Annotated in this window: 211 protein-coding genes, 2 tRNA genes and 2 riboswitches (1 of these 215 cut by a window edge); of the genes, 124 read left to right on the forward strand and 89 right to left on the reverse strand. The window is 73.1% G+C overall.

Annotation, left to right across the window (positions count from 1 at the left end; all coding sequences use genetic code 11):
* Positions 1–167: 167 nt before the first annotated feature.
* A complete protein-coding gene (locus SM418_RS13645) occupies positions 168–830 on the reverse strand; it encodes a hypothetical protein (RefSeq protein WP_371941210.1) in 663 nt (220 codons plus the stop codon).
* 295 nt (positions 831–1,125) lie between these two features.
* Between SM418_RS13645 and SM418_RS13650 the strand changes: the two genes are divergently transcribed.
* Both SM418_RS13650 and secD read left to right on the forward strand, forming a co-directional pair.
* On the forward strand, positions 1,126–1,554 hold the full coding sequence (locus SM418_RS13650; protein ID WP_371941209.1) for a hypothetical protein: 429 nt from the start codon (positions 1,126–1,128) through the stop codon (positions 1,552–1,554).
* A gap of 63 nt (positions 1,555–1,617) precedes the next feature.
* Positions 1,618–3,888 carry a protein translocase subunit SecD gene (gene secD, locus SM418_RS13655; protein ID WP_371941208.1) on the forward strand — a complete coding sequence of 757 codons (2,271 nt, stop codon included), beginning with the start codon at positions 1,618–1,620 and terminating at the stop codon, positions 3,886–3,888.
* Between the two features lie 58 nt (positions 3,889–3,946).
* Here the strand turns inward: secD and SM418_RS13660 are convergent, their stop codons facing one another.
* The 3 genes from SM418_RS13660 to SM418_RS13670 form a co-directional block, all read right to left on the reverse strand.
* The gene (locus SM418_RS13660) at positions 3,947–5,038 is read right to left on the reverse strand and encodes a DUF4190 domain-containing protein (protein ID WP_371941207.1); all 1,092 of its coding nucleotides are present in this window, start codon (positions 5,036–5,038) and stop codon (positions 3,947–3,949) included.
* Positions 5,035–6,201, reverse strand: a complete 1,167-nt coding sequence (locus SM418_RS13665) for a DUF4190 domain-containing protein (RefSeq protein ID WP_371941206.1) — start codon at positions 6,199–6,201, stop codon at positions 5,035–5,037. The genes SM418_RS13660 and SM418_RS13665 overlap by 4 nt, the downstream gene beginning before the upstream one ends.
* A 110-nt stretch (positions 6,202–6,311) precedes the next feature.
* On the reverse strand, positions 6,312–8,198 hold the full coding sequence (locus SM418_RS13670; protein WP_371941205.1) for a glycoside hydrolase family 15 protein: 1,887 nt from the start codon (positions 8,196–8,198) through the stop codon (positions 6,312–6,314).
* Between the two features lie 313 nt (positions 8,199–8,511).
* Between SM418_RS13670 and ppdK the strand changes: the two genes are divergently transcribed.
* The 6 genes from ppdK to SM418_RS13700 all read left to right on the forward strand — a co-directional run bounded on the left by ppdK (position 8,512) and on the right by SM418_RS13700 (position 16,539).
* Positions 8,512–11,238, forward strand: a complete 2,727-nt coding sequence (gene ppdK / locus SM418_RS13675) for a pyruvate, phosphate dikinase (protein ID WP_371941204.1) — start codon at positions 8,512–8,514, stop codon at positions 11,236–11,238.
* A 126-nt stretch (positions 11,239–11,364) separates the two neighbouring features.
* Positions 11,365–12,156 carry a YdcF family protein gene (locus SM418_RS13680; protein ID WP_371941203.1) on the forward strand — a complete coding sequence of 264 codons (792 nt, stop codon included), beginning with the start codon at positions 11,365–11,367 and terminating at the stop codon, positions 12,154–12,156.
* A 33-nt stretch (positions 12,157–12,189) separates the two neighbouring features.
* Positions 12,190–13,464, forward strand: coding sequence for a deoxyguanosinetriphosphate triphosphohydrolase (locus SM418_RS13685; protein ID WP_371941201.1), 1,275 nt, complete (start codon positions 12,190–12,192; stop codon positions 13,462–13,464).
* Between the two features lie 118 nt (positions 13,465–13,582).
* Positions 13,583–14,809, forward strand: a complete 1,227-nt coding sequence (locus tag SM418_RS13690) for an NAD(P)/FAD-dependent oxidoreductase (protein ID WP_371941200.1) — start codon at positions 13,583–13,585, stop codon at positions 14,807–14,809.
* Positions 14,810–14,837: 28 nt separating this feature from the next.
* Positions 14,838–16,007 (forward strand): MFS transporter, encoded by a 1,170-nt coding sequence (locus SM418_RS13695; protein ID WP_371941199.1) that lies wholly within the window; start codon positions 14,838–14,840, stop codon positions 16,005–16,007.
* 70 nt (positions 16,008–16,077) lie between these two features.
* A complete protein-coding gene (locus SM418_RS13700) occupies positions 16,078–16,539 on the forward strand; it encodes a GtrA family protein (protein ID WP_371941197.1) in 462 nt (153 codons plus the stop codon).
* A gap of 7 nt (positions 16,540–16,546) precedes the next feature.
* Here the strand turns inward: SM418_RS13700 and SM418_RS13705 are convergent, their stop codons facing one another.
* Positions 16,547–17,416 (reverse strand): LLM class F420-dependent oxidoreductase, encoded by an 870-nt coding sequence (locus SM418_RS13705; RefSeq protein WP_371941196.1) that lies wholly within the window; start codon positions 17,414–17,416, stop codon positions 16,547–16,549.
* A gap of 128 nt (positions 17,417–17,544) precedes the next feature.
* Here SM418_RS13705 and SM418_RS13710 point away from each other — a divergent pair, with 128 nt between their 5' ends.
* Positions 17,545–17,922, forward strand: coding sequence for a MerR family transcriptional regulator (locus SM418_RS13710; protein ID WP_371941194.1), 378 nt, complete (start codon positions 17,545–17,547; stop codon positions 17,920–17,922).
* Here SM418_RS13710 and SM418_RS13715 read toward each other — a convergent pair.
* Together SM418_RS13715 and SM418_RS13720 are read right to left on the reverse strand one after the other, a co-directional pair.
* On the reverse strand, positions 17,886–18,296 hold the full coding sequence (locus tag SM418_RS13715) for a hypothetical protein (protein ID WP_371941192.1): 411 nt from the start codon (positions 18,294–18,296) through the stop codon (positions 17,886–17,888). The genes SM418_RS13710 and SM418_RS13715 overlap by 37 nt on opposite strands.
* Entirely contained in the window at positions 18,287–18,886 is a 600-nt protein-coding gene (locus tag SM418_RS13720; protein WP_371941190.1) for a TIGR03086 family metal-binding protein, read from the reverse strand. The genes SM418_RS13715 and SM418_RS13720 overlap by 10 nt, the downstream gene beginning before the upstream one ends.
* A gap of 81 nt (positions 18,887–18,967) precedes the next feature.
* On the opposite strand from SM418_RS13720, the gene pdxR reads away from it, so the two are divergent.
* The 6 genes from pdxR to efeB all read left to right on the forward strand — a co-directional run bounded on the left by pdxR (position 18,968) and on the right by efeB (position 26,858).
* On the forward strand, positions 18,968–20,401 hold the full coding sequence (pdxR, locus tag SM418_RS13725) for a MocR-like pyridoxine biosynthesis transcription factor PdxR (RefSeq protein WP_371941188.1): 1,434 nt from the start codon (positions 18,968–18,970) through the stop codon (positions 20,399–20,401).
* Between the two features lie 211 nt (positions 20,402–20,612).
* Positions 20,613–22,556, forward strand: coding sequence for a DNA primase (gene dnaG, locus SM418_RS13730; RefSeq protein WP_371941186.1), 1,944 nt, complete (start codon positions 20,613–20,615; stop codon positions 22,554–22,556).
* Positions 22,557–22,627: 71 nt separating this feature from the next.
* Positions 22,628–23,773, forward strand: coding sequence for an RNA polymerase sigma factor RpoD (rpoD, locus tag SM418_RS13735; protein ID WP_371941222.1), 1,146 nt, complete (start codon positions 22,628–22,630; stop codon positions 23,771–23,773).
* Between the two features lie 128 nt (positions 23,774–23,901).
* Complete coding sequence (locus SM418_RS13740) at positions 23,902–24,369, forward strand: YbjQ family protein (protein ID WP_371941185.1); 468 nt, start codon at positions 23,902–23,904, stop codon at positions 24,367–24,369.
* A gap of 111 nt (positions 24,370–24,480) precedes the next feature.
* Positions 24,481–25,611, forward strand: a complete 1,131-nt coding sequence (gene efeO, locus SM418_RS13745; RefSeq protein ID WP_371941184.1) for an iron uptake system protein EfeO — start codon at positions 24,481–24,483, stop codon at positions 25,609–25,611.
* A 14-nt stretch (positions 25,612–25,625) separates the two neighbouring features.
* Positions 25,626–26,858 carry an iron uptake transporter deferrochelatase/peroxidase subunit gene (gene efeB, locus SM418_RS13750; protein ID WP_371941183.1) on the forward strand — a complete coding sequence of 411 codons (1,233 nt, stop codon included), beginning with the start codon at positions 25,626–25,628 and terminating at the stop codon, positions 26,856–26,858.
* Positions 26,859–26,861: 3 nt separating this feature from the next.
* Here the strand turns inward: efeB and SM418_RS13755 are convergent, their stop codons facing one another.
* The gene (locus SM418_RS13755; protein WP_371941181.1) at positions 26,862–28,115 is read right to left on the reverse strand and encodes a molecular chaperone DnaJ; all 1,254 of its coding nucleotides are present in this window, start codon (positions 28,113–28,115) and stop codon (positions 26,862–26,864) included.
* Positions 28,116–28,312: 197 nt separating this feature from the next.
* On the opposite strand from SM418_RS13755, the gene SM418_RS13760 reads away from it, so the two are divergent.
* The 10 genes from SM418_RS13760 to SM418_RS13805 all read left to right on the forward strand — a co-directional run bounded on the left by SM418_RS13760 (position 28,313) and on the right by SM418_RS13805 (position 37,847).
* Positions 28,313–28,888, forward strand: a complete 576-nt coding sequence (locus SM418_RS13760; protein ID WP_371941179.1) for a TerD family protein — start codon at positions 28,313–28,315, stop codon at positions 28,886–28,888.
* 121 nt (positions 28,889–29,009) lie between these two features.
* Entirely contained in the window at positions 29,010–29,588 is a 579-nt protein-coding gene (locus SM418_RS13765) for a TerD family protein (protein ID WP_371941178.1), read from the forward strand.
* Between the two features lie 62 nt (positions 29,589–29,650).
* Positions 29,651–30,781, forward strand: coding sequence for a DUF475 domain-containing protein (locus tag SM418_RS13770; protein ID WP_371941176.1), 1,131 nt, complete (start codon positions 29,651–29,653; stop codon positions 30,779–30,781).
* Between the two features lie 51 nt (positions 30,782–30,832).
* Positions 30,833–31,411: a TerD family protein gene (locus tag SM418_RS13775; RefSeq protein ID WP_371941175.1), complete on the forward strand. Its 579-nt coding sequence runs from the start codon at positions 30,833–30,835 to the stop codon at positions 31,409–31,411.
* A 17-nt stretch (positions 31,412–31,428) separates the two neighbouring features.
* Positions 31,429–32,586, forward strand: coding sequence for an HpcH/HpaI aldolase/citrate lyase family protein (locus tag SM418_RS13780; RefSeq protein WP_371941174.1), 1,158 nt, complete (start codon positions 31,429–31,431; stop codon positions 32,584–32,586).
* Between the two features lie 80 nt (positions 32,587–32,666).
* Complete coding sequence (locus SM418_RS13785) at positions 32,667–33,983, forward strand: phosphoribosyltransferase family protein (protein WP_371966072.1); 1,317 nt, start codon at positions 32,667–32,669, stop codon at positions 33,981–33,983.
* On the forward strand, positions 33,980–35,092 hold the full coding sequence (locus SM418_RS13790; protein ID WP_371941172.1) for a cysteine protease StiP family protein: 1,113 nt from the start codon (positions 33,980–33,982) through the stop codon (positions 35,090–35,092). The genes SM418_RS13785 and SM418_RS13790 overlap by 4 nt, the downstream gene beginning before the upstream one ends.
* The gene (locus tag SM418_RS13795) at positions 35,089–35,895 is read left to right on the forward strand and encodes an HAD family hydrolase (RefSeq protein ID WP_371941171.1); all 807 of its coding nucleotides are present in this window, start codon (positions 35,089–35,091) and stop codon (positions 35,893–35,895) included. The genes SM418_RS13790 and SM418_RS13795 overlap by 4 nt, the downstream gene beginning before the upstream one ends.
* Before the next feature lie 123 nt (positions 35,896–36,018).
* Positions 36,019–37,338, forward strand: coding sequence for an amylo-alpha-1,6-glucosidase (locus tag SM418_RS13800; protein WP_371941170.1), 1,320 nt, complete (start codon positions 36,019–36,021; stop codon positions 37,336–37,338).
* 17 nt (positions 37,339–37,355) lie between these two features.
* Positions 37,356–37,847 carry a hypothetical protein gene (locus SM418_RS13805; RefSeq protein ID WP_371941169.1) on the forward strand — a complete coding sequence of 164 codons (492 nt, stop codon included), beginning with the start codon at positions 37,356–37,358 and terminating at the stop codon, positions 37,845–37,847.
* On the opposite strand, the gene SM418_RS13810 is transcribed toward SM418_RS13805, so the two are convergent.
* Positions 37,844–38,116 carry a YtxH domain-containing protein gene (locus SM418_RS13810; RefSeq protein ID WP_371941168.1) on the reverse strand — a complete coding sequence of 91 codons (273 nt, stop codon included), beginning with the start codon at positions 38,114–38,116 and terminating at the stop codon, positions 37,844–37,846. The genes SM418_RS13805 and SM418_RS13810 overlap by 4 nt on opposite strands.
* Positions 38,117–38,256: 140 nt before the next feature.
* On the opposite strand from SM418_RS13810, the gene SM418_RS13815 reads away from it, so the two are divergent.
* The 7 genes from SM418_RS13815 to mnhG all read left to right on the forward strand — a co-directional run bounded on the left by SM418_RS13815 (position 38,257) and on the right by mnhG (position 44,531).
* Positions 38,257–38,329, forward strand: a tRNA-Asn gene (locus SM418_RS13815).
* A 252-nt stretch (positions 38,330–38,581) separates the two neighbouring features.
* On the forward strand, positions 38,582–41,398 hold the full coding sequence (gene mbhE / locus SM418_RS13820; protein ID WP_371941167.1) for a hydrogen gas-evolving membrane-bound hydrogenase subunit E: 2,817 nt from the start codon (positions 38,582–38,584) through the stop codon (positions 41,396–41,398).
* Positions 41,395–41,823 (forward strand): Na(+)/H(+) antiporter subunit C, encoded by a 429-nt coding sequence (locus tag SM418_RS13825; RefSeq protein ID WP_371941166.1) that lies wholly within the window; start codon positions 41,395–41,397, stop codon positions 41,821–41,823. The genes mbhE and SM418_RS13825 overlap by 4 nt, the downstream gene beginning before the upstream one ends.
* Positions 41,820–43,340 (forward strand): Na+/H+ antiporter subunit D, encoded by a 1,521-nt coding sequence (locus SM418_RS13830; protein ID WP_371941165.1) that lies wholly within the window; start codon positions 41,820–41,822, stop codon positions 43,338–43,340. The genes SM418_RS13825 and SM418_RS13830 overlap by 4 nt, the downstream gene beginning before the upstream one ends.
* Before the next feature lie 41 nt (positions 43,341–43,381).
* On the forward strand, positions 43,382–43,933 hold the full coding sequence (locus SM418_RS13835) for a Na+/H+ antiporter subunit E (RefSeq protein ID WP_371941164.1): 552 nt from the start codon (positions 43,382–43,384) through the stop codon (positions 43,931–43,933).
* Positions 43,930–44,205: an MrpF/PhaF family protein gene (locus tag SM418_RS13840; protein WP_371941163.1), complete on the forward strand. Its 276-nt coding sequence runs from the start codon at positions 43,930–43,932 to the stop codon at positions 44,203–44,205. The genes SM418_RS13835 and SM418_RS13840 overlap by 4 nt, the downstream gene beginning before the upstream one ends.
* Positions 44,202–44,531 carry a monovalent cation/H(+) antiporter subunit G gene (gene mnhG / locus SM418_RS13845; RefSeq protein ID WP_371941162.1) on the forward strand — a complete coding sequence of 110 codons (330 nt, stop codon included), beginning with the start codon at positions 44,202–44,204 and terminating at the stop codon, positions 44,529–44,531. The genes SM418_RS13840 and mnhG overlap by 4 nt, the downstream gene beginning before the upstream one ends.
* Before the next feature lie 11 nt (positions 44,532–44,542).
* Here mnhG and SM418_RS13850 read toward each other — a convergent pair whose 3' ends face one another.
* Together SM418_RS13850 and SM418_RS13855 are read right to left on the reverse strand one after the other, a co-directional pair.
* On the reverse strand, positions 44,543–45,376 hold the full coding sequence (locus SM418_RS13850; protein ID WP_371941161.1) for a siderophore-interacting protein: 834 nt from the start codon (positions 45,374–45,376) through the stop codon (positions 44,543–44,545).
* A gap of 11 nt (positions 45,377–45,387) precedes the next feature.
* The gene (locus SM418_RS13855) at positions 45,388–46,416 is read right to left on the reverse strand and encodes an ABC transporter substrate-binding protein (protein WP_371941160.1); all 1,029 of its coding nucleotides are present in this window, start codon (positions 46,414–46,416) and stop codon (positions 45,388–45,390) included.
* 99 nt (positions 46,417–46,515) lie between these two features.
* Between SM418_RS13855 and SM418_RS13860 the strand changes: the two genes are divergently transcribed.
* From SM418_RS13860 to SM418_RS13870, 3 genes are read left to right on the forward strand one after another with little or no spacing between them, the layout of a single operon-like run.
* A complete protein-coding gene (locus SM418_RS13860; RefSeq protein ID WP_371941159.1) occupies positions 46,516–47,562 on the forward strand; it encodes a FecCD family ABC transporter permease in 1,047 nt (348 codons plus the stop codon).
* Complete coding sequence (locus SM418_RS13865) at positions 47,559–48,608, forward strand: FecCD family ABC transporter permease (protein WP_371941158.1); 1,050 nt, start codon at positions 47,559–47,561, stop codon at positions 48,606–48,608. Before SM418_RS13860 ends, SM418_RS13865 begins: the two co-directional genes overlap by 4 nt.
* Entirely contained in the window at positions 48,609–49,418 is an 810-nt protein-coding gene (locus SM418_RS13870) for an ABC transporter ATP-binding protein (RefSeq protein ID WP_371941157.1), read from the forward strand.
* 111 nt (positions 49,419–49,529) lie between these two features.
* On the opposite strand, the gene SM418_RS13875 is transcribed toward SM418_RS13870, so the two are convergent.
* From SM418_RS13875 to SM418_RS13900, 6 genes are all read right to left on the reverse strand, one after another.
* Positions 49,530–50,798, reverse strand: coding sequence for an ABC transporter substrate-binding protein (locus tag SM418_RS13875; RefSeq protein ID WP_371941156.1), 1,269 nt, complete (start codon positions 50,796–50,798; stop codon positions 49,530–49,532).
* On the reverse strand, positions 50,795–51,895 hold the full coding sequence (locus tag SM418_RS13880; protein ID WP_371941154.1) for a branched-chain amino acid ABC transporter permease: 1,101 nt from the start codon (positions 51,893–51,895) through the stop codon (positions 50,795–50,797). The genes SM418_RS13875 and SM418_RS13880 overlap by 4 nt, the downstream gene beginning before the upstream one ends.
* Positions 51,888–52,778 carry a branched-chain amino acid ABC transporter permease gene (locus tag SM418_RS13885; RefSeq protein WP_371941152.1) on the reverse strand — a complete coding sequence of 297 codons (891 nt, stop codon included), beginning with the start codon at positions 52,776–52,778 and terminating at the stop codon, positions 51,888–51,890. Before SM418_RS13885 ends, SM418_RS13880 begins: the two co-directional genes overlap by 8 nt.
* Positions 52,775–53,572, reverse strand: coding sequence for an ABC transporter ATP-binding protein (locus SM418_RS13890; protein ID WP_371941150.1), 798 nt, complete (start codon positions 53,570–53,572; stop codon positions 52,775–52,777). The genes SM418_RS13885 and SM418_RS13890 overlap by 4 nt, the downstream gene beginning before the upstream one ends.
* Complete coding sequence (locus SM418_RS13895; protein ID WP_371941148.1) at positions 53,569–54,384, reverse strand: ABC transporter ATP-binding protein; 816 nt, start codon at positions 54,382–54,384, stop codon at positions 53,569–53,571. Before SM418_RS13895 ends, SM418_RS13890 begins: the two co-directional genes overlap by 4 nt.
* 302 nt (positions 54,385–54,686) lie before the next feature.
* Positions 54,687–55,079 (reverse strand): DUF7715 family protein, encoded by a 393-nt coding sequence (locus SM418_RS13900; protein ID WP_371941146.1) that lies wholly within the window; start codon positions 55,077–55,079, stop codon positions 54,687–54,689.
* Positions 55,080–55,138: 59 nt separating this feature from the next.
* Here SM418_RS13900 and SM418_RS13905 point away from each other — a divergent pair, with 59 nt between their 5' ends.
* Positions 55,139–55,912, forward strand: a complete 774-nt coding sequence (locus SM418_RS13905; protein WP_371941144.1) for an enoyl-CoA hydratase-related protein — start codon at positions 55,139–55,141, stop codon at positions 55,910–55,912.
* 50 nt (positions 55,913–55,962) lie between these two features.
* Here SM418_RS13905 and SM418_RS13910 read toward each other — a convergent pair.
* Positions 55,963–56,036: transfer RNA gene (locus SM418_RS13910), tRNA-Ile, on the reverse strand.
* Positions 56,037–56,187: 151 nt separating this feature from the next.
* Here SM418_RS13910 and SM418_RS13915 point away from each other — a divergent pair.
* Genes SM418_RS13915 through SM418_RS13925 form a run of 3 tightly spaced genes read left to right on the forward strand, consistent with a single transcriptional unit; the run spans position 56,188 to position 59,138 of the window.
* Positions 56,188–56,871 carry an LppX_LprAFG lipoprotein gene (locus SM418_RS13915; protein ID WP_371941142.1) on the forward strand — a complete coding sequence of 228 codons (684 nt, stop codon included), beginning with the start codon at positions 56,188–56,190 and terminating at the stop codon, positions 56,869–56,871.
* A gap of 10 nt (positions 56,872–56,881) precedes the next feature.
* Positions 56,882–58,483: an MFS transporter gene (locus tag SM418_RS13920; protein WP_371941140.1), complete on the forward strand. Its 1,602-nt coding sequence runs from the start codon at positions 56,882–56,884 to the stop codon at positions 58,481–58,483.
* Between the two features lie 43 nt (positions 58,484–58,526).
* Positions 58,527–59,138: an Rv1733c family protein gene (locus SM418_RS13925; RefSeq protein WP_371941138.1), complete on the forward strand. Its 612-nt coding sequence runs from the start codon at positions 58,527–58,529 to the stop codon at positions 59,136–59,138.
* A gap of 4 nt (positions 59,139–59,142) precedes the next feature.
* On the opposite strand, the gene SM418_RS13930 is transcribed toward SM418_RS13925, so the two are convergent.
* The 7 genes from SM418_RS13930 to SM418_RS13960 all read right to left on the reverse strand — a co-directional run bounded on the left by SM418_RS13930 (position 59,143) and on the right by SM418_RS13960 (position 68,147).
* The gene (locus tag SM418_RS13930; protein ID WP_371941135.1) at positions 59,143–59,847 is read right to left on the reverse strand and encodes a 3-keto-5-aminohexanoate cleavage protein; all 705 of its coding nucleotides are present in this window, start codon (positions 59,845–59,847) and stop codon (positions 59,143–59,145) included.
* 23 nt (positions 59,848–59,870) lie between these two features.
* Positions 59,871–61,835: a hypothetical protein gene (locus SM418_RS13935; RefSeq protein ID WP_371941133.1), complete on the reverse strand. Its 1,965-nt coding sequence runs from the start codon at positions 61,833–61,835 to the stop codon at positions 59,871–59,873.
* 45 nt (positions 61,836–61,880) lie between these two features.
* A complete protein-coding gene (locus tag SM418_RS13940) occupies positions 61,881–63,209 on the reverse strand; it encodes an adenylosuccinate synthetase (protein WP_371941131.1) in 1,329 nt (442 codons plus the stop codon).
* Positions 63,210–63,212: 3 nt separating this feature from the next.
* Positions 63,213–64,184, reverse strand: a complete 972-nt coding sequence (locus tag SM418_RS13945; RefSeq protein ID WP_371941129.1) for a hypothetical protein — start codon at positions 64,182–64,184, stop codon at positions 63,213–63,215.
* An 11-nt stretch (positions 64,185–64,195) separates the two neighbouring features.
* Entirely contained in the window at positions 64,196–65,269 is a 1,074-nt protein-coding gene (locus SM418_RS13950; RefSeq protein WP_371941127.1) for a serine/threonine-protein kinase, read from the reverse strand.
* Positions 65,266–66,099, reverse strand: coding sequence for an NUDIX hydrolase (locus tag SM418_RS13955; RefSeq protein WP_371941125.1), 834 nt, complete (start codon positions 66,097–66,099; stop codon positions 65,266–65,268). Before SM418_RS13955 ends, SM418_RS13950 begins: the two co-directional genes overlap by 4 nt.
* 149 nt (positions 66,100–66,248) lie before the next feature.
* Complete coding sequence (locus tag SM418_RS13960) at positions 66,249–68,147, reverse strand: APC family permease (protein ID WP_371941123.1); 1,899 nt, start codon at positions 68,145–68,147, stop codon at positions 66,249–66,251.
* A 374-nt stretch (positions 68,148–68,521) separates the two neighbouring features.
* On the opposite strand from SM418_RS13960, the gene ggt reads away from it, so the two are divergent.
* From ggt to SM418_RS13975, 3 genes are all read left to right on the forward strand, one after another.
* Entirely contained in the window at positions 68,522–70,432 is a 1,911-nt protein-coding gene (gene ggt, locus SM418_RS13965; protein WP_371941121.1) for a gamma-glutamyltransferase, read from the forward strand.
* Positions 70,433–70,505: 73 nt separating this feature from the next.
* Positions 70,506–70,871: a divalent-cation tolerance protein CutA gene (gene cutA / locus SM418_RS13970; RefSeq protein WP_371941120.1), complete on the forward strand. Its 366-nt coding sequence runs from the start codon at positions 70,506–70,508 to the stop codon at positions 70,869–70,871.
* 136 nt (positions 70,872–71,007) lie between these two features.
* On the forward strand, positions 71,008–71,874 hold the full coding sequence (locus SM418_RS13975) for an oxygenase MpaB family protein (RefSeq protein ID WP_371941119.1): 867 nt from the start codon (positions 71,008–71,010) through the stop codon (positions 71,872–71,874).
* Between the two features lie 11 nt (positions 71,875–71,885).
* Here SM418_RS13975 and SM418_RS13980 read toward each other — a convergent pair whose 3' ends face one another.
* The gene (locus SM418_RS13980; RefSeq protein ID WP_371941118.1) at positions 71,886–73,424 is read right to left on the reverse strand and encodes a DHA2 family efflux MFS transporter permease subunit; all 1,539 of its coding nucleotides are present in this window, start codon (positions 73,422–73,424) and stop codon (positions 71,886–71,888) included.
* Positions 73,425–73,539: 115 nt separating this feature from the next.
* On the opposite strand from SM418_RS13980, the gene SM418_RS13985 reads away from it, so the two are divergent.
* The gene (locus tag SM418_RS13985; protein WP_371941116.1) at positions 73,540–74,067 is read left to right on the forward strand and encodes a MarR family winged helix-turn-helix transcriptional regulator; all 528 of its coding nucleotides are present in this window, start codon (positions 73,540–73,542) and stop codon (positions 74,065–74,067) included.
* Between the two features lie 61 nt (positions 74,068–74,128).
* Here SM418_RS13985 and SM418_RS13990 read toward each other — a convergent pair whose 3' ends face one another.
* The 5 genes from SM418_RS13990 to SM418_RS14010 form a co-directional block, all read right to left on the reverse strand.
* Positions 74,129–74,428: a metal-sensitive transcriptional regulator gene (locus SM418_RS13990; protein ID WP_067631628.1), complete on the reverse strand. Its 300-nt coding sequence runs from the start codon at positions 74,426–74,428 to the stop codon at positions 74,129–74,131.
* A gap of 87 nt (positions 74,429–74,515) precedes the next feature.
* Positions 74,516–75,106 (reverse strand): histidine phosphatase family protein, encoded by a 591-nt coding sequence (locus tag SM418_RS13995; RefSeq protein WP_371941115.1) that lies wholly within the window; start codon positions 75,104–75,106, stop codon positions 74,516–74,518.
* 70 nt (positions 75,107–75,176) lie between these two features.
* Positions 75,177–76,292, reverse strand: coding sequence for an alanine dehydrogenase (gene ald, locus SM418_RS14000; protein ID WP_371941114.1), 1,116 nt, complete (start codon positions 76,290–76,292; stop codon positions 75,177–75,179).
* Between the two features lie 183 nt (positions 76,293–76,475).
* Complete coding sequence (locus tag SM418_RS14005) at positions 76,476–77,636, reverse strand: glycerate kinase (protein ID WP_371941113.1); 1,161 nt, start codon at positions 77,634–77,636, stop codon at positions 76,476–76,478.
* Positions 77,637–77,773: 137 nt separating this feature from the next.
* Positions 77,774–79,219 carry an NCS2 family permease gene (locus SM418_RS14010; protein WP_371941111.1) on the reverse strand — a complete coding sequence of 482 codons (1,446 nt, stop codon included), beginning with the start codon at positions 79,217–79,219 and terminating at the stop codon, positions 77,774–77,776.
* 262 nt (positions 79,220–79,481) lie between these two features.
* Between SM418_RS14010 and SM418_RS14015 the strand changes: the two genes are divergently transcribed.
* The 7 genes from SM418_RS14015 to SM418_RS14045 all read left to right on the forward strand — a co-directional run bounded on the left by SM418_RS14015 (position 79,482) and on the right by SM418_RS14045 (position 87,727).
* Positions 79,482–80,780, forward strand: a complete 1,299-nt coding sequence (locus SM418_RS14015) for a helix-turn-helix domain-containing protein (protein ID WP_371941110.1) — start codon at positions 79,482–79,484, stop codon at positions 80,778–80,780.
* A 67-nt stretch (positions 80,781–80,847) separates the two neighbouring features.
* Positions 80,848–81,939 (forward strand): DUF5685 family protein, encoded by a 1,092-nt coding sequence (locus tag SM418_RS14020; protein ID WP_371941108.1) that lies wholly within the window; start codon positions 80,848–80,850, stop codon positions 81,937–81,939.
* A 117-nt stretch (positions 81,940–82,056) separates the two neighbouring features.
* Positions 82,057–82,686: a copper resistance CopC family protein gene (locus SM418_RS14025; RefSeq protein ID WP_371941107.1), complete on the forward strand. Its 630-nt coding sequence runs from the start codon at positions 82,057–82,059 to the stop codon at positions 82,684–82,686.
* Positions 82,679–84,715, forward strand: coding sequence for a bifunctional copper resistance protein CopD/cytochrome c oxidase assembly protein (locus SM418_RS14030; protein ID WP_371941105.1), 2,037 nt, complete (start codon positions 82,679–82,681; stop codon positions 84,713–84,715). Before SM418_RS14025 ends, SM418_RS14030 begins: the two co-directional genes overlap by 8 nt.
* A gap of 318 nt (positions 84,716–85,033) precedes the next feature.
* Positions 85,034–85,567, forward strand: coding sequence for a response regulator transcription factor (locus SM418_RS14035; RefSeq protein ID WP_371941103.1), 534 nt, complete (start codon positions 85,034–85,036; stop codon positions 85,565–85,567).
* A gap of 17 nt (positions 85,568–85,584) precedes the next feature.
* The gene (locus tag SM418_RS14040) at positions 85,585–86,520 is read left to right on the forward strand and encodes a TIGR03621 family F420-dependent LLM class oxidoreductase (protein WP_371941102.1); all 936 of its coding nucleotides are present in this window, start codon (positions 85,585–85,587) and stop codon (positions 86,518–86,520) included.
* Between the two features lie 109 nt (positions 86,521–86,629).
* Positions 86,630–87,727, forward strand: a complete 1,098-nt coding sequence (locus SM418_RS14045; RefSeq protein ID WP_371941101.1) for a baeRF3 domain-containing protein — start codon at positions 86,630–86,632, stop codon at positions 87,725–87,727.
* Here SM418_RS14045 and SM418_RS14050 read toward each other — a convergent pair.
* The gene (locus tag SM418_RS14050) at positions 87,721–89,442 is read right to left on the reverse strand and encodes a hypothetical protein (protein WP_371941100.1); all 1,722 of its coding nucleotides are present in this window, start codon (positions 89,440–89,442) and stop codon (positions 87,721–87,723) included. The genes SM418_RS14045 and SM418_RS14050 overlap by 7 nt on opposite strands.
* Before the next feature lie 101 nt (positions 89,443–89,543).
* Here SM418_RS14050 and SM418_RS14055 point away from each other — a divergent pair, with 101 nt between their 5' ends.
* From SM418_RS14055 to SM418_RS14065, 3 genes are read left to right on the forward strand one after another with little or no spacing between them, the layout of a single operon-like run.
* Positions 89,544–90,218, forward strand: coding sequence for a response regulator (locus tag SM418_RS14055; protein ID WP_371941099.1), 675 nt, complete (start codon positions 89,544–89,546; stop codon positions 90,216–90,218).
* On the forward strand, positions 90,215–91,702 hold the full coding sequence (locus tag SM418_RS14060) for an ATP-binding protein (RefSeq protein WP_371941098.1): 1,488 nt from the start codon (positions 90,215–90,217) through the stop codon (positions 91,700–91,702). Before SM418_RS14055 ends, SM418_RS14060 begins: the two co-directional genes overlap by 4 nt.
* Positions 91,699–92,223, forward strand: coding sequence for a hypothetical protein (locus tag SM418_RS14065; RefSeq protein ID WP_371941097.1), 525 nt, complete (start codon positions 91,699–91,701; stop codon positions 92,221–92,223). The genes SM418_RS14060 and SM418_RS14065 overlap by 4 nt, the downstream gene beginning before the upstream one ends.
* Here SM418_RS14065 and SM418_RS14070 read toward each other — a convergent pair whose 3' ends face one another.
* From SM418_RS14070 to map, 4 genes are all read right to left on the reverse strand, one after another.
* The gene (locus SM418_RS14070) at positions 92,224–92,961 is read right to left on the reverse strand and encodes a metal-dependent hydrolase (RefSeq protein WP_371941096.1); all 738 of its coding nucleotides are present in this window, start codon (positions 92,959–92,961) and stop codon (positions 92,224–92,226) included. It abuts the gene before it with no gap.
* A gap of 134 nt (positions 92,962–93,095) precedes the next feature.
* Positions 93,096–94,130, reverse strand: a complete 1,035-nt coding sequence (locus SM418_RS14075) for a DNA polymerase ligase N-terminal domain-containing protein (protein ID WP_371941095.1) — start codon at positions 94,128–94,130, stop codon at positions 93,096–93,098.
* A 19-nt stretch (positions 94,131–94,149) separates the two neighbouring features.
* Positions 94,150–94,839 (reverse strand): ComEA family DNA-binding protein, encoded by a 690-nt coding sequence (locus SM418_RS14080; RefSeq protein WP_371941093.1) that lies wholly within the window; start codon positions 94,837–94,839, stop codon positions 94,150–94,152.
* A 59-nt stretch (positions 94,840–94,898) separates the two neighbouring features.
* On the reverse strand, positions 94,899–95,750 hold the full coding sequence (map, locus tag SM418_RS14085; protein WP_371941091.1) for a type I methionyl aminopeptidase: 852 nt from the start codon (positions 95,748–95,750) through the stop codon (positions 94,899–94,901).
* Positions 95,751–95,818: 68 nt separating this feature from the next.
* Between map and SM418_RS14090 the strand changes: the two genes are divergently transcribed.
* Positions 95,819–95,995, forward strand: coding sequence for a hypothetical protein (locus SM418_RS14090; RefSeq protein ID WP_371941089.1), 177 nt, complete (start codon positions 95,819–95,821; stop codon positions 95,993–95,995).
* A gap of 20 nt (positions 95,996–96,015) precedes the next feature.
* Here the strand turns inward: SM418_RS14090 and SM418_RS14095 are convergent, their stop codons facing one another.
* Positions 96,016–96,612, reverse strand: coding sequence for a hypothetical protein (locus SM418_RS14095; protein WP_371941088.1), 597 nt, complete (start codon positions 96,610–96,612; stop codon positions 96,016–96,018).
* Positions 96,613–96,703: 91 nt separating this feature from the next.
* Between SM418_RS14095 and npdG the strand changes: the two genes are divergently transcribed.
* The 4 genes from npdG to SM418_RS14115 all read left to right on the forward strand — a co-directional run bounded on the left by npdG (position 96,704) and on the right by SM418_RS14115 (position 99,718).
* On the forward strand, positions 96,704–97,396 hold the full coding sequence (gene npdG, locus SM418_RS14100) for an NADPH-dependent F420 reductase (RefSeq protein WP_371941087.1): 693 nt from the start codon (positions 96,704–96,706) through the stop codon (positions 97,394–97,396).
* A gap of 141 nt (positions 97,397–97,537) precedes the next feature.
* Positions 97,538–98,629: a potassium channel family protein gene (locus tag SM418_RS14105; RefSeq protein WP_371941085.1), complete on the forward strand. Its 1,092-nt coding sequence runs from the start codon at positions 97,538–97,540 to the stop codon at positions 98,627–98,629.
* A 32-nt stretch (positions 98,630–98,661) separates the two neighbouring features.
* The gene (locus SM418_RS14110; RefSeq protein WP_371941083.1) at positions 98,662–98,994 is read left to right on the forward strand and encodes a hypothetical protein; all 333 of its coding nucleotides are present in this window, start codon (positions 98,662–98,664) and stop codon (positions 98,992–98,994) included.
* Between the two features lie 4 nt (positions 98,995–98,998).
* The gene (locus SM418_RS14115) at positions 98,999–99,718 is read left to right on the forward strand and encodes a hypothetical protein (RefSeq protein ID WP_371941082.1); all 720 of its coding nucleotides are present in this window, start codon (positions 98,999–99,001) and stop codon (positions 99,716–99,718) included.
* Positions 99,719–99,844: 126 nt separating this feature from the next.
* Here SM418_RS14115 and panB read toward each other — a convergent pair whose 3' ends face one another.
* Positions 99,845–100,696, reverse strand: a complete 852-nt coding sequence (gene panB, locus SM418_RS14120; RefSeq protein WP_371941081.1) for a 3-methyl-2-oxobutanoate hydroxymethyltransferase — start codon at positions 100,694–100,696, stop codon at positions 99,845–99,847.
* 147 nt (positions 100,697–100,843) lie between these two features.
* On the opposite strand from panB, the gene SM418_RS14125 reads away from it, so the two are divergent.
* From SM418_RS14125 to SM418_RS14135, 3 genes are all read left to right on the forward strand, one after another.
* A complete protein-coding gene (locus tag SM418_RS14125) occupies positions 100,844–102,418 on the forward strand; it encodes an MFS transporter (RefSeq protein ID WP_371941080.1) in 1,575 nt (524 codons plus the stop codon).
* The gene (locus SM418_RS14130) at positions 102,415–103,044 is read left to right on the forward strand and encodes a TetR/AcrR family transcriptional regulator (RefSeq protein ID WP_371941078.1); all 630 of its coding nucleotides are present in this window, start codon (positions 102,415–102,417) and stop codon (positions 103,042–103,044) included. Before SM418_RS14125 ends, SM418_RS14130 begins: the two co-directional genes overlap by 4 nt.
* Before the next feature lie 96 nt (positions 103,045–103,140).
* Entirely contained in the window at positions 103,141–105,249 is a 2,109-nt protein-coding gene (locus SM418_RS14135; protein ID WP_371941077.1) for a SpoIIE family protein phosphatase, read from the forward strand.
* Between the two features lie 55 nt (positions 105,250–105,304).
* Here SM418_RS14135 and SM418_RS14140 read toward each other — a convergent pair whose 3' ends face one another.
* A complete protein-coding gene (locus tag SM418_RS14140; protein ID WP_371941075.1) occupies positions 105,305–107,089 on the reverse strand; it encodes an NAD+ synthase in 1,785 nt (594 codons plus the stop codon).
* Positions 107,090–107,120: 31 nt separating this feature from the next.
* Positions 107,121–108,380 (reverse strand): MDR family MFS transporter, encoded by a 1,260-nt coding sequence (locus SM418_RS14145; RefSeq protein ID WP_371941073.1) that lies wholly within the window; start codon positions 108,378–108,380, stop codon positions 107,121–107,123.
* A 55-nt stretch (positions 108,381–108,435) separates the two neighbouring features.
* Between SM418_RS14145 and SM418_RS14150 the strand changes: the two genes are divergently transcribed.
* Positions 108,436–109,461, forward strand: coding sequence for an ArsR/SmtB family transcription factor (locus tag SM418_RS14150; RefSeq protein ID WP_371941071.1), 1,026 nt, complete (start codon positions 108,436–108,438; stop codon positions 109,459–109,461).
* Here the strand turns inward: SM418_RS14150 and SM418_RS14155 are convergent.
* A complete protein-coding gene (locus SM418_RS14155; RefSeq protein WP_371941070.1) occupies positions 109,401–110,396 on the reverse strand; it encodes a terpene synthase family protein in 996 nt (331 codons plus the stop codon). The genes SM418_RS14150 and SM418_RS14155 overlap by 61 nt on opposite strands.
* Positions 110,397–110,591: 195 nt before the next feature.
* Between SM418_RS14155 and SM418_RS14160 the strand changes: the two genes are divergently transcribed.
* The 5 genes from SM418_RS14160 (at position 110,592) to SM418_RS14180 (ending at position 117,600) form a co-directional block, all read left to right on the forward strand.
* The gene (locus SM418_RS14160; protein WP_371941069.1) at positions 110,592–111,416 is read left to right on the forward strand and encodes a substrate-binding periplasmic protein; all 825 of its coding nucleotides are present in this window, start codon (positions 110,592–110,594) and stop codon (positions 111,414–111,416) included.
* A complete protein-coding gene (locus SM418_RS14165) occupies positions 111,374–112,240 on the forward strand; it encodes an amino acid ABC transporter permease (RefSeq protein ID WP_371941067.1) in 867 nt (288 codons plus the stop codon). Before SM418_RS14160 ends, SM418_RS14165 begins: the two co-directional genes overlap by 43 nt.
* A complete protein-coding gene (locus SM418_RS14170; protein ID WP_371941066.1) occupies positions 112,237–113,025 on the forward strand; it encodes an amino acid ABC transporter ATP-binding protein in 789 nt (262 codons plus the stop codon). Before SM418_RS14165 ends, SM418_RS14170 begins: the two co-directional genes overlap by 4 nt.
* 147 nt (positions 113,026–113,172) lie before the next feature.
* Positions 113,173–114,534, forward strand: a complete 1,362-nt coding sequence (gene glnA2 / locus SM418_RS14175) for a gamma-glutamylpolyamine synthetase GlnA2 (protein ID WP_371941064.1) — start codon at positions 113,173–113,175, stop codon at positions 114,532–114,534.
* 27 nt (positions 114,535–114,561) lie between these two features.
* Entirely contained in the window at positions 114,562–117,600 is a 3,039-nt protein-coding gene (locus SM418_RS14180; RefSeq protein WP_371941063.1) for a bifunctional [glutamine synthetase] adenylyltransferase/[glutamine synthetase]-adenylyl-L-tyrosine phosphorylase, read from the forward strand.
* A 54-nt stretch (positions 117,601–117,654) separates the two neighbouring features.
* On the opposite strand, the gene SM418_RS14185 is transcribed toward SM418_RS14180, so the two are convergent.
* The gene (locus SM418_RS14185) at positions 117,655–118,536 is read right to left on the reverse strand and encodes a phosphatase PAP2 family protein (RefSeq protein ID WP_371941062.1); all 882 of its coding nucleotides are present in this window, start codon (positions 118,534–118,536) and stop codon (positions 117,655–117,657) included.
* Between the two features lie 325 nt (positions 118,537–118,861).
* On the opposite strand from SM418_RS14185, the gene SM418_RS14190 reads away from it, so the two are divergent.
* The gene (locus tag SM418_RS14190; protein WP_371941061.1) at positions 118,862–120,337 is read left to right on the forward strand and encodes an alpha/beta hydrolase; all 1,476 of its coding nucleotides are present in this window, start codon (positions 118,862–118,864) and stop codon (positions 120,335–120,337) included.
* Here SM418_RS14190 and SM418_RS14195 read toward each other — a convergent pair.
* Positions 120,334–120,726, reverse strand: coding sequence for an OsmC family protein (locus SM418_RS14195; protein ID WP_371941059.1), 393 nt, complete (start codon positions 120,724–120,726; stop codon positions 120,334–120,336). The two genes, SM418_RS14190 and SM418_RS14195, sit on opposite strands and share 4 nt — an antisense overlap.
* Positions 120,727–120,882: 156 nt before the next feature.
* Between SM418_RS14195 and SM418_RS14200 the strand changes: the two genes are divergently transcribed.
* Positions 120,883–121,710: an alpha/beta fold hydrolase gene (locus SM418_RS14200; protein ID WP_371941058.1), complete on the forward strand. Its 828-nt coding sequence runs from the start codon at positions 120,883–120,885 to the stop codon at positions 121,708–121,710.
* Positions 121,711–121,739: 29 nt separating this feature from the next.
* Here SM418_RS14200 and SM418_RS14205 read toward each other — a convergent pair whose 3' ends face one another.
* The 4 genes from SM418_RS14205 to glnA form a co-directional block, all read right to left on the reverse strand.
* Positions 121,740–123,875, reverse strand: coding sequence for a DEAD/DEAH box helicase (locus SM418_RS14205; RefSeq protein WP_371941057.1), 2,136 nt, complete (start codon positions 123,873–123,875; stop codon positions 121,740–121,742).
* Positions 123,876–124,015: 140 nt separating this feature from the next.
* Positions 124,016–124,231, reverse strand: coding sequence for a hypothetical protein (locus SM418_RS14210; protein WP_371941056.1), 216 nt, complete (start codon positions 124,229–124,231; stop codon positions 124,016–124,018).
* A 241-nt stretch (positions 124,232–124,472) separates the two neighbouring features.
* A complete protein-coding gene (locus tag SM418_RS14215; protein ID WP_371941054.1) occupies positions 124,473–125,057 on the reverse strand; it encodes a Fic family protein in 585 nt (194 codons plus the stop codon).
* Positions 125,058–125,169: 112 nt separating this feature from the next.
* Positions 125,170–126,594 carry a type I glutamate--ammonia ligase gene (gene glnA / locus SM418_RS14220; RefSeq protein WP_371941053.1) on the reverse strand — a complete coding sequence of 475 codons (1,425 nt, stop codon included), beginning with the start codon at positions 126,592–126,594 and terminating at the stop codon, positions 125,170–125,172.
* A 156-nt stretch (positions 126,595–126,750) separates the two neighbouring features.
* On the opposite strand from glnA, the gene SM418_RS14225 reads away from it, so the two are divergent.
* On the forward strand, positions 126,751–127,239 hold the full coding sequence (locus SM418_RS14225; RefSeq protein ID WP_371941052.1) for an RDD family protein: 489 nt from the start codon (positions 126,751–126,753) through the stop codon (positions 127,237–127,239).
* Positions 127,240–127,352: 113 nt separating this feature from the next.
* On the opposite strand, the gene SM418_RS14230 is transcribed toward SM418_RS14225, so the two are convergent.
* Both SM418_RS14230 and lipA read right to left on the reverse strand, forming a co-directional pair.
* Positions 127,353–128,048, reverse strand: a complete 696-nt coding sequence (locus tag SM418_RS14230; protein ID WP_371941051.1) for a DUF4191 domain-containing protein — start codon at positions 128,046–128,048, stop codon at positions 127,353–127,355.
* Positions 128,049–128,093: 45 nt separating this feature from the next.
* Positions 128,094–129,020, reverse strand: coding sequence for a lipoyl synthase (gene lipA / locus SM418_RS14235; protein WP_371941050.1), 927 nt, complete (start codon positions 129,018–129,020; stop codon positions 128,094–128,096).
* 194 nt (positions 129,021–129,214) lie between these two features.
* Between lipA and SM418_RS14240 the strand changes: the two genes are divergently transcribed.
* Entirely contained in the window at positions 129,215–129,715 is a 501-nt protein-coding gene (locus SM418_RS14240; protein ID WP_371966073.1) for a DUF1877 family protein, read from the forward strand.
* A gap of 36 nt (positions 129,716–129,751) precedes the next feature.
* Here SM418_RS14240 and lipB read toward each other — a convergent pair whose 3' ends face one another.
* The 8 genes from lipB to SM418_RS14280 all read right to left on the reverse strand — a co-directional run bounded on the left by lipB (position 129,752) and on the right by SM418_RS14280 (position 138,786).
* On the reverse strand, positions 129,752–130,444 hold the full coding sequence (gene lipB, locus SM418_RS14245; RefSeq protein ID WP_371941048.1) for a lipoyl(octanoyl) transferase LipB: 693 nt from the start codon (positions 130,442–130,444) through the stop codon (positions 129,752–129,754).
* A gap of 122 nt (positions 130,445–130,566) precedes the next feature.
* Complete coding sequence (locus SM418_RS14250) at positions 130,567–131,304, reverse strand: Type 1 glutamine amidotransferase-like domain-containing protein (RefSeq protein ID WP_371941047.1); 738 nt, start codon at positions 131,302–131,304, stop codon at positions 130,567–130,569.
* An 85-nt stretch (positions 131,305–131,389) separates the two neighbouring features.
* The gene (locus SM418_RS14255; RefSeq protein ID WP_371941046.1) at positions 131,390–132,277 is read right to left on the reverse strand and encodes a TIGR01777 family oxidoreductase; all 888 of its coding nucleotides are present in this window, start codon (positions 132,275–132,277) and stop codon (positions 131,390–131,392) included.
* 157 nt (positions 132,278–132,434) lie between these two features.
* The gene (gene sucB / locus SM418_RS14260) at positions 132,435–133,919 is read right to left on the reverse strand and encodes a 2-oxoglutarate dehydrogenase, E2 component, dihydrolipoamide succinyltransferase (protein WP_371941045.1); all 1,485 of its coding nucleotides are present in this window, start codon (positions 133,917–133,919) and stop codon (positions 132,435–132,437) included.
* 35 nt (positions 133,920–133,954) lie between these two features.
* Positions 133,955–135,349 carry a dihydrolipoyl dehydrogenase gene (gene lpdA, locus SM418_RS14265; protein ID WP_371941044.1) on the reverse strand — a complete coding sequence of 465 codons (1,395 nt, stop codon included), beginning with the start codon at positions 135,347–135,349 and terminating at the stop codon, positions 133,955–133,957.
* 148 nt (positions 135,350–135,497) lie between these two features.
* Positions 135,498–136,976 (reverse strand): leucyl aminopeptidase, encoded by a 1,479-nt coding sequence (locus SM418_RS14270; RefSeq protein ID WP_371941042.1) that lies wholly within the window; start codon positions 136,974–136,976, stop codon positions 135,498–135,500.
* Positions 136,977–137,060: 84 nt separating this feature from the next.
* Positions 137,061–137,828 (reverse strand): adenosylcobinamide-GDP ribazoletransferase, encoded by a 768-nt coding sequence (locus SM418_RS14275; protein ID WP_371941041.1) that lies wholly within the window; start codon positions 137,826–137,828, stop codon positions 137,061–137,063.
* Positions 137,829–137,841: 13 nt separating this feature from the next.
* Positions 137,842–138,786, reverse strand: a complete 945-nt coding sequence (locus SM418_RS14280) for a bifunctional adenosylcobinamide kinase/adenosylcobinamide-phosphate guanylyltransferase (RefSeq protein WP_371941039.1) — start codon at positions 138,784–138,786, stop codon at positions 137,842–137,844.
* Between the two features lie 70 nt (positions 138,787–138,856).
* Between SM418_RS14280 and SM418_RS14285 the strand changes: the two genes are divergently transcribed.
* A complete protein-coding gene (locus SM418_RS14285) occupies positions 138,857–139,741 on the forward strand; it encodes a DsbA family protein (protein ID WP_371941037.1) in 885 nt (294 codons plus the stop codon).
* Between the two features lie 54 nt (positions 139,742–139,795).
* Positions 139,796–139,975, forward strand: coding sequence for a hypothetical protein (locus tag SM418_RS14290; protein ID WP_371941036.1), 180 nt, complete (start codon positions 139,796–139,798; stop codon positions 139,973–139,975).
* A gap of 64 nt (positions 139,976–140,039) precedes the next feature.
* Here the strand turns inward: SM418_RS14290 and SM418_RS14295 are convergent, their stop codons facing one another.
* On the reverse strand, positions 140,040–141,041 hold the full coding sequence (locus tag SM418_RS14295) for an aldo/keto reductase family protein (protein WP_371941035.1): 1,002 nt from the start codon (positions 141,039–141,041) through the stop codon (positions 140,040–140,042).
* Positions 141,042–141,140: 99 nt separating this feature from the next.
* Entirely contained in the window at positions 141,141–141,716 is a 576-nt protein-coding gene (locus SM418_RS14300; RefSeq protein ID WP_371941034.1) for a DUF3043 domain-containing protein, read from the reverse strand.
* Between the two features lie 132 nt (positions 141,717–141,848).
* Between SM418_RS14300 and SM418_RS14305 the strand changes: the two genes are divergently transcribed.
* The 6 genes from SM418_RS14305 to pspAB (SM418_RS14330) all read left to right on the forward strand — a co-directional run bounded on the left by SM418_RS14305 (position 141,849) and on the right by pspAB (SM418_RS14330) (position 146,147).
* Positions 141,849–142,658: a PspA/IM30 family protein gene (locus tag SM418_RS14305; protein ID WP_371941033.1), complete on the forward strand. Its 810-nt coding sequence runs from the start codon at positions 141,849–141,851 to the stop codon at positions 142,656–142,658.
* Positions 142,655–142,933, forward strand: a complete 279-nt coding sequence (gene pspAA, locus SM418_RS14310; protein WP_371941032.1) for a PspA-associated protein PspAA — start codon at positions 142,655–142,657, stop codon at positions 142,931–142,933. The genes SM418_RS14305 and pspAA overlap by 4 nt, the downstream gene beginning before the upstream one ends.
* A gap of 144 nt (positions 142,934–143,077) precedes the next feature.
* A complete protein-coding gene (gene htpX, locus SM418_RS14315) occupies positions 143,078–143,995 on the forward strand; it encodes a zinc metalloprotease HtpX (protein WP_371941031.1) in 918 nt (305 codons plus the stop codon).
* Between the two features lie 3 nt (positions 143,996–143,998).
* On the forward strand, positions 143,999–144,568 hold the full coding sequence (pspAB, locus tag SM418_RS14320; protein ID WP_371941030.1) for a PspA-associated protein PspAB: 570 nt from the start codon (positions 143,999–144,001) through the stop codon (positions 144,566–144,568).
* A gap of 57 nt (positions 144,569–144,625) precedes the next feature.
* Positions 144,626–145,543: a M48 family metalloprotease gene (locus SM418_RS14325; protein WP_371941029.1), complete on the forward strand. Its 918-nt coding sequence runs from the start codon at positions 144,626–144,628 to the stop codon at positions 145,541–145,543.
* Between the two features lies 1 nt (position 145,544).
* Positions 145,545–146,147, forward strand: a complete 603-nt coding sequence (gene pspAB, locus SM418_RS14330; RefSeq protein ID WP_371941028.1) for a PspA-associated protein PspAB — start codon at positions 145,545–145,547, stop codon at positions 146,145–146,147.
* A 33-nt stretch (positions 146,148–146,180) separates the two neighbouring features.
* Here the strand turns inward: pspAB (SM418_RS14330) and nadA are convergent, their stop codons facing one another.
* Complete coding sequence (gene nadA / locus SM418_RS14335) at positions 146,181–147,335, reverse strand: quinolinate synthase NadA (protein ID WP_371941026.1); 1,155 nt, start codon at positions 147,333–147,335, stop codon at positions 146,181–146,183.
* Positions 147,336–147,568: 233 nt separating this feature from the next.
* Here nadA and SM418_RS14340 point away from each other — a divergent pair, with 233 nt between their 5' ends.
* Positions 147,569–147,931, forward strand: a complete 363-nt coding sequence (locus tag SM418_RS14340; protein WP_371941024.1) for a HesB/IscA family protein — start codon at positions 147,569–147,571, stop codon at positions 147,929–147,931.
* Between the two features lie 236 nt (positions 147,932–148,167).
* On the forward strand, positions 148,168–149,154 hold the full coding sequence (locus tag SM418_RS14345; RefSeq protein WP_371941220.1) for a carbohydrate kinase family protein: 987 nt from the start codon (positions 148,168–148,170) through the stop codon (positions 149,152–149,154).
* A gap of 106 nt (positions 149,155–149,260) precedes the next feature.
* Here SM418_RS14345 and SM418_RS14350 read toward each other — a convergent pair whose 3' ends face one another.
* Together SM418_RS14350 and SM418_RS14355 are read right to left on the reverse strand one after the other, a co-directional pair.
* A complete protein-coding gene (locus SM418_RS14350; RefSeq protein ID WP_371941023.1) occupies positions 149,261–149,569 on the reverse strand; it encodes a sulfurtransferase TusA family protein in 309 nt (102 codons plus the stop codon).
* 91 nt (positions 149,570–149,660) lie between these two features.
* Positions 149,661–150,818: a cysteine desulfurase family protein gene (locus SM418_RS14355; protein ID WP_371941219.1), complete on the reverse strand. Its 1,158-nt coding sequence runs from the start codon at positions 150,816–150,818 to the stop codon at positions 149,661–149,663.
* Between the two features lie 177 nt (positions 150,819–150,995).
* On the opposite strand from SM418_RS14355, the gene ctaC reads away from it, so the two are divergent.
* The 4 genes from ctaC (at position 150,996) to SM418_RS14375 (ending at position 155,268) form a co-directional block, all read left to right on the forward strand.
* On the forward strand, positions 150,996–151,772 hold the full coding sequence (ctaC, locus tag SM418_RS14360) for an aa3-type cytochrome oxidase subunit II (protein WP_443098420.1): 777 nt from the start codon (positions 150,996–150,998) through the stop codon (positions 151,770–151,772).
* Complete coding sequence (gene ctaD, locus SM418_RS14365; RefSeq protein WP_371941020.1) at positions 151,769–153,436, forward strand: aa3-type cytochrome oxidase subunit I; 1,668 nt, start codon at positions 151,769–151,771, stop codon at positions 153,434–153,436. The genes ctaC and ctaD overlap by 4 nt, the downstream gene beginning before the upstream one ends.
* Positions 153,437–153,439: 3 nt before the next feature.
* On the forward strand, positions 153,440–153,850 hold the full coding sequence (locus SM418_RS14370; protein WP_371941018.1) for a cytochrome c oxidase subunit 4: 411 nt from the start codon (positions 153,440–153,442) through the stop codon (positions 153,848–153,850).
* 140 nt (positions 153,851–153,990) lie between these two features.
* The gene (locus tag SM418_RS14375) at positions 153,991–155,268 is read left to right on the forward strand and encodes a L,D-transpeptidase (RefSeq protein WP_371941016.1); all 1,278 of its coding nucleotides are present in this window, start codon (positions 153,991–153,993) and stop codon (positions 155,266–155,268) included.
* 39 nt (positions 155,269–155,307) lie between these two features.
* Here SM418_RS14375 and SM418_RS14380 read toward each other — a convergent pair whose 3' ends face one another.
* The 5 genes from SM418_RS14380 to SM418_RS14400 all read right to left on the reverse strand — a co-directional run bounded on the left by SM418_RS14380 (position 155,308) and on the right by SM418_RS14400 (position 162,365).
* Entirely contained in the window at positions 155,308–156,657 is a 1,350-nt protein-coding gene (locus tag SM418_RS14380) for a M48 family metallopeptidase (RefSeq protein ID WP_371941014.1), read from the reverse strand.
* Positions 156,654–157,991, reverse strand: a complete 1,338-nt coding sequence (locus tag SM418_RS14385; RefSeq protein ID WP_371941012.1) for a hypothetical protein — start codon at positions 157,989–157,991, stop codon at positions 156,654–156,656. Before SM418_RS14385 ends, SM418_RS14380 begins: the two co-directional genes overlap by 4 nt.
* Before the next feature lie 39 nt (positions 157,992–158,030).
* Entirely contained in the window at positions 158,031–158,870 is an 840-nt protein-coding gene (locus SM418_RS14390; protein WP_371941010.1) for a C40 family peptidase, read from the reverse strand.
* A 9-nt stretch (positions 158,871–158,879) separates the two neighbouring features.
* Positions 158,880–159,020, reverse strand: a riboswitch (cyclic di-AMP (ydaO/yuaA leader).
* 152 nt (positions 159,021–159,172) lie between these two features.
* Positions 159,173–159,366: riboswitch (cyclic di-AMP (ydaO/yuaA leader) on the reverse strand.
* A gap of 486 nt (positions 159,367–159,852) precedes the next feature.
* Positions 159,853–160,779: a C40 family peptidase gene (locus SM418_RS14395; RefSeq protein ID WP_371941009.1), complete on the reverse strand. Its 927-nt coding sequence runs from the start codon at positions 160,777–160,779 to the stop codon at positions 159,853–159,855.
* 323 nt (positions 160,780–161,102) lie between these two features.
* Positions 161,103–162,365, reverse strand: a complete 1,263-nt coding sequence (locus SM418_RS14400) for an NYN domain-containing protein (protein ID WP_371941007.1) — start codon at positions 162,363–162,365, stop codon at positions 161,103–161,105.
* A 337-nt stretch (positions 162,366–162,702) separates the two neighbouring features.
* Here SM418_RS14400 and SM418_RS14405 point away from each other — a divergent pair, with 337 nt between their 5' ends.
* The 3 genes from SM418_RS14405 to SM418_RS14415 are packed head-to-tail and all read left to right on the forward strand — an operon-like array spanning position 162,703 to position 165,599.
* Positions 162,703–164,511 (forward strand): DEDD exonuclease domain-containing protein, encoded by a 1,809-nt coding sequence (locus tag SM418_RS14405; RefSeq protein ID WP_371941005.1) that lies wholly within the window; start codon positions 162,703–162,705, stop codon positions 164,509–164,511.
* Between the two features lie 4 nt (positions 164,512–164,515).
* Positions 164,516–165,265 (forward strand): rhomboid family intramembrane serine protease, encoded by a 750-nt coding sequence (locus SM418_RS14410; protein WP_371941003.1) that lies wholly within the window; start codon positions 164,516–164,518, stop codon positions 165,263–165,265.
* Between the two features lie 46 nt (positions 165,266–165,311).
* Entirely contained in the window at positions 165,312–165,599 is a 288-nt protein-coding gene (locus tag SM418_RS14415; protein WP_371941001.1) for an Lrp/AsnC family transcriptional regulator, read from the forward strand.
* A gap of 116 nt (positions 165,600–165,715) precedes the next feature.
* Here SM418_RS14415 and trpD read toward each other — a convergent pair whose 3' ends face one another.
* The gene (trpD, locus tag SM418_RS14420) at positions 165,716–166,762 is read right to left on the reverse strand and encodes an anthranilate phosphoribosyltransferase (RefSeq protein WP_371941000.1); all 1,047 of its coding nucleotides are present in this window, start codon (positions 166,760–166,762) and stop codon (positions 165,716–165,718) included.
* Positions 166,763–166,814: 52 nt separating this feature from the next.
* Positions 166,815–167,237, reverse strand: coding sequence for a type 2 periplasmic-binding domain-containing protein (locus SM418_RS14425; protein ID WP_371940999.1), 423 nt, complete (start codon positions 167,235–167,237; stop codon positions 166,815–166,817).
* A 94-nt stretch (positions 167,238–167,331) separates the two neighbouring features.
* On the opposite strand from SM418_RS14425, the gene ctaE reads away from it, so the two are divergent.
* The 13 genes from ctaE (at position 167,332) to SM418_RS14490 (ending at position 183,435) form a co-directional block, all read left to right on the forward strand.
* The gene (gene ctaE / locus SM418_RS14430; RefSeq protein ID WP_371940998.1) at positions 167,332–167,988 is read left to right on the forward strand and encodes an aa3-type cytochrome oxidase subunit III; all 657 of its coding nucleotides are present in this window, start codon (positions 167,332–167,334) and stop codon (positions 167,986–167,988) included.
* 37 nt (positions 167,989–168,025) lie between these two features.
* Positions 168,026–168,937, forward strand: coding sequence for a cytochrome bc1 complex diheme cytochrome c subunit (gene qcrC, locus SM418_RS14435; RefSeq protein WP_371940997.1), 912 nt, complete (start codon positions 168,026–168,028; stop codon positions 168,935–168,937).
* Positions 168,934–170,049 (forward strand): cytochrome bc1 complex Rieske iron-sulfur subunit, encoded by a 1,116-nt coding sequence (gene qcrA, locus SM418_RS14440; RefSeq protein ID WP_371940996.1) that lies wholly within the window; start codon positions 168,934–168,936, stop codon positions 170,047–170,049. The genes qcrC and qcrA overlap by 4 nt, the downstream gene beginning before the upstream one ends.
* Complete coding sequence (gene qcrB, locus SM418_RS14445) at positions 170,046–171,665, forward strand: cytochrome bc1 complex cytochrome b subunit (RefSeq protein ID WP_371940994.1); 1,620 nt, start codon at positions 170,046–170,048, stop codon at positions 171,663–171,665. Before qcrA ends, qcrB begins: the two co-directional genes overlap by 4 nt.
* A gap of 64 nt (positions 171,666–171,729) precedes the next feature.
* Entirely contained in the window at positions 171,730–172,857 is a 1,128-nt protein-coding gene (locus SM418_RS14450) for a glycosyltransferase family 4 protein (protein ID WP_371940992.1), read from the forward strand.
* Positions 172,858–172,874: 17 nt separating this feature from the next.
* Entirely contained in the window at positions 172,875–173,651 is a 777-nt protein-coding gene (locus SM418_RS14455) for a hypothetical protein (RefSeq protein ID WP_371940990.1), read from the forward strand.
* Positions 173,652–174,273: 622 nt separating this feature from the next.
* A complete protein-coding gene (locus SM418_RS14460) occupies positions 174,274–175,800 on the forward strand; it encodes a penicillin-binding transpeptidase domain-containing protein (RefSeq protein WP_371940988.1) in 1,527 nt (508 codons plus the stop codon).
* A 496-nt stretch (positions 175,801–176,296) separates the two neighbouring features.
* Entirely contained in the window at positions 176,297–178,153 is a 1,857-nt protein-coding gene (locus tag SM418_RS14465) for a M23 family metallopeptidase (RefSeq protein WP_371940986.1), read from the forward strand.
* 10 nt (positions 178,154–178,163) lie between these two features.
* Entirely contained in the window at positions 178,164–179,024 is an 861-nt protein-coding gene (locus tag SM418_RS14470; protein WP_371940985.1) for a hypothetical protein, read from the forward strand.
* Complete coding sequence (locus tag SM418_RS14475) at positions 179,021–180,532, forward strand: ferredoxin (RefSeq protein WP_371940981.1); 1,512 nt, start codon at positions 179,021–179,023, stop codon at positions 180,530–180,532. The genes SM418_RS14470 and SM418_RS14475 overlap by 4 nt, the downstream gene beginning before the upstream one ends.
* Before the next feature lie 143 nt (positions 180,533–180,675).
* Positions 180,676–181,290 carry a DUF4142 domain-containing protein gene (locus SM418_RS14480; RefSeq protein WP_371940979.1) on the forward strand — a complete coding sequence of 205 codons (615 nt, stop codon included), beginning with the start codon at positions 180,676–180,678 and terminating at the stop codon, positions 181,288–181,290.
* Positions 181,291–181,325: 35 nt separating this feature from the next.
* Entirely contained in the window at positions 181,326–182,642 is a 1,317-nt protein-coding gene (locus SM418_RS14485; protein WP_371940977.1) for a DUF1996 domain-containing protein, read from the forward strand.
* Between the two features lie 133 nt (positions 182,643–182,775).
* Entirely contained in the window at positions 182,776–183,435 is a 660-nt protein-coding gene (locus tag SM418_RS14490; RefSeq protein ID WP_371940976.1) for an NAD(P)H-binding protein, read from the forward strand.
* A 25-nt stretch (positions 183,436–183,460) separates the two neighbouring features.
* Here the strand turns inward: SM418_RS14490 and SM418_RS14495 are convergent, their stop codons facing one another.
* Positions 183,461–185,263 carry an AMP-dependent synthetase/ligase gene (locus SM418_RS14495; protein WP_371940974.1) on the reverse strand — a complete coding sequence of 601 codons (1,803 nt, stop codon included), beginning with the start codon at positions 185,261–185,263 and terminating at the stop codon, positions 183,461–183,463.
* Between the two features lie 193 nt (positions 185,264–185,456).
* Here SM418_RS14495 and SM418_RS14500 point away from each other — a divergent pair, with 193 nt between their 5' ends.
* The 5 genes from SM418_RS14500 to SM418_RS14520 all read left to right on the forward strand — a co-directional run bounded on the left by SM418_RS14500 (position 185,457) and on the right by SM418_RS14520 (position 189,296).
* On the forward strand, positions 185,457–186,152 hold the full coding sequence (locus tag SM418_RS14500) for a copper homeostasis protein CutC (RefSeq protein ID WP_371940973.1): 696 nt from the start codon (positions 185,457–185,459) through the stop codon (positions 186,150–186,152).
* Between the two features lie 52 nt (positions 186,153–186,204).
* Positions 186,205–186,972: a metallophosphoesterase family protein gene (locus SM418_RS14505; RefSeq protein ID WP_371940972.1), complete on the forward strand. Its 768-nt coding sequence runs from the start codon at positions 186,205–186,207 to the stop codon at positions 186,970–186,972.
* 65 nt (positions 186,973–187,037) lie between these two features.
* Positions 187,038–187,472 (forward strand): SRPBCC family protein, encoded by a 435-nt coding sequence (locus SM418_RS14510; RefSeq protein WP_371940971.1) that lies wholly within the window; start codon positions 187,038–187,040, stop codon positions 187,470–187,472.
* 157 nt (positions 187,473–187,629) lie between these two features.
* Positions 187,630–188,598 carry an ROK family glucokinase gene (locus tag SM418_RS14515; protein WP_371940969.1) on the forward strand — a complete coding sequence of 323 codons (969 nt, stop codon included), beginning with the start codon at positions 187,630–187,632 and terminating at the stop codon, positions 188,596–188,598.
* 2 nt (positions 188,599–188,600) lie between these two features.
* A complete protein-coding gene (locus tag SM418_RS14520) occupies positions 188,601–189,296 on the forward strand; it encodes an endonuclease/exonuclease/phosphatase family protein (RefSeq protein ID WP_371940968.1) in 696 nt (231 codons plus the stop codon).
* Here SM418_RS14520 and SM418_RS14525 read toward each other — a convergent pair.
* Positions 189,293–190,141, reverse strand: a complete 849-nt coding sequence (locus SM418_RS14525; RefSeq protein WP_371940966.1) for a hypothetical protein — start codon at positions 190,139–190,141, stop codon at positions 189,293–189,295. The genes SM418_RS14520 and SM418_RS14525 overlap by 4 nt on opposite strands.
* A 388-nt stretch (positions 190,142–190,529) precedes the next feature.
* Here SM418_RS14525 and SM418_RS14530 point away from each other — a divergent pair, with 388 nt between their 5' ends.
* The 5 genes from SM418_RS14530 to thiI all read left to right on the forward strand — a co-directional run bounded on the left by SM418_RS14530 (position 190,530) and on the right by thiI (position 195,644).
* On the forward strand, positions 190,530–191,279 hold the full coding sequence (locus SM418_RS14530) for a lysophospholipid acyltransferase family protein (RefSeq protein WP_371940964.1): 750 nt from the start codon (positions 190,530–190,532) through the stop codon (positions 191,277–191,279).
* A 9-nt stretch (positions 191,280–191,288) separates the two neighbouring features.
* On the forward strand, positions 191,289–192,443 hold the full coding sequence (macS, locus tag SM418_RS14535) for a MacS family sensor histidine kinase (protein WP_371940963.1): 1,155 nt from the start codon (positions 191,289–191,291) through the stop codon (positions 192,441–192,443).
* A gap of 17 nt (positions 192,444–192,460) precedes the next feature.
* On the forward strand, positions 192,461–193,108 hold the full coding sequence (locus tag SM418_RS14540) for a response regulator (RefSeq protein ID WP_371941217.1): 648 nt from the start codon (positions 192,461–192,463) through the stop codon (positions 193,106–193,108).
* Positions 193,109–193,285: 177 nt separating this feature from the next.
* A complete protein-coding gene (locus SM418_RS14545) occupies positions 193,286–194,311 on the forward strand; it encodes a 6-phosphofructokinase (RefSeq protein ID WP_371940961.1) in 1,026 nt (341 codons plus the stop codon).
* 100 nt (positions 194,312–194,411) lie between these two features.
* The gene (gene thiI, locus SM418_RS14550; RefSeq protein WP_371940959.1) at positions 194,412–195,644 is read left to right on the forward strand and encodes a tRNA uracil 4-sulfurtransferase ThiI; all 1,233 of its coding nucleotides are present in this window, start codon (positions 194,412–194,414) and stop codon (positions 195,642–195,644) included.
* A gap of 35 nt (positions 195,645–195,679) precedes the next feature.
* On the opposite strand, the gene SM418_RS14555 is transcribed toward thiI, so the two are convergent.
* The 3 genes from SM418_RS14555 to aroF all read right to left on the reverse strand — a co-directional run bounded on the left by SM418_RS14555 (position 195,680) and on the right by aroF (position 198,801).
* Positions 195,680–196,582 carry a DUF5954 family protein gene (locus SM418_RS14555; protein ID WP_371940957.1) on the reverse strand — a complete coding sequence of 301 codons (903 nt, stop codon included), beginning with the start codon at positions 196,580–196,582 and terminating at the stop codon, positions 195,680–195,682.
* Between the two features lie 53 nt (positions 196,583–196,635).
* A complete protein-coding gene (locus SM418_RS14560; RefSeq protein ID WP_371940955.1) occupies positions 196,636–197,568 on the reverse strand; it encodes a DMT family transporter in 933 nt (310 codons plus the stop codon).
* A gap of 186 nt (positions 197,569–197,754) precedes the next feature.
* A complete protein-coding gene (gene aroF, locus SM418_RS14565) occupies positions 197,755–198,801 on the reverse strand; it encodes a 3-deoxy-7-phosphoheptulonate synthase (RefSeq protein WP_371940953.1) in 1,047 nt (348 codons plus the stop codon).
* Between the two features lie 270 nt (positions 198,802–199,071).
* On the opposite strand from aroF, the gene SM418_RS14570 reads away from it, so the two are divergent.
* The 5 genes from SM418_RS14570 (at position 199,072) to SM418_RS14590 (ending at position 204,270) form a co-directional block, all read left to right on the forward strand.
* Positions 199,072–199,695 (forward strand): sulfite oxidase-like oxidoreductase, encoded by a 624-nt coding sequence (locus tag SM418_RS14570; RefSeq protein WP_371940951.1) that lies wholly within the window; start codon positions 199,072–199,074, stop codon positions 199,693–199,695.
* Between the two features lie 125 nt (positions 199,696–199,820).
* Positions 199,821–201,224 carry a histidine kinase gene (locus SM418_RS14575; RefSeq protein ID WP_371940950.1) on the forward strand — a complete coding sequence of 468 codons (1,404 nt, stop codon included), beginning with the start codon at positions 199,821–199,823 and terminating at the stop codon, positions 201,222–201,224.
* Positions 201,225–201,300: 76 nt separating this feature from the next.
* Positions 201,301–202,098 carry a LytR/AlgR family response regulator transcription factor gene (locus SM418_RS14580; protein WP_371940949.1) on the forward strand — a complete coding sequence of 266 codons (798 nt, stop codon included), beginning with the start codon at positions 201,301–201,303 and terminating at the stop codon, positions 202,096–202,098.
* A complete protein-coding gene (locus SM418_RS14585; RefSeq protein ID WP_371940948.1) occupies positions 202,088–202,558 on the forward strand; it encodes a hypothetical protein in 471 nt (156 codons plus the stop codon). Before SM418_RS14580 ends, SM418_RS14585 begins: the two co-directional genes overlap by 11 nt.
* A complete protein-coding gene (locus tag SM418_RS14590; RefSeq protein ID WP_371940947.1) occupies positions 202,555–204,270 on the forward strand; it encodes a sodium:solute symporter family transporter in 1,716 nt (571 codons plus the stop codon). Before SM418_RS14585 ends, SM418_RS14590 begins: the two co-directional genes overlap by 4 nt.
* 511 nt (positions 204,271–204,781) lie before the next feature.
* On the opposite strand, the gene SM418_RS14595 is transcribed toward SM418_RS14590, so the two are convergent.
* The 6 genes from SM418_RS14595 to thiO form a co-directional block, all read right to left on the reverse strand.
* Positions 204,782–205,630: a deoxyribonuclease IV gene (locus tag SM418_RS14595; RefSeq protein ID WP_371940946.1), complete on the reverse strand. Its 849-nt coding sequence runs from the start codon at positions 205,628–205,630 to the stop codon at positions 204,782–204,784.
* A 20-nt stretch (positions 205,631–205,650) separates the two neighbouring features.
* Entirely contained in the window at positions 205,651–207,567 is a 1,917-nt protein-coding gene (pknB, locus tag SM418_RS14600; protein ID WP_371940945.1) for a Stk1 family PASTA domain-containing Ser/Thr kinase, read from the reverse strand.
* Positions 207,568–207,603: 36 nt separating this feature from the next.
* On the reverse strand, positions 207,604–208,566 hold the full coding sequence (locus SM418_RS14605) for a DMT family transporter (protein WP_371940944.1): 963 nt from the start codon (positions 208,564–208,566) through the stop codon (positions 207,604–207,606).
* Between the two features lie 144 nt (positions 208,567–208,710).
* Positions 208,711–209,481, reverse strand: a complete 771-nt coding sequence (locus SM418_RS14610; protein WP_371940942.1) for a thiazole synthase — start codon at positions 209,479–209,481, stop codon at positions 208,711–208,713.
* A gap of 93 nt (positions 209,482–209,574) precedes the next feature.
* Positions 209,575–209,775, reverse strand: coding sequence for a sulfur carrier protein ThiS (thiS, locus tag SM418_RS14615; RefSeq protein ID WP_371940940.1), 201 nt, complete (start codon positions 209,773–209,775; stop codon positions 209,575–209,577).
* Complete coding sequence (gene thiO / locus SM418_RS14620) at positions 209,772–210,920, reverse strand: glycine oxidase ThiO (RefSeq protein WP_371940939.1); 1,149 nt, start codon at positions 210,918–210,920, stop codon at positions 209,772–209,774. The genes thiS and thiO overlap by 4 nt, the downstream gene beginning before the upstream one ends.
* A 176-nt stretch (positions 210,921–211,096) precedes the next feature.
* Between thiO and SM418_RS14625 the strand changes: the two genes are divergently transcribed.
* The 4 genes from SM418_RS14625 (at position 211,097) to SM418_RS14640 (ending at position 213,788) form a co-directional block, all read left to right on the forward strand.
* Positions 211,097–212,311 carry an NAD(P)/FAD-dependent oxidoreductase gene (locus tag SM418_RS14625; RefSeq protein WP_371940937.1) on the forward strand — a complete coding sequence of 405 codons (1,215 nt, stop codon included), beginning with the start codon at positions 211,097–211,099 and terminating at the stop codon, positions 212,309–212,311.
* Between the two features lie 82 nt (positions 212,312–212,393).
* Positions 212,394–212,768: an Rv2175c family DNA-binding protein gene (locus SM418_RS14630; RefSeq protein ID WP_131943630.1), complete on the forward strand. Its 375-nt coding sequence runs from the start codon at positions 212,394–212,396 to the stop codon at positions 212,766–212,768.
* 125 nt (positions 212,769–212,893) lie between these two features.
* Positions 212,894–213,562, forward strand: a complete 669-nt coding sequence (thiE, locus tag SM418_RS14635) for a thiamine phosphate synthase (protein WP_371940936.1) — start codon at positions 212,894–212,896, stop codon at positions 213,560–213,562.
* A gap of 64 nt (positions 213,563–213,626) precedes the next feature.
* Entirely contained in the window at positions 213,627–213,788 is a 162-nt protein-coding gene (locus SM418_RS14640; RefSeq protein ID WP_371940935.1) for a hypothetical protein, read from the forward strand.
* Positions 213,789–213,861: 73 nt separating this feature from the next.
* Here SM418_RS14640 and SM418_RS14645 read toward each other — a convergent pair whose 3' ends face one another.
* The 4 genes from SM418_RS14645 to SM418_RS14660 form a co-directional block, all read right to left on the reverse strand.
* Positions 213,862–214,941 carry a serine/threonine-protein kinase gene (locus SM418_RS14645; RefSeq protein WP_371940934.1) on the reverse strand — a complete coding sequence of 360 codons (1,080 nt, stop codon included), beginning with the start codon at positions 214,939–214,941 and terminating at the stop codon, positions 213,862–213,864.
* Between the two features lie 92 nt (positions 214,942–215,033).
* Positions 215,034–217,235: a beta-glucosidase family protein gene (locus tag SM418_RS14650; RefSeq protein ID WP_371940932.1), complete on the reverse strand. Its 2,202-nt coding sequence runs from the start codon at positions 217,233–217,235 to the stop codon at positions 215,034–215,036.
* Positions 217,235–217,777, reverse strand: a complete 543-nt coding sequence (locus SM418_RS14655) for a carboxymuconolactone decarboxylase family protein (RefSeq protein ID WP_371940931.1) — start codon at positions 217,775–217,777, stop codon at positions 217,235–217,237. Before SM418_RS14655 ends, SM418_RS14650 begins: the two co-directional genes overlap by 1 nt.
* A 77-nt stretch (positions 217,778–217,854) precedes the next feature.
* A complete protein-coding gene (locus SM418_RS14660; protein WP_371940930.1) occupies positions 217,855–218,907 on the reverse strand; it encodes a polyprenyl synthetase family protein in 1,053 nt (350 codons plus the stop codon).
* Positions 218,908–219,065: 158 nt separating this feature from the next.
* Between SM418_RS14660 and metF the strand changes: the two genes are divergently transcribed.
* Positions 219,066–220,001: a methylenetetrahydrofolate reductase [NAD(P)H] gene (metF, locus tag SM418_RS14665; RefSeq protein ID WP_371940928.1), complete on the forward strand. Its 936-nt coding sequence runs from the start codon at positions 219,066–219,068 to the stop codon at positions 219,999–220,001.
* On the opposite strand, the gene SM418_RS14670 is transcribed toward metF, so the two are convergent.
* From SM418_RS14670 to SM418_RS14695, 5 genes are read right to left on the reverse strand one after another with little or no spacing between them, the layout of a single operon-like run.
* Positions 219,938–220,540: a GNAT family N-acetyltransferase gene (locus tag SM418_RS14670; RefSeq protein ID WP_371940926.1), complete on the reverse strand. Its 603-nt coding sequence runs from the start codon at positions 220,538–220,540 to the stop codon at positions 219,938–219,940. The two genes, metF and SM418_RS14670, sit on opposite strands and share 64 nt — an antisense overlap.
* Positions 220,541–220,550: 10 nt before the next feature.
* Complete coding sequence (locus tag SM418_RS14675) at positions 220,551–220,883, reverse strand: hypothetical protein (protein ID WP_371940925.1); 333 nt, start codon at positions 220,881–220,883, stop codon at positions 220,551–220,553.
* A gap of 9 nt (positions 220,884–220,892) precedes the next feature.
* A complete protein-coding gene (locus SM418_RS37960; protein ID WP_443098361.1) occupies positions 220,893–221,879 on the reverse strand; it encodes a hypothetical protein in 987 nt (328 codons plus the stop codon).
* Positions 221,880–221,935: 56 nt separating this feature from the next.
* Positions 221,936–222,286 (reverse strand): arsenate reductase family protein, encoded by a 351-nt coding sequence (locus SM418_RS14690; protein WP_371940919.1) that lies wholly within the window; start codon positions 222,284–222,286, stop codon positions 221,936–221,938.
* A 1-nt stretch (position 222,287) separates the two neighbouring features.
* Complete coding sequence (locus SM418_RS14695; RefSeq protein ID WP_371940918.1) at positions 222,288–222,752, reverse strand: YbaK/EbsC family protein; 465 nt, start codon at positions 222,750–222,752, stop codon at positions 222,288–222,290.
* Positions 222,753–222,775: 23 nt separating this feature from the next.
* Between SM418_RS14695 and SM418_RS14700 the strand changes: the two genes are divergently transcribed.
* The 3 genes from SM418_RS14700 to SM418_RS14710 all read left to right on the forward strand — a co-directional run.
* Positions 222,776–223,621, forward strand: a complete 846-nt coding sequence (locus SM418_RS14700) for a L,D-transpeptidase family protein (RefSeq protein ID WP_371940916.1) — start codon at positions 222,776–222,778, stop codon at positions 223,619–223,621.
* Positions 223,622–223,904: 283 nt separating this feature from the next.
* Positions 223,905–224,402, forward strand: coding sequence for an SAV_6107 family HEPN domain-containing protein (locus tag SM418_RS14705; RefSeq protein WP_371940914.1), 498 nt, complete (start codon positions 223,905–223,907; stop codon positions 224,400–224,402).
* A gap of 199 nt (positions 224,403–224,601) precedes the next feature.
* Positions 224,602–225,661, forward strand: the 5' portion of a protein-coding gene (locus SM418_RS14710; RefSeq protein WP_371940913.1) for a CoA transferase. The gene runs 125 nt beyond the window's last position; 1,060 of the gene's 1,185 nt are visible here — the first part of the coding sequence; its start codon is at positions 224,602–224,604; its stop codon lies beyond the right edge, outside the window.

Raw genomic sequence — 225,661 nt, forward strand, 5'->3', positions numbered from 1 at the left:
GCTGGCCACCCGCTACGACAAAACCCCCGAAAGCTACGAAGCCGGACTCCACCTGCGCGCAGCCATCATCTGGCTGCGCAGCCTCCCAGCCCCCTCATGATCTGAACTACGAACAGGCCCTAGTCGGAGCGTGTCCTTCCGGGAGCGAACTTCCGGGAGCGAACTGATCAGCTCGTGACGTACAGGGCCTGGTTGAAGGTGCCGGAGCCAGCGGTGGTCTCGCCCCGCAACTGGTAGGTGGCGGTGACGGTGGCGGTGGACGGGCACAGCAGGTTGCTGCCCGACTGCTTGCTCACCTTCGCGCCGTTCACGCCGACCTGCGCCTGGTTGTTGCTGGTGACGGGACGGTTGGCGTTGTCGGGGTTGTAGCCGTTGGCGGTGAGGCTCCCGCCGAACACGCAGGTGATCCCGCCGAACAGGTCCACCACGGCCTTGACCTTGAAGTTGGCGATCGTCACGGCCGCGTCGCGGTTGCCGGTGTGCGCGGAGTCGTAGACGACGCTGCCGCCGGTCCACGGCAGGTTCTGCGGTGTGATGGTGGTGGCGGCGGTGCCGGTGCAGTTGCCGAAGCTGGCGCTGGCGATGCTGAGGCCGGTGCCGTTGGAGTTGATCGAGCCCGTCATCGTCGACTGGCTGCAGGAGCCGCTGCCGATCGACGTGGAGACGGTCGCGGTGCCGAGCAGGGCCGCCTGGACGTTGCCCGAGTAGGCGGCGGCGCTCCCGGAGCCCTTGCGGATGGTCGTGGTCGCGGCGGAGGCGGGCGTGATGCCAGCGGCGAGGACGGCCAGCGCGGCGGTCCCGATGATCGCGGTCTGTCTGATTTGTGCCACCGGATACTCCTCTGTCCGGTTCGGGGTGGGCATACGCGAAAGTAATTCGCGTTGAATCGCCGGGCAATGGACGGCGGTCGATCCCGGCCTGGCCGGATTGGGACACCCGCCGGTGTCTGCTGGTGATTGCACGCGGCCGAGCCGGGTGAGGGCAATGTCGCGCGGTGTCACCTTGACCGCGAATCGCATCCGTGTTTCGCCGACGAAGAGCGAACGGCGTCCCCGGTCCGGAGAACCTGGGCTAGGTTGGCGGGAACGGCCGGACTGACGGCTCACCATGAGCAGGGAGGGCGGAGTGCGCGACTCTCGGCGTCCTCCCCTGCCCGGGGCGCGGCTGTCCGCGGCCCGGCTGCTCGTCGTCCTGCTGGGCATGCTCGGGTTCGTCGCCGGGCCGGTCGGCACCGCGGCCCACGGCGGGACGCCCCCCACGGGAACGATCTCCGGCGTCCGGACCGTGCCAGCGCAGAAGGCGCCCGCCCGCACCAGGGCGTCCACCAAGCCGCGGACCACCCGGCACGCCCAGGCGGCCGTCGCATGGCACGCCGCCGGGGCCGCCACGCCGAGCGCGCAGCCGGCGTCGGCCGCGCTCCCGGTGTCCGGCGCCGCCGTCCCGCCGCCGCCGGCGGGGCGCCCCGGCCTCACCGCCACCGGGCCCGCCTCGCCCGACCTCGCGCCGCGCGCCGTCCCGCGCGGGCGCGCACCGCCCTCCACCACACGGATCTGAGTCACCTGTCCGCGGTGCCGCACGCTGAGGCGCGGCGCCGAAGCCCCGTGTGGAGGTTCCCTCTTGACTCGCGCCAACCTGGTGCGGGCGGTACTGGCGTTCGCCGTGCTCGCCACATCGTTCTACTTCGCCTGGTCAACCCCGCCCCGCCTCGGCCTCGACCTCCGCGGCGGCACCCAGATCGTCCTCGAGACCCAGGACTCGCCGACCGTCAAGGCCGGCCGCGAGTCCACCGACCGCGCCCGTGAGGTCCTGCACCGGCGCATCGACGCGCTCGGCGTCGCCGAGTCGTCCATCACCCGGTCCGGCGACCAGCGGCTGATCGTGGAGCTGCCGGACGTCCAGGACCCGACCCGCGCCACCGAGGCGATCGGCAAGACCGCGCAGCTCACCGCGCATCCCGTGCTGCCCAACACCGGCAAGGCCGAGAAGGGGCAGCAGCTGATCCCGGACGAGAGCGGGCAGCAGATCCTCGTCGGCCCCGCCGCGCTCACCGGCGCCGGCATCGGCGAGGCGAGCGCCTCCTACGACGCGCAGAACGCCGGCGGCTGGGCCGTCAACGTCGGCTTCAAGGGCGGCGGGGGCAAGACCTGGGAGCGGCTGACCGCCAAGGCCGCCTGCGCCGCCGGGGACGAGCGGCGCGTCGCGATCGTCCTGGACGGCAAGGTCATCTCCTCGCCGCAGGTGACCCAGAGCGTGCCCTGCGGCGTCGGCATCACCGGCGGATCCACCCAGATCACCGGCGACTTCACCGCCACCGAGGCCAAGGACCTCGCGGCCCTCATCGAGGGCGGCTCGCTGCCCGTCCCCGTGAAGATCATCGAGCAGCGGGTGGTCGGCCCGACGCTCGGCGACGAGGCCATCGACGCCAGCGCCAAGGCCGCGGTCATCGGCATCGTCCTGACCGGCCTGTTCATCATGGCCGTCTACCGCCTCGTCGGCCTCCTCGCCACGGTCGCGCTCGCCGGCTACGCGCTGATCTCCTACGGCGCCCTCGTCGCGATCGGCGCGACGCTCACCCTGCCCGGACTCGCCGGTTTCGTCCTGGCCGTCGGCATGGCGATCGACGCCAACGTGCTGGCCTTCGAACGGGCCAGAGAGGAACGGGCGGCGGCGCCGGGCCGCAGCGCGCGGGCGGCGCTGTCCATCGGGTTCGGCAAGGCGTGGTCGGCGATCGCGGACTCGGCCGTCACGACGCTGCTGGCCGGCGGCCTGCTGTTCTTCCTCGCGTCCGGGCCGGTCCGGGGCTTCGGCGTCACGCTGACCATCGGCGTGCTCGGCTCCCTCATCTCCGCGATGCTGCTGAGCCGCGTCCTCACCGACGCCGCCGCCGCGCGGATGCCGAGGCTCGCCAAGGGCCGGATGGGTGGGCTCGGCGGCGCGGGGCGGATCCGCACCTGGCTGGAGACGAGCGGCCCCGACATCATGAAGCGCAGCCGGATGTGGCTCGGGATCTCCGCGCTCGCGGTGGTCGTCGCCGTGACCGGGATCTTCGCTCGCGGGCTGAACTTCGGCGTGGAGTTCACCGGCGGCCGGCTCGTCGAGTACTCCACCAGCCGGCACGTCGACATCGACCGGGCCCGCGCCGCCGTCGCGGACGCCGGGTTCCCGCGCGCCGTCGTGCAGACGTCCGGGAAGGACGACATCTCCGTCCGCACGGTCGACCTGACCAACGCGGACGAGAAGCGGATCCAGGACGCCCTGGCCGAGGAGGGCGGCGGCGCCGTCAAGGAGCGCGACGAGCTCATCGGGCCGAGCCTCGGCGACGAGCTGCGGACCAAGGCGCTCATCGCCCTCGGCGTCGCGTTGCTGGTGCAGCTCGCCTACCTGACGATCCGGTTCCGCTGGACGTTCGCGGCGGGCTCGGTGCTCGCCATGTTCCACGACATCACGATCGTCACCGGCGTCTTCGCCTGGCTCGGCAAACCCGTCGACGGGGTCTTCCTCGCCGCGCTGCTCACGATCATCGGGTACTCGGTGAACGACTCCGTCGTCGTGTTCGACCGCGTGCGGGAGATGTGGACGGCCAATCCCAAGGGCCGGTTCGCCGACATCGCGAACCGGGGCACGCTGCAGACCGTCCCGCGGACGATCAACACCGGCATGGGCGCGCTGTTCATCCTCGCCGCGCTCGCCGTCCTCGGCGGCGACTCGCTGACCGACTTCGCGATCGCCCTGCTGATCGGCATCGTCGTCGGCACGTACTCCAGCGTCTTCACCGCGACGCCCATCGCCGTCGTCCTGGAGCGCTACGCGAAGGCCCCGCCGCCGCAGGGCAAGAACAAGCGGAAGCCGGTCCGGCGCACCGCCGACGACTCCGGCGCGGTCGTCTAGCGCCCGCCCGCCGCCGGGGGCGGCGCCCCCGGCGGCGGGCCCGGCGGGCGCCGCCGCGTCAGTGCGGCACCACGGAGCGCGTGAGCGGCCCGTCCCTGCCGGTGACCAGGCAGAAGATCAATCGGCTCCCGGCCTCCCAACCGCCCCTGTCCGGTAGGGCGAAGGTCACGTCGGCAATGTCGAACGGAGGTTTGGCACCCCAGACTTTGACGCCGCGCTTGACGCAGCCGTCGAGCGCTCTCCGCTCCAGCTGCTTCGCTCCCGGATACTTGTCGCCCTGCACCGTGTAGACGGCGAGCACCTCGTACTTGTGCTTCTTGGTGCACGGAATGAGGGGCTGGTCGCCGTTGTCGTCCCATTCCTTGACGCAGTCTCCCGGCGAGAGCTCGGTGGTGTACTGCGACTTCGTCTCCATGGTCTGGTCGAGGGGCGCCGGAAGCAGACCGGATCCGGTGTAGCGCATGACGCATTTCACGGTGCGGTTCCCGTCCTTCCACGCGTCCTCGTCCGGCGAGGCGGTATGGAGCTGCAGGTCCTTGCCGTAGCGGCTCCGCTCCAGGAATTCCGTCCGCTCGCGGCACAAGGTCCATGCCCGATTGCCGAGATCCTGCCTGCCCGGATACGGCATGTCCGGGAGTTCCCCTTCGGCGCTGACCTCGCCCTGGTGAGGCGTGGTGCACGGCAGGGGTCTCACGAACAGGCCGTCGGGGGCCTCCTCGAACTCGCTGAAGCAGTCGCCCGGCCGCATCGCGGTGACCGCGACCTTGCCGTCCTCGCGGGCGGCCGATCCCGTGGACAGCGGGCCGACGGTCACGGCGACGGAGACGGCGGCGACCCAGGCCGCGGACACGGCGAGGGCGCCGACGGCGAGGCCCTTGCCCTTCTCGCCCCGCCGGCCCGTCTGGACTAAGGCGGTGACCGCGAACGCGACCGCGAGCACGATCATCCCAAGCAGGCCGGTGACCAGCGCGAAGACGGCGAACCGGTTCGTCCGCCGCTGGACGGGGCCGAGCGGGGCGAACGGTGGCGGAGGCGGAGGCGAGCCCGGGAGCGCGGTGGGGGCGGGCGCACCGGGCGGGGGCGCGTCGGATGCGGGCGCGTCCGGCGGGGCCCAGGCGAGCTTGTCGTCGTCGGGCGGGGGCGCGGTCATGGCAGCAACCTCTTCTTCAGGGGGCGGTCCTCGCTCTCGCCCAGGCAGACGACGGTGCGGACGCCCTCCGTCCAGTCGTCCTTCTCCGGGGGCACCCACGAGACGAGGTCCGGTGTCCGGGCCCCGCGGAAGACCCGCCCGTAGCGCCTGTCGCAGCCGGCCTCGGCCTGCCGCTCGGCCGCCTTGGAGCCCGGGTATGGTCCGTCCTTCAGCGCGAAGACGGCGTAGACCTCCATCCAGTGCTCCTCGGTGCAGGAGAGGGTGCGCTGGGCCACGGCGTCGTCGTTCCACTTGCCGAGGCAGTCGCCGCGGACGAGCTCGTGCCAGAGCTTCACGTTCGGGTCCAGGGTCTGGGCGAGCGGCGTGCTGATCTTCCCGGCGCCCTCGTAGTGCATCAGGCAGAGCACCTCCCGGTCCCCGCTCCGCCAGGTCGTTCTGCTCGGTTCGACGACGTAGGGCTGCAGGTGCTCGTCGTACCTGCTCTTCTGCAGGCGGGTGAGCCGCCGGGAGCACGCCTTGGACGCCTGCTCGAAGACCTCGCCGTCGCCGGGGTAGGCGCCGTCGGGCAGGCGCAGCTTGGCGACGACCTCGCCCTCGTGCGGCTGCGTGCAGGGCAGCGCGGTCACGAGCGAGGTCCTGACGTTCCCGCTGAAACCGGTGAAGCAGTCGCCGACGCGCAGCAGGCCGGGGAGCACCTTGTCGCTCCGGGCGACGTGCCCCGACTCGTCCCGCTCGACGGTGAGCAGGGAACCGGCGGCCGCCGCCGCGGCGACCACCCCGGCGACGAGCCAGACGGCCGAGGCGGCCAGGCCGCCGGCGGCGAGGCCCTTGCCCTTCTCGCCCCTGCGGCCGGCCTGGACGAGTGCGGCGATGCCGAAGCCCACCGCGAACGGGAACAGCCCGAGAAGGCCGGTGACCAGGGCCGCGATCGCGAGCCGGTTCGTCCTCGCGGGAACGTGCGGCGTCGCGGGACCTGGCGGCGGCACCGGAATCGGCGGGGCAGCCGGCTGTGGCACGGGCTGCCCGGCGGAGGACGGGGCCGGGGCGGGAGGGGTGCCGGGCGGGGGCGCGTCCGGCGAGGCCCAGCCGGAATCCGGCGCGCCCTCTTCGCCGGGCTGGACGGGGCCGTCCGGGACGTCGTCAGTGGGGGGTGGCGTGGTCACGGCGGAACGGTAACCGGAACGTTCAATGAACACGGCAATTCCGGCAGAAGTCGATCAATCTGTGACCGGCGACGCCGTGGCCGGGGCGCCCGCCCCGGCCACGGGCGACCTCAGGCGAGCGGCGGCTGCGGCTCGTCGTTCTCCGCCCTGATCACCTGCATGACCGCGTTGATCAGCGCCAGATGGGTGAACGCCTGCGGGAAGTTGCCGAGGTGCCGGCCGGTGTGCGGGTCGATCTCCTCCGCGTACAGCTGCAGCGGGCTCGCATACGACAGCAGCTTCTCGCACAGCGCCCGCGCCCGCTCCAGCTCGCCGATCATCACCAGGGCGCTGACCAGCCAGAAGGAGCAGATCGTGAACGTGCCCTCCTCGGACTCGAACCCGTCGTCGGTCTCCGTCGCCCGGTAGCGCAGGACGAGGTCGTCCTCCGACAGCTCGTCCGCGATGGCGAGGACGGTCTCGCGGACCCGCTTGTCGTCGGCGGGCAGGAAGCCGAGCAGCGGGATGAGCAGCGCCGAGGCGTCCAGCGCCGTCGCGCCGTAGTGGGCGGTGAAGACGCCGCGCTCGTCCAGCGCGTGGGCGAGCACGTCCTCGTGGATCTCGTCGGCGGCGGCCTGCCAGCGGCGCGCCCGGTCCTGGTCGCCGCGGACCCGGGCGAGCCGGGCGCCGCGCTCGGCCGCCACCCAGCAGAAGATCTTCGAGGAGGTGAAGTGCTGGGGTTCGCCGCGCACCTCCCACATGCCGCAGTCGGGGGTGCGCCAGTTGGCGAGGGCGTCCTCCACCTGCTTGATGATGATCTTCCAGAGCCGGTCGTCGAGGCGGTCGCGCTTGCGCACGAACAGGTAGATGGAGCCGATGATCGCGCCCCACACGTCGTGCTGCGCCTGCATGTACGCCTCGTTGCCGATGCGCACGGGACGGGCGTTGCCGTAGCCGGTGAGATGCTCCAGCGTGGACTCGGGCAGCTCCTCCCGCCCGTCCAGCCCGTACATGATCTGCAGCTTGCCCTCGGCGGCCTCGGCGACGTCGGTGATGAAGTAGAAGAAGTCGTTGGCCTCCCAGTCGTAGCCGAGCGTGTAGAACGCCCACAGCGCCATCGTGGAGTCGCGGATCCAGGTGTAGCGGTAGTCCCAGTTGCGGTCGCCGCCCGGCGACTCCGGCAGCGACGTCGTCGCCGCCGCCGCGACCGCGCCCGACGGCGCGAACGTCAGGCCCTTCAGCGTGAGCGCGCTGCGCTGCAGGTGACTGCGCCACGGATGGTCGGGGAAGCGGCCCCGGTCGAGCCAGTGCTGCCAGTGGTGGACGGTCCAGACGAGCCGTTCCTGCGCCTCCTCCCACGACGAGGGCGCCGCGTGCTCGCTCCACGACAGCGCCACGAACCGGGACTCGCCCTGCTTCAGCAGCGTCCGGGACGTGGCGAGCGACCCCTCGAACCCGACGTTCATGTCGGTGGTGAGCCGCAGCCCGACGCCGTTGCCGCGCGCGACGGCCTCGTGGTAGCCGGCGCCGGTGTGCTCCCAGCGCGCCGGCGTCTGGCCGTAGTCGAACACCGGCATGCAGTCGAGCCGGACCTGGGCCTGCCCGTTCACGCACCGCACCATCCGCAGCAGGACGTGGTCGGCGTCGTAGTCCGTCGGCGCCCTGCGATGCGTGTGGGAACGCTCGGTCTCGTGGTGCCACGGGCCCATGAGCAGCGCGTCCGTCACCACGAGCCAGCCGCCGTGCACCCACCAGGTGGTCTCCATCACCATGGTGCCGGGGATGTACCGCTGCGCGGCGGGCACCTCCACGCCCGCCGGGCCGACCCGGAAGTACCCGGCGTCGCGGTCCAGGATCGACCCGAACACGCTCGGCGAGTCCATCCGCGGCAGGCACATCCACTCGATGTTCCCGCTCGGCGCGACCAGGGCGGTCGTCTCGCAGTCGGACAGGAACCCGAAATCGGCTATGGGGGCGAACGGATCTCCCGCCCGGCCGCCGGCCACCTTCGGCCTCAAAGCCTCACCTCCTTGATCCATCATTACCTCTTCTGAGCCATGGGTGCGCCAGGGGCCGGTCGAGTCCCCCGGCCGGCGCCCCGGCGCCGTGTGGTGTCGGTCTCCCCATTGGAATAGACCATTATCTGCGGTCTGACCTGGGAAAACGTACTCCGGCGCACCGGGCGCCGAGCAGCCGCCCGCTGCGCGGGTACAGTCCCGGCAAACAGGGCAGCGGACCTGCCTCCGCCTCGGGGAGCGCGACGGAGCGCGCCCCCGGCGCGGCGGGCCCGGACCTGCCACTGGGTGGAACCGGAGCGAGAAGGAGCTCCCCGTGCCGAAGTTCGTGTACGACTTCACTGAGGGAAACAAGGACCTCAAGGATCTGCTGGGCGGCAAGGGCGCCAACCTGGCCGAGATGACCAACCTCGGACTGCCCGTGCCCCCCGGGTTCACGATCACCACCGAGGCCTGCCGGCACTACCTCGAGCACGGGACCCTGCCCGAGGGCCTGGCGGACGAGGTGAACGCGCACCTCGCAGACCTGGAGTCCGCGATGGGCAAGAAGCTCGGCCAGAGCGACGACCCGCTGCTGGTGAGCGTCCGGTCCGGCGCCAAGTTCAGCATGCCGGGAATGATGGAGACCGTCCTCAACGTCGGCCTGAACGATGAGTCCGTGCACGGCCTCGCCCGGCAGGTGGGGGCCACGGAGGCAGAGGGACAGCGGTTCGCGTGGGACTCCTACCGGCGGCTGATCCAGATGTTCGGCAAGACCGTCCTGGACATCGACGGCGACCTCTTCGAGGACGCCATCGACGACGTCAAGCGGGCCCGCGGCAGCGACCAGGACGCCGACCTGGTCGCCGACGACTTCAAGGAGCTCGTCGGCCGGTTCAAGACCATCGTGCGGGAGGAGGCCGGGCGCGACTTCCCGACCGACCCGCGCGAGCAGATGGACCTCGCGGTCAAGGCGGTGTTCGACTCCTGGAACGCGCCCCGCGCGATCCTCTACCGGCGGCAGGAGCGCATCCCCGTCGACCTCGGCACCGCCGTCAACATCTGCTCGATGGTCTTCGGCAACATGGGCCTCGACTCGGGGACGGGCGTCGCGTTCACCCGCGACCCCGCGTCCGGCCAGCAGGGTGTCTACGGCGACTACCTGCAGAACGCCCAGGGCGAGGACGTCGTCGCCGGCATCCGCAACACGGTGCCGCTGACCGAGCTGGGGCGCATCGACAAGGCGTCCTACGACCGGCTTCTCGACATCATGGAGACGCTGGAGAACCACTACCGCGACATGTGCGACATCGAGTTCACGATCGAGCGCGGGAAGCTGTGGATGCTGCAGACCCGGGTCGGCAAGCGCACCGCCGCCGCGGCGTTCCGCATCGCCTGCCAGCTGCTCGACCAGGGGCTCATCGACGTGGACGAGGCCGCTCGCCGCGTCACCGGCGACCAGCTCGCGCAGCTCATGTTCCCCCGCTTCGCCAGCAAGGTGGACGGCTACCGCAAGCTCACCAAGGGCATGAACGCCTCGCCGGGCGCCGCCGTCGGCAAGGCCGTGTTCAGCTCCGACCGGGCCGTGGAACTCGCCGAGCGGGGCGAGGACGTGATCCTCGTCCGCCGCGAGACCAACCCCGACGACCTCGCCGGCATGGTCGCGGCCAAGGGCGTCCTCACCTCGCGCGGCGGCAAGACCTCGCACGCCGCGGTCGTCGCGCGCGGCATGGGCAAGGTCTGCGTGTGCGGCGCCGAGGAACTGGACGTCGACGTCAAGAACGGGCACTTCGCCGCCCCCGGCGGCGTGACCGTGAGCGAGGGCGACGTCATCTCGATCGACGGGTCGTCCGGCGACGTCTACCTCGGCGAGGTACCCGTCGAGGACTCGCCCGTCGTCCGGTACTTCGAGGGCGAGCTGCCCGCGGAGGGCGGCGACGACCTCGTCAAGGCCGTCGACCGCGTCATGAAGCACGCCGACGCGCGCGCCGCGCTGAAGGTCCGCGCGAACTCCGACAACCCGGAGGACTCCGCGCGGGCCCGCCGGTTCGGCGCCGCCGGCATCGGGCTGTGCCGCACCGAGCACATGTTCCTCGGGGACCGGCGCCGGCTCATCGAGAAGCTCGTCCTCGCCGAGGACGACGGCGAGCGGCAGGTCGCGCTGGACGCCCTGGAGCCGCTGCAGAAGAGCGACTTCGAGGGCATCTTCGAGGCCATGGACGGGCTGCCCGTCACGATCCGGCTCATCGACCCGCCCCTGCACGAGTTCCTCCCCGACATCACCGAGCTTTCGGTCAGGGTCGCGCTCGCGGGCGACGACGCGGACGCGCAGGACCGGAGACTGCTCGAGGCAGTCAACCGACTGCACGAGCAGAACCCTATGCTCGGACTGCGCGGCGTGCGGCTCGGTTTGGTGATTCCCGGTCTGTTCGCCATGCAGGTCCGCGCGATCGCCGAAGCCGCGGCGGCGCGGCGGAAGGCGGGCGGCGACCCGCGCCCGGAGATCATGATCCCGCTCGTCGGCGCGGTGCAGGAGCTGGAGGCGGTCCGCGACGAGGCACGCGGCATCCTGGAGCAGGTCGGAAAGGCCACCGGGGTCGACGTCCCGGCGCTGATCGGCACCATGATCGAGCTGCCGCGGGCGGCGCTGACCGCCGGGCAGATCGCCGAGGCCGCCGAGTTCTTCTCCTTCGGCACCAACGACCTCACCCAGACGACGTGGGGCTTCTCCCGCGACGACGTCGAGGCGGCGTTCTTCTCCCGCTACCTGGAACTCGGCATCTTCGGGGTGTCGCCGTTCGAGACGCTGGACCGGGAGGGCGTCGGGCGGCTCGTCCGCATCGCCGCGGAGGAGGGCCGCAAGGCGCGTCCGGGCATCAAGCTCGGCATCTGCGGCGAGCACGGCGGCGACCCCGACTCGGTGCACTTCTGCCACGAGGTCGGCCTGGACTACGTGTCCTGCTCGCCGTTCCGCATCCCCGTCGCCCGGCTGGAGGCCGGCCGCGCGGCGATCGCGGCGGCCGACGCCGCAGGCGGCGGGCGGGGCGGCAGCGACAGCCGCTGACGTCTGCGCGCCGGCGGCCGGTTCCCGCACGCGGGAGATCGGCCGCCGGCACGCGCGCGAGTTCCGCGACACGCGGTTGTGAACTTCGGACGCGCGCCGGACCATCTCAATAGTGTGTCCGATGCGATGACGTTGGAAGTGGAATTGCCGGAGCCCCAGCCCGAAGAGCCCGCCGCCGAGGAGCGGGAGGACCGCCCGCGCGAGCGGCGCCGGCGGCCGCTGTGGTTCACGATCCCGGTGAGCGTCCTGCTCGGGCTGCTCGCGATCGCCGTGCTGACCCCGCTGACCGTCGGCGCGCGGATCTGGTACCAGGCCCGGCAGGACGAGCGGCCCCGCTCGGACGCGATCATCGTGCTGGGCGCCGCGCAGTACAACGGGGCGCCGTCCCCGACGCTGAAATGGCGGCTGCAGCACGCCCTGGAGCTCTACCGCGACGGCGTCGCGCCCGCCATCGTCACCGTCGGTGGCAAGGCGTCCGGCGACAACTACACCGAGGCGGGCACCGGCCGCGCCTGGCTGATCGAGAAGGGCGGGGTGCCCGCGTCCAAGGTGTTCGCGGTGCCCGTCGGGCGGGACACGCTGGAGAGCCTGAAGGCCGTCGGCACGGAGTTCGACCGGCACCACTGGAAGTCCGCCGTGATCGTCACCGACCCGTGGCACGGGCTGCGGTCCAAGAAGATGGCCGGGGACCAGGGCATCGAGGCCGCCGCCTCGCCGACCCGCAGCGGGCCGAGCGTGCAGACCCGCGACACGCAGTTCAACTACATCGCCCGGGAGACCGGCGGCTACCTGTCGTACGTGCTGCTGGGCAGGAGTGTCCAGGTGCCGGACGAGACCATCAAGCGCATCCGCATCGACCCGTCCGGCACGCCGTCGTCTCCGTCGTCTCCGTCGGCCTCCGCGTCGCCGAGCCGCTGAAGCCGGTCGCGCCCGCTTACCCTGGATAGGGCCATGACGAGCAATGACATTGAGGGCTACACCGCCCGCGACCGGCAGCGGTGGGCGCCGGAGCCGGCCAAGCGCCGCGACCGGACGGCGTTCGAACGCGACCGCGCGCGCGTCCTGCACAGCGCGGCCCTGCGGCGGCTGGCCGCCAAGACGCAGGTCGCCTCGCCCGGCGCGGACGCGGTGGCCGACACCGTGCAGAGCCTGCGCACCCGGCTGACCCACTCGCTGGAATGCGCCCAGGTCGGCCGCGAGCTGGGCAAATCCCTCGGCTGCGACCCCGATCTGGTCGAGGCGGCGTGCCTGTCGCACGACATCGGCCACCCGCCGTTCGGCCACAACGGCGAGTCGGCGCTGGACGTCGTCGCGCGCGACTGCGGCGGCTTCGAGGGCAACGCGCAGAGCCTGCGCGTCCTGACCCGGCTGGAGCCGAAGTCGTTCGCGGTGGACGGCCCGCCCCTGAACGGGCGCAGCGTCGGCCTCAACCTGACCCGCGCCGCCCTGGACGCCGCCATGAAGTACCCGTGGCCGCAGGCCGAAGCGGTCAACGGGAAGTTCGGCGTCTACGACGACGACCTCGACGTCGCCACCTGGGTCCGGGAGGGCGCGCCCGACGGCCGGACGTGCTTCGAGGCCCAGGTCATGGACTGGAGCGACGACGTCGCCTACTCCGTCCACGACCTGGAGGACGCGCTGGTCGCCGGGCACATCGACTTCGCCCGCCTCGCCGACCCCACCGAGCGCCGCCTCGTGGCCGCCACCGCCGCCAAGCTGTACTGCGCCGACGCCGAGCTCGCCGAGCTGGAGGAGCGCTTCGCCGCGCTGCTCGCCGAACCGTACTGGCCGGACCGCTACGACGGCACGCCGCGCAGCCTCGCCGCCCTGAAGAACCTGACCAGCACGCTGATCGGGCGGTTCTGCCTGGCCGCCGAGACCGCGACCCGGGACGCCTACGGCCTCCGCCCGCTGACCCGGTACGCGGCGGAGCTGATCGTGCCGCGGCAGCAGCGGCTGGAGAACGCCCTGCTCAAGGGCATCACCGCGCACTACGTGTGGATCAGCCACGAGGAGATCAGGGCCCGGCAGCGGACGCTGATCACCGAGCTGGCCGAGATGATGCTGGCCGGGGCGCCCGACTCCCTCGACCCCGGCTTCCGGGAGGCGTTCGTGGACGCCTCCGACGACGCGGCGCGGCTGCGCGCCGTCGTCGACCAGATCGCCTCGCTGACCGACCTGTCCGCGATGGCCCGGCACCGGATGCTGGGCGGACGGCCGCGCTGACGGCGAACGTTTCCGGGCGGGCACGGCGCGGAAATACGCCTAGACGCGCCCACGACGCTCTTGTCTCGTCACAGGGGGCGCTGTAGGGATGGCTACAGGTCAACTACAGGAGGTCGCCATGCCCGAGGAGACGTTCGTCATCGCCGGAGCGAGCCTGGCCGGAGCCAAGGCGGCGGAGACGCTTCGCGAGGAGGGTTTCACGGGCAGGGTGCTGCTGGTCGGGGACGAGATCGAGCGGCCGTACGAGCGTCCGCCGCTGTCCAAGGGCTTCCTGCTCGACAAGGAGCCCCGGGAGAAGGCGCACGTCCACGAGGCGGACTGGTACGACAAGCACGACGTGGAGCTGCGGCTCGGCACCTCCGTGGCCTCGATCGACCGGGACGCGCACCAGGTGCGGTTGTCGACGAAGGAACCTGTCTCCTATACGAGGCTGCTGCTGGCGACCGGCGCCTCCCCGCGGAGGCTGGATGTGCCCGGGTCCAAGTTGCAGGGCATCCACTACCTGCGCACGATGGCCGACTCGGCGGCGCTGAAGCAGGCGCTCGCGCACGGCGGCCGACGCGTCGTGGTGGCGGGCGCGGGCTGGATCGGGCTGGAGACGGCCGCGGCCGCCCGCTCCTACGGCAACGACGTGACGGTCATCGACCCGGAGCCGACGCCGCTGCACGCCGCCATGGGGCCCGAACTCGGCGGGCTGTTCGCCGACCTGCACCGCGAGCACGGCGTCGACCTCCGGATGGACCAGGGCGTGGCCGGGTTCTGGGGCGCGGGGCAGGTGTCGGCCGTCGTGACCTCCGGCGGCGCGGAGGTGCCCGCGGACGTCGTGATCGTCGGGATCGGGGTGCGGCCCAACACCGCGCTGGCGGAGGAGGCGGGGCTGGAGGTCTCCGACGGGATCCTCGTCGACCAGTCGCTGCGCACGTCCGACCCCGACATCTTCGCGGCCGGCGACGTCGCAAACGCCTACAACCCGCTGCTCGGGCGGCGGATCCGCGTGGAGCACTGGGCGAACGCGCTGAACGGCGGGCCCGCCGCCGCCCGCGCCATGCTCGGCCAGGACGTCGTCTACGACCGGATCCCGTACTTCTTCAGCGACCAGTACGACCTCGGCATGGAGATGTCGGGCGTCGCGTCTCCGGGGGAGTACGACGAGGTCGTGTACCGGGGGGACCGCGCGGCCCGCGAGTTCGTTTCGTTCTGGCTGTCCGGCGGCCGGGTCGTCGCCGGGATGAACGTCAACGTGTGGGACGTCACCGGAGACGTCCAGGCGCTGATCCGCTCGGGCCGCCCGGTGGACGCCGCCCGCCTCGCCGACCCGGAGACGCCGCTGGCCGACCTCGCCTGAGCGCCGGACGGGACATACAGTCGGCCGGATGGTCACGGAAAGGATCGAGACGCGCCGGCGGGCGCGCGTCGCGGTGACGGCGGCGTTCACCGCGCACGGGCTCGTCGCCGCCGCATGGGTCGCCCGCATCCCGCAGATCAAGGAGCATCTCGGGCTGAGCGAGGGCGCGATGGGCGTCGCGCTGCTCGGCGCCCCGGTCGGCGTCGTGGCCGCCGTCCGGTTCGCGGGCCGGGCCGTCGCCCGGTGGGGCAGCCGGGCGACGACCGTGGCCGCCGGCGTGGCCTCCGCGCTGTCCCTGATCCCGCTCGGCCTCGCCTGGAACCTGTCCGCGCTGGTCGTCGCCCTGCTGCTGATGGGCGGCTCGCTCGGCCTGATGGACGTGGCGATGAACGCCCAGGGCGTGGCCGTCGAACGCGGCTACGGTCGTCCGCTGATGTCCGGCCTGCACGGCGCCTACAGCATCGGGACGCTCCTGGCGGCGCTGGCCGGGGCGGGGGCCGCGCACGCGGGCGTCCCCGTCCCGCTGCATCTGCCGGCCGCGGCCGTCCTGCTGTGCGCCTTCGTCGTGGTCGGCTGCCGCGGGCTGCTGGACGGCTCGGCCGACGCGCCGCCCGAGCCGGACGAGGGGAGGGCGCTTCCCGCGCGGGCGTCGCGGTGGCCGCTGACGATGCTCGGCGTCATCGGGCTGTGCTCGTTCGTCGGCGAGGGCGCGATGGCCGACTGGAGCGCCGTCTACCTGCGGGAGGATCTCGGCGCGGGGCCCGGCGGCGCGGGCCTCGGCTACGCCGGCTGCGCGGTGGCGATGACCGCCGGGCGGCTGTTCGGGGACCGCGTCGTCGCGCGGTGCGGGCCGGTCCCGGTGCTGCGCGCCGGGTCGCTGGTCGCCGCGCTCGGCCTCGGGTGCGGCCTCGCCGCCGGGCACCCGGCGGCGGCGGTGGCCGGGTTCACGCTGTTCGGCCTCGGCGCCGCCGTGGTGGCGCCGGTCACCTTCAGCGCCGCCGGCAACCTGCCCGGCGTGCCCGCCGCGGCCGGGATCTCCCGGGTCACCGCGATCGGCTACGCCGGCCTGCTCGGCGGCCCGCCCGTCATCGGGTTCGTCGCCGAGGGGGTGGGGCTCGCGTGGGCGCTCGCCGTGCCCGTCGCGCTGGTCGGGCTGATCGTCCTGCTGGCCCCGGCGGCGGCCACCGCCGAGGGCTGACCGAGGGACCGCTGATCTTTAAGCGGGTTGTGACATTCGCATATGTCCTACTCAGGTAAGGTCTGGGCGAGTGAGCACTGCGCAGCGGTCGAGACCGGTCGAATCGGTCCCGTCCGCCCCGGGGTACCGGACATTCCTCCGTGAACTGCTGAGCTTCGGCTTCGTGGGGTGCGTCGGCACGCTGATCATGTTCTTCGGCGCCAACCTGATGCGCGCGCGGCTCGGCGGCGGCCCGGTCACCAGCGTGGTCGTCCCGACCGTGGTGTCGACGCTGTCGTCCTACCTGCTCAACCGGCACTGGACGTTCCGGCACCGCGACAGCGACGGCTCCGGCCGGGAGGTCGCGATCTTCTTCGCGCTGAACGGCGTCGGGCTGCTCATCCAGGTGCTGTGCACCGGCTTCACCTACTACACCCTCGGCCTGCACGGCGGGGTCGCCTACAACCTCGGCCTCCTCGCCGGCGTCGGCCTCGGCTCGGCGTTCCGCTACTGGTCCTACAAGAAGTGGGTGTTCACCCCCGCGACGGCGTGAGCGCGGCTCACCGGCCCGCCGGGACGATCTTCTCGATCTGGGGGAGGGCCGCGGCCAGGACGCCCGTGAGGTCCTGCCCGGTGCTCTGGGAGAAGATCGCATGGTCGATGCCGCGTTCGGCCAGCCCTCCGATCTTGTCCACGACCTCGTCGGCGGACGGCGGTGAGGTGAAGAAGCCCAGGGACGTCTTCTCGATCTCGGCGTAGTCGCGTCCCTCGCGCTCGCAGTGCCCCCGCAGCACCTCCAGCTTGTGCGGCAGCTCGTCGCCGTCGAAGAGATTGCACGCGTCGGCGTACCGGGCGACGAACCTGAGAGTCTTCTTCTCGCCGCCCCCGCCGATCAGGATCGGCGGATGCGGGGCGCGCAGCGCCGGCGGCGAGTTCAGCGGCCGCTCCAGCGCGTAGTGCCGGCCCTCGAACGCCGACTCGTCGCCCTCCCACATCCGGTGGGCGATGCGCAGCGTCTCCTCCAGCCGCTCGAACCGCTCGGCGACCGGCGGGAACCGGACGCCGAGGCCGCGCGACTCCTCCTCGTTCCACGCGGCGCCGATGCCGAGCCAGGCGCGCCCACCCGACAGGACGTCCAGCGTGGTCACGGTCTTGACCAGGATGCCGGGATGCCGGTAGGTGACGCCGGTGACCATCGTCCCGAGGGTGATCCGCTCCGTCAGCGCCGCCGCGTACGCGAGCGCCGAGTATCCCTCCAGCATCGGCTCCTCGGCGGAGCCCACCCCGCGGATCTGGAAGAAGTGGTCCATCACCCAGAACGAGTGCAGGCCGCCCTGGTCGGCCTCGCGGGCCATCCGGCCGAACACCGGCCCGATCTGCTCCGGCCCGCCGGAAAAGGTGAAGCTGGGAACCTGAAGTCCGATGCGCATGGCGAATCCCTCTTGTCCTTCGTACTACGCCGTCCCTTCCACTCTGCGACCTGGAGCGCGCTCCAGGTCAAGCGGCCGCGCCGGGCGGACGTTGACCTGGAGTGCGCTCCAGGTGGGATCCTCGGGGCGTGAGTTCCTACTCCCCGGCCGAGACCGCCGAGAAGAGCGGTTTCAGCATCGACACCCTGCGCTACTACGAGAAGATCGGGCTGCTGTCGGACATCGCCCGGAACGCGTCGGGCCGGCGCGTCTTCAGCGACGACGACCTGGCCTGGCTCGGGCTGCTGCGCTGCCTGCGCGAGACCGGGATGCCGATCGCGGAGATGCTGCGGTACTCCGAGCTGGCCCGCAGCCGCGGCGACACCGTCCAGGAGCGGCTCGAACTGCTGCAGGACCACGACCGCCGGGTGGAGGAGCGGATCGCCATGCTGCGCGAGCAGCAGAAACACATCAAATGGAAGATCAGCCTCTACCGGGACACCGTCCGCGGCGCGGCCTCCGCCTGAGCGAGGCAGCCCGCGGCGCGCGCCCACGTCTCCTCCGGATCGAAGGAGTCCGCCCGCCAGGTGTGGGAGCGGATCGTCCCGCGATGCCTGAACCGCCGCATTATCTCGACGTGCGGGGGCCAGCCGACGAAGCGACGCAGGGCGGCCTCGTCCGTCCAGACCGCGACCGAGCCGCACCGCCGCCGCAGGGGCCGCGACCAGAGCCACAGGCCGACGGCGCCGTCCAGCTCCGGCCAGGACCGGCGGAGCGTCATCCCCGCCTTGAACACCTCCGGCAGGTCGAGCGGGTTCGCGCAGGTGAAGTCGGTGACGCTGACGAGGACCGGCCCTCCGCCGTCCGCCGGGCCGGGCCGCCAGGAGCTTCTCATCGCCACGAGGGCTCCCGCCCCAGCAGCGTGAGCAGCCGCTCCCCGGGCGACGCGCCGCCGGCCGGCTCCAGCTTCGGCGCGAACGACGCGCCGGGGCCCCGGCTCTCCTCCGGGACGATCGCGGCGACGTTGAGCGCCGCGCCGACGAGATCGTCCGCCGGCTCCCACGGGACCCCGAGCGTGGCGGCCACGTCCCACGCGTGCACAACCAGGTCGACGAGGTGGAAGCTGATCGCCAGGGCGGCGGGGAAGCGCCCGCCGAGCTCGGGAAGGGCCAGTTCGGCGTCCAGGGCCACGTCGGCGAAGGCGCGCGTCACCAGGTCGGCGGACGCCCGCGCGGCGGCATAGGGGTCGTCGCCGAGATCGCCGCCGTTCCAGGCCGGCAGACGGTCGCCCTCACCGCGCGCCGCCGCGGCGAAGCCCTGATCCTGGCTGATCTGGTGGCGCAGGAGGCCGTGCAGGGTCCAGTCGGCGCATGGCGTGGGCAAGGCGAGCGCGTCCGGCTTCACCTGCGCGACGGCCGACAGGTACAGCTCCGACGCCCGCCGGTCCAGCGGGCGGAAGTCGGTGGTCGTGAGTTCGGTCAAAACGTCCATGCGGCCACGCTAGAAACCCGCAGAGGACCAGGTACAGGGCCAAAAACGCGGAAAATGACTGAGCCGATCTAGGCTGGGGCCGTGGACGTGCACGTCAGCCTGGTGGGCCGCCGCGACCTCGCCGGGCAGATCTACGCGCAGCTGCGGGCCGCGATCCTGGACGGGCGGCTGCGCGCGGGCGAGGCGCTGCCGCCGACCCGGGAGCTGGCGCGGCGGCTCGCGATCTCCCGGAACACGGTCGGCGTCGCCTACGACCGGCTCGCCGCCGAGGGCTTCCTGACGAGCCGGGTGGGCGCGGGGACGTTCGTCCGGGAGACCGGGTCCGCCGCGCGGGGCGCCCCGGCGGCGTCGCCGCTGCGGCCCCGCGCCCGCTGGGACGAGGTGTCGGCCTGGCCCGCGCCGATGCCCGGGATCAGATGGGACTTCCGCGCCGGGCTGCCCGACACGGCGCTGTTCCCCTACGAGGCGTGGCGGCGGATCATGTCGGGCGTGCTGCGGCCGTCGGTGCTCGGCGACCCCGGCGCGGCGGGCGACCCGGCGGGCCTGCCCGCGCTGCGCGAGGCCATTGCCCGGCACATCGGGGTGTCCCGGGCGGTCCGCGCGAACGGCCGCGACATCGTCGTCACCTCGGGGGTCCAGCAGGCGCTCGACCTGATCGTCCGGGTCCTGCTGGAGCCGGGCGACGTGGTCGCCGTCGAGGACCCCGGATACCCGCCCGTGCGGATGCTGCTCGCCGCCGCCGGGATGCGGGTCCGGGGCGTGCCGGTCGACGCGGAGGGCCTGCGGGTGGACGCGCTGCCCGGCGACGCGCGGGCGGTGTACGTCACGCCGTCCCACCAGTTCCCGCTGGGCATGCCCATGTCGCTGCCGCGCCGCCGCGCGCTGCTCGACTGGGCGCGGCGCCGCGACGTGGTGATCGTCGAGGATGACTACGACACCGAGTACCGGTACGGCGGGCGGCCGATCGAGCCGCTGCAGAGCCTCGACGAGGACGGCCGCGTCCTGTACACCGGCACCTTCTCCAAGATCATGCGGCCGGTCCTGCGGCTCGGGTTCCTGGTGGCGCCGCCGTCGCTGCACCGCGCGTTCCGGATGGCGCGGTACGTCTCGTCCTGGCACGCCGAGCCGCCCGCGCAGGCGGCGCTCGCCCGGTTCATCGACGAGGGCCTCCTCGCCCGGCACATCCGCAGGTCGCGCCGCGAGTACCGGGCCCGGCACGAGCGCGTCGCCGAGCTGGCCGGGAGCCTGTTCGGCGACCGGCTGGCGGTCGTCCCGGCGGAAGCCGGGCTGCACCTGAGCGCGACCCTCCCGCCCGGGACGGACGACGCCGCGATCGCGGCGAAGGCCCTCGAAGCGGGCATCGGGCTGTTCGCGCTGTCGGAGTTCGCCGTCACCGGACCGGCGGTCCCCGGGCTGGTCTTCGGCTACGGGGCGGTGACGCTGCCGGCGATCGACACCGGGCTGCGCAGGCTCGGCGGGATCGTGGCCGGCGCGGCTGGCGCTGGACGAGGGTGACGCGGCGGCCGTCGGCGCCGAAGAACCGGTCCGTCATCACACCGCGACGGCTCGCATTGTCCAGAGTAAAAAGCCGCTTACCCGGCGTCGATCCGGCCGAGTCCGGCCAGCGCCGCGCAGGCCGGCCTGGGGCGGTGGGCTTCGGCCGGGGACGGGCCGGTTGGGGCGGGGACGCGCCGGTTGTCACGCCCGCGCCGTAGACTCCTTCGTCGTGGCAGGCAGGATACGCAATGAGGACATCGCGCTCGTCCGGGAGCGGGCGTCCATCGACGCCGTGATCGGCGAGTACCTGCAGCTCCGCAGCGCGGGAGGCGGCAACCTCAAGGGCCTGTGCCCGTTCCACGACGAGAAGTCGCCGTCGTTCAACGTGACGCCCTCGCGCGGCCTCTACTTCTGCTTCGGCTGCGAGGCGGGCGGCGACGTCATCAAGTTCGTCCAGGAGATCGAGCACCTGTCGTTCTCCGAGGCGGTGGAGCGGCTCGCCGCGCAGGCCGGCATCCAGCTGCGCTACGAGGACGGCGGCGGGCGCGGCCCGCGCCAGGACGGCGGGCAGCGCGCGCGCCTGATCGAGGCGCACCGGGCCGCCGCCGAGTACTACGCCGGGCAGCTCGACTCCGCCGAGGGGGCCATCGGGCGCAAGTTCCTGTCCGAGCGCGGCTTCGAGGCGGCCGACGCGGCCCACTTCGGCGTGGGGTTCGCGCCCCGCGAGTGGGAGGGCCTCGTCCGGCACCTGCGCGGGCGGGGGTTCGCCGACCGCGACATCGTCGCGGGCGGCCTTGCCAAGGAGGGGCGGCGCGGCCCGATGGACCGGTTCCGCGGCCGGCTGATGTGGCCGATCCGCGACCTGTCCGGCGACGTCATCGGCTTCGGCGCGCGCAGGCTCTACGAGGACGACGACGGCCCGAAGTACCTGAACACCCCCGAGTCGCCGCTCTTCCACAAGAGCTCGGTGCTGTACGGGGCCGACCTGGCGAAGAAGGAGATCGCGCGGCGCCGGCAGGCCGTGGTGGTCGAGGGCTACACCGACGTCATGGCCTGCCACCTCGCGGGCGTCCCGACGGCGATCGCCACGTGCGGGACGGCGTTCGGCGACGACCACATCAAGGTGCTGCGCCGGCTCCTGATGGACCAGGACGAGTTCCGCGGCGAGGTGATCTTCACCTTCGACGGCGACGCGGCCGGCCGCAAGGCGGCGCTGCGCGCGTTCGACGACGAGCAGAAGTTCGTCTCGCAGACGTTCGTCGCCGTCCAGCCGGACGGCCTCGATCCCTGCGACCTGCGCATCCGGCACGGCGACGCGGCGGTGCGCGACCTGGTCGCCGCCCGGCTGCCGCTGTTCGAGTTCGCGGTGCGCAGCGCGATCGAGCAGCACGACCTCGACACCGTCGAGGGGCGGCTCGCCGCGCTGGACGCCGCCGCCCCGGTCGTCGCCGCCATCAAGGACCGGTCGCGCCGGCACATGTACGCGGTCAACCTCGACCGCTGGCTCGGCATCATGGACGAGCAGTTCGTGCTCCGCCGCGTCCGCGAGCTGGCGAACCGCGTGCACGCCCGCGCCCAGGCGGGGCACGGGCGCGCCCCGGCCGGAAACGGCCGTCCCGACCGGTACGACGGCGGAGGGCGGGCCGGGAACGGGCGCGGCGAGCCGCGGCAGGCGCAGGGGCGGCCCGCGTTCGACCCCTCCGATCCCGAGGTGCAGCGCGAGCGTGAGCTGCTGAAACTGGCCGTGCAGCGGCCGGCGGTGCTCGGGCCGGCGTTCGACGAGGTCCCGGCGGAGGCGTTCATCGCGCCGCCGCACGCCGCGGTCCGCGCGGTGATCGCGGAGGCGGGCGGCGTGACGGCGGCCGGCGGCGCCGCCGAATGGGTCGCGCGGCTCCTGGAGAGCGCGCCGAACGACCAGCTCAGGGATCTGATCACCAAGCTCGGCGTCGAGCCGGTCCGGTCCGCCCATGAATCGGACGACCGCTACGCGATGGAACTGCTCGCCCGAATACAGGAGCGCCAGCTCACCCGCATGATCGCGGAGGCGAAATCTAAACTCGGGCGGCTGAATCCGGTCGAGGCGCAGGAGGAGTACCACCGGCTCTTCGGCGATCTTGTCGCGCTTGAGCAGCAGAGACGGGTGTTGCGCGAGCGAGGGCTTGGGTCACAGTAAGTCAAGAGATCGCAAAATGGGTCCTGTGATCTAGGCCCCATTTGTCGCAGACTGTCTGCGTGGGCCCTTCGGTGCTGCCAAGCGAGGCGCCATCGGTTGATCAGGTGGCGGACCTCGTCGCACGCGGCAGAGAACGCGGCGGTGTGACCGTCGAGGACGTTGCTGCCGCACTCGATCGCTCGGACTTGCCGGACGACTCCCTGGAACGGGTCGTCCGGATGCTCGCAGAGCAGGGGGTGGAGGTCCTCGAGTCTCAGCAGGAGACCGAGGACGTCGCGCGAGCGGATGAGGGAGACCTCGGCAAGCGGGCGCCGACGAGCGACCTGGTTCGGATCTATCTGAGAGAGATCGGTCGCGTACCGCTTCTCACGGCAGAAGATGAAGTAGAACTCGCGAAATCGATCGAGGCGGGACTGTTCGCCGAGGAGAAGATGGCGCGTACCGCCGTCCTCGCCCGCGGCGAGCTGCTCGACCTCGAACTGCTCTCCCGCGAAGGCATGCGGGCGAAGCAACGCCTGATCGAGGCCAACCTGCGGCTCGTGGTCTCGATCGCCAAACGCTACGTCGGCCGGGGAATGCTCTTCCTCGACCTGATCCAGGAGGGAAATCTCGGACTCATCCGTGCGGTCGAGAAGTTCGACTACACCAAGGGGTTCAAGTTCTCGACCTACGCCACCTGGTGGATCCGGCAGGCGATCACCCGGGCGATAGCCGACCAGGCCCGGACGATCCGGATCCCGGTCCACATGGTGGAGACCATCAACAAGCTGGTCCGGGTGCAGCGGCAGATGCACCAGGACCTCGGCAGGGAGCCGACCCCCGAGGAGATCGGCCTGGAGATGGGGCTGTCGCCCGTCCGGGTGGTGGAGGTCCAGCGGATCGCCCAGGAGCCGGTCTCGCTGCAGTCGCCGATCGGCGAGGAGGACTCCGACCTCGGCGACTTCATCGAGGACGCGGACGCCGTCGTGCCGATCGAGGCCGCGGCGTTCATCCTCCTCCAGGACCAGCTGGAGGACATCCTCGGCACCCTGTCGGACCGGGAGCAGCGCATCATCCAGCTGCGCTTCGGCCTGGCCGACGGCCACCCCCGCACCCTGGAGGAGGTCGGCCGCGAGTTCGGCGTGACGCGGGAGCGGATTCGCCAGATCGAGTCCAAGACGCTGGCGAAGCTGCGCCACCCGTCCCGCGCGCAGATGCTCCGCGAATACCTGGAGTGACGGGCCGCTCGCGAGAGCGGCCCGTCCCGTCCCGCCGTCCCCCGGCCGCCCCGCCGGGAGGACGGCGGTGACGGGCGACTCCCGGCAATACATCGCATTCCGTCCAGAGGGTGATCTACCGTGGTGGCATGCTGATCGTGACGACTGACGGCGTGCCGGGGCACGAGATCAGAAGCGTGCTCGGGGAGGTCCTCGGGACGGCCCTCCAGGCCGACCAGGGGGCGCCGCCGCAGCCCGGGCAGGGCGGGAGCAGCGCGACGTTCCGGATGACGGGGGAGCGGCCGGCGGGGAGCCTCGCCGCCGCGCGCCGCGAGGCGATGGACCGGCTCGGCGAGGAGGCGCGCCGCAAGGGCGCGAACACGGTCGTCGGCATGCGCTTCGACACCGCCGCGGTGGGCGGCGGCTTCGAGGTCTGCGCGTACGGGACGGCCGTCTGGGCGGAGCCGGCGGGGCAGCCCCGCGAGCAGGCGCCGCAGTACCCGCAGCGGCAGCCCGCGCAGCAGGGGCACATGCCGCCGTACGGGGACCCGCAGCCGGGCGGGCCGCCGATGGCCGCGCGCAACCTCACGATGGGACTGCACGACCGGCCCCGCTGACAGGGGCGGCCGGGCGGCTCCGGTCCACTGGCCCGGGGGCACTTGACGGGACGAGCCAGGGCTTCGCTAATTTAGGTAAGCCTAACCATCTGCTCGCCTCTGGAGTCTCTGATGCGTCCTGTGTCCGTTCTGGCGCTCGCCGGCGCCGCCGCCGCGTCGATGTCCCTGCTCACGGCGTGCGGCGGTGACGACAAGGCGGACGCCGCGGGCGCCATCCCGGTGACGGCGACGGACGACGCGTGCGAGGTGGCCAAGACCGAGCTCACCGCGGGCAAGACCACCTTCAAGGTCACCAACAAGGGCTCCAAGGTCAACGAGTTCGAGGTCATCAAGGCGGACGGCAAGATCCTCGCCGAGCGGGAGAACATCGGGCCCGGCACCAGCGTCGACTTCGTCGTGAACCTGCCCGCCGGCCAGTTCAAGCTGCTGTGCAGCGCCGGGCAGACCGGCAAGGGCCCGTCCCAGAACGTCACGGTCACCGGCGAGTCCGCGGGCGGCGACGACGCGCGGCTGGCCAAGGCCGCCGCCGACTACAAGGCGTTCGTCATCGTGCGGCTCGACGACACCATCGCCAAGACCCGCGAGTTCGTCGACGCGATCAAGGCCAACGACGTCGGGAAGGCCAAGGAGCTGTACGCGCCGTCCCGCGTCGGCTGGGAGACGATCGAGCCGGTCGCGGAGAAGTTCGGCGACATCGACCCGAAGGTCGACGCCCGCGAGGCCGACCTGAAGCCGGAGGAGAAGAAGGACTGGTCGGGCTGGCACCTGCTGGAGAAGGCCCTCTGGGAGGACGGCTCGGTCAAGGGCAAGGAGAAGTACGGCGACCGGCTGCTGAAGGACCTGGACGAGCTGAAGTCGCGGCTGCCCGGCCTCACCCTCGACCCGGTCAACGACATGGCCGGCGGCGCGAAGGAACTGCTGGACGAGGTCGCGACCGGCAAGGTCACCGGCGAGGAGGAGGCGTTCAGCCACACCGACCTCGTCGACTTCAAGGCCAACGTCGACGGCGCGAAGAAGATCTACGATCTGCTCGGGCCGGTCGTCCGGGAGCGGGACGCCCAGCTAGCCGGGGACCTCGACGAGAACTTCGCCAAGGTCGAGGAGCTGCTGAAGAAGCACCAGAAGGGCGACGGCTACGTCTCCTATGACAAGGTCGGCAAGGGCGACCGCAAGGAGCTGGCCGACGCGGTGAACGCGCTGGGCGAGCCGCTGTCCAAGCTCGCCGGGGCCGTCGCGAAGTAGATCGGGAGGCAGGGATGACCGAGGTGCGGCCGGGGCTGTCCCGGCGCAGGATGCTGGGCTTCTCCGGCGCGAGCCTGCTCGTCGGCGCCGCCGCCGGCGCGGGCCTGGACCGGGTGGCGCTCGCCGAGGAGGACTCGGACGCCGGCGCGGCCGTCGCCTTCCGCGGCGCGCACCAGGCGGGCATCGCCACCCCGGTCCAGGACCGGCTGCACTTCGCCGCGTTCGACGTGACGACCGGCGACCGCGACCGGCTCGTCCGGATGCTCAGGGAGTGGACGGACGCGGCCGCCGCCATGACCGCCGGTGAGGCGGTCGGGAACGGCGCGGTCGCCGGGCCGCCGGTCGCGCCGCCGGACGACACCGGCGAGGCCCTCGGCCTGCCGCCGTCCCGGCTCACGCTGACGATCGGGTTCGGCCCGACGCTGTTCGAGAAGGACGGCGAGGACCGGTTCGGCCTCAGGGCGCGCCGCCCGGCCGCCCTCGCCGACCTGCCGCACTTCCCCGGCGACAACCTCGACCCCGACCGCAGCGGCGGCGACATCGCCGTGCAGGCGTGCGCGGACGACCCGCAGGTCGCGGTGCACGCGATCCGGAACCTCGCGCGGATCGGGTTCGGCACGGTCTCGGTCCGCTGGTCGCAGCTCGGGTTCGGCAAGACGTCCTCGACCACGCCGGGCGCGCAGACCCCGCGCAACCTGTTCGGGTTCAAGGACGGCACCGAGAACATCGGCGGGGGCGACAGGGCGCTGCTCGACGAGCACGTGTGGGTCGGCGCGGGCGACGGCGCCGGCTGGATGACCGGCGGCTCCTACCTCGTCGCCCGCCGCATCCGGATGCACATCGAGACCTGGGACCGGACGTCGCTGCGCGAACAGGAGGACATCTTCGGCCGCAACAAGGGCGAGGGCGCGCCGGTGGGGGAGGAGAAGGAGCGCGACAAGCCCGTCCTGGCCCGGATGAAGCCGGACGCGCACGTCCGGCTCGCCCACCCCGACTCCAACCACGGGGCCCGGATCCTGCGGCGCGGCTACTCCTTCACCGACGGGTCCGACGGTCTCGGCAGGCTGGAGGCGGGGCTGTTCTTCATCGCGTTCCAGCGCGACCCGCGCAAGGGATTCGTCCCGATCCAGCAGTCGCTGGCCACCGACGCGCTGAACGAGTACATCCAGCACGTCGGGTCGGGCATCTACGCGTGCCCGCCCGGCGTCCACGAAGGCGGCTACTGGGGCGAGACCCTCTTCGCCTAGGGCTTATCCCTGGGTGGCTCGTTCCGACCGGATGCGGGTCACGACGTCGCCCGCGGCGGTCCTGATGGACTCCAGTTCCTGGAGGTAGGCCCAGTAGTCGGGGTGCGCGCCGGTGAGCCGCTTCGGCGCGTTCTCCAGCCGCTCGACGAGCGCGTCGAGCACCCGGACGTGCTGCGGCGCGGCCCCGCCCGGCTGGGCCATGGCGAGCCGCTGCGCGTCCCGCACGGCGAACCGGGCGCCCTGCGCGGGCTTGTCCGGGTCCGCGGCGACCTCCTTCAGCTCCTCCACCCGCCCGGTGACCTGGCCGGCGCGGCGGTCGGCGGCGTTCAGCTCGGTGCGCGCGGCGGTGAGCGCCTGCTGCGCCTGCCGCCACTCGGTGCGGGCGACGTGCGCGGACGCCTCGTTCAGCCGCTCGCGGGCCCGGGTGACGGCCGCCTCGATGGAGTCGGGCGCGCCCTTGAGATCCTGCCAGCACGCCTGTGAGTAGCCGCGAACCAGCACCCTCATCGCCTCCTGGACGGGTCCGACGCGGTTCGCCGCGGCGTCCGCCCGCGTCCGGACGGAGGCGAGCGAGTTGCGGACCTTCTCCGCGAGCCGCGGCAGCTCGGCGGCGGCCTCCCGGGCCCCCTCGGCGATCTCGCGGACCTCCTCCGCCTTGCGGATGGCGCCGTCCAGGCCGAGCCCGCCCAGACCCCTGGAGCCGAGCTGCGCGAGGACCTGCCTGGCGCGGGCCAGCTCGGCCTCCGGCTCGGACGCGTCCATCCCGGCGTCCCGGGCGGCGGTGACGGCGGCGTCGGCGGCGGCCACGGCGTCGCGGGCGGCGGTCAGCCGGGGCGGGAGCTGGTCGAGCGCGGCCTCCAGCCGGGCCATGCGCGGGGCGAGGCGCTCGGCGAAGCCGTTGAGGTTCCGGGTGATCTGCTGCAGCCGCTCGGTGGCCGCGATGAACGCGCGGCGGGCGGCGTCGTACTCGGCCGGTGACCGGTCCCGGTCATCGAGGTCGTGCGCGTCCAGGACGGAGATGTAGGCCACGGACGCGGCGTCGGCCGACTCCGACAGCCCGGCGAACTCGCGCCGGACGGGAGCGGCGGCCGCGGCGTCGAGGTCCTCGAACACGGTGACGCGGCCGTCGATGTATTTCTGTGCCTGGTCCATGTCGTAGAAGGCGGCCGCCGCCGCCTCCCTCGCCTCGACGGCCGAGGCCGCCGCCTGCGCCCCCCTGCCGCCGCCCCGGCGGCGCTGGTCGCCCGGTCCCCGCAACGCTGCCTCCTCTCGTCCCTGCCCAGTCTGGCCCAGACCGCCGGTATTTCGCGCCCCGGGAGGGCCCGGCGCCCGGGGTGGGATATCGGACGACGTCACAGGTACACAACGGATGGAACGGATAGGCTCCCTGCTACGTCGATAATGCTGGGCGCCGGGTCGGCGTCCGTTACGGCATGCGATCTTGGAGGCCCATCGTGCCCGTCAGCCTGAGCAAGGGCGGCAATGTCTCGCTCACCAAGCAGGCGCCCGGACTCTCCGCGGTGACCGTCGGTCTCGGCTGGGACCTGCGGACCACGACCGGCACGGACTTCGACCTCGACGCCTCCGCCATGGTGCTGGACGGCTCCGGCAAGATCATCACCGATCAGCACTTCGTGTTCTTCAACAACCTGCGCACGCCGGACGGCGCCGTCGAGCACAGCGGCGACAACACCACCGGCGCGGGCGAGGGCGACGACGAGCAGCTGAAGATCGATTTCGCCGCGATGCCGGCCGCCGCCGAGCGGGTGGCGTTCGCGGTGTCGATCTACGACGCCGACAGCCGCGGGCAGAACTTCGGGCAGGTCCGCAACGCCTACATCCGGGTGCTGAACCAGGCGGGCGGGGCCGAGATGGCGCGCTACGACCTGTCCGAGGACGCCTCGATGGAGACCGCGATGGTCTTCGGCGAGCTGTACCGCAACGGGACCGAATGGAAGTTCCGCGCGGTCGGCCAGGGCTACGCCTCCGGGCTGGCCGGCATCGCGATGGACTTCGGCGTCAACCTCTGACCGCGTCGACATCAGCACCGGCGCCGGCCACCGGAACCGGCGTCAACGGCCGAACCGTCGCCGGCGTCCGAGCCGGCGGCGAACATCTGAACAGGCACACCAGAAAGGGAACGGCCCGAACATGGGAGTCTCACTCGCCAAGGGCGGCAACGTCTCGCTGACGAAGGCCGCGCCCAACCTCACCGCGGTCACCGTCGGCCTCGGCTGGGACGTCCGCGCCACCACCGGCGCCGACTTCGACCTGGACGCGTCCGCGCTGATGCTCGCCTCCACCGGCAAGGTCATGTCCGACCAGCACTTCGTGTTCTTCAACAACCTGAAGAGCCCGGACGGCTCGGTGGAGCACACCGGCGACAACCTGACCGGCGAGGGCGAGGGCGACGACGAGTCGATCAACGTGGACCTCACCGGGGTGCCGGCCGAGTGCGAGCGCATCGTGTTCCCGGTGTCGATCTACGACGCCGACAACCGGCACCAGAGCTTCGGCCAGGTCCGCAACGCCTTCATCCGGATCGTCAACCGGACCGACGGCAACGAGCTCGCCCGGTTCGACCTCACCGAGGACGCCTCCACCGAGACGGCGATGGTCTTCGGCGAGCTGTACCGGCACAACGGCGAGTGGAAGTTCAGGGCCGTCGGCCAGGGGTACGCCTCCGGTCTGGCGGGCATCGCGATGGACTTCGGCGTCAACGTCGGCTGAGGCCGGCGCACCCCGCACCTCGGCCGCCTCGCCCGGCCGTCCTCACTAGCAGAAATACGCGCATGATTCTTCGCACCTTCGGTTGGTCCTTCGGTGTCACGGCCATCGGGCTGCTGGCCGCATTCCTCTACGACGGGCCGACCGGGCTGGCCCTGGTGGCCGTGCTGGCCATCCTCGAGATCTCGCTGTCGTTCGACAACGCCGTGGTCAACGCCAAGGTGCTCGACAGGATGAGCCCCTTCTGGCAGAAGATCTTCCTCACCGTCGGCATCGCGATCGCGGTGTTCGGCATGCGGCTGGTCTTCCCGCTGCTCATCGTGGGCATCACGGCCAAGCTGGGGCCTGTCGAGGCGTTCGACCTGGCGCTCAACAACCCGCACCGCTACCACGAGCTGATGAACGACGCCTACCCGATGATCGCGGCGTTCGGTGGCATGTTCCTGATGATGCTGTTCCTGGACTTCGTGTTCCAGGAGCGCGCCGAGAAGTGGCTGCCCTGGCTGGAGAAGCCGCTCGCCCGCATCGGCAAGCTGGACCAGCTGTCGGTGGTCGTCGCGGGCGGCTCGCTGGCGCTCGTCTCGTGGCTGTCGGCCGACGACCCGGGCAGCGTCATGATCGCGGGCGTGCTCGGCATGGTGACCTACATCCTGGTCAACGGGCTCGGCGAGCTGTTCTCCGAGGCGGGCGACGACGACGAGGACGACGACGGGGACGAGGGCGGGGACGAGGGCGGGGACGCCCGGGCGGGGCGGTCCGGTCCCAGCTCGCTGGCGCTGGCCACCGGCAAGGCCGGGTTCTTCCTGTTCCTCTACCTCGAGGTGCTGGACGCCTCGTTCAGCTTCGACGGCGTCATCGGCGCGTTCGCGATCAGCACCGACCCGATCGTCATCGCGCTGGGCCTCGGCATCGGCGCCATGTACATCCGGTCCCTGACGGTCTTCCTCGTCCGCAAGGGAACCCTGCACGAGTACGTCTACCTGGAGCACGGCGCGCACTGGGCGATCGGAGCGCTCGCGACCTGCATGCTGATCAGCATCGGGCACCACGTCCCCGAGTGGATCACCGGCGGGCTCGGCGCCGGCCTGATCATCGCGGCGTTCGTCAGCTCCATCGTCCGCAACCGCGGCACGGACGAGGAGGTCCCCGGCTCGCCGTCCGGCGGCGGCAAGCAGCTGCACTCCAGCAACGTCTGACCGCCGATCTCCACCTCACGACCAGCATCGATTCACCGAAGGAGCCGAACGATGTCGATCTCGCTGCAGAAAGGGCAGAAGGTCTCGCTCGCCAAACCCGGCGGCGGGACCCTCACCCGGGTCAGGATGGGGCTCGGCTGGGACGCCGTCGCCAAGAAGGGCCTGTTCGGCAAGAGCAAGGCCCAGTCGATCGACCTGGACGCGTCCTGCCTGCTGTTCGACGCCGCCGGGAACCTCGCCGACCAGGTGTGGTTCCGGCAGCTGCGCAGCAAGGACGGGGCCGTCCAGCACACCGGCGACAACGTGACCGGCGAGGGCGAGGGCGACGACGAGGTCATCAACGTCGACCTCCAGGGCCTGCCGGGCAACGTCGCCCAGCTGGTGTTCACGGTGAACTCCTTCACCGGGCAGGACTTCACGCAGATCGCGAACGCGTTCTGCCGCCTGGTGGACGAGAGCACCGGCGAGGAGATCGCCCGCTACGACCTGAGCGGCGCGGGCCAGCACAACGCGCAGATCATGGCCAAGGTGTCGCGGGACGGGCAGGGCTGGTCGATGACGGCGATCGGCGCGACCGCGACGGGGCGCACGTTCCAGCATCTGCTGCCGGCCGTGTCGACCCACCTCTGAGCCCGACGAGCGGGTCCATGCGGCATTTCGACCACATCGACGCCGCGCGTCGCAAGCACCTGTTCTACCGGCATCCTCGCCCGTTCGACCGGCACGATGACCCGGCCGTGCTGGCGGTGGCGCTCGGCGCGACGCTGTACTGCCCCGCGACCCGGCCGGGGCTCGCCGACGACATCGAGCGGGCCGGGCGGCGGGGCGTGATGAGCCTGGTCGTGTGCCTGGAGGACGCGATCTCCGACGACGATGTCGGGGCGGGCGAGGCGAACCTGGTGGCGCAGCTGCGGACGCTGCGGGAACGCGGCGGCGACGTGCCGCTGCTGTTCGTCCGGGTCCGCGACCCCCGGCAGATCGGCGACCTGCTCGGCCGGCTCGGCGACGCGGCCGCGCTGGTCAGCGGGTTCGTGCTGCCGAAGTTCACCCCGGCGGCCGGCGGGGCGTTCCTCGACGCGCTGGAGGACGCCGCCGCCCGCACCGGGCTGCGGCTGCTGGCGATGCCGGTGATCGAGAGCCCGGAGGCGGTGTACGCCGAGACCCGGGCGGAGATGCTGGACGACGTGGCGCGGCTGCTGGCCAAGCACCGGTCGCGGATCCTCGCCGTCCGGCTCGGCGCGACGGACATGTCCGCCGCGTACGGGCTGCGCCGGCCGCCGGACCTCACGATCTACGACATCCGGCCGGTCGCGGGCGTGATCTGCGACGTCGTCAACGTCCTCGGCCGCGCCGACGGCACCGGCTACGTGGTGACGGGCCCGGTGTGGGAGTACTTCTCGGCGGGGGAGCGGATGTTCAAGCCGCAGCTGCGCCAGTCGCCGTTCGACCGGCAGCACGCGGCGCCGCTGCGGCAGCGGCTGATCACCTCGGACCTCGATGGGCTGATCCGCGAGGTGCACCTGGACAAGGCGAACGGCCTCACCGGCAAGACCGTGATCCATCCGAGCCATGTCGCGGCCGTCCACGCCCTGTCGGTGGTGACGCACGAGGAGTACTGCGACGCGGCCGACATCCTGGGCGTCGCCGGGGGCGGGGCGATGGCCAGTTCCTACGCCAACAAGATGAACGAGGCGAAACCGCACCGCGCGTGGGCGGAGCGGCTGATGCTGCGCGCGCGTGTGTTCGGCGTTGCGGCGGAGGGCGTCACGTTCGTCGAGCTGCTGGAAGCGGCGGGCAGCCGGTGACCTCGACCTGGGTTTCGTCCCGTCTCGGGGTTCGGCTCACGGACGGGCCATGCCCGGTCGGCGCCGGGCTGTCGTCTCTGGTGGGGCTTGCCGTGCGCCGGAATCCGCGCCGGGCCCATCTGCTGGTTTCCGCGGTGCTGGGCAAGCACGTCCCGACAGATCCTCGCCTGGTGTACGGTTCGGGGCTGCTGCTGGGCGAACTTGTGCGCGCGCGCCTGCGAGGCGAGGCCCCGTCCCATCCCGGTTCGCTTCTCTCGGACGCTCTGGATGGTGTGCCGGGGGCCCCTGTCGGGTTGCGCGACTTCATGCGCGCGCCTCGGGTTCCGGTGGACGCGATCGTCCTGGGCTACGCCGAGACCGCCACAGCCTTGGGGCATTCCGTGGCGGACGCTCTGGGCGGCGCCTACTACCTGCACTCGACACGGCGTCCCGTGCCGAAGTTCGAGGCATACGGCGGGTTCGAGGAGGAGCACAGCCACGCCACGAGCCATCTGCTGCTGCCCGACGATCCGTCGATGCTCGACCGGGACGTGCCGGTGGTTCTGGTGGACGACGAGCTCTCCACGGGACGGACGGTGCTGAACACGATCGCGGCCCTGCACGCCGTCCGTCCGAGAAGGCATTACATTCTGGCGGCCCTGGTCGACCTGCGCGGCTCCGCCGACCGGGCGCGGATGGACGATCTGGCCGACCGGCTGGGCACCCGCATCGACGCGGTGGCGCTGGCAGGCGGGCATGTCGAGCTGCCCGAAGGCATCCTGGAAGCGGGGCAGGAGCTCGTCGCCGGTCTCTCCGGCGGTTCCCCGGACACGGGCAGGGCGCCGTCCTCGGAGGAGTCGCGGGCGAGTCCGCCGCAGGCCGGTCCGTCGCGGGCCGGTCTGTCGCGGGCGAGGCTGGAGTGGCCGGCCGGGTTGCCGGACGGGGGACGGCACGGTTTCCTCCCCGAGCATCGGAGACGGCTGGAGAAGGATCTCGCGCGCATGGCCGACGTTCTCGCCGCCGGGCTCGGCGACGTGTCGCGAGTGCTCGTGCTGGGGTTCGAGGAGCTGATGTACGCGCCGCTGCGCCTCGCGGAGGCGCTCGCCGATGCGCTGCCGGACGTGGACGTCCGATACTCGACGACCACGCGTTCACCCGTCCTCGCCGTGGACGACCCCGGGTACGCGATAAGGACGCGCCTGGTGTTCCCTTCACATGACGATCCCGCCGACGGGCCGGGCGAGCGGTTCGCCTACAACGTGGCTCCCGGCTCCGGGCAGAGAGGCTTCGACCAGATCGTGTTCGTGGTGGACGACGTCGGGGATACCACCGCGCTCGCCGACGGGCTCTTGGAAAGGCTGCGCGTGCTTGCCCCGGTGCTGGTCGCCACTGTCCCCGCCCATGGGAGGGATTCGTGAAGCCGCTGTACGGGCCGTCCTTCGGCAGCTACCCGGCGGAGGACGTCGCGTGGCTGCTCAAGGACCTCTCGCATGTGCGGCTGGAGGCGCCCACAGAGGAGCGTGAGGCGGCGATCCAGGCGGGACGCGCGCACTACGCCGAGTCCCTCCCGGTCGAGTACCAGCCGGGTCCGGAGTACCGGCGGCTTTTCCACCGGGCGCTGGAGGCGTCGGCGGAGCGGCTCGCCTACGCGACCGGGCTGGTCACCGAGATGGTCCTCGCCGAGCGCGGCGCGGAGGCCGTCCTGGTGTCGCTGGCACGCGCCGGGACGCCCGTCGGGATCCTGATGCGGCGCTGGGCCCGCCACGCGCACGGCCTGGACCTCCCGCACTACGCGGTCAGCATCGTCCGGGGCCGGGGCATCGACACCGTGGCGCTGCGCTACCTCGCCGAACACCACGACCCCGCGTCCGTGATGTTCGTGGACGGCTGGACGGGCAAGGGCGCGATCACGCGGGAGCTGACCGCCGCGCTGGCATCGAGTCCGTTCCCGGCTGACCTCGCGGTCCTCGCCGATCCGGGGCGGTGCACGTCCCTCCACGGCACGCGCGACGACTTCCTGATCCCGTCCGCCTGCCTCAACTCGACCGTGTCGGGCCTCGTCAGCCGGACGGTCCTCAACGCGTCGCTGATCGGGTCCGGGGACTTCCACGGCGCGAAGTTCTACCGGGAACTGGCGGGCGACGACGTGTCGGCCGTCTTCCTCGACGCCGTGTGCGCGCGGTTCCCGGACGTGGCCGAACGCGTCGCGAAGGACCTCCCGGACCTGCGCGCCGCCGGCCGCGCGCCCGACTGGTCGGGCTGGGAGGCCGTCCGGCGCTGCGCGGAAGCCGAGGGGATCGACGACCTCAACCTCGTCAAGCCGGGGATAGGGGAGACGACCCGGGTGCTGCTGCGGCGCGTCCCGTGGAAGGTGTTCGTGCGGGCCGACGCCGGCCCCGAGGTGACGCACATCAGGCTGCTCGCCGACGAACGCGGTGTCCCCGTCCACGAGGTCGAGGCCGACCGGTTCCCCTACGCGTGCATGGGCTTCATCCATCCCCGCTTTGGCAAGGGAGCCGTCCAGTGACCGTCCTAGTGTGCTCGGACCTCGACCGCACGCTCATCTACTCCGCGGCTGCCTTCGCCTTGGACGGGCCGGACGAGACCATGCCGCGCCTCCTTTGCGTGGAGTTCTACCAAGGCGCGCCGCTGTCCTACATGACCGAGCCTTCTGCGCGGACGCTCGAAGCCCTCTCGGCGGCCGCCACGTTCGTCCCGACGACGACGCGCACACCAGAGCAGTACCGGCGCGTCCATCTGCTGGAAAAGCCACCTGCGTACGCCATCTGCGCGAACGGCGGCCACCTCCTCGTGGACGGCGAGGACGACCCGGAATGGGCGGCGGCCGTCCGGACCAGGGTCGCCGACGGGTGCGCACCGCTCGCGGACGTCCAGCGGCACCTCGTCCAGTCGAGCGGTGAATTCGTCCTGAAGCGCCGCACGGCCTCCGACCTGTTCGCCTACGCGGTCGTGGACAGGGCCGCGCTGCCGCCCGGCTGGGTCCAGGACCTCACCGGCTGGTGCGCCGAACGCGGCTGGCGGACGTCCCTGCAAGGCCGCAAGGTCTACTGCCTGCCCGCGTGCCTCACCAAGGCCGCCGCCGCCGAGGAGGTCGCCCGCCGCGCCGGAGCGTCCACGACGCTGGCCGCCGGCGACTCGCTCCTCGACATCGAGCTGCTCGAAGCCGCCGACCTTTCGATCCGTCCCGCCCACGGCGAACTGCAGGACACCGGCTGGACGTCCCCCGCGACCGCCGTCACCGCCGCGCGCGGTATCGCCGCAGGTGAAGAGATTGCGGAATGGCTCCTGGAAGGCGCAACGGGAGCGTAAAAAATCACGGCATAACGCGCGTACACGTGGAGAATCGACGCTCCCCGGGGGGTCGCCGTCGCCGCGTTCTGAGGTGACAATCACGGTGAGCGCCCCTCGCACCGAGGAGGTCACCTGGACCACATGAGCTCCCGTCTGACCGGCGACGAGACCGCGCTGTGGAAGGCCGCGGCCCGGGTGCTCGACGCGAACTGGACCGGGACGGCCACCGCCGCGTCGCCCGGCCTCTACCCGCACCAGTGGAGCTGGGACGCGGCGTTCATCAGCATGGGCCTCGCCCGCCACCGCCGCGACCGGGCCGAAGCCGAACTGCTCTCCCTGTTCCGCGGCCAGTGGGCCGACGGGATGCTCCCGCACATCGTGTTCGACACGCGCCTCGCCAGGCACGCGTTCTTCCCCGGCCCCGAGCTCTGGCGCAGCGAACGGCAGCCGGACGCGCCGCACGGCGTCCACACCTCCGGGCTCACCCAGCCGCCCCTGCACGCCCTCGCCGCCCTCCGCCTGCACGAATGCGCCACCGACGGGGACGGCAGCCGCGCGTTCCTCACCCGCCTCTACCCGCTGCTGACCGCCCAGCACCGCTACCTGGCCCGCGCCCGCGACCTGGACGCGAGCGGCCTCGTCGCGATCTGCCACCCCTGGGAGTCGGGTCTCGACAACAGCCCCGCCTGGGACCGCCCGCTGGGCGCCCTCCGGCTCCCGCCGTCCTCCTACGCGCCCGCGCAGCGCCCGCACACCCTGCCGACCGGCGAGGACTACGACCGCTACGTCCGCCTCGTCGCCCTCATGCGGGAGGCCGCCTACCAGCCCGCCTACCTCCGCGAGGCGCACCCGTTCGCCGTCGAGGACCCCCTCGTCAACGCCGTCTACCTGGCCTCCACCCACGCCCTCGCCGACATCGCCGCGATCATCGGCGCGGACCCCGCCCCGCACCGCGAGTGCGCCGACCGCGTCCACCGCGCCATGCTCGACCGCCTCTGGGACCCCGAACTCGGCTGCTTCCGCGCCCGCGACCTGCGCGACGACCGGCTGCTGCCCGTCATCACCGTCGGCTCGTTCGGCCCGCTGCTCGATCCCGAACTGCCGGCCCCGATCGTCCGCAGCCTCGTCGACCTGCTGCTGTCGGCCCGCTTCGCCGGCGCCGCCGGCTACCCCGTCCCCACCTGCGACATCCAGGCCCCCTCGTTCGACCGCGCCGGCTACTGGCGCGGCCCCACCTGGATCAGCACCAACTGGCTCGTCTGGTACGGGGCCCTCGGCCACGGCCTCCCCGTCGTCGCCGACCTGCTCTACGGGTCCACCATGCGGCTCGTCCGCCAGTCCGGCTTCCGCGAGTTCTTCGACCCGTTCGACGGCACCGGGCGCGGCAGCCACGACTACGCCTGGTCCGCCGCGCTCGTCCTGGACCTTCTCGGGGCCCGCCGTGCCCCCCAGGCCGCCTGATCGCTTACCGTGAAGGCATGCGCCTGATCAGGGGTTCCCTGCCCGCCGAGGTCCGCGCCGCGCTCGCGCTGGACCGCGGCGAACGAGTCCTCGCCGTGGCCCCCACCCGCGGCGGCTCCCACGTCGCCGCCACCACCACGGCCCTGCACCTGCCGACCCCGTCGGGCGGCTTCACCCGCGTCCCCTGGGAACGCGTCGACCACGCCACCTGGAAGGACGGGTGGCTCCACGTCCACGAGACCTCGGCGGGCCCCGAGCACCACGTCCGGCTCATCGACCCCGGCTCCGTCCCCGAGACCGTCCGCGAGCGCGTGACCGCGACCATCGCCGTCAGCCACCAGGTACAACTCCCGGGCGGCAAGGTCCGCATCGCGGGCCGCCGCCCCGCCGCCGGCGGCGAGGTCCGCTGGACGTTCGTCTTCGACGCCGGGCTGGACCCGTCCGACCCGGGCCTGCGAGCCCAGGCCGAACAGGCCCTAGAGGACTTGCGCCGCCAGACCGGCCTCTAACCGGGGTAGACCTCCGGCTGCTCCTTGTCGGACTTGCGCCCCTGCATCTGCTCGGGCACGCGCTCCTTCAGATGGTTCGCCTTGCCGCGTGCCGCACCGGCGAACTCCTCGCCCTTGGCCCGCAGCACACCCGCGGCCTCCTGCACGTTCGGGTTCTCCCAACCCTGCTGCGACAGCCGCTTGATCTGCTCGTACCGCTCGCGCCCGGCCTTCGTCCCGAGGACGTACCCGACGGCGGCGCCTGCCATGAACATCATGCGCGTCTTCATGTCCAACTCCCACTGAGGGCGAAATCGTGCAACCCCCATACCCGCCAGCGACGCCCCCATCCATAACGTGTGCGCGAACAGCCCCGGACATGCGCTAACCTAGACGCGCCGACAGGGGCCAGCCCCCACCGGACGCACGATCCCGCGTAGCTCAATCGGCAGAGCAGCCGGCTGTTAACCGGCAGGTTATTGGTTCGAGTCCAATCGCGGGAGCTGTCACACTCCTTGAAACCACAGGCCAGGCCCGTTCCCGTGTTGGGGAATGGGCCTGACTGCTTTTAGTGAGCAGGGCAGATTTTCCGGATGGACATGTGTCACGCCAACCATCCGGACGGGCGGCCGGCGCTCTGGCGTCATGACCGTGGGCCGCTCGGCCCGCTGCGGCCCACCAGCACGTGAAGCGCGTTGCCGGACTCTTTTCGGCGGTCGTTTCGCGGGCGTCCACCGGGTAGATCGCTTGCGAGGGTGGGGAGGGGGGCTGCGGGCGGCATGCTGGCGCTGGTCGGGATCTATGCCGTCGCGGCCGTCGGTGTGCCGTGGGCGCTGGGGCGATATCCCCGGGCGATGGCCTGTGCCGCGGCACTACTGCCCGCGGGCACCGCCGTCTGGGCGGCGAGCCAGGCCGGGCGGGACGAACTGAGCGAGCGGGTCGTCTGGGCGGCCGACCTCGGGCTCGTGCTCGACTTCCGGCTGGACGCCCTGGCCGTCGTGATGCTGCTGCTGGTCGGCGGGGTCGGGGCCGTCGTCCTGTGCTTCGCGGGATGGTACTTCGACCGGCCCGAGCGGCTGATGATCGGGACGCTGGTCGCGTTCGCGGGGGCGATGACGGGGCTGGTGCTCGCCGACAACCTGCTCGTCCTCTATGTGTTCTGGGAACTGACGACGCTGAGTTCGTTCGTGCTCATCGGGCACATGCGGCCGGACCGGGTCGCGGACCGGCGGGCGGCCACGCAGGCGCTGCTGACGACCACGGCGTTCGGGCTGGTCATGCTCGTCGGCTTCGTGGTGCTCGGGCAGGCCGGGGGGACGTACCGGATCTCGGCGCTGCTCGCCGACCCGCCGGGGGGCGTCCCGGCGCGGGTCGGCGTGGTGCTGGTGCTGCTGGGCGCGTTCGCCAAGTCCGCGCAGGTGCCGCTGCACGCCTGGCTGCCCGCGGCGATGGTGGCGCCGACGCCGGTCAGCGCCTACCTGCACGCGGCGGCGATGGTGAAGGCGGGCGTCTACCTGGTGGCGCGGCTGGCGCCGGCGTTCGCCGGGGTCGCTCCGTGGCGTCCCCTGGTGCTGGCGGTCGGGCTGGTGAGCCTGCTCGTGGGCGGCGTCGTCGCGCTGCGGCAGGACGATCTCAAGCGGCTGCTCGCCTACGGGACGATCAGCCAGCTCGGCCTCCTCATCGTGCTGCTCGGGAACGGGACCCGGACGGCGGCGCTGGCGGGCGCGGCGATGCTGCTGGCGCACGGACTGTTCAAGGCGCCGCTGTTCCTGACGGTGGGCGCCGTCGAGCACGAGACGGGGACGCGGCACGCGGACCTGCTGTCGGGGGCGGGGCGGCGGATGCCGGTGCTGACGGTCGCGGCGACGGCGGCGATCGCGTCCATGATCGGCATTCCGCCGTTCCTCGGTTTCGTGGCGAAGGAGGCCGCGTTCGAGGCGTTCGCGCACGGCGGGGCGGACATCGCCGTCCTCACGGGGGTGGTGGCCGGGTCGGCGCTGACCGTGGCGTACGGGGCGCGGTTCCTGCACGGCGCCTTCTCCGGGAGGACGGAACAGGCGGCCGGAGATCCCTGGGGCCTGGTCGTGCCCGTCGTGGTGCTGGCCGTCGCCGGATTCGCCGCCGGGCTCGTACCGGGCGCGCTGCAGGACCTGATCGGACCCTACGCCGCGACGCTGCGGACGGGCGGACCCGCCTACGAGCTCGCGGTCTGGCACGGGTTCGGGCTGCCGCTCGGACTGTCGGTGATCGCCCTCGTCGCGGGCGCCGCGCTGTACGCCGCGTTCGGCCGGACGTTCCCGAGCCGGCCCGCGCGCCGGCGGCTCCCGGACGCGCAGCACGCCTACGACGCCCTCGTCGAGGGGACCATGGCCGGCGCGCGGGCCGTGACGCGGCGGCTGCAGGTCGGCTCGCTGCCGGCGTACCTCGGGGTGATCGCGCTGATGGTCCTGGTCGTGCCCGGGTCCGCCCTGGTCGCCGGACTTGTCCGGGGCACCGGGCCGCAGTGGCGGGGCGGGCCGAAGGCCTGGGACGACCCGATGCAGCTCGTCCTGGCCGCGGTCGTGATCGCCTCCGCGCTGACCGCGCTGTGGACGCGCAGCAGGCTGTCGGCGGTGGTGCTGCTGTCCGGGACGGGGTACGGGACGGCCGGGCTCTTCGTCGTGCACGGCGGGCCGGATCTCGCGCTGACGCTCGTCGTCGTGGAGACGCTGTCGCTGATCATGCTGGTGCTGGTGCTGCGGCGGCTGCCGGAGAAGTTCCCGCCGCGCCTGCGGAAGGCGGGCGGCCGCACCGCCACCGGAGCGATCAGCCTCTGCATGGGCGGGTTCGTCGGGCTCTTCCTGGTGGTGGCGTCGCTGAGCCGGAGCGCCGATCCGGTCGGGCCCGGCTACACCCGGCTCGCCGAGCAGGAGCACACGAAGAACGTGGTGAATCTCATCCTGGTGGATCTGCGCGCGCTCGACACGCTGGGCGAGGTCACGGTGCTGGCCGCGACGGCGATGGGCGTGGCCGGCCTGGTGCTGGCCGGGCCGTGGACGCGGCGCCGGGACCGTCCGGCCGGCGAGGGGGCGCGGAGCCGCTGGCTCGCCACGCCGGGCCGTCCCCCGCTCGGCGGTTCACCGGTGGTGCTGGAGGCGGCGGCCCGGGTGCTGACCCCGACGATCCTGGTGTTCTCGGCGTACCTGTTCTTCGCCGGGCACAGCAGTCCGGGCGGCGGGTTCGTGGGCGGCCTCGTGGCGGGCATGGCGTTCGTCCTGCGGTACCTGCCGGGCGGGCGGCGGGAACTCGCCGCCGCACTGCCCGTCCGTCCCACGGCGCTGCTCGGCGGCGGGCTGGGGATCGCGGTCGCGACGGGTGCGGGCGGCTGGGCGTCCGGCGGGGAGTTCCTGAGCTCGCGGAAGCTGGGCGGCACGCTGCCGGTGGTGGGCCATGTCGAGATCTCCACCAACCTGCTGTTCGACGCGGGCGTCTACCTCCTGGTGCTCGGGCTGGTGCTGACGATCCTCACCACGCTCGGGGCGAGCCTGGAGGAGCCGGAGATACCGCGGGTCCCGGATGAGGAGCCGGCGTGACCGGGCCCGGCCTCGTCCTCGTGGTGGTGGTCGCCGTGCTGTTCGCGGCCGGGTTCGACCTGCTGATGCAGCGGTCCCTCATCCGGATCGTGATCGGCTTCACGCTGCTCGGGCACGGCGCCAACCTCGTCCTCCTGCTGGCGGGCGGCGGCGCCGGGACGCCGCCGCTGCTCGGCGCGAAGGGGCCCGGATCGATGGTCGACCCGTTCCCGCAGGCGATGGCGCTGACCGCGATCGTGATCACCTTCGGCGTCACGGCGTTCCTGCTGGCCCTGGCTTACCGGAGCCAGCAGCTGCGCGGCGGCGACGAGGTCGCCGACGACGTCGAGGACCACCGGATCCGCGCGGAGGCGCACCGCCGCGAGCAGGCGCGGGGCGCCGCGCCGCTGGAGGAGGACGACCCGGGGCCGGTGGACGGCGCATGAACGTCCTCGTCCCGCTGCCGTTCGTGCTGCCGCTGCTCGGCGCCGCGCTGGCGCTGCTCGCGCGCCGCCGGCGGATCTGGCTGCGGGTGCTCGGCCCGCTGGCCGTCGCGGGGGTCGTCGCGGTCAGCGCGGCGCTGGTGGCGGCCGTGGCCCGGAACGGCGTGCTCGCCGTCCAGACGGGCGGCTGGGCCGCTCCGCTCGGGATCACGCTCGTCGTCGACCGGCTGTCGGCGCTGCTGCTGGTGGTGTCCAGTTCGGTGCTGCTGGCGATCATGCTGCACGCCGTGGGGGAGGGCGCCGGCGGGCTCCGGGGCCGCGAGCCGGGCGTGTTCTATCCCGCCTACCTCACGCTGACCGCCGGGGTCTGCCTCGTCTTCGTCGCCGGGGACCTGTTCAACCTCTTCGTGGCGTTCGAGGTGATGCTCGCGTCGAGCTACGTCCTCATGACGCTGACCCCGACCGGGGAGCGGGTGCGGGCCGGGATGACCTACACCGTGGTCAGCCTCACGTCCTCGATCCTCTTCCTCACCGCGCTCGGCCTGACCTACGCGGCGACCGGCACGGTGAACCTCGCCGACCTGTCGGCGCGGGCGGCGGACCTGCCGGGCGCCACCCGGACCGCGCTCTCGCTGCTGTTCCTGGTGGTGTTCGGCATCAAGGGCGCGATCGTGCCCATGCACCTGTGGCTGCCCGACAGCTACCCCGTCGCGCTCACCAAGATCACCGCGGTGTTCGCGGCGCTGCTGACGAAGGCCGCCGTGTACGCGCTCATCCGCGTCGAGACGCTGGTGTTCCCGCGCGAGCAGGGCTCCTCGGTCATGCTCGTCCTCGCCGCCGGGACGATCATCGTCGGGACCCTCGGCGCGCTGACGCACGACGACATCCACCGGGTGTTCTCGTTCATCCTCGTCGGCCACATCGGCTACATGCTGTTCGGACTCGCGCTGTTCGACGTCGCGGGCCTGACCGGCGCGATCCTCTACCTCGTCCACCACATCGTCGTGCAGGCGACGCTCTTCCTGGTCAGCGACCTCGTCCAGGGACGGACGGGGGAGACGTCGCTGCACGGGCTCGGGGGACTGGCGGGCTTGTCGGCGTTCATCGCCGTGCTGTTCTTCGTCCCCGCCATGAGCGTGAGCGGGGTGCCGCCGTCCTCCGGGTTCGTCGCCAAGCTCGCGTTGTTCCAGGCAGGCGTCGGGTCGGGAAGCCTCCTCGCGTACGCGGTCACCGGGGTGGCCGTGCTGGGAAGCGTCCTCACCCTCATGGCGATGAGCCGGATCTGGACGCTCGGGTTCTGGCGTCCCCGCCCGGAGGGGGCGGACGAGCCGCCCGACTCCGAGTCCTACACGCCGGGCGGTGTGCGGCTCATGGAATCCGTGACCACGCTCCTGGTCGTCGGGGGGCTGCTCATCGCCGTGTTCGCGGGCCCGCTCGCGTCCTGGAGCCGGCACGCCGCGAGCGACCTCGTCGACACCGGCGCCTACCGGCACGCTGTCCTGGACGGGGGGACACCGTGAACACCGGCCCCTCGAACACCGGCCCCCCGAACACCGGAACCGTGAACACCGCCGTGCGCCGCCTCGGATCCCGGCTGGCCATGGCCCTGTGGCTGTTCGCCGTCTGGCTGATGCTGTGGGGACGGGCCACCGCGCTCCTCGCGGTCGGCGGCGTCATCGTCGTCGCCCTCGTCTACGTCGTGAGCCGGCTGCCGGTCGTCCCCACGGTCAGGCGGGTCAGGCCCCTGTGGTTCGCCGCGGCGCTCCTGGAGTTCGCCTGGGACCTGCTCGTCTCCAGCCTGGTCATCGGCTGGCACGCCCTCCACCGGCCGCGCCAGGTGCGCGGCGCCATCGTCGAGGTGGAGGCGAGGACCCGCTCCGAGCTCATCCTGCTTGCCGTCACGACGAGCATCTCCCTGCGCCCCGGCACGCTGCTGGTCGACCCCGACTGGGACCGGCACGTCTTGCGCATCCACGCCATGCCGGTCCGCTCCCGGCAGGAGGCGGACGCTGCGCGGAACGGCGTGCTCCGTACCGAATACAGGCTGATGCGCGCCCTCATGACCTCCGAAGACATGTCAGAACAGGACGGATCCACCGGGGAGGACCGATGAGCATCGTCTACACCGCTGCCTTGGCGCTGCTGGGCGCCGCGTTCCTGATGACGGGCGCGCGGCTCGTCCGCGGCCCCTCCACGTTCGACCGCATCATGGCGCTGGACGTCCTCGCCGTCCTGCTGGTCAGCGGGATCGCGGTGCACACGGCCGTCGTCGAGGAGACCGCGAACGCCACGATCCTCGTGGTGATCGCACTGATGGGCTTCGTGGGATCGGTCAGCGCGGCCCACCTCGCGGCGGCGCGGGCGGAGCGGCGGGAACGGGCATGACGGCCGCCGACGCCGTGACCGCCGTCCTGCTGCTCGCCGGGGCCGGCTTCTGCGCGGTGGGCGCGCTCGGCATGCTCCGGTTCCCCGACCTGCTCTCCCGGCTGCACGCCGCGACGAAACCGCAGACGATCGGGCTGCTGCTCGTCCTCGCCGGGCTGGCGCCCCAGGCCGACTCGGTGGCGTCGTCGACCCCGCTGCTGCTGGTGGCCGTCTTCCAGCTGATCACCGCACCGGTCACCGCCCAGACGATCGCCGGCGCGGCCTACCGCGCCGGCGTCGTCGACCCGGCCACCCTCACCCTCGACGAGACGGACCGGGCGACCTGAGCCGCCGCGGCTCACTCCTCGGTGGCCGGGCTGCCGCCCGCGACGACCTCCGCGAGCAGGTCCTCCTCGGTGGCGCCGCGCCGCCAGTAGCCGGTGAACGTGACGGCGCGGCGGTCCAGGCCGCGCTCGTTCACCAGGTGCCGGCGCAGCGCCTTGACCACGGCGGACTCGCCCGCGATCCACGCGTACGCGCCGTCCGGGATCGCCGCGGCGCGGACGGCGTCCAGCAGGGTGCCGGGGGAGACCCAGCCGATCTCCGCGTCGGCGGCGGTCGGCAGGTCCTGCCGGTCCCCGGCGTGCGGGACGTCGATGAAGACCTGGGCGGACGTCCCGGCGGGCAGCCACGCGAGGTTGCCGGCGATGGCGGGCAGCGCGGTCAGGTCGCCCGCGATCACCACCGGGGCGCCGGGCGGCGGCTGGAAGTCGTAGCCGCCGTTGTCGGGGCCGGTCGGGCCGAGGAGGGTGACGCGGTCGCCGGCGCCGGCCGCCGCGGCCCACCGGGCGGCCGGTCCGGACGCGCCGTCGGTGTGCAGCGCGAAGTCGACGTCGAGCTCCCCGGAGCGGTGGTCGCGGACGGTGTAGGACCGCATGATGCCGCGCACGGCCGGGTCCAGCGCCCGCCAGTCGGCGAACCACGTGTCGCCGTCGCCGTTCTCCGGCATGACGGGCGCGTCCTGGTGCGGGTGCGGGAGGAACAGCTTGAAGCGCTGGTCGCGCCCGCCGGTGGCGAACCCGTCCAGGGACGCCCCGCCGAAGGTGATCCGGACCATGGACGGCCCGAGCCGCTCGGACCGCAGCACGCGCACGTCGAAGAAGGCGTAGGGGTGGGCGGGGGTCGTCGTCATCTCGCTGCCTTTCAGCCGGTCTTCTTCGCGGACTGGAGGGCCGCGGCGACCGCTTCGAGCAGCGGCGCGCAGCCCTCGTAGGAGAAGCGGGGCTCCGGCTGCCACGGGATGACCTGGCCGGCCTTCACCGCGGGCAGGTCCTTCCAGGACGGCTTGGAACCGAGGTCCTTCGGCTGGAGCGCCTGCGTGCGGGAGTCGAGCATGATGATGTCGGCCTTGTACTTGTCGGCGTTCTCCCAGCTCAGGTTCTCGAAGTAGCCGTTCTTGTCGAGCTTGTCCGGAACGATCAGGTCGACGCCGAGTTCCTTGTAGTAGATGAGGTCGGTGTTCATGTTCGGGCTGGAGGCGTAGAACAGGTCGGGGCTCGCGGACGAGGCGAGGACCTTCAGCCCCGGCTTGGCCTTGGCCGCGGCGCGCACCGCCTCGGCGGCCTTCTCGAACCGGGCCTTCGCGGCGGTGACCTTCGCCGACTTCAGGTCGGCGCCGAGCGCGGCGGCGAGCGCGGCGGTCCGCTCGATCGGCTTCGGCAGCGAGACGGCCCCGGCGGAGATGGCGACGCTCGGCGCCAGCGCGTAGATCTTGTCCTTGCTCTCGGCGGGGACGTAGAACAGCTCGCCCTCCAGGAACATGTTGTCGACGAGGAGGTCCGGGCGGAGCGCGGCGTACTTCTCGACGTTGAACTCGCCGAACGCGTTGCCGATGATCTCCAGCCGGTCGACCGGCAGGTTCCCGGCCTGCGGGTCGGGCTTGCCGTCCTTCAGCTTCGTCGGGCCGAACACGCCGACGAGCTGCTCGTCCACCCCGAAGTCGTAGAGGGCGGCGGCGGTGGCGACGTACCCGACGACCCGCTGCGGACGCTTCGCGACGTCGACCTTCGTGCCGCGGTCGTCGGTGAACGTCCAGGCGCCGCCGGCGGGGGACGCGGTGCCGCCCGAGCCGTCGTCGCCGCCGCAGGCGCTGATCAGCGCCCCGAGGGCGAGGGCGCCGCCGGCACCGAGGACGGAGCGGCGGGTGAGGTGACGGGCACGGGTGTTCGACATGCGGACTTTCTCCCAAAATCAATTACTGTGGCCGGATAGGCGACCCGGCGAGACTTAGGTTAACCTAACCTAAGATCTTGTCCAGAGGGGGCCCGCCAGGTGCTGTCGACCAAGCCGCCGCCGCTCGCGCAGCGACCGGCCGAGCGATCTCATAACGCCCCGTGGCGGGCGGCGGGGCTCCTCGGCGGGGTGCTGCTCCTGCTCGCCGCCGTCGCGGCGAGCCTCGCGGTCGGCGCGAAGCCGCTGTCGCTCGGTGAGGCGTGGGATGGGCTGTGGCACCCCGGCTCGGCCGCGTACACGGTCGTCCACGACATGCGCCTCCCGCGCACGCTGCTCGGCCTGCTCGCCGGGGTGGCGCTCGGGCTGGCCGGCGCGGTCATGCAGGCGCTCACCCGCAACCCGCTCGCCGACCCCGGGCTCCTCGGCATCAACGCGGGCGCGTCCGCCGCCGTCGTGTCCGCGATCTCGTTCCTCGGCGTCACCTCGTTCACCGGCTTCGTGTGGTTCGCCTTCGCGGGCGCCGGCGCGGTCGCGGTGCTGCTCTACGCGGTCGGCGGCGGGCGCGGCGCCACCCCGGCCCGGCTCGTCCTCGCCGGGGCCGCGCTGAACGCCGCGCTGTACTCCTACGTGAGCGCGGTGCAACTGCTCGACACCGCGTCCCTCGACCGGATGCGCTTCTGGACGGTCGGCTCCCTCGCCGCCGCGCAGGACTACACCGTCGTCCGCGTCGCGCCGTTCGTCGCCGTCGGCCTGGTGCTGGCGCTGCTGCTCGCCCGCCCGCTGAACGCGATGGCGATGGGCGAGGACGCGGCCCGCGCGCTCGGCGCCGACCCGGGACGCGCCCGGATCCTCGCGATCGTCACGGTCAGCCTGCTGTGCGGCGCCGCGACGGCGGCCTGCGGCCCGATCATCTTCGTCGGGCTGATGGTGCCGCACCTCGTCCGCGCGCTGACCGGCCCCGACCTGCGGCGGCTGCTCCCGTACTGCGCGATCGCGTCGCCCGCGCTGATGCTGGCGGCGGACGTCCTCGGGCGCGTCGTCGTCCGCCCGTCCGAACTCCAGGTCGGCATCGTGATGGTCGTCGCGGGAGGGCCGCTGTTCCTGTACTTCGTCCGGCGTCCGCTGGGAAGGGCGGCGGCCTCGTGAGCCGCGCCCAGCACTTCGCCGTCGTCCGGACCCCGGCCGGGCAGTCGTTCCGGTTCCGCCCGCGCGCGCTCGTCGTCGCGGCGATCTGCCCGGTGGTCGCACTCGGGACGGGGGTGCTCCTCATCGGCAGCGGCGACTTCCCGATGAGTCCCGCCGACGTCGTCGCGACCCTGCTCGGGCAGGGCACGCCCGCCGACTCGCTGATCGTCAACCAGATCCGGCTGCCGCGCGTGGCGGCGGCGCTCGCCGTCGGCGCGGCGCTCGGCCTGGCGGGCGCGATCTTCCAGTCGCTGGTCCGCAACCCGCTCGGCAGCCCCGACATCCTCGGGTTCAGCCAGGGCGCGGCGAGCGGCGTCCTCGCGGTGATCGTGCTGACCGGCGGCGGCACCGCCGCGGTCGCGGGCGGCGCGGCGGGCGGCGGGCTGCTCACCGGCCTGGTCGTGTACGCCCTCGCGGGACGGCGCGGCGCGCACGGGCAGCGGCTCATCCTCGTCGGCATCGGCGTCGCGGCGATCCTCACCGGCGTGAACGGCTACCTGCTCACCCAGGCGCACATCACCGAGGCCGCCCGCGCCGTGCTCTGGCTGACCGGCAGCCTCGACGGCCGCGACTGGGCCGACACCGCGCCGGTGCTCGCCGCGCTCGCCGTGCTCGGCCCGGCCGTCATGGTCGGCTGCGGCCGGGCACTGCGGATGCTGGAGATGGGCGACGACGCGGCCCGCGCCCTCGGCGTCCCCATCGACCGGGTCCGGCTGGTCATGCTGGCCGCCGCGGTGCTCCTCACCTCGCTCGCCGCGGCGGCGGCCGGGCCGGTCGCCTTCGTCGCGCTGACCGCGCCGCAGCTCGCCCGGCGCCTCACCCGCACGACCGGCCCCAACCTGCTGCCCGCGATGTGCATGGGGGCGGCGCTGCTGGTGGCCGCCGACTGGGTCGCGCAGCGCGCCTTCCCCGGGCACCAGCTCCCGGTCGGCGTCGTGACCGGCCTCCTCGGCGGCGGATACCTGGTCTGGCTCCTCGTGACCGAACGCAAGACGGGACGGATCTGAATGAAGGACGCGAACGCCCGGCTCACCGGCACCCGGCTGACGCTGGCCTATGACAAGCGCACCATCACCGAGAACCTCGACGTGGCCGTCCCGGACGGGTCGTTCACGGTCATCGTGGGCCCTAACGCGTGCGGGAAGTCGACGCTGCTGCGGGCGCTCGCCCGGATCCTGAGACCGGCGAGCGGGGCGGTCGTGCTCGACGGCCGGCCCATCGCCGACTGGCCCGCCAGGAAGCTCGCCCGGACGCTCGGGCTGCTGCCGCAGTCGTCCATCGCGCCGGAGGGCATCACGGTCGCCGACCTCGTGTCGCGCGGCCGGTACCCGCACCAGAGCCTGCTGCGGCAGTGGTCGCGGGAGGACGAGCGGGTCGTCGCCGAGTCGATGGCCGCGACCGGCGTCGGAGACCTCGCCGGCCGGCACGTGGACGAGCTGTCGGGCGGGCAGCGGCAGCGCGTGTGGATCGCGATGGCGCTCGCCCAGCAGACCCCGATCCTGCTGCTGGACGAGCCGACGACCTACCTCGACATCGCGCACCAGATCGAGGTCCTCGACCTGTGCGCGCGGCTGCACGAGGAGGGCCGCACGATCGTCGCCGTCCTGCACGACCTCAACCATGCCGCCCGCTACGCCACGCACATGATCGCCATGCGGGACGGACGGATCGTGGCCGAGGGCGGCCCGTCCGCGGTCGTCACGGCGGAGCTGGTCGAGGAGGTGTTCCGGCTGCCGTGCCGGGTGATCGACTGCCCGGAGACCGGGACGCCGCTCGTCGTCCCGGCGGCGCGCACCCGCGTCCCGGCGCTGAGCTGACTCCGGCGGAGCCGCCGCAGGCCGCGACGCGGCGGGGGCCCCGCCGGCGGACGGAGCGTCCTCGACACTCCGCCGCCGCTGCGCGACGCCCCCGGGACGAATCGCCGTGTCCTAGGAGCCCGACGGGACCTTGTAGGTCTTGGCGATCTCCGACTCCTCGGGCGCCCGCTCGACGACCATGCCGCCGAGCGCCTTGGCGTCCGTCCGCAGGATGTAGGTCTTGCGGGTGCCCGGCTCGTCCACCTTCGAGAAGTCCATCGGCGTGCCGTAGCCGCCGTCGTGCGCGGTGGTCGCCCGGTGGGCGCCGATCAGGCCGTCGCGGGTGAGGTCCTTGGCCTCGCACGCCTTCTTCAGCGCGTCCGCGAAGATCACGGCGCCGGTGTAGCCGTTGACGACCGCGCTGTCACGCGGCTGCCCCGGGTACTTCTTGCCGTAGTCGGCGGCCAGCTTCTTGATCGCCGGGAGGTCGGAGGAGATCGGCGCGCCGGCCGTGGCGAGGTAGAAGCCCTTGGCCAGCGCGGGCGCGGCCGAGGACTGCAGCAGCTGCGGGGAGAACCCGGAGTTGCTCGCCACGATCGGCGCCGTCATGCCCTTGCTGCGGGCGACGCCCGCCAGCGACGCCGACTGCCTCGGCCCCGCGCTCATCAGGATCGCCTTCACCTCGGCGTCCTTCAGCGCCGAGACCTGCGTGGTCATGTCGTTGTCGGTCGCCTTGATCTTCTGCTCGACGACCGTCAGGCCGAGCCTGCCCGCCGCGTACTTGGACCCGGCGAGGGCGCTCTCGCCGTAGTCGCCCTCGAAGTACACGTGCCCGATCTTGTCGCCCTTCCCGATGCCCTTCTCCTTGGTGAGGAAGTCCAGGGCGTTGATCATGTCGACGTCGTAGGTGGTCCCGGTGACCTGGATGTACTTGTTGCCGAGCAGCGTCGTCGCCCACGCGTTCGGGATCACGAACATCTTGTCGGCGGTGATCCGCTGCCTGAGCGCCGTCACCATCGGCGACCCGACGAACTGCGCGAGGCCGATGACGTCCGCCTGCAGCTCGCTGTACCCGGACACCGCCTTCTGCACGTCGTAGCCGTGGTCGCGGACGACCAGCTCGATCTTGCGGCCGCAGATCCCGCCCTGCGCGTTGACCTGCTCGAAGTAGAGCTGCTGCGCCTGGGTGAGGCTCTTGCCGAGCGGCGCGTACACGCCGGTCAGGTCGGTCTCGATCCCGACGCGGATCGTGTCGTCGGTGACGCCGGGGCCGGTCTTGACGCCGTCCGCGCCGGTTCCGCCGGAGCCGCCGGACGCCTTGCTGCTGCAGCCGGACGCCATGCTCAGCGGCAGCGCGAGCGCCAGGGCGGCGACCGCCGTGAGACGTGCCGAACGGTTCATGTGGGTTGCTCCTCTTGTTCGAGTCGGGTGAGGGGACGGGCGTCCCGGCGCCGGGACGCGGCGATGCGCAGCCGCGGCCACGCCCCGGCCAGGCCGCCGGGAAGGAACAGCACGACGGCGACGACGGCGGCGCCGTACAGGATCCGGGCGGCCTCGGCGGGGGAGACCCCGGCGGAGCCCGGTGCGGCGACGAGCGGCAGGTCGTCGCCGAAGCGGGTGAGCAGCTGGGGCAGGACGGACACGAACACCGCGCCGGCGACGGCCCCGGCGGCGGTGCCCAGCCCGCCGATGACGATCATGGCGAGGTAGTCCAGGGACAGGAACATGCCGAAGTAGTCCGGGACGGTCCGCCGGAACGCCAGCGCGAGCAGCGCCCCGGCCGCCCCCGCGTACATCGACGACAGCACGAACACCCCGGCCCGGTAGCGCGCGACGGGCACGCCCATCACCGCGGCCGCCGTCTCGTGGTCGCGGATCGTGTTCATCGCGCGTCCCGGCCTGCCGCGCAGGATGCCGCGCGCGATCCACGCCGCCGGGACCAGCAGCAGGACGGCGAGGAACCACAGCCGCTCCAGCGCCCCGAGCGGCACCTCGAACAGCACCAGCTCGGGGGAGTCGTCGAAGCGGAACCCGGCCAGCTCCAGCGGCGGGACGTCCCGGCCGTTGAACCCGCCGGTGACGCCCTCGGCGTTGAACAGCACGTGCTGGCCGATGAAGATCAGCGCGAGGGACGCGATGCCGAGGTAGACGCCGCGCAGCCGCCCGGCGATGGGGCTGAACAGCCCGCCCGCGACGCCGGCGAGGACGATCGCGCCGACGAACGACAGCGGCGTCGGCAGCCCGAGCCCCGCCACGTGCGGACCCGGGTCGGACGCCAGGTACACGTACCCGTAGGCGCCGACGGCGAGGAAGAACGCGTGCCCCATCGACAGCTGCCCGGTGGCGCCGGTCAGCAGGTTCAGGCCGATGGCGCCGATCGCCGCCGACATCGCGAACAGGCCGGTCTGCAGCCAGAACGCGTCCAGGTAGAAGGGCATGGCGAGCAGGACCAGGACCGCCCCGATCGCGGCTCCGAGGCGGAGCGGACGTTCAGACACGCGACAGCTCCCTCGTCCCGAACAGCCCGGCCGGACGGACCAGCAGCACGGCGAGCATCACCAGGAACGGCGCCACCTCGCCGATGCCGCGCCCCAGGAACGCGAGATCGCCCTGGTAGCCGGTCACGAGCGACTCGGTGAGCCCGACGACGAGGCCGCCCACGAGGGCGCCCGTCGTCGAGTCGAGCCCGCCGAGGATCGCGGCCGGGAACGCCTTCATCGCCGCGAACGAGGTGCTGCGGTCCAGGCCCGGCGTGGGGAACACGGTCAGGAACAGCGCCGCGACCGCCGCGAGCGCGCCCGCGATCGCCCACGCGGCCAGCGAGACGCGGCCGAGCCGGACGCCCATCAGCGCCGCCGTCTCCCCGTCCTCGGCCGCCGCCCGCATCGCCACGCCCCACGAGGTGTAGCGGAACGCCAGCAGGAACGCCGTGATCAGCAGGGACGCGACCACGAACGCGGCGATGCGGGTCTGCGCGACGCCGATGCCCGCCACATAGACGATCTTGTTCTGCCAGGGGTCGCCCATCGACAGGACCTGCGTGCCGATCTCCCGCGTCAGCGCGGTCGTCAGCACGATGTCGACGCCGATCGTGACGATCGCGAGCACCGCGTGGTGTTCGGCGCGGGCGCGGCGCAGCACCAGCAGCTCGACCAGCGCGCCCGCGACGGCGGCCGCGGCGATGCCCGCGCCGAGCGCCGGCAGGAACCCGATGTCGCCGTGCAGGACCGCCGTCACGTAGCCGCCGGCGAGCAGCAGCGACGCGTGCGCGAAGTTGACCACCTCGGTGGCCTTGAAGATGATCACGAAGCCGAGGGCGATCAGCGCGTACACCGATCCCGCCGAGACCCCGTTGACCACCAGCTCGATGAACGTGCTCAAGGGTTTCCCTCCGAATCCGCGGGCTGCGGCTCGTGCGCGGCGCCGAGATAGGCGCGGATCACGGCCGGGTCCCGCTGCACCCGCTCCGGCTCGCCGCCCGCTATGCGCCGGCCGAAGTCGAGGACGGTGACCTCGTCGGCCAGCCGCATGACCATCCCCATGTCGTGCTCCACCAGCAGGACCGAGACGCCGAGGTCGGCGCGGACCCGGCCGATGACCTCCGCCATCCGCCTGCGCTCCGCGCCGTTCATCCCGGCCACGGGCTCGTCCAGGAGCAGCAGCCGGGGTTCCATCGCGAGGGCGCGGGCCAGCTCGACCCGCTTCTGGACGCCGTAGGACAGCAGCCCGACGCGTGCCTCCAGATGCTCGCCGACCCCCACGAACCGGGCGATGTCGCGGACCCGTGCGCGGTGCCGGGCGTCCTCGCGGCGCGCCCGCGGCAGCCGCAGCCCCGCCGACGCGAACCCGGCCCGGGTGAGCCGGTGCCGCCCGAGCATCAGGTTGTCCTCGACGGACAGGTGCCGCGACAGCGCGATGTTCTGGAACGTCCGGGCCACGCCGAGCCCCGCGATCCGGTGCGGGGGCAGCGAGGTCAGCTCCGCGCCGCCGAACCGGACGCTGCCCTCGCTCGCCCGGTAGACGCCGGACAGCACGTTGAAGCACGTCGACTTGCCCGCCCCGTTCGGCCCGATGATCGCGTGGACGCTGCCCGGCGCGACCGTGAACCCGACCCCGTCCAGCGCGGTGAGCCCGGCGAACCGCACCGTGAGCCCGTCGACCACGAGCCCGCTCATCCCGCCCACCGCTCCAGCGAAGGCGGCGGAACGGAATCGTTCCCGTCGCCGTCGTCCTCGCCGTCGTCCCCCTCGCCGCCGACGCCGAGGTAGCGCCGCCGGACCTCGTCGCTCGCGGCCAGTTCCGCCGACGGCCCGTGCAGCGTGACCGCGCCGACCTCCAGCACGTGCGCGGTCGACGACAGCTCCAGCGCGAGCGCCGCGTTCTGCTCGATCAGCAGGATCGCGGTGCCCTGGAGGTTGATCTCCCGGACGGTCTCGGCGATCCGCTCGGCCATCAGCGGCGCGAGGCCGAGCGTGGGCTCGTCGAGCAGCAGCACCGACGGGCACGCCATCAGCGCCCGCCCGATCGCGAGCATCTGCTGCTCGCCGCCGGACAGGAGCCCCGCCCGCTGCCTGGCCCGCTCGGCGAGCACCGGGAACAGCTCCAGCACCCGCGCGTGCGCCCTGGCCGCGGCGCCGCGTCCGGGCGCCCCGAGCGCGCCCGCCCGCAGGTTCTCCTCCACGCTGAGCCGGCCGAACACCCGCCGTCCCTCCGGGACCTGCACCACCCCGGCCGCCACGACGGTGGCCGGGTGCAGCCCGCTGAGGGACCGGTCGCCGAGCCGGACCGCGCCGGTGTCCACCGCCCCGCGGTGGAACGGCAGCGTCCCCGAGATCGCCCGGAGCAGGGTCGTCTTGCCCGCCCCGTTCGCGCCGAGCACGGCCGTGACCGAGCCCGCCGGGACCTCCAGCGAGACACCGCGCAGGGCCCGCACCGCGCGCCCGTAGCTCACCGACAGATCGCGGACCGCGAGGGTCCCGTTCGTCATTCGCCCCTCCACAAGTTCGTGTGGCGGGCAGCCCAGCACGGGCCGCCGACCTGCGTCCACAGGCCGAGGGGAAGACGTGGCGAGGGTCCAATCGAACGTCGTTCGGGTTGTGCGGCGAGCACAGTCGCGGCGAGGTTCGGCCGTCCGGGGGCGCGCATGCGTACGTCCCGACACGAGGTGTCGCGGCATGAGGGAGACCGGACGGAAACTTCAGCGGCGGTGGCGCACCGGAGCCGCCGTCGCCGCGGCAGGGAGCGGCTGGAGCGGGACAACGCGACGAGCGTCGCGCGCCTCTCCGGAATCTAGGGTTGGACGACCTGCCTGACCACGATCTCGTCCAGCCGCCGCTCGACGATCACGCCCACCGGCCAGTCGCGGACGAGGCACCGCAGCAGCGCCGCCTCGTGCTCGGCGAACGAGGGATCGCAGCCCTGCTGCTCAAGGCTGGAGCGGATCGCCAGGACGCGGTCGTCTTCGGTGAAGCCGGGCACGTCCCGGACCATCGCGGTCGTCGTGGCGCGGTGCGAGTTGAGCCCGGCGAAGGACCGGCCGCAGCCGCAGCCGCCGTCCGGGTCTCCCTGGTCGCGGGCGCACACCGTCCCGATGTGGACGAGCTCCCCCTCGACGCACCAGTCGAAGTCGTTGTCGCGCAATCCCTGGCCGGCGTTGGTGGCGGTGAGCAGCTTCAAGGCCATACCCCCTCGGTCCTCGGACCCGCCCACCGTACGACGGGGGCCTGACATAACGTCGAAGCATGAGCGATGACAAAGACGTCCTGCTGCACCGCGACGGCCCGTTCACCACGATCACCATGAACCGCCCGCGCCGCCGCAACGCGCTTTCCCGCACCTTTCTGGAAGAACTGACGGACACGTTCGGCCAGGTAGGCGCCACAGACGCCCGCGGGGTCATCTTCGCCGCGAACGGCCCGGTCTTCTCCGCGGGCCACGACTTCGCCGACATGGCCGGGGCCTCCCACGCCGACGTCCGCGAGCTTCTCCAGGTGTGCGCGGACCTGATGCGGACGATCCAGTCCGTCCCGCAGGTGGTGGTGGCCAGAGTGCACGGACTGGCCACCGCCGCCGGCTGCCAGCTCGTCGCCAGCTGCGATTTGGCCGTGGCCGCCGAGAGCGCGGGCTTCGCCGCCCCCGGCGGCAAGGGCGGCTGGTTCTGCCACACGCCCCTGGTCGCCATCTCGCACAACATCGGCCGCAAACGCGCCGCGGAGATGGCGCTCACCGGCGAGGTCTTCGACGCGAGGACGGCGGCCGACTGGGGCCTGATCAACTACGCGGTGCCCGACGACGAACTCGACAAGGCCGCCCGGGACCTCCTCGAGCGCGCCACCCAGGGCAGCCCCCGCAGCAAGGCCCTGGGGAAGCAGGCCATGTACGCCCAGCTCGACCGTCCCGAACAGGACGCCTACGCCTACGCGATCGAGGTGATGGCCGCCTCCAGCCAGACCCCGGAGGCCCAGGAGGGCATGACGGCCTTCCTGGACAAACGCCGCCCCGACTGGCCGGCCTAGGGCCCGGCGCAGCACGACCGCGACGGACCCGCCGGCCTCGGCCGGCTCGGTAGGGCGGGCGGGACTCGAACCCGCGACCGGGAGATTATGAGTCTCCTGCTCTGACCAGCTGAGCTACCGCCCCGAGGCGGTCCCCCGTGACGGCGGGGGTTTCGCCGGTGCAATCTTAGCGGCGGCGCGCGCCGCGGCGCGTGGCGATGTCCTCCTTTTGGCGGGGCGATGTCATACCTGTAGGCGAGTGACGGCTGTGGTGACCCGTCGGTAGGGTCCCGCGTATGTCCAGACGCATGCTCGTTCTCGTTCCCGTACTGCTGGCGCTGCTGTTCTCCGGCGCGTGTGACGGCGGCGGCTCCGGTGAGGCCGGAGAGAAGGCGGATTTCGACGCCGCGCAGACGCTTCGCCAGGCTGCGGACGCGATGGGACGCCTGAAGAGCGTCGGGTTCACGGTGGAGTCGGACGGCAAGACCCCGGTCATCGTGAAGGGCGGCGACATGAAGCTGCTCCGCAGCGGGGACGCGCAGGGGACGCTGACGATCGAGCAGCAGGGCCAGAACGTGGAGATGAAGGTCGTCGCGGTGGGCGACAGCATCTACCTGGACGCGGGGACGGGCGGCTGGCGGAAGCTGCCGAAGGCCCTGGCGGCGAACGTGTACGACCCGTCGGCGGTGCTGGATCCGCAGCGGGGGATCCCGATGCTGCTGACGTCGGCGCGGTCGCCGGAGCCGCAGGCGGTGGAGAAGGTGGACGGCAAGGAGGCCTACCGGGTGGGCGCGAAGCTGCCGAAGGCGCAGATCGCGGGCCTGATCCCGGGGATCAACGAGGACATGGACGGCCAGGTGTGGGTGAGCAGGGCCGACCACCGGCTGGTGAAGGTGCGCGGGCGGTTCGCGGCGGGCGGAGCGGTGGTGATCTCGTTCACCGAGTTCGACGCCCCGTACAAGATCAGCGCGCCGAAGTAGGGCGGCGGGGATGAGGGTGCGGCGCCGGGTCGCGATCGGGGCGGGCGGCGCGGTGGTGCTGCTGGCCGCGCTGGACGCGTACGTGGTGACGACGGTCCTGGTGCCGATGGTGAAGGACGTCGGGATCCCGATCAACCGGCTGGAGCGGGTGACGCCCGTCCTGACGGGGTTCCTGCTGGGGTACGTGGCGGCGATGCCGCTGCTCGGGCAGCTGTCGGACCGGTTCGGCCGGCGGCCGCTGCTGCAGGCGTGCCTGGTGTTCTTCGCGGCGGGTTCGGTGGTGACGGCGCTGGCGCCGGACGTGCCGGTGCTGACCGCGGGGCGGGTGGTGCAGGGCGTCGCGGGCGGCGCGCTGCTGCCGGTGACGATGGCGCTGGCCGGGGATCTGTGGGAGGAGCGGCAGCGTCCGGTGGTGCTCGGCGCGGTCGGCGCGGCGCAGGAGCTGGGAAGCGTGCTGGGCCCGCTGTACGGGGCGGGGATCGCGGCGGTGCTCGACTGGCGGGCGATCTTCTGGATCAACGTCCCGCTGGTGGTCGTGGCGATGGCCGCCGTCCAGGTCGCCGTGCCGGGCGGGCGTCGGGAGGGGCCGCGGCCCGGGGTGGACGTCGTCGGCGGCCTGCTGCTGGCGCTGGGCCTGGGCCTGCTGGTCGCGGCCGTCTACAACCCGGAGCCGGAGGAGTCGGCGCTGCCGCCGTGGGGGCTGCCGGTGCTCGGTGCGGGCGCCGTCGTCCTCGCGGTGTTCGTCCTGTGGGAGATCAGGTCGAGGACGCGGCTGCTGGACCTGTCCGGGGTGCGGCGGGGGCCGTTGCTGGCCACGCTGAGCGTGAGCCTGCTGTCGGGCGCGGCGCTGATGGTGACGCTCGTGGACGTGGTGCTGGTGGCGCAGACCGTCCTGCACAAGGACACCACGGAGGGCGCGCTGCTGCTGACGAGGTTCCTGGTGGCGCTGCCGGTCGCGGCGCTGGCCGGAGGGCTGCTCGCCCGCCGGGTGGGGGAGCGGTGGCCGATGGCGGCGGGCATGGCGGTCTCCGCCGTGGGCTACCTGCTGATCGCGGGCTGGCCGGCGGACCTGGCGAGCGCCTCGTACGGGCCGTTCCCGCGCATGGACGTCGATCTCGTGGTGACCGGCCTCGGTCTCGGCCTGGTGATCGCGCCGGTGTCGTCGGCGGTGCTGGCGTTCGTCCCGGCGGCGCGGCACGGCGTCGCGTCCGCCGCGGTGGTCGTGGCGCGGATGATGGGGATGCTGCTCGGCGTCTCGGCGCTGTCGGCGTGGGGCTTCTACCGGTTCCACGCGCTGACGGCGGACCTGAAGCCGCCGCTGCCGTTCCTGATGTCGAAGGACGAGTTCGCGCGGCAGATGGAGGTCTACGACGCGGCGCTGCGGGACGCGCTCCGCACCGAGTACCAGGAGATCTTCTGGATCACCGCCGGGATGTGCGCGCTCGGGGCGCTGCTGTCGCTGGCCGTGGGTGCGCGGCGGGAGCCGGCAGGTCCGGACGATGGCCTAAAACGGTCATCAAACCGGCATATCGGGCGTGAAGCCGGAAATGATTCGGCCAGCGGCGATGTGCCTATCGACGAACTCGGGAATATCCTCGGTAAAGAAGGCTGAAGGCCTCTTGCCGGGGGGGCGCTCCCCGGGGAGGTGAACGCAGATGCGCAGGTCAGGCATCCGCCGCGGTGGCACGCCGCTCGTCCGGCTGCGCCGCCGGCTCGGGCTCGAACGCAACGAGCTGCGCCGCCGGGTGGACCGCGTCCAGCGGTTGATCGCACTCGGGCTGCTCTTGGTGCTGCTGGGCGTGGCACCGCCACTGGCGGCTCTGGCCGCGAACTGGTCCTACCGCGCCGGAACCGGCGCGGAGCACGCGGAGCGGGCGAACCGGCACCAGGTCGTCGCCACCGTCACCTCGACCGGCGGGTTCGGCTCCTCCAGCGACCGCTACATCCACGAGACCGTCCAGGCCACCTGGCCGGGCCCCAACGGCAAGCCCCGCGTCGGGACGCTGCCGACCTGGAACGACGTCAAGGTCGGAGCGCACCGGACGATCTGGATCGACGCCGGCGGCAATCCGACCGTGCATCCCCGCCCGCACAGCCGCACGGTGACCGACGCCGTCTACGCGGGCGCCGCCGCCGTCCTCGGCTGCGCGGTACCCGTGCTGTTCTCCTACGCGCTCGTGCGCCACCGCTGCGACAGGCACCGCGACGAGATGTGGGAGGCCGACTGGGCCCGTCTGGACTCCGCCGGCCACAACCCCCGCTCCTGAGACCTCACGGGGCGAGCAGGGCGCGCGCCGTCTGGACCAGGGCGGCGTTGTCCCCGGCGGGGGAGCCGTCCGGGAGGGTGAGGGTGTCCTCCAGCCCGATCCGGACGTCCAGGTTGTGCCGGACGGCGAGGCGCAGCACCGGCCAGGCGCCGCCGTCCTCGCCGTGCAGCAGGATCGGCCGGGCGTGCCGGGTGCCGATCGCGTGCAGGAGCGCCTTGGCGGTGTCGGTCGCGGTCTCCGGGGCGGTGTCGGTGACCTCGGCGAGGACGCGCAGCACGTGGTGGGCGTGCGGCCAGCGCAGGAACCGCTCGGCGCCCTCGGTGCCGGAGAAGATGCCCGCCTCGATCGCGACGCCCCGCTCGAACAGCGCCTCGGCGACCATCTCGGCGCCGCTCTCGTGGAAGTTCACCGACGCGTGGTCGGGCAGGACCGTCCAGGAGCGGATCAGCGCGGCGCGCTCGGCCGGGTCCGGGGCCGTCCACGCGCCGGTGGTGACGCCGACGTCGATGGACGGGGTCCGCGCGCGGACGGCGGTGATCGTCTCCGCGACGTGGAACGGGTCCAGGGTGTCGGCGCCCGTGGCGTCCTTCGGGTGCAGGTGCGCGTCCTGCGCGCCGACGTCGGCGGCGGCGCGGACCGCGGCGGCGACCTCTTCCGGCGAGACCGGTACCCCCTCGGTCCGGGGTCCGTTCGGGCAGACCTGGAGCATGTTCCGATCTTCTCAGGTGCGGGTCATGGCGTGATGACGCAGGGGCCCCCTCTGCACACGTCCATGACCGTTCCGGTCTTCAGGAACGTCGCCTTCTGGCGGCGGGCGTCGGCGTTGTTGCGCGGGTCGGAGTGCGGGTCGCGGCCCTGCGTCGGCGGCGTGTTCGTCAGCGGCGGAGCCGGGGAGCCGCTGTCCCACACGATCATGGCCGAGCCGTCGTAGGACGAGCCGAACACCGGGATGCCCCAGTACGGCACCGTGTCGGGACTGCGGCCGGGCGTGACGGCCGGCGCGTGGACGCGGGCCCCGATCGTGCGCGCCTGGACCTCGGCGGCCACGGGCGCCACCTGGTGGTCGCCGAACGCCACGTGCATCAGCACCCGGTGCTTGGGCGTGTTCGGCAGCGGATCGTCCGTCATGTGCCAGGCGTAGCCGTTCGCCTCGCCGCGGTCCCACAGCATCTGGATCAGCGCGAGGCCGATCTGCTGGTCGAGCTTGTCCGGATAGAACAGGTCGAGGACCTGCGCGTACTCCGGGAAGTCGGCGCTGCGGTTGAGCAGCGTGCTGTAGTTCATCGCCGGGACGCCGAGGACGGCCCGCCGGATGTCGGGGGACACGGCGGTGAGGGCGCCGCCCATGATCCCGCCCTGGCTGTTCCCGTCGTAGACCAGCCCGGCCCCGGTGTCGATCAGGGACGCGCCCGCGCCGTTCTGGAACGCCTTGTGCCCGGCGAAGCCGCGGGTCATGGCGCGGCCGAGGAAGGTGAAGTTGAGCATGCTCTGCTGGAGGCGGTCCGCGACCGTCCGGAAGCGGGTGAGGTCGGCCAGCGCCGTGACCACGTTCGGGACGTCCTCCTCGGACATGCCGATCCACCTGGTCGCGCAGAACATGAAGCCGTGCTCGGCCGCCATCGACTTGACGTTGCCCGCGTCGACCTCTCCCTCGCCGCCGAGGAGCCCGTGCCCGTAGAGGGCGGGACGGGCCGGGTCGGTGAACGCCGACTTCGGGATCTCGCACTGGAACGGGACGGCCTGGGAGTTGCCGGGCAGCTGCGACGGCCGCCCGTCCCCGCCCCGGTGCAGCGACGAGCCGGGAAGCCCGCCGTACTGGTCGAGGTAGCTCGGCGCCCAGACGACGCCCTTGACCTCGCGGGCGATCCTGTCGTCCACGCCGTCCGTCACCTGCGTCACGAGGAAGGACGGCGACCGGTCGCCGAGCTTGCCGAGCGCCTCGTCGCGCATGTGCAGCATGGGGCCGGCGAGGCTCTGCCGGCTCGCGACGGTGAAGTCCCAGGCCAGGTAGAGGCCGTCGCGGCCCACGCCGTTCCGCCGGAGCGCGGCGAGGACCTTCTTCTCGTCCCGCTGCCGTGCGGCGAGGGGGTCGCCGGGCGGCAGGTCGGGCCCGAGGATCCTGGCGAAGGCGGGGTTCGGCGCGATCAGGTTCCCGGCGGCGTCGCGCAGGTCGCGCAGCGCGACCGCGTAGCGGTGCCCCTCCCGGAAGTTCTTCGCCGGACGGACGATCAGTGCCTTCCGGTCATCGGGCGCGTTCGCGTCCAGTTCCGCCCAGTAGGGCCAGCGCTCGCCGGTCGCGGTGTCCACGATCACGATCGGGGCGTCGGCGCGCAGCGAGGCTCCGATGTCGGTGATCGGGGCGGCGCCGGTGCGGGCCAGGTCGATGCCCGGGACGCGGCTGAGCAGCGCCGACCCGGGGGAGAAGCCGTCGGCGCGGTTCCACTCGCCCGGTGCCACGGGCACGCCGAGCGCGTTCTTGATCGTCGTCTTCATCTGGACGCGGCGGCCCGTCGCGGTGCCCGCGTCCGCCACCGTGTACCAGTTGCTCGGGAACGGCAGCAGGCAGGCGGCCGGGTCGATCGGGTCACAGCCGTCGCCCGTGTCCGCCGCCGCGGCCGGCGCGGGCGGGACGGCCAGCAGGGTGAGGGACGCGGCGATCGCCGCGAGGGCCGACAGGGTGCGCTGGGGGAGACGCAACGTCCACCTCCGGGAGATCCGCGAACGTTCAGCGGGATCTTGGTCTCAACGGAGGTCGAGGTCAATGCGTGTCCGAAGGTGGCCACTTCGCTTGTCGGCCGAGGCCGGACCGTAGGAGCGCAGGACGACCGGCGCCCGCAGCGCGTCCTCGACCGTCTCGACGGGGTCGCCGAGCGGCGCGTAGACGGGACGCGCGCGGAGCAGGCGGCGGGTGAGGGCGGCCTGGCGGGCGAGGTCGGGCGGCCCGGTCTCCAGCCGCTCGACCCGCTCGCCGTCCAGGTCATAGGCCAGGCAGGCGCGCAGGTCTGGACGTGCCCCCGCAACGTCCAGGTGCGTGACCGCCAGGCCGTCGACGCCGCCCGCCGCCTCCAGCGCGTACCGGAGCGCGACGGCGTCGAGGTGGCCGACGCGGAACGCGCCCTGCCAGCGGCCCGCGCGGTTGTGCCGGTCGGGGAGGTCGGCGGTCAGCGCCGGGTCCTCGGTGACGAACGGGCCGGGACCGTGCCGGGTCGCGTACGCGCGCAGCACGCCCAGCCGCGTCGCGGACGCGCCCGCCTCCGCCAGCAGCGTCTCGGCGTTGGCGAACGTCGTCGTCGACCAGGTCGTGTACGGATGGAAGCCGTGCCACTCGTCCAGCAGGACGCCCTGGGCCCCCTCGAACACCACGGTCCCGCCGCGCAGCAGGCCGCGGAGGTGACCGCCGCCGACGATCCGGGCCCGGTCGCCGAACGCGGTGAAGGCGTCGGCGCAGGCGTCCACGTCCGGGACGTCCCCGCCGCCGGGGAACGTGTCGCGGTACCAGTCGCGGACGGCGGCCAGCCTGCGCCGCAGCCGCGCGGGCGACAGGCAGTCGCCCGCGCGGGGCGCGTCGTCGTGCGCGAGCGCGTAGGACGCGGTCTCGCCGACGCCCATGCCGCACGACCCGTGCCGGGCCGTGCCGCGCGCCGACTCCCGCGCGCGGTTGGCGGCCCGGTGGTACGGCGTCGTCAGCGGCGCGTCGCGGTCCACGGTGAGCCGGTCGAGCGCGTCGCGGGCGCCCACGGCCCGGAGGTGGTCGGCCTCGGCGGCGAGCGCGAGCGGGTCGACCATCATGAACCGCGACAGGTGCGTGCGCACGCCGGGCGTGAACGTCCCCGAGCCGAACTGGGCGAACGTGTGGTGCCGCCCGTCCGCCGCGACGACGTTGTGCGCCGCCTGCGCGCCGCCGTTGAAACGGACGACCGCGGCGACACTCCGTGGACCGCCCACCCGTCCGGCCGTTCCGCCGGGGGAGCGTCCCCCCGGCGGAACGGCGCCCGCGGAGCAGAGGTGGTCGACGACCGTGCCCTTGCCCGCGTCCCCGAACCCGAGGTCGACGACGATCACGTGGTCCACGGCTCAGAGGCGGGTCGTCGCGGACGGTGCCGAGGCGTCCAGCCCCGGCGGCGTGGACGACACCGCGACCGGGGCGCGGGACGCGTCCAGCCGGGCGAGGGCGCGCGACACCGACGCCCCGGCGTCCGACCCGGCCTCCGCCAGGTGCTCCAGACCCTCGTCGAGGTCGATGGCGTCCTCGGCGAGCCCGATGGTGAGCGCGATCGTCTCGCACACCGCGTCCAGATCGTCCAGGTAGAGGACGTTCTGGCCGAGGAGGTCCCGCCAGAAGTCCGTCAGCTCGCGGCTCCCGGAGTGGTACGCCCCCTCGGGGATGATGAAGTACAGGTCGTACTTGCGCCGCAGCTCCCGGACGATCTCGGCGACCGGGACGTCCTCGTCCGGCTCCGCCCCGATGATCTTGGCGATCTCGCGCCGCTTGACCTTCGGGTAGGCCAGCTCGTCGCCGATCATGAACAGGTAGCCGCGCTTCCCGCGCTTCTCGAAGCAGTCGATCGAGGTGTGCCGGGCCATGAAGTACATGGCCAGCTCGTACGACTCGCGCATCTGGCCGCCGCCCCCGCCTTCGAGGAGGATCTTGCCGAGGTCGTCGTCCATCCGGTTGTCGGCCTCGAACTGGCCGACCTGCAGCGGCGCGCGGTCGCAGGTCGCGTCGCCGACCGCGCCGAACAGGATGTGCGGGTCGCGGACGTACCCCTTGCGCAGCAGCAGCCCGAGCAGGTCGGGGAGCTTGGCCTGCAGCGTCCGGGGCACGTTCCCCATCGACCCGGTCACGTCGAACAGCACGCCGATCGCGAGCGACTCCGGGTGGTCGTCGGAGTCCCGGCTCTCCCGGGCGGTCACGCCGAACGGGTCGAGGTCGGCGTGGACGGCCGTGGCGCCGCCGTCGGAGTAGGCGAACGCGCTCGCGCCGGTGGACGCGCGGTAGCTCGCGCGGGCGGCGTAGACGTCGGTGGACCAGTTTCCGCTTCCCATGGTGATCTCCTTCAGCGTGGGGAGGGCAGGTGGAAGGGGCGGAAGCGCCGCCGGCCGTAGAGCCGCTCCAGCAGCTCGTCCAGCTCGGCCAGCAGCCGCCAGGCGTCGGACGGGCGCCGGCTCTGCGCGGGCAGGGTGCAGCCGCGCGCGAACGAGCGCATCGCCGGGGGCGCCTTGTCGCCCATGAGGCCGGTCATGCACCGGGTGGCCATGTGGATGTCGGTCGCCGGGCTCGCCGGCCGCCGCCCCGGCACCTCGGGCGGGTACCGGCCGGCGTGCCGGGCGACCATCGCCGGGACGCGCCCGGACGGGTCGGTGCGGGCATGGCAGCCGGGCACCGAGTAGCACCAGTCGACGAGGACCAGGCCGTGCCGCTCCGGGTGGATCATCACGTGCTCGGGCAGCACCGCGCCGTGCAGGACCCCCGCGCGGTGCGCGAACCCGAGGCCGACCAGCAGCCGCCGCCACATCCAGGCCGCGTCGCGCGGGTCGACGCCGTCCGGGAACGCCGCCTGGACCGCGGCCAGGCTGTGGAACCCGTCCAGCGCGGCGATCACGTTGACCCGCCGCCGGGCCCCGGTCGCCGCGTCCCGGTGCGTGAACGACTCGACCAGGCGCGGGACGTACGGCAGGAACCTCCCGTCGCCGTCGTCGTGGAGCTGGCGCAGCGCGACCGCCTCGCGCTCGACCAGGTCGCTGTCGCGCGGGTCGCGCGGCATCTTCAGCAGCACCTCGCGTCCGGTCTCGGAACGCGCCGCGTACAGCTCGGCGAGGTCGCCGCCGATCGGGTCGCCGTCCAGCCGGTACGTGTGGCGGCGTGTGGTGAACAGGGCCGGGTCGTCCCGCCGGTAGGCGCGCCAGAGCGCGTTCAGCCTGATGAACGCGTCGCGGGTGCGTCCGCCGGTCGCGTCCGGGTGGACGAGCCGGGCCAGCCGCCGGTAGCGCCGCGCCGCCTCCGCCTCGTCCTCGCCGAACAGGTCGGCCGGGACCCGCGCCCGATCCAGCCGCGCCAGCGCGTCGTCCAGCGCGCCCATCTCCGTGCCCCGTGAGGAACCGGACCGCGCCGCCCCGTTCGCCTCGCTCATCTGATCTCCTCCTCCCGGCTCGGCCGCAGCAGGGCGGGGTGCAGGAGGCGCGCGTCGCCGGCCCGGTAGAGGCGGGGCCGGGGGCCGCCGCGCCGGCCGCCCCGGTCGGACGTCGCGCCGGTGCTCTCCACGAACCCGGGCACCGACAGGACCTTCCGGTGGAAGTTGCCCGCGTGCAGCTCCTCGCCCCACACCGCCTCGTACACCGAGCGCAGCTCCGGGATCGTGAACTCGCCGCCGCAGAACGCCGTCGCGAGCGGGGTGTACTCCAGCTTCCCGCGCGCCCGCTCCAGGCCGTCCGCGAGGATCCGCGCGTGGTCGAACGCCAGCCGGCGGGTGGTGCCGGGACGCTGCTCCCCGGAATCGGTCAGGCCCAGCGCGTCCACCGGAACCCAGGCGGCGTCGGCCGCGTCGCCGCCCGCCTGCGGGTCGGGCAGCTCCGGCGCGAACGCCAGGTGGGCGACGGAGATGACGCGCATCCGCGGGTCGCGTCCGGGGGACCCGTACGTGCCGAGCTGTTCCAGGTGGACCCGGCCGAGCGCGCCGCCCTTGGCGCTGAGCCCGGTCTCCTCGGCGAGCTCCCGGACCGCCGCGTCGGGAAGGTCCTCGGCGTCGGCGCCCCGCAGCGGCCCGCCCGCCTGGACGAAGCCGCCCGGCAACGCCCACATGCCTGCGTACGGGGCGAATCCGCGCCGGACCAGCAGGACGTGCAGGGCGCCGTCGCGGATGGTCAGCGCGACCACGTCCACCGTCACGGCGACCGGGTCGTAGTCGCGCGGGTCGTAGCTCGCGAGGAACTCGGCCTCGTCGCGCCTCGGGTCCGGGGTCATGCCGCGCCCTCTCGCCAATCTCCAAGTGAGTGATTCTCAGAGTGAGTTCATCTCGATATGAGAAGAACATAACCCGGACGAACCCGGTTGTCCAGTGCGCCCGCTACGTTCGGCCGGGCTTCACGAAAGCGCGGCTCCGGACTCGGGCCTCAGCGGTGATGCCGCCCGCCGGGCGGCGGCTCCTCGTGCTCCTCGCCGTGGCCCTGCTCGTCGTATGCCTGCTCGTCGTATGCCTGCTCGTCGTACGCCTGCCCGCCGGGCCCGTACGCCCGTCCGTGATCGTCCCGGTCCTGCGCGAACCGGCCGCCCGGCCGCCGTCCGGCCGAGTACCGGCCCGTCGGGTAGGGACTCTCCGGCAAGCCGGGCCGCCGGTCGCCGGGCCAGGGCTCGTACGGTCCGGCGGGCTGCCGGACGTCCCGCGTGCCCGGCTGGTACGGGAGCTCGCCCAATCCGGGGCCGCCGGCGGGCACGACCCCGGGCGGCAGCGCCCCGGGCGGGGGAGCGGCCGCCATCGCGGCGGCGACCGGGCGGTCCGGCGGCGGCACGTCCAGCAGGAGCTTCATCTCGCTGTTGCGGCGCCCGTAGCACAGGTACAGGACGAGACCGATCCCCATCCAGATCGCGAAGTACGCCCACGTCTGGACCTTGAGGTTCAGCATCAGCCAGCCGACCGCGAAGATCGTCACGATCACGAGGAGCGGCGCGGCGGGCATCCGGAACGGCCGGTGCAGGTCGGGGCGGGAGTGCCGCAGCGCGAGCACCGCGGCGGCGACGAAGAGGAACGCGAACAGCGTGCCGATCACGACGAGCTGCTCCAGCGTCAGCACGTCGACCGCCTGCGACATGACCAGCGCCGCGCCGCCGGCCAGCAGCGTGGCGCGGGACGGCACCTTGTAGCGGCTCATCGCGGCGAGCGGGCGGGGCAGCAGCCCGTCCCGGGCCATCGAGAACACCACCCGGGTCAGGCTGATCACCACGACCAGGATGACGGTGGTCAGCGCGAGCACCGCGCCCCCATCGACGATCTTGCTCATCGCGCTCGCGCCGACCCCGTCGAACGCGGCGGCGAGCAGCAGCTTGTCGGGGTCGAGGCCGGCGAAGCCGTCCATCCCGACCATGCCGACCAGCGCGATCGCCACCGCCGCGTACAGCACGATCGCGCTGAGCAGGGCGGTGAGGATGCCGCGCGGCACCTTGCGCGGCGCGTCGTCGGTCTCCTCCGAGGCGGTCGCGATGAGGTCGAACCCGATGTAGGCGAACGCGATGGCCGGCGCGGCGGCGAACAGGCCCCAGACGCCGAACACGTGCGGGGTCCCGCCGCCGAGCGCGCCGAGCAGCGCGTCCAGCACCGTCCGGTCGCCCTCGGGCGCCGGCCGGGCGGGCGGGACGAAGGGGGTGAGGTTGCCCGCGTCGAAGAACTTCAGGCCGGTGGCGATGACGAGCCCGATCACGATGACCTTGGCCATCACCATGAACCACAGCGACTTCAGGCTCAGCCGGCTGCCGGTGGCGAGCATCAGCACGACCAGCAGCAGGATGCCGAGGGCGAGCACGTCCGGCCCCTTCACCTGCCCGATCACGTCGCCGAGCCCGCCCGGGACCGGCACCCCGAAGTCGTGCAGCGCCTGCGTGAAGTACAGCGACCACACCCGCGCGAGCACCGAGGCGGCCAGCAGCAGCTCCATGATCAGCGCCCAGCCGACGACCCACGCCCACACCTCGCCGAACGCGACGTAGCTGAAGGAGTAGGCGCTGCCCGCCACCGGGATGATCGAGGACAGCTCGGCGAACGCGAGCGCGGCCAGCACGCACACCCCGCCCGCGATGAGGAAGGAGATCAGCACGCCGGGGCCGGCGGTCGAGCCGGCCTGCTCGCCGGCGATCTTGAAGATGCCGGAGCCGATCATGACGCCGAGGCCGAGCACGACGAGATCGCGGGTCCGGTAGACCACGCGGAGCCGGTGCCGCCCGCCGTAGAGCCGGCCGGTCGCCCGTTCCACCGGCAGCCGGCGGAACATGTCGTTGCGCATGCGCATGTCCCAGGTCATGGTCCGGCCCCCCGGGCCCAGGCCGGAGGGGGGCGGACCCGCGCCGCTGTTCGCGCGGCGATGGCTGGTCGAAGTCCCTAAGAATTCACCACGTATAGGCATAATCGCAACGTTCTCGTTCGGATGGATGCCGTCCCGTCGTCGTCGCATCATGCCAAAGCGCAGGTCGCCGACGTGCCGCATGGCGCACTCCCGTTCGGCCGAACGACTCCCGAACCGTTTTCGGATGGATCGTTCCGCTCGAATAACCCCGATTTCCGCCGCGGAAGCGCCGTCGATCTTTCTCCGCCGCGACCGGGGTCGGCCGGTGCGGACGGTGGCATCGGACGAAGATCGGTGGCACCGTAGGGACGCCGCGTTCGTCTGGAGGTCCGGTGTCCCGCTCGCCATCGCGTCCGAAGCCGTCCGATCCCGCCCGGCCCCGGCCCGCGCGCGTCCGGCGCCGCACGGCGCTCGCCGCCGCGGCGACCGTCGCCGTGTCGCTGACCGCCCTCGCCGCCCTGCCCGCCGCCGCCGCGCCCGCCCTCGCGACGGGAACCCGCGCGGGGCATCCGGGAGCGCCGGTCAAGCAGCCCGTCGCGACGGGCTACGGCGGCGCAGTGTCGACGGTCGACCCGGACGCCAGCCGGACGGCCCTGGAGGTCCTGAAGCGCGGCGGCAACGCGATGGACGCGGCCGTCGCCGCAGGCGCGACGCTCGGCGTCACCGAGCCGTACGTGTCCGCGATCGGCGGCGGCGGCTACATCACCTACTACGACGCCGGGAAGCGCCGCGTCTACGCTCTCGACGGCCGCGAGTTCGCGCCGAAGCGGATGAAGGAGGACTCCTTCGTCGACCCGGCGACGGGCAAGCCGCTCCCGTTCGACCAGGCCGTCACCAGCGGGCTCGGCGTCGGCGTCCCAGGCACCCTCGCCCAGTGGGAACTCGCGCTCCGCCGGTTCGGCACCCGCGACCTCGGCGCCCTGCTGCGGCCCGCCATCAAGATCGCCGACCGGGGATTCGTCGTGGACCAGGAGTTCCACGACCAGACCGCGACCAACGAGGCCCGCTTCCGCGACATCGTCCCCACCCGCGAACTGTTCCTGCCGGGCGGGAAGGTGCCCGAGGTCGGCTCGGTGTTCCGCAACCCCGACCTCGCCGACACCTACCGGCAGCTGGCGAAACGCGGCACGGACTGGTTCTACGGGGGCGGCCTCGGCGAGGAGATCGCCAGGACGGTCGCCGAGCCGCCGGTGGACCCGGAGTCGACCCGCAACGTCCGCCCCGGACTGATGGAGCGCGGTGACCTCGCCGCGTACCGGGCGGTGTCGCGCGAGCCCACGCACGTCCCCTATCGGGGGCTGGACGTGTACGGCATGCCGCCGTCGTCGTCCGGCGGCTCCACGGTGGGGGAGGCGCTCAACATCCTGGGCAACTTCCGCCTCGACGCCCGCGACCCGGTCACCGCCCTGCACTACTACCTGGAGGCGTCCAAGCTCGCCTACGCCGACCGCGGCCGCTACGTGGGCGACGCGGACAAGGTGGACGTGCCGCTGGACGAACTGCTGTCCGCCGGCTTCGCCCGGGAGCGCGCCTGCCTGATCAAGCCGGACCAGGCCGCGCCCGCGCCGGTCGCCCCCGGGTCGCCCGACGGGAGCTACGAGCCGTGCGTCCCGCCCGGGGCGCAGACCCGCGCGCTGGCGTTCGAGGGCCCGCAGACCACCCACCTCGTCGTCGCCGACAAGCAGGGGAACGTCGCCTCCTACACGATGTCGATCGAGCAGTTCGGCGGCAGCGCCATCACCGTCCCCGGCCGGGGCTTCCTGCTCAACAACGAGCTGACCGACTTCTCCTTCCAGCCGCCCGCGCCCGGCCAGGCCCCCGACCCGAACCTGCCCGGCCCGCGCAAGCGGCCGCGCAGCAGCATGTCCCCGACGCTCGTGCTGAAGGACGGGCGGCCGAAGCTCGCCCTCGGCACGCCCGGCGGATCGACGATCATCACGACCGTGCTGCAGATCCTGGTGAACCGCATCGACCTCGGCATGGACCTGCCCACCGCGCTGAGCGCGCCGCGCGCCACGCAGCGCAACACCCCGCTCGTCTACGCCGAGCAGCCGTTCATCGACAGGTACGGCGGCGGCCTCGCGGCGCGGGGGCACCGGCTGGAGGTCTTCCCCGGCCCGCCGGCGGGCGTGATCGGCGCCGCGACGGGGCTGGAGTTCCTGCGGCCGGGGCTCGTCCAGGCGGTCGCGGAGCCGACCCGGCGGGGCGGCGGCAGCGCGCTGGTCGTCCATCCGGCCCGGTGACCGCCCGGCCGGCGCGACCGGAGGGGCCGGCGCGACCGGCGTGCCCGCACGGCGAACGGGAAGGAGTCGTGCCATGGCCCACTCTTTCGTCCAGGTGACGACCACGACGGACTCCCGCGCGGAGGCCGCCGAGCTGGCCCGGTCGGCGGTCGCCGAGCGGCTCGCGGCCTGCGCCCAGCTGGTCGGGCCGATCGCGAGCACCTACTGGTGGGAGGGCGAGATCGAGTCGGCGGAGGAGTGGATGGTGCTGTTCAAGACCTCCGCCGACCGCTTCGACGAGCTGGCCTCCCTGATCACCGAGGGGCACTCCTACGACACCCCGGAGATCATCGCGACGCCCGTGGTGGCGGGCAGCATGGACTATCTCGCCTGGATCACCGAGCAGACCGAGGCCGGCGAGCGCGACGAGGCCGTCGAGGACGCGGACGGTGACGGCTGAGCCGCGCTCGGGCGCCGCCGTCCAACGAGGAGACGGCGCCCCCTAGCCCGTGTGACGCACATCATGGCAGGGTAAGTTCTGGTTTACCCTGGCCGGACGCGTTCCGCCCGGTCGAGGCGGAGGGGAGGCGGTCGACGTGCGCGAACCGAGCGAGGTGGGAGCGGACCACGGCCTGTTCGGACCGGGCTCGGTGACCTGGCGGGTCATGGGCGAGCCCGTGCTGATGGTCGGCGGCATCAGGGCGCTGCTGCTGCAGGCGCTCCATCCGCGCTCGATGTGGGGGACGGCGCAGAACTCCGAGCTCATGGACCCCTCCGCCGCGTGGTCGCGGCTGACCCGGACGGTCGAGTTCGTCCGCGTCCGCACCTACGGGACGGAGGAGGAGGTCGAGCGGGTGGGCCGCCGCGTCCGCCGGCTGCACTCCAAGATGACCGGCCTCGACATGCGCACCGGCGACACGTTCGCGATCGACGAGCCGGAGAACCTGCTCTGGGTCCACATGGGCGAGGTCGACTCCTACCTCGACGTGGCGCGCCGGGCCGGCGTCCCGCTGACCGCCGAGGACGCCGACACCTTCGTCGACGAGCAGCGCCGCGCCGCCGCGGTCGTCGGGATCGACCCGGCGGACGTGCCCGCGACGGTCGCCGAGATGGAGGAGTACTACGCGGAGATGCGGCGGCGGATCTGGGCGTGCCGGGAGGCCCGCGAGGGGCTGCGCCGCATGTTCAGCCCGGCCGTCCCGCGGCATCTGCTGCCGCTGAAGCTCGCCGCGCCCGCCATCGGGTCGCTGACCGTCGCGACGCTGCCGCGCTGGGCCCGCCGCATGTACGGGATGCCGGGCCTGCCCACCTCCGACCTGGCGGCCACGCTGGCCCTGAAGGGCCTGTACCGCACCTCGCACATCGTCCCGGAACGGTACCGGTACTCGCCGGACGCCCAGCGGGCGAGGCGCCTCACGCGCGAGCACGAGAACGGCCTGGCCACCTGGTCGATCGCGTCCTGACCGGCGGGCCGTCAGCCGAGCGGCGGGGGCGCGCCGGCGTCCTCGTCCCGCTGCGCGCCGTGCCCCGGCAGCATCAGCGCCGGGACGATCATCACGGCGGTGAGGGCGAGCGACACCCAGAACGTGCTCCCGAACGCCTCGGCCAGCTGCGGCGCGATCCGCTGCCGGATCTGTTCGGGGATCGAGCCGACGCCGCCCGCGCCGCCCCCGCCGGCCGCCTGCGGGATCCGGTCGCTGATCTGGCGGGACAGGACGACGGCCAGCAGCGCGGTGCCGACCGACCCGCCGAGCTGCACGAGGATGTTCAGCGTGCTGCTGGCCCGCGACACCGCCGCCCGGCTCAGCGTCGTGAGCGCGGCCGACATGGTCGGCATCATCGTGCAGCCGAGCCCGAGGCCCCGCACGAGCAGCGCGGCGCCGAGCAGCCAGTAGGGCGTGCCGGCCTCCACCATCGCGAAGGGGAGGGTGCCGAGCACCAGCAGCACGATGCCGACCGGCACGATGCGGCCGGCCCCGAACCGGTCGGTGATCACACCGGCCACCGGCATCGCGATCGCCGCGCCGACGCCCTGCGGGGCCAGCAGCAGGCCGGCGGCGAACGCGCCCTCGCCGTGCGCGGTCTGGTAGAAGAGCGGGATCAGCAGCATCGCGCCCATGAGCGCCATGCCGACGAGGGACACCATGACGGCCGCGGTCGAGAACGTCCGGTCGGCGAACAGCCGCACGTCGATCAGGGCGCGTTCGCGGCGGCGCAGGCTGTGCAGCACGAACAGGCCCACCAGCACCGCGCCCGCGACGAGCCAGCCGATCGTCGCGGGGTCGCCGAAGCCGCCGCCGCGGCTCGCGGTGGACAGCCCGTAGATCAGCAGCGCGAACCCGGGCGGCAGCAGGGCCAGCCCGCGCAGGTCGAGCGCCGTCGCGCCGTGCCCGCCGTGGCCGTGCGGCACCTTCCACCAGGCGAGCGCGAGGGCCAGCGCGCCGACCGGCACGTTGACGAAGAAGATCCACCGCCAGTCGACGTCCTCGACCAGCCACCCGCCGATCACCGGGCCGAGGACCGGCCCGAGCAGCATCGGGACGCCGACGATGCTCATGATCCGGCCGAGCCGCCGCGGGCCGGCCGCCATGGTCAGGATGGCCATGCCGGTCGGCATCAGCATGCCGCCGCCGAACCCCTGCAGCACCCGGAAGACGATCAGGGATTCGATGTTCCAGGCCGAGCCGGACAGCACGGATCCGGTCACGAACAGCACGATCGCGGTCAGCCACACCCGCCGTCCGCCGAACCGGTCGACCGCCCAGCCGGTGAGCGGGATGACGGTCCCCATGGCCAGCAGGTAGCCGGTGATGACCCACTGGATCGTCGACAGGCCGGTGGAGAAGTCGCGGCCGAGCGTCTCCAGCGCGACGTTGACGATCGTGGTGTCGAGGATCGCCATCACGGTGCCCGCCACGATCACGAGGCCGAGCACGATGGTCTGCCGGTCGAGCCGCTCGCCGCCGCCGGAACCGCCCGGCGGCGCCACCTTGGTGGACGGGCTTTCGGCCATGGTCGTCCCCCTGCCTGGAGTTTCCGGTGACCCCGAGTCCCCGTGGCTCAGGGCGTGAAACATCTTGAACTTCAACGTTTTGCAGTGCATCACGGAATATGTTGAACTTCAAGGTATGCCCGAGGATCGCGTCAGCGCCGCCGCGTCGATCGACGCCGATCTGGAGACGATGGTGCAGCTCATGGGCAGGATGGCGCGCGGCATGAAGGGCGGGCACGCCGACGCCGAGGAACTCGTCCGCCGGGTGAAGGAGGCCGGGCTCGGGCCGCGGCACGTGCCCGCGCTGATGCAGCTCGTCCTGCACGGCCCGGCGCCGGTGGGCGTCCTCGCCCGCCACATGGCGCTCAGCCCCGCCACGGTCAGCCAGCTGGTCGGGGAGCTGCAGCGCGGCGGCTTCGTCGAGCGGCGGCCGGACGAGCGGGACCGCCGGCGCATGATCGTCAGCCTGGCCGACGAGCACCGCGCGTCGATCGAGCGGTTCGCCTGGCGCCGGCTGCGCCCGCTGCGGACGACGCTGGAGTCGCTCACCCCGGCCGAGCGGGCGAGCTTCCTGCGCGGCTGGCGGATCCTCGCCGAGAACCTGGAGCCGCGCGGCCCCGGGCACGGGCGGCGCGCCCGCCCGGGAGACCACCCGGGCGGCTGAGCCGCCGCCTGATCGGCCGCGTGATCGGCCGTGGGGTCAGCCCGCGTGATCGGCCGTCGGGTCAGCCGCGGCGCATGAGCCGACCGACGGCCGCCATCAGCTCGGTGGACATCGCGTCGCCCTTGCCCTCCTCGGCGCCCTCCGCCACGCAGTGCCGGACGTGCCCGTCCAGCAGGCCGAGCGCCACCTTGTCCAGCGCGGCCTGGACGGCGCTGATCTGGGTCAGGATGTCGATGCAGTAGCGGTCGTCCTCGACCATCCGGTCGATGCCGCGCACCTGGCCCTCGATCCGGGCGAGCCGGGTCTGCAGCTGGTCCTTGGTGGCGGTGTACCCGCGGGTGGGGGTCTCGCTGGTCGCCATAGCCGTCCTCCGCAATCCTTCCGGGGGCGCACGCCCGGGTACCCCTGGGGGACATCCCCCAACAGGTACCTTATGTGCTGCCCAGCGCTAGGGCACCGGGACGTTCCAGGCGCTGATGACCGGCCGGTCGTGCTCGGTGCCGAGCGCCGACAGCGTCCCGGTGCCGAGCGCGAGCAGCCGCCCGAGCGCGGGCTCCAGCCCGAGCCACCGTGCCGCCAGCACCCGCAGGAAGTGCCCGTGCGCGACGAGGGCGACGTCGCCGTCCGGAGGCGGCGGCCCCACCCGCGCGAGCACCGCGTCCGCCCGCGCGCCGACCTGCTCGACGGTCTCGCCCGGATGGTCGGCGTCGCCGGGGATCACCCCGTCGTCCCACAGGAACCAGCCGGGCCGCCGCTCCCGGATCTCGGCGCTGGTGATCCCCTCGTAGCCGCCGTAGTCCCATTCCCGCAGGCCGGGATCGATCTCCGCCGCGGGGAGCCCGGCCAGCTCGGCGGTCCGCCGCGCCCGCTCCGCCGGGCTCACCAGCGTCCGCACGATCCGCCTGCCCTTCAGCGCGCCGCGCAGCGACCGCGCCTGCTCCTCACCGCGCCCGGTCAGCGGGACGTCCGTCAGGCCCGTGTGCCGCCGCCCCCGGCTCCACTCGGTCTCCCCGTGCCGCAGCAGGATCAGCTCTCCCATGGGGAAGTGTCTACCCGGCGGTCCGGCCTCCCGGAACCCCCGGAACGGGTGAGGAGAGGGGGGAGATCCCTCAGTCCAGGATCGAGGTGAGCGGGGTGTAGGGCAGATCGTGGGCTTCGGCGACATGGTCGTAGACGAGGTCGCCGGCGTAGGTGTTGAGGCCGCGGGCGAGGGCGGCGTTCTCCCGCAGGGCGCGGTGCCAGCCCTTGTCCGCGAGCTGGACGGCATAGGGCAGCGTGACCCCGGTGAGGGCGTAGGTGGAGGTGTTCGGGACGGAGCCGGGCATGTTCGCGACGCAGTAGAACGTCGAGCCGTGCACCCTGTAGGTCGGGTCGGCGTGCGTGGTGGGACGGGAGTCCTCGAAGCAGCCGCCCTGGTCGATGGCGATGTCCACCAGGACGGAGCCGGTCTTCATGCCCGCCACGAGATCGTTGGAGATCAGCTTGGGCGCCCGGGCGCCGGGGATCAGCACGGCGCCGATGACGAGGTCGGCGGCGCGGGCCTCCTGCTCGACCGTGTAGGCGCTGGACACGAGGGTCCGCAGGCGGCCCTGGTAGACGGCGTCGATGCGGCGGAGGCGGTCGACGTTCACGTCCATGACCGTCACGTCCGCGCCCATCCCGACGGCGATCTGCGCGGCGTTGAGGCCGGACACGCCGCCGCCGATGACGACGACCTTGGCCGGGGCGACGCCGGGCACGCCGCCCGGCAGCACGCCGCGCCCGCCGTTGGACGCCATCAGGTTGTAGGCGCCGACCTGCGGGGCGAGCCGCCCGGCGACCTCCGACATCGGGGCGAGCAGCGGCAGCGAGCGGTCGGGCAGTTGGACGGTCTCGTAGGCGATCGCCGTGACGCCGGCCGCGAGCAGCGCGTCGGTGCACGCCCGGGACGCGGCGAGGTGCAGGTAGGTGAACAGGACCTGGCCGTCGCGCATCCGGTGGTATTCGGGCGCGACCGGCTCCTTGACCTTGAGGATCAGCTCGCCCTCGGCCCATACCTCGTCCGGGCCGTCCACGATCTTGGCGCCCGCGGCGGCGTACTCGTCGTCCGGGATCGCCGAGCCGAGCCCGGCGCCCCGCTCGACGAACACCACGTGGCCGTGCCGGGTCAGCTCGTGCACGCCCGCCGGCGTGCCGGCCACCCGGTACTCGTGGTTCTTGATCTCTCGCGGCACGCCGATCTTCACCGAGGGCTCCTCCCCGTCAACGCTGACCAGGACCTACGCCTCCAGCGTGCGGTCCGGAGCCCGCCTCCGGCTACTAACAGTGTGTCAAGTCATCGACCGTATCGACGACACCCCGTAAAGGGCGCGCTGTCACCGCCGGGGCAATGCGGCGGGAGGGGCGGATGTTCCGTGGAACGATGCACATCAGGGGCGCGCGGGGAGCCATTCGTCGGCGATGGCGACCGTCAGCTGCTCCAGCAGCGGCCCGGTCCGCCGGGCGCGCCGCTCGTCGTCGGGCTCGATGTCGGCCAGCGCGTACGCCGCCTGGATGCGCGCCTTGCGGAGCTGCTCGCCGGTCAGCCCGCGGCGCCCGGCGACCGCGATCACCGGCGCGCCGGCCCGGGCGGCGGCGCGGGCCACCCCGATCGGCGGGGTGCCGCGCAGCGACCGGGTGTCGAGGACGCCCTCCCCGGTGACCACCAGGCGGGCGCCGCGCGCCTTCTCGGCGAGCCCGAGCAGGTCGAGCAGCAGCGCGGCGCCGGGCTCGATCGTCGCGCCGAGGAAGGTGAGCGCGGCGAACCCGACCCCGCCGGACGTCCCGGCGCCGGGCAGGTCGCGCGCCGCCCGGCGGGCCGCCGCCTCGGCCAGGTCGGCCCAGCGGCGCAGCCCGGCGTCCAGGACGCGCACCTCGTCGCGGCCGGCGCCGCGGCGCGGGCCGTCCACGGCTGCGGCGCCGGTGCGGCCGAGCAGCGGTCCCGCGGAGTCGCCCGCCACCACCACCTCGATGCCGGACATGTCGGGCAGGCCACGCAGGTCGAGGGCGTGCAGCGAGCGCAGCGCCGCCCCGCCCGGCGGCAGGTCCTTGCCGAGCGCGTCCAGCAACCGCCCGCCGAGCCCCTGGACGAGGCCCGCGCCGCCGTCGGTGCAGGCTCCGCCGCCGAGGCCGAGCACGATCCGGCGGGCGCCGAGCCGCACCGCGTGCGCGATCAGCTGCCCCGTGCCGAGGCTGGAGGCGGTGAGCGGGCGCGGCTTGCCGCCGGGCAGCCGGCGCATCCCGGACGCCTCGGCCAGCTCCACCACCGCGCTGCGGCCGTCCAGCGCCAGCCGCGCGGTGACCGGGCGGCCCGTCGGGCCGCACACCTCGACCTCGACCCGCCGCCACCCGGCCGCCACCACGGCCTCCACGGTGCCCTCGCCGCCGTCGGCGACGGGCAGTTCCACGAGCGGGACCTCCGGCCGGGCACGGCGCAGCCCGGTCGCGAGGTGCCGTGCCGCCCGCGCCGCGGTCAGCGCTCCCTGGAACCTGTCAGGCGCCAGCAGGACGTGACCTGGCGGGGACGGACGGGAGGGAGAGTCCGCGGACACCACAGCCACGCCTTTCACGCCGGGGGGTAAGGCCCTACCTTCTGCTTACGCCATGACGGCACTATTTGACACCCGCAGGCGCGTCCAAGAATCCCAAATGACCGCAGAACCGTGTTCCCCCGGGGTTCCCGCGCCGGTTACCGGACGTCCAGCCACTGCTCGATCGGGTGGATCGCGAAGAAGATCAGGAACAGCACCACCACGGGCCACAGCCAGATCGACACCTCGCGGACCTTGCCCCGGGCGAGCTTGATCAGCGCGTAGCTCACCATCCCGGCACCGATCCCGATGGTGATCGAGAACGCGAACGGCATCAGCACGATGGTGAGGAACGCCGGGATGGTGATCTCCAGGTCGTCCCAGTTCACCTTGGCGACCTGCGTCATCATCAGCGCGCCGACGACGACCAGCGCGGGCGCGGCGGCCTGCGAGGGGACGGTCGCGGCGAGCGGGGTGAGGAACAGCGTCACCGCGAACAGCGCGCCGGTGGCGATGTTGGCGAGGCCGGTCCGGGCGCCCTCGCCGACGCCCGCCGCCGACTCCACGAACACCGTGTTGGCGGACGAGCTGGTGACGCCGCCGAACGCGGCGGACAGGCCGTCCACCGACAGGATCCGGCCGAGCCGCGGCACCTCGCCCTTCTCGCCGACGAGGCCGGCCTCGTCGCTGATGCCGAGGATCGTGCCCATCGCGTCGAAGAAGCCCGACAGCACCAGCGTGAACAGCACGACCAGCGCGGTGATGACGCCGGCCCGGGCGAACCCGCCGAACAGGTCGATCTGCCCGAACAGCCCGAAGTCGGGTGCCGCGAACAGCTTCTCGGGCATGTTCGGGGTGACGACGCCCCAGCCGCCCTTCTTGACCGAGGCGTTCTCCTGGATGACCACGGCCCCGATCGTCCCGGCGATGATGCTGATCAGGATCGCACCGGGCACCCTCCGCACGTACAGGACGATCATCAGCAGCAGGGTGAGCGCGAACACCAGCGTCGGCCAGGTCTCCAGGTGGCCGCCGGTGCCGAGGGACAGCGGCGGGCTCGTGGCGCTGGAGGTGACGAACCCCGAGTCGTAGAGGCCGACCAGCGCGATGAACGCGCCGATGCCGACCGCGATCGCGTGCTTGAGCGCCAGCGGGATCGCGTTCATGATCCGCTCGCGGACGCCGGTGAGCGCCAGCAGCACGATGACCGCGCCCTCGATCACGACCAGGCCCATCGCCTGCGGCCAGGTCATCACCGGCGCGGCCTGGAACGCCACCACCGCGTTGATGCCGAGGCCCGCGGCGAGCGCCAGCGGCGCGTTGCCCACCAGGCCCATGATCACCGTGGTGATCGCGGCGGACAGCGCGGTCATCGTGGTCAGCTGCGGGATCGACAGCGTCGCGCCGGTGACGTCCTTCGCCCCGCCGAGGATGATCGGGTTCAGCAGGATGATGTAGGCCATCGCGAAGAACGTGGTGACGCCGCCGCGCAGCTCGCGCGCGACGGTCGTCCCGCGCCCGGTGAGGTCGAACAGCCGCTCCAGCGGCCCGCGCCCGCCAGCCGGCGGCGATTCGTCGGTCGGGACGGGGTTGATCTTGGACATGACGGGCGCTCCGCTTTCCGCAGCGTGGTTCCGGCGGCGTTGTCCGGAATCGGGCGAGCACAGATTAGCCGGTGCGGACTCCACAGCGTGACGGGGGAGAGGTGTCCCCTATAACCTGCCCTGGTGCGAATTCGAACACGCTTCAGTACCGAAGCGTGAGAATCACGGGCATGACCGGCCGGGATCTCGGCACACTTGACGATCGAGTCGGCTTCTTCCTCGCCCCGCGCGCGGCGAGCACCTGGTAGGCGGTGGTCACACGATGGATCGGGAGACACTGGGGCAGCGCATCCGCGCCCTGCGGATCCGGCAGGGCGTGAGCCAGGCGCAGCTCGCCTTCCCCGAGCTGTCCGACAGCTACATCTCGCTGATCGAGAGCGACAAGCGGGTGCCCGCCCCGAGCGTGGTCGAGCTGCTGGCGGCGAAGCTGAACTGCTCCGCCACCTACCTCGTCAGCGGCGTCAGCGAGGACGTCGTGGACGAGCTGCGCGTCACGCTCGACTACGCCGAGATCGCGCTGAGCAACGGCGCGGCCGCCGAGGCGCGCGCCCGGTTCGCCGAGGTCCTCGCGAGCGCCGACGCGGTCGCGCTGCCGGAGATGCTGCACCAGGCGCGCTGGGGCCACGCGCTCGCGCTGGAGGCCGCCGGAGAGCTGGAGGAGGCGATCGCGGAGCTGACCCGGCTGACCGAGACGGCCTCCGCCGAGGCCGACCTCGACCACTGGGCGAAGGTGCACGTCGCGCTGAGCCGCTGCCTGCGCGAGCGCGGCGACGTCAGCGCCGGCGTCGAGGCGGCCGAGCGGGCGCTGCGGCACCTCATCGCGACCGGCGCCGACTCCACCGACGCCGCCGTGCACCTCGGCGCGGCGCTGCTCGCCGCGTTCATCGAGCGCGGCGACCTCGTCCGGGCCCGTCACCTCGCCGTCCAGCTCGTCGAGCGGGCCGAGCGGATCGGCAGCCCCCGGGCGCGGATGGTCGCCTACTGGGAGGCCGCCTACGTCGCGGAGATCCGCGGCGAGTACGAGGACGGCGTCACGCTGGCCGAGCGGGCGCTGATGCTGGCGGGCGACGGCGAGGACCCCCGCGACCTCAACCGGCTCCGCGTGATCTACGCCGGGCTGCTGCTGCGCGCCCGTCCCGACCAGGCCGTCCGCGCCCGCGAGCTGCTCACCCGGGTCCGCGGCGAGATCAGCGCCAGCTCGTCCGGGGAGATCGACGTCGCCTGGTGCCTGACCGAGCTGGCCCGCGCGCAGACCGCGCTCGGCCGCCCCGCCGAGGCGGTGGCGCTCGCCGAGGAGGCCCTCGACCTGCTCGGGGACGCCCCGCGCCGGGCCACCGCCGGGGCGCTGACCGTGCTCGGCGAGGCGTCGGTGCGGCTCGGCCGCCGGGACCGGGCCGTCGAGGTGCTGACCCGGGCGGCGACCTGCCTGGAGGAGATGGAGTCCTCCCGGGAGGCCGCGCAGGCGTGGTTCGACCTCGCCGAGGTGCTGGCCGAGACGGGGACCGCCGAGGAGCCGCGGATGGCCGCCTACCGGCGCGCCCTCACCTGCGTCGGCGTCTGACCGAACCGGCTCCGGGGCCGCGGCGTCCATATTGCTGCGAGTTCTGGCTCTAGTGGGGGAGTTGTCGGTGTTCGGTGTTGTTCGGCCATGCAGGCATGTCCTGTGCGGCTCGCTGTTCAAGGACTGGACCGCCCATCTCTGCGGGCTGTGCCTCACGCTCCGGGCCGAGCACGGCCAGGCCGCGCGGTTCGTCACCAACTACGACGGGCTGCTGGTGTCGGTGCTCGTCGAGGCGCAGGCCCCGGAGCTGTCGCCGCGCCGCAAGGCCGGTCCGTGCGCGCTGCGCGGCATGCGGACCGCCGAGGTCGTCACGGCGCGGGCGCAGGGCGCGCGGCTGGCCGCCGCCGCGTCGCTGCTGCTCGCGGCGGGCAAGACCCGTGACCACGTCGCGGACGGCGACGGACCCCACCGGCGCCGCGCGGTCGCCGCCGCGGCGGGACGGATGGCCGGCCGCTGGGACGCCGCCGGCGCGCGGACGGGAGCCGCGGTCGGATTCGACCCGGCGGTGCTGCGCGACGCCGTCGCCCGCCAGCCCGTCCTGGAGTCGGCCCCCGGACTCGGGCTCCTGGAGCTGACCGAACCCACCGAGACGGCCGTCGCCGCCGTGTTCGCGCACACGGCCGTCCTCGCGGGCAAGGACGCCAACGCCGAGCCCCTCGCCGAGGCCGGCCGCTTCTTCGGCCGCCTCGCGCACCTCCTCGACGCCGTCGAGGACCTCGCGGACGACCGGGCGGCGGGCGCCTACAACCCCCTCCTCGCCACCGGCACCACCCTCGACGAGGCCCGCCGGCACGCGGACGGCGCCCTGCACGGGCTCCGCCTCGCCCTCGCCGACCTGGAGCTGGAGCGGCCGCGGCTCGTCCGCGCGCTGCTGGACCGGGAAGTGGGACGCTCCGTCGACCGGGTCTTCGCAAGCCCCGAGGACCTGGCGAAGCACGGCCCCCGGCCGCCCCGTCCGGGCTGGCCGATCCCGTGCTTCACCGGGGCGCTCGTGTGCACGACCTGCGGTCTGTTCCAGCCGGAGTGGAGCGAGCATCACGGCGACTCGTGCGGAGATCGCTGCTGGTGCTCCCGGCACTGCGACGGCTGCGACGGCAGTTGCTGCGATTGCTGCGACTGCTGTGACTGCGACTGTGATTGCTGCGGCTGCGATTGCTGACGCGACAGATCGAGGTCGTTCTGACGGCTTGAAATCCGCCGAACCCGAGGCGGGCCATGGCGGGAACCTCAGTAGAGTGGTCGGAGCCCTTCAACTCACTAGAGAACCCGGCCCTCCATGAAAATTCTCAAGCCCCGCCGGTCCATGCGCCGTCTCGGCCTCGTCGCCGCGCTCGCCCTCGCCCTCGGCGCCGTCAGCGCGACGCCCGCCCTCGCGCACTCGCGGCTGCTCAGCAGCACGCCCGGCAAAGGCCAGTCGGCGGAATCGGTCACCGAGGTCAAACTGGTCTTCAGCGACAAGATCAGCATGGCGAAGGTCGTCGTCAAGGACGCCCAGAACAAGACCTACCAGGCGGGCGAGGCGGAACGGTCCGGGGCGACGGTGACGCAGAAGCTGACGGGGCCGCTGCCCGCTGGGTCCTACACGGTGGCCTACCGGGTCGTCGGCGAGGACGGGCACCCCATCGAGAGCGACGACGTGACCTTCACCGCGACCGCGGGCGAGGCCGCCGCGCCCGCCCCGTCCGCCGGCGGGGTCGGCGCCGAGCAGCAGACCGGCGACGCCGCCACCGCCAACGAGCAGCCCCTCAAGCTCGACCAGCAGCAGGCCGCGGAGAAGGAGGACTCGGGCTCCGGCATGGTGCTCTGGGTGCTGATCGTCGCCGGGCTCCTCGTCGGCGTCGGCATCGGCGCCGCCATCGTGTTCCGGGCCAAGCGCAAGCACCAGGCGGCAACAGGAAGTGAGTAAGGGCAGCCTGGGCGTCTGGCGGGCGGGCGCGGTCGCCGCGGCCGCGGCCGCCGCCGCCCTGGTCGCCGGTCTCGTCCTCGGCGGCTCGGTCACCGAGAAGGTCATCCCCGGCCTCGGCGACGCCGGCGCCCTCACCCGATGGGGCCTGCCCGTGTCCCGGGCGGCGATGGACCTGCTGTCCGCGCTGACCGTCGGCGCCCTGCTGGCCGCCGCCGCGTTCCTGCCCGTCGAGGGCGGGCGCGGCGCCGCCCGGCTGTCCCGCGACGCCGTCGGCTACCTGGGCGCCGCGTCCTGGCTCGCCGCGGGCTGGGCCGCCGCCGCTGCCGCCACCCTCGTCCTCACCGTCGCCGACGTCCTCGGCCAGCCCGTCGGGGACGTCCTCACGGGCAGCGAGCTGAGCGGCTACGTCGGCTCGCTGCCGCAGGGCACCGCCCTCATGATCGTGGTGCTGCTGGCCGTGGTCGTGGCGCTGCTGGCCCGCACCACCACCACGCCCGCCGCCGCGTTCGGCCTGCTCGCCATGGCCGCGATCGCGCTGCTGCCCGCGCCGCTGACCGGCCACTCGGCCTCCGCCGCCAACCACGCCACCGCGACGACCGGCGTCGCGCTGCACGTCGCCGCCGTCGCGCCGTGGGTCGGCGGGCTCGCCATCGTCTGCGTCCACGCGCTGCTGCGCCGCGACCGGCTGCCGCTGATGGCCGACCGGTTCAGCCGGATGGCCCCCTGGTGCTACATCGCCGTCGGCGTCAGCGGCCTGGTCAACGTGATCGTCCGGCTGCCCGACCCGGCCGAGATGGCGACCACCAACTACGGGCGGCTCGCCCTGGCCAAGATCGTCGCGTTCGGGGTGCTCGGCTGGTTCGGCTGGTGGCACCGCAGCCGGACGCTGCCGGCCCTCGCCGACCGCAAGCCCGGGGCCTTCACCCGGTTCGCCTCCGTCGAGGCGGCGGTGATGGCCGCCACCATGGGCCTCGCCGTCGCCCTCGCCCGCACCGCGCCGCCCGCGCCCGCCGCCCCCGAATCCGCGGTCAAATCGCTGCTCGGCTACGACATGCCGCCGGAGGTCACCCCCGTGCGGCTGCTGACCCTGTGGCAGTTCGACCTGTTCTTCGCCGTCCTCACCGCGGTCCTCGGCGGCCTCTACCTGGCCGGCGTCGTCCGGCTGCGGCGGCGCGGCGACTCCTGGCCGCTGGGACGCACCGCCGCCTGGATCATCGGGCTCGTCACCATCGTCGCCGTCACCCAGAGCGGCGTCGCCAAGTACGCGCCGATCCTGTTCAGCGTGCACATGGCGCAGCACATGGTGCTGAACATGCTCGCCCCGATCTTCCTGGTCGTCGGCGCTCCCGTGACCCTCGCGCTGCGGGCGCTGAAACCCGCCAGGGAACGCGGCGACCGCGGCCCGCGCGAGTGGCTCACCGCGCTGCTGCACAGCCGCTACCTCGCGGTCGTCGCGCATCCCGCCGTCGCGACCCTCATCTTCGTGGTGAGCACGTTCGCGCTCTACTACACGCCCCTGTTCGAGGCGGCGATGCGCAACCACCTCGGCCACATCGCGATGACGGTGCACTTCCTCGCGGCCGGATCCCTGTTCTTCTGGGTCCTGCTCGGCGTCGACCCGGCACCCAAGAAACTGCCCTACCCCGCCCGGCTCATCCTGCTGTTCGTCACGATGCCGTTCCACGCGTTCTTCGGCATCGCCCTGATGAACATGAGCCAGGCGCTCGCGCGCGGCTGGTACACGGCGGTCGACCCCCCATGGGGCACCACCATCCTGCACGACCAGCACACCGGCGGCGCGATCGCCTGGGCGTTCGGAGAGATCCCCACGTTCATCGTCCTCATCGTGCTGGCGTTCCAGTGGTTCGCGGACGACCAGCGCCAAGCGCGCCGCATGGACCGCCGAGCCGACCGCGCCGCAGCAGCCGGCGGCCGCCCCGAAGAAGACGAACTGGCCGCCTACAACGCCCGCCTGGCCAAACTCGCCGAACGGGATGTTAATCGGGGGGGCGCCCGCTCTGGTCGCTAGCGCTCCCGGCGCTGGTTTTTTGGGGGGCGACCCCCCATACCCCCCGGCTGCGCGGCACGGGTCTCCTCGCTCCACTCCGCTGGCGCTCCGCTGCGCTGCGGGGACGCGGCGCGCCGGGCATGGCCGCTGCGCTCGCTGGCGCTCGCTCCGCGTCCCTGCCCGTAACCGGTGGCTGAGGCTCAAGCCCGGTGGTTCGGGGGTGATGCCCATTCCTCCCGGCCCTGCCCGTAAACGGGGGCTGGGGGTCAAGTTCGGTGGTTCGGGGGGATCCCTCTTGTGGGGGAGGGGTGGGGGCGGGGGGTCTGCCGGGATCGTTGTGTGGTTCGTGTGCTCCGGCCGCTGATCGAGCGGACGACCTGGCGGCGCTGGTCCCATCTGGTGGTGGGCGGGGCGCTGCTGATGCCGTACTGGTTCCTCGCGATGAGCCTCACCCCGCTGCTGCCCGTCGGCGACACGGTCGTGATGGTCGTGTTCATGCTGCTCGTGCTGCCGGCGGCGGCGACGTTCGTGACCGGGCTGGTGCCGACGGTGCGGCTGCTGGAGGGCTCGCTCGCCAAGGACGGCGACAGCCTGCTCTTCCCGGCGGCGATCCGGGAACTGGCCGCGCGGCACGGCACGTCCGGCGGCCCGCCCGGCGGCACGCGCTGGCACGACCGGCTGACCGAGCGGGAAGCGGACGTTCTGCGGCTGATGGCCAAGGGCCGGTCGAACGCCGAGATCGCCCAGGACCTGTTCGTGAGCCCGCAGACGGTGAAGACGCACGTCGGCAACATCCTCGCCGAGCTCCACGCCCGCGACCGCATCCAGGCGGTGCTCCTCGCCTACGAGACGTCCTTCATCACCCCCGCGTGAGGTGACAGTGTGATCGCATGAGGGACTTCCGCTTCGGGTTCAACTTCTTCGACATCCCCTCCCGCGGCGACTTCGCCGAACGGTGCCGGCGCGGCGAGCGGTACGGCTACGACGTCGCGCTCGTGCCCGACCACCTCGGCGCCCCGGCGCCCTTCCCGACGATGGTCGCCGCCGCGGACGCGACCGAGCGGCTGCGCGTCGGCACGCTCGTGCTGAACGCCGGGTTCTGGAACGCGCACCTGCTGGCCCGCGAGGTCGCCACCGCCGACCGGCTCACCGGCGGGCGGGTGGAGCTCGGCCTCGGCGCCGGGCACATGAAATGGGAGTTCGACGCCGCCGGGATCCCCTGGGCGCCGTTCGGCGCCCGCGCGGAGCTGATGACCCGGACGATCGAGGAGCTGGCCGCGCTGTTCGGCGGGGACGGCTACGAGCGGCACAAGCCCGTCGCCGAGTACTTCGGGCTGACCGAGCTCGCGCCGGTGCAGCGCAGCGGGTTCGGCGGGTCGGGCCCGCCGCTGCTCGTCGGCGGCACCGGCGACACCGTGCTGCGGGCGGCGGCCCGGTACGCCGACATCGTCGGGATCGCCGGGGCGTACCAGGTCGAGGGCGAGCCGCCCGGAACGTTCCGGCTGGGCACGGCCGCGGAGGCGGAGGAGCGGGTCCGGTTCGTCCGCGAGCAGGCCGGCGACCGGGCGGACGGCCTCGAGTGGAACGTGCTCGTCCAGCACGTCCAGGTGACCTCGGACCGGCGCGCCGAGGCCGGGCGGATCCGCGCCGAGCGCATGCCGGACATGACCGTGGAGGAGATTCTCGACACACCGTTCATCCTGCTCGGGACCCCGGACCAGATCGCCGGGCAGATCCGGGAGCGGCGCGAGCGGTTCGGGTTCTCCTACATCACGGTGCACGCGCCGTTCCTGGACGTCCTCGGCCCGGTGATCGAGCGCGTCTGAACCGGCACGGAGAGTCTGGTGGCCCGCTCATCGACGCGCGCTTACTCCTGGTTTACCTGCGGGTAGCTACAAAAGAGACAGAAGGAACAAGTCTGACGATCGGGGGATCATGGACGCCGTTACCCTGTCCGAGCTGCGCAAGCCGCGCGCCTACCCGGCGGTGTCGGTGCTGATGCCGACGCAGCGGTCCGTCCCGGGCAACCGCCAGGACCCGATCAGGCTCCGCAACCTGCTGGGCGAGGTGCGGCGGCGCCTCCACGACGACGCCCGGGTGGCGCCCGACGCCGCCGACCACGTCCTCCGCAGCCTGGAGGCCGCCGCGGAGGAGGTCGACCTGCGGCATCCCTCCGACGGGCTGGTGCTGTTCGCCGCGCCGGACGGGGAGCACCACGCGTTCACGATCGGGCAGTCCGTGGACGAGCGCGTGGTCGTGGACACGGGGTTCGCGACCCGCGACCTCGTCGCCGCCTACACCCGCACCCCGCGCTACTGGCTGCTGTCGCTGTCGGACCAGCGGGCCCGGCTGTGGGACGGCCACGGCGAGGAGCTGACCGAGCGCGCCGACGGCGGCTTCCCGGTCGTGCCCGAGGCGCTGGACGAGGCGAGCTCCGGGCGGCAGGCACGGCGCGCCGCGCAGGGCGGCGACGGCGAGCGGCAGCGCCGCCTCATGCGGGACGTGGTGTCCGCCCTCGACCGTGTCCTCGCCCGCGACCGCCGCCCGCTGATCGTCGCCGGCGTCACCCGGCACCAGGCGTTCTTCGACGAGGTGGCCGGGCCGCACATCACCGTGGCGGGACGCGTCGACGGAAGCTTCGAGGGCGCCGCGCCCAGCACGCTCGCCGAGGCGGCCCGTCCGGCGCTCGCCGCCTACGAGGACCTCCGCGAGGTCGGCGTGCTGGCGGAGCTGGAGGCCGCCCGCAGCATCCAGCGCTATGCGGGCGGGCTGTGCGAGGTCGTCCCGCTGGTCGAGGAGGGCCGCGGCGAGCACCTGGTCGTCGAGCGCGGCTACTACGCTCCCGCGGTGAGGGCCGTCGGCGAACTCGTCCCGGTGGAGGGGATGCCCGGCGTCCTCAAGGGCGCGGACGTCGTCGACGACGCCGTGGACGACGTCATCGAGACCGTGCTGGAGTACGGCGGCGAGGTCACCTTCGTCTCCGACGGCTTCCTCATCGACCACGGCCGCATCGCCCTGGTGACCCGCTACTGACCCGTCCCGCAGGACGGGGCGCGCCAGATCACCCAGCCGATCGACCAGTCGCGCCGCGCGTGCGGCCGCCAGCCCGCCGGGTGCCCGGGCCAGGACGCCTCCGGGGCCGTACCGTCCGGCAGGGGGACCAGGACCGTGCACACGCCGGGCTCGGGCGGGCGGCCGTCGAGCCGGTCGATGCGCGTCCACCACACCGGGTACATGAGCTTCGTCCTGATCGCCCAGTTGAGCGAGGCGTCCGCGGCGACCCCGCCCGCGGCCGGGCCCGGGAACGGCGGAGCCGGGCGGACGCGCTCGGGTGAGGGACCCATCGCGAACGTCAGCGCGGCCAGGTTGACTCCGGCGAGGCCGGCGGCCATGAGGGGCCTTCCCCTCAGCCTGGACAGCAGCGCCAGCGCGCACAGCAGGGCGATCGAGGCGAGCGCCGCCTCCCGCATGCGCAGCGCGGTGCGGTCGCCGGTCAGGAACGTGGTCTCGGGGAAGTCGAACGCGATGAACGCGTGGGTGCGCAGCCGCTCGCCCGCGTGGACCGTGACCCAGAGCCCGGCGCCCTCCAGGAGGAGGACGGACGCCGCCGCCAGCCCGAGGGCCGTGCGGGCGCCCGACCGCAGGAGGGCCGCCGCCCCGGCCAGCGCGTAGACGAGGGCGAGGCACGACAGGTACCGGCCGTAGGCGAAGTTGCCCACCCGGTGCTCGTCCGGCAGCGCGGCCGACGACGCGTAGGCGATCCCGCACGTGGCGGTGAGCAGCACGGCGGCCATGATCCGGTCGGCCGCCGGGGTGCCCCGCCGGACGAGCGTCACCGTCACGACCGCGAGCCCGGCGCCCGCGAGCCCCCACGTGGACGCGATCAGGTACCAGAGCTGCCCGGCGGCCCCGGACCACGCCCACGCCTGCCCGGAGAGCGTGGTGAGGCGGGACTCCAGGATCCCGGCCAGGTCCCGGACGCCGCCCGGATACAGTTCGGCGCGAAGCCACGCGTTCAGCGCGGCCCCCGCGGCGTATCCGGCGAGCGCCGCGCCGCCGCCGGCCAGAGCCCCGCGCCGCCTCCGCCGGTGCCCCACCGCGAGGACGACCAGCGTCAGTGCGTGGACGAGGAGGACGACCGTCCCGCGAGTGTGGACGGCCGCCGTGTACGAGGCGACCACGCTCGCCAGCGCCGCGTCACAGGCCCGGCCGTTCCGGACGAAGCGGTCGAGCCCCAGCAGCCACGCCATGACGAGCGCCGGCAGGACGGCGTCCGCGAGCGCGAACGCGCCGAAGAACGTCGTGGCGGGCAGCAGCGCCGCCCCGAAGGAGAGCGGCAGCGCCGCGCGCCGGCCGAGCCCGAACCGCCGCGCCGCCGCGTACCCGAGCGGGAACAGCGCCGCGCCCGCGACCGCGTTGATCGCGAGGACGGCCGTGTACACCGTCACCGGATCGCGGGAGAACCAGTACACCGGGGTGAGCAGGAGCGGATATCCGCCCTGGTAGAAGGTGTACCCGGACAGGTCGGCGCCCGGCCCGCCGGCCAGCCACCGGGCCGCGAGGAGATACCCGGTCTCGTCGGGGTTCGCGACCGGGCCCGTCCGGGCGCGGGCGAACCACAGCCGGACCGCCGCCTGCGCGAGCACGCCGGCCGCGAGCAGCCACGGCAGCGCGCGGGTGCGCCGGCCGGCTGGACGGAGCGTTGCGGGCGGGGCCTCCGGGCGGGGCGGAACGGTCGCGAGCGTCATGCGCCCCACCGTTCCGGCGGTCTGTCATGGTCCTGTGCGGGCGATGTCCGGATCTTGTGACACAACTCGCTGCATGATCGTCGGCCACCGATAATGTGCGGGTGGCGAGCATTCTGTTCATCGAGGACGATCCGTCCGCGCGGGCCGCCCTGGAGCTGGCGCTGACCCGCCAGGGACACGGCGTGACGTCCCGGGCCACCGGCGAGGACGGGCTGGCGGCGCTGCGGGCGCGGCGTCCCGAGATCGCGATCCTGGACGTGATGCTGCCCGGCATCGACGGGATCGAGGTGTGCCGCCGCATCCGCCGGGAGGACTCGCTGCCGGTGATCCTGCTGACCGCGCGGGGCGACGACCTCGACATCGTCCTCGGCCTGGAGGCCGGCGCCGACGACTACGTGGTGAAGCCCGTCGAGCCCCGCGTCCTGGACGCCCGCATCCGCGCCGTCCTGCGCCGGGCCGACCAGACCCGCGTCGACCGCTCCGTCTACGGCGACCTCGTCATCGACCGGACCTCGCTGAAGGTCACCAAGGCCGGAACCGACCTTCGCCTCACCCCGACCGAGCTGCGGCTCCTGCTGGAGCTGACCCGGCGCCCCGGCCAGGCGCTCACCCGCCAGCATCTGCTGGCCGAGGTGTGGGAGCACTCCTATCCGGGCGACTCCAGGCTGGTGGACGCCTGCGTCCAGCGCGTCCGGGCCAAGATCGAGGACGAGCCGGCCGAGCCGCGGCTGATCGAGACCGTCCGGGGCTTCGGCTACCGGTTCACGGCGCCGTGACGCACCGCCGCTGGTTCACCGGGCTGCGGGTGCGGCTCGCGGCCGCGTTCACCGCGGTCGCGCTGCTCGCGTCCGTGCTCGCCTCCGGCATCTCCTACGTGCTGCTGCGGCGGGTGATGCTGCAGCGCGCCCAGGACGCGGTGCTCACCGAGGTGCGCACCGCCCTGGCCCAGCGGATCCCGCCCAATCTGCCGCCCGACGTGGTCCCGCTGGTCGGCGCGGCCCTGGTGGACGCGCTCGGCTCGGCCGAGGGGCGCAAGGCGGTGGCGGTGCCCGTGCCGCTGCGCGGCGAGAGCGGCCTCCCGCCGCCGGGAGCGCTGGACGTCCCCGTGACCCGCGAGTTCGCCCGGCGGGCGGTGGACGACCTGGTCTTCCAGCGCGTCAGCCGGCACGGTACGCCCTACCTGCTCGTGGGCGGCCGCGCCACCCGTTACGTGACCACGGGGGACGAGCCGTGGCGCACGACGCCGCCGATGGTGTTCGTCTCCGCGAGCCTGCGCCGGGAGGACGCCGACCTGAGGCTGTTCACCCGCACCCTGCTGATCGCGGACGCCGCCGCGCTGGCGGCGGCGCTCGGGCTCGCGCTGCTGGCCACCCGGGGCGTGCTGCGCCCGGTGCGCCGCCTCGGCGCCGCCGCCCGCGCGCTCGGCGAGGGGAGGCTGGACACCCGCGTCCGGGTGCGGGGCCGCGACGAGCTGGCCGACCTCGCCGCCACCTTCAACCGGACCGCGCAGGCGCTGGAGCGGACGGTGACCGAACTGCGCGCGATGGAGGCCGCGTCCCGCCGGTTCGTCGCCGACGTCTCCCACGAGCTGCGCACGCCGCTGACCTCGATGATCGCGATGACGGACGTGCTGGCCGAGGAGGCCGCCGAGGCCGCGGGCGGCGAGGCCGGCGAGGGCGGCGACGTCGCAGCCCGGCTCGTCGCGGACGAGACCCGGCGGCTCGGCACGCTCGTGGAGCACCTCATCGAGATCAGCCGGTTCGACGCGGGCGCCGCCGCCCTCGTCCTGGACGACGTGAACGTCGCCGACGCGGTCGGCGCCACCCTGGAGGCGCGCGGCTGGCGCGGCGAGGTGGCGGTGGAGGGCCCCGCGGACCTGTTCGTCCGGCTGGATCCCCGGCGGTTCGACATCATCGTCGCCAACCTCGCCGGGAACGCCCTCAAGCACGGGCGCCCGCCCGTCTCGCTGCGTTTCGGCCGGCCGGAGCGCGAGGACGCGGGCGGGGACGCGGGCGGGGTCCGCGTCGTGGTCGCCGACCGCGGACCCGGCCTTCCCGACGAGGTGGTCTCCGTGGTCTTCGACCGGTTCGTCAAGGCGGAGGCGGCGCGCTCGCGCAGCGAGGGAAGCGGCCTCGGCCTGTCCATCGCCAAGGAGAACGCCCTGCTGCACGGCGGCACGCTGGAGGCCGCCAACGGGCCGGAGGGCGGCGCGGTCTTCACCCTGTGGCTGCCCGACGGGGAAGGGGAGGAGCGCCCATGAGACGGCCGCGGTGGATGCGCGCGCTGCCGGCGGTCGCGGCGTGCGCCGTCCTGGCCGGCTGCGGGATCCGCCCCACCGGGATCATCAGCGCGGGTACGGGGCCGGGCGCGCAGGCGCACGCCGACACGATCACCGTCTACCTCGTGCGGGGCCACAGGCTGCTGCCGGTGACGCGGCCCGGCCTGCCCGGGCAGCCGAACCTGGCCATCGAGCAGCTGACCGTGCCGCCGACCGGGCAGGAGCGCGCGATCGGGCTGCGCACCGAGGTCCACGAACCGCTCGAGGCGTACAAGCTCGTCACCATGACCGACCCGGTCGGCGATCGCCCCCAGATGGTCGTCAGATCCGTCGAGCGGCGGAACGTGCCGAAGAACTGGTCGCGGATCGCCAGGGCCCAGATCGCGTGCACCGCGCAGGCCATCCCGGGCATCGAGAGCGTCAGGCTCTTGAGCGCCCTGAACGCGACCCGAAGCCGTTTGGAGACGCTGACCTGCGACCAGTTCGCGGATCTGCTCGAATGATCAGTTCCGGGTGAGCCACTGGGCGCTGAAGTCGCCGAGCACCGAGCGGACGGCGAGGACCGCTATGCCGAGGGTGAGGACGGGCATCACGACCCAGCGCTCGACCTTGCCGTCCGTCTTCGGGATGACCGGGACGTCGATCCGCCACGGCAGCGGCCAGAACACGGGGCAGCCCCGGGGCGTCAGGCAGTCGCCGGCGACGTGCGCCAGGCAGCCGAGCGTCACCGCGAACCCGACGAAGCTCATGTCGATCTTGTGCATGAGCCAGACGGCGACGAGGGCGAGCGCGCAGTCGGCGAGCGCCGACTGCGGCTCCTTGCCCTCGAAGTCCAGGCCGATGCCGCGCAGCCCCAGGCCGACGATCATGAACAGGCAGGCCCACCAGGCGTAGAGGTAGTGGGTGGCGAGGGTGTCCATCGCCCAGCCGATGCCGAGCGCGAACAGGATCGAGTGGGTCGCCTGCCGGTGCCCGCCCGAGAGCTTCCCGATCCACTTGCACATGAGGCTCGTGATCGGGCCGAAGGTGTTGGCGATGCGGCCGTTGTGGTGGTCGATGTCCGGCAGGATCGCCGCGCCCGCGCACACCACGGCGCCCGCGGCGACCTGCTCCACCGACAGCGACACCGCGTGGTCGCCGAGCAGCCGTTCGTAGCCGAGCAGCGGAACGGCGCCCAGCCATGCCAGCGCGCCGCTCAGGGCATGCGTCTTGCCCATCATGATGCCGATCCCCGCCTTCACGCGCTTCCACCGCCCGTACTCAGGGCGGGACTCTAACCGGCACCTGATCGTTTTCAGTGGCGACGCGCCGAAGCGGGTTTTACGTCCCTTTGACTCGGGATTTCGCGTCCCGGTTCCCGAACCGGGCCGGGTGTCTAGGACGGGACGAAGCGCCAGTCGCCCGACTCCTCGCCCGGCTCGTACGGGGAGTCCAGGCGCTTGGCGAGGACGCCCGGAAGGCCCTGGTCGCGGGCCGCGTCCCGGACGGCCCCGCCGTCGCCGGGGAACCACGGCGCCGTCTGCCACAGCGGCCCCGACAGGCCGAGGTCGTCGAGCCGGCCCCGCCGGTCGCGGTACGGGACGTCCAGCAGCGGATGCCCGTCCAGGTGCAGCAGGTCGTAGATCATGTAGGTCTCGCGGCCGTCCAGGACGGCCAGTTCCCCGTCCAGCAGCGCCGGCCGGGAGCCGAGCTCGGCGCCGAGCCGCGAGCCGAGCCCGCCGGGGCCGTCGACGGCGCGGCCCCGGCCGTCGGTGAAGCGCGTCCGGCCGCCCTCGACGTAGGCGGCGAGGCGCCTGCCGCCCCACGCGAACTCGAACCCCCACGCGTCCTGGTCGCGGGGGAGCCGCGCCTTCTCCGCCGGGCGCATCGGGCGCAGCGACTCCGGCAGCGGCTCGGCGTCCGGGTCGGCCGGCGGGTCCATCCGGTGGATCATCCAGTTGTCGCCGCGCGTCCTGAACAGCACGTACCGGCCGGACACCCGCGACCCGTGGACGATGATCTTCACCTCGCGCTCGGACCACTTCTCCGTCTCGTACGTCCCGCGGTCCCAGACGGTCATCTTCCCGGCGCCGTACTCGCCGCGCGGGATCTCGCCCTCGAACGCCGCGTACTCCAGCGGATGGTCCTCGGTGCGCACGGCCAGGTGATTCGTCCCGGGGCTCCACGGCAGGCCCTTCGGGACGGCCCACGACACGAGCACGCCGTCGCGTTCGAGCCGCAGGTCCCAGTGCAGGCTGGTCGCGTGGTGCTCCTGGACGACGAACGTGTCGTCGTCGCCGCGCGGCAGCGCCTTGTCGCCGCGCGGCAGCGCCCTCTCCCCGGGGACGGGCTCGGGCGTCCTGCCCGGATCGCGCCTGCCCCGGTACTCGGCGAGCCGGTCGCCGCCGTCCTTCCGCTTCTTGGGGGTCACGCCCGGTGCATACCCGAGATCAGCGAATGAAGACGGCGTAGTCGGCGACGTCGTTCGTCAGGGACGGCGGCAGCCCGGCGAGGGCGGACAGCTCCTCCGCCGACTGGAACCCGCCGGTCTGCGACCGGACCCGCTCGATCCCCTCCGCCAGCTCCCGGGTGATGCCGGGCAGCAGCGTCAGCGCCTCCACCGGGGCGTGATTGACGTCGACGAGCCCGCCGTCGTTGTACTGGCTCGGCAGGTCGGGACGTCCGATGCGCAGCTCCTTGGCGAGGCCCGGGTCGGCCGCGGCCAGCTCCCGCGCCTTCTCCCGCAGCAGCCGCCGCCGCTTGACCCGCTCCACCACGGCCTCGTTGTCGACCCCCGACAGCCCGTGCGGGTCGAACACCCGGCGCCTGATCAGGAACGCGTGCCCGCAGCCCACCACCGACAGGATGAACAGCAGCACGCCGACGGCGCGCTCGGTGCCCCCCTCCTTGCCGATGTGGGGGATCAGGAACATCGCGAGCGCGAACAAGCCGAGGTAGGCCGCCGTGGACACCGTCAGGTGCAGGCTGCGCCGCCACAGCGCCGCCGCCGCGAACGTGAACGGGGTGGCGTAGCCGAGCGTCAGGAACGGCAGCGCCGCCCACGTCACGCTCAGCGCGGCCCGCCCCGGCGGCATGCTGTCGGAGGGAACCCGCGGCTCGTACGGCGCTGGGGCGTTCATCTCTAGAGAGTCTCCCGGCCGGCTATGGGGGCGAATCGGACTCTAGATCAACAGGGATGTCACGGCAGGGTGAGGATTTCGTGACCGTCCTCGGTCACCAGCAGCGTGTGCTCGAACTGCGCCGTGCGCTTGCGGTCCTTCGTGACGACCGTCCAGCCGTCGGCCCAGATGTCGTAGTCGTGGGTGCCGAGCGTCAGCATCGGCTCGATCGTGAACGTCATCCCCGGCTCGATGATCGTCGTGGCGCTCGGGTCGTCGTAGTGCGGGACGACCAGGCCGGAGTGGAACGTGGTGCCGATCCCGTGCCCGGTGAAGTCGCGGACGACCCCGTACCCGAACCGCTTCGCGTAGGACTCGATGACCCGCCCGATCACGTTCAGCGCCCGCCCCGGCCTGACCGCGCGGATGCCGCGCATCGTCGCCTCGTGGGTGCGCTCCACCAGCAGCCGGGACTCCTCGTCGACGTCCCCGCACAGGAACGTCGCGTCGGTGTCGCCGTGCACGCCGTCGATGAACGCGGTGATGTCGACGTTGACGATGTCGCCGTCGCGCAGGACCGTGTCGTCCGGGATGCCGTGGCAGATCACCTCGTTGATCGAGGTGCACAGCGACTTGGGGAACCCCCGGTACCCGAGCGTGGACGGGTAGGCGCCGTGGTCGAGCAGGAACTCGTGCCCGACGACGTCCAGCTCGTCGGTGGTGACCCCGGGCCGGACGTGCTTGCCGACCTCCTCCAGCGCCTGCGCGGCGATCCGCCCCGCCACCCGCATCCGCTCGATGACCTCGGGCGTCTTGACGTCGGGCTCTCCGGTCTTCGGCCGCTTCTTCCCCACGTACTCCGGGCGGGGGATGCCCGGCGGGACCTTGCGCATGGGCGAAACGTGTCCGGGCCGGAGTAGCTGGGTCGTCATAGTGATGGAGTGTAGTCAGCGCGATCGGGGCAACGAATCCCGTGCGAGCGTGATCGAGAGGAGTGCCGATGGCCCACGACGACGGTGACTGGTGGTTCTGCCTGAAGCACATGAAGGTCGAGCACGGCCCGGGCTGTCCCGGCAGGGACCGGATGGGCCCGTACGCGTCCGAGAGCGAGGCCGCGAACGCCCTCGCGCTCGCCCGCGAGCGCAACCAGGCCTGGCGCAAGCAGAACGAGGATTAGAACGAGGATCAGTCGACCACCTAGTCGACCACGGGGCCCGACACCGCGTCGAGCAGCCTGGCGAGCCGGTGCCGGAGCCCGCGCGGGCTCCGCGCCGGCTCCCGCCCAGCCGCCGCGCTGACGAGGTGCTGCGCGCCGTCGAACGACATGAGGGCCTCGTCCGGCGGGACGGTCAGCGCCTCGTGGGCGAGGCTCCGCAGCTCGCGGTCGCCGCCCTCCAGCGCGAGGACGGTCGCGCCGGTGCGGCGCGCGTCGTCCACCCGCTCCAGCAGCGGGACGGGCGCGTCCTCCTCGGCGACGACGAACAGCGTCTCGCCGCGCCGCGCCGCCTCCAGCCGCTCCAGCCCGATCCGCAGGTGCGCGGGCGCGTCCGCGGGCGGCGTCCAGCGCACCAGCGTCGGCGCGAGGCCGGGGGCGTCGCCGAGCCGGCTCTCGTCGTCCAGGTGCGCCGCCAGATGCCACGGGTCGCCGCCGGGCGTGCCGACGAGCAGCAGCCCGCCCGGGGTGCGGGACGTGACCCGCAGCGCGCGGCCGAGCTCCGCGGTGCGCTCGAGCCAGCCCGTCGTCGACAGGACCTCGCGCAACATGGTGATCTGCTCGGCGTCCACGGGCACCATGGTGCCGCACCGGGCGCCCTGGTCAGGCGGTTTTCCGTGATGTGGAGCCCGGGGCGAAGCGCCCGGCGGGCGGTTTGGCAGACTCGGCCGCATGACTGAGCAGCAGAAGACTCCCTACGACCTCCCCGACGCCGGCGGCCTGTCGATCGGCATCCTCGGCGGCACCGGCGACCAGGGCAAGGGGCTCGCGCGCCGGTTCGCGCTCGCCGGGCACCGGGTGACGATCGGGTCGCGCAAGGCCGAGCGCGCGCAGGCCGCCGCCGACGACCTCGGCCCCGGCCTGCCGGTCTCCGGCGCCGAGAACCCCGTCGCCGCCGGGCAGTCGGACGTGGTGATCGTCGCGGTCCCGTGGGAGGGCCACAAGGCCACGCTGGAGTCGCTGCGCGCCGAGCTGGCCGGCAAGATCGTCGTGGACTGCGTGAACCCCCTCGGCTTCGAGAAGGGCAAGGGCGCGTTCGCGCTGCCGGTCGAGGAGGGCAGCGCCGCCGAGCAGGCCGCCGCCGTCCTGCCCGACAGCCGCGTCGTCGCCGCGTTCCACCACGTCTCCGCCAAGCTGCTGCTCGACCCCGGCGTGGACGAGATGGAGCTGGACGTCCTCGTCCTCGGCGACGACCGCGAGGCCACCGACCTCGTCCAGGCCCTCGCCGGCCGCATCCCCGGCATGCGCGGCGTCTACGGCGGCCGGCTGCACAACGCCCACCAGGTCGAGGCGTTCACCGCGAACCTCATCTCCATGAACCGCCGCTACAAGGCTCACGCGGGGCTGCGCATCACCGATGTCTGACCGGCGCCCGCCTGAGCGGCGACCGTCTGACCGGCGACCGGGACGGAGCGCCGGTCAGACGGAGGGCGCCGGCGGGACCGGCTTCGGGGGGGTTTGGAGGGCCGTCCCCCTGTAAGGCGATCAATCGTTAAGCTCGGTGCGGTGGCGAGCTTGAACGACCCCGAGGCGGCGCGACGCCCGCTCGTCCTGCTGCCCTCGTCCAGGACGGGGCCGCTGCGCGCGGTGGCCAAGCGCGTCGGGATCGCGTTGCTGCTCCTGTTCGCCGTGGTGGCCGCCGTCTACGTCGACCGCGACGGCTACCGCGACACCGGCGACGGGGAGCTGTCGCTGCTGGACGCCTTCTACTACGCGACGGTGACCGTCTCCACCACCGGCTACGGCGACATCACGCCGGTGGGGAACACGGCCCGGCTCGTCAACATCCTCTTCATCACGCCCGTGCGGGTGCTGTTCCTCATCGTCCTCGTGGGCACGACCCTTGAGGTCCTGGCGGAACGAACCCGCGACGATTGGCGCAAGTCACGCTGGAGGGCACGCGTGCGCGACCACATCGTGGTGGCCGGCTACGGCACGAAGGGCCGCAGCGCCATCAAGACCCTGCTGAGCACGGGCGTCGACCGCGGGTCGATCGTCGTCGTGGACCCGGATCCGCGCGTGGTGGCGGAGGCCGCGGAGGCCGGGTTCGTGAGCATCGTCGGGGACGCGACCCGCAGCTCGGTGCTGAGGCAGGCGGCGGTGCAGCGGGCGCGGGAGATCGTGGTGGCGAGCGCCCGCGACGACACCGCGGTGCTGATCACCCTCACCGCGCGGCAGCTGAACCCGCACGCCGGGATCCAGGCGTCGGTGCGCGAGTCGGAGAACGTCCCGCTGCTGCGGCAGTCGGGCGCCGACCACGTGGTGACGTCGTCGGAGGCGGCGGGACGGCTGCTCGGGATGTCCACCAGCCAGCCGAGCGTCAGCGAGGTCATCGAGGACCTCCTCGACCAGGGCAGCGGGCTCGACCTGGTGTCGCGCGAGGCGCGCCCGGACGAGGTCGGCGGGCCGCTGTCCGCGCTGGCCGAGCCGGCGCTCGCGGTCGTCCGCGACGGCCGGACGCTGCCGTTCGACCACCCCGGGTGCGCGACCCTCGAACCCGGCGACCGGGTGATCGTGGCGCGCTCCTCGCCGCGCCCGCACGCCGCCTCCGCGAAGGAGGAGGGAGCGGACGGCGCCTCCGGTGCGTCCGATCAGTGACATATCATCGGGGTGGCTACAGGCAGGTGGACATGCGAGAGAACCGGTCGGCAGATCCGTGGAGCGCGTTCCTGGCGCCTCCCGGGCGCAGCGACGGGGCGCGCAGGCCGCCCGGTGCGGCGCCCGCCGGCGAGCCACGGCCCCCCGCCGCCGAGCCCGCCGCCGAGCCGGGTGGCGAGGACGCGTGCCGGCGCGTGCTGGCGCAGCTGAGGTCGGCGAACGGCCCGCTGTCGCTGGAGCAGCTCCACCACGCGACCCGGCTCGGGCTGCTGGAGGTCGCCGACGCCGTGGACGCGCTGCGGGCCCGCGGCCAGGTCGCCGTGCAGCGCGAGATCGACGAGGTCGTCCGGCTGACCGAGGGATGAGCGGGTGCTCGGATACGCCGTCGCCGTCTCGCTGAGCTGCCTCGTCGGCATCGCCGAGCTGGTCAGCCGCTACCGGGACCGGCCCACCACGCTGGTCCGGGTGCCGAGCACCTGGGTGTACGTGCTGATCAACGGGGGAGCGGGCGCCGGTTCGCTGCTGCTCCTGCACACCTTCGACTGGCGGTTCGGCGTGCGGGCGACCGACGTCGCCGAGGCGACGCAGGTGCTCGTCGCGTCGCTCGGCTCGATGATGGTGTTCCGCAGCGCGGTGTTCACCGTCCGGGTCGGGGACGAGGACGTCGCGGTCGGGCCGAGCACGCTGCTGACCTCGCTGCTCGCCGCCGCCGACCGGGGCGTCGACCGGATGCAGGCCAAGACCCGCGCGCACGAGGCGGGCGAGATCATGCGCGGCGTCTCGTTCGCCAAGGCGCGGCTCGCGCTGCCGACGTACTGCCTGGGGCTGCTGCAGAACGTGTCCGCCGAGGATCAGGCCGACCTGCGCACCGCCGTGGACGCGCTGGCCGGCAGCGAGATGACCGACGGGCAGATGGCCCTCAACCTCGGCCTGCTGCTGATGAACGTCGCGGGGCCGGACGTCCTGCGCTCCGCCGTGGACACGCTCCGCGACGAGATCGTGTCGGACGCCCGGGAGGCGCGGCCGGTCCCCCCGCCCCGCGAGGGCGAGGCCCGGGTCGAACCGGCCCGCTCGAACCCGGACCGGTGAACCGACGCGGACCCCGCCACCCGGCCGGGCGACGTCCCCGGACCCGGTGAGCCGCCAGGGGAGCCGGAGCGGCGACGCCTACTCCAGGCGTCGCCTAATTGAACGTCGCGTACTGGATGAGCGCGCTCAGCGGTAGGCGTGCTCGGGCGCGGGGTAGGCGCCGCTGACGACCTCGTCGGCGTAGCTGCGCGCGGCCTCGCCGAGCAGGGCGTTCATGTCGGCGAACTTCTTGACGAACTTCGCGGTGTGCGGGGTGAGGCCCGCCATGTCCTGCCACACGAGGACCTGCGCGTCGGTCTGGTTGCCGCCGCCGATGCCGATCGTCGGGATGGACAGCGACGCGGTGACCCGGGCGGCGAGGTCCGCGGGGACGCATTCGAGGACGAGGGAGAACGCGCCGGCGGCCTCCAGTGCCTTCGCGTCGGCCATCAGCTCGTCGCCGTCCTGGCCGCGGCCCTGCACCCGGTAGCCGCCGAAGACGTTCACCGACTGCGGGGTGAGGCCGAGGTGGCCCATGACCGGGATGCCCGCGGCGACCATCGCCTCGACCTGCGGGAGGATCCGGCGGCCGCCCTCCAGCTTGATGGCGTGCGCGCCGGTCTCCTTGAGGAACCGGGTGGCGGCCGACAGCGCCTCCTTGACGCCCGTCTGGTACGAGCCGAACGGCAGGTCGGCGACGACCATGGCGCGCTTGGAGCCGCGGACGACGGCCGCGGTCAGCGGGATCAGGTCGTCCACGGTGACGGGGATGGTGGAGTCGTAGCCGTACACGACCATCGCGGCGGAGTCGCCGACGAGCAGGACGGGGATGCCGGCCTCGTCGAAGATCCGCGCGGTGAGCGCGTCGTACGCGGTGAGCATCGGCCACTTCTCGTGCCGCTCCTTGGCGGCGGCGATGTCGCGTACGGTCACCCTCCGCCCGCTCGTGCCGCCGTAGAGCGCGGCCGGCTGTGCGGGGGGTGCGACAGATGAAGACATGCGAGAACCTCCGGTCTTGAGGCGCCACGGTGGCGTACCCAGACGGAACCGATCGTGCCACTTCGAAAACGATTCGGGTACCCCCGGGGATTCCCGAATTCGCGCGGGCCGGGAACAGATTCCGAAACGCTACCGTTGCGTATCGGCATGGACCCCCAGACGATCGAGCGCCGCCGGTGGTACGTCCTCGGCGTGCTGACCATGAGCCTGCTGGTGGTGGTGCTCGACAACACCATCCTCAACGTCACGCTCAAGACCATCGCCGACCCGGACAAGGGGCTCGGCGCCACGCAGAGCCAGCTCGAATGGTCGATCAACTCCTACACGCTGGTCTTCGCGGGCCTGCTGTTCACCTTCGGCGTGATCGGCGACCGGATCGGCCGCAAGCGGGTACTGATCGGCGGCATGGCGGTGTTCGCCGTCGCCTCGCTCCTGTCGGCGTACGCGCAGTCCGCGGACCAGCTCGTCTACGCCCGCGCCCTGATGGGACTCGGCGGCGCCGCGATCATGCCGCAGACGCTGTCGATCATCACCAACGTGTTCGAGCCGCAGGAGCGCGGCCGCGCCATCGGCATCTGGGCCGGCGCGGTCGGGCTCGGCGTCGCGATCGGCCCGCTCACCGGCGGGCTGCTGCTCGCGCACTTCTGGTGGGGGTCGGTCTTCCTCGTCAACGTGCCGGTCATCGCGATCGGCGTGACGCTCATGGCGTTCCTGGTCCCCGAGTCGCGCAACCCCGAGCCCGGCCGGCTGGACCCGCTCGGCGTCGTGCTGTCGGTCGTCGGCCTGGTCGTCCTGTCGTACGGGATCATCCAGGGCGGCGAGAGGGGGGACTGGCTGGCGCCGCAGGTGTCCGGCCCGATCCTCGCGGGCGCCGCCGTCATCGCGCTGTTCGTCGCGCACGAGGCCCGCACCGCGTCCCCGGCGTTCGACGTCCGGCTGTTCCGGGACCCGCGGATGTCGGCCGCCGTCGCGTCCATCGCGCTGTGCTTCTTCGCCGCGAGCGGCGTGTTCTTCTTCGCCAGCTTCTACATGCAGTCGGTGCGCGGGCTGACCCCGCTGCAGTCCGGCGCGCTGGTGCTGCCGTTCGCCATCGCCCAGCTGGCGTTCGCGCCGCGCAGCGCAGACATGGTCCGCCGCTTCGGCGCCAAGGCGGTCTGCGCGTCCGGCCTGCTGCTGGTCACCACCGCGCTGGCGAGCTACCAGTTCGTCGGGACGAAGACCCCGCTGTGGATCCTCGGAGTGATCTTCCTGGTGCAGGGCACCGGGATGGCCCACGTCATGCCGCCCGCGACCGAGTCGGTCATGTCGGCGCTGCCCCGCGAGAAGGCGGGCGCCGGCTCGGCCATCAACAACACCGCGCGGCAGGTCGCCGTCGCGATGGGCGTGGCCGTGCTCGGCTCCGTCGTCGCCTCCGTCTACCGCCGCGACCTGGAGGCCGACCTCGCCGCACTGCCCGCGGGCGCGCGGGAGGCCGCCGGCGAGTCCATCGAGGGCGCGCACGCCGTCGCCTCCCGGATGGGCGCCGCCGGGCAGGGGTTCGCCGGCCATGCCGACGCCGCCTTCGTCAACGCCATGCACGCCGCCTCCGCGACCGCCGCGGTCATCGCCCTCGTCGGCGCGCTGGTCGTGCTGAGGTGGATGCCGGGGCGCGCCCCGGCCGCCCCCGCCGCGGAGACCGGCGCGCCGCGCCGTCCCGCGCAGGACGGGGTGAACGCGCCATGACCGGGAGCGAGCGGCGGCACGGGGGGCGGCCCCGCAGCGAGCGCGCGGACAAGGCCATCATCGAGGCGACCCTCGACCTCCTCGCCGAGGAGCCGGGGGTGGCCGGCCTGTCGATCGAGGCGGTTGCCGCCCGCGCCGGCGTCGGCAAGACGACGATCTACCGGCGCTGGCCCAGCAAGGACGCGCTGATCCTGGACGCGCTCGGCGCGGCCAAGGCGCCGCTGCCCGAGCCGTCCGGCGGGTCCGTCCGCGAGGACCTCACCGGGCTGGCGCGGGCGCTGACCGACGAGCGCAAGCGCCGGTACTCCAGATGCTTCTGGAACGTCGTCGGCGGCGCGGAGAAGCATCCCGAGCTGTACGCCCGCTACAGGCGCGACATCATCGAGCCGCGCCGCGAGATCGTCCGCCGGGTGCTCCGCCGCGGTGTCGGGACCGGGGAGCTGCGCGCCGACCTCGACGTGGAGGTGGCGATGTCGATGCTGCTCGGCTCGCTGACCTCGAAACGGCCCGAGGAGACCTTCCCGGAAGGCCACGCCGAAGCCGTCGTCGACACCCTGCTGCGGGGCATCGGAACGGACGCGAAACGACGCGGGGACGGCGGAAGCGAACCGATTTCGGCCCGGTAGGTGTGATCTTCTCCCCCGCGGCGGCGTCATGCCCCATACTGTCGCTGGGTAGTGCTACACGACCGGCTGTCTGGAGCGCGTCAGGTGAGATCCGTCATGGCGCCGCGAGGCGATGCGCCCGCCACCGATTCGGCGTCCCGGACCCTGGTCCTGGGCATCGACGGGGCCAGGCGGATCGTCCAGTGCGGGCCGAACGCCAGGGCCGTCCTCGGCCGGTCCCCCGATGACCTGATCGGCCGCCCCGCCACCGACCTGGTGGGGGAGGAGGCCAAGGCCGAACTGGAGGTCCTCCTCGAGGTCGGCGACCAGGAGCGCAACGGCGTGATGACCGTGCTGCGCGGCGACCAGGGGGCGTCCGCCCTCGTCACCGTGCAGCCGATGGTCGGCGGCGAGGCCGACGCGGCGCCCGCCGCGCTGCTGTTCGTCCGGGTGGAGCTGCCGCCCAGCGAGCGCTACCAGGACCCGGCCCTCATGCGCCGCGCGCTGATGGACGACCAGCTCACCCGGTTCGGCGCGTCCCTCGACCTCGACCAGTCCGCCCGCGGCCTCGTCGACGTCGTCGTCCCGCACTACTGCAACGCCGCGTCCGTGCTGGTGCTGGAGAGCCTGGTCGCCTCCGACGAGGTGCACAGCGAGTCCGGCTCGGCGGTGCTGCGCCGCGTCGCGGTCAGCTCCGACGACGGCAACCCGGCGTGGACGTCCACGTTCCCCGTCGGCGAGGTGCTCGTCTTCCCCGAGGGCACCCCGTACCGGAAGGTCATGGAGACGGCCCGGCCCGTCCACCTGCCGCACATCCCGCTGGACGAGGCGAGCGAGATCGGCCGGCTGTGGCGGCGGGGCCCGGCCGCCGAGCTGCTGTCGAACGTGTCGATGGTGCTGCTGCCGCTGATCGCCCGCGACACCCTCCTCGGCTTCATCGCCTGCACCCGCGTCCCGGGGTTCCGCAAGTTCGACGCCTACGACGTCGAGATCGGCATGGAGTTCGCGGCCCGCGCCGCGATCGTCATCGACAACGCCCGGCGGTTCAGCCGGGAGCGCGCGACCGCGCTGGCGCTGCAGCGCAGCCTGCTGCCGCTGCGGCTGTCCGCGCCGTCCTCGGTCGAGGTCCGGCACCGCTACCTGCCCGGCAGCAAGCTCGTCGAGGTCGGCGGCGACTGGTACGAGTCGATCGCGCTGCCCGGCGCCCGGGTCGCCCTGATCGTCGGCGACGTCGCCGGGCACGGCGTCCGCGCCGCCGTCACCATGGGACGGCTCCGCACCGCCCTGCACACGCTCGCGAACCTGGAGCTGCCGCCCGCCGAGGCCCTGCACGTCATGCACGAGCTGATGATCGAGCTCGGCGAGCAGGAGCCGCACTTCGCCACCTGCGTGTACGCGGTGTACGACGCGACCACCGGCACGATCGAGATCGCGTCCGCGGGCCACCTGCCGCCGCTGCTCGCGGGGCCGACCGGCGACAACGAGTACCTGAAGGTCCCGCCCGCCCCGCCGCTCGGCGTCGCGGGCGGCGCCGCCATCGAGAGCCGCGAGTTCACCGTCGAGGACGGCAGCCTCTTCGTCATCTACACCGACGGCCTGGTCGAGAACCGGGGCCGCGACATCGACGACGGCCTCGCCCGCCTCCAGGGCATCTTCGGCCCCGACTCCGTCGACCGCTCCATGGAGGAGCTCGCCAAGGCGACCCTCGCCGGCGTCTACGCCGACCAGCACCGCGACGACATCGCCGTCCTCATCGCCCGGCTGCGCCGCCTCCCCGAGGACCGCTACGCCTCCTGGACGCTGCCCGCCGACCCGGCCGCCGTCCGCCGCGCCCGCGGCCTCGTCCGCTCGCGCCTCGCGGAGTGGGAGCTGGACGAGCTCGACTACACCACCGAGCTCCTGGCCTCGGAGCTCATCACCAACGCGCTCCGCTACGCGCCCGGCCCGATCGAGCTGCGCCTCCTCTTCGAACGCACCCTCGTCTGCGAGGTGCTGGACCGGTCCGCGGCGCTGCCCCGCCTGCGCCGCGCCGAGGACGACGACGAGAACGGCCGCGGCCTCCTCGTCGTCAGCCAGCTCGCCCACCGCTGGGGCACCCGCCGCACCGCCGCCGGCAAGGTCGTCTGGTGCGAGCAGATCGTCCCCGGCATCGACCCCGACGCCTCCGAACAGGTCCCCGCCTGGCCGGAGGAGACCTGGCCGGGCGAGCACCACCACAGAGGCTGAGCGGGGGGCGCCCCCGCCCCCGCCCCTGCCGACGGCGCGGGCGGTCCTGACGCAGCTACTTCTCTCGCCAGGCGTTGGTGATGGGGAGGCGGCGGTCGCGGCCGAAGTTCTTGGGAGTGATCTTGGGGCCGGGCGGGTACTGGCGGCGCTTGTACTCGGCCATGTCGACGAGGCGGATGACCCGGTCGACGAGGCCGGCGTCGTGGCCGGCGGCGACGAGGGCCTCGCGGCCCATGTCGCGTTCGACGTAGTCGGCGAGGACGGGGTCGAGTTCGGTGTACTCGGGGAGGCTGTCGCGGTCGCGCTGGTCGGGGCGCAGTTCGGCGGACGGCTCCTTGGTGATGATCGCCTCGGGGATGGGCTCGTGCAGGAACGGGTGCAGGAACGGCAGGTCGACGCCGGCCTGGGTGTTGCGCCAGCGGGCGAGGTCCCAGACGGTGAGCTTGAAGACGTCCTTGATGGGGGCGAAGCCGCCGGCGGAGTCGCCGTAGAGGGTGGAGTAGCCGGTGGCGAGTTCGCTCTTGTTGCCGCCGGTCAGCACGAGGTGGCCGTGCTCGTTGGAGAGGGCCATCCACACGTTGGCGCGGATGCGGGCCTGGAGGTTCTCGGCGGCGAGGCCGTGCAGGTCGAGCTGCCTCTCGAACGCCTCGACCATGCCGGCGATGGGGACGACGCGGGCGTTGACGCCCTGGCGTTTGGCGAGGTCCTCGGCGTCGACGACGGAACCCTCGGAGGAGTAGCGGCTGGGCAGCAGGATGGCGTGCACGTTCTCCGGGCCGATCGCGTCGGAGGCGATGGTGGCGACGAGCGCGGAGTCGATGCCGCCGGACAGGCCGAGGACGACGGAGCGGAAGCCGTTCTTGCGGACGTAGTCGCGGGTGCCGAGGACGAGCGCCGCGTAGATCTCGGCGAGGTCGTCCATGGGCTCGGCGAAGGTCTGCGGCAGCACCGGGTAGGCGGGCGGCGGGTCCGGGGTCAGGACGTGCCGGTCGATGGTGATCGTGGTGCCGTCCAGGGCGTCGACGGGGACGCGGCCGGGCTCGGCGGACGGGTCGGCGGCGGGCAGCGCGAGGTCGGCGACGAGGAGGTGCTCGACGAACTGGGGCGCGCGGGCGAGGGCGGTGCCGTCGGGGCCGACGATGAGGGAGTCGCCGTCGAAGACGAGTTCGTCCTGGCCGCCGACCATGTTGACGTAGGCGAGTGCGCAGCCGGCCTCGCGGGCGCGTTCGGCGCACAGGTCGAGGCGGACGTCGTCCTTGTTGCGCTCGTAGGGGGAGGCGTTGATGGACAGCAGCAGCCCGGCGCGGGAGGCCGAGGTGACGCTGACCGGGCCGCCGTCCTGCCAGAGGTCCTCGCAGATGACGGTGGCGACGTCGACGCCGTTGACGCGGACGACGGGGAGCCGGTCGCCGCGCACGAAGATGCGGTACTCGTCGAAGACGCCGTAGTTCGGCAGGTGGTGCTTGGCGGAGCGGACCAGCACCTCGCCGCCGTGCAGCCACGCGGCGGCGTCGAGCGGCGCCCCGGCGGGCTGCCCGGACCGGACGAGCCCGACCGGACGGCGGTCCAGGTAGCCGGTGACGACGGGCAGGTCGCCGAGGCCCTCGTCGGCGAGCCGGCGGGCGAGCCGGTCGAGCGCCCGCCGGCACGCCTCGACGAAGGACGCGCGGAGCGCGAGGTCCTCCACCGGGTAGCCGGCGAGCATCATCTCGGGGAAGGCGACCAGGTGCGCGCCCGCGTCCGCGGCGCGCCGGGTCCATTCCACGATCAGGTCGGCGTTGCCGTCGAGGTCGCCGACGGTCGGGTTCACCTGCGCGAGCGCGATCCTGAGCTGTGCCACGCTCCAAGAGTAGGCCGCGGAGATGGTTTCGTCACTTTGACGAGAAGGGCGTGTCGAGCGCGGCGGCGCGCCGGCGCCTGATCGCGGGGGCCAGCGCGAGCTGCCCCGCGGCCGCGACGAGGGACAGGCCCGCGCAGGTCAGCCATAGTGCGGGCGCCCCGCCGGCGCCGAGCAGCTGGGTGCCGCCGAGCGGCGCCAGCAGGAAGCCGCCCGACCACGCCACCCCGTACAGGCCCCCGTACCGGCCGCGCAGGTCGGCGGGCGCGAGGTCGGCGACGACCGCCTGCAGGACGGACGCGGCCGTGATCTCCCCGAGCGTCCACACCAGGATCGTCGCGGTGTAGGCGGCGATCGTCGAGGCCAGCGAGGTGAGCCCGTAGCCGAGCCCGACCAGGACGAACCCGGCGACCAGCACGAGGCTGTGGTCGCGCTCCGCCAGCCACGCGTTCACCAGCGGCTGGACGATGATGATCAGCACGCCGTTCGCGGCGATGGCGAGGCCGTAGGCCTGCGGGCCGAGCCCGTCCTCCTTCATGGCCAGCGGCATCGTCGTCAGGCCCTGCATGAGGACGAACGTGTACACGAGCGTGACCAGCACATAGCCGACCATGGGCCGGTCGCGCAGCATGCGGCCGAACCCGCCCGCGCCGCCGGAGCGGACGCCGCGCGCCCGCGTCTCCGGGACGGCCCGCCACACCAGCGCCCCGAACCCGGCGCAGGTGATCGCGTCGATCCAGAACAGCCACAGGAAGCCCCGCTGCGCGAGCGTCCCGCCGAGCACCATGGCGACCGCCCAGCCGAGGTTGATCGCCCAGAACAGCAGCCCGAACGCGCGCGGGCGGTCGGCCGGGGAGATGATGTCGGCGACCATCGCCTGCGCGGCGGGCCGGTACATGTCCAGCAGGACGCCGAGCAGCAACGCCGCCGCGACGATCGCGGCGATCCCCTGGGCGTAGCCGAGCGCGAGCATCGCGGCGCCGGTGCCGACGGTCGCGAGCGTCAGCGTCGCGCGCCGGCCGAGCCGGTCGGCGAGCGCGCCGCCGGCGATCTGCCCGCCGAGCGAGCCCGCGCCGAGCACCGCCATCACGGCGCCGGCCTGCGCCAGCGACAGCCCCCGCACGGTCGTCAGGTAGAGGCCGAGGAACGGCTCGACCATGGTCCCGAGCCGGTTGAGCAGCGTGCCCGCCCACAGCACCCAGAACGGCCGGGGGAAGCCGCCGACCCGTGGCCGCATGAACGCCGCGATCCTGCCCGCCGCGGGGCCGGGGGGAGTGTCTTCCAGAGTGGTCACCCGCACGATGGTGAGCGGTCCGCCGGGTGCGCGGTAATCATTTAGCCTCGACTAAATGATCGAGTTCGTGTTCGGGCCGGACGACGCGGTCCGCGTCCGGTTCGCGTTCTCGCCGCTGTGGGAGATGGTGCGGAGCCTGCGGGTCCTCACCGACCCGTCCGGCCACGCGCTGCACCTGCCGTGGGCGCGCACCGTCCGGCCGCGGCTGCGCGGGCTCGGCATGGGGCCGCTGCGCGAGGTCGTCCCGCCCGCCGGTTACATCCCGGACTTCCTCACCCCGCCGCCGGGAACCTCGCTGCCCGACCTCGCCGCCGAACTGGAGATCGTCCGGGCGACGCCGCCCGAGGTCGTCGCCGCCGAGCTGCGCTGGACCGAGCGCGGGAGCCGGCCGGGGCCGGTGCGGCTGGCGATGGCCGCCGAACCGGAGCGCACCCTGGAGCGCCTCGCGGATCTGCTCGAACGGTACTGGGAGGTCGCCGTGGAGCCGGTCTGGCCGCGCGTCCGCGACCTCCTCGAAGGGGACGTCCTGCGCCGCGCGGGCGCGCTCGCCGCCGAAGGCGCCGCCGGAGTGTTCGGCGACCTGCACGAGGCGGTGGCCTGGCGCGCCGGGACGCTGACCGTCGACCGCCGCTGGAGCTTCCGCGGCGAACTCGCCGGGCGCGGCATGCTGCTCGTCCCGAGCGCGTTCGTGTGGCCGGACGTGTCGGTGATGGTGCCGCCCTACCAGCCGATGCTCAGCTATCCGCCGCGCGGCGTCGCGACGCTGTGGGAGACCGGCCGGCCGGACGAGCCGCGGGCGGACGCGCTCGCGGCGCTCATCGGCCGCCGCCGCGCCGGGCTGCTCGCCGCGCTGTCGCGGCCCGCCTCGACGACCGACCTGGCCCGGCGGCTCGGCGTGACGCCCGGCGCGGTCAGCCAGCATCTCGGTGTGCTGCGCGCCTGCGGCCTCGTCACCGGGCACCGCATGGGCCGCCGCGTCCTGTACGTCCGCACCCCGTCCGGCGACGCCCTCGCCGGCGGTCAGCGCAGCGAGGCGAGCGCGTCCAGGCGCAGCGTGCCGGGAGCCGAGCCTGCCTCGTAGCGGCCGGACTCGGCGAGCCAGTCCAGGTGGGCGCGCGGCGTGTCCAGCAGCACCTTGACGACCTGCGCGGCGGCGGCGCGCTGCGCGACGGTCAGATCCAGCCGGTCGAGCATCTCCGGCAGCTTGCGCGCCGCCGTCCACGCCTCGTCCAGCCGGTCGACGATCCGGTCGACGACCGCGGCGGCGGCCTGCGCGGCGTCCAGCCCCCGCGCCCGGGACAGGACGGCGGGCAGGTCGTGGACGTCGCCGCGCGCCGATTCGAGATCGTGCGAGGCGAGGTCGTTGGACCAGGCGACGACGTCGGCGACGCCGGTGGCGAGCGTCTTCCAGCGGGGCGTGCGCAGCAGCCGGGCGGGCAGTTCGACGCCGAGGACCGGCTCGACCAGGTCGTACATGAACGGCCCGCAGGCGCGGCGGCGCAGCGACGCGTACTCCGCCTCCGTCGGGACGTGCCGGATCCGCCGGTTGACCGACTCCTCCGCGCAGCCGTCCCGGTGCGCCTCCATCTGCAGCATGAACCTGCGCCGCCAGTCGCGGCTCATGTCCGTGGACGTGGCGTGCCACAGCTCCACGAGCGCCGCCTCCAGCGGGCGCGCGCCCGGCCGGGCGTGGCCGCGCCGCATCGCGCGCAGCAGGTCGTCGTACACCGCGTGCACGGCGCTGCCGCTGTCGGCGAGCGGCGGGTGGTCCATGGCGTCGTCGAGCGCCAGCGTCCAGGTCAGCCAGCGGGCGAACAGGTCCACCCGGGCGAGTTCGGCGGACGGCAGCACGCGGGCGGCGAGCCGCTCGCAGCGGGCCCGGCCGAGCGGCGAGGTGTCGGGATCTCCGAGCACCAGGCCCCGGCCGCGGGCCCAGGTCTCCACCTGCGCGCACAGCCGCCACGACTCCGGGTGCATGGCCGACGGGGTCGCCAGCGCGGGCACCCGGTCGCTCATCGAGAGAAGAAGAGAGATGTCCACGGCCCTGCCCACGCTAATGATCACTTCGTCGAGCGACCATGATCGCCACGTCAATTTCCGGGAAACGGATCTCCGGGACCGGTCATGGGCGTCACACCGTTCACCCCAGCGGGCGGGCACGTGACGTGCGATAGTTCGTTGATCAGCAACACGCTCATATGGGAGGAAACAGTGTCGAGAGGGACCGTGCGATGGGCACTGGGCGCCGGCCTGGCGGCCCTGGCGCTGACGGTATCGGCGTGCGGCGGCGACGAGGGCGCCACCGTGCAGGGCGTGAAGCTCATCGAGAAGGGCGCGCTGACCTCGTGCACCCACCTGCCGTACCCGCCGTTCCAGTCGGAGGACAAGAAGACCGGCAAGGTCGTCGGCTTCGACGTCGACATCATCGACCTCGTCGCCAAGAAGCTCGGCGTCACGCAGAAGGTCGTCGACACCCCCTTCGAGACGATGAAGACGGGGGCCGCGCTGAACGCCGGCAAGTGCGACATCCAGATGGGCGGAATGACGATCAAGCCCGACCGGGTGAAGTTCATGGACGTCTCCACCCCCTACTTCGACGCCACGCAGTCGCTGATGGCGAAGAAGGGCAGCGGGATCGCCTCGCTGGAGGACGTGAAGTCCAAGAAGCTGAAGCTCGGCTCGCAGGCCGGGACGACCGGTGAGGACTTCGTCAAGGGCAAGGACTTCGACCCGCGCTCGTTCGACAACTCCAGCGCCGAGCTGGACGGGCTGCGCACCGGGCAGGTCGACGTGATCGTGCAGGACGACCCGGTCGTCAAGGGCTGGCTGAAGGACCCGGCGAACTCCGCCTTCGAGATCGTCGCGAACCTGAACACCGGCGAGCAGTACGGCATGTGGATGCGCAAGGACCACAACCCCGAGCTGGTCAAGATCACCAACCAGGTGATCGCGCAGGCCAAGGCGGACGGCACCTACAAGAAGATCTACGAGAAGTGGATCGGTCCGATGCCCGCGGCCGCCGGCGGCGGCTCGTGACCGCCGAGCCGGTCGGGGCGGCGGCGCCGGGCGGGCTGTCCCGCCGGCGCCGCCGCCAGCTCTCGCTGGGCGGGCAGTACGGGCTCTTCGCCGCCGTCGTGCTGGCCGTCGTCCTGCTGGCCGACTGGCCCACCCTGCGGCTCAACTTCGCCAACTGGGACGTCGCGAAGGAGCTGTTCCCCGACGTCATCACGGTGGGGCTGCGCAACACGGCCGTCTACACCGCCACCGGGTTCGGGCTCGGGCTCGTCATCGGGCTCGTCATCGCGCTGATGCGGCTGTCGTCGGTCGCGCCGTACCGGTGGTTCGCCGCCGCCTTCATCGAGGTCTTCCGCGGGCTCCCGCTGCTGCTGATCTTCATCTTCATCAGCGTCGGGGTCCCGCTCGCCTTCGCCGCCACCGTCCCCGGCGGCGCCGTCGGCCAGACCGCCCTGGCCCTCGGCCTGTCCGCGGGCGCCTACATGGCCGAGACGATCCGGGCCGGGATCGAGGCCGTCCCGAAGGGGCAGACCGAGGCGGCGCGCTCGCTCGGCATGTCGCACGCCCGCGCGATGCGGTCGATCATCATCCCGCAGGCGTTCCGCATCGTCATCCCGCCGCTCACCAACCAGCTGGTCCTGCTCTGCAAGGACTCCTCGCTGGTGCTGTTCCTCGGCATCACCCTGGAGCAGCGGGAGCTGACAAAGTTCGGCCGCGACCTGGCGGGCCAGGTCGGCAACACGACCCCGATCATCGTGGCGGGCATCTGCTACCTGATCATCACGATCCCGCTGAGCCTGCTGGCGCGGCGGCTGGAGGCGCGGCAGCGCAGGGGGCAGCGATGACGGGCCTCGGTGAGAAGGCGGCGGGCGGGGCCATCGAGATCAGGGGCCTGCGCAAGTCGTTCGGGACGAACGAGGTGCTGCGCGGCATCGACTTCCACGTCGAGCCGGGCGAGGTCGTGTGCGTGATCGGCCCGTCCGGATCGGGCAAGTCGACCCTGCTGCGGTGCGTCAACCTGCTGGAGGAGCCCTCCGCCGGGACGATCCGGGTCGTCGGCGCCGACATCACCGACCCCGAGGTGGACATCGACGCCGTCCGCCGCCGGATCGGCATGGTGTTCCAGTCCTTCAACCTGTTCCCGCACCTGACGGCCCTCGGCAACGTCATGATCGCGCAGCGCAAGGTGCTGCGGCGCGACCGGGCGGAGGCCGAGCGGATCGCGCGGGAGAACCTGGAGCGGGTCGGGCTGGCCGGCAAGATCGGCTCCTACCCGGCGCAGCTGTCCGGCGGCCAGCAGCAGCGCGTGGCGATCGCCCGCGCGCTGGCGATGGGCCCGGCGGTGATGCTGTTCGACGAGCCGACGTCCGCGCTGGACCCGGAGCTGGTCGGCGACGTCCTCGGCGTGATGCGCGGACTCGCCGAGGCCGGGATGACCATGCTCGTCGTCACGCACGAGATGAGCTTCGCGCGGGAGGTGGCCGACCGGGTGGTGTTCATGGACGGCGGCGTGGTCGTCGAGGAGGGCCCGCCGGAGCAGGTGATCGCGGCCCCGTCGCACGAACGGACCAGGGAGTTCCTGTCCCGCGTGCTCGATCCGGCGGCCGCGCGGATCGGGGAGGGCGAGTAGTCGGATATCTTCCGGTCAGCGGGAATGGTCTGGCGTAACGTCCTGGTAACAGCGACAAGGCATACTGCAAGGTAGCCGGACCATCTCTCGCGGCCGGCATGCATTCCCGCCCGTCACGTCGGCAGGGCAGTACCTAGGGAGAAGGCTTTGGACCGTCAGCAGGAGTTCGTGCTCCGCACGCTGGAGGAGCGCGACATCCGCTTCATCCGGCTGTGGTTCACCGACGTGCTCGGGTTCCTGAAGTCGGTGGCCGTCGCCCCCGCCGAACTGGAGGGCGCGTTCGGCGAGGGCATCGGGTTCGACGGATCGGCCATCGAGGGCTTCGCCCGGGTCTACGAGGCCGACATGATCGCCAAGCCGGATCCGTCCACGTTCCAGGTGCTGCCCTGGCGGTCGGAGTCGCCCGGCGTGGGCCGGATGTTCTGCGACATCCTCATGCCGGACGAGACGCCGAGCTTCGCCGACCCCCGCTACGTCCTGAAGCGCGCCCTGTCGCGCGCCGCCGACCTCGGGTTCACCTTCTACACCCATCCCGAGATCGAGTTCTTCCTGCTCAACGACAAGCCGGAGGACGGCCGCGAGCCCGAGCCCGCGGACTCCGGCGGCTACTTCGACCACACCCCGCACAGCGCCGCGCACGACTTCCGGCGCAACGCGATCATGATGCTGGAGGCGATGGGCATCTCGGTGGAGTACAGCCACCACGAGGGCGCCCCCGGCCAGCAGGAGATCGACCTCCGGTACGCCGACGCGCTCACCACCGCCGACAACATCATGACGTTCCGGCTGGTGATGAAGGAGGTCGCGCTGGAGCAGGGCGTCAACGCGTCCTTCATGCCGAAGCCTTTCACCGAGCATCCCGGCTCGGGCATGCACACCCACATGTCGCTGTTCGAGGGCGACCGCAACGCCTTCTACGAGCCGGGCGCGGAGTTCAAGCTGTCCAAGGTCGGGCGCGCGTTCATCGCCGGGCTGCTGCGGCACTCCGCGGAGATCACCGCCGTGTGCAACCAGTGGGTCAACTCCTACAAGCGGCTGTGGGGCAACGTCGGCTCGGCCGCCGGAGCCGGGGGAGAGGCCCCGTCCTACATCTGCTGGGGGCACAACAACCGGTCCGCGCTCGTCCGCGTCCCGATGTACAAGCCGCACAAGGGCCACTCGACCCGCATCGAGTTCCGGTCGCTGGACACCGCCGCGAACCCCTACCTGGCGTTCGCGGCGATCCTCGGCGCCGGGCTGAAGGGCATCGAGGAGGGCTACGAGCTGCCGCCGGGCGCCGAGGACGACGTCTGGGCGCTGACCGTCGCCGAGCGGCGCGCCCTCGGCATCGAGCCGCTGCCGCAGAACCTGGACGAGGCGATCCACGCGATGGAGCGCAGCGAGCTGATGGCGGACGTCCTCGGCGAGCACGTGTTCGACTTCTTCCTGCGCAACAAGCGGCAGGAGTGGGAGGACTACCGCCGCCAGGTGACCGAATTCGAGCGCAAGCGGCTGTTGGCGGTGCTCTGAGCCGTTCGCCGGAATACGGTTGACCCTGTGACCGAGTCCCGGACGCCCGAACGCCGTTCATCCCTTGCCGGACGCCTCGCGCGGCTCGGCTTCACCGACGCCGCGCGGGCCGAGTGGCTGCTGCGCGACGCCGAGCGGGCCGTCGGTTCGCGTCCCGCCGACGAGCTGCTCGACGCCCTCGGCGGCACCGCCGACCCCGACCTCGCGCTGGACGGGCTGCTGCGCCTCCTCGCCTCCGCCGACGAGCGCGGGGTGGGCGGCGAGCTGCGGGCGGCCCTCGCGGCCGAGCCGGGCACGCGGGAGCGGCTGACCGCAGTCCTCGGCGTGAGCGCCGCGCTGGGCGACCACCTGGCCCGGCACCCCGACCACTGGCGGGTCCTGCGCGAAGGGGCGGCGGCCGGCGCCGGCGCCCCGCGCGACGAGCTGCTGGCCGCGGTGGGCGCCGACCCGTCCGCGCGGGAGCCCGTCGCCGGCGCCGACGACGCCGTCGTCGCGCTCCGCGTCGCCTACCGCAGGCGGCTGCTCGCGCTGGCCGGACGCGACCTGATCGGCGCGGCGGACGTCGCCGAGGTGGCCGCCGAACTGGCCGACCTCGCCGCCGCCGCCCTCGCGGCGGGCCTCGCGATCGCCCGCGCCGCCGTCCCCGAGCACGGGACCTGCCGGCTCGCCGTGATCGGCATGGGCAAGTGCGGGGCGCGCGAGCTGAACTACGTCAGCGACGTCGACGTGATCTTCGTGGCCGAGGCGCGGGGCAGTGGCGAGACCGGCGAGGGGGCGGGCGAGGACGCCGCGCTCCGCACCGCGACCCGGCTGGCGTCGGCGATGATGCGGGCGTGCTCGGCCAGCACCGAGGAGGGCGCGCTCTGGGAGGTGGACGCGGCGCTGCGGCCCGAGGGCAAGGCCGGGCCGCTCGTGCGGACCCTCGCCAGCCACCGCGCCTACTACGAGCGGTGGGCCAAGACGTGGGAGTACCAGGCGCTGCTGAAGGCGCGTCCCGTCGCCGGGGACGCGGGCCTCGGCGAACGCTACCTCGACATGATCACCCCCATCGTCTGGAAGGCCGCGGAGGGCGAGAACTTCGTCGAGGACGTCCAGGCCATGCGGCGCCGCGTCGAGGCCGACCTGAACCAGCGCACCGCCGACTCCGAGCGGCAGCTGAAGCTCGGGCCGGGCGGGCTGCGCGACGTCGAGTTCTCGGTCCAGCTGCTCCAGCTCGTGCACGGCCGCGCCGACGAGACGCTGCGCGGCCGGGCCACCCTCGACGCGCTCGCCGAGCTGTCCCGCGGCGGCTACGTCGGGCGCGACGACGCGGCGGCGCTGACGTCGGCGTACCGCTTCCTGCGGCGGGTGGAGCACCTCGTCCAGCTGCACCGGCTGCGCCGCACCCATCTCGTCCCGGACGACGAGGACGGCCTGCGCCGCCTCGGCCGCGCCCTCGGCCTGCGCACCGACCCGGTCGGGGAGTTCAGCGCGCTGTGGCGGCGGCACGCCCGGGAGGTCCGCCGCATCCACGAGAAGCTGTTCTACCGGCCGCTGCTGCGGGCGGTGGCGCGGCTGCCCGGGGAGGAGGCCCGGCTCACGCCCGAGGCCGCCCGGACCCGGCTGGAGGCGCTCGGCTACGCCGACCCGGCGGGCGCGCTCCGGCACATCGAGGCGCTGACGTCCGGCGTCTCGCGGCGCGCCGCGATCCAGCGGACGCTGCTGCCGGTGATGCTCGGCTGGTTCGCCGACGCGCCCGACCCGGACGCGGGTCTGCTCGGGTTCCGGCAGGTCAGCGACGCGCTCGGCACCACGCCCTGGTATCTGCGGCTGCTGCGGGACGAGGTGACCGTCGCCGAGCGGATGGCATGGGTGCTCGGCTCCAGCCGCTACGCGACGGACCTGCTGCTGCGCGCCCCCGAGGCGGTGGCGCTGCTCGGCGGCGAGGGCGACCTCGCGCCGCGTCCGGACGAGGCGCTCCGCGCCGAGGCCCTGGCGGCCGTCGGGCGGCACAACGAGGGGAGCCGGCCGGCCGAGGAGGCCGTCGGGGTGGTGCGCGGGCTCCGCCGCCGGGAGCTGCTCCGCGTCTCGGTCGCCGACCTGCTCGGCCTGGCCGGCGTCCGGGCGGTCGGGGACGCCCTCACCGGCATCGCCACCGTCACGATCGAGGCCGCGCTCCAGGCGGCCGTCAACAAGATCGAGCTGGAGTCGCGGGGGCCGCTGCCGACCCGGCTGGCCGTGATCGCGATGGGCCGGTTCGGCGGGCACGAGCTCGGCTACGGCAGCGACGCCGACGTGATGTTCGTGCACGACCCGCTGCCCGGCGCGGACGAGACCGCCGCCGGACGCGCCGCGCACGCCGTCGCCGAGGAGCTGCGCCGCCTCCTCGCGCTGCCCGCTCCCGACCCGCCGCTGGAGATCGACCCGAACCTGCGCCCGGAGGGCCGGCAGGGGCCGCTGGTGCGCACCCTCGCGTCCTACGCCGCCTACTACGCCCGCTGGTCGGAGCCGTGGGAGGCGCAGGCGCTGCTGCGCGCCGACCCGCTGATCGGCGACGAGGGGCTGCGCGAGCGGTTCCGCGCGCTGATCGACCCGGTCCGCTGGCCGGAGGGCGGCATCGACGAGGACGCCGTCCGGCAGATCCGGCGGCTGAAGGCGCGGATGGAGTCCGAGCGGCTGCCGCGCGGCGTCGAGCGGCGGCTGCACACCAAGCTCGGTCCGGGCGGTCTCGCCGACGTCGAGTGGGTCGCGCAGCTCCTCCAGCTCAAGCATGCCCACGACGTCCCGGGGCTGCGCACCACCCGGACGCTGGACGCGCTGGACGCCGCCGTCGGTGCCCGGATCCTGGACGCCCGCGACGCCGAGGTCCTCGCGGAGGCATGGTGCCTGGCGACCCGCATCCGCAATTCGCTCATGCTGGTGCGCGGCCGCGCCTCCGACCTGCTGCCGACCGACCACCACCGGGAGCGCAGCGCCGTCACCCGCGTCCTCGGCTATCCGGGGACCGGGGACCTGCTGGAGGACTACCGCCGCCACGCCCGCCGCGCGCGAGCCGTCGTCGACCGCGTGTTCTACGGCGCCGACTGAGCCCCAGCCGCCGCCGCGTCCCCGGGAAGGCGTACTACCGGAGTAGTACGCCGGTCAGGATCTGGTGGCCCGGCAGGGAGACGCGGGGGACCCCGTCCCGGAGCGGCTCGCGCCGCGTCCCGTGCGCTGCGCGAGCCGGTGCGCGACGCGGGCCCGCGCGACGAGGATCGGCACGGGGCAGCGCGTGTACAGCAGCCACGACACCGACAGGGTCCCGCTGATCAGCGCCATCCCCGCCACCGCGTCCAGGACGTAGTGGTTGGCGGTGGACAGGATCACGAACACCGTCGTCGCGGGATACAGCACGCCGAGGATCTTGGCCCACGTCTGCGACGCCAGCCTGACCAGGATGATCCCGCACCACAGCGCCCAGCCGGCGTGCATCGACGGCATCGCCGCGTACTGGTTGGTCAGGCTTCCGGACGCGTCGCTGGCGTACAGGCCGAGCGAGTGCAGCGCGGTCACCGGGTCGACGAAGCCCTCGCTGTGCAGGAACCTCGGCGGGGCGAGGGGGTACAGCCAGAAGCCGATCAGCGCCACCCCGGTGGCGATCATGATGGCCGCGCGGAGCCACCGGTAGTGCTGCGGCCGGTAGCGGTACAGCCAGACGACGACGCCGAGCGTCACGATGAAGTGCATCGTGGCGTAGAAGATGTTGGCGGTGCGCGCCAGCCACGGCACGGCCAGCAGCGTCTGGTTGAGGTGCAGTTCGACGTCCAGCCCCAGGTAACGTTCGAGGCGCAGAATCTCATCCGCGTGGGCGAACGCCGGGCCCGTGCCGTCCTGCACCAGCACGATGCGCGTCAGCGTGTATCCGCTGTAGAAGAGCACGACCAGCAGAAGCTCGCGCCAGACCGGTGGCGCGGTGAGCACCCGGTGCCGCATTCTCGCGGCGGCCTCGCCTCTGCGGGCTGCTGGGGGGGCGGATTGAGCCATGCTACCTATCTTTGCCTCCGGGCCCCCCGAATGAGATCACCGCAATGAATGGTCTTCATCTCAGCCTTGAGTAGTACGACCCTGATGCGGTATCCGGACTTTCGGCGGAGGGGCCTCGGGGACGCCGGGCCGGCTCCGCCGCGCTCTCCCCCTCGCGTGGAGCCTGTTCAGTTGATCAGGAGTCAGCATAGAAGGCCCTGGGTAGGTCATGATCGCCCCCCGTGACATGACGGAGGGACGAATGGCTAGGTTTGGGGACATACCCGGCATTGTGTTGGTGGCCGCGGCCACGCTGGCCGTTTCCGGACTGATCTCCGTCTCCGGAATGAGCGAACAACGCCGCACGATCGTCGACATGCCCCGGGCGGCGGCCGGCCCGCCGCCGGCCCTGCCCCCCGCCCCGCCCCCGGTCTGGAAGCGCTGCACCGGACTGCCGTCCCCGCCGCCCGCCGGCGTCCGCTGCGCGACGCTCCGGGTGCCGCTGGACTACACCGCCCCGTCCGGCGCGAAGATCGGCCTCGCCCTCGTCAAGGTGCCGGCGACCGAGCGGCGGCACCGCGCCGGCTCGCTGCTGTTCAACTTCGGCGGCCCCGGCGGCGAGGGCGTCGGCGCCCTCGCCCGCGGCGCCGGCGAGTACGCCGCCCTCCGCGCCCGGTACGACCTGATCGGCTTCGACCCCCGCGGCGTCGGGCGCAGCGCCCCCGTGCAGTGCGCGAGCGACCGGCGCATGGACGCGCTCGCCGCCGTGGACGACACCCCCGACACCACCGCCGAGGAGACCGCGTACATCGACGCCCGTGCCGGCTTCGTGCGGCAGTGCGCGGCACGCTCCGGCGCACTGCTGCCCCACGTCGGCACCGCGAACGCCGCCCGCGACATGGAGATGATCCGCATCGCGCTCGGCGAGGAGAAGCTGAACTACTTCGGCGTCTCCTACGGCAGCTGGCTCGGCGCCCGCTACGCCCACCAGTTCCCCGGCGGCGTCGGGCGGGCCGTCCTCGACGGCGCCGTCGACACCGAGATCGGCAGCGTGGACCTCGCGCTCCAGCAGTCCGCCGCGTTCCAGCGCGCCCTCGGCGACTTCGCCGCCGCCTGCGTCCGCCTCGGCCGCAAGGCGTGCCCGCTCGGCGCGGACGGGCCAGCGGTCGTCGCGTCCACCGCCGCGATCCTCGCCGCGCTCGACCGGAACCCGCTCCCCACGTCGTCCGGCCGCAGGCTCACCCAGAGCCTCGGCACGACCGGCGTCACCGCCGCGCTGTACTCCCGGGACGCCTGGCCCTACCTCGCGCAGGGCCTGGTGGACGCGCGGAAACGCCGCGACGGGTCGCTGCTGCTGATGCTCGCCGATGTCCGGAACGGCCGGGCCGGCGACGGGACGTACAGCAACCTGTCCGCCGCCAACACCGCCATCACCTGCGCGGACACGACCGACCGGCACACCCCGGCCGACGTCCGCCGGCTGCTGCCGAGGTTCCGCGACGCCTCGCCGGTCTTCGGGACGTCCATGGCGTGGGGCCTGCTCCAGTGCACGGGCTGGCCGGTGCCGGGCGACGACGCCGCCCGCGAGGTGTCGGCCCCGTCCGCCGCGCCGATCCTCGTCCTCGGAAACACCGGCGACCCGGCCACCCCGTACGCGTGGGCGCCCGCGCTGACCAGGGAACTCGGCGGACGGGCCGTGCTCCTCACCCTCAGGGCGGACGGTCACGGCGCCTACGACACCGGCGACCCCTGCGTCCGCGAGGCCGTGCACGCCTACCTCCTGCGCGGCCGCGTGCCGGAGCCGGCCACGGTCTGCGGCTAGAGGATCTGCTCGACCTTCTTCGGCTCGCGGAGGGCCTCGCCGACCGTGCAGTACCGCTCGTGGACGCGCCCGGCCACGGCCCTCAGGACGTCCTCGGCCTCGCCGTCGCCCGCGGGCAGCTCGACGTCGTAGGTGATCGTGATCGTGCCCAGCCTGCTCGTCGCGACCTTGTCGGCCTGGACGGTCGCGGCGAGCCGCGCCATCCGGTGCCCGCGCTGGGCGGTCAGCGGTTCGACGGTCACCAGCTCGCAGCCGCCGAGCGCCGCCAGCAGCAGCTCCACCGGCGTGAAGACGCCCTCGGCGTCCCCGTCGCCGACGGCGACTTCCGCGCCCCTCGCGTTGACGGCCCGGAACCCGTCCCCGGTGCGCTCCACCCTGACCTCGGCCATGACATCCCCTTCGATCGCCTGCCGTTCGCCCAGGGGAACACGGCGGCCGAGGGCGTTCTTCCCGCCGGGCGTTTCGCGGGGAAGGACGGGGTATCCGGGGGACGGACGGCAGGTCGAACCGCCGTCAGGCACGACGTCATCGATTCGGGGGGACCGATGGGGCACATCAAGACGCGCGACGGCACGGAGATCTACTACAAGGACTGGGGCCGGGGACGGCCGGTCGTCTTCTGCCACGGCTGGCCGCTGAACGCCGACGCGTGGGACGACCAGATGAAGGCGGTCGCCGACGCCGGGTACCGCGCCATCGCGCACGACCGCCGCGGGCACGGCCGCTCGTCCCAGCCCTGGGACGGCTACGACTTCGACACCTTCGCCGACGACCTGAGCGACCTGATCGACGCGCTCGGGGTGTGGGACGTGACCCTGGTCGCGCACTCGATGGGCGGCGGCGAGCTGGCCCGCTACATCGGCCGGCACGGCACGAGCCGGGTGTCCAAGGCGGTGCTGCTGTCGGCGATCCCGCCGCTGATGCTCCAGACGGACGCCAACCCCGAAGGGGTCCCCGCACAGGCGTTCGACGAGTTCAAGCAGGGCATCCTGACCGAACGGTCGCAGTTCTGGAAGGACGCGTCGGAAAGCTTCTTCGGCGCCAACCGGCCCGGCACGAAGGCCACCCAGGGCAACCGGGACGCGTTCTGGTTCATGGCGATGCAGGAGAGCCTCAAGGCGGGCGTCGACTGCGTGACCGCGTTCGCCGAGACCGATTTCACCGAGGACCTGCGCAGATTCGACATCCCGACGCTCATCGTCCACGGCGACGACGACCAGATCGTCCCGATCGACGCGACCGCCCGCAAGTCGGTCGAGATCATCCCCGACGCCACCCTCAAGGTCTACGAGGGCGGCTCGCACGGGATCGCGCTGGTCCCGGGCGACAAGGAGCGCTTCAACCGGGACCTGCTGGAATTCCTGCGCGGCTGACGGACCGGCGACGGCTCGGGGCCGGGGCGCTAGGTCCCGAGCCGTTCCTGCTCCTGCGAGACGATCTGCCGCGCGAGGGACTGCTCGGAGATGTCCACCGCGTCCGGCGTCCGCTCCGCGAGATCGCTGCGCCGCGCGTACCGGTCGAACAGCATGCTCTTGACCTGGAGGATCTCCAGCATCCGCTCGTCCACGCTGCCCGGCGTCAGCAGCCGGTGCACCTGGACCGTCCGCACCTGCCCCATCCGGTGCGCGCGGGCGACCGCCTGCGTCTCCATGGTCGGCTTCACCTGCGGCTCACAGATGATCACGACGGAGGCCGCCTGCAGGTTGAGCCCCACCCCGCCGGCCTGGATCTGCGCCAGCAGGACGGCGTGCCCCGGCTCCGCGGTGAACTCGTCCACGATCTCCTGCCGCCGGGCGACCGGGGTGTCGCCCGCGATCGGTCCCCGCGCCTCGGGGCCGACCGCGTCGCCGACGGTGGCCAGCACGTCCCGGAAGTAGGAGAACACCACGACCTTCAGATCGTTGGCCTCGGCCTCCTCGACCAGTTCCACCAGGCGGCTGAGCTTGGCCGACTTCTTCGGGACGGCGTACGCGGCGCGGCGCATCGCCATGAAGTTGCCGTCCGCCACCGCGCGCCGGTAGGCCGCCGCGTCGGCCCGGCTGAACTCCTCCAGTTCGTCCACGTGCACGACCTCGGGCAGCTCGACGAGCACGTCCCGCTGGTTGCGCCGCAGGTAGACCGGCGCGACCGCCGACCGGAACGCCCGCGCGCCCATCGCCGCGTCGCTCGGCCGGACCCGTTCGGCGACCTCGGGCCGCAGATGCGCGACCAGGCTGCGGAACTCCTCGACCCGGTTCTCCATCGGGGTGCCGGTGAGGAACAGGACCGGGCCGGTCCTGCGGCACCACTCGGCGACCGCCCGTGCCCGCCGGGTCTCGTGGTTCTTGGCGTAGTGGGCCTCGTCCACCACGAACATCCCGATCTCGAGATCCGGCGGGACGTCCAGGGAGTGGAGGGTGGACAGCGTCGTCACGGCGATGCCCCCTTCCGCCGACCACCGCTTCAGCGCTGCCGCGCGCCCCGGGCCGTGCAGCGGATGCGCGGCGATCGTGCTGCGGGACTCGATCTCCCGGACCCAGTTGATCAGCACGCTCGCCGGACACGCCACGAGGAAATGCGTCGCCCCCTCGGCCCGCAGATGGGCGATCGCGGCGATCGCCTGGATCGTCTTCCCGAGCCCCATCTCGTCGCCCAGGATCACCCGGCCCTGGGCGAGCGCGAACCGCGCCCCGAACGACTGGTACCCGCGCAGCGACACCCGCCGGAACGCGTCGTCGAGCGGCTGCGCCTTGACCCGCGCCGCCAGATCACCCGGCAGGAACCCCTCGGCGGCCCCCCGCTCGGGATCCAGCGCCGCCAGCTCGGCCAGCAGGGTCTGGTAGTCGGACGCGCGCAGCTCGAAGTCGATCCACGCCTCGTCCGGGGAGGCGTCGGGGCGCAGCAGGTCCACCGAGGCCTGCGAGATCAGCAGCCTGGTGTCCCGCCGCGCCTCGGCTTCGAGGGCCTCGGCGAGCTCGCCGATCGCCGCCCGCGCCCGCTCCCGCTTCGCCGGCCGCGCGAGGATCCTGCGCCACCACGACGCCGCCGGCCGCGCGTCGTGCACCAGCGGCGCGAACCGCTCGTCGACCTCCCCGGCGGCGGCCCGGGCGCGCGCGAGCTCCGGCCCCGCGTTCACCAGACGGTGCAGCGCGACGACGACCGGCGTCATCGCCTCGTCCCGCCGCTCGACGTCGATCCGCACCGTCGCCGACCGCTCCGCCGCGTCCGCCAGGCTGGCCGCCGCCGCGTGGAGCTGCCGCGCCGTCTGCGGCCCGATCCCCGGCAGTAGCTGGAGCCGGTACGGCGTCGCCTCCAGGACGTCCGCGACGCTCGTGAACCCGGCCTCCTCCAGCGGCCCGAGCCGCAGGCGCCCGTCGGTGACGTCCTTCAGCCGGGCCAGCGGTATCGAACCGAGCTGCTTGCGCGCCGCCTCGGCCCGCAACGGCGCGAGCGCCGCGTGCACGTCCGCCAGGGCCCGCCGGTGATCGACGATCAGATCGCGCGCGGCGGTCAGCAGCGCGTACCCGCCCCGCAGGACGTCCTTGGCCTCGTCCGTCATCTCGCCCCTCCGCGGACATAATGCCAGCGCCCCCCGACACCACGACCCCGAACGCCAACCCGTTCTGCCGGAAACCAAGGCCCCGCATGCCCAGCCTGGAAGGCGTCGGGACTGTTGAGGCGGCGGGACGGCCGTCGCTCCTACATGGCGTAGGGGTCGACGAGGGTCATCGGAGTTCTCGCGATCTCCAGTGCGTCCTCGGGGAATCGGGGACCGGCCGTGTAGTAGCGGGCTCGGGTGCGTCCGACGGAGGTGAGTACCTCAGCCGTGACCAGGTCGCGGAGGTCTCGCTGGGCCTGCTGAAGGCTGAGCCCCTCCGTGTGCTCATAGCGCAGGCGCCGGACGCGTCCGGCCATCGCGACATCGTGCAGCGCCGAGACGACGCGTTCGTCTCGGCCGCTTTGTTCCGTGAACGTTGCCAGGATCCGCCAGACCCGGCTGGCGCGGTCGAGGCGGCCTTGAGACCTCCCGGTCGGGAGGGTAATGCGCGCCGCGGCCGGCGAGTTCGCCGTAGTACGCCCAGGTGTGCCGGGCTCGTCCGAGCCAGGCTTCGATGGAGGAGAACTCCGGGGCGAGGACGCCTTTCCCGACCGATCATCAGCGTCGGCAGGGATCGGGACATACGGCCGTTCCGTCCGACCATGGGTGGATGGACACCAGATGGAGGTGCGCCATCGCGGCCCGGACCAACGGGTGAGAGCCGTCCTCGGCATTGAGCCAGTCGATCAGTTCTCTCATCAGCGCTGGGACGTCGTCCGGATCTGGAGCGGTGTAGGCGGCGACGCTCGGGTCGTCGGCATCGGTGACGTGCACGGGGCCACGGCGCCATTGGCCGGCGGGCTTGCGCGGGGTGTGGCGGTGCCCTTGGAGCATCCAGTGCAGGGCGTTGAGCATGCCCCTGCTGTAGGCGAAGTCCTCGACCTCATGCAGGCTCTGGATGTAGGTCATCATTCGCTGGTAGGCGAGTGTTTCCTCTCGGTCTACCTCAGATACCTCGACGTCGCGCTCGCCTTCCATCAGGTCTTCGACATCGACAGTGACGACCTTGAACCCCTCGATGGAGTTGGACGCTGCGACGGCGTCAGCGGTGAGGAACCTGCGCAGTCCCAGCGTCCATTTCGACGGCGTGTTGCGCACTTGATGGCGCAGGGACTCGCGCCTCCGCTCAATCTCGCCGAGCACGTGCCTGTCCTCGGAAGTGAGCGCAGGGGTCGGAAAGAGCATGAAGTGGTGTATCGCTGATAGCCGAGAGGCCCGGCCGCACCTGCCGCCGGGCCTCTGTCGCCTCCGTGGATCAGATGTCGTAGTACAGCTCGAACTCGTGGGGGTGGGGGCGCAGGCGGATGGGGTCGATCTCGAACTCGTTCTTCATCGTGATCCAGGTCTCGATGAGGTCGGGGGTGAAGACACCGCCCTCGAGGAGGTAGTCGTGGTCGGCCTCCAGGGCCGCGAGGACCTCGGGCAGGGAGCCGGGGACCTGGGGGATCGCGCGGGCCTCCTCGGGCGGGAGCTCGTAGAGGTCCTTGTCGACCGGCTCCGCGGGCTCGATCTTGTTGCGGATGCCGTCCAGGCCGGCCATGAGCATGGCGGAGAACGCCAGGTAGGGGTTGCAGGACGGGTCCGGGACGCGGAACTCGACGCGCTTGGCCTTCGGGTTCGAGCCGGTGATCGGGATGCGGATGCAGGCCGACCGGTTGCGCTGGGAGTAGACCAGGTTGACCGGCGCCTCGAAGCCGGGGACGAGGCGGTGGTAGCTGTTCACGGTCGGGTTCGTGAAGGCCAGCAGGGACGGGGCGTGCTTCAGCAGGCCGCCGATGTAGTAGCGGGCGTTGTCGGACAGGCCCGCGTAGCCGACCTCGTCGTAGAAGAGGGGCGAGCCGTCCTTCCAGAGGGACTGGTGGCAGTGCATGCCGGAGCCGTTGTCACCGAAGATCGGCTTCGGCATGAACGTGACGGTCTTGCCGGCGGCGCGCGCGACGTTCTTGACGATGTACTTGTAGAGCTGGAGCTGGTCGGCCGTCTTCAGCAGGGTGTCGAAGCGGAAGTCGATCTCGGCCTGGCCGGCGGTGCCGACCTCGTGGTGCTGCATCTCGACGTGGATGCCGACGTTCAGCAGCTGCGACACCATCTCCGAGCGGAGGTCGGTGTAGTGGTCCATCGGCGGGACGGGGAAGTAGCCGCCCTTGTAGGGGGGCTTGGCTCCGAGGTTGCCGCCGGGCTCCTCGCGGCCGGTGTTCCAGGCGCCCTCGACCGAGTCGAGGTAGTAGTAGCCGGCGTTCTGCTTCGTCTCGAAGCGGACGTCGTCGAAGATGTAGAACTCGGCCTCGGGGCCGAAGTAGCAGGTGTCGGCGATGCCGGTGCCGCGCAGGTAGTCCTGCGCCTTCTTCGCCACGTTGCGCGGGTCGCGGCTGTACGGCTCGCCCGTGAGCGGGTCGTGGACGAAGAAGTTGAGGTTCAGGGTCTTGTGCTGCCGGAACGGGTCCACGACGGCGGTGGTCGGGTCCGGGAGCAGGAGCATGTCCGACTCGTGGATCTCCTGGAAGCCGCGAACGGACGACCCGTCGAACATCAGCCCCTCGGTGAAGACGCTCTCGCCGAAACTCTCCACCGGGAACGTGAAGTGCTGCATCTTGCCGGGCAGGTCCACGAAACGGCAGTCGACGAATCGCACACCCTCGTTCCTGATGTAGCTCAGGACCTCATCGGCGCTGCTGAACATCCGGCCTCCTCAGGGCGCGTCTCGGCTTATGGAAAAGCTACGGCGGCGCGGTTTCCCGGCCGTGTCTCGTATGTTTCCGCTGTGTTACGCGTCACTCCGGGCCGGTGCCGGGGACGCGCGGCGGAACCCCTCGGCGGACGGGATAGCGTAGAGGCCATGAGCAGTGGCAAGGGGCGGCGGGAGGCGGCCGGGCCCCGGTGGACGCAGACGTGGCTGAGCGGGGCGGGGGCGGCGGGAGCCGATCTCGGCCGGCCCGGCGAGCGGCTCGGGTTGCCGGAGAGCGGCAGCGGAGCCGTCGCCTCCTACGGCCGGCGGCTCGTCGCGCTGTTCCTCGACTGGGCCCTGTCGATGCTGGTCGCGAGCCTGCTGGCGCGCGGGCTCGGCTGGGACCCCTCCGAACGCAGCATGTGGACGCTGGTCATCTTCGGGCTCCAGGCGTGGGTCCTGACCGCGCTGCTCGGCGTGACGATCGGCAAGCGGCTCTGCGGCATCCGCGTCGCGCGGCTGGACGGACGGCCGGTCGGGCTCGGCTGGGCCCTGGCGAGGACGGCGCTGCTCCTGCTCGTCCTGCCAGCCCTGTTCTGGGACCGCGACTACCGGGGCATGCACGACCGCGCGAGCAACACGATCGTCGTCAACATCTAGGCGCCGTCATTATCTAGACGTCGTCATTATCTAGACGTCGTCAACATCTAGGCGGCGTGGACGTCCGCCCGGAAACGAGAAAGCGCCCCCGAAGGGGCGCTTCCGCAATTTCCTCAGCGCATCTTCGGCTTTGGGCCCTTCGGCATCTTCGCGCCCTTCGGGAGCGGGCCCTTCGGCATCTGCATGGACCGGGGGAGCGCCTGGAGCCGGTCGTTCAACTCGGCCACCTGCCCCTTGGTGAGGTTGCGGGGCAGCTTCATCAGGTGGCGCTGGAGCTTGTCCACCGGGATCTGGCCCTCGTCGTCCCCGACCTGCACGTCGTAGATCGGCACCTGCTGGGCGGCGCGGGAGATGCGCTTCTTCTCGGCGCCGAGCAGCGGGCCGACGCGGCCGCGGGGGCCCTCCGAGACCAGCACCACGCCGGGACGGCCCACCGCGCGGTGCACCATGTCGAGGTTGCGGTTGCCGCTGACCGCCTCGGTGACCGTCCAGTTGCCGCGGATGTTCTTCAGGATCGCGGCCGCCGCGCCCGGCTGCCCGGCGATCACCTTGTACTGGGCGCGCTGCGCCAGCTGGCCGAAGACGATCATGCCGACCGCGAGCGCCGCCAGGATCCCCACCGGGATGAAGAACCACAGCTGGCCGAAGATCAGCCCGATGACGACGGCGACGACCAGGGTGCCGATCGCCGACGCGAAAACGATCGGCAGGGCCTTCGGGTCGGCCTGGCGCAGCACCTGGGCGACCATGCGGATCTGCTTGAGACGGCCCGGACGCTCCTGGGCCCCGTCCGTGGGCTTTTTCGACATGAATCCAAGGATAGTCGGGTCGGCCGCCCGACCCGACAACCCCGGCTAGGCGCGCGCCTCGATCGCCTGCTTGTAGAGGCGGCCGGCGCGGTAGCTGGACCGGACGAGCGGCCCGGACATGACGCCCGCGAAGCCGATCTCCTCGGCCTCCGCCGACAGCTCCACGAACTCCTCCGGCTTCACCCACCGCTCGACCGGGTGGTGCCGGGGGGTCGGCCGCAGGTACTGGGTGATCGTGACCAGCTCGCAGCCGGCTTCGTGCAGGTCGCGCAGCGCCTGCGAGACCTCCTCGCGGGTCTCGCCCATGCCGAGGATCAGGTTCGACTTGGTGACCAGACCGTCCTCGCGGGCCCTCGTGAGGACGTCGAGGGAGCGCTCGTAGCGGAACCCGGGCCGGATCCGCTTGAAGATCCGCGGGACGGTCTCCACGTTGTGCGCCAGCACCTCCGGCCGGGATGAGAAGACCTCGGCGAGCTGCTCCGGAACGTCGTTGAAGTCGGGGATGAGCAGTTCGACGCCGCAGCCGGGGATCGCCGCGTGGATCTGCCGGACGGTCTCGGCGTACAGCCAGGCGCCGCCGTCCTCGAGGTCGTCGCGGGCGACGCCGGTGACGGTCGCGTACTTCAGGCCCATCGTGGCGACGGACTCGGCGACGCGGCGCGGCTCGTCGCGGTCCAGCGCCTGCGGCCTGCCGGTGTCGATCTGGCAGAAGTCGCAGCGCCGGGTGCACTGGTCGCCGCCGATCAGGAACGTGGCCTCCCGGTCCTCCCAGCATTCGTAGATGTTGGGGCAGCCGGCCTCCTGGCACACCGTGTGCAGGCCCTCGGATTTCACCAGGCCGCTGAGCTCGCGGTACTGCGGGCCCATCTTCAGCCGCGTCTTGATCCAGTCGGGCTTGCGCTCGATGGGGGTCTGGCTGTTGCGCGCCTCGACGCGCAGGAGCTTGCGCCCCTCTGGTGTCACCGTCGTCACGCGTCCCAGACTACGTCCCGATCCGCGGTGGCGGCACCCGGCCGATGGGGCCTCAAAGGCGTATCGGAGCGATCTCGAACGTATGACAGTACCCCGTTCGGCTGGCGGATTAGCGTGTTTCGGCCATCTCCAACAGTGGATCTCTCTAGGGTGACTCCCTGTCGTCACGCAAAAGCGTAAGCAGGAGGACCGCAGTGGGTCTGGCAATGTCGTACCTCAGGGTGCCGCCGGTGCTGGAGGGGGAGCCGGATCCCGGCCGCGTCGCCCGCCGCATCTTCGGTGCCGCCGACTGGCGCCGCCGCGGCGCGTCGGGACTGTTCGAGCTCGGCTGGGCGTGGCAGGCGATGCACTACCTCGTGACCGGCGACCCGTGGGAGGGGCGCCAGCCCGAGTCGGACGTCGTGTGCGGCGGCCGTTTGCTCACCGAGGACGGTGCCGACGAGCTCGGCATGGACGTCATCTACCTGGCGCCGGACCGGGTCAAGCCCACCGCCGACCACCTGGCCTCCACACCGTTCGGCGAGCTCGCCGGACGGTACGACCCGGTGGCGATGGTCAGGGCAGGGGTCCAGGACGCGGGCAGGCTCGACGGCGCCGCCCGCGACAGGTTCTTCAAGCCCGCCTACGAGGCGCTGGGGCACTTCTTCAACGCCGCCGCCGCCGAGGGCCAGGCCGTCTACAAGGTCATGGCGTGAGCGGCGCGGACGTCGGACGCCGAGCGGGCCCGGACGTCAGACGCCCAGCTGGGCCGTGGTGCGGTGGAACGTCTCCGCCGCGCCCATCGCCGCGGCGAGGTGCCGCTCCACCAGCGGGACGATCTCGGCGACGGTGACGTCGCGGCCGAGTTCCCGGCTGAGGTTGGTGGACCCGACGTCCCGGATCCCGCAGGGGACGATCTTGTCGAACCAGCCCATGTCGTTGTCGCAGTTGAGCATGAAGCCGTGCATCGTCACGCCGCGTGCCACCCGGACCCCGATGGAGCCGATCTTGCGGTCGGGGGAGCCGGGCACCCACAGCCCGCTGCGGCCCTCCACGGTGACGGTCTTCAGGCCGAGATCGGTGCAGACGTCCATCATCATGCGCTCCAGCAGCCGCACGTAGCCGACGACGTCGACGGGGTCGGGCAGCCGGACGATCGGGTAGCCGGTGAGCTGCCCGGGGCCGTGCCAGGTGATCTTGCCGCCGCGGTCGACGTCGATGACCGGGGCCCCCGGGTCGCCGAACGGCCGGTCCAGCGCCTCGGTCCGCTTGCCCGCCGTATAGACGGGCCGGTGCTCCAGCAGCAGGACGGTGTCGGGGATCGCGTCGTCCGCCCGCAGCGCGTGGGTGCGCTTCTGCAGCTCCCAGCCCGCCTCGAAGGGGACGGCCGCATTGCCGAACCCCGCGTGCACCACCACCAGCTCGCGTACGTCCACATCGCTCACCCGGCCAGCTTATGCCGCGGACCGGCCGGTCGCGTCCCGCCGCCGGGCCCCACCGCCGCCGGGCCCACCGCCGCCGAGCCCCGCCGCCGGGCCCCCAACCGGGCCCGGCGGACGGGACGGGCTCAGAGGGCGGCGAGCAGGCGCGGCTCCAGCCGGGTCTCCTTCGCTGTCCCCGGCCCGTCCGGCTCGACGCGGTAGGCGCCCGCGTCCTGCCGGTAGGAGACGGCCTGGACGAACTCGGTGCCGACGTAGTGCAGCCCCACCGACTCGTCGGCCGCGTAGCCGCCCGGCAGCGTCCCCTCACCGACGAGCTGCTGCAGCAGCGGACGCCGCTGCGGCTCGCTGTCGTAGTGCACGCCGCACGAGTACGGCAGCAGGCCGAGGCCGTCGGTCATCGGCGTGAGCTGCGGCCCGAACGAGTCGGTGTTGCCGCCGACGTGCCAGCACAGCGCGCCCGCGCTCTGCCCGGACAGCACGACGCCCTCCTGCCACGCCTCACCCATGATCTCGTCGAGGCCGTGGAGCCGCCACAGCGCCAGCAGGTTCGCGACGCTGCCGCCCGAGACGTAGAGCAGGTCCTGGGTGAGCAGGTGCGCCCGGACGTCCGCGACGTTCGGCATCGGGAACAGCGCGAGATGGCTGACCTCGGCGTCCATGGAGGAGAACCCGGCGTAGAAGCGGGAGACGTACTCGGCGCCGTCGCCGACCGCCGTCGTCAGGAAGCAGACCCGCGGCCGGTCCTGCCCGGTCAGGTCGAACGCGTAGCGCAGCAGCGGGCTCGGTGCGGCCCCGCCCCGGCCGTCCGGCACGAACGTGCCCCCGCCGATCGCGAGGATGTGCGGCTGTCCGTCGGTGCTCATTCACCCTCCTGGTGAGCCAAGGTGTCCCAATGTCACCGTATGGCTACCCAATGGGCGCGGCCGGGACTTTGACGAATCTTGGGACTCACAGCATGGCGGTGAGAGCGTCCTCCACCCGCTCGTGCGCGAACCGGAACCCGGCGCCGGCCAGCCGCCGCGGCAGCACCCGCTGGCTGACCAGCGGCCCCTCGTCGGCGAACCCGCCCAGCGCCGCCCGCAGCGCGAACCGCGGCACCGCCAGCCGCGCCGGCCGGTGCAGGACGCGGCCGAGCGCCCTCGTGTAGGTCTCGTTCGTCACCGGGTTCGGGGCGGTGAGGTTGACCGGGCCGTCGATCTCCTGGTCGATGAGGAACCGCAGCGCCGCGACCTCGTCGGCGAGGGAGATCCAGCTCGTCCACTGCCGGCCGTCGCCCAGCGTGCCGCCCAGCCCGAGCCTGAACAGGGGCAGCGTGCGCCCGAGGATCCCGCCCTCGCGGGCCAGCACGATGCCGCTGCGCGGATGGACGACCCGGACGCCCGCCTCCCGCGCCGGCGCGGCGGCGGCCTCCCAGTCGCGGACGAGCGCCGCGAGGAAGCCCCGCCCGGCCGGGGACTTCTCGTCCACCTCCAGGCCGCCGGTGTCGCCGTAGTACCCGATCGCCGACCCGCAGACGAGGACGCGGGGCCGCGGGTGCGCCGCCGCGATCGCCGTCGCGAGCGTCCGGGTGCCGACCAGCCGGCTGTCCCTGATCTTGCGCTTGTACGTCTTCGTCCACGGCCGGTCGCCGATCCCGGCGCCCGCCAGGTGGACGACGGCGTCCGCGCCCTCCAGGGAGTCCTTGTCGACGCAGCCGTCGGCCGGGGACCAGCGCGCCTCGTCCTCGCGTGCCGGCTCCCGCCGGACCAGCCGGACGACGTCGTGGCCGTCCCCCCGCAGTGACTGCACCAGCGCCGAGCCGATGAGGCCCGACGAGCCCGTGACGGTGACCCTCATGGCCCCCACCATAGGCGGAGGCCTCCCCGGACGCCGAGATTCTCAGCGCGGTCCCGGGTTTCCCCGGACGCGCGGGACCCCGCCGGCCGGGCGGCGCGGCGGGGTCACCGGGCGTACGCAGAGACGCTCAGGGGCGCGCAGAGGCGCCCAGGGGCGCTCAGAGGCCGAGGTCGGCCTCGAAGTTGCCCTCCTCCAGGCGGTGCTTGATCGTGGCGAGGAAGCGGGCCGCGTCCGCGCCGTCGATCAGCCGGTGGTCGTAGGTCAGCGCCAGGTAGACCATCGACCGGACCGCGATGACCTCGCCCAGCTCGGGGTCGTCGATGACGGCCGGGCGCTTCACCACGGCGCCGGTGCCGAGCATGCCGACCTGCGGCTGGTTGAGGATCGGGGTGTCGAACAGCGCGCCGCGGCTGCCGGTGTTGGTCAGCGTGAACGTGCCGCCGGCCAGCTCGTCCGGGCTCACGTCGCTGGCGCGGGTGCGCTCGGCGAGGTCGGCGATCCGCTGGGCGAGGCCGCCGAGGTTCAGCTGGCCCGCGTTGTGCACGACCGGCACCATCAGGCCCCGTTCGGGCACGTCCACCGCGATGCCGAGGTTCTCGACGTCGTGGTAGGTGACCTCGCTCGTCTCGCTGTTGATGACCGCGTTCAGCTTCGGGTGCGCCTTGAGGGCCTCGACCGCCGCCTGCGCGAAGAACGGCAGGAACGACAGCTTGACGCCCTCGCGGGCGAGGAAGTCGGCCTTGGCCTGCTCGCGCAGCCGCGCGATCTTGGTGATGTCCACCTCGACCACTGTGGTGAGCTGCGCCGACACCTGCAGCGACTCGACCATGCGGCGGGCGATCGTCTGCCGCGTCCGGGACATCTTCTCGGTGCGGCCGCGCAGCGCGAGCTGCTCGGCCGGGGCGCCGGCGGGCGCCGGGGCGGCGTGCCGACCGGCCGGGGCCTGCGGCCCGGCCGGGGCCGGGGCGGGGGCCGCGGCCTGCTGCTGGGCGGCCTGCTGCGCCGCGCGGGCGGCCTCCAGGACGTCCTGCTTGCGGATGCGTCCGCCGACGCCGGTGCCCTTCACGGTGCCGAGGTCGACGTTGTTCTCGGTGGCGAGCTTGCGGACCAGCGGCGTGACGTACGGGCCGTCGCCGGACGGCGCCTCGGGCTGCGCCTGCCCGGCGGGGGCCGGCTCGGGCGCCTGCGGGGCGGGCTGCTGCGGGGCGGGCTGCTGGGCCGGCGCGGGCGGCGCCGGGGGCTGCTGCTGCGCGGGCGGCGGCCACGCGGCGGGCGGCGGCGCCTGCTGCGGCGGCGCCTGCTGCGCGGGCGCCTCCTGTGCGGGCGCCTCCTGTGCGGGCGCCTCCTGTGCGGGCGGGGCCTGCTCCTCGGCGGCCGGGGCGCCGCCGCCGGACGGCGCCTCGCCCTCGTCGCCGATGACGGCCAGTTCGGCGCCGACCTCGACGGTCTCGTCCTCGGCGACGGTGATGCTGGTCAGGATGCCCGAGGCGGGCGACGGGATCTCGGTGTCGACCTTGTCGGTGGACACCTCGAGGAGCGGCTCGTCGGTCTCGACGCGCTCGCCCTCCTTCTTGAGCCAGCGGGTGACGGTGCCCTCGGTGACGCTCTCGCCGAGCTGGGGCATGGTGACGGAGACCGGCATGTCTCAGCGACTCCTTCGGATTACTTGTGCGGCGTTCAGCCGTGCACGTGCAGTGGTTTGCCGGCGAGGGCGAGATGTGCCTCGCCGACCGCCTCGGACTGGGTCGGGTGGGGGTGGATCAGCTGGGCGACCTCGCCGGGCAGGGCCTCCCAGTTGTAGATGAGCTGGCCCTCCGCGATGAGCTCGCCGACGCGGGCGCCGACCATGTGGAGGCCGAGGACGGGACCGTCCACGGACGCGATCACCTTGACCTCGCCCTGCGTCCCCAGGATCTTGCTCTTGGGGTTGCCGGCCAGGTCGTAGGTGACCTCCTTGATCTGGTGGCCGCGCTCGCGGGCCACCGCGGACGTGATGCCGACCGAGGCCACCTCGGGGTCGGAGTAGGTGATGCGGGGCACGCCGTCGTAGTCGATCGGCGGCGGGGTGAGCCCGCTCAGCCGCTCGGCGACGAGGATGCCCTCGGCGAAGCCGACATGGGCCAGCTGCGGCGTCTGGACCAGGTCGCCGACCGCCGAGATCGTGGGGACGTTCGTCCGGCAGTACTCGTCGACCTTGACGAACCCGCGCTCGGTCTCGACGCCGGCCTCGGCCAGGCCGATGCCGTCGGAGACCGGGCCGCGCCCCACCGCGACGAGCAGCAGCTCCGCGTCGATGGTCGTGCCGCCTTCGAGGGTGACGGAGATGCCGCCCTGCGTGGTCTTGGCGCTCTCGAACCGGGCGCCGAGCTCGAACTTGATGCCGCGCTTGCGGAACGCGCGCTCCAGCCGCTTGGAGCTGGACTCCTCCTCCAGCGGCAGCAGGTGCGGCAGCGCCTCCACGATCGTGACCTCGGCGCCGAACGAGCGCCACACGCTGGCGAACTCGACGCCGATGACGCCGCCGCCGAGGACGACGACCGAGCCGGGGACGTGCTCCAGCCGCAGGGCGTGGTCGCTGGAGATGACGCGCTCGCCGTCGATCTCCAGGCCGGGCAGCGTCTTCGGCTGCGATCCGGTGCCGAGGACGATGTGCCCGCCCTCGATCGTGGTGGTCTTCCCGTCGGCCGCGGTGACCTCGACCGTGGTCGGGCCCGCCAGCCGCCCGGTGCCGTGCACGACCTCGATGCCCCGGGACTTGATCAGCCCGGTGAGGCCCTTCACGGTCGTGGAGACGACCTTGTCCTTGTAGGCGTTCACTCCGGCGACGTCGATGCCCTCGAACGTGGCCCGGACGCCGAACTTCGCCGCCTCGCGCGACTGGTCCGCCACCTCGGCCGCGTGCAGCAGCGCCTTGGTGGGAATGCAGCCGCGGTTGAGGCACGTCCCGCCGAGCGACTCGTCCCGCTCGATGAGCGCGACGGACCTGCCGAGCTCGGCGGCGCGCAGCGCGCACGCGTAACCGCCGCTGCCGGCACCCAGGACGACGATGTCGAAGGGGCCGCTGTTGGCCACTGGACGCTCCCTTTCCCCTGTGCCGGCGCCGCGTGGACCGCGGCGCCCCCTACCCGGTGGTAGGGCGGGGCGGGGCGCACCGGTAGCGTGCCCCCGCCGCCAATGGAAACCTATTCTGCTCTCCGCCAGGTGACAGCGGGCGGGACCGCTACAGAATTCCCGCGGCGACGTCCTCGGCGATCTGGACCAGCGTGCGGGCCGCGGCGCCGGTGCCGCCCTTCGGGGTGTACCCGTAGGGCTCGCCCTTGTTGAAGGACGGGCCCGCGATGTCCAGGTGCGCCCACTTGACGCCGTGCGGCACGAACTCCTTCAGGAAGGTCCCGGCGACCAGCATGCCTCCCCAGCGCTCGGCGCTGACGTTGGCGATGTCGGCGACCGCCGAGTCCAGGCCCTTGCGCAGCTCCGCCGGCAGGGGCATGCCCCAGGACGGTTCGCCCGCGCGCCCGGCCGCCGCCACCACCTTCTCACGGACGTCGTCGTCGTTCGCCATGACGCCGGTGGTCCGGGTGCCGAGCGCGACGAGCTGCGCGCCGGTCAGCGTGGCGACGTCCACGATCAGGTCGGGGGAGTCCTCGCCGCAGCGGACGAGGGCGTCGGCCATGACGAGGCGGCCCTCGGCGTCGGTGTTGAGGACCTCGACGGTCTTGCCGCCGTAGACGCGCAGCACGTCGGACGGGCGCTGCGCGGTGCCGCTCGGCATGTTCTCGGCGATGGCGAGGTAGCCGACCACGTTGACCTTGGGGCCGAGCTCGGCGATGGCGGCGAGCGCGCCGAGCACCGCCGCGGCGCCGCCCATGTCGGACTTCATCCAGTCCATCGCCTCGGCGGGCTTGAGCGACAGGCCGCCGGAGTCGAACGTGATGCCCTTGCCGACCAGCACGAGCGTCCGGGACGCCTCGGCGTGGGTGTAGGCGAGCCGGACGAGCCGCGGCGGGTTGACCGAGCCCTGCCCGACGCCCGCGATGCCGCCGTAGCCGCCCTCCACGAGCGCCTTCTCGTCCAGCACCTCGATCGCGAGGCCGGACTCGGCGGCGACCCGCCCGGCCTCGTCGGCGAGGTCCTCGGGCGACAGGTGCGACGGCGGGGTGTTGACCAGGTCGCGGACGAGCTTCACCGACGCGGCGAGGACCCGGGCGCGCTCGACGGCGGCCTCCTGCGACGCCGCGGCGAGCAGCCGGATCTCCTCGACGGGGCTCTTGCGGTCGCCGCCGGTGCGGTAGGCGTCGAAGGAGTAGGCGCCGAGCAGCGCGCCGAGCGCGACGGCCCCGACGCTCTCGGCCGACTCGGCGGGCAGCGCGACGGCGACCCGGGCGGAGCCGGCGAGCGAGCGGACGGCGGCGCCCGCGGCGCGGCGCAGGTCCTCGGCGGAGGGGTCCTCGCCGAGCCCGGCGGCGACGATGACCTTGGCGGTCACGGCGCCGAGCGAGGGCAGCCTGGTGATCTCCCCGGCCTTGCCGGTCGCGCCGAGCGCGGTCAGCGCGTCCGCGAGGCGGCCGTCCATGGCGCGGTCGAGTTCGCCCGCGCCGGCGGCCGGTGCGGCACCCGCCCCGGCGGGGGAGACGCCGATCACGATCGCGTCGGCGTCCAGGTCGGCCAGGTCTGCGCTGTCAAGGCTGATGCTCGTCACGTAGCACGATGTTAGTCGTCCCGGTGACCGCTTTCGTCCTTTTGGATCAAGCGTTGCCCGCCGTGCGAGCCGCCCCGGCCGTGGTCACGGGCGCGGCGGATCAGCGGCGAGGGCGATCAGCGCGGCCGTGGCGGCGATCTCGACGAGGGCGCCGAGGACGTCGCCGGTGACGCCGCCGAGGCGGCGGACGGCGTGCCGGAGCGTCAGGAGCGCGGCGGCCAGGGCGGCGCACACCGCGGCCACGGCGAGGACCGCCCCGCCGAGCCCGCCGGCGGCCGCCCCGGCACCGCCGGCGGCGACCAGGACGATCCCCGTCGCCAGCACGGCGGGGCGCGTGCCGACGGTGCCCGCCACCAGCGCGCCCAGCCCGCCGGGACGCGCGGACGGGACGGCGGCGCGGCACGCCCAGGGCAGCGCGAGCCGGCCGGCGACCGACGCGACGAGCACCGCGACGGCGGGATGCGGGGCCGAGGCGAGCGCGGTGACCTGGGCCAGCAGGGTCAGCAGCAGCGTGACCACGCCGAACGGGCCGATGTCGGACCGCTTCATGATGGTGAGGGCCTCGGCGGCGGGGCGCCCGCTGCCGAGGCCGTCCGCGAGGTCCGCCAGCCCGTCCAGGTGCAGGGCGCGGGTCGCCGCGGCCGTCGCGGCCACCGCGAGCGCCGCCGCCAGGGGAGCGGACAGGCCGAGCAGGTCGCCCGCCAGCAGGACCAGTGCGGCGGCGCCGCCCGTGATCAGGCCGGCGGCCGGGGCGAGCAGCATCGCGGAGCGCGCGGTGCCCCGGTCGAGCCGTGCCGTGCCCAGCGGGACGACGGTCAGCAGCGTGACCGCCAGCCGCAGCCCCTCGATCATCCCAGCACCTCGATCACCACAGCTCCGTGACGCGTCCCGCCACGACCAGCGCGGTCTCCTCCGACTCGGCCGCGAGCCGCTGGTTGGCCAAGCCGAGCAGGTCGCGGAACGCCCGCCCGGACGCGGTGGCGGGCACGAGCGAGAGACCGACCTCGTCGCTGACCGCGACCACGCGCGCCGCCGTGCCGCGCCACGCGCAGACGAGATCGTCGAGGCGGTGCCGTGCCCGCGACGGGTCGTCCCAGGCGCGGGTCTCGTCCATCGCGGCGGCGAGCCAGGTGCCGACGCCGTCCACCAGGACCGCGCCGGTCGCGGACTCCAGCACCTCCGGCAGGTCCGTCGTCTCGACGGTGCGCCACCATGCCGGGCGGCGGAGCCGGTGCGCGGCGACACGGTCCGTCCATTCGGGGTCATCGTCCGAGACCGGGCCGGTCGCGACGTAGAGGACGTCCGGGCAGGCGGCCAGCCGCAGTTCCGCCTCGGCCGACTTCCCCGAGCGGCTGCCGCCGAGGAGCAACGTCCGGAACGGGCCGTGCTGAGGCCGGTTCCAGAAGGCCATGCGCCGCTCCAGTTCGGCGGGGGACCGCAGCCGGTGATCCACATGGACGGCCAGCACCCGCGTGGTGGACGTCACGGCCCCGACACGACGGAGACGTCCGAGATGCTCGGGGGACTCCGCCAGGTCCAGCAGGACGGCCTCGTACTGGGCCCCGGGCCTCGGCTCCGGCCGTGAACCGGGGCCCGCGGCCACCAGGACGCGCCCTCCGCCCGGGGCGCGCACCTCGTAGCCGCCGGGCACGTCCGTCCGGGGCAGATCCTGCAGCGCGACGCCCTCGACCGCGGCGTCGAGCGGCTCGTGGCGGACGCCGGCCGCGCGCAGCCGGCCGCAGGAGGCGCACCGGCACCCCGCGGCGGGCCAGCCCTGTGCGGCGGCGATGCCGCGAAGCTCGATGTTCATCGTGGTCGGAACTCTATGGTTACGCTCCCCTCGAAGGATCACCACGTCCCCTCGACGAGAAGGAGGCCCGGTGGGCAACCCCCCGAACGCGCCATGGCCCGGGCAGGGCGGCCCGCAGCCGCCCTACGGTCCCCCTCCCGTCCCGCCGCCGGGCGGGTTCTCGCCGGGGCCGTTCCCAGGGCCGGGCCCGCAGCCGGGTCCGCCCCCGCCCGGACGTAAGGGCGGCGGTGGTCTCGTGCTCGCGCTCGTCGGCGGCGGCCTCGTCGTGGTGCTGATCGTCGTCGCGGTGGCCGTGCTCGCCCTGCGAAACGACGATGGCGGGGCCGGTGGTGGGGCAGGTGGTGGGGACGGCGCCGACGTCCGGCTGCGGGTCGGCAAGATCGCGGGCGGCGCGGAGGCCACGCCGCTCGCCGACGGGAGCCTGGTCATGGCACGCCCGGGGGTGACGAGCCCCGTCGTCGACGTCTACGAGGACTTCGCCTGCCCGCACTGCGGCGATTTCGACCGCAAGCACGACCCCATGCTCAAGGAGCTGGCGGTCTCGGGACGGGCCAAGGTCGTGTTCCGCCCGATGGTCATCTTCAACGAGGGCACGCAGCCTGCGTACGAGAACTCCATCCGGGCGGCGGCCGCGCTGCGGTGCGTCGGCGACGGCGCACGATGGCTGACCTACCAGGACTCCCTGTACGCCCACCAGCCGGCGAGCCTCGACACGCCGGGCTACCTGACGGAGGCCCTGCTCCTTTACGGGGCGGACCTCGTGAAAGAGGACGACGACTTCGCATCGTGCGTCAGGACGCTGCGCCATGCCGGGAGCGTGAAGACGGTCAGCCGGGGCTACATATCGTCCGGTGTCCAAGGCACGCCCAGCGTGCGGGTGAACGGGCGCACGCTCGGCGAGTCCGAGACCGAGAGCCCGGAGGCGATGCGTCGCGCCATCACGGCCGCCGCCTAGGGCATAGTCTCACCGCGACGAGGGAGGTCGAGCGAGATGGCGTGGAGCTGGCGTTTGGAGAGGGCCGACGGGCGCACGGTCGGCATGTCGGAGGAGACCTTCTCCACCCAGGCGGACGCGGAGAGCTGGCTGGGGGAGAACTGGCGGGGCCTGCGCGCCGACGACGTCGACAAGGTCGTCCTGCTGGACGGCGAGACGCTCGTGTACGAGATGGGCCTGCAGGACCCGGAGTGACGCGGAAAGGGCCGCGGAGCCGTGGCTCCGCGGCCCTTTCCGCGGCCCTTCCGCGGGCATCCGGTCAGGGGCGCCTGGCGGGGCTCACGGTCTTGGCCGGGTCGCGGATGACGACCGAGCCGAGGACGTCGTCGATGCGCTTCAGGACGTCGGCGTCCAGCTTCACGCCGGCGGCCTTCGCGTTGTCGGCGACCTGCTCGGGACGGCTCGCTCCCACGATCGCCGCCGACACGTTCGGGTTCTGCAGCGTCCAGGCGATCGCGAGCTGCGCCATCGACAGCCCGAGGTCGCCCGCGATCGGGCGCAGCTCCTGCACGCGGGTGAGCAGGTCGTCGGTCAGGTAACGCTTGATCATGTCCGCGCCGCCCTTGTCGTCGGTGGCGCGCGACCCCGCCGGCAGCGGCCGCCCCGGCTCGTACTTGCCGGTCAGGACCCCCTGCGCGATCGGCGACCAGACGATCTGCCCGACGCCCTCGCGCTCGCAGAGCGGGACGACCTCCTCCTCGATGACCCGCCACAGCATCGAGTACTGCGGCTGGCTGGAGACGATCCGGTCGAAGCCCATCTCGTCGGCGATCTTGAGGGCCCGCTCGATCTGCTCCGCCCGCCACTCCGAGACGCCGACGTACAGGACCTTGCCCTGCCGGACGAGGTCGTCGAACGCTCGCATGGTCTCCTCCAGCGGCGTCTCGTTGTCGAACCGGTGGGCCTGGTACAGGTCCACGTAGTCCGTGCCGAGGCGGCGCAGGGAGCCGTTGATCGACTCGAAGATGTGCTTGCGGGACAGGCCCGAGTCGTTCTTGCCGGGACCGGTGGGCCAGTAGACCTTGGTGAAGATCTCCAGTCCCTCCCGGCGCTGTCCTTCCAGCGCGCGCCCGAGGACCTCCTCGGCGCGCGTGCCGGCGTAGACGTCCGCGGTGTCGAAGGTGGTGATCCCCTCGTCGAGGGCCGCCCGCACGCACGCGCGCGCCGCGTCCTCCTCGACCTGGGAGCCGTGGGTGAGCCAGTTGCCGTACGCGATCTCGCTGATCTTCAGACCGCTCCGGCCCAGGTTTCGGAACTCCATGTCCCCGACCCTAGCCGGGAGATGATCGGCGAATCCGCGCCGCGGCCCGCCCCGGACCCCGTTCGGGACGCCCGGTGGAGCGTCCGGCACAGGGTGCGGTCAGACCTTCTCCTTCTCGCCGACCCGCACCTGCGGGTTCGGGATGCGCAGCCGGCGGATCTGCATGGCGCGCATCGCGGCGTACATCCCGACGCCCTTGGCGTCCTCGTCCGGGTAGCGCTCGGCGGCCAGCCTCTTGATGCCGCGGCTGAGCAGCAGGCCCTCGCCGAACACCACGAGGAGCAGCACCGGCGGCGCGAACAGCACCAGCAGCCGGGCGGCGGGGACCGGCAGCATGCTCAGCAGCACGATCGCGAACATGCCGTACATGAGGTAGGAGCCCACGGTGCGGCGGGCGTCGACGTAGTCGCGGGCGAGCCTGCGGACGGGACCCTTGTCCCGCTTGAGCAGGTGCTTCTCCTCGCCCTTCGCCATCCCCTCGCGGGCCTTGGCGCGGTTGTCCGCCAGCTGCGCCCTGCGCCGCTTGTAGGCGTCCTTGCCGGTGGCCGGCGCGGTGATCGGCTGGCGGCGGCGCTTTTCGGCATCCCTGCGCTTGGGCGTGGGGCGGCCCTTGCCTCCCGGCTTTACTACCTGAGGAGGATTCGCCGGGGCTTCCGGGGTACGACGCTTGAACACGGGATCAGCCTACCGGCTGCGAACATCGTGGCTGCCTCGCGCGTTAACGCGTAGGGTGATAAGAACCCCAGCAGTGGTCATTGAGCCCAGTTCACGACTGAGGCGACAGCACGAAGGGACCGGCGCCGCGCGATGAGCGTGATGAAGCGAATGTCGATGATCTTCAAGTCCAAGGCGAACAGGGCTCTGGACCGGATGGAAGATCCTCGGGAGACCCTCGATTACTCCTACCAGCGTCAGCTGGAGATGCTGCAGAAGGTTCGTCGCGGGGTCGCCGACGTCGCCACCTCCCGCAAGCGTCTCGAACTGCAGATCAACCAGCTGGAGCAGCAGCAGAGCAAGCTGACCGACCAGGGCAAGAAGGCGCTGCAGGTGGGCCGCGAGGACCTCGCCCGCGAGGCGCTGACCCGCCGGTCCGGGCTGGAGGGGCAGCTAAACGACCTGCGCGGGCAGTACCAGCAGCTGCAGGGCGAGGAGGAGAAGCTCACCCTCGCCTCCCAGCGGCTGCAGGCCAAGGTCGACTCCTTCCGGACGCGCAAGGAGACCATCAAGGCGACCTACACGGCCGCCGAGGCGCAGACCAAGATCAACGAGGCGTTCTCCGGCATCTCCGAGGAGATGGGCGACGTCGGCCTGGCGATCCAGCGCGCCGAGGAGAAGACCGACACGATGAAGGCGCGCGCGGGCGCCATCGACGAGCTGCTGGCCTCCGGCGCCCTGGAGGACTTCTCCGGTCCCAAGGACGACATCCAGGCCGAGCTCGACCGCATGGGCTCGGGCCCCGGCGTCGACCTGGAACTGGAGCGGCTCAAGGCGGAGCTGGGCCAGGGGCCCGCCCCCAAGGAGCTGAACCAGGGCACGCCGACCGCGCAACCGCAACAGCAGCAGCAGGACACCCCGCAGCAGGCCCCGTGGCCGAACAACCCGGGGGGTGCCCAGTGATCGTCCGTCTGATGGGCGAGGGCCAGCTCGACGTCGCAGAGGACGATCTGTCCGCCCTCAACGCCCTCGACTCCGAGCTGGAGTCGGCGATCGAGTCGGGCGACGAGACGGCGTTCCGCGCCGCCCTGCACGCCCTGCTGGAGAACGTCCGCAAGGTGGGCAGGCCGCTTCCGGCCGACAGCCTGGAGCCGTCCGAGCTGATCCTGCCGCCGGCCGACGCGCACATCGACGAGGTGCGCTCCATGCTCGGGGACGAAGGGCTCATCCCGGACTGACCCCTCCGGTCGGGGGCCTCGAGCTCGCCCCGCACGCGACGCCGCGGGGCCCCGGGTGTGCCGTCCGTTATGGACATCCAGGCACAAAACCCGGGTCTCGTGCGTTGATACAAATGAATAAGAGCAAGAACTGGGGGTGGCCGCATGGCCAGTACGCGCTACGCCTCCGACCGGGGGCTGACGTCGCGGATGCTCGTGACGATGTTCCTGCTGGGGCTGCTGTACGTCGTCTTCGTGGGGGCGTTCTTCGTCTTCGTTCCACAGTGGGCCTTCGTGGCGCTGTTCGCCGCGGTGGCGTTCCTGTTCGCCCAGTACTTCTTCTCCGACCGGATGACGCTGTTCGCCATGCACGGCCGGATCGTCTCGCCCGCCGAGGCGCCCGAGCTGCACGGCGTCATCGACCGCATCTGCGCGATGTCGGACGCCCCGAAGCCGAAGGTCGCGATCGCCGACACCGACGTGCCGAACGCGTTCGCCACCGGCCGCAACCAGAAGAAGGCCGTCGTGTGCGTCACCACCGGGCTGCTGCGCCGGCTCGACCCCGTCGAGCTGGAGGGCGTGCTCGCACACGAGATGGCGCACGTAGCGCACAAGGACGTCGCGGTCATGACGATCGCCTCATTCCTCGGCATCTGCGCCGGCCTCATCACCCGGTTCGGCCTCCAGTGGGGGCTGTGGGGCGGGTTCGGCCGCCGCAGCAACGACCAGAACACCGGGCTGATCCTGCTCGCCGTCGTCGCGGCCAGCGCGCTCGCCTACGCGGTCAGCTTCATGCTCACCCGCGCCCTGTCCCGGTACCGCGAGCTGTCCGCAGACCGCGCCGCGGCGCTGCTGACCGGCCGCCCCTCGGCGCTCGCCAGCGCGCTGACGAAGGTCAGCGGGGAGATCGCGCGCATCCCGACGAACGACCTGCGGTCCGCGCAGGCGTTCAACGCGTTCTTCTTCACCCCGGCGTTCGGCAAGGGCTTCAGCGTCTCCTCGCTGTTCTCCACCCACCCGCCGCTGGACAAGCGCCTCGCGCAGCTCTCGAAGATCTCCGACCAGCTCAGCAGGGGAGTCTGATCCGTGGGTTTCCTCGACACCCTCCTCGGCCGTTCCAAGCCGGCCAGGCCCGATCTCGACCAGATCTTCGGGCTGTCGTCGGCGGCGATCACGCTGGAGGCGGCCACGGGGTTCACCCCGACCGGCCGCGGCTCGGTCTGTTTCCGGGCGGCCGAGGGCGGCGCGTTCGCCCGGCTGCAGGCCGACGTCGAGCAGCTGCTGGACGCCGACGAGGGGCCCAAGGTCGAGATCAGCAACGACTCCTACGGCTACACGTGGCTGCTCGCCAGGCACGCCCCCGATGAACTGCCCGACCTCGTCACCGACCTGCACGCGGTGAACTCGACGCTGGAGTCGGGCGGGTTCGGCCCGCACCTGCTGTGCTCCCTGGCGGGCTTCCGCGGCCCGGACGGGCGGAGCCTCGCCCTCGTCTACCTGTACAAGCGCGGCACGTTCTACCCGTTCGCGCCGCTCCCGGGCGACAAGCGCGACAACGCGCTGGAACTGCAGGTGCGCGGCGCGATCGGCGCCGACCTCCCCTTCGAGGAGGACCTCGGACGCTGGTTCCCCGTCTGGGGCGCGCCCGGCCTCTGATCGTTTCTGCGTCATAGGACGCTGAACGGCGGCCCGCGACGGGCTAGCGTCCGGGGCATGACGCCCTCCCGTGACCTGGACGAGCCGAGCCTGACCTGGCGGATGTTCGCCGCGACGGCCCTGGTCGCGCTGGTCTACGCCGCCGCCGCGCTGCCCGCCTTCCTGGCCGGCCCGGTCTGGGGCGCGGTGGCGGTGGCGGTGGCCGTGGCGATCGCGGTCGCCTCGGCGCGGGCGGCGGACGGTCTGATCCTGCGCGTGATGGACGTCCGCCCGGTGTCCGCCGACGAGGAACCGGAGCTGCACGCGGTCCTCGACCGGCTGTGCATGTCGTCGGGCCTGCCCAAGCCGCGCCTCACCGTCTCCGCCGTGGCCGCCCCGAACGCCTTCGCCGCGGGCTCGGGCCCCGGCTCGGCGGTGGTGTGCTTCACCGAGGGGCTGCGCGCCCGGCTCGACCCGGCCGAACTGGCCGCCGTCCTCGCCCACGAGGTCGCGCACGTCGCGAACCGGGACGTGCTCGTCACGGCGATCGCCTCGTTCCCGAGCCTGGTCAGCGGCCTCTTCCTCGACTGGTGGGCGCGCCTGTTCACCGGCCGCGGCAGGGGCGTCGCGACGAGGGCCGCCGGGCTCCTGCTCGGGATCCTGCTGCTGCCCCTCGCCGTGGTCGCGGCGGTGCTGGGCGCCGCGGGCGCGCTGGCGATGCTCGACCTGTCGCGGCATCGGGAGCTGTGCGCCGACTCGACCGGGGCGCTGCTGACCGGGCGGCCGGCCGACCTCGCGTCCGCCCTCGACAAGATCACTGAGGAGCTCGGCGACGCGGCCCGGGACGACCTGCGGGCGCTGCGCCCGGCCGCCGCCCGCTGCGTGGTCGCGGCGCGCGGCGGCGGGGTGACCGGTCTGCTGTCCACCCATCCGCCGCTGCGGCGGCGCAGGGAGCGGCTGACCGCCCTGTCCTTCCGGCTCGCGAGCGGTGGGTGACGTGGGCGTCCTGGACCAGCTCCTCGGCCGGCCCGCGGCCGTCCCGCCGGACGCCGGGCGGCTGTTCGCGCTGCCCGCCGCCGCGGTCGCGCTGGAGGCCGCGACCGGCTTCGCCCCGACCGGCGCGGGCGGCGTTTGCCACCGCCTCGTGGAGGGCGGGGCGTTCGGCGCGTTCGACCGCGCGCGGCGCGAGGTCGCGCGCCTGCTGTCCGGCGACGAGCCCCGGCGGACGGAGACGACCGCCGACCCGCACGGCTGGGGCTGGACGCACGTCACGCGCCCGCCGGACGACTTCGGGGGCCTGGTCGCCGACCTGCACCTCGTCGAGTCGACCCTGGCGGCCGCCGGGTTCGGGCGCTACCTGCTGTGCTCGGTGGCGGCCTTCCGCAGGGGCGAGGGGCGGCAGCGGCTGTTGCTGGTCCACGTGCCCGTCCGGGGCACGTTCTACCCGTTCGCGCCGCGCCCGCCGGACGGCCCTGAGGACGGCCACCGCCGTCGAAACAACCTGGTCGAGACCCGCGCCAGGGACGCGCTGCTGGAGACGCTGCCCATGGAGCCGGACACGGCCAGGTGGTTCCCGGTGCGGGACGCCCCCGGCCTGTGAGGGGCACGGGGGCGGCGCGCGCACGGGAACCGGTCAGGGCAGTGCGAGCATCTGGTCGAGGGCCGCGCGGGCGTAGTGCGCGGTCTCCTCCTCCACCTCGATGACGTTCTGGACGTCGCCCGCCACCAGCGACTCCAGCGACAGGACCAGGTGCGGGAGGTCGATGCGGTTCATCGTCGAGCAGTAGCAGACGCTCTTGTCGAGGAACATGACGTTCTTGTCCGGGTGGGCGTTCGCCAGCCGCCGGACGAGGTTCAGCTCCGTGCCGATCGCCCAGGACGAGCCGGGCTCGGCGGCCTCGATCGTCCTGATGATGTACTCGGTGGAGCCGATCTGGTCGGCGGCCGTGACGACCTCGTGCCGGCACTCGGGGTGCACGAGGACGTTCACGCCGGGCACCCGCTCGCGGACCTCGTCCACCGACTCCTCGGTGAACCGGCCGTGCACGGAGCAGTGGCCGCGCCAGAGGATCATCTTGGCGTCCCGCAACTGCCGGTGGGTGAGCCCGCCTTCGCGGCGGTGCGGGCTGTAGACGACGCAGTCGTCCAGCGAGAGGCCCATCTCCAGGACGGCGGTGTTGCGGCCGAGGTGCTGGTCGGGCAGGAACAGGACCTTCTTGCCCTTCCCGTAGGCCCAGTCGAGCGCGCGCTTTGCGTTGGACGAGGTGCACACGACGCCGCCGTGCCGCCCGACGAACGCCTTGATGTCGGCCGAGGAGTTCATGTACGTGACGGGGACGACGTCGTCGGCGATTCCGGCATCTTCCAGGACGTCCCAGCAGTCCTCGACCTGGTCGAAGGTCGCCATGTCCGCCATCGAGCAGCCGGCGCCCAGGTCGGGCAGGATCACCCGCTGGTGCGCGGCGGTCAGGATGTCGGCCGACTCCGCCATGAAGTGCACGCCGCAGAACACGACGTAGGGCGCGTCCGGACGGCCCGCGGCCTTCTGCGCCAGCTTGAACGAGTCGCCGGTCACGTCGGCGAACTGGATGACCTCGTCCCGCTGGTAGTGGTGGCCGAGGACGAAGACCCGGTCGCCGAGGGACGCCTTGGCGGCGCGGGCGCGTTCGACGAGGGCGGGGTCGGAGGCCGGCGGCAGCTCGCCGGGACAGTCCACGCCGCGCTCGCTCGCGGGATCGGCGCCGCTGCCGAGGAGCAGCAGCGGAAGGTCGCTTACCGGGGTGGTCACGGCGGTCTCCCTTCGCGACGGGGCTTATCGTCGCTTTGACGACTAATGATGGCACATCCGGGCGGTGCGCATGATGTGACGTAGAACGCACCACGGCCCGGCGTTAAACCCGGCCGATAAGCGGAATGGTCGAGTACCGAGGTACGTTGTCCTACGGGAAGAGGCGTACGACGTCCTCCAGGACAAGCGACAGTCCGCCGCACCGCGGCGCAGCGAGACCCGGGAGCTGAACAATGACGGTTTCAGGCGAGACCACGCAGGAGACCACGCAGCAGGGCGTCATCCTCACCGACGCCGCCGCCGAGAAGGCCAGGGGCCTGCTCGAGCAGGAGGGCCGCGACGACCTTGCGCTGCGTGTCGCCGTGCAGCCGGGCGGCTGCTCCGGCCTGATCTACCAGCTCTTCTTCGACGAGCGGGAGATGGACGGCGACCAGATCCAGGACTTCGGCGGCCTGTCGGTGCGCGTCGACCGGATGAGCGCGCCGTACCTGACCGGCGCCACCATCGACTTCGTCGACTCGATCGAGAAGCAGGGCTTCACGATCGACAACCCGAACGCGTCGGGTTCCTGCGCCTGCGGCGACTCCTTCAACTGAGCGGGTCCGCTCGGGGCGCCTCCGACGGCCTCCGGGGCGGTCGCAAAGCGATCGAGGAACGCTCGACGCTCGAGGAACGCTCGAAGGGGCGGGCCGGGCATGTGTCCGGGCCGCCCCTTTTCGCTTTCCCCGCTGCGCTCCGGTCCTGATCCATGGTGCGATGGGAACGAAGTAGTCTTTCCGGGTTCGAAACAGCCGGTGAACAGCCGGACGACCACGACGAGGAGAGCGACGCCGTGCGCATCGCCGTGACCGGTTCCATTGCGACCGACCATCTGATGACCTTCCCCGGCAGGTTCACCGACCAGCTCCTGCCCGACCAGCTGGACCGGGTGTCGCTGTCCTTCCTGGTGGACGAGCTGGAGATCCGCCGCGGCGGCATCGCCGCCAACATCTGCTTCGGCATGGGCAGCCTCGGCAAGGAGTCGATCCTCGTCGGCTCCGTCGGCGACGACTTCGCCGACTACCGCTCCTGGCTGGAGCGCCACGCCGTGGACACCGCGTCCGTGCATGTGTCCGACATCCACCACACCGCCCGGTTCCTGTGCACCACCGACCAGGACCAGAACCAGATCGCCACGTTCTACGCCGGCGCCATGAGCGAGGCCCGCTCCATCGAGCTGAAGCCGGTCGCCGACCGCATCGGCGGACTCGACCTCGTCGTGATCAGCCCGAACGACCCCGACGCGATGCTCCGGCACACCGACGAGTGCCGCGAACGCGGCATCCCGTTCGCCGCCGACCCGTCCCAGCAGCTCGCCCGCATGGACGGCGCCGACGTCCGCCGCCTCATCGACGGCGCCGCCTACCTGTTCAGCAACGACTACGAGAAGGCGCTCGCCGAGGAGAAGACCGGCTGGAGCGGCGCGGAGATCCTGTCCCGCGTCGGCGTCCGCGTCACCACCCTCGGCGCCAAGGGCGTCGTCATCGACCGCGAGGGCGAGGAGGGCGTGCACGTCCCCTGCGTCCACGTGGAGGACGCCGTCGATCCGACCGGCGTCGGCGACGCCTTCCGTGCCGGCTTCCTGTCGGCGCTCGCGTGGAACCTGCCGCTGGAGCGCGCCGCGCAGGTCGGCTGCGCCATCGCCGCGCACGCTCTGGAGGCCGCCGGCCCGCAGGAGTACGCCCTGGCCCGCCAGGCGTTCCTCGACCGGTTCGCCGCCGCCTACGGCGCCGGCGCAGCCGCCGAGGTCGCCGAGCACCTCGCCTGCCCGAACCCGTGACGCGCTGCCTGAACCCTTGACGAGCTGCCCGAACCCGTAACGGGCCGCGGGAGCCGGGGCCGCGCCGCCGGGCGCGGCCCTTCGGCGTGCCGGGCCCTCGTGCGCCTCAGTACGTCCGGCGGATGTGGAAGCCCCAGCCGCCCTGCCGGAGGGTCTCCTCGCGGACGAAGTCCTGGGACTTCATGCGGCACCAGGCCGGGACGTCGGTGCGGGCGGCTGCGTCGTCGGCGAGGACGGCGACGATCTGCCCGACCGGGACCTCCCGGATCCGCTCGGCCAGCATGATGATCGGGATGGGGCACTTGCGGCCGAGCGCGTCGATGACGAGGACGGGCGGCGGCCCGGCCGCGGGCTCCTCGGCGGGCGGCGCCGCCTCGGGGGGCGCCGCGTTCCTGGCGCGGCCTCGGAACCTCATGGGCGCGACCGCCTCCCTGTCTCGAAGGTCTTCATCGTCCGGGGGGTCATCGTGCGGGGGATCATCGTGGGGGGGATCATCGTGGGGGGAATCATCGCGCGGTCGTCCTCATCGTCTCGCGGAGGCGGGCGACGGCGCCGGGGAGCACGCCGAGGAAGCGGTCGACGTCCGCCGCGTCGACGCCGAGCGGCAGCGAGACCCGGACGTTCCCATGGGTGATCACTCCCATCGCCTCGAGCACGTGACTGGGACGCAGCGTATCCGCCGTGCACGAGCTGCCGGAGGAAACCGCGAAACCCAGCCGGTCAAGTTCGGTCAGCAGCGCCTCGCCCTCGACGTACAGGCACGAGAACGTCACCAGGTGCGGCAGCCGCCGGACCGGGTCGCCGACCACCTCGACGTCGGGCACGGCCCGCGGGACCTCCGCGCGGATGCGGTCCACCAGCGCGGAGACGCGCGGCGCGTCCGCCGCCATGTCGGCACGGTACGCCTCCAGCGCGGCCGCCGCCGCCACGACGGCGGGAACGTTCTCGAACCCGGGGACGCGGCGCCCCTCCCGCTCGTCGTCCGGCAGCGGGGAGCGCCAGCGGGTGCCCTTGCGGACCGCGAGCACGCCGACGCCGGCGGGCCCGCCCCACTTGTGGGCGCTGCCGGCGAGGAACGACCAGCCGCCGGGGACGTCCGCCCGCCCGAGGGACTGGGCGGCGTCCACGAACAGCGGGACGCGGGCGGCGCGGCAGGCCTCCGCCACCTCGGCGACGGGCTGGACGGTGCCGACCTCGTGATTGGCCGACTGCAGGCACGCGAGGGCGGTGTCCGGGCGCAGCGCCGCGGCGAACTCCCCGGGGTCGACGCGGCCCGCCCGGTCGACGGCGACGACGGTCGTCTCGCCGCCGTCGCGCTCGTGCTTCTCCGCGGCGTGGAGCACGCTGGAGTGCTCCACGCCGCTCACCACCAGGTGGCGCCCGACCCGCCGGCGCGCCTGGAGCCCCCCGAGGACCGCCAGGTGCACCGCCTGCGTGCCCGAGGACGTGAACGACACCTCGTCCGCCCGGGCGCCGAGGACGCCGGCGACCCGCGCGCGGGCCCGGTCCAGCAGCAGCCGGGTGCCGCGCGCGGTCCCGTACAGCCGGGCGGGATCGGCCCAGCCCGCGTCCAGCGCCTCCAGGAGCGCCGACCGTGCGGCCGGGTGCGGCGGCTCGGTGGACGCGGCGTCGAAGTAGGCGGTACCGGAGGGGACGCCCGCCATGCTCGGATCGGCCACGTCAGAACACTAACCGGGCACCCGATCGGGGGTTCCCCCGACCCTCACGCTAGGGTGTCCACCACACGTGTAAACAGTGATCTCACCGCCCGGCCGACCGGGCTTCATCCGTGGGGAAGGCATTCCGTGAGTCCGACCCGCTCTGGGGAGCGGCGTACGCCTGTGCGCAGTCGCCGCGCATTGAAAAGCGCCGGTGCGCTGGGGCTGCTTGCGCTCGCTGCCACCGGTTGCAGTGGTACCCGGCTGGGCCTGCCCGAGCCGATCAGCGTCCAAGGCGAGCGCATGCTCCACCTGTGGCAGGGCTCCTGGATCGCGGCGTTCGCGGTCGGGGCCGTCGTCTGGGGCCTGATCATCTGGGCGGTGCTGTTCCACCGCAAGCGCTCCGACGACCTGCCGCCGCAGGTCCGCTACAACATGCCGATCGAGATCCTCTACACGGCGGTCCCGTTCGTCATCATCGCGGTCCTGTTCTACTTCACCGCGCGCGACGAGAACTTCGTCGAGAAGACCACCGACAATCCCGCCGTGACGGTCGACGTGACGGGGTTCCAGTGGAGCTGGCAGTTCGACTACAAGGAGGGCGGCCAGACCGTCGCCTCCGTCGTCGGCCAGCCGGTGAACCCCAACGGGCCCGCGCCGGGCAAGCCGGTCATGACGATCCCCGCGGGCAAGACCGTCCGGGTGAGGCTGCACGCCAACGACGTCATCCACTCGTTCTGGGTCCCCGCGCTGATCTACAAGAAGGACGTCATGCCGGGGTACACCAACGAGTTCGAGTTCACGGCGACCAAGCTCGGCACCTATGAGGGCCGCTGCGCCGAGCTCTGCGGCGTCGACCACAGCAGGATGCTGTTCCAGCTGAAGGTCGTGACGCCCGAGCAGTACGACAAGTTCATCGCAGATTCGAAGCAAGCACTGGCCGCGGGAGGTGGGAAGTGACCGCGACGAGTCACGCACCGAGCGCGCCGATCGCCGCGCCGCGGACGAGCAAGGGGCGCATCATCGCCTCGTGGCTGTCGTCCACCGACCACAAGGTGATCGGCTACCTCTACCTGATCACCTCGTTCTTCATGTTCCTGTTCGGCGGCGTGCTCGCCCTGATCATCCGCTCGGAGCTGTACAAGCCGGGCCTGCAGGTCGTCAGCAACGAGCAGTTCAACCAGCTGTTCACCATGCACGGCACGATCATGCTGCTGATGTTCGCGACGCCGCTGTTCGCGGGCTTCGCCAACGTGATCATGCCGCTGCAGATCGGCTCGCCGGACGTCGCGTTCCCGCGGATGAACATGCTGGCGTACTGGCTGTTCCTGTTCGGCAGCCTGATCGCGCTGTCGGGCTTCCTGACCCCGAACGGCGCCGCCAGCTTCGGCTGGTTCGCCTACGCCCCGCTGTCGGACGCGGTCCGCTCTCCGGGCGTCGGCGGCGACCTGTGGGTGATGGGCCTGGCCATGTCCGGCTTCGGGACCATCATGGGCGCGGTCAACTTCATCACCACGATCCTGTGCATGCGGGCCCCCGGCATGACGATGTTCCGGATGCCGATCTTCACGTGGAACGTCCTGCTGACCTCGATCCTGGTGCTGCTGGCGTTCCCGCCGCTGGCCGCGGCGCTGCTGGCGCTGGAGGCCGACCGCAAGCTCGGCGCGCACATCTTCGACGCCTCGCACGGCGGCGCGCTGCTGTGGCAGCACCTGTTCTGGTTCTTCGGGCATCCGGAGGTCTACATCATCGCCTTGCCCTTCTTCGGCATCGTGACTGAGATCCTCCCGGTGTTCAGTCGCAAGCCGCTGTTCGGGTACATCGGCCTGGTCTTCGCCACCATCAGCATCGCCGGCCTGTCCGTGACCGTGTGGGCGCACCACATGTTCGTCACCGGCCAGGTGCTCCTGCCGTTCTTCTCCTTCATGACGTTCCTCATCGCCGTTCCCACGGGGGTGAAGTTCTTCAACTGGGTGGGGACGATCTGGCGAGGGCAGTTGACGTTCGAGTCGCCGATGCTGTGGTCGCTGGGCTTCCTCGTGACGTTCCTGTTCGGCGGTCTCACCGGCGTCATCCTGGCGTCCCCGCCGATGGACTTCCAGCTGTCGGACTCCTACTTCGTGGTGGCGCACTTCCACTACGTCGTCTTCGGCACCGTGGTGTTCGCGATGTTCGCGGGCTTCTACTTCTGGTGGCCGAAGTGGACCGGCAAGATGCTGAACGACACGCTCGGCAAGGTCCACTTCTGGATGCTGTTCATCGGCTTCCACGGCACGTTCCTCGTCCAGCACTGGCTGGGCGCGGCGGGAATGCCGCGCCGGTACGCCGACTACGCCAACGAGTTCCACGCGCTGAACGAGGTCTCCACCATCTTCTCGTTCCTCCTCGGCGCCTCGATGCTGCCGTTCTTCTACAACGTCTACATCACGTGGAAGAAGGGCAAGAAGGTCGACGTGGACGACCCGTGGGGCTACGGCAACTCGCTGGAGTGGGCGACGTCCTGCCCGCCGCCGCGGCACAACTTCAACTCGATCCCGAAGATCCGTTCCGAGCGGCCGGCGTTCGACCTGCACCACCCGCACGTGGGTGCCAAGGGCGAACTGGCCGGAGCGAAGGGGGAGTAGCCGATGCGCGTCCAGGCGTTCATGTTCTACGGGTGCGCGGTCTTCTTCCTCGCGACCGACGTCGTGTACTGGCTCTGGTCCAAGGACTGGACGGGCACGACGGCGCTCGGGCTGGCCGTCGGCCTCGCCGGGCTCATCGGGTTCTACATCCACTTCACGGTCCGCCGCCTCGAGCGGGCGAACGCGGGCCCGCTGTTCGAGGACGACCCCGAGGGCGAGATCGCGGACGCGGCCGGTGAGCTGGGCTTCTTCAGCCCGCACAGCTGGTGGCCGCTGTTCGTCGCGATGTCGGCCGCGGCCGTGGCGCTCGGCGTCGTGTTCGGCTGGTGGCTGGTCATCCTCGGCGCCGCCGCGGCGATCCTGACCACGATCGGTCTCGTCTTCGAGTACTACCGGGGCCATTTCGCCCACTGATCAGTAAAAGAACCCCATCAAGGGCCGGTGTCCGCTTTTTTGCGGGTACCGGCCCTTTCACATACTGGGCGCCGTTCCAGCGACCGGGCTGGCCAGGCGGACCGATCGCCCAGGAGGACGACCGGGGGGACCACATGCGGGTGGGGGGCTCAGGACCGGGAGACAGGGGGCGGCGCACCGCCGCCGTGCTCGTCGGCGCGGGGGTCGTGGCGGGGGCCGCGGCGTGCTCGGGGGGCGGGGCAGGCGGCGAGGACGCCGTGCGGCTCGCGGTGTCGCCCATGAGCGGCGGCGGGAATCTCAGGCCGGACAGCCCGATCGACGTCCAGGCCCACGGCGGCACGATCGAGAACGTCACGGTGTCGGCCAGGGGCGGCGCGGTCGAGGGGGATCTCAACGCGGACCGGACGCGGTGGCGGTCGCGCTGGTCGCTGGTGCCGGGGGAGACCTACACCGTCGCCGCGACGGCGCTCGGCAAGGACGGCAGGACGCACACGACGTCCAGCCGGTTCACCACGGCCAAGGTCGCGAAGACGAACGCCATGACGATCGAGGCGCCGTTCAGCAAGGAGACGGTCGGCGTCGGAATCCCGATCATCATGAACTTCAAGCGCCCGGTGAAGGACCGCGCGGCGGTCGAGCGGGCGCTGGAGGTCACGGCCGACAAGACCGTGGACGGCGCCTGGCACTGGTTCACCGACCAGCAGGTCGTGTTCCGGACGAGGCAGTACTGGCCCGCCCACACGAAGGTGAGGTTCCAGGCGCACCTCAGCGGCGTGCGGACCGGCGACGACGTGTACGGCGGCAAGAACTACGCCGTCGACTTCAAGGTCGGCGACTCGCACGTGTCCACGGCGGGCGAGGACAACCACAAGATGGTGGTGATGGTCAACGGCAAGAAGACGCGGACCGTCCCGACCAGCATGGGGCGCGGCGGCTCCCGCATGTACACCACCACCAACGGGGTCCACCTGACGATGGGCAAGGAGGACCCCACCGTCATGACGTCCGGCTGGATGGGCTGCGGGCCCGGCTGCCCCGGCTACTACAGCCTGACCGTCTACAAGGCCGTGCGGATCTCCAACAGCGGCGAGTACGTCCACAGCGCGCCGTGGTCCGTCGGCAGCCAGGGGCACGAGAACGTCAGCCACGGCTGCATCAACATCAGCCCGTCCAACGCGAGCTGGTTCTACAAGCTCAGCTACCGGGGCGACCCGGTGGAGGTCACGGGAACCAGCCGCGAGCTGGAGCCGGACAACGGCTGGGGCTACTGGCAGCTCGGCTGGAACGACTGGGTGAAGGGCAGCGCCCTGAAGCGGTCGGTGACGACCGCGCCGCACCTGGACGCGGCGACGCTGTCGGCGCAGCAGGGCGGCGCCAAGGCCAAGAATCCGAAGAATCAGGGCACAGAGGGGAACTGACGCCCCGGCCTCCGGCCCGACGCCGGCCCGCGCGCCGGGTCAGCGGCGGGGCGGCGGGACCTGGACGTGGTGCATGCGGGCCCAGTCACGGGCCATCGCTATCCGGTCGGGCCCCGACGGGTGGGACATCCACAGGACGTACTCCACGGCGTCGGGGCTCAGGTCGGAGATGTTGCGCACCGACAGCGCGTGCTGCATCGACACGAACGTCGACGGGTCGCGGGTGAGGTTCAGCGCGTGCGCGTCCGCGCGGGCCTCGACGCGCCGGCTGACGAGGTTCTGGACGGGGGCGGCGATCTGCGTCCCGAGGGTCACGAGCGCGAGCACCAGCGCGATGGTGCGCGGATCCGCCGCCCCGCCCCCGCCCGGCTCCTGCGATGCGCCGCCCGGCTCCTCCGGCGTGCCGCCGGGATCGACCCCCGCGCGCCGCAGGAGCCGCGGAGAGGTCATCAGGAGGTACAGCAGGCACAGCGCCCCGGCGATGCCCAGCCCGCCCACCAGCGTGCCCCACAGGACGTCGTCGCGCTTGGCGTGGCCGAGCTCGTGCCCGACGATCGACTCGATCTGCGGGCGCGGCGACTTCAGCAGCGTGTCGTAGAGGACGATGCGGCGGGTGGAGCCGAACCCGGACACGTAGGCGTTCAGCGACGTCGTCCGGCGGGAGGCGTCCGCGACGAGGACGTCCTTCACGGGGACGCCGTCGCGCTTCGCCATCGCGAGCAGGTCGCTGCGCAGCTGCCCCCGCTCCAGCGAGTGGAACTTGTTGAACACCGGCTCGACGGCGATCGGGTAGATGAACGACATGAGGACGACGAGGACGAACCCGCCGGCGGCGGCGCCCGTCCACCAGTAGCGGGGGAAGCGGCGGACGAGGGCGTAGAGGAGCAGCAGCGCGATCGTGTAGACGACCCAGGTGACGCCGAGCGACTTCAGCTGGTCGAGGAGCCACGCGGGACGGCTCTGGGTGGACAGCCCGTACCGGTGCAGGACCGACTCGCTCCAGAGGTCGAACGGGAGCCCGGCGAGGCGCAGCAGCGTGGTCAGCGCGAGCACGGCGACGACGATGCGGAGCGGACGGCGGCGGGTGCGCGCAGTGGCCCAGCCGATGAAGCGGGCGCCGAGCGGGGTGAGGCCGAGGACGAGGATCACCGCGAGCCCCACCAGGAGCCCCGCGTAGGCGGGCGGGTTGACGGCCGAGTCGAACGCCTTGGAACGAGCGATCTCGGCGGTGGAGAAGTCGAGCGCGGGGTCGGCCTCGACGTGGCCGCCGGGTACGTGGCCGGGCAGCGGGTTCCACGGGGTGGTCAGCGCGAGCACGGCCGCGACGGCGGCGAACAGCACGGCGCTGGCGACGCCGGCGGCGATGCGGGGGCGCCGCGTCCGGCTCATGCGAGCTCCTTCTTCACGTAGTCGCGCCACTGGGCGGTGAAGCGGTCCCGGGTGAGGCCCAGCACGTCGCGCAGCGCGGTGGCCTCCGGCACGCGCCCGGCGGCCCGGTACAGCCGCACGAGCGTCGCCTCACCGTACCGGTCGGCGACCATCCGGCAGGCGAGCCAGGCCTCCTGGTAGGCATGGGAGAGGCGCGGGGAGCCGCCCGCGAAGTCGCCGGCCGCCGGCAGGGCGGCCGGGATCCGCCCGGCGGCGACCTCGCGGCGCAGCTCGCCGGCCGCCGACCGGGCGCCGATCCTGACGCGCCGGTAGCCGACGTAGTCGGCGAAGCCCTCGATGAGCCACAGCGGGGTCCGCCGGTCGCGGGCGCCGCCGGTGGCGACGTGGGTCAGCTCGTGGGTCAGGACGACGTCGCGCCCGAGGTCGTTGAGGCGGCCGAAGGCGGCGGGGGACACGATGACCCTGTCCTCGCCCCGGCCGCCGCCGGCCGATGGCGCGACGGCGGCGAGGGCGGCGATCTCGTCGAGGCTCTGGCCGGGCCCCGCGAGCGCGGACGCGAGCCTCGCGTCGGCGGGGACGAGCGCGACGGCCTTCTGCGCCCAGCCCCTGCCGACGACGCCGGTGACGACCGGCACGGCGGCGTCCAGGCGCTCGGCGATGCCTTCGAGGCCGGTGGTGTCGCCGATGACGAGGCCGGCCCGCCGCTTGACCACGGTCAGGGGGCCGCCGTCCCAGATGTCGGCGTCGTCGCCGAGGCCCTGGGACGTTCCATCTCCGACGATCGTCCAGGTGCCGGAAGCGCGGGCGAGGGTGAGGTAGCGGGTGCGGGTCACGTAACCCCTGTCGAAGCCCCGCAGTTTGTAGCGCACCTCCACGCGGACGACCGCGCTCTCCTCGTGAACGGCCTGGGTACCGGAGAGACGTTCCTGCCAGCCCTCCAGAGGGAGCTTGCGGAGGTTGTCGTACATGCGGGACTGGGCGTCCTGGAACGCTCTGGGCGCCTTCCCGATCGTGGCGAGGAAGGCGATGCGGTCGCCGTCCCGCACGGCTCGCGTCCGGTTGGCGAGGACGACGGCTGCGGCGTCGGGGCTGAACGGCCCCGACGCCTCGGACGCGCCGTCCTGGGAGACGCGGGTGTGCGACGTCCCGCCTCCGGACCGGGCGCCGAGGAGGCCGGCGCCGCCCGCCAGCAGCGCGGCGGCCCCGGCCGCGCCCAGGGCGAGAGCCCTGCGCCGCGACACGGGACCGCCGTGCTGCGAGCTGCCGTGCTGCGAGCCGTCGTGCTCCGAGCCGTCGTGATCACGATCGCCCGGCTCCGGGGGGCCGTCCTCCATGGGCGCGATCCTATGCAGCCCGCGCCCGCGGGGACGCCGTCACGACTTGTAGTCGGGGTATCCGTAGCCGACGATGTCGTCGGTCGAACGCTTCTTGATCTTGACGGCGTTGCCGGTGTTGCCCTCGACCGCCTCGATGGTGCCGTCGTCGACCTTCTCGACCACCATGCCGACGTGCTGGATGTCATCGATCGCCTTGCTGCCGCTCCAGGCGAAGAAGACGATCGCGCCGGGCCGCGGCTCGGTGCCCCACCGGTCGTGCTCCTGGAACCAGCGGGCGTGGGCGACCGTCCAGGCGTCGCTGCCGATCTGGTCGCTGAAGCCGACCTGCTCGCCGACCCAGGAGACGAACATGTCGCACCACTGGGCGTCGCTGTAGCCGCCGACGGAGCCGCCGTCGCGGGCGACCGTCTCCTTGGCGCGGGAGGTGCCCATGTACCACTTCTGGAACTTGGTCTCGCCGCCGCCGTCCTCCTGGACGCCCACCTGGGACTTGGCGATCTCGATGACCTCTGAGGCGGTGGGCCGCGACTCCCCGGTCTTCTTGGGAGCGGTCTTCTTGGGGGCGGCCGCCTCCGGCGCGTCCTTCCCGCCCTTCTCGGACGCCGCCTTGGACCTGCGGCCGGACCGGTCCTCGGACGCGCCCTTCGACGTGCTCTTCGACGTGCTCCCGTCCGTCTTGCCGTTCACCGCGACGCCGGCCGCCGTGGCCGCCGCCGGGGCGGAGCCGAACGGCAGGACGGACGCCTGCGCGGTGACCGCGGCGGTGCCGAGAACGGCCGCGCCGACGATCACGCCGCCGGTCGTCCGCCACGTGAGGGGCAGGGAGTGCGGCTTGCGGTGCCTGCCCGGGACGTTCTTGTGCTGTGCGCTTGGCACTGGGGGGTCTCCTCGACTTCCATGCCGCCTACCGGGTTAGCTGACGGGTTCGGGCGTGGAAGCCGCCCTACGGCCTGCGGGCAGGCCGATTCACCCCGGAAAGAGAAGGACACGATGGGTCCCCGGCTCCGCGTCCGGCGCGCGTGCGCGCGGCGGTCCGCGGACTCGGCGGTGACGTGCCCGGATGCGGGCACGCCGGTTCGGATGGGATGCTCCCGCGGGCGGGGGCCCGCGGAGCGCAGCGGTGGGCGGGCGTGGCCGCGATGGGCGGCCACGCCCAGGTCACGCTGCGGAACTCACTCCTTCGTTCTCCCAGACGCCTACCGGGTTAGCTGACGGGTTCGGGCGTGGAAGTGGCCCTACGGCGGCTCTCACCGGGTGGGGAGAGACGCGCCGATTCACCCCGGGTGCCGGAATGCCCGTCCGGGAGGTCTCCCGGACTCCGGCGATGTGGGTCCCCGGTTCCGCGCTGCGGCGGATTCGGCGCTGCCGCTGCGATCCTGGGGGCGAGATGGGGCCCGGCGCGGGACCTGTCTCCCGCGTGCGAAAGAGCGGCGCTGATGTTGTGGACGGACGCCGGCCCCATTGGGCGGAGCGTCCGGGGGCCTGGCCCGAAGGAATCTCCGTGGCAGCGCTCTCAGCGCCATGCACGGCTGCGGGCGTGCGCACGGTGGGCCGGGCGGGCCGCGGTCTGCGTGCAGACCGCTGCGGCACCGTCAGGTGCCGCGGGGGCGACGCGTGGGGCGTGCCGCCCGGGGGGTCGCGGCGCGTGGCTCGCGCCGCCGTCACGCGGCGGCTGGATGCGACGCGTGGGATCGAGGCGCCTGGTGGGCGCCGCGGGGCCGCGGCGTCTGGAGGGCGCCGGGGTGGTACAAGGTACCAAAACCCCAAGAGAAGGCAAACCCCCCCAAAATCAACAACGGACCAGGTCAGTCCTGGTCCGCTGGTGAAGAGAGTCCCGCGGGCGCCCCGCGGGACGGTGTCAGGGGCGTCCCGAGCCGTAGTACCCGTTGAGGTAGTAGCCCGAGGTGATGCTCACGATCTCGACGTTCTTGCCGGTGCGCGGAGCGTGGATCATCTTGCCGCCGCCCACGTACATCCCGACGTGGCCGAGGCTGTTGAAGAAGACCAGGTCGCCCGGCTGGAGGTTGCTCTTGGCCACCCGCTTGGTGGCGGCGTACTGCGAGTTGGTCGTGCGGGTGATGTTGACGCCCGCCGCGGCCCACGCCTTCATCGTCAGGCCGGAGCAGTCGTAGGAGCTCGGGCCCTCCGCGCCGTACTGGTACGGCTTGCCGAGCTGGGCGTAGGCGAAGTCGAGCGCCGTGCGCGCCGGGCCGCTGGCCGGGCCGTTGTAGGTGCCGCCGGCGCCGCCGCCGCCCGAGGTCCCGCCGCCGCCCCCCGAGGACGCTCCGCCGCCGAGCCGCAGCACCAGGGCCTTCTGCTTCTTGACCTGCTTGTCGAGCGCCGTCTTCTTCTTCTGCAGCTCTTCCTGCTTCTGCTTCACGTCCTCGTAGGCGGCCTTGGCCTGCGACTGCTCGCGGCGGAGCCGCTGGGCGGTGGCGAGGAACTGGGTGAGCTGAGAGCTGCGCTCGTGCGACAGGTGGGAGAAGACGGCCGCCTGGTCGAGAATGGACTGCGGGTCCTTGCTGCCCACGAAGCCCGTCACATCGGCGGAGTCGCCGTTCTTGTAGGCGTCGGCCGCCATCTGGGCGATCCTGGAGCGCTGCTCCTCGAAGGCCGCCTGCTCCTGCTTGGCCGCCTTGGCCGCATTGTCGTACTTCTTCTTGGCGACCTTGAGCTTTTCCCGGTTCTGGTTGAACTTCTCGACTTCTTGGTCCACCAGCTCGCTGAGCTTGTCGAGCTTCTTCTGGGCCTGCGCCCTGGTCGGCTTGGGCTCGGCGTGCGCCACCACCGGAGCGGACGCCAGGGAGGCCGTCAGACTCAGGCAGGCGACGGCCGCCAAGCGACGGGAGGCGCCGCTGCTCGCCAGGCCGCCTCTCCGGTCACGCCTCCGCGCTGGTGCCCCGATGAGATCTTTGGCCACGGTCGGTTTCGCCCCTCTCGTCCACGACGTCAGCGGACGACATTAGCGATGCGCAACAGCGGTCACAACCGATTCGTCACTCTTTGATGGACATCGACGGACAACGTCCACTTTCCGTGCTCGCAAGATCACGGACCGCGAACCGTCCCTTATCGCGGCCTTATCTCCTCCTTAAGACCGGCGGCCGCTCAGGACCGGCCCAGCCGGCGCAGCAGCAGCGCGGACGGGCAGGGCCGGGCGTCGGCGCGGCGGGCCGCGTCGGCGACCTCCCGGTCCGAGGACACCACCACCACGGGACGGCCCGGCGGCTCGGCCCGCACCAGCTCGACGATCAGCTCGTCCGCGGTCTGGCCCGGGGCGCTGAAGCGCACCCGGACGCCGCGCGGCGCGGCGATCGCCACCGGCGCGTCCAGTTCCGCGCCGTCGAACACGCAGGTCACCTCGGCGCGGGTCTGCGCCGCGAGCCCGCCGAGCCCCGACACCAGCCGGCTGCGCTGGTCCGACAGCGGCAGCTCCCCGTAGCCGGTCTTCGTGACGTTGTAGCCGTCCACCACCAGGTGCACCTGCGGCAGGGTCAGCAGCCGGTCGAGCAGCTGCGGGTCGCCGTCGGACACGGCCCGGCCGGGCAGCGGGCGGTGCGCCTGCCCGCCGACCACGTCCGCGGGGCGGCCGATCGTGGAGGGCAGCGCCAGCTCGCGGCGCACGCCCTGCGCCGCGTCCACGAGCGTGTCGAGCAGCATCCGCAGCCGGACGTCGTCGACGTTGCGCCCCTCCCGCGCGGCCCGCTTGGCGGCCTCCGCGACGGCCTCCGCCTGCGCGGTGCGGGCGCGCAACTTGCGCAGCTCCTTCTCGGACGCGGCCGTCGACTCGCGGGCCGCGGCGAGCTCCCGATCGGTCTCGGCCGCGACCGCGCTCGCCCGCTCCTCCGCCGCCCGGAACCGGGTGCGGGCGTCGTGCAGCTTGCGGCGCAGCTCGGCGACCTCGGCCTTGGTCTCGCGCAGCTCGGCGCGCAGCTTGTCCAGCTCGGCGGAGCGCGCGGCGCGGGCGGCGGCCAGCTCCTCGCGCAGCGCGGCGAGGCGGCGCTCGGCGGCCTCCTCCTCCGAGGCGGTCGCGGAGCGCTCCAGCTCCGCGCGCGCGGACTCGACGAGCGCCGTCCAGCCCGCGGGCCGCAGCAGGTAGGCCAGCACCGCGACCCGCACCGGGTCGGCGGCGGGCGGCACCCGCCCGCCCTCGACCGCCTCCACCAGGTCGGCCTGCGTCCCGCGCAGCGGCTCGGCGACCCGCCCCCGGAAGCCGGGGTCCTTCTCCAGCACCGTCGCGATGTGCTGCCCCGCGAGCTTCGCGCGCTTGCGGCGCTCGAACCGCGCGAACCGGCGCAGCGGCACGGGGACCTCGTCGGCGGGCAGCGACCCGATCAGCTCGGCGGCGGCCTCCACCACCGACTGGCGCACCGGTTCGGGGAGGGGCCCGCCGAGACGCTCCTCCCGCGGGCTCTCGGAGACCGCCCCCGGGCCCTGAGGCGCCTTCTCCTCGGACTCCGCGCAGCCGGGGGTCGCTTCGGGGCCGCTGTCGATGATCCCGCTCCTTCCGGGTTGGCCGCCGGTGGGCTGTGTCTTCCCTGCCGCCCCGGTCTTAATCGGCGCTCGACCAGGGCGGACGCGTGCTCGTACGGATCGCGCCGGGCTCACCCGAACCGTCCCCGCGGCCCCCCGCCCGGCGGGACGTGCCGGCGCCCACCAACCCTAGCGGCCCGAGCTTCTGTCGGTGGCGTCCTCTACGGTCGCGCACATGACGGCTGCGCACGGTGTTCAGGGGCCGGACGTCCAGGGCCGGGGCGTCCAGGGGACGCTGGACGACCTCGGCACTCCACTCTCCGAGGTCACCTTCGTGGTGGTCGACCTGGAGACGACGGGCGGCTCGGCCGCCGACTCGGCCATCACCGAGATCGGCGCGGTGAAGGTGCGCGGGGGAGAGGAGCTCGGCGAGCTCGGCACGCTGGTCGATCCCGGCGGGCCCATCCCGCCGTTCATCACCGCGCTGACCGGCATCACCACGGCGATGGTGACGGCCGCGCCGCGCGTCGAGTCGGTGCTGCCGGCGTTCCTGGAGTTCGCGCGCGGCTGCGTGCTCGTCGCCCACAACGCCCCGTTCGACATCGGCTTCCTGAAGTCCGCCTGCGCCGCGAACGGCTACGCCTGGCCCGCGTTCCCCGTCGTCGACACCGTCGACCTGGCGCGGCGCGTCCTGTCCAAGGACGAGGTGCCCAACTGCAAGCTCGGCACGCTGGCCCGCTTCTTCCGGACGTCCAACGAGCCGACGCACCGCGCCCTCGCCGACGCCCGCGCCACCGTGGAGGTCCTGCACGGCCTCATCGAGCGGCTCGGCTCGTTCGGCGTCACCTCGCTGGAGGAGATGCGCGGCTTCGCCAAGGCGCCCACTCCCGAGCAGCGCCGCAAGCGCCACCTCGCCGACGACGTGCCGTCCACGCCCGGCGTCTACCTCTTCGAGGACCACGCGGGCGAGGTGCTCTACGTCGGCAAGAGCGGCGACCTGCGCTCGCGCGTGCGCAGCTACTTCACCGGCTCGGAGACGCGGTGGCGCGTCCGGGAGATGGTCGGCCTCGCCGAGAACGTCCGGACGATCGTGTGCGCCACCGGCCTGGAGGCCGAGGTCCGCGAGCTGCGGCTGATCGCCGAGCACAAGCCGCGCTACAACCGCCGCTCCAAGTTCCCCGAGCGGGCGATCTGGCTGAAGCTGACCGCCGAGCCGTTCCCGCGGCTGTCCATCGTGCGGGAGTGCCGCGCCGACGGCGCCCGCTATCTCGGGCCGATCTCGTCCCGCAGGCAGGCTGAGGAGGCGCGCGCCGCGCTGCACGAGGCCGTCCCGCTGCGCCAGTGCACCCAGCGGCTGACGCTCCGGCTGGTCGAGCGCGGCAAAGCCCGCGCGTGCGCGCTCGCCGAGATCGGACGCTGCGGCGCGCCCTGCGACGGCCGCGAGTCCGCCGACGCCTACAACGTGCACGCCGGGACGGCCCGCTCGGTCATGGAGGGCGACGTCCGGCCGGTGGTGGCCGCCGCCCAGGTGCGCATCGACCGGCTCTCGTCCGAGCTGCGCTACGAGGAGGCCGCCGCCCAGCGCGACCGGCTCGCCGCGTTCGTCCGCGCCGCCGCGCGCGGGCAGCGGCTCGCCGCGCTCGCCCGCCTCCCGGAGCTGGTGGCCGCCCGGCCCGCCTTCGACGGCGGCTGGGAACTCTCGGTCGTGCGCTACGGCCGGCTCGCCGCCGCCGGGACCGTTCCGCGGGGCGCCCAGCCCCGTCCCTACGTGGACGCTCTCATCGCCACCGCGGAGACGGTGTTCCCGCCCGCGGGCGAGGCGCCGGGCGGCGTCGCGCTCGGCGCGCCCCCCTCGGCGGGCGCCACCGCCGAGGAGATGGAGTGCGTGCTGCGCTGGCTCGACCTGCCCGGCGTCCGGCTGGTCGAGGTCGCCGGCCCGTGGACGTGCCCCGCCCACGGCGCGGAGGGCCTGCGCGAGTGGATCGACAAGGCCTACGAGCCGCACGAGCCGTCCCATCCGAGGGCCGGCCGACCACTAAGGTGACCGTGTGGCACTGCCCCTCTACGACAGCCAGCCGGCGCGCCGCGTCCCGTGGGTGACGTACCTGCTGGTCGCGGCTAACGTCGTGGTCTTCCTGCTGACCCCGATGTCGAACTTCGCCACCTGGTACGGCGAGGACCGGGTCCGCGAGTGCAAGGCGGCGCACTTCACCTACGAGTACGGCGCGGTGCCGAAGGAGCTGACCACCGGCGACCAGCAGCCCGTGCCGGCCGACATCGTGCGCGACTGCGGGCCCGCGACCTTCCACAAGGCGCCCTGGACGGCGGCGTTCACCTCGATGTTCCTGCACTCCGGGGCGCTGCACCTGCTGGGCAACCTGGTCGCGCTGTTCGTGGTCGGCATGGGCGTCGAGGACCGGCTCGGCCGATGGCGCTACCTCCTCAGCTACCTGGTGTTCGGGCTGGTCGCCGTCTACGGGTTCGCCTGGACCTCGCCGGACTCCACCGTCCCGCTCATCGGAGCGTCCGGGGCCATCGCCGGCGTGATGGGCGCCTACGTGATCCTCAACCCGCGGGGCCGCATCGTCAGCTGGGTGCCGCCGGTCATCGTGGTCCGGCTGCCGGTGTGGGTGGTGCTCGGGTACTGGTTCGTCCTGCAGTGGCTGTCGCTCGGCGACGAGAAGAGCAACGTGGCCTACACCGCGCACATCTACGGCTTCGCCGCCGGGGTGGTGTTCGCGCTGCTCGCCCGCCGCGCCGGCCCGGCCCGGCGGCTGGCCGCGCTCAGCCGCGGGTGACGCTGCCGATAGGGTCGGAGCATCCGAGTCTGAGGGGGAGGGCGAAGTGGTCACTGCGATCGTGTTCGTCAAGGCCGACGTCGCGCGCATCCACGAGGTGGCCGAGACGATCGCCGCGCTGGACGGGGTCAGCGAGGTCTACTCCATCACCGGCGACCACGACCTCATGGCGATGATCCGGGTGCGCCGCCACGAGGAGCTGAACGACGTCATCCCCGGCCGCATCAACAAGGTCGACGGCGTCGTCGGGACCGAGACCCACATCGCCTTCCGCACCTACTCCCAGCACGACCTGGAACAGGCCTTCGCCCTGGGCCTCCCCGACGCCGACTGACCGGCCGATCGGCTGCGCCGGCTGGCACAGGCCGAAGGGGACACAGGCCGAAGCGGATATGGGAGGAAGGCCCGGCGGCCTTCGGGCGCCGGGCCCGTGCGCGGTGGCCATGGCGCCTAGCGCAGAGCCCGGGTGGCGTCGACCCAGCGGTCGAGGAGGGTGCTCGCGGCGCCGGAGTCGACGGCCCGCGCCGCGCGCTCGCAGCCGTCGCGCAGCGCGTCGGTGAGCCCCGCGGCCGGCGGGGCGCCCTCGTAGGCGGTGATGAGCGCCGCGGCGTTCAGCAGCACCATGTCGCGGACCGGCCCCCCGGCGCCCGCGAACGTCTCGCGCGCCACCCGGCCGTTGAACGCCGCGTCGGCGCCGCGCAGGTCCTCCGGCCGCGCGGGCGGGATGCCGAGGTCGGACGGGTCGAACGTCGTCTCCGTGGCCGTCCCGTCCCGGACGACCCACACCGTGGAGGTGCCGGTGGTGGTCAGCTCGTCGAGCCCGTCGTCGCCGCGGAACACCAGCGACGAGCAGCCCCGCCCGGCGAACACCCCGGCGATGACGCCCGCCATCCGCGGGTGGAACACGCCGACCGCCTGGGCGGTGGGACGGGCCGGGTTGGTCAGCGGGCCGAGGAAGTTGAACACCGTCGGCGTGCCGAGCTCGCTGCGCGTCCGCGACGCGTGCCTCAGCGCCGGGTGGTAGAGCGGGGCGAAGCAGAAGGTGATGCCGATCTCCTCGGCGACCCGCGCGGCCGCCTCCGGGGGCAGGTCGATGGCGACGCCGAGGTGCTCCAGCAGGTCGGCGGCGCCGCACGAGGACGACGCGGCGCGGTTGCCGTGCTTGACGACCCGGACGCCGGACGCGGCGGCGACCACGGCGGCCATCGTGGAGATGTTGACGGTGTGGGCCCGGTCCCCGCCCGTCCCGACGAGGTCGGCGATCGGCCCCGGCACGTCGATGCGGGCGGCGTTGTCCATCATGCCGTCGGCGAGGCCGGTGACTTCCTCGACCGTCTCGCCCTTGGCGCGCAGCGCGACCGCGAAGCCCGCGATCTGCACGTCGGTGGCCTCCCCGGCCATGATGCTGTTCATGGCCCAGGAGGTCTCCTCGCTGGACAGCGAGCCGCCCGACAGGAGGGCGTTGAGCAGTGCGGGCCAGGTGGTGCGCGCGTCCATGTCCCCTACCGGGTCGTCTGGGTGGGCCGGTGTCCTGCGCGGACGCCGAGGGCTACAGGGCGGGGAGGCGGCTGCCGAGACGCTGCCGCATCAGGTCGGCGAGCGCGTTCGCCAGCGCCATCGGGTCGATCGGCAGGCTCGCGACGGCATCGGCCCGCGACCAGGTGGCGAGCCAGCCGTCGTCGCGGCGGCCGATGAGCGCGAGGACGGGCGGGCAGTCGTACACCTCGTCCTTGGCCTGCCGGCACACGCCCAGTCCGCCCGCGGGCTGGGCCTCGCCGTCGACGACGAGGACGTCGATGTCGCCCTGGTCCAGCCGGTCCACGACGGCCGGCTGGGTCGCGATCTCCACGAACTCGACCTTCGGCAGATCGGCGGCGGGGCGGCGCCCGATCGCCATCCGGATCTGGGCGCGGGTGTTCGCGTCGTCGCTGTAGACGAGGACCTTCATCGGGCTCTCCGGGGCGGTGCTCATGCACGTGAGGGTACCGGGTCGCCGACCCGGGGCAACACGCTCGGGGAACCCTAGGAGGGGGGTCATGCGTCACTCTTGGGATGGGGGCGCAATAATGCTGCCCGTGACAGCATCCGCGATAGAGACAACACCTCACGCACGGGCGAACCGTCCCAATCTGGTAAGCGTGGGGACGATCGTTTGGCTGTCGTCCGAGCTGATGTTCTTCGCGGCGCTGTTCGCGATGTTCTTCACGATCCGCTCCGTGACGATCGGCCAGTCCGGTGAACACGCGTGGCCCGGCGCCCCGCTGGACCTGCCGCTGTCGGCGGTGAACACGACCATCCTGGTGCTGTCCTCGGTGACGTGCCAGATGGGCGTCTTCAAGGCCGAGGCGGGCAAGGTGGGCCGTGACGGAAGCCTGCTGAACGTCGCGCGCTGGGGACTGCGCGAGTGGTACGTCCTCTCGTTCCTCATGGGCGCCTACTTCGTCGCAGGTCAGGGCTACGAGTACTACAACCTCGTCGTGCACGACGGGCTGACCTTCTCGTCCTCCGCCTACGGCTCGGTCTTCTACCTGGCCACCGGCTTCCACGGCCTCCACGTCATCGGCGGCCTGGTCGCGTTCCTGTTCCTGCTCGGGCGCACCTACGCCGCCAAGCGGTGGACGCACGAGCAGGCGACGAGCGCGATCGTCGTGTCCTACTACTGGCACTTCGTCGACGTGGTGTGGATCGGCCTGTTCTCGGTCGTTTACCTGCTCGACCACTGACCCCCATCCCGACGACATGACCCGAACGGGGATATCCGTGAAAAGGATCACCGCATGGCGACGGCGCCCGTGGGCGGGCTACGCCGTCGTGCTGGCGGCCCTGGCGGCGATCGGCGTGATCTACGCCGGCTTCTCGCCGCAGACCGACCGCGCCGAGGCGCAGGGCACCGCGCAGGCCGCGCAGGACCTGCGGCACGGGCAGGAGCTGTTCAACAAGAACTGCGCGAGCTGCCACGGGCTGAACGCCGAGGGCACCAAGGACGCCGAGGGCAACGCGATCGCCCCGAGCCTCATCGGGGTGGGCGCCGCATCCGTTGACTTCCAGGTCAGCACGGGCCGCATGCCCGCGATGAGCCCTGGCGCGCAGCTGCCGCGCAAGACGCCGATCCCCGCTTTCAACACCTCGATCAAGACCGACTACGAGGAGAAGGACAAGCGGGAGGCGGCCGAGAAGCAGAAGGCCCAGGCCGAGAAGAACCTGGCCGACCTGCGGGCCTACATCTCCTCGCTGGGCGGCGGCCCCGAGGTGCCGTCCGCGTCCGCCGTCGACCCGTCCAAGGGCGACGCCGCGCTCGGCGGGAAGCTGTTCCGCACCAACTGCGCGCAGTGCCACAATTTCACCGGTCAGGGCGGCGCGCTGACCGGCGGCAAGTACGCGCCCGCGCTGTCGGGCGACGACGTCACGCCCACCCAGATGTACGAGGCCATGCTGACCGGTCCGCAGGCGATGCCGGTGTTCAACGACACCACGCTCACGCCCCAGGACAAGCAGGCCATCATCGCCTACCTCGTGCAGACCCGCGAGGAGCCCAACCCGGGCGGTAACGGCCTCGGCCGCATCGGCCCGGTGAGCGAGGGCCTCGTCGCCTGGCTGGTCGGCATCGGCCTGATGGTGATGGCGGCCGTGTGGATCACCGCCAAGAAGCCGAAGAAGCTGAAGAAGTCATGAGCGACGACAACAAGGAGACCGCGGGCTCGACGGGCCCGCGCGAGGACGGCGGCCGGCGCGAACGCGTGATCGGCACGCCGTCCCCGGCGAGGGAGAGGGCGCTCCTCGCCGAGGACAACATCTCGGCGCCCGCGGGTGTGGGAGAGCAGCTCGACGAGGCCTCGGCCAAGCGCGCGGAGCGCATCGTCGCGTCGTTCTTCCTGCTCGCGTTCCTGGCCAGCGTGACGTTCATCGCCTACTTCATCGGCTGGAGCGGCCGCGACGGCGGCATGCACGGCATCTGGGACGCCCGCGAGGTCAACTTCTGGCTCGGCGGGACGATGGCGCTGGCCTTCCTGTCGATGGCGGCCGGCGTCACCATCTGGGTGCGCCGGCTGATGACCAGCAAGCCGATCGTCCAGGAGCGGCACGAGCTGGCCGCCGACGAGGAGACCAAGGCCGCCTTCTCCCGGGACTTCATGGAGGGCGCGGACGACAGCGGCATCACCAAGCGGCCGCTGCTGCGCCGCACGCTGCTGCTGGCCGCGGCGCCGCTCGGCCTGGCGCCGCTGGTGCTGCTGCGCGACCTCGGCCCGCTCCCGGAGACGAGGCTCCGGCACACCTTCTGGGGCGAGGCGGTCAAGCTGGCCCAGGCGCAGGGCAAGAAGGGCGTCCGCCTCGTGGTGGACGGCACCAACAAGCCGCTCAAGGTCAGCGACTTCGCCACCCCCGGCTCGATGATCACCGTGCTGCCGGAGGGCATGGAGGAGCACCTGCCCCACGACCAGGTGCTCACCCAGGTGGCGAAGGCCGTCACGATCCTCATCAACGTCCCGGCGGACGAGTTCAAGCCCGCCAAGGGACGTGACAACTGGCACGTCAACGGGGTCGTCGCGTACTCCAAGGTCTGCACGCACGTCGGCTGCCCGGCGGCCCTGTACGAGCAGACCACGCACCACATCCTGTGCCCGTGCCACCAGTCCACGTTCGACGCCACCGACGCGGCCAAGGTCATCTTCGGCCCGGCGGCCCGTCCCCTCCCGCAGCTGCCGCTGTCGGTCGAGGACGGTTACATCATCGCGACGAGCGACTACCACGAGCCCGTCGGACCGAGCTTCTGGGAGCGCGGATGAGCGAGGCGACAGCTCCGAAGGCGGTCGAGGCTCCACTGACGTTCCTCGACGACCGCCTCGGTTCCACCACCTTCTTCAAGCGCAACATGAAGAAGGTCTTTCCGGACCACTGGTCCTTCATGCTGGGCGAGATCGCCCTGTACTCCTTCATCATCCTGCTGCTGACCGGGACGTTCCTGACGCTGTGGTTCAAGCCCAGCATGGTCGAGGTCGTCTACGACGGCTCGTACGTCCCGCTCAAGGGCGTGCAGATGTCGGAGGCGTACGCGTCGACGCTGCACATCAGCTTCGACATCCGCGGCGGCCTGCTGATGCGGCAGATCCACCACTGGGCGGCGCTGCTGTTCATGGCGTCGATCCTGGCGCACATGCTGCGGGTGTTCTTCACCGGCGCCTACCGCAAGCCGCGCGAGCTGAACTGGCTGATCGGCATCGGCATGTTCACGCTCGGCATGCTGGAGGGCCTCGCCGGGTACTCGCTCCCGGACGACCTGCTGTCGGGCACCGGCCTGCGCATCACGCAGGGCGTGGCCGAGTCGATCCCGGTGGTCGGCACCTACCTCTACATGTTCCTGTTCGGCGGTGAGTTCCCCGGCCAGGACATCGTGCCCCGCCTGTACATGGTGCACATCCTGCTGCTCCCGGCGCTGCTGCTGGGCATGGTCACCGCGCACATGATGATCATGTGGGTGCAGAAGCACACCGCGATGCCGGTCAAGAACCAGACCGAGAAGCAGGTGTACGGCTACCCGTTCTACCCGGTGTTCATGGCCAAGACGGGCGCCTACTTCCTGTTCACCTTCGGCGTGCTGGCGCTGCTCGGCGCGTTCGCGCAGATCAACCCGATCTGGCTGTTCGGCCCGTACGACCCGGGCGCGATCTCCTCGGCGTCCCAGCCCGACTGGTACATGGGCATCCTCGAGGGCTCGCTGCGCATCATGCCCGGGTGGGAGATCAACGCCTGGGGCCACACGCTCAGCCTGAGCGTGCTGATCCCGGCGCTGCTGCCGCTCGGCATCATCTTCACGGGCGCCGCGGTCTGGCCGTGGCTCGAGGCGTGGGTGACCGGCGACAAGCGGCACCACCACGTCAACACCCGGCCGCGCAACGCCCCGTTCCGCACCGCGACGGGCGTCGCCGCCGTCACGTTCTACGGGCTGCTGTGGCTCGCCGGCGCGAACGACGTCCTGGCCGACAAGTTCCACATCTCGCTGTTCGCCACAACCTGGTTCTTCCGGGTCACGTTCTTCGTCGGGCCGGTGATCGCGTTCATCGTCACGAAGCGGATCTGCCTCGGCCTGCAGCGCAAGGACGCCGCCGTCGTCAGCCACGGCGTGGAGAGCGGCGTCGTCCTGATGTCGCCGGAGGGCAAGTTCTCCGAGCGGCACGAGCCGGCCCGCGACGAGGAGAAGCACGTCCTGCTGTCGAAGGAGAACGCGCGGCTCCAGCCGCCGGACCGGGACGCCGGCGGCGTCCCGGCGCCCGGCTCCAAGGGCCCGCTCGGTCACCTGCGCTCGCGGCTCAACCGCGCGTGGACCTACGACGACATCCCCGTCGAGGAGCACGAGCACGAGGAGATCGAGGGCGGCCGGTCGTCGCACGAGATCAAGCACTGACCGCACCCGCAGGGGCCCGCCACCGCAGCCGCGGTGGCGGGCCTCTCCGTATCCTGGCCGGACGATGACCAAGACCCTGTTCGTCACCAACGACTTCCCGCCGAGGCCGGGCGGCATCCAGGCGTTCGTGCACGGCCTCGCCGCCCGCCGCCCGGCCGGGTCGGTGGTCGTGTACGCCCCGGCGTGGAAGGGCGCCGCCGAGTTCGACGCGCGGCAGCCGTTCCCGGTCGTCCGGCACCCGGGTTCGTTGATGCTGCCGGAGCCGGGCGTGCTGCGCCGGGCCGCGGACGTGCTGCGCGCGGAGGGCTGCGACTCGGTCGTGTTCGGGGCGGCGGCGCCCCTCGGGCTGCTGGCCCCGGCGCTGCGGCGGCGCGGCGCCGGCCGCCTCGTCGGGATCACGCACGGCCACGAGGCGGGCTGGGCGGCGCTCCCGGTGGCGAGGCGCCTGCTCCGGCGCATCGGCGACGAGCTGGACGTGCTGACCTACCTGGGCGAGTACACCCGCTCCCGGATGGCGCGGGCGCTGACGCCGCGCGCCGCCGCGCGGATGTCGCGGCTCGCCCCCGGCGTCGACGAGAAGGTCTTCCACCGGAACACGGGCGGCGAGGAGATCCGCGCCCGGTACGGGCTGGCGGACCGCCCGGTGGCGGTCTGCGTCTCCCGCCTGGTGCCGCGCAAGGGCCAGGATGCACTGATCCACGCGTGGCCTCGCGTCCTCCGGGCGGAACCGGACGCCGCCCTCCTCCTCGTAGGGGGCGGGCCCTACCGGAAAGAGCTGGAACGCCTGGCGTCCTCCCTCGGCGTGCGGAGGAGCGTGGTCTTCACAGGAGGCGTGACCTGGGAGGAACTGCCCGCCCATTACGACGCGGGCGACGTCTTCGCGATGCCGTGCCGGACCCGCCGCCGCGGCCTGGACGTGGAGGGCCTCGGCATCGTCTACCTGGAGGCGTCGGCGACCGGTCTGCCCGTCGTCGCCGGCGACTCCGGCGGGGCCCCCGACGCCGTCCTGGACGGCGAGACCGGCGTCGTCGTGCCGGGCCGGTCCGTCACCGGGGTCGCGGACGCCCTCACCGCACTGCTGTCCGACCCGTCCCGCGCCCGCGCCATGGGCGAGAGGGGGCGCGCCTGGGTCGAGCGCGAATGGCGCTGGGAGATCCAGGCCGCCCGGCTGGGGAGCCTGCTGGCGCCCTGAGATGGCAGGATGCGGCTATGGACATCGAGGACGCATGGGCCCGTGTTCCGGGGGAGGCCGCCCGGTGGCTGCGCGAGCTGGATCCCGGCCACCGGCACTCGGGGTTCGAGCCGGCGCGCCGGCCCGATGCCGCCTGGCTCCTGCACGCGATGTACGTGTGGGAGGAGGGCCTGGTCACCACGACGCACGACGATGTCCACCAGTCGATGACCTCGGCGGGGCTGACCGGGCAGTCCGACGTGGGCGACCTCCTGGAGGGTGCGATCGTCACCGGCGTCGACCTCGGCCGCAGCGGCGACCCGGGCGCGGGCTGGCGGCGGCTGCGCTGGCGGGAGCTCGCGCGCGGCTTCGGTGAGCCGGCCGTCCCGGACGGGGCGCTGCCCGGCAGCCGCTGCCTGCGCCAGGGGCACCCCGCGGGCAGCTGGTCGGCGGCGATCCGGCCGCCCGCGGAGGGCTGCCTGGACCGCGAGAGCTGGTACCGGCTGATCGGCGTCCTGCTGCGGCACAGCCCGTCCGGCGAGGGCACCCGCTGCCTGGCGTACTACTGCCCGCTGGTCACCTCCGATTGGGACGACGACACCGTCCTCGCGGGCCGCCTCGGCGACGCGGCGGCCCTGTACGACCACCCCGACCTGGGCAGCTGCCCGTCCGATCTGTGGCCCGAAGACCGCTCGTGGGTCGTCTACTGCGACTGGGACCTGTGGGGCACGAAGATCGTGGGACCCACGGCGCTCATAGAGGCCGTTCTGACCGACCCGGCCCTGGAGGCGCTCCGTCTGCCCTGGACCCGCTAGAAGAGGGCGCCCGCACCATGGGCGCGGTCCTGCCGGGTGCCCGCAGCGAGGACCCCGCCCCCGCGCCGAAGACGGGGTCCTCCTCCCAGGGCTGGATGATCAGCCCTTCGCTCCAACGGCGCGACGACCTCGCGGACGGCCATCGCGTCCGGAGGCAGGTTCGGGCTTGCGGGAACCTGGTCACGCGGCGGGCCGCCGGGCGGGCCGGAGTGATGCCGGCGGTCGCCGCGTCGCCCGTTGCAGGAAGGCGCTCCAGCGCCGGAGACCGAGGGCCGCGCGACGAGCACGGCACGACCCCGGCTTCCGGCTCCGCGGGGCCCGGCCCCGCGGGGGTGCCCGACCTCGGACGTGCGGCGGGCGGGGCGGTCCCCGGCCCGATCCCGTGTCGCGGTGATCGTTTCATGGGACCTCCTCCCCGCCGCAGCCGTCCGCGGTCGCCGGCGTTTCCGAAGGTAGGGCTGCCCGCTGCCGGGCGCAGCACCGTTAAAGCGCGCTTAAGGGGCGGATCATTCGTCCCTAAGCCGCCTTCCGGATTCGGCCACGAACGCGGTGGTCCGTCGCATGTACGACCCCACCGGACACTGGGATGATCAAACCCGGTGGGCGGAGTGGAGGAGGACGCATGCGGTCTCGTGGTGTCGTGGTGCTGGCCGGGAGCCTGGCGGCCGTGCTCGTGGCCGGCCTGACGGCCGGATGGGCGCTGCGGCGCGAGCGGGACCGGACCCCGGAGGAGATCGCGTCCGGCTACTTCGCGGCCTGGCGGAAGGGCGACCTCGACGGCATGCGCGAGTTCGTGTCCGATCCGCCCGCCGACTTCGCCGCGCAGCACCGGGCGCTGTCGCGCGGGCTGGTGGTCACCGGGATCACGCTGCGGCCGCGTCCGCTCGTCCGGTCCGGGGACGCGGCGCACGCCGACTTCACCGTTCGGCGCACGCTGGCCGACCACGGCTCCTGGACGTTCCGGTCGGTGCTCCGGCTGGGCCGGGTCGACGGGCGGTGGCGGGTGCTGTGGAGGCCCGCGACGCTGTACCCGGGGTTGAAGGGCGCGGGGGAGTGGACGCTGCGGCAGGTCCGCGTCCCGGCGGTGACGCTCGTGGCGCGGGACGGGAAGGCGCTGCCGCAGGACGGGCCGCTCGCGCCCTACCTCGCCGGGATCGTCGAATGGCTCGACATGGACGCCGACCAGGCCGTGTGGACGATCCAGATGCGCGACGGCGGCGGCCCGCCGCAGCGCGTGAAGCTGCTCGACGCCGAGAAGGGCCGGAAGGTCCGCACGACGCTGGACCGGCGGCTGCAGGCGGCGGCCGAGGAGGCGCTCGCGGCCGCATCCGGCCAGACCGCGATCGTCGCCGTCCGGCCGTCCAGCGGGGAGATCCTCGCCGTGGCGGACGAGCTCGGCGGTCTCGGCGCGTTCACCGGCGTCTACCCGCCGGGTTCGGCGTTCAAGGTGGTGACGGCCGGCGCGCTGGTCGCGGACGGCGCGGGCCCCGGGAGCGGCGCGGACTGCCCGGCGTCGGCGGTCACCGCGCAGCGCACGATCCGCAACGACGGGGGGCACGCGCTCGGCCGGACGACGCTGCGGGACGCGTTCGCCGCGTCCTGCAACACCACGTTCGCGCGGCTCGGGGTGGAGCGGCTCGGCGCGGCGAAGCTGGCGGCGAGCGCGCGCCGCTTCGGGTTCGGCGCACCGATCACCCCGGGCGTGGAGGCGGCGCAGGGGAGTTTCCCCGACCCGGAGAGCGGTGCGGAGCTGGCCGAGGACGCGATCGGGCAGGGCCGCGTCCAGGCGAGCCCGCTGCTGATGGCGTCGGTCGCCGCGGCGGCGGCCGACGGCTCGTGGCGCTCGCCCCGGCTGCTGCCGGCGAAGCTCGTCCGGGAGGGCGGGGGACGGACGCCGGGCCCGCGGACCGTGCCCGGGGCGGCGGCGCTGCGCACGATGATGCGGGCCGTGGTCACCGGCGGCACGGCGGAGGGGGCGGGCCTGCCGGGCGGGACGGCGGGCAAGACGGGAACCGCGGAGTTCGCGGGCGGGACGCACGCCTGGTTCATCGGATACCGGGACGACGTCGCGTTCGCGGTGTTCGTCCAGGCCGGGGGATCGGGACCGAAGGTCGCGGCGCCGATCGCGGCCAAGTTCCTCCAGGAATGAACTCTTCTCGCCGTTCGTACGTACTCGTCCGGTGAACGGAAGGGCCGCCGGCAGCGGCGGCACGGTTTTCTGGCGGCAATCCGCGCCAGAGCGACCTCCAGGGCGTATGCTCCCGGAGTGATCGGGCGGGTTCGCGGAGAACCCGTCCGGGGAACGCGGTGGGAGCGAGCGGGCTCCCGCACCGCGGTCCCGTGATGTCTCAGCGGAACAGCCGCCGGGCGGCGAGCCCGGCGCGGAGCCACCGGCGTTCGCCGAGCCCTCCGTCTCCTCCACAGGAGACGGCATGGCGCGACGCGATAACGGGCATGCGTCCCGGGGCGACACGCATGTTTCATCGTGGGCGGAGACGCCCGCGCGCCCCTCGCCGAGACCGGCGTCCGCACAGGGACGCGGGTCCGGAGAGCCCCAGTGGCCCGAAGGGTCCTGGTGGTCGGAGCAGCCGGGCGGGTCCGAGCGGGGGCGCAGGTCGTCCCGGCGGGCACCCAGCCGGCGGGAGATGAAGCGGCACGAGGGCAGGTCCCGCGCGCGGCCGGAGCGGCCGGAGCGGGAGGAGCGGCCGGAACCGCCCGTCCGGCGGCGCGACACGCGTGCCGACCCGTTCGGCGTGCGGAACCGGGGTTCGGGCCGCGGTTCGGGCCGCGACGACCCGTTCGAGGACCGGAACCGCCAGGCCGGCTCCCGGAGCGGTGGTTCCGGCACCCGCACGGAGCAGTCCGACGCGCGGGCCGAGGGCCGCAGGCCGTCCGCCGCGCGTCCCGCACAGTCCGACTCGCGTGCGACGCGGTCCGACATGCCGACGGCCGGATTCGAGGCACCAGCCGCGCGGTCCGACGCGCGTACGAGGCGCTTCGACGCGCGGGCGGCGCGGTTCGACGACCCCCGCACCGCGCGGCTCGACGCCCGCGCGCAGCAGTTCGACGCCCGGACGGAAGGCCGTGACCGGTCCCGCGACTTCGCGCCGCAGGGCAGGCGGCCGCGCCGCACCGAGCCCCGTCCGCGGCGGCGGGCGCAGGCCCGGCGGCCCGCGCGGGCGGCGTCCCGGAGCCAGGCCCCGCCGCGTCCCGGGCCCAAGGCGCGCCCGCGCCGCGGCAAGGGGCCGGCCGACCGGCTGAGCATTGGCGCGATCGTGCTGTCCACCGCCGTCGGCCTGGCCCTCCTCGGCATCGCCGAGCGGGCGCTGCTGGACGGCGGCCCGCTCGGCGGGACGGGCGGCCCAGTCGGCTCGCAGCGCGCGATCCGGCCGCCGGAACCGGGCACGGGCACGCCCGGGCAGCCGCGGCCGCCGGCCCAGCGGCCCGCCGCCGGAGGCGGCGCCGGCGGCGCGGCGCCGTCCGGCCCGAGCCTGCGGGAACTCGCCGCGCGGGTGCGCGAACTGACCCTGGACGAGCGCGGCGCCGCCGCCCGGCAGGCCTACGGAGCCGCGCCGACGCGGCAGCCGATCGTGGGCGCCACCCGGACGAGCGCCGACCGGACGTGGGTGTTCGGCACCAGCGCGATCCCCGTCCCCGAATCCAGCACCGCCAACCCGGAGGTCGCGTTCTACGCCGCCCACTGGACGGGCGGGCGATGGCAGGTCGGGCTGTCGGGCGGGAAGGCGTTCACGGCCCTGCTCGGTGATCTGCCGGCGGCCGTCATGCCGGCCTCGGAGGTGCGGCTGCTGCGCAGGTACGGGTCGGTCGGCGCCGCGCAGGCCGCCGCCCTGGTCAACGGGACGCGGGCCGGCGACCGGCTGATGCTGCCGTGGCGGATCGGCCACGTCTGGGCGATGACGACCTCGGACGGCTCCACGTCGCCGCGCCCGCTCGGCTCGCTGGCGTTCTCCGGCGGCGACGGCCGCGTCGTCGCGTCCGGCGACGGCCGCCTCTACCGGTTCTGCGGCAACGCCTCGGGCAACGCGCTGGTGATGCTGATCCACCCGAGCGGGCTCGCGACCACCTACTACGGGCTGCGGAACACGACGAGCCTGCGCGACGGCAGCGCCGTCGAGCAGGGCGACGCGCTCGGCGGCACCGGTACCGGCCGGCCCTGCGGCGGCGCCGAGGCGCCCCGCGCGGAGGTCGGGTTCGCCCTGCGCGGCGGCGGCGGAGCGGTGCCGCTGGACGGCGCCGAGATCGGCGGCTGGACGTTCCGCGAGCGGGCCAAGCCGCTCCTCGGGTTCGCCGAACGCGGCGCCCTGCAGGTGCTCCCCGGGGGCCTGATGGCGAACCTCGGCCCGGTCCCCGCGGCGGACGAGCCGCCGCCCGCATCACCGTCCCCCGGCTCCTCGCCGGCGGACGGCGCAGGAACGGCCGGCGCCCCGGCGGCGGCCGCAACCGAGAAGAGGAGTCCGAACGGTGCGAACTCGCAGCAGTGATGATCCCGCCGTGCCCACCTGGGTGCTGCGCGTCGTGCTCGCCGGCGCGGTGCTGGTGCTCGTCGGCGCGGCGACCCCGCCGGGAGCGGTCGCGGTCGCGAACGTGCAGTACTTCCTCGACTTCTACGCCGGCGTGTTCGCCCTCGTCTCCTACACCACCGCCGTGATGTGCGGGCTGCTCGCCACCGAGCGGCTGATCCTGAAGATCCGGCACCGGGTGCTCGCGCAGGCGGTGCACCGCGCCGCCGCCGTGGTGGCGACCGCGATGCTCGCCGCGCACGTCTCGGTGAAGGTGATGAACGGGCTCGCGCTGCCGGTGCAGGTCCTCGTCCCGGACGGGAGCGCCGTCGGGCTCGGCACGATCGCGGCGGAGCTGATGCTCCTCGTCCTGGTCACCGGGATGGTGCGGGCACGGTTCGCGGTGCGCGGCAAGACCTGGATGTGGCGGTCCACGCACGTGCTCGCCTACCTCGCCTGGCCGACGGCGATCGTGCACGGCCTCATCACCGGCCGGGCGGCGGCGAACTGGGTGGTGCTCAGCTACGTGATGAGCGTGGTCCTCGTCGTGCTCGCCCTGGTCACCCGCATGGTGGTGGTGATCAGGCCGCGGGAGGTGCACCGCGCGGGCGGCGAGATCGACCGGTTCTCGGTGCCGGACGGCGCCGGGCGCGCCCGCGACCGGCGCGCGATGGCGGCGCGCGAGCACGAGGAGGGACGCGCCGCCGCGGCGGCCCGCGACCTCGGCGGGCAGGGTTATGGCGAGCAGGGCTACGGCGGGCGCGAGCGCGACGACGATCCGCGCCGGACCGTCTCCGACCCACGCGGCATGCCGGCCACCGGGCCGGGCCGGGACACCGAGGTCCTGCGATGACGTCGACCGTGACCGTCTCGGGGATCGGCGGCCCGCGGTTGACGCTCGGGTTCGACCGGTTCGACCGGCTGGACATCGACCGCCACCTCGCGGTGCACGGCAAGCTCCGCGCGCCGGGGCTGGACGACCTGGTCCGCATGGCCGAGCAGGTCGACCTGCGGGGACGCGGCGGGGCGGGCTTCCCGTTCGCCCGCAAGCTGATGGCGGTCGCGGCGCGGATCAGGCACCCCGCCGCCGACCGGGCCGAGCTGCTGCCCGGCGAGCGCGGCGGCGAGCGCGGCTCCAGCGAGAACGCCGTCGTGGTGGTGAACGGCGCCGAGGGCGAGCCCGGCAGCTCCAAGGACAAGGTGCTGCTCGGCCGGGCCCCGCACCTCGTCCTCGACGGCGCTCAGATCGCCGCGGCCGCGCTCGGCACGCAGCGGATCGTGGTGGCCGTCGAGGACGAGGACGCCGCCCGCTCCGTCCGCGCCGCGATCCGCGAGCGGCGGATGCCGGCCCGGGTCGTCCGGCTGACCGAGCGGTTCATCTCCGGGGAGAGCGGCGCGGTGGTCCAGGCGATCAACGGGGAGGCGCCGATCCCGCCGGGCGTCAAGGTCCGCGCGTCCGACTCCGGGGTGGACGGCTACCCGACGCTGCTGTCCAACACCGAGACGTTCGCGCAGCTCGCGGTGCTGGTCTCGCTCGGCCCCGATCTGTACGCCTCGGCCGGGACGGACGACGAGCCCGGCACCACGCTGCTCACGATCGGCGGTACCCGGGTCGTGGAGGCGCCGTACGGGACGCCGCTGCGGACCGTCCTCGACCACTGCGAGGCGCCGCCGTCGCCGGGCGTGCTCGTCGGCGGTTACCACGGCACGTGGCTCGACCCGGCCGGGGTGTCGCGGGCCGTGCTGTCGCGGGCCGGGATGCGGCGCGTCGGCGGGACGGTCGGCGCCGGCATCGTCCTGCCGCTAGGCCAGGGCACGTGCCCGCTCGGCGAGGTCACCAGGATCGCGTCCTACCTCGCGGCGCAGTCCGCCGGGCAGTGCGGGCCGTGCCGGCTCGGGCTGCCCGACGTCGTCCGGTCCCTGAACGCGCTCACCGAGGGCGCGGGGACGGTGGAGGACGTCCGCCGCGCGGCCGGGGTGGGCCGGGGCCGCGGCGCCTGCACCCACCCCGACGGGACGGCCAGGTTCGTGCTGTCCGCGATGGAGGCGTTCGGCGCCGACATCGACGCGCACAGGTGGGGCGCTGGCTGCGGCCTGTCCACCTACGGCGTACTGCCGCTGCCGGTGCCGGACGGCTCGGAGGGCCGGGTGGCGATCGACTGGAGCCGGTGCGACGGGCACGGCCTGTGCGCCTACCTCGTCCCCGAGTTGATCCAGCTCGACCGGTACGGCTTCCCCGTGGTCCTCGGCACCGACATTCCCGCGTGGATGGAGAAGGACGTGCAGAAAGCCGTTGCGATGTGCCCCGCATTAGCACTTCGTGTCGTCACCGGCGTGCCGGGCGCGCCGTCTCGGCGGTGAATTCCGAAAGCGCGAAAAAAATGACATCAGCTGGACAGCGTTGAACCTCGCACCCGCGCGGTGCGTATTCACAGCCGGACCCGCGCCGTGTCCGTCGAGAGATCCCGAGAGGGGGAAGAGGAACCTTGAGGAAATCCTACGGAATGGCCGAGGAACGCAGGCTTCCGCGGCTGGCCTGGGGGCGGCTGCTGCTGATTCTCGCGGCCCTGGCCGCCGTCGGCGCGGCCTTCGCGGTCGTGATGAATCCGGTGGGCGTGCCGGCCAGCGGCGCGGCGAACCTCGGCGGCACCGTGAACACCAGGTGGGGCCCGCTGAGCACCCTGGACCGGCAGCTGCTGGTCAAGGTCAGGCAGGCCGGCCTGTGGGAGATACCCGCAGGCCAGCAGGCGCAGCAGCGCGCCACCGCCCCCCGCGTGCGGCAGGTCGGCGAGCTCATCTGGGAGCAGCACGTCCAGCTGGACGCCGACACCCGCGCCACCGCGGAGAAGCTCGGCGTGCTCGTCCCGAACGAGCCCAGCGGAACCCAGAAGAGCTGGTTGAGAGAAATGTCGGGCAAGTTCGGCGGCGATTACGACAAGACCTTCGTGCTGCGGCTGCGCGCCGCGCACGGGCAGGTCTTCGGGATCATCGCCAAGGTGCGCGCGCAATCGGAGAACTCGGTGATCCGCGCGTTCGCCGAACGGGCCATGAAATTCGTCAACACGCACATGTCGCTGCTGGAGAGCACCGGCCTGGTCCCCAGGCGAGCCCTGCACTGACGTACACATCCCCCCCGCAGAGGGAGCAATTTTCCATGGTACGAAAGAAGAAGGCCCTCGCCGTGATGATCCCGGCGCTCGCTCTTGTCGCGACGGCGTGCCAGGAGACCCCCGGCGCGGCGGCCGGGCCGGGCGGCCCGCAGGCGACCCGGGTGGCCGACACCGCCGCCTATCCAGGACGGCCGGCCGGTGGCGCCGGCGGCCAGGGATACGGCCGGCCCACCGGCCAGCCCACTGCGCAGCCGAGCGGGCAGCCGACCGCAGCGCCCACCGCAGCGCCCACCGGGGAGCCCACCGGGGAGCCCACTGAGGAGCCCACCGAGCAGCCCACCGAGCAGCCGACCGAGGAGCCGACCGCGCAGCCGACAGACGGCGCGGGCGGCGGTCAGCCCGGCGACGGCGGCCAGAACGGCGGCCAGGGTGACGGCGGCCAGGGAAACCAGCCGCCGCCCAACCCCGAACTCCGCGCCGACCAGTTCGTCGACATCCGCAAGGCGCCGCGCGTCCGGCAGCCGCGCCGCACCCGGCAGGCGTCCACCGGAGTGTTCGCGTCCAACTGCGGCGTGAACGAGGGGCAGGCGCACAGCAACCCCGACAACGTGCTCGCGGCACCCGGCGTCGTGAACGGCGCGCACCACATCCACGACTACGTCGGCAACCTCGACACGAACGCCTTCTCGACCGACGAGACGTTCGCCGCGGCCGGCACGACCTGCACGAACGGCGACAAGTCGGCCTACTTCTGGCCGGTGGTCCGGCTCCGCGACGGCCAGGACACCTCGGACCGGGCGGAGCAGAGCACGGCGGACGGCAACGTCGGCGGCATCGTCACCCCGTCCAGCGTGAAGCTCCAGTTCCTCGGCAACCCGCGCGGCAAGGTGACCGCGATGCCGCGGTTCATCCGGGTCGCCACCGGTGACGCCAAGGCGGTGACGAACGGCCTGAAGAACGCGCACGCGCTGTGGACGTGCAGCGGCTTCGAGAACCGGGCGTTCACCGACAAGTATCCCCTGTGCCCCCGGGGCAGCCGGGTGGAGCGCGTGCTGAACTTCCCGAGCTGCTGGGACGGCCAGAACACCGACAGTGCCAACCACCGCGACCACATCGTCTTCCCCGACCAGCGGACGGGACAGTGCCCGCAAGGCACGAAGGCCGTGCCGCAGCTGCGGATCACGCTCGCCTACGATCTGCCCGCCAAGCCGCTGGCGTTCGCGCTGGACAGCTTCCCCGAGTCGGGCCACGACCCGGTGACCGACCACGGCGACCTCATCAACGTGATGGACGACCAGTTGATGCGGCAGGCGGTCAACGCCATCAACAAGGGCTCGCGCACCACGGGCACGCGCCGCTAGGCGGAGTCCCCGGTCCGGGCCGTCCGGACGGCGGGGAAGGGCTCCGGGAACGCGGCCGGTGAGGGCGCACCTCAGCGGACCTCACCGGCCGCGTCCGCGCGCGCCCGGCGGCCGGGCGTCCTACGATCGCGGCATGGACATTGTGATCGCGGGCGGGCACGGGCAGATCGCGCTGCGGCTGTCCCGGCTCCTGGCCGCACGGGGGGACACCGTACGGAGCATCATCCGCAATCCCGCGCACGCGGGCGACGTCCGGGACACCGGCGCCGAACCGGTCGTTTGCGACCTGGAGGCCGCGGACGCGGCCGAGGTCGCCGGCCACCTGACCGGCGCGGACGCCGTCGTGTTCGCCGCCGGCGCGGGGCCGGGAAGCGGGGCGGCCCGCAAGGACTCCGTCGACCGCGCCGCGTCCGTGCTGATGGCGAACGCGGCGGAGCGCGCCGGCGTGCGCGGCTTCGTGCAGATCTCCGCGATGGGCGCGGGCGAGAAGTCCGCGCCGGGACGCGGCGAGGTCTGGGACGCCTACGTCCGGGCCAAGGGCGAGGCCGAGGACGACCTGAGAGACCGCGACGCCCTCGACTGGCTGATCCTTCGGCCCGGCAGGCTGACCGACGACCCGGGCACCGGGCTGGTGCGGCTGGAGGAGCCGCCGATCGGGCACGACGCGGTGACCCGCGACGACGTGGCGGCGGTCATCGTGGCGCTGCTCGACGCCCCCGGCGTCCGCCGCCGCACGCTCGACCTCCTCAACGGCGGAACCCCGATCGAGGACGCCGTCGCGTCCCTGCACTGACCGGCCGCGCACTGACCGGCCGCGCCTACGCGGTGTAGAGGGCGTCGATCTCGTCGGCGAAGTCCTTCATCACGACGTTGCGCTTCACCTTGAGGCTCGGCGTCATGTGGCCGGCCTCCTCGGTGAAGTCGACGCCGAGGATGACGTACTTCTTGATCGCCTCGGCGTGGCTGACGGACTTGTTCGCGTCGGCGACCGCGGCCTCGACCTCGGCGATGAGGTCGGGGTCGCGGCGCAGGTCGTCCACGCCCATCGTCGCGGGCTTGCCGTGCCGTTCCTTCCAGGGGCCGAGCGCCTCCTCGTCCAGCGTGACGAGCGCGCTGATGAACCGGCGCCCGTCGCCGACGACGAGGCACTGGCTGACCAGCGGGTGCGCGCGGAGCCGGTCCTCCAGCGGGGCGGGCGCGACGTTCTTGCCCGCCGCGGTGATGAGGATCTCCTTCTTGCGGCCGGTGATCCGCAGGAAGCCCTCCTCGTCGAGGGAGCCGAGGTCGCCGGTGTGGAACCAGCCGTCCTCCAGGGCCTCCTTGGTGGCGGCGTCGTTGTTCCAGTAGCCGAGCAGGACGTTGATGCCGCGGACGAGGATCTCGCCGTCGCCCGCGATGCGGACGTCCACGCCCGGAATCGGCCGGCCCACCGTGCCGATCTTGATCGCGGTGGGACGGTTGACGGCGACGGGCGCGGTCGTCTCGGTGAGGCCGTAGCCCTCCAGGATCGTGATGCCGACGCCGCGGAAGAAATGGCCGAGCCGCTCGCCCAGCGCGGCCCCGCCGGACACCGCGTACTCCACCTTGCCGCCGACGGCGGCGCGCAGCTTGCCGTACACGAGCACGTCGAAGACCTTGTGCTTGAGCTTCAGCCCGAGGCCGGGGCGGCCCGCGTCCAGCGCGCGGCTGTAGGCGATCGCGGTCTCCGCCGCGGCCTTGAAGACCTTGCCCCTGCCGTCCGCCGCGGCCTTCTGCTCGGCGCCGTTGTAGACCTTCTCGAACACGCGCGGGACGGCCAGCAGGAACGTCGGCTGGAAGGTGGCGAGGTCGGGCAGCAGGCTCGGGATGTCGCTGTGCCCGAGGACGATGCCGCCCTCGATCGCCGCGACCTGGATCAGCCGCGCGAACACGTGCGCCAGCGGCAGGAACAGCAGCGTCGAGCTGCCCTCGACGGCGACCTCGGCGATCGCGCCCTGCACGGCGTTGCGGGCGGTGGACACGAGGTTGCCGTGGGTGAGCTCGCAGCCCTTGGGGCGCCCGGTCGTGCCGGAGGTGTAGACGAGCGTGGCGAGGTCGCCGGCGGTGCGGGAGCCGCGGCGCTCCTCGATCACGTCGTCGCCGACGTCCGTGCCGAGCCGGACGACCTCCTCGACGCCGCCCGCGTCGATGCCCCACACGTGCGCGAGGGCGGGCAGCCCCTCCCGGACCTCGGCGACGCGCGCCGCGTGCTCGCCGGTCTCGGCGAACACGGCCTTCGCGCCGGAGTCGCCGACGATCCACTCGATCTGCTCGGCGGACGACGTCTCGTAGATGGGGACGGAGACGGCGCCGGCCGTCCAGATCGCGTAGTCGAGAACGGTCCACTCGTAGCGGGTCCGCGACAGCACGCACACCCGGTCGCCGGGCTCGATCCCCGCGGCGGCCAGGCCCTTGGCGACCGCGGCGGCCTCGGCCGCGAACTCGGCCGCGGTGACGGCGCTCCACGCCCGTGCCTCGCCCGAGCCGCTCTTGCGGCGCGCCACGATCGTGCCCGGCTCCTCGGCTGCCCGGGTGAAGGGCGCGTCGGTCAGATTGGCGGAGTCGGGGACCTCCACCATCGCGGGGACGCTGAACTCGCGCACGGCCCAACTCCTGTAGTCGGTTTTCCAGGTCGGCGGGAAGTCCGGAGGCTTCTCCGCACCCGAATGATACCCATCGGTAGGAATCATGCCGGGTTAACGGCACGGCAAAGACCGCCCGGCGCCCGTGGCGGCGGCCGCCCCGTCGCCTACGCTTGACCGCGGTCGCACTACGCACGCGGTTCGGGGGATCGCCATGTCGCTGCTGGAAGTGATCGCGCTGACCGCGGACGACGCGAAGGCGGCGCAGGACGGCGGCGCCGACCGGATCGAGGTGGTCGCCGACATGGCCGCCGACGGGCTCACCCCCGATCCCGACGTCGTCGCCGCCATCCGGACGGCCACGACCCTCCCGATGCGGGTGATGCTGCGGGCCAACGCGGGGTTCCGCACGACCGGCGCCGAACTGGACCGGCTGCGCCGCGCCGCCGCGGACCTCGCCCGCGCCGGCGCGGACGGGTTCGTGCTCGGCTTCCTCGACTCCGCCGGCCACGTCGACGCGGCCGCCACCGGCAAGCTCGCCGGCGTCGCCGCCCCGCTGCCCTGGACGTTCCACCGCGCGCTGGACCACGCCGCCGACCCCGCGCAGGCGTGGCGCACCGTCCGCCATCTCGGCGGCGGGCTCGACACCGTCCTGACGGCCGGCTCCGCGCGCGGCGTCGACGCGGGGGTGGACGTGCTCGTCCGGCGCGCCGCCGAGGACCCCGGCGCGGCCAAGCTGATCATGGCCGGGGGCGGGCTGCGCCGCAAGCACGTCGCGGCCCTCGCCGCCGCGGGCGTCACGGCCTTCCACGTGGGCGCCGCCGTCCGCCAGGACGGCGCCTGGGACGCCGCCGTGGACCCGGTCCTCGTCCGGGAGTGGCGCTCGCTGGTGTCCGCCGCGACCGGCTGACCGGGCGGACCCGCCCGTTTTCCCGGGCGGTCTGCCCCATTAGAGTCGGTTCATGAGGATCCACGTGGTGAGCGACGTCCATGGCCGCGCGGACGCCCTGGCGACCGCGGCGGACGGCGCCGACGTCCTCATCTGCCTCGGCGACCTGATCCTCTTCATCGACTACGAGGACCACGCGCAGGGGATCTTCGCCGACCTGTTCGGCCAGGAGAACGCCGACCGCTTCATCGGGCTGCGGACCGAGAAGCGCTTCGACGAGGCGCGCTCGTTCTCCCGGGCCCTGTGGGGCTCGCTGGAGGGCGACGCGTGGCCGCACATCGAGCGCGCGGTCGACCGGCAGTACGCGGAGCTCTTCGCGGCGATGCCGTCCCCGGCCTACCTGACGTACGGCAACGTCGACGTCCCGCGCATGTGGGGCCGCCATCTGCGCGACGGCCACCACGTCCTGGACGGGGAGGTCACCGAGATCGGCGGGCTGCGGTTCGGGTTCGTCGGCGGCGGCCTCCGCACCGAGTACCGCACCCCCTACGAGCTGGACGAGGAGACCTTCGCCGCCAAGGTCGAGGCCCTCGGCGAGGTGGACGTGCTGTGCTCCCACATCCCGCCCGCCGTCCCCGACCTGCTGTACGACACGGTGGCGCGCAGGTTCGAGCGGGGCAGCGAGGCGATCCTGGACGCGATCCACCGGACGCAGCCGAGGTACGTGCTGTTCGGGCACGTCCACCAGCCGCTCGCGCGCCGGACCCGGATCGGCCGCACCGAATGCGTGAACGTCGGGCACTTCCGCGCTCGCGGCGTTCCGTACGTCCTGACGGTGTGACGGATACCGTCTCTACGAGAGCGGGTCCGGGGCGCGGGCCCGAGGACAGCCGGAGGGAGACGCAGATGGCGGACCGCACGAGTTCTTCCATCACGGTCAAGGCCGGGAAGGCCGAGATCATGGCGGTGATCGCCGACCTGGAGGCCTACCCGGACTGGGCCAGTGGCATCCGCGAGTTCACCGTGCAGGAGACCGGCGAGGACGGGCGCGCGCGGCGCGGCCGGCTGACCTTCGACGGCGGCCCGTTCAGCGACACCGTCGGGCTCGCCTACACCTGGGAGGGCGACGACCGGGTCGCCTGGGAGCTGGTGGAGCCGGGTACGGTCGTCACGGGCCTGCGCGGCGCCTATTCTCTGGCCGAGGAGGACGGCGTCACCGAGGTCACTTACGAGCTCGCCGTGGACGTCCGCATCCCGATGATCGGCATGGTGAAGCGCAAGGGCGAGAAGCGGATCATCGACTCCGCCCTCAAGGGCCTCAAGCGCCACGTGGAGCGCTGAGCGCGCCGCGGGGCGGCCGATGACGGAGCGATACCGCGCATGCCTGCGGCGGGGGATGATGGAGGCGATGGGGCCGCCACCCGCGGGGGCCCCTCGAAGACGGGAAGTGCGGTAACGGCTCCCAGCCGGGGCGCGCGCGAGGAGGAGGAAACCTTACATGGCCCTGACCATCGGCGTGGATGTGGGCGGCACGAAGGTTGCCGCGGGGGTCGTCGACGACCGGGGGACGATCCTGGAGAAGGTCCGCCGGCCGACTCCCTCGACGAACCCGAAGGAGACCGCCGAGACCATCGCCGAGGTAGTCGACCTGCTGAAGGGCAAGTACGACGAGGTGTCGGCGGTCGGCCTCGGCACCGCGGGCTTCGTCGACGAGGCCCGCGCCACGGTGCTGTTCGCGCCGAACCTCGCCTGGCGGGACGAGCCGATCAAGGAGAAGGTCGAGAGCCTGGTCGAGCTGCCGGTCGTGGTGGAGAACGACGGCAACGCGACCGCGTGGGGCGAGGCCAAGTTCGGCGCCGGGCGCGGGGAGAACTTCCTCGTCCTGGTGGCGCTCGGCACCGGCATCGGCGGCGGCATCATCATGGGCGGCGAGCTGTACCGGGGACGGTTCGGCATCGGCGCCGAGATGGGCCACTTCCGGGTCGTTCCGGACGGGCGCCGCTGCGGCTGCGGCAACCGCGGCTGCTGGGAGCAGTACGCCAGCGGCAACGCCCTCGTGCACGAGGCCCGCGACCTCGCCCGGGTGGCGCCCGCGATGGCGGGACGGCTGCTCGAGCTCGGCGGCGGCCGGCCGGAGGGCATCAGCGGCCCCGAGGTGTCGCAGGCGGCCCGCGAGGGCGACAAGGCGGCCCTGGAGTGCTTCCGCACCATCGCGCACTGGGCGGGCCAGGGCCTCGCCGACCTCAGCGCGATCCTCGACCCGGGCGCCTTCATCATCGGCGGCGGCCTGTCGGACGCCGGCGACCTGCTGCTCGACCCGATCCGCGCCGCCTTCGAGGACGCGCTGACCGGACGCGGCCACCGCCCGCTGCCCGACATCCGCATCGCCGAGCTCGGCTCCGCGGCGGGCATCGTCGGCGCCGCCGACCTCGCCCGCGTCCGCCCCTTCCAGGACGTGGTCGTCTAGGCGTGGCCGCCGTCCGCCTGCAGACCTACAACGTCCGGTCGCTGCGCGACGACGCGGCGGCCGTGGCCCGCGTCGTCCGCGGCAACGCCCCGGACGTCCTGTGCCTGCAGGAGGTGCCGCGCTTCCGGGCCTGGCGGCTGCGGCGGCGCCGGCTGGCGCACGCGTGCGGCATGCGGATCGCGGCGGGGCGGCGGGCCTGCGGGCTCGCCGTCCTCACCGGCCCCCGGGTCCGCCGGACGGCCCGCGAGTTCCACCTGCTGACCCCCGACCCCGGCCTGCACCGCCGCGCCCTGGCGATCGCCGTCCTGGAGGTCGGCGGCGCCCGCCTCATCGCCGCGAGCACCCACCTGGATCTGAGGCCGGAGCCGCGCCTGCGCCACGTCCACGAGATCCTCGCCCGCCTCGACCGGGCCCGCGCCCGCTACGCCGCCCCCGTGGTCCTGGCGGGAGACTTCAACGAGGAGCCGGGCGGGGAAGCCTGGTCGCTCCTGGCCGATCACTTCCAGGACGCCTGCGAGGCCGCCCCGACCGGCGAGGAACCCACCTTCCCCGCCCGCGGGCCGACCCGTCGCATAGACGCCGTCTTCGCCGACCCCGCGGTGCGGGTGACGGCCTGCGGCGTCCCTCCTGACGAGACCGGCGACTACGCACGGGCCACCGACCACCGTCCGGTGCTGGCTGACCTGCGCCTCGGCTAGACCACGGCTCCGTCGTCGGGGTCCCTCGGCTCGTCGCCCATGCGGAGGACGAGGGTGACGAAGCCGCCGATGAAGGCCGCGACGGCGAGGAAGGCGGCCCAGCCGGGGACCTCCCAGTCCAGGATGACGGTGGCGAGCAGGTAGACGGGGCCGCCGATCAGCGCGACCCAGGCGCCCTTGGTGAGCGGGTCGGCGGCCGGCAGCGGCGGGGGAGCGGGCGGGACGTAGTGCCCCTCCTCGTCGCCGGCCTCCGGGAACTCCGGCGGCTCCGGCGGCTTGATCACGCGGGCGCGGGGGAGGCGGCCGGAGTGGTCGTCGCCCTCCCGCGGGGGCTCGGCGGGCTCCCGGATGTTCTCCTCGTCCGGCCAGGGGACGTCGTCGCCCTCGGGGACGGCGTCGAAGCCGGCGACGATCTCCGCCCAGATGGCGTCCTCGTCGCGCTCGGCGGGGGCGCCCGCGTCCGTGCCCACGTCGCCCGCGTCGCCCGCGGCGGGGGCGGCGAGGTCGGTCTCGGCGCGCTCGGCCTTCTCCGCGCGCTCGGCGGGCTCGGCGCGGCCGTCGTCGGAGCCGCGGGCGGAGGCGTCGCGGAGCCGGGCGAGGTGGACGCGCAGGATGCCCTCGGCGGCGGGCTTCATGTCGACGTCCACGTAGAGCCGGTCGAGGACGTCGCCGGAGACGGGCTCGGCGGCCGGCTCGGCGAGCTCGGGCAGCCCGGCCGGCGACGTCGCGTAGGCGGCGACCCCGGCCTCGCCGAGCGCCGCCAGCATCGCGTCGGCCAGATGCGGGGCGAGGTCGACCAGCGGGGCATAGGTGTCGGCGGACAGTCCATTGCCACGTCGATTCACGGGGCCGGCTCCTTCGACGACTCCGGCGTGACCGACGGCACCGGCATGGCGGCCTCCGCTCCCCCAACGACAGTGTGGTGCCCGGTCGCGCCCGCCGTACACGGCGGCACTCCCGGACACCCCGAAACGTGTGTCCCACGGTATTCGCTGCGCCGCGCGGGACAAGCCCCCCGGCGCACCCGATTGAGATTCACCATGCAGAGCCTACGTTCATTCCCGGGCCGCTCGCCGGGCGGACCGCGTCCCCGCCGCGGGGTACGGCCGCGGTAGATGCCTACCGGCCCGTAGCTGGCCGGGACGGGGAGTGGGAGGATGTCCCATCGTCTCCGCTCGGTCAGGGACCGATCGTGCTCCCCCCGGAGGGCACGGGTCCGAGGAAGGTGCCCGCATGCTGTGGTTCTGGATCCTGCTCAGGATCGTCCTGTCGCCGATCCTGTACCTCGGGTGGTGGCCGCGGAACAGGGGCATGCGGAACGTCCCGAAGCGGGGGCCCGCGCTGATGGTGAGCAACCATCTGTCGTTCGCCGACCACTTCTTCGGGCCGCTGCCGCTGATGCGCCCCATCCTCTTCATCGGCAAGGGCGAGTACTTCACCGGAAAAGGCGTCAAAGGGCTGATCAGCAAGGGCTTCTTCACCGGGGTGGGCGTCGTGCCGGTCGACCGGACCGGCGGGGACGCGGCCGAGGCGGCGCTGCAGACCGGCCTGCGGATCCTCGGCGAGGGCAAGCTGCTCGGCATCTACCCGGAGGGCACCCGCGCGCCCGACAACCGGCTGTACCGCGGCAAGACGGGGGTGGCGCGGCTCGCGCTGAAGTCCCGCGTCCCGGTGATCCCGATGGCGATGATCAACACCTTCGAGCTGATGCCGCCCGGCAGGCCGCTGCCGCGGCTCGGCGTCCGGCCCGGCGTCCGCTTCGGCGAGCCGATGGACTTCTCCCGGTACTACGGCCGCGAGGACGACCGCGAGGTGCTGCGGAAGATCACCGACGAGATCATGATGGCGATCCGGGAGCTGTCCGGCCAGGAGTACGTCGACCGGTACGCGGCCGAGGTCAAGGCCGAGATGGCCGGCGAGCCGGCGCGGCGCGATGGTGAGGACGACGGCGAGGACGACGGCGGGCCGGGCGCCCGCGGATAGCGACCGCGGATGATGGGGCTGGAGGTCGCGCTGTGGCGGGCCGTGGCGGTCTACCGCGGCCTCGCGCTGGTCTACGCCGCGGTCGTGATCGCCGCGAACTTCGACGGCTACGCGCACCCCGCCGCCGGGTGGGGCGTCCTCGCCGTCATGGTCGCGTGGACGGGCTACGCCGTGCACGCGTTCAGCGACCCGCGCCGGCGCGGATGGCCGCTGCTGGCCGCCGACCTCGCCGTCGCCACGGGCTGCGTGCTGGCGACGGTGTGGGTGGAGACGGCCGCGAACATCGCCGCCGGGCGCCCGACGCTGCCGGTGTCGTGGGTGGCGGCGGCGGTCCTGGCGTGGGCGGTGGCGGGCGGGCGGCGGCTCGGCCTCACCGCCGCGCTCGTGCTGGCCGCCGCGAACCTGCTGGTGCACGTGCTCGCCGGGACGGGCCGCGGCATCGGCGGCACGACGTTCAACGGCATCGTGCTGCTCGTCCTCGCGGGGCTCGTCGTCGGGCACGTCGTCCGGCTGGCGCGGGAGGCCGAGGCGCGGCTGGCGCGGGCCGTGGAGCTCGAGTCGGCCAACCGGGAGCGGGAGCGGCTGGCCCGCCGCATCCACGACTCGGTGCTGCAGGTCCTCGCCATGGTGCAGCGGCGCGGCGGCGAGCTCGGCGGCGAGGCGGCCGAGCTCGGCCGGCTGGCGGGGGAGCAGGAGGCCGCGCTGCGCGCCCTCATCGGCACCTCCGCCCCGGCACCGCCGCGGGCCCCGGACGCCGACGCGGATCTGCGCCCGCTGCTGACCGCGCACGCGTCCGCGTCCGTCACGGTGTCGACGCCGGCGACGGAGGTGCGGCTGCCCGGGCACGCCGCCCGCGAGGTCGCGGCGGCCGTGGCGGCGGCGCTGGACAACGTCCGGCGGCACTGCGGCGAGGGCGCGCGCGCGTGGGTCCTGCTGGAGGACGGCCCCGGCGAGGTCACCGTCAGCGTCCGCGACGACGGGCCCGGCATGGCCGGGAACCGGCTGGAGGAGGCGGCAGCGGACGGGCGGCTCGGCGTCGCGCAGTCCATCCGGGGCCGCGTCGCCGACCTCGGCGGCGAGGTGGTGATCTTCTCCGCGGCGGGCGAGGGCACCGAGATCGAGATGACGGTGCCCCGCCGGCCGGGCGCCCGCCCTAGGGTGTGAGCGTGAGCCTGCGAGTCATGGTCGTGGACGACCATCCGATGTGGCGCGAGGCCGTCGCCCGCGACCTCGCCGAGGCCGGGCACGACGTGGTCGCGACCGCCGGGGAGGGCCGCGCGGCCGTCCGCATCGCCGCCGCCGCGCGCCCGCAGGTCGCGGTCGTCGACCTCCAGCTGCCCGACCTGAGCGGCGTCGAGGTGACCCGCCGCCTGGCCGCCGGCGATCCGCCCGTCCGGGTGCTGGTGCTGTCGGCGAGCGGCGAGCAGCAGGACGTCCTGGAGGCGGTCAAGGCGGGCGCGACCGGCTACCTGCTGAAGTCCGCCGCCCGCGAGGAGTTCCTGGACGCCGTCCGCCGGACGGGGGAGGGCGACGCCGTCTTCACCCCCGGGCTGGCCGGTCTCGTCCTCGGCGAGTACCGGCGCCTCGCCGCCGCGCCCGCCCGCGAGGACGACGACGCGCCGCGGCTGACCGACCGCGAGACCGAGGTGCTGCGGCTCGTCGCCAAGGGGCTGACGTACAAGCAGATCGCGCAGCGGCTCGTGCTGTCCCACCGGACGGTGCAGAACCACGTGCAGAACACCCTCGGCAAACTCCAGCTCCACAACCGCGTCGAGCTCGTCCGCTACGCCATCGAGAAGGGGCTCGACCGGGAGCTCGACCAGGAGTAGGCCGCCCGCGCCGCCGTCGCGCGCGAACGGTGTGCCGCCGTCCCGTCCACCAGCTATGGTCTAGACCAATGGCGGCGCGCCGGTACCCCCGGGTAATGCGCCGCCCGGCCGTGTGCGGCCGCATAGTGTGGGCATGTGAACCGAGGGAGGAGCCCGGTGGCGGGAGAAGGAGACGGCATGCGCGTCGGAGTGCTGACCGGTGGCGGGGACTGCCCCGGACTGAACGCGGTGATCCGCGCGGTGGTCCGCAAGGGCGTGCAGGTCTTCGGCTACGAGTTCGTGGGCTTCCGGGCCGGCTGGCGCGGGCCCCTCGAAGGCGACACCGTGGCCCTCGACGTGCAGGCCGTGCGCGGGATCCTGCCGCGCGGCGGGACGATCCTCGGCTCGTCCAGGACCAACCCGATCAAGGTCGAGGGCGGCATCGAGCGGATCAAGGACAACCTCGCCGGACTCGGCGTGGACGCGCTGATCGCCATCGGCGGCGAGGACACCCTCGGCGTCGCGCGCGAACTGTACGCCAACGGCGTCAACGTCGTCGGCGTCCCGAAGACGATCGACAACGACCTGAACGCGACCGACTACACGTTCGGGTTCGACACCGCGGTGAACATCGGCATGGAGGCCGTCGACCGGCTGCACACCACCGCCGAGAGCCACCACCGCGCGCTGATCTGCGAGGTCATGGGACGGCACGCGGGCTGGATAGCGCTGCACGTCGGCATGGCCGCCGGCGCCAACGTCATCCTCATCCCCGAGCGGCCCTTCGACATCGAGAAGGTCTGCCAGTACGTGGAGAGCCGCTTCAAGACCCGGTACGCGCCGATCATCGTCGTGTCCGAGGGCGCCCACCCGGTCGACGGGCAGATGCGGCTGCAGACCGGCGAGCGCGACTCGTTCGGCCACGTCCGGCTCGGCGGCATCGGCCAGGCCCTCGCCGACGAGATCGAGAAGCGCACCGGCAAGGAGGCCCGCGCCACGGTGCTCGGGCACATCCAGCGCGGCGGCACGCCGACCGCGTTCGACCGCGTCCTCGCCACCCGCTTCGGGCTCCAGGCCATCGACGCGGTCAAGGACGGCGACTACGGCAAGATGGTCGCGCTCCAGGGCACCGGCATCGTCCGCGTCGGGCTCGACGAGGCGACCAAGGAGCTGAAGACCGTTCCGCTGGAGCGCTACTCCGAATCCGAGGTCTTCTTCGGCTGACATCCCCCCGGCGGGAACACGGATTCCGGGTCGCGGCGTTGCCCACTCTGGGCCACACTAGAAGGCACCCCTTGTCCGGTTCCCGCCAGGAGGATCACGCATGACCACGCTCGACACCGCGCCGGCGGACGTCCGGGAGCATTCGCCGGTCGACGGCGAGCCGTGCGTGTTGCTCAAACTGGGCGAGGTCGTCCTCAAGGGCAAGAACCGCGAGCAGTTCGAACGCCGCCTGGCCGACAACGTCCGGCAGGCCGTCCGCCCCATCGCCCGCGTCGACGTCGTCCGCCGCCACGGGGTGTTCATCGTCCGCAAGCACGACGCCGACCTCGCCACCATGGAGCGCGTCGCGCAGCGGATCACCGACGTCATGGGCATCGTGTGGGCGCACCGCGCCTGGCTGGTCGGCAAGGACGTCGCCAGCGTCGAGCGCGCCGCCCTGGAGCTCATGGACGGGCGCACCGGCACGTTCGCCGTCCGGTCCCGCCGCCGCGACAAGCGGTTCCCGATGACCTCCACCGAACTCGACCGGCACATCGGCGGGCTCGTCGCCGAGCGCTACGGCCAGCCCGTGAAGCTCAAGGACCCCGCACACACCCTGTCGATCGAGGTCGACCGCGACGAGGTGTTCGTCTACTGCGGCGGCCTGCCCGGCCAGGGCGGACTCCCCGTCGGGATGAGCGGCCGCGCCCTCGTGCTGATGTCCGGCGGCATCGACTCGCCCGTCGCCGCCTACCGGATGATGCGCCGCGGCCTGCGCGTCGACTACCTGCACTTCTCCGGCATGCCGTTCACCGGCCCCGAGTCGATCTACAAGGCGTACGCGCTGGTCCGCGAGCTGGACAAGTTCCAGGGCGGGTCCCGGCTGTTCGTCATCCCGTTCGGCAAGGCGCAGCAGCAGATCAAGTCCTCCGGGGCCGAGCGGCTCGCGGTGATCGCGCAGCGCCGGCTGATGCTGCGCACCGGCGAGCTCCTCGCCCGCCGGCTGCGCGGCGGCGCGCTGATCACCGGCGACGCGCTCGGCCAGGTGTCCAGCCAGACGCTCACCAACATCACCGCGCTGGACGACGCGGTGGAGCTGCCGATCCTGCGGCCCCTCGTCGGCATGGACAAGGTCGAGATCATGGACCAGGCGCGCCGCATCCGCACCCTGTCGATCTCCGAGCTGCCCGACGAGGACTGCTGCACCCTGCTCGCGCCCCGCCGCGCCGAGACCAAGGCCAAGATCGACGATCTGCGCCGCATCGAGAAGCGCCTCGACGTGGACGAACTCGCCGAGCTCCTGGCCGCCTCCGTCCAGGAGCACCGCCCCGTCTACGGCGACCCGGCCTCCTGACGGACGCTGACGGACGCGGCGCGGGGCGCCGCCGCTCAGCGCGCGTCGAAGTCCGTCGGGCGCGGCGGCTCGGGGCCGTCCGGGCCCATCAGGGTGATCCGCTCGATCCGGACGATGCGGAACCGGCGGCCGGCGACCGCGATGCCGTTGCGGCGGGTCTCGTCCTCCATGAGCTCCGCCGCCTCGGCGAACCGGGCGACGTCCGCTTCGGCGGGGCTCTCCACCGCCGGCAGCACATGCCGGAAGTAGGTGATCAGCGCGTCGCGCGCCTGCTGCGGGGCCTCGTGCAGCCGGCCGACGGGCCGCCAGCGCCGCTCGGTGCGCTCGGCCACCGTGAAGGCGGGCGCGAGCGCGACCGGGGTGAGGAACGCGCCGGTCGGCTCGCTGCCCGCCGCGGCTGCCGCGTCCAGCACCTGGCACAGCAGCTCGGCGGTCGCGAAGTCCGACGCCGGGCCGTCCTCGGGCAGCAGCTCGTAGGGACGGACGGGCGCGGCGGAGCGGCCCGCGGGCAGCGGGTCGGGGTCGGTCGGGCGGGGCGGCTCCGGGCCGTCCGGGCCGGAGCGGACGAGCTGCTCGATCCGCACGATCCGGAACCGGCGCCCGCCCGCGGTCACCTCGTCGGCCGGTTCGCGCCGCAGCCCGCACGCCGCGGCGAGCAGCTCGCCCTCCGCGGCGCCACCTGCGAGCGCCGCCAGGTCCTCCAGCCGTCCGGCGAGCAGCTCGCGCGCGCCCTGCGGCAGCGGATCGCACGGGCACACGACCTGCCAGCCGCCCCGGACGCGCTCGGCGGCCGTGAACAGGGTGCCCACGGCCACGAGCTCCGGATAGGCGGACAGGGCGCGGCACGCGTCCGCGAGCATCACCGCGGCGACCGGGTCGACGCCGTCGAGATCCTCCGGGAACAGCCGCCCCCCGGCGTCACCATCGCCCGTAGTCATGCCGGACATCATCCTCGCCGAGCCCGCCCCGGCCAATGGTTCAGACCAATTCGTTACCGCCGCGTTCCCGGCCGCGCCGGCGCGATCACCACGACCAGGCTCGCCGCCATCAGCGCGAGGCCGCCCAGCGCGACCGCGCCCAGCCGCTCACCCAGCAGGACCGTGCCGAGCGCCGCGGCCACGGCCGGTTCCGCCAGCGTCAGTGTCGTCGCCGTCGTGGCCGGGGTGGTGCGCAGGCCCCTGGCGAACAGCAGGTAGCCGCCGCCGGTGGTGACCACGCCGAGGTAGAGCGCGATCAGCGCGCCGGAGCCGGTGAGCAGCCAGCCCGAACCGGAGCAGAGGACGGGGAGCAGCGCGACGGCCGCCGCCGCGAACAGCGCCCCGGTGACGGCCCGGTCCTCCTCGCCCCCGGTGATGAGGACGGAGGCGATCGTCGCGTACACCGCGTACGCCAGGCCGGCCAGCAGCGCGAGGGCGATGCCGAGCGGCTCGACGCCCGCGTCCCGGCCGCCGCCGATGAGGAGCGCGCAGCCCGCGACGGCCCCGGCGGTCGCCGCCGCCCAGCGCCCGGTCGGCCGCGACCGCCGGGTCAGCAGCCCGATCACGCCGGCGAACGCGGGCGCGCTGCCGATCGTGACGACGGTGCCCGCCGCCACGCCGGTGCGGCCGGCCGCGACGAAGAACGCGGTCTGGTACACGGCGATCGCGGCCGCGCCCAGGCCGATCAGCGGCAGGTTGCGGCGGTTCCCGAGCAGGCGGCGCAGCCCGGCCCCGCGGCGCGTGCCGGCCGCGAGCGCGAGCAGCACCAGGCCGCCGATGACGATGCGGCTCGCCGCGATCGACAGGGCGGACGCGTCGCCGGCGAAGGTGCGGACGGTCCCGGTCGTCCCCCACAGGGACGCCGCCAGCAGGACGTCGGCGCCGCCGCCGAACCGGATGCGGGCGCCGCCCGCGGACGCGGGCCAGAGGAAGGTGTGCTGTGGCACAGAGGCTCCTGACCTCGAATCGGATGAAGGAGAGATCCGGATTCGGGGCGCAGGAGGACGCGGCCGGGCGCGGGCCGCGCCCGGCCGGTCACATTTCGCGAAGAGTGCGGTCGCCGCGCCCCGTCAGGAGCGCGGCGGCCCGCAATTGGAGGTCCAGTAAGCCACGGACGGACGATACCGCGCCGTTCAGGCTGGTACGACGTCCGGGTCCTGGGCCTGGGTGAGGGTGCGGCCGACGATGGGGGGCAGGTCGCGCACGAGCTTGGCCAGTTCGCGCAGGTCGCCGTCCACCAGGGCCTGGGGTCCGTCGCACAGCGCGGTCTCCGGGTGCGGGTGCACGTCGATGATCACGCCGTCGGCGCCGACCGCGATCGCGGCGCGGGTCAGCGGGAGGACGAGGTCGCGGCTGCCGCCCGAGTGCGACGGGTCCACGATGACCGGCAGGTGGGAGAGGCGCTGCGCCACCGGCACCGCGGAGATGTCGAGGGTGTTGCGGGTGGCCTTCTCGAACGTGCGGATGCCGCGCTCGCACAGCACGATGTCGAGGTTGCCGCGCTGGGCGACGTACTCGGCCGCCATCAGCCACTCCTCGATCGTCCCGTTCATGCCGCGCTTCAGCATGACCGGCTTTCCGGAATCGCCCGCGGCCTGCAGGAGCGCGAAGTTCTGCGCGTTGCGGGTGCCGATCTGCAGCATGTCCGCGTACGAGGCGACGAGGTCGACATCGCCCGCGTCCACCACCTCGGTGACGATCGGCATGCCCGTCTCCTCCCGCACGTCCGCGAGGATGCGCAGGCCGGACTCGCCGAGCCCCTGGAACGCGTACGGGGAGGTGCGCGGCTTGAACGCGCCGCCGCGCAGCAGCGTCGCGCCCGCGGCCTGCGCCATCTGCGCGGCGCCGAGCGTCTGCTCGGGGGTCTCCACGGCGCACGGGCCGGCGATCAGGGTCATGGTGCCGGGGCCGACCGGCACGCCGCCGACCCGGACGACCGAGCGCTCGGCGTGGTTCTCGCGGCTCACCAGCTTGTAGGGCGCCGAGATGCGGACGACGTCGCTGACGCCGCGCATCCCGCGCAGGTTCAGCGTGCCGAACTGCTGGACGTCGCCGACGAGCCCGACGATGGTCCGCTCCACGCCGCGGCTGACGAATGCGTCACCCCCCGCCGTCTCGACCAGTGAGACGACGGCCTTGATATCCGCTTCGTTGGCCTCGGGGGCCATGACGACGACCATTCGTGTGCTGCCTCTCCTGTTTCACCCGGAACCCCGGTGGGTCCCGCGGCCGACCCCTGAAACGACGAAAGCCCCGGGCCACTGTGGCCCGGGGCTTCTCGCTCTGCGGTCTGTCAGTGCAACGCCTGGCAGACCAGCCGCCCGGGCTGGCCGTACCAAAAGAAATAGACGACGTTGCGCACGCGGCCAGCGTAGCCGATGTCCGCCACGGGCATTCGCACCGCCCCCGAATATGGCTCAGCTCACGCCGGATGGCAGGATGGCCGCGTCATGACCCACCCCGAACCTTCCGCACCGCAGCCGCGGGATCTGCCGCCGGGACAGTACGTCCCCCGGGGCTGGCCCGTCCTGCACTACGGTCCCGTGCCGAAGTTCCGTCCCGAGTCCTGGGACTTCCGGGTCTTCGGCGCCACCGAGTCGGGGGAGCAGCACCGCTGGACCTGGGACGAGTTCGACGCGCTGCCGAGGGTCACATCGGTCACCGACTTCCACTGCGTGACGAAGTTCACGATCCCCGGCAACGAATGGGAGGGCGTCCCCGGCTCGGCGATCGTGGAGCTGGCGCCGCCCGCACCGGACGTAACGCACGTGATGGTCTGGGCCGAGTACGGCTACAGCGCCAACATCCGGATGAGCGACTTCCTCGCCGGCGGGACGATGTTCGCCACCCACCACGGCGGCGAGCGGCTGACCGCCGACCACGGCTTCCCCCTGCGTATCGTCGTCCCGCACCTGTACGCGTGGAAGAGCGTGAAATGGGTCCGCGGCGTCGAGTACCTGGTGAAGGACCGCCGCGGCTTCTGGGAGGAGCGCGGCTACCACAACGTCGCCGACCCGTGGCGGGAGCAGCGCTACTCCTACCAGGAGGACGAGGGCGAGTCGCCGCCCCTGTGAAGCCCGCCCTGTGAGGGGCGCGGCGGGCCCGGGCGCGCCGCGGGCGCGGTGTGTTCCATCCGAGACCTTTGCAAATGGGCAACGCCCGTACCGCCGGGGGACGGTAGATGTTACCGTAAGTTGTCATGTTCCTACCCTCCGTCGCCGATGCCGTCGTCCACGCCACGGCCGCCGGCGCCGCCTCCGGGGTCTGGGCGCTGCGCCGGTGGCCGCGCCTGCCGCACCGCGTGCCCGCCGACCCGGCCGAGCAGGCGGCGTTCGCGGCCCTGCGCATGGTCGCGCGGGCGGCGCCGCCGCTGCGCGCCGGGCTCACCTACGACACGGCGCGCAAGGCGGCGCGGTGGCTGCGGCCGCTGCTCGGCGCCGAGGCGGTCGCGCTGGTCGCGGTGCGCCCCCCGGACGATCCCGACACTCTGGACGCCCCCGACAGCCTGGACGATCTCGACACCCTGGACGATCCCGGCGGCGAGCCGGACGGTCCCGGCGGCCTGGACGGGCCGACCCGCCGCGCCGACCGGCGGCTCCGCGCCGCGCCCCGCCTGCTGGCCTGGGAGGGAGCGGGCGGCGGCCACGCGGCGGAGGCCGCCCGGCACGCGCTGCCCGTGCTCGTGTCCGGGCGGCCCCGGGTCGGCGCTCCGGAGCCGGTGGGCTGCGCCGACCCGGGCTGCCCCGTCCAGGTGGCGATGACCGCGCCGCTCACCGTCGAGGGGCGCGTGGAGGGCGCGCTGACCGCGTACTGGCGGGCCGCGTCCACCGCCAGGGTCCGCGCGGTCGGCGAGGCGGCCCGGCTCGTCGCGGGCCAGCTGGAACTGGCCGAGCTGGACATGGCCCGCATCCGGCTCGGCGAGGCCGAGACGCGGGCGCTGCGCGCCCAGATTTCCCCGCATTTCGTCTACAACTCGCTGACCACGATCGCCTCGTTCATCCGCACCGACCCCGACCGTGCCCGCGCCCTGCTGCTGGACTTCGCCGACTTCGCCCGCTACTCCTTCCGCAACCCCCGCGACTTCACCACCCTCGCCGACGAGCTGCGCTCCATCGACCGCTACCTGCTGCTGGAACGGGCCAGGTTCGGCGAGCGGCTGAAGTGCGACGTCGAGGTCGCGCCGGAGGTGCTGCCCGTCGCCGTCCCGTTCCTGGCCCTGCAGCCGCTCGTCGAGAACGCCGTCCGGCACGGCATGGCCGGCGGCGGGCGCGAGCCGTTCCGCATCAGGATCGTGGCGCGCGACTCGGGCGCCGAGGCCGCGATCAGCGTCGAGGACGACGGCGTCGGCATGGACCCCGAGCGGCTCCAGGAGATCCTCTCGGCCCCGCTCGGCCGGCCCGGCCCGACCGGCTGGGGCAGCATGGCGGCCCGGGTCCGGCGGGACGGGCGGGCCGATCCCGGCATCGGCCTCGCGAACGTCGACGAGCGCATGCGCCAGGTCTACGGCGACGAGTACGGGCTCACCGTCGAGACAGCGCTCGGCGCCGGGACCAAGGTCAGTTTGCGCGTCCCGAAATACCGTCCAGGCGTGTTCCCGGAGTGATCCGTGACGGGCGGACGTCACACTCACTTCCTGGAATCGATTGCGGACGGACGGTAATCGCGGCAAAGTCGCCCTCATGCTCCACGTCCTCGCCGTCGACGATGAACGCCCCGCCCTGGAGGAGCTGTCCTATCTCCTCCGCCAGGATCCGCGGATCGGCCAGGTCACCGGCGCGGGTGACGCCTCGTCCGCGCTCCGCGACCTGAGCCGCATGCTCGTGGACGGGGAGCGCCTCGACGCCGTGTTCCTGGACATCCGGATGCCCGGGCTGGACGGGCTCGACTTCACCCGGCTGCTGACCGGGTTCGCCGCCCCCCCGCACGTGGTGTTCGTGACCGCGCACGACGACTGCGCCGTCACCGCCTACGAGCTGGGCGCGCTCGACTACCTGCTGAAGCCCGTCCGGCCGGAGCGGCTCGCCGAGTCGGTCCGCCGGGTGGCCGAGGCCGTGCACCGGACGGGCCCGCCGCCCGCCGCGGACGGCCCCGACCCCGACGACGAGCTGATCCCCGTCGAGCTCGGCGGCCGGACGAGGCTCGTCTCCCGCCGGACGGTGACGCACGTGGAGGCGCAGGGCGACTACGTCCGGCTGCACACCGCCGACGGCGGGTTCCTGGTCCGGATGCCGCTGTCGGCGCTGACCAAGCGGTGGGAGGCCGCCGGATTCATCCGGATCCACCGCAGCACCCTGGTCGCGTGCGCGCATATCACCGAGGTGCGGTTCGACGGCGGCCGCGCGGCCGTCCGGGTCGGGGACGAGCTGCTTCAGGTCAGCCGCCGGCACACCCGCGAGGTGCGGGACCGGCTGGTCCGCAAGTTCCATCACCCCGACGGGGACGCGGACGAGGCGGGGGAGGCCCGCGATGGCCGGTGACGGCCGGATCGGTGAACGCCGGACGGGTGAGCGCCGGGTGGTGGTGTCCGCGGGGGCGGGCGTTCGCGAGCGGGCGCCGGGAGAGGGCGGCGCGCCGCCCACCGCCGAGGCCGCCGGCTCGGAGGCGGCGGGGTCCGAGCCGCCGGATCCCGACCCCCTTCATAGCGGGCCGTCCCTTTCCGCCGCCTTCGCCGCCGCGCCGCCGCCGAAACCCGCCGAGACGCGCGCCCTGATCCGCGCCCAGCTGCGGACCGCCCTCGGCACCTGCGCGATCGTCCTGACCGTCCTGGCGGGCCTGCCGCTGCTGGCGCTCGTCCCGGCGGTCGCGCACGCGCACGCGCACGGCGTGCCGCTGTTCTGGGCCGTCCTCGCGTCCGGCGTCCAGCCCTTCTTGATCGCGGTCTCGTTCCGGCAGTTGAGACGGGCCGAACGGTCCGAGCGCGCGATGGACCGCCGGTGACCGTGCCGGCCGCGGCGGCGGCGCTCACCGGACTGACCGCCGTCGTGGGGCTGACGGCCGTCCTCGGCGTCCACCGCCGCCGCTCCGCCTGCACCACCTCCGACCTGCTGGTCGCGTCCCGGGGCGTCACCCCCTGGTGGAACGCGTCCGCGATCAGCGGCGAGTACATCTCCGCCGCCGCCTTCCTCGGCACCGCCGGGCTCGTGCTCGTCCACGGCGCCGACACGCTGTGGCTCCCCATCGCCGCGACCGCCGGATACGTCCTGCTGCTGGCGTTGGTGACCGCGCCGCTGCGCCGCTCCGGCGCCTACACGATCTCCGACTTCGCCGAGTGGCGGCTCGGCTCGCGCGCCGTCCGCCGCGTCGTCACCGCCTGCGTCTGCTTCATCGGCTGGTTCTCCCTGCTGCCGCAGTTCCAGGGCGCGGGCGTGACGCTGCGCGTGCTGACCGGCGCCCCCGTCTGGACGGGCTGGGCCGTCGTGGTCGCCGTCACGCTGGCCCTCGTCCTGTCCGGCGGGATGCGCAGCATCACCGCGGTCCAGGCCGTCCAGTTCTGGGTGAAGCTGGTCGCCGTCGCGGTGCCCGCGGTCGCGCTGGTCGGCATGTGGCACATGTCCGGAGCCCCCGGCCCGCTCGGCGACGACGTCCCCCGGTTCGAGCGCACCACGCGGGTGGACGTGCGCACCGACGTGACCGTCAACGTCCCCGCGCCCGTGACGGTCACCGCGCGAGGACGCGTGGACGGTGTACCCGTCCACGGCGACGCGGTACGGCTGCCCGAGGGGCGGCACACCATCGGACGCGGGACCGACGTGGTCTTCCCCGGCGGCGCGCGCGTGCCGCACGCCGAGCGGCTGCCCGTCCAGGACGGCAGCACGTGGGCGACACCGTTCGGCCGCGGCGAGGAACACGGGCTCTTCCGCACCTACTCGGCGATGCTGGGCGTCCTGCTGGGCACGATGGGGCTGCCGCACATCCTCATGCGCTTCTACACCGACACGTCCGGGAGCGCCGCGCGCCGGACGGCCGCGTTCGTGCCCGTCCTCCTCGCCCTGTTCTGCGTGTTCCCCACCCTCTACGGGATACTGGGACGCCTGTTCGCACCCGAACTCCTCATGACCGGCGACACCGACGCGACGCTCCTGCTGCTCCCGCGCCGGATGATCCCCGGGCAGACCGGCGCGCTGCTCACCGGCCTCATCACCGCCGGGGCCTTCGCCGCGTTCATCTCCACGTCGTGCGGCCTCGCCGTGGCCATCGGCGGGACGATCTCGCAGTGCGCCCGCCGCGGCGGCACGGCCGCGTTCCGCGCCGGCGTCGTCATCGCGCTGGCCGCCCCCTGCGTCCTGCTGCCGGGGATCGGCCCGCACGGGGCCGCCGGCCTCGTCACGATGGCCCTCGGCGTGTCGGCCTGCTCGCTGTGCCCGCTGCTCCTCCTCGGCATCTGGTGGCGCGGTCTCACCGCCGCCGGCGCCGCCGCCGGACTCCTCGTCGGCGGCGGGCTCGCCGTCTGCGCCGGCGTCACCGGCCTCTTCCGCGACGCGCCGCCGGGCTGGCCCGCGGCCGTCCTGGACCAGCCCACCCTCCTGATCGCGCCCGCCGCGTTCGCGGCGATGATCGCGGTGTCCCTGCTGACCCGCCGCCGCGTCCCGCGCCACACCGACCGCGCGCTGCGCCGCCTGCACCTCCCCGAGGACGTCCTCGCCCGGTGAACGTCCGTGATTTCTCCACGAGCGGACCCTGGATCGTGTGGACCGTTCCCGGCCGACCGCTCGTCCCGCCGCACCGACCGTTCGTCGCGTGACTACGCTACGCACGGCTCTGACTACGTACCGCTCATCGAGCACCGTGTTTTCCTGGTGCCGCCCGGCCGTTCCCCGCGTCTAGTGTTCTCAGTGGCACCACAGCCACACCGCGGCAGGAGGAGCGGGCGGCCGGCACCCCGGACGCGAAACCTCCCACAAGAGCAAATCCTGGAGATCCGGCACCGCCGGATCGAGTCGCCGGATCCCGTACCGGGGGGGTGGGATCCGGCGGCCTGTGGCTCGGGCGTCGTTGAACAGTCGGGGGGTTGTTCAGCGGCGCCCGAGCTGTTCTGTGTCCCCAGCCTCGCTCCCGGCGTCGGGTCTCGGGGCCCTCCATCGGCGGGGGAGGCGTGCGATCGCCGAATACCGGCATGCCGAGCGGATCCGCTGTCCCGTGCGGGACAGGTGCCGCGGGCGGTCAGGTGTCGCGCAGGCGCTTCAGGGTCTCTATGTCCTTCGCGTGGGGTTCGGGGGCCCGGCCCGGGGTTTCGATCAGGAACGGGACGCCCCTGACCGCCGGGTGGGTGAACAGGTCGGCGAAAGGCTGTTCGCCTATCCGGCCGGCGCCGATGTTCTCGTGGCGGTCCCTGCCGGAGGCGCAGGGGTCCTTGGAGTCGTTGGCGTGGACCAGCTTCAGGCGACCCTCGCCCACGGTGGCGACCAGGGCGTCGATGGTGTCCTTGACGCCGCCGGGGGCGGCCAGGTCGTGGCCCGCGGCGAAGGCGTGGCAGGTGTCGAAGCAGACGCCCAGCTTCGGGTGGTGTTCGAGCCGCTCGAAGAACGGGCCCAGGTCCTGGACCTTGGCGCAGAGCATGTTGTTCTGGCCGGCCATGGGCTCCAGGAGGAGGTCAGGGCCGTCCTCCGGGATCTCTTCCAGAAGGGGGAGGACGTGCTCGTGGACCTGTGCCATCGCCTCGTCATAGGTCTGGCTGACGGCCGAGCCCGTGTGGACCACGACGCCGCGTGCGCCGATGGCCTTTCCGCGGGTCAGGGAGTGGCGGACCGTCGCGATCGACTTGGCGAGCGTCTCGGGTGTCGGCGAGCCGAAGTTGACCAGGTACGGGGCGTGCACGTACACGGGGATGCCGTGCTCGCGGAGCTTCGCGTCCTCGGCGGGCCTGCCCTCGGGGAGCGCCCAGCCGCGGGGGTTCGCGACGAACACCTGGATCGCCTCGGCGCCGATCTCGGCGGCGTACTTCAGGCCGCCGGTGGCGATGCCGCCGGCCACGGGGACATGGGCCCCGACGGGGCTGTGCGGTGAGGTCATAGCCGGTTCAGCCTAGCCGGTCACGGGCCCCGGACGATGGTGACGGTGGAGCCGCGCGGGGCCTCGCCGCTGGACGGCGACTGGAAGCGGACGCGGTCGCCGCCGAAGCCCGTCACGCTGACCTTGAAACCGGATTCCTTCAGGGCCTTCTTCGCCTCGGCGACCGTGCGGTTGGTCATGTCGGGCACCGGGATGTTCTGGTTGCCGCCGTCGTCGCAGCCGAGCTGGAACGGGCCCGCGTCGACGATGCAGTCGCGCTTGTTGACGACGATGGTGACGTCGTCGCCGCGCGAGACGCCCTCGCCCTCGGCCGGGTCCTGGCTGATCACGGTGTTCGACTCCTTGCCGTTCACCTGCTTCTTCTGGACGTTGACGTTCAGGCCCATGGAGCGCAGCAGGTTGGCGGCGGCGTCGCCGTTCTGGCCGACGAGGTTCGGCATGGACATGCCGGTGGAGACGACGAGGTCGACGGGCTCGTCGGGGGACTGCTTCACGCCGGCGTCCGGGTCGGTGCTGATGACCCGGTCCCTGGCCACGGTCTGGGACGGGCTCCTGGTCGTCCGGCCGACGGTGAAGCCCTTGTCCTCCAGGGCCTGCTCGGCGTCGGCGAGGCTCTTGCCCTGGACGTCCGGCACCTCGCGAGGGGTGATGCCCTTGGACGGCGTCAGCGTGACCGGCTGGCCCTTGGCGACGCGGGCGCCCGCGGGCGGATCGGACTTGGCGACGCCGCCCTTGTGGACGCGGTCGTCGTAGATCGCCTTGACGACCCGCACGTCCAGGCCGCCGGACTCCAGCTGGTCGCGGGCGTCGGAGACCTTCATGCCGATGATCGACGACGGGACGTGCTCGTACTGGCCGGACGTCTGGTACCAGACGGCCCAGCCGAGGATGAGCGCCGCGACCGCGCCGAGGGCGACGAGGACGTAGCGGCCGGTCAGCGCGCCGATCGCGCGGTCGGTCCTCGTCTGCCGCGGGACGTCCTCGACCGGCATCGTGCGCGGGTCCAGGACGGCGGTGTGGCCGTGCGAGGGAGCCTCCAGCACGCTGGTGCCGCCGCGGGACGACTCTTCGAGGCGCCGGTCGAAGTCGCGGGGCAGGCCGCCGAACACCTCGCTGACCTCGGCGTGGTACTGGTTCGCGTCCTTCGGGCGCCGGGACGGGTCGTGGCTCGTCGCGTCGGTGACCAGGTCGTCCACCCGCAGGGGAATGCCCGGGACCACCCTGGACGGCGGCGGGACGGTCTCGTTCACGTGCTTGTAGGCGACGGCGAGCGGCGTGTCGGCCTGGTGGGGCAGATGGCCGGTGAGCAGCTCGAACAGCATGATCCCGGCCGCGTACACGTCGGAGCGGACGTCGGCGTTGCCGGACAGCACCTGCTCGGGCGCGAGGTAGCCGACCGTCCCGATGATCATGCCGGTCTTGGTCATCTTGCTCGCGGTCTCGGCGCGGGCCAGCCCGAAGTCGGCGACCTTGACCTGCCCGTCCTCGGTGATCAGGACGTTCTCCGGCTTGACGTCGCGGTGCACGAGACCGGCGCGGTGCGCGGCGCCGAGCGCGGCCAGCACCGGCTGCATGATCTCCAGCGCGGCGCGCGGGCCGAACCGCCCGAGCGAGGTCAGCGCGTCGCGGAGGGTGCGGCCCGCGACGTACTCCATCACGAGGAAGACGTGCTCGCCGTCCGTGCGCTGGTCGTAGACCGCGACGACGTTCGGGTGCGAGAGCGCCGCCGCCGCCTTGGCCTCGCCGATGAAGCGGGCGACGAAGTCCTCGTCGGAGGCGAGCCCGGCGTGCATCACCTTGATCGCGACGACGCGGTCGAGGCGCAGGTCCCGCGCGACGTAGACCGTCGCCATCCCGCCGCGGGCGACGCGGGACTCAATGCGGTAGCGCCCGTCGAGCACCTGCCCGACGAGCGGATCCGCCCCCTCCGTGTTCATCGGTGCGAGTGTACGGGCGAACTGGAGTGGGTCTCATCAGTCGCGAGTATGAGCATCGATGAGCCCGGGGGGTGATTCCTCCGGGACACGGGGTTCGGCAGTGGCCGGCGTGACGCGGCGGCCGCTGCTGCGGGAGACGGCCACGCCCGCCAGGCAGAGCAGGCCGCCGGCGAGGGTGACCAGCCCGGGGACCTCTCCGAGGAAGAGCCACGACATGCCGACGACCAGGGCGGGCACGGCGTAGGTCGTGGCCCCCATCTTTCCGGCGGACGTGCGGGCCAGCGCGTAACCCCAGGTGGTGAAGGCGAGCGCGGTCGGGAAGACGCCCAGGTAGACCATGTTCAGCGTGGCGCCGGCCGGGGCGTCCGCGGCCTGCGAGACGAGCTGCCCGGAGAACGGCAGGCAGGCGAGCGCGCCGATCGCGCACGCGAACGTGGTGAACTGCAGGGCGGAGGCGTGCCGCAGCGCGGGCTTCTGGCTCACCACGCCCGCCGCGTAGGTGACGGCGGCGACCAGGCAGAGCAGCACCCCGCCGACGGACGCGCGGCCCTCGCCCGACATCGACAGCCCGACGACGGCGGCGCCGGCGAACGACACCGCCATGCCGGCCATCAGCCGGGACGAGAGGCCCTCCCTGAGCAGCCAGCCGCCGAGGAGCGCGATCAGGATCGGGCCGATGTTGACCACGAGCGCGGCGGTGCCCGCGTCCACGAGCTGCTCGCCCCAGTTCAGCGCGACCATGTAGGCGCCGAACCACAGGACGCCGGCGGCGACGATGCCGGGCCAGGCGGCCCGCGGCGGCAGGCCCTCGCGCCTGACGAGCCACAGGGCGCCGAGCACGACCGTCCCGGACAGGAGGCGGCCGAGGGCGAGGGCGCCGGGACCGTACTCGGCTCCGGCGCTGCGGATCGAGACGAAGGCGGACGCCCACAGCACGACCGTGACCGTGGCGGCGGCGACCGCGCGCTTGTCGACGCGACCCGTGTTCTCGTGTTGCATGCCACGCACCTTAGGTATGGGTCGTTTCCATGAACACCGAAGGAACGTGCCGGGTTGCGGCATGCCCGGGGTGAACCCGCCCAGTTTGTTGACCCGCGGGTTTCAGGTCCAGCGAATATTCCTACAGGGGGATCTTTAGCGATGCTACGAGGTCGCGATGCCCTCGAAGGGGGAGGACGCCTGCGCGTAGCGGCGCTTCGGGATGCGCCCGGCGAGCCGGGCGAGCCGGCCGGCCTCGACCGCGAGCCGCATCGCCGCGGCCATCCGCTCCGGGTGCCGCGCGCGGGTGACGGCGGTCGCCAGCAGCACGGCGTCGCAGCCGAGCTCCATGGCGAGCGCGGCGTCCGAGGCGGTGCCGAGCCCGGCGTCCAGGACCACCGGGACGTTCGCCCGCTCGACGATCAGCTCGATGTTGTGCGGGTTGCGGATGCCGAGGCCCGACCCGATCGGGGAACCGAGCGGCATCACGGCGACGCACCCGATCTGCTCCAGGCGATGCGCCAGGACGGGGTCGTCGTTGGTGTAGGGCAGGACGGCGAAGCCGTCGTCGACGAGCTGCTCGGCGGCCTCGACCAGCTCGATCGGGTCGGGCAGCAGCGTGCGCTCGTCTGCGATCACCTCCAGCTTGACCCAGTTCGTGCCGAGCGCCTCGCGGGCGAGCTTGGCGGTGAGCACGGCCTCCCCGGCGGTGAAGCAGCCGGCCGTGTTCGGCAGCACCCGGATGCCGCACTCCTTCAGGACGTCCAGCACCGAGCCGCGCGCGGACGGGTCCACCCGCCGCATCGCGACCGTGGTCAGCTCCGTCCCGGACGCGGTCAGCGCCTCGCGCAGCACGTGCATGCTGGGCGCGCCGCCCGTGCCCATGATCAGCCGCGAGCCCAGTTCCTCTCCGGCGATGACCAGCGGGTCCGACATCTTCAGCCTCCTTGTACGGGTCTTTGTGGGGCCCTCCGGGGGCGGGGGGTGACCGCCGCATTGCACTTCGCTGCGCTCCGTTCCATGCGGCGGTCACCCCCCTTGCACGGCGGTGAGCACCTCGAGCCGGTCGTCGTCGCGCAGCACCGTCGACGCCCACGCGGACCGGCGGACGACCTCGTCGTTCAGCGCCGCCGCCACGCCGGTCGGCGCGGTGGTGACGGACGCGACGGCGTCGGCCACGCTCGCGCCCTCGGGCAGCTCCCGCGGCGCACCGTTGACGATCACCTTCATGCCTGCACCTCGGCGGAGAAACGGTCGGGGGTGAACGGCCCGGCGACCTCGGGGACGGGGCCGTCCAGCAGCATCGCGGACAGGATGTCGGCGCTCACCGGGGTGAGCAGCACGCCGTTGCGGAAATGCCCGGTCCCGGCGAACAGGCCGGGCAGCGCCGTCGGGCCCATCACCGGCGCGTTGTCCGGGGAGCCGGGACGCAGCCCGGCGGTGACCTCGGCGAACTCCAGCTCGGTGATGCCGGGCAGCAGCTCGCGGGCGTCGCGCAGCAGCTCCCACAGCCCACCGGCGGTGACCCGCGTGTCGAAGCCCAGCTCCTCCTGGGTGGCGCCGAGGACGATCTCGCCGTCCGCGCGCGGCACCAGGTAGACCGACGAGCCCTTCACCAGGCCCCGGGTGGTGCGCCGCAGGAACGGGACCCGGGCGCGGAGTCGGATCACCTGGCCCTTCACCGGGCGGACGGGTGGAACGGTCCCGGGCGGCAGCCCGTCGAGGTCGCCCGACCAGGGCCCCGCCGCGAGCAGCACCCGGTCGGCGCGGAGCACCGTCCCGTCGTCCAGCCCGACCCCGGCCGCCGCGTCGCCCTCGACGACGATCCGCGCGGCCCGCCGGCGCACCAGCCGGACGCCGAGCCGCCCGGCCGCCGCCAGCAGCGCCGCGGTCAGCCGGCGCGGGTCGACCGAGCCGTCCTCGGGGGCGAGCAGGCCGCCGCGCACGCCGGGCGCGAGCATCGGCTCCGCCCGGCGGCACTCCCGGCCGGTCAGCGGCTGCGCGGGGATGCCGAGGCTCTCCTGGAAGCGGCGCAGGTCCTCCAGGTACTTCAGGTCGTCGGCGTCGGAGGCGACCTGGAGCAGCCCGTCGGTGCGGTAGCCGGTGTCCAGGCCGGTCAGGTCCTCCAGCTCGGCGACGAACGCGCCGTACCGGTCGCGGGAGGCGAGGCCGAGCCGCAGCAGCGGCTCCTCGCCGTAGGTCAGCTCGCTGACCGGGGTGAGCATGCCCGCCGCGACCGACGAGGCGCCGCTCGCGGGGGCCGGGTCGACCAGGACGACGGAGGCGCCGCCCGCCGCGGCGCGCCAGGCGGTGGCGAGGCCGATGACCCCCGCGCCCACGATCACGATCTCCACGCGCGCTCCCTTCGCCGGCATGATCCGGATCAGGTCTGGCGGTCGGCGGCCCGTTCCAGCCGCCCTCTCAGCCCGGTCGCACCGGACTCCCGCGCTCTGTGCCGTTGTATCCGGTTCCCACCTTACGACCTCGGTAAAGCGTGCCAACTCCTGGACAGGTGTCCATCCGAAAAACGCGGCACATTAGGCTGACCGTCATGGAGAGGGTCATCGTCGTGGGTGGCGGGCTGGCCGGCGTGCGCGCCGTGGAAGCCCTGCGAAGCAAGGGGTACGAGGGCGCGCTGACGCTCCTGTCGGCGGAGCGGCACCGGCCCTACGACCGGCCGCCGCTGTCCAAGGCCGTCCTCGCGGGCGAGTCCGACGACACGACCGTCGACGCCGACTGGGACGCGCTGCGCTGCGACCTGCTGCTCGGCGAGCGCGCGACCGCGCTGCGGCCGGACGAGCCGGGACGCGGCGGCGTCGTCGCCTCGACCGCGGGCGACCTTCCGTTCGACGGGCTGGTCATCGCGACCGGCGCCACCCCGATCACGCTGCCCGGGGACGGCCCGCAGCACGTCCTGCGGACCGTCGACGACTCTCGTGACCTGCGGTCCCGGCTGACCGAGGGCGCCCGCATCGTGATCGTCGGGGCGGGCTGGATCGGCGCCGAGGTCGCCACCACCGCGGCGAAGAAGGGCTGCCGCGTCACCGTCGTGGAGGCGGCCGACGCCCCGATCGCCAACGCGATCGGGGCCGAGGTGGGCGCGCTGACGGCCCCCTGGTACGCGGAGGCGGGCGTTGAGCTGCGCACCGGCGTGAAGGTCGCCGCGGTCGAGGAGGGCGGCCTCGCGCTGGCCGGCGGCGGGCGGATCGACGCGGACGAGGTCGTGGTCGGCATCGGCGTCCGGCCCGCCGTGTCCTGGCTGGAGGGCTCGGGCCTGCTGGTGCAGCGCGGCGTCGTCACCGACGGCTCGTTCCGCGTCTACCAGGGCGAGGAGGAGCCCGGCTCCCTCCGCGGCGACATCGTGGCGGTCGGCGACTGCGCCGCCTGGTGGTCGTCGCGGTACGGGCGGCGGCTCCTCGTCGAGCACTGGGACACCGCCCTCAACGCCCCGGAGATCGCCGCCGCGGCCCTCCTCGGGCAGGACGGCGGCTACGACGCCGCCCCGTACTTCTGGTCCGAGCAGTTCGGGCGCATGGTGCAGTACGCGGGCAGCCACGCCGCGTCCGAGCGGCTCGTGCACCGCGGCGACCCGTCCGGCCGCAAGTGGGCGGTGGTGTGGCTGACCGGCGACCGCCTCGACGCGATCCTCACCGTCGACAGGCCGCGCGACCTGGTGCAGGCGCGGCGGCTGATCGCCGCCGGGACGCCGGTGGACCCCGAGGCGATCGCCGACCCGGACGTCCCCGTCCGGCAGGCAGTTCGCTGACAGCGATCGCGGGCGGGCGGGCAACGGCTGTCCAGCGGGTTTGAGGATTCCGAAGGCGTGGTAGCAAGGGGGCGTGACGCAGATGCACGCAACCGTTGACAGCGCACTCGACCCCCGGACCGACGCCCTCGCCGGCGAATGGCTCACCCTCCGCGAGACCGCCGAACGGCTCGGGATCAAGCCCCACCGGATCAAGCAGCTCATCCACGAGCACCGGATCCTCGCGGTCCGCCGGGGCGGCGAGCCGATGGTGCCCGCGGCCTTCATCAAGGACGGCCAGGTGATCAAGGGACTGCCCGGCACGCTGACCCTCCTGTCGGACGCCGGGTTCGACGACGTGGAGACGATCCGCTGGCTGTTCACCGCCGACGACACGCTGCCGGGCACCCCGGTGGACGCGCTCACCGAGAACCGGGGGACCGAGGTCCGCCGGCGGGCCCAGGCGCTGGCCTTCTAGACCACCGGTTCCAGACCACCGGTAGCAACGGAACACAGCGCACGTGACAGGATCGCGGGGTCACGCGCGGCGGACGGCGCCGCCGCGTGACCCCGCGATCAGTTGTGAAAGGAAGACATCCGGCCGTGTCCAGGCATCTCCCCTCCGAACGCGCCGTCGCGCTGCGCGCCCGGCTCAGCCGAGCCCGCCTCTACCTCTGCACCGACGCGCGGGAACGGCAAGGAGACCTGCCCGGCTTCCTCGACGCCGTCCTCGCGGGCGGCGTCGACATCGTCCAGCTCCGCCAGAAGGGCCTGGAGGCCCGGCAGGAGATGACGTACCTGGAGATCTTCCGGGCCGCCTGCGAGCGGCACGGCGCGCTCCTCGCGGTCAACGACCGGGCCGACGTGGCGCACGCCGTCGGCGCGGACGTGCTGCACCTCGGCCAGGACGACCTGCCGGTGCCCGCCGCCCGCGAGATCGTCGGCGGCGACATGCTGATCGGGCGGTCCACGCACTCCGGCGAGCAGGCGTCGGCGGCGGCGGTGGAACCCGGCGCCGACTACTTCTGCGCCGGGCCCGTGTGGCCCACGCCGACCAAGCCCGGCCGTCCCGCGCCCGGCCCGAAGCTGCTGGAGTACGCGGCCGAGCAGCGGGCGGCGCGGCCGTGGTTCGCGATCGGCGGCATCGAGCTGTCGAACCTCGGCGAGGTGCTGGCGGCGGGCGCGAGCCGCGTCGTCGTGGTGCGCGCCATCACCGAGGCGGACGACCCCGGCGCGGCCGCGGCGGAGTTCGCGCGCAGGCTGGCGACCTGAACATGTCGGGGTTTGACCTAGATCATGGTGCGGGTCACGGGAACGATCACCGAGAATGGTGGCCATGAGCCTCGGACCCGACGACGACCGGACGGTCGACCTGGACGACGACCTGCGGATCCTGCCCGACCAGACGTCCGACGACACCGACACGGGCTGGGGCGAGTGGCGCGGCGGCGGCGACGATGACGCCCGCCTGCTGGAGGACCGCCCGCCTCACTGGTGAGAGCCCGTGTCGAGAGCCTGAGAGCCCGTGTCGAGAGCTCGCCGCGAGAGCGGCTCCCCGGTGAGAGGGTCCGTCAGAACATCATGCCGAGCGCGAACCCGGCGACGACGACGGCGCCGAGCGCGACCATCATCCGCCACCGGTAGCGCGGGATCTGCCTCGGGCGCGGCTTCGGCGCGGGGCTCCGGCCGTCGCGCAGCGCCCGGACGAGCTGCGGCGCGGTCGGCCGCGCGGCCGGGTTCTTGTCCAGGCAGCGGGCCGCGAGGTCGCGCAGCGGGCCGTGCATGTCGCCGAGGTCCGGCGGCCGGGCGGTGACGCGCCGCATCACGGCCGCGCTCGGCCCGGTGCCGAACGGCGGGCGCCCGGTCGCGGCGAACACCATCGCGGCGCCCCAGGCGAACACGTCGGCGGGCGGCCCGACCGGCTCTTCCTCGATCTGCTCGGGCGCCATGTACGCGGGCGTGCCGACGGGGCCGGTGGTCAGCGGGGTCGCGTCGGCGGTGCGGGCGATGCCGAAGTCGATGACCTTGGCGCCGTCCGGGCCGAGCAGCACGTTGCCGGGCTTGAAGTCGCGGTGCACGATCCCGGCGCGGTGGATCGCGGCGAGCGCCGCCGCCGTCCGCACCGCGACCTTGCGCAGCTGCGGGGCCGGCAGCGGGCCGCGGTCGGCGACGACGTGCTGGAGCGAGGGCCCCTCGACGAACTCGCTGACGATGTAGGGGCGGTCGCCGGTCATGTCGGCGTCCAGCACGCGCGCCGTGTGCCGGCCCGACACCCGCAGCGCCGCGTCCGCCTCCTTGACGAAGCGGCTGCGCGCCCGCTGCCCGGCCGCCTCGCCGCCGCGCAGCAGCTTGACCGTGACGAACTCGCCCTCGCCGTCCCGGGCGAGGTAGACGACTCCCTGGCCGCCTTCGCCGAGCCTGCCGAGCAGCGTGTACCCGCCGAGGCCGCGCGGGTCGTCGGGGCCGAGCGGCACCTCGTGCCGCCGGTCACGGCCGTGTGCGGGACGGGACGCGCCCTTCTGGTGCTCCTGCCCGGACCGGGACTTGGCGGCTCGGGCGGGATGCCCTGAGCGCCCGGGCCGCCCGGACCGGGCGGCGGCGGGACGGGCGGAATGGGGATTCGTCCTCCCGTGGGAGGTGTCGTGCGGCACAGGGGGACTCCGACTCGGCGGGGACGGACGAAGATTTCCTCATTTGTACCGCGTCACGGCTGAGCACGGCAGGGGAACCGAGATCTTTGTTTTCAGCTGCATGTCCCCAGAGTCCCGTTCTGAATGATCTGTCGGGATGAGGAGCCGACCATGACCTTGTAGCAGCCGTCCGCGACCTTCCACGCCTTCGCCTCCTCGTTCCAGTAGGCGAACGACCGTGAGGACAGCGGGAACGTCACCGTGGTGCTCTGGCCCGGCGCGAGAGTGACCTTGGTGTAGCCCTTGAGCTGCTTGGGCGGCTGCGGCACGTCCACCCCTGCCGACGGCATGCCGATGTAGAGCTGCGGGACGGCCACACCGGCGCGCTTGCCCGTGTTGGTGACCGTGACCTGAACCGCCTTGGTGGTCGCCTTGAGCCCGCTGTAGGCGAACGTCGTGTAGGACAGGCCGTACCCGAACGGGAACTGTGGCTTGATGCCCTCCGCGTCGTAGTGCCGGTAGCCGACCATGACGCCCTCGGAGAACGTGACGGTCTTGTTGACACCGGGGTGCTGCGCGGGGTTCCCCGACGCGGGCGCGTCGTTCTCGCCCACGGGGAACGTCACGGGCAGCCGTCCACCTGGGTCTACATCCCCGTACAGGACGCGCGCGAGGGCGTTCCCCGCTTCCTGGCCCGGATACCAGGCTTCGATGACGCCCTTCACTTGGCCGGCCCAGGGTGTCAGCACGGGGCCGCCCGTGTTGAGGACGACGATCGTGTTGGGGTTGGCCTTGGCGACTTCGGAGATCAGCCCGTCCTGGTCGCCTCGGAGCGGGTCGCCGCACTGGAGCGTCAGGCACGACTTGTCGAAGAACTCGCCCTGGCTGTCGGTGGCGAACACGATGGCGACGTCGGCGTCACGCGCCGCGGTGGCGGCGGCGCCGCGGTCGTCGCCGTCGGTGTAGGTGATCTTGGTCCCCGACCCGGCGCGGCGCGCGATGCCGTCCTGCGCGCTGACGGTCGTGAACGGCACGATCCTCGCCGACCCGAACCCGCTCTGGGCGTCCCGCGCGGACCGCCCGATCAGCGCGATCGACTTCGGCGCCGCCAGCGGCAGGACGCCGTCGTTCTTCAGCAGCGTGATCCCGGACTCCTCGATCCGCCGCGCGGCGGTCTCGCTCGCCGTCCGGTCGACGCGGGACAGGTCGTTCGGGTACGCCTGCCGGTCGAAGACCCCGAACGCGAACATCGTCCGCAGGATGTTGCCGACGTGCCCGTCGACGGTCGCCTGCGTGACCTTCTTCTGCGCCACGGCCGTCTTCAGCAGGAGCGCGTTGTACTTCATGCCGAGCGGCAGTTCCATGTCGAGCCCGCCGTTGGCGGCCCCGGCGGTGTCCTGCGCGGCCGTGTGGTCGGACGGCACGAACCCCTCGAAGCCCCACTCGGACCGCAGGATCTTGTTGAGGACGGAGTCGTCCTGGCACGCCCACCGGCCGTTGAGCTTGCCGAACCCGCACATGACGGTCGCCGCGCCGCCCTGCTTCACGGCGGCCTCGAACGGCGGCAGGTAGATCTCCCGGAGCGTTCGCGGGGCCACGTTCATGCCCAGCGACAGCCGGTAGGTCTCCTGCGTGTAGACGGCCATGTGCTTGACCGAGGTCATCACGCCCTGCGCCTGCGCGCCCCTGATCCACGGCACCCCGAGCGTCGCGGACAGGTGGGGGTCCTCGCCGAAGCCCTCGAAGGTCCGGCCGTTGCGGGGCGTGCGCAGCACGTCGACGGTCGGGCCGAAGATCAGGTCGTTGCCGCGGTGCCTGGCCTCCCACGCGACCGTCTCGCCGTACAGCCGCGCGGCGTCCGGGTCGAAGGACGCGGCGAGCGCGATCGGCGCGGGCAGCGCGGTCGCCTTGCCCTGCCGGACGCCCGCCGGGCCGTCGGACATGTAGACGGGCGGGATGCCGAGCCGCTCGATCCCGCGGTTGGTGTCCGCGTGCGCGTCCTCGAAGAACCCGCCGAGCGGGCCGCCGAACGGGTCGTCGGACGCCAGCAGCGCGATCTTCTCGTCCTCGGTCATCCGCGGCAGCAGCAGCGCCGTCCGCTGGTCCGGCGTCAGCGCCGTGTCGCACCACGGGCGCTGAGCCGGGTCCCCGCAGCGCCCCGCCTCCGCCCGCGCCGCTCCGGGACCGGAGAGCGCCGTCATCGCCAGCACGGCCGCGAGCGCGCCCGCCAACGGCGGCCACCGCGCCGACGAGTACCGCGCCGACGAGCACCGTGCCGACGAACACCGCGCCGACGAGCACCGTGCCGGGCGCATCAGTGCCCCTCCTCGTTCTGCACCCGCAGCGCGTTCAGGGTGAAGGCGACCATGTGGTAGTGGCCGATCAGCATGACCAGCTCGATCAGCTCGCGCTCCCCGAACCGGGTGGCGAGCTCCGTCCACGTCGCGTCGGACAGGGTGCCGGACGCGTGCAGCTCGTCCGCCGCGGCGAGGACCATGTGGTCGTCGTCGCCCCAGTCGTGGCCGTCGAGATCGAGCCGGAGCGCCGCGATCTCCGCCTCGGTGAGCCCGGCGTCCCGGCCGAGCCCGCGATGGTGGTCCCACTCGTAGTCGCAGGAGCGCAGGTGCGCCGTCCGCAGGATCGCCAGCTCGCGGTCCCGGGCGCCCAGGGTTCCCTTCAACAGCAGCATCGAGCCGAACCCGATCCACGCGCGGAACAGCTCCGGGTGGCGGGCGAGCGTGGTGAAGACGTTCAGCGGCCCGGTCGTGGCGGCCACGGCCTGGAGGACCTCGTCCCACTCGTCCTCGGGCAGCGGATCGAATCGCGGGACGCGGTTCCGCGGGGTGTCGGCGCACATGGCGACATTTCTGCCACTGATCAGTGGGAGAGTTCTAGCCCACCGGTAAAATTTGGCCAGATTGTGTCATTGGCCACTTACGTGCTGCGCGTGGTGGCGGCCACCGCCAGCTCGGCGAGGGCGTCCCGGGCCTCGGCGGTGATCGGGGCGGAGTCGAGGATCCGCTCCGCGTCCCGCAGGTAGCGCTCGATCATGGCCTCGCAGGCGGCGAGGCCGCCGGTCTCCTCGATGATCGTGCGCAGCTCGTCCACGCCGGGACGGTCGAGGGCGGGGTCGCCGAGGCGGCGCCGCATCGCGGCGGCCTGCGCGGCGGACGCGCGTTCCTGGGTCAACGCGATCAGCACGGTCCGCTTGCCCTCGCGGAGATCGTCGCCGGCCGGCTTGCCGGTCGCGGCCGGGTCGCCGAACACGCCGAGCACGTCGTCGCGGAGCTGGAAGGCGATGCCGAGCGGCAGGCCGTAGCCGGTGAGCGCGGCGGTCACGTCCGGGCGGGCCCCGGCCAGCGCGGCGCCGAGGTGCAGCGGACGCTCGATCGTGTACTTGGCGCTCTTGTACTCGACCACCCGCAGCGCCGTGGCGACGGTCGCGAGGCCGCGGGTGCCCTCCAGCATGTCGAGGTACTGGCCGCACATGACCTCGGTGCGCATCACGTCGTAGACGGCCCGCCCCCGCCGGAGGCGGTCGGCGTCCAGCCCGCACGTCTCGAACATCTCGCTCGACCAGGCCAGGCACAGGTCGCCGAGCAGGATGGCCGCGCCGCCGCCGAACGCCTCGGCGTCGCCCGGCCACGCCTGGGACCGGTGCAGCGCCTCGAACCGGCGGTGCGCGGACGGCTGGCCGCGGCGGGTGTCGCTGGAGTCCATCACGTCGTCGTGGATCAGGGCGCTCGCCTGGAGCAGCTCCAGGGACGCGGCGGCGGCCACGATGCCGGGGGCGTTCTCGCCGCCCGCGGCGCGCCAGCCCCAGTAGCAGAACGCGGGCCGCAGCCGCTTGCCGCCGCCGAGCAGGGCGTCGAGGGCGGACAGTAGCGGGCCGAGGTCGTCGCTGATGGCGAGCAGGGCCGGGCGCTGCCGGTCGACGAAGCCGAGGAGGGCCTCGTCGACCTCCTTGCGAATGCGGCTGGTCGACATGTCGAGATCGTATCCACCTGGGCGGATTCAACCTTGCTGACATAAGCGAGAAGTCGCTGGATTTCCAGAAATACGGATAAAAGAGCCGCAAGGTGTGGCGAGCATCACGCGCACCGGCGGCTCCAGGGCCCTTCGAGGGGCTTCTGTAGGCTTGGGGAATGCGACGCGCACGCCCCGACCGGCCCCCGACCGTCCGCGAGCTGCTGGCCGCGGGCGGCAGGTCCTTCTCGTTCGAGTTCTTCCCGCCCAAGACCGAGAAGGGCGCGCGGAACCTGTGGCGCGCGATCCGCGAGCTGGAGCCGCTGCACCCGACCTTCGTGTCGGTGACCTACGGCGCGGGCGGCGGCACCCGCGACACGACCGTCGACATCGTCGAGCGCATCGCGACCGACACCACGCTCACCCCCGTCGCGCACTTCACCGCCGTGAACCACTCCCAGGCCGAGCTGCGCAACCTCATCGGCCGGTTCGCCGCGGCCGGGGTCCGCAACGTCCTCGCGCTGCGCGGCGACCCGCCCGGCGACCCGATGGGGGACTGGGTCAAGCACCCCGACGGCGTCGAGTACGCCGCCGAGCTGGTCCGGATGATCCGCTCCTACGGCGACTTCTGCGTCGGCGTGGCCGCGTTCCCCTACAAGCACCCGCGCTCGCCCGACGTCGACAGCGACGTCCGCTACTTCGTGGAGAAGTGCCGGGCCGGCGCCGACTACGCGATCACCCAGATGTTCTTCCGCGCCGAGGACTACTTCCGGCTCCGCGACCGCGTCGCCGCCGCAGGCTGCGACGTGCCGATCCTGCCGGGCATCATGCCGGTGACGCAGATGAGCACGATCGAGCGGTCCGAGCAGCTGTCCGGCGCGCCGTTCCCGCCCGAGGTCAGGGCCCGGTTCGACGCCGTCGCCGACGACCCGGAGGCGGTGCGCAGGCTCGGCGTCGAGCACGCCGCCGAACTGTGCCGCGAACTCCTCGAGCAGGACGCGCCCGGCATCCACTTCATCACGTTCAACAAGTCGACGGCGACGCGCGAGGTCTACTCCCTCCTCGGCGCCGGAGAGTACGGCGCGAGGGGCAGCGTGCCGCCCATGACCGCGTAGCGGGGCCCGCCGCCCGGGAACTCGAAGTCGCTCAGCAGGTCCACCATGCCGACCGAGCGGTAGAGGTTGCGGGCCGGGGTCTCCGGCCGCCTGTCCAGCGTCGACAGGACGACCGTCCGCTCCGGCCTGCCGTCGCACAGCGCGTTGAGCAGGCTCCGGCCGAGCCCCCTGCCCTGCGCCCGCGGATGGACGTGCAGTTCGGCGACCTCGAACGCGTCCTCCAGCCACTCCTCCGCGTGCTCGGGACCCTCCCGGTCCGACAGCGCCTGGTGGACGACGTCGTGCCACCACTGGCCGCGCGTCCCGTGGAAGCCGTACGCGAACCCCTGGACCGGACCCGTGAGGACGGGCAGCGCGCCGCGCCGCTCGACCACGAACGCGCGGAACCCCGGATACGAGGCGTGCCTCTCCATGATGGTGTGCCGGCCGGGAAGCTGCTCGTCCGGCGGTTCCATCGCGGCCGCGTACACGTCCAGCATGGGGTTGAGCCTGCGTAGGAAGGCGCGTTGGTCGATCTCGCGCAGCTTCGGGTCCCTCACCCGACAGAGACTAGACCCGGGGGATGGTCCGCTGCGTCGCGGAAAGCCGATCGTAGATGTCCCAGAGAATGCGGTCGGCGGCCTTCTTCAGCGTCCCCCGGTTGGCGTCGAGCTGCCCGCCCCACACGCGCGCCTCCGGACCCAGCCACGCGTCCGTCCCGCGGAGGGCCTTCACCGGCGCGTCGAGGGCCTGGCGGAGCCGGTCGATGCTGCCGTAGGCGTCCGCGTACGCCTGGTAGATCCGCTGGTACTCCGGGTTGGGCTGCTCGGCCGGGGACAGCTTCGCGGCCGCCGTGCCGGTGAGCGGCAGGGGCAGGCTGCCGGGGGGCGGTGGAGCGGCCATGGCGACCTCTCAGGCGACAGTGGTCGTATGCGGGCTGGTGGCTTGGGGGGTGTCTGCCCGCGGTTCACTCAGGTCGAGCTTGGCGACGGCCGCGCGCGTCCGCTCGCTCATGCCGGCCCCCGTGAGCACCTGGACGGCGACGGGACGGATCCCGGCGCGGTCGGCCTCGGCCAGGAACGTGCGCAGCCACTTCACGTCGATCGTCATGTGGTGGCTGGACACGCCGAGCGACTCCTGGACGGCCTTCAGATTCGCCCCGTCCCCATCGGCGCCGTTCCCACGGGCATCCTGCTCGCCGGCGGCCTTGAGCAGATCGGCCGTCGCGGCGGGGCCGAGCCGCTCGTACAGCTTCTCGGTGTAGTCGGGGTCGTCGGCGTTGGCTCTGAGGTGCTTCCACACCGAGTCGGGGACGGGCCTGCCGTCCTGGACGGCCGTCACCACGACCAGGGCGTCGGTCCTTGCGGCCTTGGCGGCGGCCTGCCGGGTGGGGAAGTTGCCGATGTCGCCGGCGCCCCTCGGGGTGGGCCTGAACGTCGCTTGGTGAGGCACAGTCTTGGGGGGTGCTGTCTTGGAGGGTGCTGTCTTGGAGGGTGCTGTCTTGGAGGGTGCTGTCTTGGAGGGTGTCGTCTTCCCGGGCGGCGGCTTGACGGGTTGGGGCGTTCCGGCCGGGGCTCCGCCGGGTTTGCCCGGCACCACCGGGGCGGGGGCGGGCGGCGTCGGGGCGCCGACCCCGCCGCCGGGGGAGGGATGCGTGATCGCGTAGTTGTAGCGGCGCGACAGCATCCCGAGCTGGTCGGCGGCCCACTGCGCCACCTGGTCGGCCTGCCGGTACCCGGCCGCCGACACCCCCGGAGGGGGGCGATGCGCGTTCAGCCAGCTCTGGATCGCGTTCTGCGCGTCCTGCAGCTGCTTGATGACCTGATTGAGCGCGGGCGGGTCGATGCCCCGGAACTCGGGGTCGCGCGCCACCGGGCCCGTGCGCATCTGCGCGGTCATCGCACCTCCGGAGGTCACCGTTCGTCGTTCCTCGACTCCCCAGAATCACATCCGTGTCACCGGCTGTCGAGGGCCTTGCGCACCGATTCGCCGTCCCGCGCCACCACGGCGCCCTCGCCGGTCAGGACGATCGGGCGCTGGATCAGCACCGGGTTCGCCACCATGACCTCGATCCACCGGGCCCGGTCGCGCTCCATGTCCTTGAGCCCGAGCTCCTTGGCGACCGGCTCGTTCAGCCGCGCCACGTCCCACGGCTCGGCGCCGATCCGGGTGAGCACCTCGTCCAGCTCCCGCGCCGTAGGCGGCTCGTCCAGGTAGCGGCGCTCGGTGTACTCGACGCCCGCCTCGTCCAGCGCCGCCTTCGCCGCGCGGCTCTTCGAGCAGCGCGGGTTATGCCAGATCTCCATGTCACTCCACCTCCGCGGGGGTGCCCCCGGTGATCCTCAGCAGTTCCTCGTACGACGTGGGGAAGACGGTGTGCGGGTGCCCGCCCGCCGCCCAGACCTCGTCGTACCTGTCCAGCCAGACGTCCACGAGCGTACGGATCGGCGCGGGATGGCCGAGGGGCGCCACGCCGCCGATCGGCTGCCCGGTCGCCTCCCGCACGAACTCCGGCGTCGCCCGCCGCACCTTCGCCGCGCCCACCAGGCCCGCGATCTTCACCGTGTCCACGCGGTGCGCGCCGCTGGTCATCACCAGCAGCGGCGCCCCGTCGGCGTCGAACAGAAGGCTGTTGGCTATGGCGCCCACCTCGCAGCCCAGCTGGTCGGCCGCGGCCTGCGCGGTCCGCGCGGAGTCGGGCAGCTCGACGACGGCCCCGGTCGCGCCCTGGTCGAGCAAGGCCTTCGCCACGATTTCGGCATTCGGATGCATGGAAAGCACTTTAAGCTTCCTTCATGCGCGGGATACGGGTCGACGTGCGGAAGAGCGCTGTTCTGCTTGTCGCGGGCGTCGCTCTGGCGGGCTGCAACGGGACGGAGCAGGCGGAACCCCGGGCACAGGAGGGCTCGCCGACCGCGACGGCACCTGCGAAGTCGCCGTCCACGCTCACACCGACGTCCACGCTCACACCGACGTCCAGGCCGAAGCCCACGTCCCCGCCCGCGCCCACGCCGACGCGCCGCAGGCTGAAGCCGGGCGCGAAGGGGCCCGAAGTCGAGGCGCTCCAGCGGCGCCTCAAGGAACTGAACTACGACCCGGGCAAGGTGGACGCGAAGTACGGGCCGTCCACGCAGATGGCCGTGTGGGCGTTCCAGGCGGTCAACCGCCTCAAGCAGAAGAGCACCCTCGGGCCGTCGTTCTGGGAGGCCCTGGACGCCCCCAAGGAACCGCGTCCGATCGCCAAAAAGCGCGAGAAGGACCGCGTCGACGTCGACCTCAAGCGCCAGTACCTCGTCCTCTACGAGAACGGCAGGCCGCGCCTCATCTCGCACATCTCGTCCGGGTCGGGGGAGTACTACTGCGCCAAGGACCGCGGCGCCACCGTGCCGCGGTGCCGCTACGCCACGACCGGCACCGGCGACTTCCGGACGGGACGCCGCTTCACCGGCTGGGAGACCTCGCCCCTGGGGCGCCTGTACAACCCGATCTACTTCAACGGCGGCATCGCCTTCCACGGCGCCCTGGACGTTCCCGCGTACCCGGCGTCGCACGGCTGCGTCCGGATGCCCATGCACATCGCCGAGTACTTCCCGGGCCTCCTGGGAACGGACGTCCCGGTGCACGTCAGGCGACCCCGCTAAGCGCCCCGGCCGGCGCCCTCGGCGAACTGCCCTACCCCGCTGCCGTCCTGCCCTCATGCCCGCTGACCTGCGGTGGGCGACACGCGTTCGAACACGTTGACGAATCGTCGTCAGGGCTGTTTACTGGGGAATGCGTCGAACTTATGTTCGACGCTGGTGCGGGACTCGCGGCCCGCGCCAGGGCGACGTCCCCGCCGATCGCGGTGTTTCGGCGGGACGGACGGCCGGGCGGAGTGAGGGGAAGCTCTCCGCCCGGCCGGCCCGAGCCCGGAAGGAGGCACACATGTCCGGAACGATGACCGCACGCGGAGTCCACTCCGCCGCCCAGTCCGTCCCGCCACCGAGCCCACGCCACCGTCCGCTGCCCGCGCCGCGTCCGGCGCACACGGCCGTCGGCCAGCTGCACGCCGCCCGCATGGGCCTCGCCGAGGCGGCCGAGGCCACCTCGCCCGCCGTCCGCTACGTCTGCGCCCACCTGGCCGCGCTGCGCGCGGCCGCCGCGGTGCTGGCCTCCAAGGACCCCCTGGAGACCCACCGCCGCGGCCGTCCGCGCAGCGTGTGGGTGCTGCTGCCCGAGGCCGAGCCCGCGCTGCGCGAGTGGGCCGCGTTCTTCGCCGCCGGCGCCGACAAGCGCGCCGCCGCCGAGGCGGGCCTCCCGCGCGCCGTGACCCCGCGCGAGGCGGAGGAGCTCGTGCACGACGCGGAGGTCTTCGTCACCCTCGTCGAGGACACCCTCGGCATCGACGGGCAGCCCACCCTGCCCGTCCCGGAGGCCAGCTAGCCGTTTCCGGAGGCCCGTCCCCACCCTCCCCGGGGACCGGCCGCCCTTCGGACGATCGCGCCGGCGATGGCCGCAACCCCCCCCGAGCCGGTCCCGCCGGCGCGATCCCCTGCGCGTTCTCCGGACGTGCCCTGCTCGTCCCCCTGCCCGGCCGACCCGTCCCGAGGCGCCGGGCAGGGGGCCTGATAGACATCGCTGCATGACGGGAACCTTGCCGCTGGACGGGATGCGCGTGGTCGAGCTGTCCAGCTTCGTCGCGACGCCGCTCGGCGGGATGACACTGGCGCAGCTCGGCGCGGACGTCATCCGGATCGACCAGGTGGGAGGCGGCCCCGACATCGACCGGTGGCCGCTCGCCCCGTCCGGCCGGAGCCTGTACTGGGCCGGGCTGAACAAGGGCAAGCGGTCCGTCACCGCCGACCTGCGCTCGCCGGAGGGCCGTGGTGTCGTCGCCGGTCTCGTCGCGGAGAGCGGCGTCGTGCTGACCAACGCGCCCCCACGCCAGGGGCTCACCTTCGACGAGCTGAAGGCGGCGAGACCCGATCTGATCCATGTCCAGCTCCAGGGGACGCGTGACGGGGGCAACGCCGTTGACTACACGGTGAACGCCGCGATGGGCTTCCCGGCGGTCACGGGCCCGTCCGGCCAGGACGCCCCGGTCAACCACTCCCTGCCCGCCTGGGACGTGGCATGCGGGCTCTACATGGCCATCGGCCTCCTCGCGGCCGAACGGCGCCGTCTTCGCACGGGCGAGGGGCAGAGCATCCGTGTGGCGCTGCAAGACGTCGCCCTGGCCACCGCAGGAAACCTGGGGTACCTCGCAGAGGCTCAACTGGGCACGCCCAGGCAGCGGCTGGGCAATCACCTGTTCGGAGATTTCGGACGCGACTTCAGCACCGCCGACGGCCGCGTCATGGTGACGACCCTCACCGCGCGCCACTGGCGCGACCTCGTCGAGGCCACCGGCCTCGGCGAGGTGAGCGCCGCCCTCGAACGCGCCTTCGACGCCGACTTCCGCCGCGCCGGCGACCGCTTCGTCCACCGGGAGGCGCTCGGCGGCGTCCTCGCCCCCTGGTTCGCCTCCCGCACGTGCGAGCAGGTCGAGGACGTGCTGAAGGGCACGTCGGTCCTGTGGTCCAGGTACCGCGACTTCGCGGAAGTGGCGGCCGGGCTGCAGGACGAGCCGCTCATGGCGCGGCTCGACCAGCCCGGCGTGGGCCCGCACCTGGCCCCGGGCTCCCCGCTGCGCCCCGGCGGCG

The sequence above is a fragment of the Actinomadura chokoriensis genome (assembly GCF_041463665.1).
GTDB classification, from domain to species: domain Bacteria; phylum Actinomycetota; class Actinomycetes; order Streptosporangiales; family Streptosporangiaceae; genus Spirillospora; species Spirillospora chokoriensis_A.

What these genes read in the sequence shown, in the direction of transcription:
- SM418_RS13660 (WP_371941207.1), bottom strand. Translation starts at nt 5,038, where the DNA reads ATGACCGCGCCCCCGCCCGACGACGACAAGCTCGCCTGGGCCCCGCCG.
- SM418_RS13680 (WP_371941203.1), top strand. Translation starts at nt 11,365, where the DNA reads ATGACGTTGGAAGTGGAATTGCCGGAGCCCCAGCCCGAAGAGCCCGCC.
- SM418_RS13685 (WP_371941201.1), top strand. Translation starts at nt 12,190, where the DNA reads ATGACGAGCAATGACATTGAGGGCTACACCGCCCGCGACCGGCAGCGG.
- SM418_RS13690 (WP_371941200.1), top strand. Translation starts at nt 13,583, where the DNA reads ATGCCCGAGGAGACGTTCGTCATCGCCGGAGCGAGCCTGGCCGGAGCC.
- SM418_RS13695 (WP_371941199.1), top strand. Translation starts at nt 14,838, where the DNA reads ATGGTCACGGAAAGGATCGAGACGCGCCGGCGGGCGCGCGTCGCGGTG.
- SM418_RS13705 (WP_371941196.1), bottom strand. Translation starts at nt 17,416, where the DNA reads ATGCGCATCGGACTTCAGGTTCCCAGCTTCACCTTTTCCGGCGGGCCG.
- SM418_RS13720 (WP_371941190.1), bottom strand. Translation starts at nt 18,886, where the DNA reads ATGGACGTTTTGACCGAACTCACGACCACCGACTTCCGCCCGCTGGAC.
- SM418_RS13740 (WP_371941185.1), top strand. Translation starts at nt 23,902, where the DNA reads ATGCTGATCGTGACGACTGACGGCGTGCCGGGGCACGAGATCAGAAGC.
- efeO (WP_371941184.1), top strand. Translation starts at nt 24,481, where the DNA reads ATGCGTCCTGTGTCCGTTCTGGCGCTCGCCGGCGCCGCCGCCGCGTCG.
- efeB (WP_371941183.1), top strand. Translation starts at nt 25,626, where the DNA reads ATGACCGAGGTGCGGCCGGGGCTGTCCCGGCGCAGGATGCTGGGCTTC.
- SM418_RS13765 (WP_371941178.1), top strand. Translation starts at nt 29,010, where the DNA reads ATGGGAGTCTCACTCGCCAAGGGCGGCAACGTCTCGCTGACGAAGGCC.
- SM418_RS13770 (WP_371941176.1), top strand. Translation starts at nt 29,651, where the DNA reads ATGATTCTTCGCACCTTCGGTTGGTCCTTCGGTGTCACGGCCATCGGG.
- SM418_RS13775 (WP_371941175.1), top strand. Translation starts at nt 30,833, where the DNA reads ATGTCGATCTCGCTGCAGAAAGGGCAGAAGGTCTCGCTCGCCAAACCC.
- SM418_RS13780 (WP_371941174.1), top strand. Translation starts at nt 31,429, where the DNA reads ATGCGGCATTTCGACCACATCGACGCCGCGCGTCGCAAGCACCTGTTC.
- SM418_RS13800 (WP_371941170.1), top strand. Translation starts at nt 36,019, where the DNA reads ATGAGCTCCCGTCTGACCGGCGACGAGACCGCGCTGTGGAAGGCCGCG.
- SM418_RS13805 (WP_371941169.1), top strand. Translation starts at nt 37,356, where the DNA reads ATGCGCCTGATCAGGGGTTCCCTGCCCGCCGAGGTCCGCGCCGCGCTC.
- SM418_RS13810 (WP_371941168.1), bottom strand. Translation starts at nt 38,116, where the DNA reads ATGAAGACGCGCATGATGTTCATGGCAGGCGCCGCCGTCGGGTACGTC.
- SM418_RS13830 (WP_371941165.1), top strand. Translation starts at nt 41,820, where the DNA reads ATGAACGTCCTCGTCCCGCTGCCGTTCGTGCTGCCGCTGCTCGGCGCC.
- SM418_RS13840 (WP_371941163.1), top strand. Translation starts at nt 43,930, where the DNA reads ATGAGCATCGTCTACACCGCTGCCTTGGCGCTGCTGGGCGCCGCGTTC.
- mnhG (WP_371941162.1), top strand. Translation starts at nt 44,202, where the DNA reads ATGACGGCCGCCGACGCCGTGACCGCCGTCCTGCTGCTCGCCGGGGCC.
- SM418_RS13850 (WP_371941161.1), bottom strand. Translation starts at nt 45,376, where the DNA reads ATGACGACGACCCCCGCCCACCCCTACGCCTTCTTCGACGTGCGCGTG.
- SM418_RS13855 (WP_371941160.1), bottom strand. Translation starts at nt 46,416, where the DNA reads ATGTCGAACACCCGTGCCCGTCACCTCACCCGCCGCTCCGTCCTCGGT.
- SM418_RS13870 (WP_371941157.1), top strand. Translation starts at nt 48,609, where the DNA reads ATGAAGGACGCGAACGCCCGGCTCACCGGCACCCGGCTGACGCTGGCC.
- SM418_RS13875 (WP_371941156.1), bottom strand. Translation starts at nt 50,798, where the DNA reads ATGAACCGTTCGGCACGTCTCACGGCGGTCGCCGCCCTGGCGCTCGCG.
- SM418_RS13890 (WP_371941150.1), bottom strand. Translation starts at nt 53,572, where the DNA reads ATGAGCGGGCTCGTGGTCGACGGGCTCACGGTGCGGTTCGCCGGGCTC.
- SM418_RS13895 (WP_371941148.1), bottom strand. Translation starts at nt 54,384, where the DNA reads ATGACGAACGGGACCCTCGCGGTCCGCGATCTGTCGGTGAGCTACGGG.
- SM418_RS13900 (WP_371941146.1), bottom strand. Translation starts at nt 55,079, where the DNA reads ATGGCCTTGAAGCTGCTCACCGCCACCAACGCCGGCCAGGGATTGCGC.
- SM418_RS13905 (WP_371941144.1), top strand. Translation starts at nt 55,139, where the DNA reads ATGAGCGATGACAAAGACGTCCTGCTGCACCGCGACGGCCCGTTCACC.
- SM418_RS13915 (WP_371941142.1), top strand. Translation starts at nt 56,188, where the DNA reads ATGTCCAGACGCATGCTCGTTCTCGTTCCCGTACTGCTGGCGCTGCTG.
- SM418_RS13920 (WP_371941140.1), top strand. Translation starts at nt 56,882, where the DNA reads ATGAGGGTGCGGCGCCGGGTCGCGATCGGGGCGGGCGGCGCGGTGGTG.
- SM418_RS13925 (WP_371941138.1), top strand. Translation starts at nt 58,527, where the DNA reads ATGCGCAGGTCAGGCATCCGCCGCGGTGGCACGCCGCTCGTCCGGCTG.
- SM418_RS13930 (WP_371941135.1), bottom strand. Translation starts at nt 59,847, where the DNA reads ATGCTCCAGGTCTGCCCGAACGGACCCCGGACCGAGGGGGTACCGGTC.
- SM418_RS13945 (WP_371941129.1), bottom strand. Translation starts at nt 64,184, where the DNA reads ATGGGAAGCGGAAACTGGTCCACCGACGTCTACGCCGCCCGCGCGAGC.
- SM418_RS13950 (WP_371941127.1), bottom strand. Translation starts at nt 65,269, where the DNA reads ATGAGCGAGGCGAACGGGGCGGCGCGGTCCGGTTCCTCACGGGGCACG.
- SM418_RS13955 (WP_371941125.1), bottom strand. Translation starts at nt 66,099, where the DNA reads ATGACCCCGGACCCGAGGCGCGACGAGGCCGAGTTCCTCGCGAGCTAC.
- SM418_RS13960 (WP_371941123.1), bottom strand. Translation starts at nt 68,147, where the DNA reads ATGACCTGGGACATGCGCATGCGCAACGACATGTTCCGCCGGCTGCCG.
- cutA (WP_371941120.1), top strand. Translation starts at nt 70,506, where the DNA reads ATGGCCCACTCTTTCGTCCAGGTGACGACCACGACGGACTCCCGCGCG.
- SM418_RS13980 (WP_371941118.1), bottom strand. Translation starts at nt 73,424, where the DNA reads ATGGCCGAAAGCCCGTCCACCAAGGTGGCGCCGCCGGGCGGTTCCGGC.
- SM418_RS13985 (WP_371941116.1), top strand. Translation starts at nt 73,540, where the DNA reads ATGCCCGAGGATCGCGTCAGCGCCGCCGCGTCGATCGACGCCGATCTG.
- SM418_RS13990 (WP_067631628.1), bottom strand. Translation starts at nt 74,428, where the DNA reads ATGGCGACCAGCGAGACCCCCACCCGCGGGTACACCGCCACCAAGGAC.
- SM418_RS13995 (WP_371941115.1), bottom strand. Translation starts at nt 75,106, where the DNA reads ATGGGAGAGCTGATCCTGCTGCGGCACGGGGAGACCGAGTGGAGCCGG.
- SM418_RS14010 (WP_371941111.1), bottom strand. Translation starts at nt 79,219, where the DNA reads ATGTCCAAGATCAACCCCGTCCCGACCGACGAATCGCCGCCGGCTGGC.
- SM418_RS14015 (WP_371941110.1), top strand. Translation starts at nt 79,482, where the DNA reads ATGGATCGGGAGACACTGGGGCAGCGCATCCGCGCCCTGCGGATCCGG.
- SM418_RS14025 (WP_371941107.1), top strand. Translation starts at nt 82,057, where the DNA reads ATGAAAATTCTCAAGCCCCGCCGGTCCATGCGCCGTCTCGGCCTCGTC.
- SM418_RS14040 (WP_371941102.1), top strand. Translation starts at nt 85,585, where the DNA reads ATGAGGGACTTCCGCTTCGGGTTCAACTTCTTCGACATCCCCTCCCGC.
- SM418_RS14045 (WP_371941101.1), top strand. Translation starts at nt 86,630, where the DNA reads ATGGACGCCGTTACCCTGTCCGAGCTGCGCAAGCCGCGCGCCTACCCG.
- SM418_RS14050 (WP_371941100.1), bottom strand. Translation starts at nt 89,442, where the DNA reads ATGACGCTCGCGACCGTTCCGCCCCGCCCGGAGGCCCCGCCCGCAACG.
- SM418_RS14065 (WP_371941097.1), top strand. Translation starts at nt 91,699, where the DNA reads ATGAGACGGCCGCGGTGGATGCGCGCGCTGCCGGCGGTCGCGGCGTGC.
- SM418_RS14080 (WP_371941093.1), bottom strand. Translation starts at nt 94,839, where the DNA reads ATGAACGCCCCAGCGCCGTACGAGCCGCGGGTTCCCTCCGACAGCATG.
- map (WP_371941091.1), bottom strand. Translation starts at nt 95,750, where the DNA reads ATGACGACCCAGCTACTCCGGCCCGGACACGTTTCGCCCATGCGCAAG.
- SM418_RS14090 (WP_371941089.1), top strand. Translation starts at nt 95,819, where the DNA reads ATGGCCCACGACGACGGTGACTGGTGGTTCTGCCTGAAGCACATGAAG.
- SM418_RS14095 (WP_371941088.1), bottom strand. Translation starts at nt 96,612, where the DNA reads ATGGTGCCCGTGGACGCCGAGCAGATCACCATGTTGCGCGAGGTCCTG.
- npdG (WP_371941087.1), top strand. Translation starts at nt 96,704, where the DNA reads ATGACTGAGCAGCAGAAGACTCCCTACGACCTCCCCGACGCCGGCGGC.
- SM418_RS14110 (WP_371941083.1), top strand. Translation starts at nt 98,662, where the DNA reads ATGCGAGAGAACCGGTCGGCAGATCCGTGGAGCGCGTTCCTGGCGCCT.
- panB (WP_371941081.1), bottom strand. Translation starts at nt 100,696, where the DNA reads ATGTCTTCATCTGTCGCACCCCCCGCACAGCCGGCCGCGCTCTACGGC.
- SM418_RS14125 (WP_371941080.1), top strand. Translation starts at nt 100,844, where the DNA reads ATGGACCCCCAGACGATCGAGCGCCGCCGGTGGTACGTCCTCGGCGTG.
- SM418_RS14130 (WP_371941078.1), top strand. Translation starts at nt 102,415, where the DNA reads ATGACCGGGAGCGAGCGGCGGCACGGGGGGCGGCCCCGCAGCGAGCGC.
- SM418_RS14135 (WP_371941077.1), top strand. Translation starts at nt 103,141, where the DNA reads ATGGCGCCGCGAGGCGATGCGCCCGCCACCGATTCGGCGTCCCGGACC.
- SM418_RS14150 (WP_371941071.1), top strand. Translation starts at nt 108,436, where the DNA reads ATGATCGAGTTCGTGTTCGGGCCGGACGACGCGGTCCGCGTCCGGTTC.
- SM418_RS14155 (WP_371941070.1), bottom strand. Translation starts at nt 110,396, where the DNA reads ATGAGCGACCGGGTGCCCGCGCTGGCGACCCCGTCGGCCATGCACCCG.
- SM418_RS14170 (WP_371941066.1), top strand. Translation starts at nt 112,237, where the DNA reads ATGACGGGCCTCGGTGAGAAGGCGGCGGGCGGGGCCATCGAGATCAGG.
- SM418_RS14185 (WP_371941062.1), bottom strand. Translation starts at nt 118,536, where the DNA reads ATGGCTCAATCCGCCCCCCCAGCAGCCCGCAGAGGCGAGGCCGCCGCG.
- SM418_RS14190 (WP_371941061.1), top strand. Translation starts at nt 118,862, where the DNA reads ATGAGCGAACAACGCCGCACGATCGTCGACATGCCCCGGGCGGCGGCC.
- SM418_RS14195 (WP_371941059.1), bottom strand. Translation starts at nt 120,726, where the DNA reads ATGGCCGAGGTCAGGGTGGAGCGCACCGGGGACGGGTTCCGGGCCGTC.
- SM418_RS14200 (WP_371941058.1), top strand. Translation starts at nt 120,883, where the DNA reads ATGGGGCACATCAAGACGCGCGACGGCACGGAGATCTACTACAAGGAC.
- SM418_RS14205 (WP_371941057.1), bottom strand. Translation starts at nt 123,875, where the DNA reads ATGACGGACGAGGCCAAGGACGTCCTGCGGGGCGGGTACGCGCTGCTG.
- SM418_RS14210 (WP_371941056.1), bottom strand. Translation starts at nt 124,231, where the DNA reads ATGGCCGGACGCGTCCGGCGCCTGCGCTATGAGCACACGGAGGGGCTC.
- glnA (WP_371941053.1), bottom strand. Translation starts at nt 126,594, where the DNA reads ATGTTCAGCAGCGCCGATGAGGTCCTGAGCTACATCAGGAACGAGGGT.
- SM418_RS14225 (WP_371941052.1), top strand. Translation starts at nt 126,751, where the DNA reads ATGAGCAGTGGCAAGGGGCGGCGGGAGGCGGCCGGGCCCCGGTGGACG.
- SM418_RS14230 (WP_371941051.1), bottom strand. Translation starts at nt 128,048, where the DNA reads ATGTCGAAAAAGCCCACGGACGGGGCCCAGGAGCGTCCGGGCCGTCTC.
- SM418_RS14250 (WP_371941047.1), bottom strand. Translation starts at nt 131,304, where the DNA reads ATGAGCACCGACGGACAGCCGCACATCCTCGCGATCGGCGGGGGCACG.
- SM418_RS14255 (WP_371941046.1), bottom strand. Translation starts at nt 132,277, where the DNA reads ATGAGGGTCACCGTCACGGGCTCGTCGGGCCTCATCGGCTCGGCGCTG.
- sucB (WP_371941045.1), bottom strand. Translation starts at nt 133,919, where the DNA reads ATGCCGGTCTCCGTCACCATGCCCCAGCTCGGCGAGAGCGTCACCGAG.
- SM418_RS14275 (WP_371941041.1), bottom strand. Translation starts at nt 137,828, where the DNA reads ATGATCGAGGGGCTGCGGCTGGCGGTCACGCTGCTGACCGTCGTCCCG.
- SM418_RS14280 (WP_371941039.1), bottom strand. Translation starts at nt 138,786, where the DNA reads ATGAACATCGAGCTTCGCGGCATCGCCGCCGCACAGGGCTGGCCCGCC.
- SM418_RS14295 (WP_371941035.1), bottom strand. Translation starts at nt 141,041, where the DNA reads ATGGAGTTCCGAAACCTGGGCCGGAGCGGTCTGAAGATCAGCGAGATC.
- SM418_RS14305 (WP_371941033.1), top strand. Translation starts at nt 141,849, where the DNA reads ATGAGCGTGATGAAGCGAATGTCGATGATCTTCAAGTCCAAGGCGAAC.
- htpX (WP_371941031.1), top strand. Translation starts at nt 143,078, where the DNA reads ATGGCCAGTACGCGCTACGCCTCCGACCGGGGGCTGACGTCGCGGATG.
- SM418_RS14325 (WP_371941029.1), top strand. Translation starts at nt 144,626, where the DNA reads ATGACGCCCTCCCGTGACCTGGACGAGCCGAGCCTGACCTGGCGGATG.
- SM418_RS14340 (WP_371941024.1), top strand. Translation starts at nt 147,569, where the DNA reads ATGACGGTTTCAGGCGAGACCACGCAGGAGACCACGCAGCAGGGCGTC.
- SM418_RS14350 (WP_371941023.1), bottom strand. Translation starts at nt 149,569, where the DNA reads ATGAGGTTCCGAGGCCGCGCCAGGAACGCGGCGCCCCCCGAGGCGGCG.
- SM418_RS14355 (WP_371941219.1), bottom strand. Translation starts at nt 150,818, where the DNA reads ATGGCGGGCGTCCCCTCCGGTACCGCCTACTTCGACGCCGCGTCCACC.
- SM418_RS14370 (WP_371941018.1), top strand. Translation starts at nt 153,440, where the DNA reads ATGCGCGTCCAGGCGTTCATGTTCTACGGGTGCGCGGTCTTCTTCCTC.
- SM418_RS14380 (WP_371941014.1), bottom strand. Translation starts at nt 156,657, where the DNA reads ATGAGCCGGACGCGGCGCCCCCGCATCGCCGCCGGCGTCGCCAGCGCC.
- SM418_RS14385 (WP_371941012.1), bottom strand. Translation starts at nt 157,991, where the DNA reads ATGGAGGACGGCCCCCCGGAGCCGGGCGATCGTGATCACGACGGCTCG.
- SM418_RS14405 (WP_371941005.1), top strand. Translation starts at nt 162,703, where the DNA reads ATGACGGCTGCGCACGGTGTTCAGGGGCCGGACGTCCAGGGCCGGGGC.
- trpD (WP_371941000.1), bottom strand. Translation starts at nt 166,762, where the DNA reads ATGGACGCGCGCACCACCTGGCCCGCACTGCTCAACGCCCTCCTGTCG.
- SM418_RS14425 (WP_371940999.1), bottom strand. Translation starts at nt 167,237, where the DNA reads ATGAGCACCGCCCCGGAGAGCCCGATGAAGGTCCTCGTCTACAGCGAC.
- ctaE (WP_371940998.1), top strand. Translation starts at nt 167,332, where the DNA reads ATGCTGCCCGTGACAGCATCCGCGATAGAGACAACACCTCACGCACGG.
- qcrA (WP_371940996.1), top strand. Translation starts at nt 168,934, where the DNA reads ATGAGCGACGACAACAAGGAGACCGCGGGCTCGACGGGCCCGCGCGAG.
- qcrB (WP_371940994.1), top strand. Translation starts at nt 170,046, where the DNA reads ATGAGCGAGGCGACAGCTCCGAAGGCGGTCGAGGCTCCACTGACGTTC.
- SM418_RS14450 (WP_371940992.1), top strand. Translation starts at nt 171,730, where the DNA reads ATGACCAAGACCCTGTTCGTCACCAACGACTTCCCGCCGAGGCCGGGC.
- SM418_RS14455 (WP_371940990.1), top strand. Translation starts at nt 172,875, where the DNA reads ATGGACATCGAGGACGCATGGGCCCGTGTTCCGGGGGAGGCCGCCCGG.
- SM418_RS14460 (WP_371940988.1), top strand. Translation starts at nt 174,274, where the DNA reads ATGCGGTCTCGTGGTGTCGTGGTGCTGGCCGGGAGCCTGGCGGCCGTG.
- SM418_RS14465 (WP_371940986.1), top strand. Translation starts at nt 176,297, where the DNA reads ATGAAGCGGCACGAGGGCAGGTCCCGCGCGCGGCCGGAGCGGCCGGAG.
- SM418_RS14475 (WP_371940981.1), top strand. Translation starts at nt 179,021, where the DNA reads ATGACGTCGACCGTGACCGTCTCGGGGATCGGCGGCCCGCGGTTGACG.
- SM418_RS14480 (WP_371940979.1), top strand. Translation starts at nt 180,676, where the DNA reads ATGGCCGAGGAACGCAGGCTTCCGCGGCTGGCCTGGGGGCGGCTGCTG.
- SM418_RS14485 (WP_371940977.1), top strand. Translation starts at nt 181,326, where the DNA reads ATGGTACGAAAGAAGAAGGCCCTCGCCGTGATGATCCCGGCGCTCGCT.
- SM418_RS14490 (WP_371940976.1), top strand. Translation starts at nt 182,776, where the DNA reads ATGGACATTGTGATCGCGGGCGGGCACGGGCAGATCGCGCTGCGGCTG.
- SM418_RS14500 (WP_371940973.1), top strand. Translation starts at nt 185,457, where the DNA reads ATGTCGCTGCTGGAAGTGATCGCGCTGACCGCGGACGACGCGAAGGCG.
- SM418_RS14505 (WP_371940972.1), top strand. Translation starts at nt 186,205, where the DNA reads ATGAGGATCCACGTGGTGAGCGACGTCCATGGCCGCGCGGACGCCCTG.
- SM418_RS14510 (WP_371940971.1), top strand. Translation starts at nt 187,038, where the DNA reads ATGGCGGACCGCACGAGTTCTTCCATCACGGTCAAGGCCGGGAAGGCC.
- SM418_RS14515 (WP_371940969.1), top strand. Translation starts at nt 187,630, where the DNA reads ATGGCCCTGACCATCGGCGTGGATGTGGGCGGCACGAAGGTTGCCGCG.
- SM418_RS14530 (WP_371940964.1), top strand. Translation starts at nt 190,530, where the DNA reads ATGCTGTGGTTCTGGATCCTGCTCAGGATCGTCCTGTCGCCGATCCTG.
- macS (WP_371940963.1), top strand. Translation starts at nt 191,289, where the DNA reads ATGATGGGGCTGGAGGTCGCGCTGTGGCGGGCCGTGGCGGTCTACCGC.
- SM418_RS14540 (WP_371941217.1), top strand. Translation starts at nt 192,461, where the DNA reads ATGGTCGTGGACGACCATCCGATGTGGCGCGAGGCCGTCGCCCGCGAC.
- SM418_RS14545 (WP_371940961.1), top strand. Translation starts at nt 193,286, where the DNA reads ATGCGCGTCGGAGTGCTGACCGGTGGCGGGGACTGCCCCGGACTGAAC.
- thiI (WP_371940959.1), top strand. Translation starts at nt 194,412, where the DNA reads ATGACCACGCTCGACACCGCGCCGGCGGACGTCCGGGAGCATTCGCCG.
- SM418_RS14555 (WP_371940957.1), bottom strand. Translation starts at nt 196,582, where the DNA reads ATGACTACGGGCGATGGTGACGCCGGGGGGCGGCTGTTCCCGGAGGAT.
- aroF (WP_371940953.1), bottom strand. Translation starts at nt 198,801, where the DNA reads ATGGTCGTCGTCATGGCCCCCGAGGCCAACGAAGCGGATATCAAGGCC.
- SM418_RS14570 (WP_371940951.1), top strand. Translation starts at nt 199,072, where the DNA reads ATGACCCACCCCGAACCTTCCGCACCGCAGCCGCGGGATCTGCCGCCG.
- SM418_RS14575 (WP_371940950.1), top strand. Translation starts at nt 199,821, where the DNA reads ATGTTCCTACCCTCCGTCGCCGATGCCGTCGTCCACGCCACGGCCGCC.
- SM418_RS14580 (WP_371940949.1), top strand. Translation starts at nt 201,301, where the DNA reads ATGCTCCACGTCCTCGCCGTCGACGATGAACGCCCCGCCCTGGAGGAG.
- SM418_RS14585 (WP_371940948.1), top strand. Translation starts at nt 202,088, where the DNA reads ATGGCCGGTGACGGCCGGATCGGTGAACGCCGGACGGGTGAGCGCCGG.
- SM418_RS14595 (WP_371940946.1), bottom strand. Translation starts at nt 205,630, where the DNA reads ATGACCTCACCGCACAGCCCCGTCGGGGCCCATGTCCCCGTGGCCGGC.
- pknB (WP_371940945.1), bottom strand. Translation starts at nt 207,567, where the DNA reads ATGAACACGGAGGGGGCGGATCCGCTCGTCGGGCAGGTGCTCGACGGG.
- SM418_RS14605 (WP_371940944.1), bottom strand. Translation starts at nt 208,566, where the DNA reads ATGCAACACGAGAACACGGGTCGCGTCGACAAGCGCGCGGTCGCCGCC.
- SM418_RS14610 (WP_371940942.1), bottom strand. Translation starts at nt 209,481, where the DNA reads ATGTCGGACCCGCTGGTCATCGCCGGAGAGGAACTGGGCTCGCGGCTG.
- thiS (WP_371940940.1), bottom strand. Translation starts at nt 209,775, where the DNA reads ATGAAGGTGATCGTCAACGGTGCGCCGCGGGAGCTGCCCGAGGGCGCG.
- thiO (WP_371940939.1), bottom strand. Translation starts at nt 210,920, where the DNA reads ATGCCGGCGAAGGGAGCGCGCGTGGAGATCGTGATCGTGGGCGCGGGG.
- SM418_RS14625 (WP_371940937.1), top strand. Translation starts at nt 211,097, where the DNA reads ATGGAGAGGGTCATCGTCGTGGGTGGCGGGCTGGCCGGCGTGCGCGCC.
- SM418_RS14630 (WP_131943630.1), top strand. Translation starts at nt 212,394, where the DNA reads ATGCACGCAACCGTTGACAGCGCACTCGACCCCCGGACCGACGCCCTC.
- SM418_RS14640 (WP_371940935.1), top strand. Translation starts at nt 213,627, where the DNA reads ATGAGCCTCGGACCCGACGACGACCGGACGGTCGACCTGGACGACGAC.
- SM418_RS14650 (WP_371940932.1), bottom strand. Translation starts at nt 217,235, where the DNA reads ATGCGCCCGGCACGGTGCTCGTCGGCGCGGTGTTCGTCGGCACGGTGC.
- SM418_RS14655 (WP_371940931.1), bottom strand. Translation starts at nt 217,777, where the DNA reads ATGTGCGCCGACACCCCGCGGAACCGCGTCCCGCGATTCGATCCGCTG.
- SM418_RS14660 (WP_371940930.1), bottom strand. Translation starts at nt 218,907, where the DNA reads ATGTCGACCAGCCGCATTCGCAAGGAGGTCGACGAGGCCCTCCTCGGC.
- metF (WP_371940928.1), top strand. Translation starts at nt 219,066, where the DNA reads ATGCGACGCGCACGCCCCGACCGGCCCCCGACCGTCCGCGAGCTGCTG.
- SM418_RS14675 (WP_371940925.1), bottom strand. Translation starts at nt 220,883, where the DNA reads ATGGCCGCTCCACCGCCCCCCGGCAGCCTGCCCCTGCCGCTCACCGGC.
- SM418_RS37960 (WP_443098361.1), bottom strand. Translation starts at nt 221,879, where the DNA reads ATGACCGCGCAGATGCGCACGGGCCCGGTGGCGCGCGACCCCGAGTTC.
- SM418_RS14690 (WP_371940919.1), bottom strand. Translation starts at nt 222,286, where the DNA reads ATGGAGATCTGGCATAACCCGCGCTGCTCGAAGAGCCGCGCGGCGAAG.
- SM418_RS14695 (WP_371940918.1), bottom strand. Translation starts at nt 222,752, where the DNA reads ATGCATCCGAATGCCGAAATCGTGGCGAAGGCCTTGCTCGACCAGGGC.
- SM418_RS14700 (WP_371940916.1), top strand. Translation starts at nt 222,776, where the DNA reads ATGCGCGGGATACGGGTCGACGTGCGGAAGAGCGCTGTTCTGCTTGTC.
- SM418_RS14705 (WP_371940914.1), top strand. Translation starts at nt 223,905, where the DNA reads ATGTCCGGAACGATGACCGCACGCGGAGTCCACTCCGCCGCCCAGTCC.